This is a genomic window from Flavobacterium sp. MMLR14_040 (assembly GCF_033657265.1).
GTDB lineage: Bacteria > Bacteroidota > Bacteroidia > Flavobacteriales > Flavobacteriaceae > Flavobacterium.
This window is the reverse complement of the sequence record NZ_JAWVWO010000002.1, coordinates 1-230,686: the sequence shown is the minus strand read 5'-3', so window position 1 is coordinate 230,686 and position 230,686 is coordinate 1. Positions and strand designations below refer to the sequence as shown.

Genomic DNA, 230,686 nt, shown 5'->3' with positions numbered 1-230,686 from the left:
CAGGTTCTGAACAATATCCTGATCTAATCTTATGATATGGCCTTCGTTAAAATAAGTTCCAAAATTTTGTCCGGCATTTCCAAAGAAATTTACTTTTCCGGTTTTATAGTTCAAATCAAGAGATTGGTTGTATTTAGCTGTTTCTCCAAAAGTGATTCCGCCGCTATAAGTTCCGTTGAAACCGGTATTTGCATTTTTGTGCAAAACGATATTGATAATTCCAGACATTCCTTCCGGATTGTATTTGGCACTTGGATTTGTAATCAACTCAATTTTTTTGATCGAAGTCGACGGAATTTGTTTCAATAATTGTGCAGGATCGATATTAGATGGTCTTCCGTCAATTAATACACGAACATTATCATTTCCACGAAGTGAAAGTTTTCCGTCCTGATCCACATTTACCGATGGAATATTATTCATAATATCTGATGCAGAAGCTCCGGCTGTTGTCAGATCTTTTCCAACATTTACTACTTTTCTATCAATTTTTTGTTCGATTGTCGAACGTTCTGCAATAATGTTTACACCTTTAAGCTGCGTTGCTTCTTCTTCAAGAGAAACATTAACAGTTGCTGTTTTTTTATTTTCACTTAAAATAACAGAACCAATATATTTTCTAAATCCAATGTATTGAATTTCGATAGTATAACTTTTTAATTCCAGATTTTTAATTGTAAAATCTCCGTTATCATCTGTATTAACTCCCGAAACTACTTTTCCGTTATCTTTAATCGATACAGTAGCATAAGAAATTGGAGCACTATTCGCTTTTTCGATAATTTTTCCCGAGACTGTTCCTGAATTTTGGGCTTGTGCTGTTGATATTACACCCAGTAATACGAACAGAAAGAATTTTAATTTCATAGTTTGATAAATGATTATTTTGATTGATTGATGATGATTTTGTTTGTAATTTTTCTTTGAATAATTATTTTTTGATTTGTAAGTAAGACTCTTTCATTAACGATTTGTTACAAGAAAATATTAATTAAAAATTAAAATTTTCCTTGAGTCTCTATTTTATAAGCAATTAGCGTTTTAATTTTTTAATAATTTTAACAATTAAATCATTCCATTTTTTGAGAAATTCGAATCAGGATATGTTATTTTATATCTTTTTCGTTTTCTGTAATTGGTGAATAAGCAGTATCTTTGCTCACTTTAAAAATAAGTTTACATGTCATTATCACAAATTCTTACATCTTCTATACAAAAATCAATACAAGCACTATTTGATGTTACTGTTGATAAAATCGAATTTCAAACTACCAGAAAGGAGTTTGAAGGCGATATTACAATGGTAATTTTTCCTTTGTTGAAAGTGATTAAAAGCAATCCTGCAGAATTAGGAAATAAAATTGGAAATTATCTGGTTGAAAATGTGACCGAAGTGGCTCGCTATAACGTTGTGTCAGGCTTTTTAAACATTGTAATTGCTGATAGTTATTATTTGAATTTCTTTAATGAGATTAAAGACAATTCTAAATTTGGATATGTAATACCTAATCCTGATGATAAAGCAATTATGGTTGAATATTCTTCGCCAAATACCAATAAACCTTTGCATTTAGGTCACGTTCGTAATAATTTATTAGGATATTCTGTTGCTGAAATCATTAAGGCTTCGGGTAAAAAAGTCTATAAAACACAAATTATCAACGATCGGGGAATTCATATTTGCAAATCTATGCTTGCCTGGGAAAAATTTGGAAACGGAGAAACTCCTGAAAGTTCGAACTTAAAAGGTGATAAGTTAGTTGGTAAATATTATGTTGAATTTGATAAAGCATATAAAGCCGAAATCAATCAATTAGTAGAAGCGGGCAGAACTGAAGAAGAAGCAAAAAAGCAAGCTCCAATTATTGTTGAAGCGCAGGATATGCTTAAAAAATGGGAAGCTGGTGATGAAAAAGTAATAGATCTTTGGAAAATGATGAACCAATGGGTTTATGATGGTTTTGCTACCACATATACCAATCTTGGAGTCAATTTTGATAAATATTACTACGAAAGCAATACTTATTTATTAGGAAAAGATGTTGTGCAGGTTGGACTTGATAAAGGTGTTTTCGAAAAAGATCCTGATGGTTCAGTTTGGATTGATTTGACTGATGAAGGTTTAGATCGTAAAATTGTATTGCGTTCTGATGGAACTGCGGTTTACATGACGCAGGATATTGGAACTGCAATTCAGCGTGTAAAAGATATGCCAGATGTTGGCGGAATGGTTTACACTGTTGGTAATGAGCAAGATTATCACTTTAAAGTTTTGTTTCTGATTTTGAAAAAATTGGGCTTTGACTGGGCTTCAAGTTTATATCATTTATCATACGGAATGGTAGATTTACCATCAGGAAAAATGAAAAGCCGTGAAGGAACTGTTGTTGATGCTGATGATTTGATGCAGAACATGACAGATACAGCCAAACAAATTTCTGAAGATTTAGGAAAACTAGAGAGTTACTCTGCTGAGGAAAAAGCAAAACTATATAAAACAATTGGTCTTGGTGCTTTGAAATATTATATTTTAAAAGTAGATCCTAAAAAACGTATTTTATTTAATCCTGAAGAATCTGTTGATTTTGCCGGAAATACTGGTCCGTTTATACAATATACATATGCAAGAATTCAATCCATTATCCGTAAAGCTGATTTTGATTTTTCAGCTAAAACAGCAATAGAAGAACTTCACGAAAAAGAAAAAGAATTGGTAAAACAAATTGAACTTTTCCCGGAAATAATTCAAAATGCAGCACAAAATCATAGTCCGGCTTTAATTGCAAACTACACGTATGATTTGGTAAAAGAATATAACTCATTCTATCAATCCGTTCATATTTTAGGTGAAACAGATTTAACAAAAAAAATATTCAGAGTACAGCTTTCTCAAAAAGTTGCTGAGGTAATTAAATCAGCATTTACTTTATTAGGAATCGAAGTTCCGGAAAGAATGTAGAAATAAAATAATTTTATTTGAGCCGATAGTTTTTCAACTATCGGCTTTTTTTGTTTAATAATTTGAAGTATTATTTGTAAAATACTGTTAATTAGCTTATTAATTTTGTAGATTTATTTTTTTTGTAGTAAATTTATTATATGACTAAATGGTTCTATGATAGGGAACGTATTTTTTATTTTTATCTATTTTGAATTAGTAAGCTTTTAGTAAAAATAAAAGGTGAAACCGTCTGAAATAGGGATTTTAGACGGTTTTTTTTATTTTTTGAAACATTCAATATTCATAAATTCCTCCTGTAAAATTCTGTTAACACAAATTATTTTTCTTATTTAAATAAGTAAATTCATCGTTTTAATTTGTTAAACGCTGCTAAAATATTGTTAAAATTGTTATTTTTTAATAATTTGCATGAATAACCTTAAACAATATTAATGATGAAACAACAATTAAAAGGATTTATAGTATTTCTTTTAATGCTATCTCAATTAGCATTTTCACAAGAAAGAACTGTTTCGGGAACTGTTTCTGATAATGCAGGTATGCCAATTCCGGGTGTTACCGTATCAGTTAAGGGAACAAATAATGCAACACAAACTGATTTTGATGGTAAGTATTCTATCAAGGCTTCACCAGATCAAATTTTGTTATTCACCTACATAGGTATGAAAGCAAATGAAGAACCTGCATCATCTACTACGGTGAATGCAAAATTACTTGGAGACGCTCTGGAACTCGAAGGTGTGGTTGTAGTAGCTTTCGGAACTCAAAAAAAATCTGAGATTACCGGTGCCGTTACTAAAATTGACGCCGCAGCTTTAGAAAATACTCAGGCTTCAAATGCAATTCAATCTTTAACCGGTAAAGTTTCGGGTGTGCAAATTAGCGCAAACTCAGGACAACCCGGAGATCCGCCTCAGGTACGTTTTAGAGGTATCGGATCAATTTCTTCCTCAAATACGCCATTGTATGTGGTAGATGGTTTTCCGTACAACGGAGATATAAATGCTATTGCCACTCAGGATATTGAATCTATCAGTTTCTTGAAAGATGCCTCGTCAAACGCATTATACGGTAGCAGAGGAGCAAACGGAGTTATTATTGTGACAACAAAAAAAGGAAAAAAAGGGAAATTAAAAGTTACTTACGAAACAAAAATTGGAGTTAACTCAAGAGCTGTTCCGGAATATGATATGATTACAGATCCGGGTGATTATTATAAAACAGTTTATAACCGAATTAGAAATGGTTTAATTTACGAAGGTGAAACTGCCGGAGATGCATCGACTATTGCTGCAGAAACTTTAATTACCGGAGATACGTATTCTTTAGGATATAACAATTACAATGTTCCTAGTGACCAATTAATTAATCCTGCTACAGGACAACTTAATCCTAATGCCAGATTATTATATCACGATGATTGGGCCAAAGAATTATTTAGAGATGCAACAAGAACAGAACATTTTTTAAGTTTATCATCCAGCACAGATAATCTTAGTTCCTATTTATCTGTGGGATATCTTAAAGATGAAGGATATACAATTAATTCAAATTTTAAACGTGCAACCGTTAGAGCAAATGTTGATTACAATGTTACCAGTAAAATAAAAGTGGGAACAAATTTAAACTTTGCCAATACAGATCAAAACGCACCAATATCTCAGGTTGGATCTGCTACTTATAGTAACTTATTTAGCTGGGCTAGAAATATTGCACCAATTTATCCTGTTTGGGAAAGAAATGCCGGCGGAAATTTTGTAACTGATGATAATGGTCAACAAGTTTATGATTTTAATGATTCTGGAGATCGTCCGTATGGAGCAAATTTAAATCCTTATGCTACAACTTTACTTAATACAAATTTAAACGAAGAAAATAAATTTGGTGCGAGAGGATATGTTTCTATTGATTTTTTCAAAGATTTTAATTTCAGATATAATCTTGGTTATGATTTATTGTCAGGATATTACTTAAATATTACGACTGGAGAAGGAGGTGACGATGAAGGTGTGAATGGTCGAAATTCAACCGCAACATCAAATGATTACACGATTACAAACCAACAGCTTTTATCGTGGAAAAAAACATTTGGAAGTCATTCACTGGATATTCTTGTCGGACATGAATCATCGGATTATAAATCAAAAATGTTAGCGGGTCAAAAATCCGGTGCCGTTATACCAAACTTACCAATTTTAAGTAACGCAACAAAATATGTTTACGTAGATGGATATAACGACCTTTATAATGTTGAAGGTTATTTTTCAAGATTAAATTACAACTATAAAGAAAAATATTTTGTGAATGCCAGTTTCAGACGAGATGGATCATCTGTATTTGCACCAGAAAACAGATGGGGTAATTTCTATGGATTTGGAGCCGCATGGTCAATAATGAAAGAGTCTTTCTTTCCAAAATCGAAAGTGATTACAAACTTGAGAATAAAAGGAAGTTACGGAGAGCAAGGAAACGATAATATATTTTATCCTGCAAGTTCACAAATAAGCCATCGTTCTTATTTTGGAAGTGCAAGAAATTACTATGCTTACCAAACGCAATATGAGATAGTACCGGATGCTGAAGGAAATGCAAGTGTGCTAACAGTCTATCAAGGAAACAGAGATATTAAATGGGAAAAATCAGCCAATATGAATGTTGGTTTTGAAATTGAATTATTCAACAAGGTAAATATTGAAGCAGAATATTTTGAAAGAAAAGTAAGTGATTTAATTTATAACCGACCAAATCCAGCATCTACAGGAGTTGCATTTATTACTGAAAATGTGGGCGACATGAATAATAGAGGTGTAGAGGTAAATATAGGAATTGACGCCATTAAAACAGAGGACATCGATTTTAATATCTGGGTTAACGGAACGCATTATAAAAATGAAATTACTTCGCTGCCAAAACCTTTTACAAATGGAATTTTTCGTTTTGAAGAAGGAGCTCCTGCTTATGCATTTTATCTAAGAGAATTTGCAGGTGTAGATAAAACAAATGGAGATGCATTGTGGTACATGGATGAAAAAGATGCTTCTGGAAACGTGACTGGCAGAACTACAACAAATATTTACGGAAATTCAACGCAATATTTAAGTGATAAAGATGCGAATCCTGATGTGTATGGCGGATTTGGGACTGTTTTTCGATATAAAAATATAACATTCCAGGCAAGTTTTGCCTATCAATTTGGGGGTTATATGTTTGATGGTGTTTATCAAACTGCCATGTATTCAGGGTCGGACAATATTGGACAAAACTACCATAAAGATGTGCAAAAAGCCTGGTCTGTCGATAATCCAAATTCTGATATTCCAAGAAGTGATCATATTTCCACCTTACAAATGTCAACTTCAGATTACTTTTTAATTAAATCAGATTATTTAAGTATCCAGGATGTTTCCATATCCTATGATTTTAAAAATAGCAGACTAGAAGATATCGGAATTCAGTCTACGAAATTCAGCTTAATGGGGTCCAATTTAGCTTTATGGTCTGAAAGAAAAGGAATGGATCCAAGGTTGAATAACTTAGGTTCCAGAACTAACAACGGGCAATCTTTAAATGTCTACGGAGTCATGAAAACTATTTCATTTGGTTTAACAGTAAATTTTTAAGAACATGAGAAAATTAATTATACTTACACTTTCATTGTTAATATTCACAAGTTGCTCCGACGATTTTTTAGATACGGTACCGGAATCAACTATTAATGATGATCAGCTAGCTACTTCTGCGGCTTCATATGCTGCAATTATTAACGGAGTTTATTCTGCACTTAGATCGTATGGATTGTCTGTAGCAGGTAATCATGAAGATTATGGGCATAAATCAATACTGGCAGCCACAGACATGATGTCTAATGATATGCTAATGACCAAATCAAGCTGGTATGGATCTTTTTATAATTATTTAGGAAGACAACAAACAAACGGCAGATCAAAATTGGCATGGACCATTTACTATCCACAAATTAAAACTGTAAACGTAGTATTAAATGCTGTACCAGCTGAAATGGCAACAGATAATGACTTTAAAAAGGTTAGAGGGCAGGCATTGGCTTTAAGAGGCTATTTTTATTTTATGCTAGCACGTATTTATGGACCAACTTATTTAGGTAACGAAAATGAATTGTCTGTTCCTATTTACACAACAGTAACATTAGAAGGTGCACCAAGAGCAACTGTTAAAGAAGTTTACACTCTTATAGAAAGTGATTTATTAGAATCAGTTGAACTATTAGAAGGGATTCCGGGTACAGGAACCAATGCTGTCAATGAGAGTGTTGCAAAAGCTTTTTTAGCAGACATTTATCTTGAAATGGGGAATTATGAGGATGCTGCTACACTTGCGCATGAGGCCAGAGAAAATTATCCGTTACTGACAAAAAGTGTATGGTTAAATGGGTTTTATGACCTTACACTTAATGCAGATACTATGTGGGGAGCAACAATAACTTCAGCACAAAGTAGTTTTGTGGCCAGTTTCTTTTCTCATTTTGACAATACAAACGCTGATGGATATGCTGGAGGCTTAGAAATTTATAAAAATATAGACAAAAATCTATATAACAGCATATCAGATACTGATTATAGAAAAACTGCTTTTGTCGCACCAGGCGGGAGCACAGTATATCCTTCATTGCCGGAATATGCCAATATAAAATTTAGAGATCCAACGGTTGATGCCGGCGATTATATTTATTTAAGATCTGCTGCAATGTATTATATAGAAGCTGAAGCTCTTGCAAGATCTGGAAATGAGCCAGGTGCAAGACAAGTTTTGTATGATATTACCATAACAAGAGATCCATCATATGTTTTGTCTACAAATAGTGGAACGGCTTTGATAGATGAAATTATACTTCAAAAACGAATTGAGCTATGGGGAGAGGGTTATGCCTGGTTTGATATGAAACGATTAAAAGTACCATTGACAAGAGATTATCCGGGTTCAAACCACCCAGCTTTTGGGAAATTTAATATTCCTGCCGGAGATAACCGATTTATTTTTCAGGTTCCACAAGCAGAAATAGACGCCAATCCCTTAATTGAGCAAAGTCCATTATAACAGAAATAGAGAAGCCGATAGTTTTAAAACTATCGGCTTTATTTGTTATTCTTTAAACGTATTATCCCTGAAAATACTTTAATTCTAATATTACTTTTGCATTTATGTTTACAAAGAAATAAATGCAGATTGAGTCTGTTAAAAATACCTCCTTATATTTATTTTTAACTATTTTGAATTAGTACCCTATTTAGTGAAGATTATAAAAGGACCATCCGTTCAAATTAATTTTTGAACGGTTTTTTTTATGCCTTTTTTTAATGTTTCTAAGGTGGATTTCTAAAAATTGTTAATTGATTTTTGAGATAAAAAATCTTAAAAACTATCATTTTTAGTTTTAATAGAATTTTGTTGCTGAAAAAATATACCGAAAAATCAGCGTCTTTTTTTGCGGCCTAACTGTTTTGCTGAAAATAAGTTACTATAAAATTCTCCTGATATATTAAAGTAAAAGTAATCTTTTAGTTACTTTTTAAAATGTTAAATGATAATATTTTCTTGTTAAAATTATATTAATTTGATAAGTTGCGCTCAATTAAATCAAAATAATAAAATAATGAAACAAAAAATGAAGGTATTTGGGATGCTTTTTTTTGCTTTTGCTATGCAACTTACATTTGCACAAGAGAAAAAAATTACAGGAACCGTTTCAGACAATACAGGTATACCATTGCCAGGGGTAACTGTGTTAATTAAAGGAACTCAAACTGGTGCGCAAACTGATTTTGACGGAAAATATGCTATTAAAGCCGAATCAAATCAAATTTTAATATTTAGCTATATTGGAATGAAAACGCAGGAAATTGCAGCAGGTTCCTCAGTTATCAATGTAAAATTAGCAGATGCTGCTGCACAAGAACTTGAAAGTGTTGTTGTAACTGCTTTTGGTATTAAGAGAGAAAAAAAATCTTTGGGTTATGCTACGACAACTTTAAAATCAGAGCAGCTTACCGCTGTAGTCAATACAAATCCATTTGAAACGCTTTCAGGAAAAATTGCAGGAGTAGACATTACTGCACCTTCACAACCTGGAGCTTCTACAAAAGTTGTTATTCGTGGTTTAAATACAATAACAGGAAATTCAGGTCCTCTGTATATTGTTGACGGATCTCCTATTAATAATACAGCAACAGGAACGAGTAATGACGGAGTGGCTTCTTCTAAGAGATCTTATGATTCAGGAAATGGTGTTAGTGATATTGATCCTAATAATATAGAAAGCATGACGGTTCTTAAAGGAGCTGCTGCCTCTGCATTGTATGGTTCAAGAGCTGGGGGTGGGGTTATCATCATTACAACTAAAAAAGGAAAAACTAATTCAGGAATAAAAGTGGATATGCTTGCTTCAACAGAATTAAGCGAAGCAGCAAGAGTCTCTCACTTACAAAATCAATTTGGACAAGGCTGGAATGGTGTCGGATATTCAGGAACTAATACATACAGTAATGAAAATGGTTCTTGGGGACCTGCATTTAATGGTGAAGTGAGACCGTGGGGAACAGTCTTTAATAACAGCCAGCAAATTAAACCTTATGTTGGATTAAAAAATAATATTAGAGATTTTTACGATACAGGTTTATTATCTACACAATCCGTAAACCTTAGCGGTGGAGGAGATGCTTCAGATTTCTCTTTAGTATTTTCAAATGTAAACAGTGATGGAATTGTACCAACTGATGCGGATTTATATAGAAAACAATCTTTAGGTTTTAATGGTGGTTTGAAATCGAAAAAATTCACATTAAGAACCGCTTTTAATTATGTTTACAAAAATCAAAGTGCTGTAAACACAGGACAAGGTGATGATGCTGGTCAAGGGTCTACATTACAAGAGGATTTATTGCAAATCCCGAGAGATATTAGTGTAGTAGATTTAAGAGATTATAAAGGAAATATTTTTAATACTCCAGGTTATTATTTTACTCCTTATTCTTCAAATCCTTATTTCTCAATTAATGAGAACAGTACAAAAATATATGGAAATAATATTTTTGGAAACGTAAATTTAAGTTATAAAATAACAGATAAAATAACAGCTTCATGGCAAGTAGGCGGTAACTTAAGACAAGAAAGATTGAAAAGTTACGGAGCTATTGTAGATTATCTTCCGGGAACACCACAGGCTATTGCAAAAACCAATAAAATTGTAGGTGGAGTTACAGAAGGAAGATCTGAATATAGTGAATTTGATACATTCTTCAATGTTAATTACAATACCAGTTTAAATGATAATTGGAATTTTAATCTTTTAGGAGGTTTCAACTATAACAAAAGGGAATCTGATGAATTAACTAATTCAATAACAAATCTTGGAGTTCCAAACTATTATGAGCTTTCAAACACTCCATTTAGAGCAAAAATTAAACAAACTAATACCGTAAGAAAAACCGGTGCGGTTTATGCATCTGCAGAATTTGCTTTTAAAAACAGGTATTTTGCTACCCTTACAGGTAGAGAAGATATTACTTCTACTTTACCAATTGGTAACAATGCCTACTTTTACCCGGCTTTATCCCTTGGTGCCATTGTAATTGATAACGGAGAAACTTTCTTAAAATTAAGAAGTTCTATTTCTAAAATTGCAAATGATACTACTCCTTATTCAACTGAAAATTCATATGTTTCAGGAGATGCTGCTGCTAATTTTGGTAAAATTTTGTCTCCGCTTGGAGGAATTAGTTATTATGAAGCTTACGGACAACTAGGTAATCCGGAATTAAAACCAGAAAGTACAATTGAATATGAAGTTGGAGCAGAGGGATCATTTTTCAAAAATAGAATCAGTTATGATATTGCAGTATATCATAAAACAACTTCAGACTTGATCGTTAACTTGCCTTTAGATCCTTCAACGGGTTATTTAACGAAAGCCATTAATGCAGGAAATGTTGTAAATAAAGGTATTGAGCTTTCTATTACAGCAAGCCCGATCAAAAACTCAAATTTTTCATGGAATGTGACTTACACTTTTACTAAAAACCTTAACGAAGTTACTAAATTGGCTGATGGTTTTGACAGAATTGATTTAGCAACGGCTTATGGTATTACTTATTCAGCCGCTAAAGGAGAGCCAATAGGTACATTTTATTCGCAAGTTCCAAAAATGAATGCTGCAGGACAATATATTGTAAATGCTGATACGGGATTGTATGAAGTAAGTGGTGATCTTCAGAGAATTGGCAATTCGCAGCGTGATTTTGTAATGGGACTTCAAAATACTTTCAAATACAAAAACTTTAATCTAGGATTCTCATTAGACTGGAAACAAGGAGGTGAATTTTATTCATATACTAAAAGACTATCTCATTTTACAGGAAATGGTATTGAAACTACTTATAACGACAGAAATCCATTTATTGTTCCTAATTCTGTTAATGAACATGTAGATGCTGTAACAAAAGATGTTACTTATACGGAAAACACAACGGCAATCGCTTGGGATAAAGTATCTACCTTTTACAATACCTCAAATAATCCGGGCATTGAACCAACTCATGTAATTGATAAAACTTACATAAGATTAAGAGAAATTAATTTGAGTTACAACTTCCCTTCTGATTTTACCAAAAACATAGGATTAAACAAAATGTCACTTGGTATCTATGGTAGAAACTTATTTATGTGGACTCCGGGAGATAATCCATATACAGATCCTGAAGTAGGAACTTATGGAACTGGTGTACTTTCAGACTTTGGAGAATTTGGATCTAACCCTTCGCAAAGATCTTTAGGTGGAGTTTTAAAATTATCATTCTAAAATTATATAGAAAAATGAAAAAAATAGCAACATTAATTACAGTACTATTCTTATTAGTCTCATGTGATGAAACATTTGATATTAATAGAGATCCCGATACTTTGCCTTCCGGACAGGCAAATAGTACTATCCTTCCTGCTGGTATAGTTGGTCTTGCAGGTGCGCAAGGATCTTACTACGCTTTAATTGGCGGATTTTGGTCTCAATTTTGGACACAAAATAATACTTCCAATCAATATAAAAATGTTGATTCTTATACTATTGGAACAAACGATTATCAACCGGCATGGACTGCTATGTACGATGCTTTGAATGATATCAGAGTTGTAAAAACACAAGCATTAGCAGAAGAAAACTGGAATTATTACTTAATGGCAACGATTCTTGAAGTAGAAGGCTCTCAGGTAATGACCGATTTATATGATGCTATTCCGTACGCTGAAGCAAATAATATAAATATTTTGCAGCCTAAATTCAATACAGGTAAAGAAACTTACAATCTAATGATTGCTGATTTAAAATTAGCGCTATCAAAAGACCTAACTTCTTCTAAGGGAATAGCACCTGCAGGTGATGATTTACTTTTTAAAGGTGAAATGGCAAACTGGACAAAATTTGGTAATACTTTATTGTTAAAATTACACATGAGATTAACAGCAGTTGATCCCGCACTAGCCGAATTAGGAATAAAAGCTTTAATCAATTCAGGTGCCCAATTTTTAGATGTTGACGCCGCATTGACTCAGTTTGTTGATGCAGCTGATCAAAGTAACCCACTATATGAGTCTGACAGAAGAAAATTGAATAGTACTTTAAACCTGAAAGCTAGTAAAACATTGTACTCTTATCTACAAGTTAATGCTGATCCTCGTTTAAATAAATATTATGGAGCCGGAAGTCCAAATAGTCAAGGTGATTTTGAGAATAAAGCAACCAATCTTTCTCAAGTATTATTAAGTCCAATAACACCTGTATTTTTTATTAGTAAGGAAGAAAGCAATTTTTTACAAGCAGAAGCACTTACAAGATATTTCGATGGAGCGGGAGCTAAAGCTAAATATGATCTAGGCGTTCAGGCCTCAATAACAAGATTTGGTGGAAATGCCGATGCATTTGTTGCTGCCGGAGGTAAATACGAATTTCCCGCAACAGGAACTGCTGCACAAATTGAGGCTATTATTACTCAAAAATGGATTGCAAGTTTTCCTGGAAATGGATATGAATCTTTTTTGGAGCAAAACAGAACAGGATACCCAAAAATATCTACTGTTTCTCAGGTAAGTGAATCCTATATCCCCGGGCAATTTGCAGTATCTGTAGAAAATGTAACAGGAGGGAAGTTTCCAAAAAGGATTGTTTTGCCTAGTATCGTAAAATCAAGAAATCCAAATGCACCGGCTTTACAGGCGATAACGGCTCCGGTATGGTGGAATGTTAACTAAAAAAAGCAAAAAATGAAAAAAATATTTATACTAGGAATGATAGTTTCCGGACTATTATTTACTTCTTGTGAAACAGATTCTACGGATAATGTATCGCAAATAACGCATTACTCAAATATGTCCTTGAATGGAGATGCACTTGTGGTTCTTACACAAGGAGAAACATATACGGAAATAGGAGCTCAGGCTGAATCTGGTGGAGAAAAATTAGATGTTAAAATTGATGGAATGGTGAATACAAGTAAACCTTCTGTTTATAAAATTAAATACTCTTCAATAAATAGAGACGGTTTTCCATCTTATATTACACGTACAGTGATTGTTTTAAGTGAACAACCCAGTTCAATAGATTTATCCGGTACTTTTACCAGAAGCGGTAATAATAATATTGTCACAAAATTAGGAGATAGAATATATAAATGTGACAATGCTACGGGATATGTTGATGGCGATGATAAAATAACTTTGGAATTTTATAATATAGACGACAAACAAATTTATGCACCATATCAGGAAAAAACTTCTAAATCTGGTATTTCTGCCGAAAGCAACAACGGGATTATAACTGACCCGAACCATTGGCAATGGTCTATTATTGCTTCTTCAGCCTTTGGAACAGCAGATAGAAAATTTACACGATCAAATTAAAATTTTTAAAATGAAAAAAATAAAACAATTTATAACAGGCACAATTGCTACAGTACTTATACTTTCTTCATTTATTGGTTGTGACGAAGTTGGTGAAACTACTACGGGAGGAACATCAGCTAAAAATTTGGCAGGTGAATGGTTTATTGATGCATCTGACGCATCTGGAAAAGTTTCAGAACACGAACTATTTTCTACTTATAATACGGCCGCGAACAATAATACTTTGTGGTTAGACGATCAGAAATCTTTTAAAAAATTCAAGATCAAAGTTACTTTTGAGAAAGACGGTTCATTTTCGACTTCATCTGCTTCAAATGAATATAGTTCAGTAACAGTAACTATTACAAATGGTAAAGTTGAAAAAGAAGCTGCTATTTCCCAAGGAGGTCATAAAGTTGATAAAATTTCCTTTAAAGCAGAATTCAGTAATGAGCCAGGAATACTTTATTCTTATGAAGGAAACAGAAGAACTGGTTTTAGTGAGGATGAATAAGATGAGTTGAATTTTGAGATTTCAAAACCTTAAGTTTTATTAAAATAAAAAAGCCGGTAGTTCTAGAACTACTGGCTTTTTGCAACTAACACAAATATTTTATTTTACAAACTTGTTGATGATTGCATCAGTTTCTGCTTTTGTAGCACTTGGTTTCAAATCAAACAAAAGAGAATAAAGTGCTTTTCTGTCTACTTTAGCTTCAAGGTTTAGATCTTGGTGTCTGTCAAAAAGAGTTTGCCATTTGTCACGAACATTTTTCCAAAGGGCACTATTTTCCTTCCACCATTTTTGACCGGCAATACATTTAATGTCCGGAACTTTAGTATAAATATCCATTCCTTTTTCTTCTGCTAATAAAACATCTTTTCCGCTTTCATCTCTAATAAGTTTAGCATTGTCTTGTTCGTGATTCCAACCTGTAGCAGTGATTTCGTGAATGTTTCTTCTTTTTAATACATTGTAGTCATTACGTTTTGTTTGTTCTCTTCTTGGTAGAGGAGCATCAGCAACATTTGACCAGTAATTTTCTCCATCAACATGTACCCAAGTTGAAGATCCTTCATATCTTGGACTATCGTCTACCTGAAATACTTTTTGAGTCCATTGACCTTTAACGGCTTTCTTGTCTAATTTTTTATATTTCCAAGAGGTGCCTTTGTCAAATGCATATAAGTCTGTGTTTTCATAAATCCAGTCTTGTCTCCAGTGTTTGATAATCATGTCGTCACTTACAATCAATAAGTGTTGCATTACGATTTTGTTTGGAGTGTCTTCCAGCAGCTCAACCCATTCCAATGCAGATTCGTGTTTCGTTTCTGATGGTTTATAAGTTGCAGAATCTTTGGGATACTGAAAAGTTTCTGTAAAATTAAACTTCACTTCGTAACAACCACACATCGACTTTATCGATTTAATGTCTTGTTGCTTTTTATCCTGACTAAAGCCAAGACTGCATGCCAAAGCCATTACGGCTGAAAAATAAAGACTTTTTGAAATCATAACTTAAATTTATTTTGTTTTAATTTTTCGCAAATATATAAATTTTATTTAGAACAAATAAAAATAGTTTATATATTTGCGCCACTATTAAGACTGAATAAAAATAATGAAAATTAAAATCACCCTTTTTGCTGCGTTCCTTTTTTGTCAGATTTCTGTTGCTCAGGAAAAAGATACTATAGCTATAAATAAACTGTCTGAAGTTGTTGTTACAGGTCAGTTTGAGCCACAATCTATAAAAAAATCAGTTTTTAATGTTCGTGTTATATCTAAAGAAAATATAAAGCAGCTGGCAGCAAATAACTTAGCTGACGTCTTAAATCAGTATTTAAATATTAGTGTGACATCTAATGGAAATGATGGACGTTCAAAAGTTTCTATGTTTGGATTAGATGCGCAGTATTTTAAGATTTTGGTTGACAATATACCTTTAGTAAGTGATACAGGAATGGGGACCAATGTCGATTTAACCCAGGTAAATCTTGATGATGTTGAGCGAATCGAAATTATAGAAGGTTCAATGGGTGTAACTCATGGAGCAAATGCTGTATCTGGTATTTTAAACATTATTACTAAAAAAGGAGGTGGTAATAAATGGCAGATCAGCGCAACTGTCCAGGAAGAAACAGTAGGTAAGGAATTTGCATTTTTTGATAAAGGCCGTCATATTCAATCAGCTAAAATTGGTCATAATTTTAATGAAAATTGGTTTGTAAATATTGGAGGAAACCGCAATGTGATGGCTGGTTATTATGATAATATGCAAGGGAAGGATTATGATAAAAATGATGGATTTAGAGGATATACACAGCTTCCAAAAGAGCAATTGGTAGGAAATGCCATTTTGGGCTACCAAAAAGATGCTTTTAGAATTTTTTACAAATTTGATTATTATGGTGAAGATGTTCACTACTATAATCCGATTGTAAATATACAAGACAATTATCCATTTGCTGATACGTATTTTTCGAGAGACAAAAGATATATAACCAATCGTTATTACCACCATTTAAATGCCAGTGGAAATCTTTTTTCCAAGTTAAAGTATAATGTTTCGGTTTCTCAACAGAAACAAGAGCGTGATTTAGAGAATTTTGTTTATCATTTAGATACAAAACAAGAGATAGATAACGAAAGAGATACGTATCAATCAAAAGAGGTTTTTTATTCTACAGGGGCACTGAGTAATTTCTTTGATAATAAAAAGATAGACTTTCAGCTTGGTTACGAAATTACAAGCGAGAATGGTTTTTATGATTCTTCAGTAGGAGCTTTTAGAGATGATAATCAGCAGGGTGTAGATATTAGAAAAAGACTTGAGAATTATGATATTTATTCGGTTGCTGAAATTGGTGTAAATGATAAATTCTCAATTCGTCCGGGTCTCCGATTTTCATTTCAAAGCGCTTTTGATAATCAATATGCAAGTTCTTTAGGTCTAAGATATCTTTTTGATAAAGGATTAGAAGCAAGAGCTTCTTTAGGTAAATCTTATCGTACTCCAAACTTTGATGAGTTGTATACTTATTTTGTAGACTCAAACCATAACATGCAAGGAAATGCAGATTTGATTCCTGAAACAAGTACTTCTTATGAGTTTAGCTTGAAAAGAGCTTGTACTTTTGATTCTGGCGCTCAAATCTCGAACAACTTAGCTGTTACGTATCTGGATGTTGACGATAGAATTGATCTTGTTACAATACAGGTAGCTCCTTTGCATTATAAATACGTTAATATCAACAGATATAAAATGTGGAACATTTCAACAGTAGAGCAATATACTTACAAAAATTGGAATATAATGTTAGGTGCAGCTGTAGTTGGAATTTCCAGAAGACTTGATTTGGCAGCTGAAAATTTAGTATCTGATGATAAATTTTTCTACTCTTTCAGATTAAATTCAAGTATCTCTTATAATATTACAAAATGGAATACTTTATTGGCTGTTTTTTATAAATACAATGGACAGCAGCAACAATACGTCGCAGGGTCTGACATTGATGGAAAACCTGGTTTCTTTTTAAACGAACTTAAGCCATTTAGTTGGATGGATGCTTCTATTCGAAAAACATTCTTTAAAAATCAATTCGAAGTTACCATTGGAGCGAGAAACCTTTTCGATGTTACCAATCTGCAATCTGTGCAAAATGGAGGCGGCGGTGATGCTAGTGGTGGCGCACACGGAGGAGGAGGAACAGCCTCTGAGATGCTAGGTTACGGCCGATCTTACTTCTTAAAACTTTCATATAATCTAAATTTTAATTAATAAATCAATACCATGAAAAAGAATTTTATTTTAATACTATCTTTTGTAATAGTTGCTATTGGAGCTTGTAGCAGTGATGATGAAGTGGCTGAGGCTAATGCGGTAGCTTTTGCTTCTACGTCCTTAAATTTATCAGCAGAATCAACTCCGATCGAGATTAAATTCGCGTCTCCAACTGCATCAGCGGGATCTTTAACTTTGACTGTTACTGAAACTGCAGTAGCAACTGGTACAGATTTTAGTACTACTCCCGCAGTAACAGCTAATACTGTTGTTGTACCTTTTGAAAAAAATGTATCTACTGTATCTTTTACATTCAAGAAATTAAAAGAAGCTATAGAAGGTGAAGTGAAAAATGTTGTTTTCACTATTAGCAGTGCAACTATTAATACTGTAATTTCTGAAAACAAATCAATTCAGGTAAACTTTAACGAAACTGCTTCTTTAGGAAATGCATTAGCTCCGGAAGTTGGAGGACCAACAGAGCCAAATCAGGTTTTCGTTGATTTAAGCAGTGGAAAAATGACTGCTGTTCCTAGAGTTTCATGGGATTTAGGATTCTACTCTGGGACAGATTTTAGAGTAATAATCAACCACACTGTGAGAATGACTGCTAAGGAAACGACCAGTGTAAATATTGATGAAGTTCAAGCAGAAGATGAGACTATGCTTGTTAATGGTAGTGGAAGCACTACTCAAATTGATGACCCTGCAGGAGATATTACTAAAACAGCTATTGCGGTAATTTCAGCAACAGATGCTGATAACAAAGTATATGTTATCAATATGGGAAGTAATCCTGGGACAGTTGATCCTAAAGTTGGATCTGAAGGTACAGGTACAGGACCTTCTAGAGGATGGAAAAAAGTTAGAATTTTAAGAAGTGGTAATGATTATAAGGTTCAGTATGCAGATCTTGCAGCTACAACTCATGAAGAAATCATTGTTTCAAAAAATGTAGCATATAACTTTACATTCTTAAGTTTATTAGATAAGAAAACAGTTAGTGTAGAACCTCAAAAAACACAATGGGATATTAGTTTCACAAGTTTCACTAATACAACGCCTACACCTACAGGAGGTTTGGCTCCTTATAATTTCGCTGATTTTGTTTTGAATAACCTTAAAGGTGGTGCGAAAGCATATCAGGTTCTTACGACCGCTTTTACATATGATGCTTTCACATTAGCAAATGTTGACAACGCTAAATTTACAGACGATCAAAGAAATATTGGTTCAAACTGGAGAGGAACTGTGTCAGGAACAGATGCAAATGGTAATCCAACTTCTGGATTTGCTGCAAGATCAGATCGTTTCTTTGTTGTTAAAGATCCAGCAGGAAATGTTTATAAAGTTAGATTTACAGCTGGTGTAAATGCTGCTGGAGAAAGAGGTTATCCTACATTCCAATACGCTATCTTGAAATAATTCATAATGAAAAATCTAAAAGAGAGAAAGATTCTTTCATTTCCTATATGATTATACATTCAAAAATCTAGTTAATCATTAGCTTTGTTTTTTTTATTTTTTTTTGAGAGAGGTCAGATTTATCTGACCTCTTTTTTTATTGTTAAAAAGAACTATAAATTAAGGTTTAATTCTATCTTTGCAGGTATTTTTTATAAGGAATTAACAAGAATTGAGATGAAGTTTTTGTGAGTCTATTCTTCAAAATTTATAATTACTAAGTGAACACAAAATCATATTTTTTTCAGTCTTTTGCCATCGTTGCATTAGCATTTATCGCTTTTATAGGATTTAAACAAGTTTTGCCGAATAAGATATTTCCGGATAGCAAGGTCGATTCTAAAAGTGTACTTATAGACAGCCTGCTTCTGGAGTCGGTTGCAAATGATTCGTTGTCTGAAGAAGGCGATAGTATTGCCGAAATAGAGAAAAAGGAAGCTCAGGAAAAAATTGTTTTTGATGCAACAGAAGGAATTGAATTTCCAACAGAAACTTTTGAAAACTATAAAGGATACCAATACCTGATTTCTTTTTACGAGAAATTATATCAGTTAGAAAAAAATCCACAAGGCAAAGTAAGGATTGCTTATTACGGTGATTCTATGACCGATGGTGATTTAATTGTTCAGGATGTTCGAAATAATTATCAGGAACGTTTTGGAGGAAACGGAGTTGGTTTTGTTTCTATATCTTCAGAATCTGCTGCGTCCAGAGGTTCGGTAAAATCGTCTTATTCTAAAAACTGGAAAGCACAATCGTATCTAAATGTAAAACATCCAATAAATCCTTTTGGTGTAAACGGTCATGTTTTCTTTGCAAATGATAAAACAAATCCAACCTGGGTACAATACGAAGCCGGGCTTAACAAACACGTATCTGTGTTAGATAATCCAACTTTGTTTTACGGAAAATCACATCGAAAAGGAAATGTCAATTTTATTATAGGAAAAGATACATTGCGAAAAAATCTAGTTCCGAATAACTTAGTTAATAGCTTAAAAGTAGCTTCAGGAAGTATAAAAGCCTTTAAGGCCAATTTCGTTCAGGCAGATTCAATCCCTATTTATGGTTTTAATTTTGATAACGGAAGCGGAGTTCATGTAGATAACTTCTCGCAAAGAGGAAATTCCGGGTTGCCAATTTCTATGTTTAATGCCGATGTGATGCAGGCTTTTAATAACTATTTAAAGTATGATTTGGTTGTACTGCATTACGGAACAAATGTGTTAAATTACGGAACCAAAAATTATTCCTGGTACGAAAAAGGAATGAAAAAAACCGTAAATAAAATCAAGGAATCTTTTCCGGGAGTTTCTATATTAATTGTTTCAACCGCTGATAAATCAACCAAATATGATTTGGAAATGAAAACAGATTCTGCCGTTGTGCCCTTAATGAAAGCACAAAAAAGATATGCACTTGAAACTGAGTCGGGATTTGTAAATTTATACACTTTAATGGGCGGAGACGGATCGATGGTGAAATGGGTTGATGAAACTCCGGCGAAAGCCAATAAAGATTACACACATTTTAATCAACGCGGTGCAAAAGCAATTGGTAATTTATTGTATGATCAGTTAAACAAAGGATACGAACAATATAAAGCGCTGCGCGAAAAACGCGATGTTGCCGCTAAACCCAAAACAGTCAGAAGAGCTAAAGCAGATTCTGTATCTGTTAAAAAAGATAGTGTAAATGAATAAACTTATTATCCTCTTTTGTTGTCTTTTTTTCTCGATAAATAATCAGGCGCAAAAGTCAGTCTCACTTTTAATAACTAAAAATATGATTAGTAAAATCGATAGTGCAACGATTGAATCGTACATGGGTAATCACATTTATAATGCAAAAGTATTAGAAAGTGTTTTTGAAAAGTTAAAAGAAAACGAAGGCGATAATAAGCAAAAAATAAATATTGTACATATTGGCGATTCCCATATTCAGGGAGATTTAATGACCAATAAAATTAGAAAAATTTTGCAGCAGCAATTCGGAAATGCAGGTCGTGGTTTTGTTTTTCCGTATCAATTGGCAAAAACAAACGGATCTTATAACGAAAGATTCTATTCGAACAGAATCTGGGAAAGTTATCGAAATATTTATCCCGTAAAAAACAGACCAATCGGTTTAAGCGGAATTGGTTTGTGGAGAGATAATGGTGGTTTTGCTGTTCAATTGAATATAAAAGATGCGGCTTACAAATTCAATTCTATCCATATTATTACGCCTCAAAACCAGAATATGTTTGATTTGGCAATATCATCCCAAACCAATATTATTCAGTCGACAGAGCGAAAAGTAATCACGCATAAAATTAAAAAAGGAGAAGCGATTTCGGTAATTGCAGATAAATACAATATTTCTGTAGCCGAAATCAAAAGAGCAAATAATCTGAAATCAAATAATATTCGTGCCGGAAGAATTTTAAAAATTCCAACAAATGAAACAAAACCGAAAGAGATTAAAAATTCCGAATTTGTTCCGTTAAATCTGGAATCTGACGCATTTTCTCATTATTATAAATCAGAAAAAGCATTAGATAAAATTTACCTGATTCCAAATAAAGAAGCATCAGAATTTGAGCTTAACGGACTTGTTTTAGAAAAAGATGCTCCGGGAATAACCTATAGCGGAATTGGAGTAAATGGCGCTAAATTCTCTGATTACAATAAATATCCTTTGTTTTTTGAGCAGTTAAAATCTTTACATCCCGATTTGTTGATTTTTTCTCTCGGTACAAATGAAAGTTACGATAACATGGAAGCTTCGGCTTATATGAGACAATTACGCGAATTTATAAGTAACCTGAAAGATCAAAAAATTGATGTTCCGATAATTATTATGACGCCTCCGCCATCACTGCACAGAAAGAGAAAACCCAATGTGTACGTTAAAGATTATGCAGAACGAATTAATAGCACTGCAGAAAAAGATGATTTTGCAGTTTGGGATTTGTACGATGAATTTGGTGGAATAACAGGAGTTCGAAAATTAAGAGCAGAAGGATTGATAGGCCCCGATTTTGTTCATTATTCTAAAAAAGGATACGAAAAACAAGCAAAATTGTTTACGGAAGCGTTTTTAAAAGCATACGATAATTTTAAATCAAAAAAATAAGTTGATAACAAGTAATAGCATAAATGATTGGTTTGTTCAGAATTTCGGTGAAATTACAGTAGAGCAAGTCAAAAGTTGGTTCATATATAATCCCGACGAAAAATTATTATTCAATACAGGCTTATTTCTTGGATTGTTTTTAGTTTTCTATTTCGTATACGCATTTTTGCGCAAAACATTTTATTTAAGATTAACCTACGTTATTCTTTTCTCACTTTTCTTTTATTATAAGTCAAGTGGAATTTACTTTTTACTATTATTGCTTTCATCTGTAGTTGATTATGGCTTGAGTCAGATTATTTACAGAGAAACAAAAGATAGCACCAAGAAAATTTATCTGGTTATAAGTGTAATACTGAACTTAGGTTTGCTTGGTTATTTCAAGTATATGAATTTCATGATTGTCACTTACAATGACATGTTCAACGGTCATTTTGCTTTGCATAATATTTTTCTTCCTGTCGGAATTTCGTTTTATACTTTTCAGTCGATGAGTTATATTATTGAAATTTATCGCGAAGAAATAAAGCCGACAAAAAACTATATTGAATATTTATTTTTCGTTTCGTTTTTTCCGCAATTAGTGGCCGGACCAATTGTTAGGGCAAAAGATTTTTTACCGCAGATTTACCAAAAATTGAATCTTACCAAACAAGATGTAAACAACGCTTTATTTCTTATTATTGGTGGATTGATTAAGAAAACAGTAATTTCAAATTACATCTCAATAAACTTCGTAGACCGAGTTTTTGATACGCCGATGAATTATACGTCATTCGAAAATTTAATGGCTTCTTACGGATATGCCATTCAAATTTATTGTGACTTCTCAGGATACTCAGATATGGCCATCGGAATCGCTTTGTTGTTAGGATTTAAATTACCAGCCAACTTTAGAACGCCTTATAAATCAGTATCGATTACAGATTTCTGGAGAAGGTGGCATATTTCACTTTCAACGTGGTTAAAAGATTTCTTATATATTTCTATCGGAGGAAACAGAGAAGGTACATTTGCCGGATATTTATTCCCAAGTTTATTTTTCTTCGGATTATTACTTTGGGGAATGTCGAATGTAAACGAAAGCTTTATTCCTTTGGCAATCGCAATTGGATCAATTGGATTATTTTGTCTGACATTTTTACTTTCGAAGAAAAAAAATCAAACGCTAGTAACCAATTTCAATTTATTCACCACAATGCTTTTAGGCGGATTGTGGCACGGAGCCGGAGCACAATTCATTATCTGGGGAGCATTACACGGATTAGCATTAGCGGTTCATAAAATATTTATGGAATTATTCCCTTCCAAAAAAGAAGGTTCTAATTTCTTTTGGAAATTCTTTTCAATCGTAATAACATTTCATTTTGTAGTTTTCTGCTGGATCTTTTTCCGTGCCAGAGATTTTGAAACAGCTTTGCAGGTGATCAATAATATTGGTCAGTTAACATTCGAACCAGAGCAATGGAAAGTAATATTTTTAGGATACAAAAATGTATTTTTATTAATGCTGTTTGGTTATGTTTGGCATTTCTTGCCGGAAGTTTTTACAAACGGCATGAAATCAGTTTTTGATAAAACACCACTATTAGCAAAAGCAATAGTTTTGGGCTTTGTATTCTGGATTGTTTATGCCACAGCAGTTGCAGGTTCGCAACCGTTTATTTATTTCCAATTCTAAAAATATTGCCACAAAGGCACGAAAGCGCAAAGATTTTTTCTTTGCGCTTTTTTGTATAACGCAGATTTAGCATGCTGTTTTTTTTTATCTTTAATCTAAAAAAATAATCTGCTAAATCTGCGTGAAAGATAAACTTTACGAGCAAAAAAACTTCGCGCCTTAGTGCCTTCGTGGCAAAAAACTACGCATAAATAAAAATTGCCTAAAATATCTAATTAGATTATCTTTGCACTTCAAATAAAGAAAATAGTATGTTTGATAATTTAAGTGATAAGTTAGATAAAGCCTTCCATATATTAAAAGGACACGGTAAAATTACAGAAGTAAACGTTGCCGATACTTTAAAAGAAGTTCGTCGTGCCTTATTAGACGCCGATGTTAACTTTAAAATTGCCAAAGATTTTACAACCAAAGTAAAAGAAAAAGCAATAGGTCAGGACGTATTAACTACGCTTCAGCCAGGACAATTACTGGTGAAGCTGGTAAAAGATGAGTTGACTGAATTAATGGGTGGTGATGTTGCAGGAATTAATCTTTCTGGAACTCCAAGTATTATTTTGATGTCAGGATTGCAAGGTTCTGGTAAAACGACTTTCTCAGGAAAATTAGCTAATTTTCTAAAAACAAAGAAAAATAAAAAACCACTTCTTGTAGCGTGTGATATCTACCGTCCTGCGGCGATCAATCAGTTGCATGTTGTAGGTGATCAAATAGGTGTTGAGGTTTACTCAGAACCGGAAAATAAAAATCCTGTTGAAATTGCTCAAAATGCAATTAAACATGCCAAAGCAAACGGTTTTAACGTCGTAATTGTCGATACAGCCGGTCGTTTAGCAGTAGATCAGGAAATGATGGATGAAATTGCTCGTGTTCACAAAGCAATTCAGCCACAGGAAACATTGTTCGTTGTGGATGCCATGACAGGACAAGATGCTGTAAATACAGCAAAAGCTTTCAACGATATCTTAAATTTTGATGGAGTTATATTAACCAAATTAGATGGAGATACTCGTGGTGGAGCTGCAATTTCGATTAAATCGGTTGTAAACAAACCAATCAAATTTGTTGGTACAGGCGAGAAGATGGAAGCCATTGATGTTTTCTATCCAGATCGTATGGCCGAGCGTATCTTAGGTATGGGAGACGTTGTGTCTCTTGTAGAAAGAGCGCAGGAACAATTTGATGAAGAAGAAGCCAGAAAACTTCAAAAGAAAATCGCTAAAAACGAATTCGGTTTTGATGATTTCCTAACGCAGATTCAGCAAGTAAAGAAAATGGGTAATATGAAAGACCTGGTTGGAATGATACCCGGAGCTTCAAAAGCCATGAAAGATGTAGAAATAGAAGATGATGCTTTTAAACATATTGAAGCAATCATTCACTCGATGACGCCAATCGAAAGAAGTAAACCTGCCATTATCGACGTAAAAAGAAAAGCCAGAATCGCAAAAGGTTCCGGAACGAAAGTCGAGCAAGTAAATCAGTTGATGAAGCAGTTTGACCAAATGAGCAAGATGATGAAAATGATGCAAGGTCCGGGCGGAAAAAACCTGATGAAAATGATGGGAGGCATGAAAGGAATGCCAGGCGGAATGCCGAGATAATAAAATAAAAAGTTTCAAGTTTCAGGTTTCAAATTAAGAGACAGAAATTTGAAACTTTTTTTCAATAATATAGTTTCGCCCCAACTTGAAACCTGAAACTTGAAACAAAAATTAAACCTGAAACAAAAATTAAGAAATGCAACTACTAGACGGTAAAAAAACATCTGAAGAAATTAAAAACGAAATTGCAGCCGAAGTTCAATTAATAAAAGCAGCCGGAGGAAAAGTACCTCATTTAGCAGCCGTTATAGTTGGTACAAATGGAGCAAGTTTAACTTACGTAGGAAGTAAAGTGAAATCTTGTCAGCAAATTGGCTTCGATTCAACTTTAGTCGCTTTACCAGAAGATATTACCGAAGCAGATTTATTAGCAAAAATCAAAGAACTAAACGAAGATGATAATCTGGATGGATATATCGTTCAGTTGCCATTGCCAAAACATATAGACGAGCAAAAAATTCTATTAGCAATTGATCCCGATAAAGATGTTGATGGATTTCATCCAACAAACTTTGGAAGAATGGCTTTGGAAATGGAAAGTTTCATTCCTGCAACTCCATTCGGGATCATGCAATTATTAGAGCGTTATAAAGTAGAAACTGCCGGAAAACATACTGTAGTGATTGGAAGAAGCCACATCGTAGGCCGACCAATGAGTATCTTAATGAGTCGTAAAGGAAATCCGGGAGATTCAACTGTTACGCTAACACACAGCCGTACTAAAAATTTAGCAGAATTTACTAAAAATGCAGATATCATTATTACAGCTTTAGGAGTTCCTGAATTTTTAAAAGGTGATATGGTGAAAGACGGAGTTGTAATTGTAGATGTTGGAATTACACGTGTTGAAGATACATCAAACTCAAAAGGTTACGTAATAAAAGGTGACGTTGATTTTGACGAAGTAAGCAAAAAAGCATCATTCATTACACCAGTACCTGGTGGAGTAGGACCAATGACAATTGCCATGTTGCTTCAAAACACACTTTTAGCAAGAAAAATGAGAAGCGCCAAAAAATAATGCTCTTTCAAAAATATACAAAGCCTGTTCAATTGAACAGGCTTTGTTGTATTACACAAATAAAAATTCTCTCACATAGCTGGCTATGTTTGTTTAGAAAAAGTGAAACGCCTTTTACAGTTGCAATATCTATGTTTCTATGTGTTTAAAAACTCTGCTCAAAGTACATTTTAATATATAATTAATACCCTAAAGTTTCCCGTCTTAAAAATAAAAGATACTTTTGCCACACTTTAAAAAACACTTCTCCAAATGGACGATTATTATTCGTTAGTATTAAATTAAAAACAGCTTTTGAAAATTTCAAAATGCTGCGATAAAACCCTGTATTTTGAAATGAAAGCCTTTTACACAAACAACAACGGATTAATCGAAATCTCAAAATGGACACCAAACTGCTGGATAAGTATCGAATCTCCATCAGAAACAGAAAAAAAATATTTACTCGAAGAACTTCAAATTCCCGAAGCATTTTACAACGATATTGAAGATATCGACGAAAGACCCCGTATCGAAATCGAAGATGGCTGGACGCTTATCATCATGCGCGTTCCTATAAAAAGTGACGACGTCAAACTGCCTTTTCAAACTATTCCGCTTGGTGTCATTTTCAAAGATGATATCTGCGTAACCATTACATTTTACAAAACAGAAATCATACATGATTTTATGTTGTATTCAAGACGAAAAAACATTCAGGTTAAGGATAATTCAGACTGGGTTTTGAGATTGCTTCTCTCCTCAAGTGTCTGGTATTTAAAATACCTAAAACAAATTAATCAAAAGATAAAATTAGCCGAAGACAATTTAGAAAAATCAATCAAAAACGAAGAATTGCAGGCATTGCTTCAAATCGAAAAATGTTTGGTTTTCTTTATCACTTCCTTAAAAGCAAATGATGTTTTGTTTCATCGTATAAAAAACTTAAAAGCATATAAGGCAAACTACGATTTAGATTTGCTTGAAGATGTCGAAATCGAATTAAGTCAGGCGCAGGACACGGCCAATATTTACAGCAACATCCTAACCGGAATGATGGATGCGTATGCCTCGGTGATTTCTAATAATATGAACAATATTATGAAACAAATGACATCTATTTCGATCATTTTAATGATTCCAACCCTAATCGCAAGTTTGTACGGAATGAACGTGCCAAACGGTTTAGAAGAAAGCAAATACGGTATTTGGATTCTTCTTTTCGTTTCAGTTATTCTCTCTACTTTTGGCGTGTTTTTATTCAAACGCAGAAGATGGTTTTGATAAATTAAAATTTCTCATTCAGATACAAAAGCCTATTCAATCGAGTAGGCTTTTCGCTTTAATACATTGGGCGTGACCGTATTTGCAAAAGGCGCTCCAATCTTGCTGCATATGTGCGCCTTTCGCAAATACGGTCGGGCTATCCGCGCTACTTCGGTAGCAAGCTCCTATCCCTCACGCGGCTCTCCGGTAATAACAAATCTCGTTCCTGCATTATTTCAAAACCTTTTATTTCATAATATCATTCCCAAATTATTTACAATCCCAATCCCAGAGGGATGCAATATTTATAGAATTTTTCAGTATAAAAGAATAACAAACCCCAGCGGGGTGAAATCTTTAAGTTATCCGGTGAAGAATATATCGTTCCGACGGAACTCTCTTGCCTGACGAACATATTAACTATAAATATTACGCTCCTTTGGAGCTTATTTATAATATTGGAATTAGAAAATACATCTGGTTCGCAAATACGGTCGGGCTATCCGTGCTACTTCGATAGCCAGCTGCTATCCTCACGTAACTCAGAGGCAGTAAGACCTTTTCATATCCTTCAAGGTTTTCAAAACCTTTTATTTCATAATGTCATTCCTAAATTATCTATAATCTCAAATCCCAGAGGGATGCAATATTTATAGAATTTTTCAGTGCAAAAGAATAACAAACCCCAGCGGGGTGACATCTTTAAGTTAAATGCGGTGAAGAATATATCGTTCCGATGGAACTCTCTTGCGTGACGAACATATTAACTATAAATATTACGCTCCTTTGGAGCTTATCATTTATAATATCGGACTTAGAAAATACATCTGGTTCGAAAATACGGTCGGGCTATCCGTGCTACTTCGATAGCCAGCTCCTATCCCTCGCGCGGCTCTCCGGTAATAACAAATCTCATTCCTGCATTATTTTAAAACCTTTTATTTCATAATGTCATTCCTAAATTATTTATAATCTCAAATCCCAGAGGGATGCAATATTTATAGAATTTTTCAGTGCAAAAGAATAACAAACCCCAGCGGGGTGACATCTTTAAGTTAAATGCGGTGAAGAATATATCGTTCCGACGGAACTCTCTTGCCGGACGAACATATTAACTATAAATATTACGCTCCTTTGGAGCTTATTTATAATATTGGAATTAGAAAATACATCTGGTTCCTAAATAATTTCATTTTTTTATTTGTCAATCCAAAATAAATAATAACTTTGTAACTCAAAGTACTTTAATCATGAATCAGAAGCATCAAGAAGATTTATCACATATCCGTTCCATGATGGAGCGTTCTTCCAGATTTATATCACTAAGTGGACTCTCAGGAGTTTTTGCCGGACTTTCTGCTTTAATTGGCGGATTGTATGTTTATCAGTTATTCAAAATAAACGGGATAAATTATCTTGATGGAGAACATGTTTTATTGGATGGCAATTTAGTTTCTGAATTAATTACAAGCGGATTAATCATTTTGATCTTTGCTTTTATTTTCGGAATTTTTTTCACCATTAGGAAAAGTAAAAAGTACAATTTACCAATCTGGACAACCGCAACAAAAAAGATGCTTTTCAATTTGGCTATTCCTTTAGCAGTTGGAGGTATTTTTTGCCTGGCACTTATCTATCATAAGATTTTTATTCTGGTAGCGCCAACAACTTTGATTTTTTACGGATTAGCCTTGATAAATGCCGAAAAATATACATTTTCAGATGTTAAATACCTTGGTTTCAGCCAGCTTATTTTAGGATGCATTTCTTTGTTTTTCATCGGATATGGATTAATTTTTTGGATCATTGGTTTTGGAATTTTGCATATCTTGTACGGACTAATCATGTTCAAAAAATACAAATAATCCAATGGGAATCATTGATAAATTAAATAAGGATTTTGAAAGTCGTGTCAGATTGGGAATTATGTCCATTCTGATGGTCAATGACTGGATTGATTTTACCGAAATGAAAACCCTTTTGGATATAACAGATGGTAACCTGGCAAGTCATTCTTCGGCATTAGAAAAATCAGAATATATTGAAGTAAAGAAAGAATTCGTAGGCAAAAAGCCTAAAACATCATATAGAGTGACCAATAGAGGACGCGCGGCCTTTAATGAACACTTATCGAGTCTTGAAAAATTAATGAAATCTAACAAGTAAAATTTTTTTACCTAAACGCTTTGAAATACAAAGTACTTTTAAAATTTAAATTATGAAAAAACATCATTTTATTTTAGTATGCAGTATCGTTTTTACACTGCTTTTTTACAAGGAATCAATAGGAGTAAACCTCGCTATTTTTGGACTCGTTTTAACAGGCTTAATTTGTTATTTCTTTCAGGATCGATTCGCAGATCGGTCACATTTGGTTTTAGTGCTTACATCTATTCTATCGTGTTTTGCTTTTGCCTGGTATGGCGATTTTGTGTCATTTCTCGCGATGTTCATGTCAATTGTTTTTTTACAATTTAAAACGCATGATGTACAGCTAAAAATAATGCAGGTTTTTCCGCTTGTATTTGTAAACGGAATTACTTCTATAGGACGCGTTTTTATGTTTAGCCAATGGCTTCCGGAAAAGAAAATACATAATAATTTTGCCAAAAAACTGATAGCTTACTTTATCATTCCGGTTGTTTTTGTAGCGCTGTTTTTTACGGTGTATTCTTTTGGAAGTGATCATTTTTCTTCTCTGTTTACAGATTATCAATTAGATCTTGACATTTGGCAATTGCTCGTAATTACTGTTTTAGGATTTTATATTTCGTTTACTTTTTGGAATTATTGGATTCCGGAAGTTTGTTACGATCTCAATCCGAAATTAGCTAATGAGTTTTCTAACGATGAGAAAGCTGTAAACGAAAACACATTCTCATTTCTGGATTTAAATTTCGAGAGAAAAAGCGGCGAAATCACTTTATTGCTTTTAAACGTAATGCTCTTAATTTTTATCGTAACGTATAATTACGAACAATTTTTTGAAGTAATCGAAACCTCAAAATTAAGCGCAGATACACATGAAAGAGTAAATGCAATCATTTTTTCTATCGTTATGGCTGTTGGAGTAATTCTGTTTTACTTTAAAGGCGGATTCAATTTTGATGAAAAAGCAACAAATCTAAAGCGCCTGTCTAAAATCTGGATTGTATTAAACGGAGCTTTGATTTTGAGCACGGCAGTCAAAAATTCAGAATACGTTTCTTTTTTCGGATTGACATACAAAAGATTGGGAGTTTATGCGTTTTTAATCCTGGCTATTATTGGTTTAGTGTATGCCTTTTTAAAAATTACCAAACAAAAAACAAATGCCTATCTCTTCAATCAAATGATTTGGTATTTTTATGGAACCGTACTTTTGTGCAGCTTTTTTAACTGGGGAAGTCTGATTACAAACTATAACATTTCTGTGAATAAAGGAGTAGAGCCAAAATTTTTAAGTGGATTAAATTTTAATGACGAAACTCGCAGGGAATATTTTTTACTTCATAATCTGGATGGACAATACAGCGAAATTCAGCGGGAAAATGAAATTAAAAGGTATCAAAACGAAACTGTTTTATCAAAGATATTGTATTACGAATTTTTAAATGAAAGAAAATAAGTTTGCCAAATCCCATTCAATTTTGAATGGGATTTTTTTTTGATAGATATAATTGTAAGTCAAGTTTTATAAAGGTTCACGGCTAATAATTGTTAATTAATACAGTTATTACAAAGGCTTAAAACTTATTAAGAAAATGTTTACTATATTTGGTTTCTAAAAAAATCAAAGATTTGTCTTTTTTTAATTTAATAGAACAAGATAATTCTTAAAAATATAAATAATCTATAAATCTAACCCTAAAAACAAACCCATGACAAAAACTACTCTTACTGGACCTGGACCAGGTGGCAAAATCTATCCACCGGGTAAATGCATGAAACCTGAAAGCCAAAGTAGAATAACAAAAAAAACGCCTATAAGTTTTCCGGAAAATGAATCATCAATTCCTTTTGCTCCAATTGTTCAGGCTACATTAAAGAAGGATGGAACGTTTCAAGTTAGGGCAGTCTTTTTGGTTGCTCGTAAACCGAAAGGACAAAAAGAAGTTGAGGACGATAAACAAGACGAATTAGAATTTGATATTTATCAAAATTGGTATATAGATCTTCATGGAAAGCGCCAACTGCAGTTTTTTATAGCTTATGATATACTGGATGACCCAGAAAAAGAGTTTGATGTTTATGAAGCAAGTTTTAAAGCTGAACCATACCCTTATGGAACAGATACATTTGCTGAAATAGAAACAATTCAAACTTTTCTGTGGGATATAGACCCTGAAACTTCGAGAGGGACAGAAACTACTGTACAACAAGGATAATTAATTGAAGATTATTTAATCTTGATTAAATACAATAAAAGCGTTACGGATAATGATGTAGCGCTTTTATATCATTATTATTTGATAAAATATAAAGTATAATGATTAGAATTAAATTGTTTGCTACTTCAGTATTACTTTTTGTTTCCTTTTTCCTTTTTTCTCAAGAACCTCAAGAAATAGGTTCTTTAATGAATATTGAAATTAAAGCAAAATCTCGAGAATTTAACAAGAATATCAATTTTGATAAGGCTCAAAAGTTTTTTAGAGCAAGCAATTGGGATTCTACTTTGGTTTATTCTATGAAAGAAATAAGTAATTCAGAAAATAAAGAGCTTGTAGATTATTGTCATTATTTTAGAGGAATTGGTTTTAAAGAAAAAAAACTTCTTAATGAATCTAAAAAAGAGTTTAATAAGATTTCGAATAACTTCCGGTTTTTTTATAAGGTAAAAATGAAATTGGGCGAAATAGCTGTAGATCAAAAGGAGTTTAAAATGGCTTTACAGTATTTTCAGCAAGTCGAAAAATTCTCTGATAGGAGAATTTATGATATGAAAAACAGTACTGTTTTGCATAATATCGGTTTGTGTTATTTACATCTTAAAAACTATGATAAAGCCGAAGATTATTTATTCAAAAGTTCAAAAGTACAAGAGGTAGAAAAAGATACGTTGTTGCTTATCGGATCCTATATGGATCTTGCCAATTTGTATTATGAACAATATAAAGACAGTCAAGCAATTCCTTATTTTGAAAAAGCGTATCATTTATCTAAAAAAGTAAACTCATTCAATATAAAAAGAGCAGCAGCTAAGAATATGGCAGTGGTTGAAGAAAATAGAAAGAATTTCCCTTTAGCCTTAGTTTATAGAAAAGAATTTGAACAATGGAAAGATTCCCTAAACGATCAAAACAAAGTTTGGGCAATTGCAGATTTAGAAAAGAAATTTGCTGTAAAACAAAAACAAAAAGAAGTAGACGTTCTTGCAGCTGAAAATAAAGTAAAAATAGCCGAAAGAAATGGGTTTATTATTGCTTCGGTTTTACTTTTCATTTTGTTTGGAACTGGTGTTTATTTTTACCGACAGAAAATTAAAAACAATAAAATTATCCTCGCTCAGAAAAATGAGCTGGACGAATTGAATGCCACAAAAGATAAACTGTTTTCTATTGTAAGCCACGATTTGCGCTCATCAGTAAATGCCCTTAAAACAAGTAACGGCAAATTGATGGAGAATCTAAAGAATAAAAATTTCACAGAACTCGATGTTTTGCTTCATACCAATAGTACAATTGCAAATGGTGCTTATAATTTGCTGGATAACTTGCTTAATTGGGCTTTATTGCAAACCAAACAAGCCTATTTTTATCAGGAATCATTGCATTTGGCTACCATTGTACAGCATGTAGAATACAATTATAAACCATTGATGTTAAACGCAAATATCAATTTTAATAGCGATGTTTCAAAGACAGATTACGTTTTTGCAGATATGGATTCGCTAAAAATTATTATTCGAAACATGTTAGACAATGCCATTAAATTCTCAAAAGAAAACGGTGCAATTTCAATTTATTCAAGACCTTCATCAGAAGAATTTTGTTATTTAGTGATCGAAGATACCGGATTGGGAATGAATGAAACAACGCGACAAGAATTATTAAAAGAAACAGTTTTACTTTCGAAAAAGAAAAATGATGACATTATAGGTACCGGATTAGGAATGCAGTTGTGCAAAAGCCTGATTCGTAAAAATGGCGGAAAACTCGAAATAGAAAGTGAAGAAAATGTTGGAACTAAAATGATTATAATATTGCCTAAGTTTAAAAATCATGGATAATATTAATGTCCTTATCATCGAAGATACTGTTACAGAAAGTGATGCACTTGTAAAAGTACTTACCGAAAATAATTATAACATTGTGGGAATTGCCCGAACTTATCAGGAAGCGCTCACCATGTTTTACCAAAACACGATTGATATTGTTGTTATTGATGTTTTTCTGGATGGAAAACCAGACGGAATCACTTTTGCAGAAACTATAAATATCGTTCCAAACGGTGTAAAGCCTTTTGTTTTTTTAACGAGTTCAAAAGACCGTCAAATTTTTGAAAGAGCAAAATTGACAAGACCTTTTAGCTTTTTAATGAAACCTTTCAATGAACTTGAGATTTTGTATGCATTGGAAATGGCTGTCGAAAAATTTTACGAACAGACGAATGTTTTTCACAGTGAAGATCAGAATACCGTAATAAGTAATGATACACTTTTTATCAAAAAAAATAAATCTTTAAAGAAAGTCAAAATCGAAGATATTGTTTACATCGAGGTCGAAGATCGCTATTGTAACATTATTACAGATGTTGAAAAATTTGTAATTCTAATTTCATTGACTAAAATTATCCATCTTTTAGATCCGGCCAAATTTTGCCAGACGCATCGCAATTATATCGTGAACATAAGTAAAATAGAAGAAATAATAGTGAATGATAATTTGGTTATCTTAAAAGGAAATCACAAAGTTACCTTAAGTGATAAATACAAAGATTTCGTAAAAAATTTCAGAATCTTAAAGTAATAAACTATTTAAATTACTGATTTACAATTAAAAAACCTTTGCAGCTGCAAAGGTTTTTTTTTGCTCCCATACCTCGGTTTTTGTTTTTGGTGACATTGATTATCAATCTTGTAACATATTTATGATGTTAAATAAAGTTCTGCAATACTTTTACTATAGAAATTAAATAAAGCTAGCGTATTTGGTTTTTATATTACTGGTAATAAGTTAACTACAAATTAATCATTTGTAAATGTGGAGTTCTGTAACCACATAAAAAACGAGGCGTATCTGAAAAGCCAAAAGAGTAGGAACAAACAAATCAATAAATTAAAATTTAGTATCATGGCAACATTTAAAGTGAATATCCCGGCAGGCCCAATTTGGAGCCAACAAGACGCAAACGAAAAAGCTCCTTTAGTAGCAGCTGCACACCAAGGTAAATGGACAGGACAATGGAGTACCGTTGTAGACAGTCAAATGAGTGTAGTTGAATTAGAACTAAACGTTAAAAACGGAGGTAAAAACGAATACAAAACCAACGTTTTGGCTGGTCCGTTATGGAGTAATGATGAAGCTCAAAAAGTAGGTTCTGTAATTGCTGCATCTTATGGTGCTGAATTTACAGGACAATGGTCTACAATTGTAGAAGGGCAAATGAGCGTAATTGAAATTAAATATACCTTCTAATTTCAATTTCACTCATTTTGAGTAAAATAAAACTAGAAATGCTCCTATTGTATTTCTAGTTTTTTTGTTTAACCAAAGAATAATTTAGAAATTTATAAAATGGCCTGGATAAAAAAACCAAATGTGGCAATGTTTAAAGGTGCCAATTGGAATACCTTAATTGAGAGAGTTCCAAATTGCTCGCCTGAACAAGCCAAACGTATTGCAGTTAAAAACCCGAAAATCAGTTTCTTTTTCTTTTGCAGAGAATATATGGTTCTTGAAACATTAGGAGAGAAAGGGATTTTTAATCCCGGTGATGCTGTCTTTTTTAGTGGCGAACCTTGGTACGGTAGCGCACCGCAATGTGATTCATACGAAAAAACAGGAATGTCTGTTGCATATGTAAGTATAGATAAATTGCAAACACCAGGCTGCTACACGATGGCAGATGGCAGTGCGGCGGTTGATGTGGTTTGTATTTTTTCGGCAAATATTAATAAAAAACCTTTTCCGCAAGGACAGGTAGAATTGGCTCCAAAAACACAAGTTCCTGCCGGATATCCATATGTAGTAGGAACTTCAGATTATGCAGCACTTACAGCTGCAGATATTCAAAAATTGCAAAATAAAGGAATTACAGTATTGCTTTCTGTATTAAACAATCATGACGGAACAGGTTGGTCTGAGTTTCCAGATGAAGCAACAGCAGTCAATTTTGCCCACCAATTAAAAGAAGTGGTAGACAGAATAGGTTTAGACGGAATAGATATTGATGATGAGTATAGCGATAATCCGGCACCAAATCCATCTTCGTTAGTGACGGTTACTACAAAAATGCAGGAAATTATGCCTGATAAAATTATTTCCAAAGCTTTATGGGATGATTTAGCCTATTTTACGCCAAAATATCAAAACAGAACACTGGCAGATAACCTGACTTATGGCTGGGAAATGGGTTATGGTGGAGAACCAAAAGATCGTCTTCCTGTTTATACCACTTTTGGCATGGCAAAAAATACGCTTGTTTGTGGTTTTTGGTCAGGACAGCCTTCACGAACATCATCTCCATCACAAGATGTTTCCTGGTTAAAAGAAAATGGTTACGAAGGCGTTATGGTGTACGCATTTCAGCAGCAACCCAATATCGATTTATTAGGAGATCTTGTAAATGACTGGAACGGCGCAGGAAACTGGAATAAAACGCCAAATTGCCCGTAATTTACTTGCTGATAATCAAAAACAAAACCCCGAATTATTCGGGGTTTTATATGAAATTCTAAAACTAATAATCTCCTTTTTTCTTAAATCGGGGATCGTGTTTTGAAATAAATTCTGTTCTTCGTCTTGGGACTTCTTCTTTTGGTAAACTTGCTTCCTCAGTTTTGCTCGAAGGCTCAATTAAACGATTTAATTCTTTAATTTCTGCATCGGTTAAATCGCGATAACGACCAAGCGGAATATCTAATGAAATATTAATAATTCTGATACGCTTTAAAGCCGTTACATCATAACCCAAATATTCACACATTCTACGAATCTGACGGTTTAATCCCTGCGTCAGGATAATTTTAAACGTGTATTTACTGATTTGCTCTACTTTACATTTTCTTGTAACAGTATCCAAAATCGGAACACCATTTCCCATTCGTTGAATAAAACGATCTGTAATAGGTTTGTTTACTGTAACTGTATATTCTTTTTCGTGATTATTTCTGGCGCGCAAAATCTTGTTTACGATATCACCATCATTTGTCATAAAAATTAATCCTTCACTGGCTTTGTCCAATCTTCCAATCGGAAAAATACGTTTAGGATAATTAATATAATCCACAATATTATTTCGAACTTCTAAATTGGTCGTGCATTCAATTCCAGTAGGTTTGTTAAACGCCAAATAAACCATTTTTTCATGTTTCTCGACAATCAGCTTTCCATCAATACGTACTTCATCATCTGGCGAAACTTTGGTTCCCATTTCAGGTACAACTCCATTTATTGTCACGCGTCCTTCTTCAATTAATTTATCGGCTTCGCGACGGGAACAATAACCTGTTTCACCAATAAATTTATTCAGACGTTTTAAATTCTCTTCCATCTTGCAAAAGTAAGGAAAAATTCAATTTTAGAGTTTAGATTTTAGATTTTAGATTGTTGGACTTAATAGAATTTAGATTTTCTTGCAATATAGCTAAAGCTCCGGCGGAGCATCATATTTATAGATAATTCACAAAATCGGAGAAAAAAGCTCCAGCGGAGCGATATTTTTATTGTCCCAATATTAATATTTCGCCCCACTGTGGCTCATTTAATTTGCTTTAATCATTTTCTATAAACATATTGTCCCGCTGGGACTTTCTTTTATTTTTATGATATTATCGATCAAAAAAAACTTAAAATCTTATCATCTCAGAACCTTTTTCTTAAGAATGAAACTCAGAGCTGTCCTGTGGCGTTTCTTTTCTGTCAAACATTCCATAATCACGAACAACATGTGCGATTCTCAAATGGTAATCTTTAAAAATTTCATTTCTTCCTTTTGCCTGGGCATAACGATGCATTTCAAGATTCCTCCATTGTTGAATGCTTTCTTCATCTTTCCAAAATGATAAAGACAAAACTTTTTCGGGATTGGTAAAACTTTGAAAACGCTCTATCGAAATAAATCCATCAATATGACTTAGTTCTGGTTTTAAATTGGCAGCGATGTCAAGATATTCCTCTTTTTTCCCCTCATTCGGAACTACTTCAAAAATTACAGCTATCATATTTTGTGTTTTAATTATTTATTGAAATCCAGATATTTTTTGGCAATCTGGCATTTATTAAAGGTTCATATTCAATCTTGTTTTCTAATAATGCAATACTTTGGTACTCATTTACTAAATAAAATAAAGCTTCGGTCGCTAAATTGATAGAAAAATATTTAGCCAGACACATATGTCCGCCAATCCCAAAAGTCAGGTTTTCATGATTATTAGTTCTTTCAATATTAAAATCTATTGCATTTTCAAATTTTTGGGCATCACGGTTAGCTGAAGCCAGAACAATCAATATCGAATCACCTTTTTTAATTTGGCTTTCGCCGATGTAAAAATCTTCATTTGCAATTCGTCTGGTATTATGAATCGGAGGATCAAAACGCAAAGTTTCGATAACAGCTTTTTCTATTTCTTTTTTGTTTAAAAAGGATTTGTTGTTAATAATTTGCAGTAAGGAATTACTCAAGATTCCACGTCCGGCATCAAAACTCTGAATGCACAAACCAATAAAATTACTGACGGCAATCGGATTAATTTCTTCTACTGAAAGATTATATTGGTTGGAAACTTTGATCAATAAGGAATTGTAAAACGCTAAAGAAGAAAAATGTTTTTCGACTAATAAAGAGAGTTTCTCTGCATTTTCATTAATTAATTTTACTTGTTCCTCCGTTTTCTGCGGAAGCACAATTTTGCTGAAAGAATCTATTTTACCTGAAATAAATTCACAATCTTTTTCTTCAAAACCAAAACTTTTTAAAACAGTAAGAATGGGTAATTTTTTGCAAACAGAATTTACCCAATCGATTTTGTTATCGCTTAAATCCTTTTGAATCAATTGAGAAATAATTTGATCAATTGAGATAGATTTTATGTTTGAAAATAACAAAACAGCAATTTCACGCGTAATTTCATGTTGAATCCCGTTTGATAAACGAGTTAGATTGTTCAGGACCTTTAAAGCAGACTCATTTAGTTTTTGTTCATTATTCGGATTCACAATCGGAATTTGAACTTGAGAATTCTTCAAAATTTCAGCACAATACTCATAAGAGTAAATTGCCCATATTTGATTGGTTTCATCCCAATAAACTGGATTTTTATCCAACATTAATTTATAAATAGAATAAGGATCTTTAACCTCTGACTGAAAGAATAAACTGGATGACATATTTGATTTGTTTTTAGCAAAGTTATTTAACTTTACAAGCGAATACTTCAGTTTGTATTTAACTATGAAATCTATATGGAAGATCAATTTGTAAAGACAGCGACCTTAATTGGCGACCCAACGCGCGCGGTAATCATGTGGACATTGCTCGACGGAAGAGCTTTTACAGCAACCGAACTTGCCATTGTAGCCAATACTTCTCCGCAAAATATAAGTATGCATTTGACCAAACTTTTAGAAGGAGAATTACTTTCTGTAGAAAAGCAAGGACGTCATAAATATTATAGATTTTCAAACAAAGAAGTTGCTTACGCTGTAGAAGCAATGGCAAATCTTATTCCTAAACCAGAAATTCGATTAAAGAAAGAAAAGGATACTTATCCTCCAATAAAATATTGCAGAACCTGTTACGATCATTTGGCTGGGAAAATTGGCGTTGCTTTGACTGATAGTTTATTAGAACAAAAAATAATTCTGAATAAGAATGATGCCTTTCAAATTAGTTCTGAAGGCGAAAAATGGTTCTCGGATTTTGGAATTAATATAGAAGAAGCCCAAAAACAAAAAAGAATATTTTTAAAACCGTGCCTCGACTGGAGCGAAAGGCGAAATCATTTGGCAGGTTCAATTGGTGCATTGCTTTTAAATAAAATGATATCTGAAGACTGGCTCAGAAAAACTAAAAATTCAAGAGCAATAATTATTACTGGAAAAGGCGAGAAGGAGTTGCTGAAGTATTTTAAGATTGTTGTTTAGGATTTTCGAATGCTCGCAATATTTGTCATTTCGAGGCACGAGAAATCTCCGCGAGAAGCTCGATAAAGATTGGATTATCGTTGCGGAGTTACTCGCGGAGATTTCTCGTGCCTCGAAATGACAACACTGAGATTATTTACTCGTAATAATAAAAAACCTTTGTCCCTTTGTGCCTCTGCACCTTTGAACCTTAAGAAGAAAACAAAAAATCAATCACTTTAGCATACAATTCATCATCATGCATTCCGTGACCTAAGCCTTTGGTTTCTATAAATTGACTGTTTTTCCAGTTACTGGCGATTTTTTTGCCTTCTTCAAACGAAACAATATTATCTGAAGTATCATGCGCAATTAAACCGGAAACATTAAATTCTGCAGCAAATTTTTGCCCGGAAAAATCTTCGAGCTTAAAGTTGAAGCGATTCATGAATTTACTTTCTAAAAGTGAAAACATTTTAGTGTTCAGACTTAACATCGAAACATAATTATCAATTAATATTTTTAAATCTGATGGAGCTCCCAAAATTACCATTTTGTTAATACTGGTATTTGGAAACAAATATTGATGGTAGACACAAGCCGCACCGCCAATAGAGTGACCAATAATAATTTCGGGTTGGTATTTTTCGACAGCTTTATTGATGAATTCAGCATAAAGCGGAACATTAAATTCCTTTCCGCTGCTTTGTCCGTGTGCCGGGGCATCTATGGCGATAATAGTACTTCCTGATTTTTGAAGATGAGGTAACGTTTTTTTCCAGCGCGAAGCATTACTTTCCCATCCATGAACCAAAAGGATTTTGGTTTCATTTCCTTTCCAGATATAAGTTTGAAAATGATGTTCGTTATGGTGAAACGTTTCTGTTTCGGTATTTTTTAAAACTTTAGGTAAAGTGTCTTTTTGTAATCTGCCTATTCTTGGCTGACTAAAAAGTGCGTATGAAAGTTCTACAGCTTTTTGCGGACGAACATAACTCAGGAAGTTAATATATTGCCCAACTGATTTCAATGTAATGAAGCGTATTCCTTTTTTAATTCCCAAAGCCAATTGTTTAATGGTAAAATATAATTATTCGAAACCTGATCAAAAAGTATCGCCACGAATTTCACAAATTTAGCACGAATTTTTATTCTTAGTAGATAAAAATTAGTGAAATTAGTGAAATTCGTGGCGGAAAATTTTATGCAAAAAAAAATCCCGATTAGATCGGGATTTTATATTTAGAATTTAGAGAACAATTGTTCCATTTTTTCTTTTTCTTCTTCAGCTAATGCGCTGTCAACCAAAATTCTTCCAGAGTGCTCATCAGTGATGATTTTCTTTCTTGAAGCAATTTCTACCTGCGTTTGAGGTGGAATTGTAAAGAATGATCCTGCAGACGCTCCTCTTTCGATAGAAACAACCGCTAAACCATTACGAACACTGCTTCTGATTCTGTTGTAAGCTGCCAATAATCTTTCTTCAATTTGACCTGAAAACTCAGCAGATTTCTCAGATAAGAAGATTTCTTCTTTTTGAGTTTCAGCCATAATTGCATCAAGTTCAGATTTTTTATGTTTTAAATGAGAACTTTTAGCGTCAAGTTTTTCTTTTAAATTAGAAATAACTTCTTTTTTATGTTCGATAGAAGCTTTCATTTCTTTGATTTGCTTTTCAGCCAATTGAATTTCTAATTCCTGAAATTCAACCTCTTTTGTCAAAGAATTAAATTCTCTGTTATTACGAACTGATTCTTGTTGTTTTGTGTATTTTTTGATAACCTCTTTGTGCTCATCAATAGCGTTTTTCTTTGCTTTGATAAGATCTTCAATAACCTCAAGTTCACTTTTCAGTTTCTCTGAACGAGTGCTCAAACCTGCAACTTCATCTTCTAAATCTTCCACTTCTAAAGGAAGTTCTCCTCTTACGTTTCTGATCTCGTCAATTCTAGAGTCAATAAGCTGTAAATCGTATATTGCTCTTAACTTGTCCTCAACACTTAATTCTTTCGTATTCGCCATATTCTATAAGTACTTAACTGGATTTGTATTTTCTTCTGATAAAATGATGGCAAAATTAAGGATTTTTTTTCGAAGATAATCAACAATATAGTTTTTTGTATAGCGTTCGCTCTCAAAATGACCAATATCGGCTAAAAGTAACTTGTTTTCGGCTTCATAAAACTGATGGTATTTTAAATCGGCGGTTAAAAAAGCATCGGCTCCGGCCATAATTGCATTTTTAATGGCAAAACTCCCTGAACCTCCCAAAACGGCAACTTTCTTTATTTTTTTACCTAAAAACGCAGAATGGCGAATTCCGTCAGCAATCATTTTATCTTTTACTAATTGTAAAAACTCTTTTTCATCCATTTCAGTTTCAAATTCACCAATCATTCCCAGACCAATATTTTGATGGGAATTTTGAAGATCATAAATTTCATAAGCCACTTCTTCGTAAATATGATTAGCAAAAAGAGCTTTTAAAATTCTGGATTGTAAGTGTTTTTCAAAAATAACTTCGATTTTTATTTCTGTTCCGGTATGTAATTTTCCTTTTTCACCAATTACAGGATTACTGTTCTCGTTTCCTTGAAAAGTAAAAAAACCTTCGCTATTAAAACTGCAATTATCATAATTGCCAATAGTTCCTGCGCCAGCTTCAAACATCGCATTTCGAACTTTGTCTGAGTTTTCGGGAGTTGTGTACGTAACTAATTTTTGAATGAAATTCTGTTTTGGAATTAAAACTTTTGTGTTTATCAATCCCAAAGCATTGCAAAATATTTTGTTAACACCTTGCGAATGATTATCCAAAGCGGTGTGAACGGCATAAATAGCAATATCGTTTTTGATAGCTTTTAAAATGGCGCGTTCGACATAATTTTTTCCAGTGATTTTTTTAATTCCTGAGAATAAAATTGGATGAAAGCAAACCACCAAATTGAAGTTTTTAGAAATGGCTTCATCAATTACGTTTTCGAGAGCATCATGACAAACTAAAACTCCGGTGCTTTCGGTTTCTGAATTTCCAACTAAAAGTCCAACATTGTCAAAATCTTCGGCATAAGCCAAAGGAGCCATTTGTTCCAGAACTTCTATTATATTTTTGATTTTCATTTGAATTTTTGTTTCAGGTTTCAAGTTTCAGGTTGTTCCATTAACTTAAATTTTTTAAACAAATTAACGAATAAACGCATTAACCTTAAAATATTTCAATGATATTGTGATATGTAATAGTTCTTACTTGCTAATATATTATATTAGTAATAGTACGAATTTTAGTGATTTTATGCTACTTAATAGTAATACTTTGGTAATATATTATATTACTAAATAGTACGAATTTTGTATCTTTGTGTTTAAATAAAAAACTATGAAAACGTTAACTGTAAAAATAAACGAACGCACTAAAATAGGGAAAGCTTTTATCGCTATGTTTAATAGTTTTAAAGGTTTTGAAGAAATTGAAATTATAGAAACCGATTCAAAAAAACTTAAAAAGGAAGAGGGTTCTTACAATCCTGAATTCGTGAAAATGGTTTTAGATTCAGCTAAAAGAGGTGATTATACAGAAGTTGATCCAAAAGATGTATGGGGAAGTTTAGGCTTAAAATAGAAAAATTAGCGGAGTCGCATTTGAAAAAACATTTCAAAGCAGGTAATCAAGCTAGTATCAAAAAAATTAATCAGATCTTAGAAGAACTTAGTAAGACGCCTTATGAAGGTGTTGGAAAGCCTGAAGCATTAAAACACGGACTTACTGGATTTTGGTCAAGAGAAATAAATTCTAAAGACAGAATAATATATAAGGTACAGGATGATATTGTAACCGTGTTCGTAATCTCCGCCATGGGACATTATTCTGACAAATAACTTTATGAACCTACTTCGAATATTACTTTTTCCTTTCGCCGTTTTATACGGATTCATTACTTCTATCCGGAATTTCCTTTTTGATAAAGGAATTCTAAAATCAACTTCATTTGATATTCCCGTTATTGCCGTTGGGAATTTGAGTGTTGGCGGAACTGGAAAAACTCCCCAAATTGAATATTTAATTCGATTATTATCTGATAAATATAAAATAGCAACTTTAAGCCGCGGTTACAAGCGGAAATCTGAAGGTTTTGTTTTGGCAGATGCTACCTCAAATGCCGAAATTTTAGGAGATGAACCATTTCAGTTTTATCAAAAGTTTCCAAACATTCAGGTTGCTGTTGATGCAAACAGAACAAACGGAATTACACAATTGCTTTCTCAAAAAATAAAACCACAGATAATTTTACTGGATGATGCTTATCAACATCGAAAAGTAAAAGCAGGTTTTTATATTTTACTAACTTCCTATGATGATTTGTACGCTGATGATTTTATGCTGCCAACCGGAAATTTACGTGAAAGCAGGAGCGGAGCCAGTCGCGCCAAAATTGTCATCGTAACAAAATGTCCGAAGAATTTATCTGATGAAAAGCAAAGTGAAATCTGGGGAAAATTAAAACTAAACAGTTCCCAACAATTGTATTTTACTTTTATAGATTATGATGACGCAATCTATGGTAAAGACGAAAAAATTGCTGTAAATGAAATTAGAAATGAGTCCAAATTACTTTTGGCAGGAATTGCAAAACCAACTCCATTTTTTGATTACTTAAAAAACGAAAATGACGAATGTCTGACTTTTCCGGATCATCATCATTTTTCTGAAAAAGATTTGGAAATGATTCAGAATAAAGCTCAAAACAAAAAAATCATTACAACAGAAAAAGATTATGTTCGCTTAAAAGATTCAAAACTGATTTCGCAATTATATTATCTTCCTATAAAAAGTAAATTCATCAATAATCAGCAAAACTTTGATGTGACCATTTTAGAGTACATAAAAAATAACTTAGAATCTTAGTCTCTTAGCATCTTAGAAGCTTAAAAAAAACTAATCGAAAAACTTAGCAATTGTACTGTAAAATTCATCAGGTACAAAAGGTTTTGTAATGACATCGTTCATTCCAAAAGCTAAAAGCATATCTTTATTTTCGTCAAGTGAAATAGCTGTTAATGCAATAATTGGAGTTGTTTTATCGTATTCACGAATTTGTTTGGTGGCAGTTGTTCCGTTGATTCCGGGTAAATGAACATCCATTAGAATCATATCAAAATGTTTTACTTTTAAAAGCTCTACGGCATCTTCGCCATTATCGATTATTTCACAATAAATAGCTTTGTTTTCCAACATTTTTCGCGTAATCATCTGATTGATTTTGTTGTCTTCAATCAATAAAATAGATTTGTGTTTTAGTTGTGTATCGTTGTATGGTTTTACTTCTTCCGCTTTTTCCATTGGTTCATGGTTAATGCTGAAATCTAGCTTAAAAGTAAAAGTCGAACCTTTGCCTACTTCACTTTTCAACTTAATTTCTCCGCCCAAAAGCTCAATAAGTTTTTTTACAATAGTAAGCCCTAAACCGGTTCCGCCATATTTTCTGTTAACTTCTACAGACCCTTGCGAGAAGCTTTCAAAAACAGTTTGTAATTTATCTTCAGGAATACCAATTCCGGTATCGACAATTTCAAAGTAAATGGTTGCATTCTCTTCAGTTTTATCAAATAATTTTGCAATCACATTTACGTTTCCGTTTTGTGTGAATTTTAAAGCGTTATTAATTAAATTCAATATAATTTGAGAAACTTTTGTCGAATCGCCAATTAAGCTATCAGGAATTTCTTTGTCTATTTCAAGGTTAAAATAGTTTTTATTGGCAGTTGCCAACTCTTTTAACGAACCCTGAATATTAAAGAGTAATTCTTTTAAATTAAAACTAATATGTTCGACTTCGACTTTTGTAGAATCTATTTTGTTTATTTCCAGAATTTCATTGATAAAAGTAGTAAGATAGTTTCCGGAGAATTTTAATGATTCAAGATATTTTAATTGCTTTTTCTTCGGACGATCTTCAAGAAGTAAATGTGTGATTCCGTTTATAGCGTTCAGTGGTGTTCTAAGTTCGTGACTTACGGTAGATAAAAATTCAGATCTGGCTTTTGATGCTTTTTCGGCCTTGTTTTTGGCCAGAATAAGTTCTTTGTTTTTTTCTTTTAAAAGTAAATTATTCTGATTTCGTATAATATTGTTTTTATATAAAGCCAAACTCAAAAGCGATAAAATAGAAATCAAGGCGATTGCCAAAATGCTGACAAGTTTAGAATAGCGATAGGTTTTTAACTGAATTTTTTCTTCACTTTCCCGTTTTAAAGTATTGTTTAAAGATTGATTTTTTTTGAATCTTTCGAATTCATTCAAATCAATTTTGGCATTTTTCAACTTTAAAATATAGTTTTCTATTTGATAATGTTCGTCCAGATATGAATAGGCGAGATCAAAATTTCGGTTTTCTTTATAGTACTGACTTATAGCTAAAACAATTTTTGATTTCTGAATTAAATCAGTTGTTTTTGAGTTAAGTTCCAGGGCAGTGTCGTAATAAATAATTGCCGAGTCGTTTTGTTTGAGTTGAGTTTCGATTAAACCAAGCTGATAATAAGAATCGATTTTGGTTTTTAAAAGAGAAGAATTGTCAGGTTTTTCGAGTATTGCCTGAAAGGTTTTTGTTGCGGCTTTTAAATCGTTATTGGTTTTAAATGCCATCGCTTTTTGATAGTTTAAAATTTCGGCACTATCAACAATATTTAATCTTTTAAGTAGCCTATGGGCTTTTTTATAATAAATCTCAGCCGTTTTATGATTACCTTTTGCAATATTGGTTACTCCAATATAATGTAGTGCCAAAGCTTTGGTGCATGTTGGTTTAAAGTTATCAAACAATGAAACGCTTTTGTGAAAGTTTTTTAATGCTTCCTCATATTTTTGTTGATTGTAATAAATCTTGCCGAGCTTAAAAGTCTGGTTGGCTAAACCCTCAGATTTGTGATTGGTCTCGCAAAAATCTATGGATTTTTGTGTAAAGAAAACCGCCTGATCGTATTTTTTAGTCTTAAGATTGGTGTTGGCTAACTTGTTATAATAGGCAATACTATCTATATTCTGCTTAGTTTGAGAATACAAAATTGAAGTAAAAAAACTAATTAGAATTAAAAGGTGGTATTTCATGTATTGCAATGCTTTTACAATGAATTTATGTTTTTCTCATCAGTAAAATCAAATCAATTAATCGGGATGAATAGCCAATTTCATTATCGTACCAACCCACAACTTTTACCATCTTATCAATTACAGACGTAAGTTGCGCGTCGAATAAACACGAATTTGTATTGCCAATTATATCAACCGAAACGATCGGATCTTCTGTGTAATCTAATATTCCTTTTAAATTTGTATTTGAGGCTTTTTCGAATGCTTTGTTAATCTCTTCAATAGTTACGGCGCGCTTTACATTAAATGTTATATCGGTTAATGAACCATCTGGAACCGGTACGCGAATTCCACAACCACCTATTTTCTCATGCAATTTAGGAAAAATTTTTGTTAATGCCTTAGCTGCACCTGTAGTTGTTGGAACAATTGACTGACTTGCGCCTCTGGCCCTGCGTAAATCCTTATGTGGCTGGTCATGAAGGCTTTGGTCTGTTGTGTAAGAATGTATCGTTGTTATATATGCTTGCTCGATTCCGCATAATTCATCGATGATTTTTATCATCGGAGCAGCATTGTTTGTCGTACAGCTTGCATTCGAAACTATAAGTTCACTTCCGTCTAAAATATGGTCATTTACTCCTAAAACTACTGTTTTTATAGTGTCAACTTCTGATGGAGCCGAAAGAATTACTCTTTTTGCTCCTGCAATAATATGCGCATTTAATTCTTCGTGCGTTTTATATTTTCCTGTTGATTCTACTACGAAATCAATGTTATAACTTCTCCAGTCTAAATTTGAAATGCTTTTTTCATGAAAAAATAAAAAATGTTTTCCGTCAACAATTATGCTTTCTTCATCGTGACTCACCTTGCAGGGCAATACACCGTGAATACTGTCGTATTTTATTAAATGCGACATAGTTTTATTATCAGCAATGTCATTGATCGCAACAACTTCAATTTCAGGGTGGTTTAAAAGAAGACGAAATAAATTTCTGCCAATTCTTCCAAAACCGTTAATAGCAATTCTAGTTTTCAAGATTTACGTTTATTTGTTTAATCGTTTAATTGTTTATTCGTTTTAATGTCTTGACATTAAACGAATAAACAATTAAACAAATAACCTTTTTTATAAAATATGTTTTTGTGCTTTATATGAAGAACGAACTAATGGTCCGCTTTCGACATGACGGAAACCTAATTCTAAACCAAATTTTTCATATTTAGCAAATTGTTCCGGGGTAATAAATTCTTTTACAGGTAAATGTTTTTTACTTGGCTGCAGGTATTGGCCAATAGTAACAACGTCTACATTTGCATTTCGTAAATCGGTCATGGTTTGAAAAACTTCTTCTTCAGTTTCTCCAAGACCCAGCATAATACCAGATTTGGTTCTGTTGATTCCTTTTTCTTTTAAGTAACGCAAAACTTCAAGGCTGCGATCGTATTTGGCCTGAATACGTACTTCGCGTGTTAAACGACGAACGGTTTCAACATTATGCGAAACCACTTCAGGATTTGCTTCTACGATTCTGTCAATGTTTCTTTCAATTCCTTGAAAATCCGGAATTAAAGTCTCCAGAGTAGTATTTGGGTTCATTCTGCGAATAGCTTTCACAGTTTCTATCCATATAATAGATCCGCCATCTTTTAAATCATCTCTGTCAACACTTGTTATTACGGCATGTTTAATGTTCATGATTTTTATAGAACGGGCTACTTTTTCAGGTTCGTCCCAATCTACCGTTTCAGGTCTGCCGGTTTTTACACCGCAAAAACCGCAAGAACGTGTACAAACGTTACCTAAAATCATAAAAGTTGCTGTACCTTCTCCCCAGCATTCTCCCATATTGGGGCAGCTTCCGGATGTACAAATAGTATTTAAGCTGTATTTGTCGACTAAACCACGTAGTTCAGTATATTTTTGTCCAATTGGAAGTTTTACCTTCAACCATTTAGGTTTTACAGTTGGTATATTCTCAATGACTGTTTCCATATATCAAAATTCAAAAGACAAAGATAAGCAATGTAGTTTATTTGGAGATTCGTTTATAGTTTAATTTGGGATTGTATTTTTGGAGATTTTAAGAAAGTCAGTTTGCTAATTGAGTGGTTAATATGTTAAAATATTGCGTTTAAAAAACAAGAAAGTTATCTAATGTTCTGATTTTTTATTCATTTGCGGTTATAAAATGAATAATTATGATATTAAGTTGACTTTTAGTCATTTAAAAATTATACCTTTATTTGTTAAAAAATATGCTTGCAAAGGATAAAATGATATTTTCTTAATAGTACATTTGTTGTTAAATTGTAATAATTAAAAAACATGAAAAAGAAATTAATTGTAATGGGAGTTTTTGCTGCTTTCGGATTTACTAAAATGAATGCACAGATTAATTTTGGAGAAAAAGCAATAGGTGCTGTTCAAAAAGGTGTTACGGGTTTTACCTTTAGTAATGCCGATGCTGCAGCATTGTCTAAAGCCGCAGTAGATAAAATGGATGCAGAACATGAAATTGCTCCTGCAACAGATGGATACGCTATAAGACTTAACAGAGTTTTTGGAAAACATACAACGGGCGAAGGCTATACTTTAAACTATAAAGTCTATAAATTAAAAGAAGTAAATGCTTTTGCTACCGCAGATGGAAGCGTTCGTGTATATTCTGGATTAATGGATATTATGGATGATAACGAATTATTGGCGGTTATTGGTCACGAAATTGGTCACGTTGCTAATAATGATTCGAGAGATGCAATTAAGGCGGCTTATAAAAAGGAGGCTTTAATGGATGCTGCAGCTTCTCAGTCAACTACAGTTGCAAGCGTTACAGACAGTCAGTTAGGAAAAATAGGAAGTTCTATTATCGATAGTAAATTTAGCCGTAAGCAAGAAGCAGATGCTGATTTATTCTCGTATAATTTCCTGAAAAAGAATGGCTACAATGTAAATGCCGAAGAATCTGCTTTTAGAATTCTGGCTAAAATGAGTGAAGGAACAGAAGCTTCATTTATTGATCAGATGATGAGTTCACATCCGGATTCTAAACAAAGAGCTGACGACGCTAAGAAAAGAGCTGAGAAAGATGGTGTGTATAAAGCGTATGTACAGCAAAAAATTGTAAATACAGTTCCTGCTAAAGCTACAACGACTAAAAAAACTACAACAAAGAAAACTACAACTAAAAAGAAATAATAGTTTTGAGTGTAAAAATAGACCCGACAAGTTTTTAAAATTTGTCGGGTTTTTATTTTTAAGATTATCCCAAAACATGATGTGCTAAAACTTTTTGTACCTCATACACATTTACAGATTTAGTAAATTGTTTTACTATACTAGGCTGCAATTCGCTTGAAACCCATATTTTTAATTCGGCATCAAGATCAAAAGTTCCTGCGGTTTCAATACTAAAACGAGTAATGCTTTTATAAGCGATTGATTTGTATTCTGTTTTACTTCCTGTAATTCCTTGTACATCAACTAAGATTAATCTTTTATTTGTAAAGATAAAAGTGTCACGAATTAATTTAAAACCCATTTCTACTTCTTCGTTATCAGTTAAAAGCTGACCGTATTTTTTAATTAAATCTTCCTGACTAACCGCGCCGGCGTTTCCAAGAAGTGCTGAAAATATTCCCATTTTGATTGATTTTTTATTTTAATGAATTGTTTTGTTGTTGTACTGTAAAAGTAATTAAAATAAAAAAAGATGTCGTTTTTTTACTATTAAGAGATTAAGAAAAATTAAACAATATGCCTTTTTAATTGCCGAGAATTATTTTTTTGAAGAATTCGAACTTAATTTTCTTAATCTCTTAATGGTTGGCTTAATTCCATAAAAAAAGCAGAACCTAAGTTCTGCTTTTTGCTTTTTTATTCAGCTTCCGATTTTATTGTAATTGGAAGATTATATGCAGTTCGGACCGCTTTACCGTTTAATATTCCCGGACTCCATTTTGTTTTTAATGATTTTAATACTCGAATAGCTTCTTTGCCAACTCCATAACCAGGATCATTTCTTACCATGATATCAGTTATTGAGCCGTCTTTTTCGATTACAAAAGAAACATAAACTTTTAAAGTTCTTTCAGCATCTAATTCTGGTCTTGTAAAATTGTTTCCCACATAAGTGTAAAACTTAGCCATTCCTCCTGGGAATTCCGGCATTTTGTCTAAAACAGCAGTGTTTACAATTGAATTTCCTGTATCTGCAGGTTCAACACCTTCTCCGCCACCGTTGCCAGTTGATGGTATTGTATTAACAGAAGTTCCTGTTCCCGCAGAAGAATTATCTACTGCAGAAGCGTTCTGTGTGTTAGGTGCAATAACATCTGGAGTCGCCTGAGCTGTAGCTACTACAACAGGATTTGTCAATTGTACATCAGGCGATGCTGTTGCAGTTTGCTGAACAGTGGTAACTGGAGCAGGGGGCTCTGGTTTTACGTCAATCGGACTAAGATTTACTGGTGTTAGCGGGAGTGGGCAAATAATAATTTCTGGTCCTGCAACAGGCGCCGTTCTAAATTTACTAATCAGCATCGATACGCTTCCTAATCCTGCTATTAATAGCAGTGCCATAAAAAGTGCTGTAATAGTTGTTTTTGGATTCTCCTGGCGCAATTGATACGCTCCGTACTCTTTGTTTTTGTTTTCGAAAACAAGATTGGTCCACTTGGATTCGTAGATACTGGATTTAGACATAGTTAATTGGATTTTAAGGTTAAGTAAACATCAAATCATAAGCCAACTGGAATTAGTGTGTAACTAAGGACGGAAAATTAAAGAACTTGTTTGTTAAATTGATAATGTTTTACGAATAAATAAGAAGATTTTTTATTCTTTATCTAAAGATAATAAATTATCTATTACGTTCGATGATTTCTGCTAATAATTTTTTAGCTCGAAGTAGTTTTACTTTTACATTGCTTAAAGGCTCATTAATTTTGAGCGCAATTTCCTGATATGTCATTTCCTGAAAGTAACGCAATTGAATTACTTCCTGATAATGTGGTTTCAGTTCTTTAATACATTGTAGTAAACGGGATAGATTTTGCTCTTTTATCAGAGCATCTTCTGCAGATGGAGTGGTGTCTGCAATGTTGTAGGCTTGTTGATCTTCAGCATCTGTAATTTCAACAAAAAGACTGGTTTTCTTTTTTCGCAGTAAATCAATATAGACATTTTTTGCGATGGCAATTAACCAGGTGTTAAACTGAAATTCAGAATTGTAGGATCCAATTTTATCAAAAGCTTTGGAGAAAGTTTCGATTGTAATGTCTTCTGCGGTAGTTTCGTTTTCGGTACGTTTTAGCATAAAACTGTACACTTCATTCCAATAAAAATCTAATAAAAAAGTAAAGGCGATCTGGTCGCCTTTTTTTGCTTTTTCTATTTTAGAATTTATTTCCAATGTACAGGTTTTGAAAAGATATTAGTTATAAAGATATTAATTTGTGTGAATATAAGCATGATTTCAACAACAGGAAACCAAATTTTAAGATCCTTTTCTTTAAATTTTCCTGCAGAAAAGCCCATTACAATCCACGCAATTGTATAACGGGTTGCCAATAATGCCAACACAGCAATCCATTGAAACTGGAAAGCCAGCAATAATATAACTAATAAAAAGAAAAATAATTGTGAGCTGTAAAAAAGGCCTAATTGCATTTTATCAAAAAACTTATAATAATTTGCTGTAGAGACATGTCTTCTTTTTTGAATAAACCAAGCCTTATAAGACTCTTTCGGTTTAGAATATGTAAAACTTTCCGGGCTATACGCAATTGCAGTGTTTGCTTTTGTTGCAGCCTGGTTTACAAATAAATCATCATCACCTGATCGAACCTGAATGTGCTCGATAAAACCATTTACATTAAAAAATTCTTCTTTTTTATAAGCCAAATTTCTTCCAACTCCCATATAGGGTAAACCGGATTTTGCCCATGAAAAATATTGTACTGCTGTTAGAACTGTTTCAAAACGAATTACTTTATTTAATAAAGAACGCTCCTTTTTTTCATAACCGCCATATCCTAAAATAATGGTTTTTTCTGTTGTAAATTGCGAAGCCATTGCAGTAATCCAATTTTTTGAAGTTGGATAACAATCAGCATCTGTAAATAATAAATATTCTTTTTTTGATGCTTTAATTCCTAATGTTAAAGCGTATTTTTTATTGCCCCAAAAGGCTTCGTTGTTTTGTACTTTAACCAAACGAATGTTTGAATATTGTTTTTCAAACTCTTCAAAAACTTCCAGCGTTTCGTCACTTGATGCATCGTCAATTAAAACAACTTCAAAATCAGGATAATCTTGTTCTGCTAATAACGGAATGTAGTTTTTAACGTTATCTTCTTCATTTTTTGCGCAGACAATTACTGAAACAGGAATGTTTTTTGGCGTAATGGTTTGTGGTTTGGCAAAAGCAAATTTGCCAAAAATTCCTAGATAATAAAAAAGTTGTACAACAACTACAGCAATAAAAAAGTAAAATATATATATAAGCATCTGGTTTTAATGTCTTTTGATTTCTGATTCTTGCGAGTGCAAATGTACTTATGAATTCCTAATTTTCAATGGTTAAAACCAATTTACTTTCGGCATTTTGACATTTCTTTTGCAACAGCAATAGATTGAGGGTTTTCTGTTTTTTCTAACTCAGATATTATGTTTTTATAATTATGATCGTCACGGTTTTGTGATAGTTTTTTTGTAGCCTGAATTTCATAGATTTCAATTTCAAAGCTGAAAATACCGCGAGCTTCACGCATTGTTTTGGCAGATAAATCTTCAACGCGAACAGGATTTTCTGAATGAGCTTCGTATTTATCTACTAATTTTTTTAATTGTTCAACTCCAGTTTCGTAGTCAACAATTTTAATTCGTCCGTAAACATGCACGGCTATATAATTCCATGTTGGAACATTTTCGTGATCGTACCAGGAAGAAGAAATATAACTGTGCGGTCCCGTAAATACAGCTAAAACCTGATCATTTTCGGCAAAACCTTCTGCCTGCGGATTTAGTTTTGAAATATGTCCTTCCAGAATTTCTTTTCCCTCAGCATTCACTTCAAGTTCTATCGGGATATGAGTGGCGCATAATTTTCCATTGGTTTGATTGATCAAAATTCCAAAACTGTTTTCTTTCAAAAAGGTTCTGATTGATTCCGGATCTTCGTTTTTGTATAAGTCTGGTGTATACATCTTTGTGAGTTTTATTTTAAAAATTTTCCGAAACAAATAGCTTCCGGTCGATCCTTATATTTTCCGTAATTTGGAATTACTTTATAATTTTGTTTTTCGTAAAACTGTGTAGCTTCAGTATTTTTTATTCTCGTTTCTAAAATCAATTCCTCATAACCACTTTTTGAGGCTATACCTTCTAAAAAAGCTAAAATTGTTTTACCAATTTTCTTTCGGGGATATTTAGAATACATCCTTTTTACTTCTCCAACAGTTTCAGAAATTGGCCTAATCGCTCCGCAACCCACAATTTCATTGTTTATTTCGGCTACAACAAAAACATATTTTGAATTATTTTGCTGCCATTCAGTAAAAGAATTCTTTCCATCGCTTCCAAAACGAAGATAAAGATTTGCAGACAATTCGTCTATAATTGCTGCAACTTTTTCATTTGGATTTGTGATTTTTATGGAAATGGTTTCTGTCATAAATTTAAATTATATCTTTTCTGGAATTAGATAAATTTGGTTTGACGCTTAACCATAAAATTGCGACACCAATTAAAGTGAAAATAATTCCTCCAACGATAAATTGGGTAGCAGGATCATCTGAAAATATTGATACGAAAGAGTCAAATAAACGGGATAATATTCCTTTTCTAAAAAATTTAAATCGCATAATAATGTACATTACTATTGCAACTAAAATTGTGTTTAGTGATGAAAATCTGTTTCTCCAATTAAGGAAAGAAGCTATGAAAATTCCAAGCAAAAAACCTAAAAATATCCAGATATAGATACTCGGCCAAAAACCCATAACATCTTCTTTTTTAGGGAATAATCTGCTCCAGCATTCTAATTTTTTATTTTGAAAATAATTTGTGGCACAAATAAACTTTTCAGCGACGGTAAAAAATCTTAATTGCAATATGCCGTGAATAAGTGAAATGATTCCAATTATTTGAAAGAAAATTACTTTGAAGTTAAGTTTTTTCATTTAGAAATTAACGGATAAAATCCAACTTAGATAACATTCACTTCGGCTTCAATATGAATACCGAAAGTTTCAAAAACAGTTTTTTGAACATCTTTTGAAACGGCTAAAATTTCCTGACCAGTTGCATTTCCATAATTAACTAGAACCAAAGCCTGATTTTTGTGCACACCGGCATCACCAAAACGTTTTCCTTTAAAACCAGCCTGTTCAATTAACCAGCCAGCCGGAACTTTTACTTCCGTTTCAGAAACTTCATAATATTTCATTTCTGGAAATTTCTGGTGAATTTTTTCAAAATCAGATTTCAATAAAATCGGATTTTTAAAAAAACTTCCACTGTTTCCGAGTTCTTTAGGATCAGGTAATTTAGTTTGTCTGATAGCAATTACAGCGTTACTTACATCTTTTAAAGTAGGAGTTGTGATATTGTTTTTAGCCAATTCAGCAGTAATATCTCCGTAAGAAGTATTGATTTTATGATTGCGTTTTGTTAGTTTATAAATTACCGATGTAATAATATATTGATCTTTAACCTCATTTTTAAAGATGCTTTCTCGATATCCAAAATTACATTCAGGATTAGTAAAGGTTTTCATTTCCTGAGTTTCAATATTCATTGCTTCGCACGAAACAAAAGTGTCTTTTATTTCAGTTCCGTATGCACCAATATTTTGAACAGGAGTTGTGCCTACATTTCCCGGAATCAATGACATGTTTTCTAAGCCACCAAAATTATTTTCAATGGTATAAAGTACGAAATCGTGCCATGTTTCGCCGGCCTGACTTTCAACCCAAACAAAATCATCATCTTCCTTGACGATCTTTTTGCCTTTTAAATCAATATGAATCACCAGCGAATCGATATCTTTCGTTAAAAGCATATTGCTTCCTCCGCCAAGAATAAACTTTTTTTCGTTTTTGTTTTCTTCTAAAATAGTTTTCAATTCAGTAACTGAATGAACGGCAACAAATTGTCTGGCTTTGGCTTCGATACCAAAAGTATTGTAATTTTTTAAAGAAAAATTGGATTGGATTTCCATAAATAAAAGGCTTTTAAATCTGGGTTAAAAGTAAGGATTATAATTTATTTGAGTTGGATTTTGAAGAAATATCCATTGAAAATGGAAAGAATTTGTTAATCTTTAGTTCTGTGATTTTTATATTTTCTTTTTGTAAGTTTGAAATAATTAATATAGTATAATTATGTCTAAATCAATTCTGAAGAATAAAGTTGTACTTCTTTTTGTTAATCTGTTTTTTTCAATGATTTCTTTTTCACAAACCAATATGGTAGGGAGATGGGAAGTTAGAGAACCGATTGGGGTAAGAGATATGGAAGAATATTCTTTGGTAAGACAAGAGAAACGTGTTTATGGTAATGCTTTAATATTAACTCAGGATGGTATGTTTTTTAATGAAGATATAGTTCCTTGTTTAAATGGAAGTTCAGTTCTTCCTTCTGGAACTTATACGTTAATTGATGATTATCATATACGATTTATTGTCGAGGATGTTCATCTGCAAGGGCTATATGCAGGTATGTTAGAAATTAAAACATCAGATATCATTAAAGATTTAGGAGTTTTTTATATTTATAAGGAAGAGAATTCTATTCGATTAATTAAAAGTAATGGTGTTTTACAAGATGATAAAGATAAAATGCTATATACTGAAATGCTTAAAACATTTGATAAAAATTGGAAGGGCTATGAGTATTCATGGATAAATACAAATGCAAATATTCCCGAAGAAGTTGTAAAAGATTATCTTAGTAACAAGCTGATTGGTTTGTCGGATTATAAAATTGTATACTCAAAAAAAGAAGCATATGGAGAACTGTTTCTTGTGCGAAAAGATGAAGATTTTCATTATGTTCTTTATAACGGAATTAAACAAAAAGTTTCTTTAGCATATCCGCGTTGATTGAGTAAAATGTTTTGTCGCAAAGAGCGCTAAGATTGACGTGAAGTTCGCAAAGCATAGCGTTCATAGCGTAAATCTTAGCGCTCTTTGCGGTTAAATAATGACGCGAGAATCCAGTAACTTATGATATTTGTCTGCAATGACCTTCATATTAATATCATAATTAGCATTTTCTTCTACAAATTTTCTATTCTCTAAAATCGCATTATTTCTTGATTGAACATTTTCAAAAGACCAAATCAATTCTTCTGCAAGCATTTCAATATTATCAATTTCGATTAATTGTCCGTTTTCACGATGTTTGATCCAGCTTTGATTTCCTGCAATATCAGAAACTACGGGATAACAATTACAAGCCATTGCTTCAAACAATGATGCAGAAACACCTTCGGTAATAGGCATGCTGATATAAATATTCGATTGTTGTAATAATTTAGGAAGATCAGTATTCGGAATTCTTCCCGTAAAAATCACTTTATTTTCGATTTCTAAATCTTTGGCTAAATCTTTCAGAAACTGTAAACGAGTTCCATCACCAACAATGGTCAGCGAAAAATCAATTCGTTTTTGGTGTAAAATAGCGAAAGCTTTCAAAATAGAATCGTGGCGATATTCTGGTTGCAGCGAACGCGTTACAATGGCTTCTATTTTATTTGAATTATTTACGGTGGGAGAAAAAAGAGTTAAGTCAATTCCCTTCGGGATAACCAAAACCTTACTCATATCAACACCAATTTCTTTCATGGAGATCGTCATAACCGGACCCCAGGCATGAATTAAATGTGCTTTTTTGAAAGCATATTTCTGAATGAATTTCTTCAATGGATGCAAAACAGAAGTTTCCGGCCATAAATCGGTTCGGCCTTGTTGTGCAATGGCAATAGTTTTAGATCCTGATAACGCAGCAAGAAAGCCATAACTTGTAGTTCGTTCGGCAATTACCATATCCGGTTTTTGTTGTCGAATGATTTTCCGAATCGAAATAGGAGAGAAGAAGTATTCTGCGATACGTTTGAATCGGTTGATTTTTGAATTGTTTGGAGTTTGAAGTTCCCAGGTTATAATTTCAAAATCGCCAAATTCTTTTAAACCTTTCATCCAGGTTATGGCATCGGCACGATAAGATTCTCCCAGAAAAAGTATTTTTCTTTTCATTCGGTAAGTTTGAGGTTTTTTTGCCACAAATTTCACAAATTTCCACCAATTAAAACTTTGTAAAAACTGAATAGAAAAATTCGTGCTAATTTGTGAAATTCGTGGCAACTTTTATTGGTATTTAAAATTCATCTGTTTCTAAAGCGCGATTGATGAATTCGTTTAAAGGTTTTAAAGCGATTAATTTTTGACTCATTTTGGCGACGAAATCTTTTTTGGTTACTTCGCTAATGTCATATTTTTGAGTTGCAGTAAAACTTTTCAATTTTAAAAACTCAATTGCAGGATGGTCTTTTTCGTAACCACGCGGCATACTTTTAAGTGAATTGTTTTCATTTATGTCTAAACTTCCAAATTCTTTTTTAAAGTTTTTATCGGCCAGAATAGCTTCAAGATCATCATGAAAAAAAGCAATCTCTTTGCGTACTTTTTTTAAATCTTCGGATTCTGGAGAATAAAATCCACCGGCAATAAAACTCGCACCTTTTTCAATATGCACATAATATCCCGAACGATTAGCTCCTTTTGCACCAGCCGACATCCAAACGCCTAAATGGGCTTTATAAGGAGATTTATCTTTTGAGAAACGAATATCACGATTGATTCTAAAAGTGCAATTTTTAACTTCCAGTAATTCTAACGAAGGATCCAAAGGTTTCATCGCGTCCAGAAAATCACTTACCAATTGATGATAATCTTTTTTGAAAACCTCGTATCGTTTCTTGTTATCCTGAAACCAGTCTCTATTATTATTCTTTTTTAAATCGTCTAAAAATTGCAATGATTCTTTCGTTAGCATATTCAGTATTTATTGCAGTTGTTTTTAAGTTTTATTAGGAGCTAAATTAATGATTTTTTTCGCCACGAATTTCACGAATTCACACGAATTTTTAAATTACTATTGTTAGAGCTTTGACAAAGTTTTAAACTTTGTCAAAGCTCTAATTTGTGATAATTTGTGTAATTGCTTCGCCAGTTCGCTGTCGCTCGGGTCGTGGCAAACAAAAAAAATTACAAATTAAATATCTTATAACTCTGATGTGTTGATTTTACGATAGCTTCGGTGCGTTCCGGATGTGTATCAGAAATAAAAAGCTGACCAAAAGTTTCACTATTTACCATTTCGACAATTTTAGAAACGCGGGTTTCGTCGAGTTTGTCAAAAATATCATCAAAAAGCAATAGTGGTTTTACACCGCTTTGTTTTTTCAGGAATTCAAATTGAGCCAGCTTCAAAGCAATCAAAAACGATTTTTGCTGACCTTGCGATCCGAATTTTTTTATAGGATGAGAATCAATTTCAAACGATAAATCATCTTTATGAATTCCGCTACTTGTATACTGTAAGGCGCGATCCTTATTAATGCTCTCTCGTAAAATAGTCAGTAAGTCTTTTTCAAACAAATGGCTTTCATAAACCAATTGCACCGTTTCTTCAGATCCTGTTATTGCCTGATGATGTGTATTAAATATAGGTATAAATTGTTCCAGAAAATCTTTTCTCTTTTCAAAAATAGATTTCCCAAAACCATCCAATTGCTCATTATATATAGATAAGGTGTCGTTGTCGAAAACATGATTGAGTGCAAAATACTTTAATAAAGCATTTCGCTGCGCAATTATTTTTTGATATTGAATAAGTTGATGCAGGTAAGTTGAATCTAATTGCGAAATTACGCTATCCATAAATTTACGGCGTGTTTCACTTCCTTCCACAATTAAATCGCGATCTGCCGGAGAAATAATGACTAATGGAACAAACCCAATATGATCAGAAAATTTATCATAAGCCTTACCATTTCTTTTCAGGATTTTCTTCTGTCCTTTTTTCAAACTGCAGACAATTTGTTCTGTTCTGCCATTTTTTTCCAGTTCGGCATCAATTACAAAAAACTCTTCACCGTGTTTGATGTTTTGCACAGCCAGCGGATTAAAATAGCTTTTTCCGTAAGCTAAATGATAAATAGCATCAAGCACATTAGTTTTACCAATTCCGTTTTTTCCAACAAAACAGTTGATCTTGATGTCAAAATCAAAACTTGCCTCGGAGAAATTTTTATAATTGAATAAAGAAATTTTGTTTAAGTGCATTTTTTAAAGGAATTCTAAGGTAGAATTTGATGTTTAATATGAGTATTTCTCCTTTTAATTATGTTTTTCTGCTACAGATTAAATTATTAAAAAGAATTTGTCTGGCAAATTTAATTCTTTAAAAGCTTAATCTGCGATAATCTTAAAAATCTATAACGAAATAATATTCTGAGGCAATAAAAACGCTATTTTGAAAAGTGAAAAAAGTATCATTCAAATCATTGAAAATTTCGTTTAAAATATTCATTTTTAATGTGTTATATTTTGTTATTCTGTGATTGATAAGAAAAAAACGGAGATTATCTAAATTTTTTTATATTAAATAGATATAAAATTGATTTTTTTTACTTCAGTTTCAATAAAAATTTTATTTTTGCCGTTCACTAAATTAATTTTAAATGGCTACTTACAATAAAAGAGGATATAAAGCACCAAAAGAAAAGGAAGTTAAAGAAGTAAATGAAGAAACACAGGTAATTATTGATGAAAAAGACAGTACAACAGCTGGTGTTTTTTCAAAATTAGATGAAACTGCTTCAAAAACTGAGGATTGGGTTGCTAAAAATCAAAAAATCATTATTGGTTTAGTTGCTGGAATTGCAGTTGCTACTATTGGATATTTGGCTTACCAAAAATTTATCGAAGCTCCTAAGCAAGATGAAGCTGCAAACGAAATGTTTGTTGCTCAACAAAATTTCCAAAAAGCGACTGACGGTGTGGCAAGCGATTCATTATATAAATTAGCTTTGAACGGTTCTGAAGGTAAATTCGGATTCGTTAAAATTGCTGACGAATATTCTGGAACAGATGCTGGTAACTTAGCGAACTATTATGCTGGTATGGCTTATTTAAATACTGGTAAATTTGACGAGGCAATTAAATATTTAGGTGATTTTAAATCTGAAGATTTAATTTTGAGTGCTTTGGCAAAAGGTGCAATTGGAGACGCTTACTCTCAGAAAAATCAACAAAAAGAAGCTCTTGACTATTATGTAAAAGCGGCTGAATCTAATAAAAACGATTTTACAACACCTCGTTTCTTATTAAAAGCAGGAAAAACTGCTATTGCTTTAGGTCAAAAAGAAGACGCTTTAAAATATTTAACAGATATTAAAGAAAACTACGATACAACTCCGGAAGCTGCTTCTGTTGATGCATTGATTGGATTAGCGCAATAATTTTATTGCAGATTTTAGATTTTAGATTTTAGATTTGTATTTTTACATTCTGAATAAAAAATTAAAATCTAAAATATACAGATGGCTACCGAAAATAAAAACTTATCAGAATACGATAAAAACACGATCCCAAATGCGAAAGACTTTCGATTTGGGATTGTTGTTTCTGAGTGGAATGAAAACATAACCGAAGGACTTTACAATGGCGCTTTTGATGCGTTAATTGACTGCGAAGTTCCCGCAACACAAATCATTCGTTGGAATGTGCCGGGAAGTTTTGAACTGATTTACGGCGCAAAAAAAATGTTGCAAACACAAAATGTCGATGCAGTAATTGTAATTGGATGCGTAATTCAGGGGCAAACCAAACATTTTGATTTTGTTTGCGAAGGTGTTACGCAAGGAATTAAAGATTTGAATGTTCAAACAGATATTCCCGTTATTTTTTGTGTATTAACAGATAATAATATCCAACAATCTATTGACAGAAGTGGAGGAATTCACGGAAACAAAGGAACCGAGGCTGCAATTGCAGCAATAAAAATGGCTTATATTCGTCAACAAGCTTCTATGTCGCATCCATTTAATCAGCCATTGCTAACTTCTGGTGCGATTCAAATAGAAGAAACTCCTAGAAAAATAGATAAAGAATAAAACACAATTGTTTTAAAAATATTAAAACCTATACTGTGTGAAAATAGTATAGGTTTTTTGTTTTTTTTATGACTGATGAAGCTCTAAAACCCAATAGAAATTCATTAAATTTGTAGACCTTGGATTTTAAAACCAGAAATAAATTAACAGTATCAATCTGAGATTTTTACAATACAATAAACTAAAATCAAAGCATAAACCTTAAACCCAAATTTTTTAATGTCGAGTATTATCCAATTACTTCCTGATCACGTTGCTAATCAAATTGCCGCTGGAGAAGTGGTTCAAAGACCCGCTTCGGTAGTCAAAGAATTGCTTGAAAATGCTGTTGATGCCAACGCAACCGATATTAAATTAATTATTAAAGATGCTGGTAAATCTTTGGTTCAGGTTATTGATAATGGTAAAGGTATGAGTGTCACAGATGCGCGTTTGTGTTTTGAACGTCATGCAACCTCAAAAATCCGTCAGGCCGAAGATTTATTTTCCTTATGTACAAAAGGTTTTCGTGGAGAGGCTTTGGCTTCTATCGCGGCAATTGCCCATATGGAAATGAAAACCAAGCAGGATCAGGACGAACTTGGTACGCATATTATTATCGAAGGAAGCAAATTTGTCTCTCAGGAAGTGGCAGTTTTACCAAAAGGAACTTCATTTGCAGTAAAAAATCTTTTTTTTAATATTCCTGCCCGCCGTAATTTCCTAAAGTCAGATACGGTTGAGTTTCGGCATGTTATGGATGAATTTCAGCGTGTAGCATTAGCGCATCCCAATATTCATTTTACTTTTTACCATAACGGCAGCGAAATGTATAATTTACCTGCCGCGGGTTATCGCCAGCGAATTGTTGGGATAATGTCTGGCAAAACCAATGAAAAACTGGTTCCTGTAAGTGAAGACACTGAAATTATAAACGTTCAGGGATTTGTTTGCAAACCTGAATTCGCTAAGAAAAACAGAGGAGAGCAATTCTTTTTTGTAAACGATCGTTTCATTAAAAGCGGTTATCTGCATCATGCAGTTATGGCAGCCTACGATGGACTTTTGAAAGATGGCTCGCAGCCAAGTTATTTCTTGTATTTACAAGTTCCGCCAAACACAATTGATATCAACATTCATCCAACAAAAACTGAAATTAAGTTTGATGATGAACAGGCTTTATACGCTATTTTAAGAGCGTCTATTAAACATAGTTTAGGTCAGTTTAATGTAGCGCCTGTTTTAGATTTTGATCGCGATTCAAATTTAGACACACCTTATCACTACAAAGATTTAGAAGCAGAAACACCTACAATTCAGGTCGATGGAACTTTTAATCCATTTACAGATGATAAAACAAATCAGCATTACTCCAAAGCAAGTTCTGGCTCGGGATCAGGTTATAGTTCAGGATCAGGCTATAGTTCGGGTTCCAATTCTTATTCGGGATATTCAAAAAGAGTTGAACCAACTGCAAGTTGGGAAAGCTTATATGTTGGTTTAGATACAGAAAATCTGGAAAGTATAGAAAGTTCACCTTTTAATTTTGAAAACGAAGAAGTGACGTCATCTTTATTCAATGATGATGAAGTAGAACAAGTGAGCCAGAAAACATATCAGATACATAAAAAATATATTGTTTCGCCAATAAAATCAGGAATGGTCATTGTTGATCAGCAACGTGCGCACCAGCGTATTTTGTACGAACAATTTTTGCTGAACATGACTGTAAATCAAGCTTCAAGTCAACAATTGTTATTTCCTTTAGATTTATTTTATTCTTCAGATGAAATGACATTAATTGAAGAATTGAAACCTTCTCTTGAAACAACAGGTTTTGTTTTTGAACAAGCACAAACAGACCATATTGTGATTTCCGGAATTCCGGTTAATATTACCGAAAGCGAAGTTTCTATGGTAATAGAACAATTATTAAGTGATTTGCAAGACGGAATCCCGGCAAGCAGTTACAGCCAAAATGATACAATTGCCAAATCGATGGCAAAAAGTTTAGCAGTTAAAACCGGATCTTATTTAACCGAAAAAGAACAGGATAATTTAGTAAACGGATTGTTTGCCTGTAAAGATCCAAATATTTCACCTTTTCAAAAACCAACTTTCATCACGATGCGTGTGGAAGATATAGATAAAAAGTTTGCCTTATGATGAACATAACTCCCGTAGTAAAACAATTATTGATTATTAATATCATATTTTTTATCGGTGCTCAATTGGTGCCGGTTTCTTATGAATATTTAGCACTTTTTTTTCCTGAAAATCCTGGTTTCAAAGTTTGGCAGCCAATTACACATATGTTTATGCATGGCGGGTTTGCTCATATTGCATTCAATATGTTTGCCTTGTATTCATTTGGTTCGACGCTGGAACATTTTTGGGGAGGGAAGAAATTTTTGTTTTTCTACATTTCATGCGGATTAGGTGCTGCTTTGGTAAATTTTGCTGTTAATTATTATTTTTATCAGGACAGTATAAATATCTTAATTGCAAACGGTTTTCCTAAAGCTGATATTCTGAGTTTGCTAAACGATGGCAAAATAGATACAAGATGGCAGCAAATATTGACAGTTTCTGAATTTAAACATTTTACTGAAGCTTATTTAGGAACGGTAGTTGGTGCTTCAGGAGCAATTTATGGCCTTTTAGTTGCCTTTACTTTTATGTTTCCTAACGCAGAATTAGGAATTATGTTTATCCCGATTCCGATAAAAGCTAAATATTTTGTTCCAATTTATATGCTTTTATTTGATGGCTTCTTTGGAATTTTTGGCAGCTCACTTATGGGAATAGAATCTGGAATAGCTCATTATGCACATATTGGCGGAGCTTTTTTTGGATTTATGATTATGTGGTACTGGAAAAAAAATCAGTTTAATAACAATCGTTGGAATTAATTTTTAACTTTAGATAATCAATTATCCCTAGGGACCAAAAGAAGCTTTTATGAATATTCTTGATGATTTAAAATTACAATATAAGTTGGGTGGGATTGCAATGCGCGTTATTTACTGGAACGTTGCTTGTTTCCTTATTTCTCTGGTTTTTTATAATTTTTCAATTGGTGAATTTGAATTTCCAAATTGGCTTGCATTCTCGTCAGATCCTCAGGTTTTTATGTTTAAGCCCTGGACATTTTTAACTTATGCTTTTTTTCATGACGGATTTTGGCATTTGTTGTTTAATATGATGGTGCTAAATTTTTCAAGTACTTTATTCCTCACCTATTTTACTCAAAAACAATATTTAGGCTTGTACATTTTAAGTGCAGTTTTTGCCGGAGTCATATTTGCATTAAGTTATTATTTTTTAAACTATTCAGCATCTATCGTTGGCGCTTCGGCTGCAATTATGGCAATTTTAGTAGCCACAACAACCTATCAGCCTTTAATGAATATTCGTTTGCTATTAATTGGAAATGTAAAATTATGGCATATTACGGCTGTAATTTTAATTCTGGATTTAATGCAATTTCGCCTTGGTAATATGGGTGGACATATTTCGCATTTGGCTGGCGCTGTTTTTGGCTTTATTTTTATTAAGTTGCTTCAAAATGGAACTGATTTGAGTATTGTGATTTCCAGAATATTAGATTTTTTTACAAATCTTTTCAGAAAATCACCATCAACCCCCTTCAAAAAAGTTCATAAAAATTACAATAAACCTACACAGAAACCAATATCAAAAATTGTTACGAAAGATAAAACGCAACAACAAATTGATGAAATATTGGATAAAATTAGCCAGTCCGGCTATGATTGTTTGACAAAAGAAGAGAAAGAATTTTTGTTTAAAGCAGGAAAATAATCCGTGTAACAAAGAAAAAATGAAAAACCTGTCGTGGTTTAATAAAATAATGTTCTTTTTGAATATAGTGCTAACTGTAATAACATTTAGTATCTACATTCTGCCATTTCTGGCGCCAAAAAGTTTTCCGCTTTTATCGGTGCTAACGCTCTTTATGCCGGCCTTTTTTGTTTTAAATGGATTGTTCTTTGTGTATTGGGGAATTCAGTTTAAAAAACGCCTTATATTGTCTGGTTTGGTTTTGTTGACAGGAATCACGTTTATCAGTAAATTTTATAAATTCTCTCCTAAAGAATATATTGAAGATGAAAAAGATTTCTCAGTAATGAGTTATAATGTTCGTCTTTTTAATGTGTTTAAATGGTTGGATCGTGATGATATTCCGTCTAATATAAAAGCTTTTATTGATGAGAAGGATCCTGATATTTTATGTATCCAGGAATATTCAAACTCAGCACATTTAGATTTAAAAGTGTATCCGCATCGTTATATTTTTATTGATGGAAATCAAATAAAAACAGGACAGGCGATTTTTTCAAAGTTTCCTATTATAAATGAAGGGAATATTATTTTTCCTAAATCAGATAACAATGTTATTTATGCTGATATAAAACGTGGTAAAGACATTATTCGTGTTTATAATATGCACTTGCAGTCAATAAAGATTTCGCCTGATGTTGATAAAATTTCAGATGATATTGATAATGTAAATCAGCGAAAATCGCAACAAATTTACACCAGAATCAGCAAAGGATTTAGGCAGCAACAAGAACAGGCTGAGATTTTTAAAGAAAATATCAAGCAATGTAAAAATCCTATTATAATTTGTGGAGACATGAATAATAGCCCGTTTTCATATGTATACCGAAGCATAAAAGGAAAATTGAAAGATACTTTTGAAGAAGCGGGAGAAGGTTTTGGAGCAACTTATAAATTCCGTTACTATCCTGCCAGAATCGATTACATTTTCTCAGACAGTAAAATGAAAGTAAAACAATTTGAAAGTTTTTCTGATTTTGAAAATTCAGATCACTATCCGATTATGACAAGACTTTCGATGGAATAATTTGGAAGAAATTCCAAAATTTTAAATTCCAAATTCCAAAAAAGCAAAATTTAAAATCTAAAATTCTATAAGAAGAATTAGTTTTTTCTATTTTATTTCTAACTTTTGATTTTTTAAATAATCCATTGCAAATTTACCTTCGTTAAAAAGCAAATCCAATACGCTTAGATTGTTTATAAAGCCATGTTTATCATCAAATACCTGAGGATATTTTTCGAATGAATTTGGGTCCTTTTTTCCATTTGCCAAATATCTGAAATCTGATATGTTTTCTACTTTATGAAAGTATTCAGTTGTTTTGCCAAATTCCAGTTTCATTCTCAAACACTTCGTCACAATATCAAACACTTCCATATTTAAATCCAGCAAAAGAGTATGTTTTTTCTCGAATATCGGACGAATATCATCTTCAAAAAATTCGAAAAAAGGAGAGCTTCTATATGCAGCTTCCAGAGATTTAAAGTGCTGTTTTTGCCAATCGAATTCATTCTCGATCAAAACATCTCTTGTTTTTTGATGCGCTTCTTTAGAATGCTTAACCGGAATATTTAATAACTGAATTCCGTTTGGACTATAGATGTACGTACGGTTTCTGTTGGTTTGTTTTTGAAAATTATCTTCCATCTCAAAAATAATATTTTCAGATTGAGCCATAACTGCAAAGTGGCTAATTGATGGAAAATAGGTAGGAAGTAATAAAGAGTTCATTGTTTTTTGTTTAAAAGTTTCAGGTTCCAAGTTTCAGGTTCGTATAAAACTTGAAACTTGGAACCTGAAACAAAAAATAACTATTTTATTTATGCTTTATTTTCTCTTCTTTTTCTCCAGAAATATTCTCCAATAAAATATACTGCAAGAAGAATAAGGAAATATTTGAAATAAGATTGTGGCTGTCCTTCACCGTCAACAGTTGTAAAAACTCTGCTCCAGCGAATTTTATTGATTCCTTTACCGTTAGTGTCCCAGCTTAACCAGATAAAAACCGGTTTTCCTACAATGTGATCTTCAGGAACGTAACCCCAATAACGACTATCTTCAGAGTTATGACGGTTGTCTCCCATCATCCAATAATAGTTTTGCTTGAAGGTATAACTATTGGTTTGTTTTCCATTAATTATAAAATGTGAACCATCTAATTCAAGAGTATTTCCTTCGTATTTGGTTATGATTTCTTTGTAAAATGGCAGTGTTTCGTTTGTCAGTGTAACTGTTTTTCCAGCTTCAGGAATATATATTGGACCAAAATTATCCTCGTTCCATTTATTAATATGCGGGAAAATTCTATCGTCATTTCCTTTTGCAATTTGTCTTATTACAGCAGTAATTCCGGGAGTATTTTTTAAGCGTTCTGCACTAGCTTCTGTTAAAGCTCTAAAATATAAAGTATCTCTTTTTTCACTTTTAAAACCAGCACCATCCGTAATGTCCATTTCTCGCATTAAAGTTTCGAAATCGATAGGAGTTTTTCCGTCCAAAGCTACAGAATAAGAATATTGAGGTTTTGCTCTTTCTGGTAAAACTAATTTTTTTCCGTTAATGAAAACAAATCCGTCTTTAATAGATAAACTATCGCCAGGAATACCAACACATCTTTTTACGTAATTCGATTTTTTATCGATTGGTTTAATAACTCCGGGTCTTCCTTTTGGCTCATAGAAATAATGCACTGTATCGACCGGCCAGTTAAAAACTACAATATCTGTTCGTTTTATTTTTTCAAAAGCTGGCAATCTGAAATAAGGTAATTGCGGCCAGCTTAAATATGATTTTCTTTTAATGAATGGTATTGTATCATGTACCATTGGCAATGCTACCGTTGTCATGGGTACTCTTGGGCCGTAATTTACCTTACTAACAAATAAGAAATCTCCAATTAATAATGATTTTTCTAATGAAGAAGTAGGTATGGTGTAAGGCTGAACCAAATAAGTGTGTACTAATGTTGCAACAATAATTGCAAAAAGCAATGAGCTTACGGTATCAGCAGCTTTATTTTCTGGAGTTAATTTACGATCTGGATTATATTCTAATTTTTGAGTATAATTTACATAATAGATGTAGAATCCAAATGTTACAATTCCTAAAATAGTATCTAAAGTCGATTTTTTTCCAAATGTTCTTAAAGTTTCAACCCAAACAACCGGAAACATAATCAGGTTAATAATCGGAATGAAAAGTAATATTGTCCACCAGGTTGGTCGGCCAATAATTTTCATTAAAACTATTGAGTTGTAAACAGGAATTGCTGCTTCCCAACTTTTTCTGCCCGCAGTCTGATACAATTTCCATGTTCCAATAAAGTGAATAATTTGTACAGCTAAGAAAAATACGAACCAAAGATATAGTGTCATAATATATTGTTTAAAGTTTCAAGTTTAAGGTTTCAATTTGCCTTAAGTTTAAATCTGTTTATTTTAAGTTTAAAACATCTTTCATACTATAAATTCCCTTTTTACCGGCTAACCATTCGGCAGCAATTACGGCTCCAAGTGCAAAACCTTCGCGGTTGTGGGCAGTATGTTTTAATTCGATGCTATCTACAATTGATTCATAAGTAACCGTGTGAGTTCCCGGAACGTCGCCAATTCTTTTTGCTTCAATATAAATTTCATTATTTTTTGCTTCATCCATAGTCCAATTTGCATAGTTACTATTTTCAATAACACCTTTTGCTAAAGAAATAGCAGTTCCGCTTGGAGCATCTAGTTTTTGTGTATGATGAATTTCTTCCATCGTAACTTTATACGAATCAAACTGAGACATTATTTTGGCTAAATATTCATTGATCTCAAAGAAGATATTTACTCCTAAACTAAAATTAGAGCTGGAAATAAAACCGGTTTGTTTTTCATTACAAAGTGCCACCATTTCATCAAAATGTTCCAACCATCCTGTAGTTCCTGAAACTACAGGAACATTAACGTTAAAAGCATTCGAAATATTGGCAACAGCGGCAGTAGGAACGCTAAAATCAATGGCAACATCTGCTGTTGAAAGTCCGTCGTATGTGTTGAATTCGTCTTTCTTTAAAACAATTTCATGACCTCTTTCTAAAGCAATTCTTTCGATTACTTTACCCATTTTTCCGTATCCTAAAAGTGCAATTTTCATTATGTATATTTTTTTTTAATTAAATAGAAATGAAATCTATTTAAAAGCGGTAATTAAAAGTTAGTCCAACATTTGGTTTAAATGTTACATCGTTGGGATAAATTTCAGGTTTCATTGATAATCTTTCGTTTACGTTAAACTGAATCAAAGCCGCATCAACATTGGCATCGATAATGTTTAAAACATAAAAACCCACTACAAATAAGGCTGATAAATCTCTGTTACGCTGATAGAATTTTTGACCGGCAATAAGTCTGCTGTCATCCAGAAATTGGTAATTATCATCATTATAACCTTCTAATCTTCGTTTATAAGCATTACGATAATCTTTATATTTTCTGTTGTTGTCTATATAAAAATACATACTGGTTCCAATTGCTCCGTACACTAACGGAATTTTCCAGTATTTTTTGTTGTATGCCTGACCTAAACCAGGTAAAATTGCCGAATAAAAGGCAGCTTTTGCTGGTGTTAGCGGGTCTATCTCCTGCATCTTAGTAGTGTCTTTAGCGACTAAAACCGTTTCTTCTTTTGCCTGGGCAAAAAGAGAGACGGTTCCTAAGAGAAAGAACAATAGACTTATGGGGACAATTTTATTCACTATCCGTTTATTAATTTTATTATTCGATTAAAGTCGGCTTCAGAATTGAAAGGAATTGTGATTTTTCCTTTTCCATTGCCTGCAACTTTTACATCAACTTTTGCACCAAAATAATCGTTGAAAGTGTTTTTTTGAGTTTCTTTAACAACAAATGAAGAAGCTGATTTTGGTTTTTCTTCACCTTCAGGTTTTGGTTTTAAACTTTCGTGATAATTTTTAACCAAAGTCTCTGTTTCACGAACAGATAAATTTTGACTTACGATTTTTTGATAAATATCAGTTTGAATGTCAAGGTCTTCGATATTGATAATAGCTCTACCATGACCCATACTAATAAAACCATCACGAATACCCGTTTGAATAATCGGGTCAAGTTTTAAAAGACGTAAATAATTGGCAATCGTAGAACGTTTTTTACCAACTCTTTCGCTCATTTGTTCTTGTGTTAATTGAATTTCGTCAATTAAACGCTGATATGAAAGTGCGATCTCGATTGGATCTAAGTCATGACGCTGAATATTTTCAACCAAAGCCATAACCAGAGATTCGTTGTCATTCGCAATACGAATGTAAGCCGGAACTGTAGTTAAGCCAACTAATGTAGAAGCACGCAAACGGCGTTCTCCAGAAATTAACTGGTATTTGTTGAAGTCTAATTTTCGAACAGTAATAGGTTGAATTACGCCAAGTTCTTTAATAGAAGTGGCTAATTCTCGTAATGATTCTTCATTAAAATTGCTTCTAGGCTGAAACGGATTTATTTCGATAGCACTTATTTCAAGCTCTATAATATTTCCAACAACCTTATCAGCATTTTTGTCTTCTACTGATGTAATGTCGTTTTCCGGATCTTTTAATAATGCTGATAATCCTCTTCCTAAGGCTTGTTTTTTAATTGCTTTTGTCATAAAAACTATTTACTGTTTTTCTTTATAATTTCCTGAGCCAGATTAATGTAATTAACTGCTCCTTTGCTGGTTGCGTCATAATTAATGATGCTTTCGCCAAAACTAGGTGCTTCACTTAATTTTACATTTCGCTGAATTACGGTATCAAAAACCATATCATTAAAGTGTTTTTGAACCTCTTCTACAACCTGATTTGATAAACGTAATCTTGAATCATACATGGTTAGTAATAATCCTTCGATATCAAGATCCGGATTGTGTATTTTTTGAATACTTTTTATAGTGTTCAATAATTTCCCTAATCCTTCAAGTGCAAAATATTCGCATTGAATAGGAATAACTACAGAATCAGCAGCTGTTAAAGCATTAAGTGTTAATAAACCTAACGAAGGTGCGCAGTCGATAATGATATAATCATACTCGTCTTTTACACTTTCTAGTGCTTTTTTAAGCATGTACTCTCTGTTTTCTTTATCAACCAATTCGATTTCGATGGCAACAAGGTCAATGTGAGCTGGAATTACATCAACATTCGGAGCTGAACATTTAACAACAGTTTCTTTTGGGGTGTGGCTATGTTCAAGTATTTGATAGGTACCAATTTCCACAGATTCTACGTCAATCCCTAGACCAGACGTGGCATTTGCTTGAGGATCAGCATCGATCAATAATACTTTTTTTTCTAAAACACCTAATGAGGCTGCAAGATTTACAGATGTAGTAGTCTTTCCAACGCCTCCTTTTTGATTAGCAATCGCAATGATTTTGCCCATTTATTTTCTGAATTTTGAACCGTAAAAATACAATTATTTATGGTTTTTGAAAATCTATTTTGTTAACATTTGTGAAACTTTGATTTGCCGTTGTTTCGTGCGTGTTTGCAGATTTTAATTTTTGTAATAACGAAAAAATAACTCCGAAAATTCGTTCTATTTTTTCTTTAAAAGGGAATAAAACTCCACTTTTTGATTTTGAAGCAAAAATAAGGTTTGGCCAGATTTTAATTTTTCTCTTTTAAATCTTTTATTAAACTCGCTGTAAAGTACAAAATTGTAATTCCGCCCAATATAATGCACAGCCACATAAACCATCCTTGCTGCCAAAATGATTTGTCTGCAGATTGTTTTTTGGATAGTGTACTTTGTTGAATGTCATAAATAGAAGTTTGCGGTAAACAACCTTTAATGTTATTTTTAAAATCAGACAAATCATATTCAGGTTCGTTCAGGTTTTTATCGCCTGTTTTGATTGTGTACTTGTCATTAGTATATAATTCGACAATAGCTGAAACGGGTTTTTGGCTGTATTTTACTGATGAAATTGTCAGAGGCTGATTGTTTTTATTTTCGATTTTTATATAAAAATCCTTTTCGAACATTTCGGGTATTGTAAAGCTGTTTTTTGTGTTTGAATTTAATTCAAATGAAACAATTTCTTCGTCTATTATTTCAGTTTTTCGTTTCGATTCTCGTTTTACTTTTTTGTAAATAACAGCTTTTCTTTTGTAGTAAGTTGGATTCGAAATCTCAAAATCAATTTGATTGATAATTTGTGGTGCATCAAAAACAACCTGTAATTGAGTGTGTTTTTGAGGAAGAAGAAATTCAAATCTTATGTTTTTTTTTGGTTTGATATCCTGCAATATGTTTTTTTGAAGTTGAGTATTAAAATTACCAACTTTTAAAGCATTTATAGGAAGTGTTTTTTTGTCATCAAAATCAATTTTCAAATATTTATAAGTACTTAGCGGATATGAAATTGTCTTAACAACACTTGCTTCTGTAGTGCTATTCAAATCATATAAAGTTTGTGAATTGGATATTCCAAACCATTCTTCAAGATTATTGCTGCCAGAAATTGAATAGTTTTTTTCGACATCGGCATTAGCGATAAATAACGAAAGCTTATTGTTGTTTTTTACCGAAGGAATTGAAACCACTATCGAAGTGCTTTTCTTTGGGAAAACAGTTTTAGAAACAATTTCATATTCTTCAAAAGAACTTAATAAAGCTTCTGAATTGCTTTGAATGAAATACGGAACCTCATTTCCTTTGGAATTAAAGATTCTGATATCACTTAAATCCTGTTTTGAATAAGAACGAATTTCGGGCGACAAAATAATTTCATGAAAACCATTTTCTGTAACTTCTTTTATTTTTGCCGTTGTTTGAAATTGGGCAAACGAAAAATTTGTTAGAAATAAGAGAATAAAAAAACTATTTAATTTCATTGGTTTCATCAGGTTTGTTTTCATCAATAACTAAAACTTTTATTTTTTGATAAACGAATGAGATTATCAAAATTAGAATTCCTAAAAGGATAAAGGATATGATTTTTCCAGTTTCGGAAATGTTGCTGATATCGTAGAAAAACAATTTTGCAATTGTGAGTCCAAGTAAAGTCAGCGCAATAATTCGAAGGGTTTTAACTTGTTTTTTTATTCCGATAATTAAAAATGCAAAAGCTAAAACTCCCCATAAAACAGGAAATCCGGTTTTGATGATTTTAATTCTGGCAATTTTAATTATATCATCAGCAACAGCTGAACGAAGGTAGAGTAAATCAGCTTTGGTGTTGTTGGTTGCATAAAGTGCATTCGAATGCAAATCCTGCAGCGTAATTGGAGAATTCATCAAAATAAGACAATGAAGCATAACTTCTGAACTGGCGATATAAATGATGAAGAACGCTGCTGCCCAAACAAAATAACGGTTTTTGAAGAATTCAAAGCCGATATTTCTGTTGATTTGAAATAATTGATAAACAGAATATACAATTAAGGCCAGCGAAATATAATGCAGATAATAAGCTATCGGTCTTCCGAACCCTGATGTCAGGATTTCTTTATGCTCGAAAAAAGAATAGTTTAAGAATCCGAAAGTAAATAAAACAATGTTTATAATTATAATTACAGTAGCCAATATATAATTTAACTCTGTTTTCTTTTTAATTAATGCGAAAGTTAAAATGGCGCAGAATAATAAGTGATACACTGAAGGCAATGCAACAGCACTTTTTGAACTTTCAATATGCGTATTTGCCTGAAAAATAACTTCGAGTAAACCGGTTAAATACAATATAATAATTCCTGAAATAAAAGCGCATAGTTTATACTTTTCAGGATTAAAATGGATGTTTAAAAGTGTTATATTTTCTGTTTCATTTTTCAATAAAAACCAAACAGCCAATAAAGAAGAAAACGCAAAAACTCCTGTAACGAAAATTGGGTTAATTATGATTTTAAGAGGTAAATCGCTATTGTAGAATAAATTCCAATCCATGATTAAACTGATAATCATTAAGCCCTGAACAATTACAGAGCCAAAGCGATAACTTGCAATTTTTGATTTTTGCGAAAGCCATAACAACAAAACAGCTTCTGCAGCCCAGAATAAAGTGATATAATTACCTTCAAACTGAATAGGAATAGCAAGTGTTATAAAAGTTAGCGTTAATCCAATTAATAAGTAAACGGCCTTTTTGTCGAGACCAAATTTTTTGTACAAAAACCAGGCATACGTAAAATTTAAAAGTGCAATAATAGTAGTAAATAAACCTCTGAATTCTGAATGGAAATGGGCTAAAATCGCCATTCCGGCGCCATAAAATAAAAAGGTATTACTGGCTAATATTGTTAATTGTGTTTTAGAGAACTCTCCTTTTGTTCTGATATTATTAATGATATTCATTAAAATAAAAATAAAGTAGAAAGCAAAACCAAATGCCAAAGCGCCAATATAATGCGGTTTGATGGATTCAAGATCTTTGTAAAGCCAACCGCCGTATAATAAAATGGTAAATATATAAGCAAGTACATTGACAATATTCCATTTTTTATAATAAGCAATGGCTAAAATCCCGATGTTTAATATAATGATGTAACTAAAAAGAACCACATAATTTCCTTCACCCGTGCTTACCATAAACGGAACTGCAAAACCGCCAATTAAGGAAAGTACGGCAAGTTCGATTCGGTTATAAGATAATGATATTAAAGCACTAAAAGCGGTAATGATTACCATTATGCTAAAAGCAACGGTTTGATTAAACAGGTGGTAATCGTGAAAAGCGATTCCGATTGTAAAATAGAAAATTGCAATAGCACCCGCGACAATTACAGAACTAAATGCTGCATAATTTTTACGAAGTTTATGTGCAATTCCCATAACAAGTGCACCGCATAAAACGCCAATTCCAACTCGCGCTGGTTCATTGATCCAATCTTTATCAATAGCATATTTTACAAAATAACTAATTCCTAGAACCAGAATTAAAATACCAATTTTATTGATTAGGTTTTCACCGATGAACTTTTCTAAATCCGGATTTTTTTCTTTAAAATTTTCCCAGAATGATTTTTCCGGCTCAACAGGAACAAGTGGTTTTGGATCTGGTTTAGGTTCCGTAAATTGAAGATCAACAGATTCAGGTTCAATAGGTTTTGGTGAATTATCAATATCAGCTGATAATGCAATTTTTTCTAGTTGTTCGTCTAAAATCTTTTCTTCGACGACTTCTGGTTTAGCAGGTTCAGAAATATTCTGATTAGATTTTTCCGGTACTATGGTAAACTCTTCTTTTTTAACAACTGGAATTGGACTGGCAATAATTTCAGATGATTTTTCAATTGATTTTAACTGGTCTAATTTTTTACTGAGTTTCAAAATATCGTCTTCAAGATGATCAAAGCGACTTTTTATCGTATTGAGAATGTAAATTAGAAAACAAAATAAAACCACGAAAAGAAAAACTTCCATATTGTATTTAATAAGAGGTTATGATTTGGTAAATATAATAACATTTTAATAGGGTAAGTTTTTTTTACTTAAAAAGAATTAAGAACTATAACATGTAGTCTTCTGGTCGATTGTAAACACTCTTTAGTTTTCCAGAACCTCAATTTTTACTACAACTAATCCGCTTCCTTTATTAGAGGCAATATCCATAAAAGCTTTTTTGCTCAGATCAATTTCTCGTCCCTTAATGAATGGGCCTCTATCTGTCACTTTTACAATTACCGATTTGTTGTTTTTTGGGTTAGTGATTTTTAACAATGTGCCAAAAGAAAATTTTTTATGAGCAGCAGTAAGTTTATCGTTATCGAATCTTGCACCGCTTGCCGTTTTCTTGCCATTAAATTTATCATGATAATAAGAGGCATGCGCATTTTCTTTGTAAAATGTCAATTTCTCAATTGGTGTGTTTTCGCATATTGAATCCCGATTTTCCTGTGCGGCAGCAGTAAGAGAAAAAACGAAAAGAATATATATGAGTAGTTTTTTCATTTTTAAAATTTTGTGCAAAGGGAATCAATTGATAAAATTCTAATGTATTTGAGAAGCTCTATTAATTGCATAAAAAGACATAATTTATTATTTGTCTTGTAATGCTTTCATTGTCATTCGACAACAGGATGTTTAAAACAAAAATAAAGAGTGACAAAAAATAGGGTAAATATGAAAAGGATTTGCCAGAGTGGCAGGATTCGTATTTACGTCCATCCCGATTTTCAATCGGGACGCTATAACCGTTCTATTTGTGATTTAATTTTAAGTTTAGTGCAAAAAAAAAGTCTTTTCAATTAAGATGAAAAGACTTTTGTCGGGGTGGCAGGATTCGAACCTGCGGCCTCCTGCTCCCAAAGCAGGCGCGATAACCGGGCTACGCTACACCCCGTAAGCGGATGCAAATATAGTAATAAATTCCATTTCCAAAAGGAAAATATCAAAATAAATAAAACTTATTTTAAGATAGTTATTTAGGATTTATTTTGACAAGGATTTTTTATAATAAAGTTTACCTTTGCATCACTAAAAACTATACATATTATGTCAGATACAATAGAAAAAATTAAATGCCTAATTATTGGTTCTGGGCCTGCAGGTTATACTGCTGCAATTTATGCTGCCAGAGCAAATATGAATCCAATATTATACCAGGGAATGCAGCCTGGTGGTCAATTGACTACGACAAATGAGGTAGAGAATTTCCCGGGTTATGTTGATGGTGTTACAGGTCCTGAAATGATGGTTCAGTTACAAGAACAAGCAAAACGTTTTGGTGCTGATATTCGTGATGGCTGGGCTACAAAAGTTGATTTTTCAGGAGATATTCATAAAGTTTGGATTAACGATGCAATCGAATTGCACTGTGAAACCGTTATTATTTCTACAGGAGCTTCGGCTAAGTATTTAGGATTGCCTTCAGAACAACATTACCTAAATATGGGTGGAGGAGTTTCTGCCTGCGCTGTTTGCGACGGATTTTTCTACCGTAATCAGGAAGTTGTTATTGTTGGAGCAGGAGATTCTGCTTGTGAAGAAGCGCATTACTTATCTAAACTTTGTAAAAAAGTAACCATGTTGGTTAGAAGCGAAAAATTCAGAGCTTCTAAAATTATGGAAGAACGTGTTCGCAAAACTGAAAATATCGAGATTTTAATGAATCACGATACGGTAGAAGTTTTAGGTGATAACAACGTTGTTCACGCCATTAAAGCATTAAATAAAACAACAGGCGATGTAATTGAAATTCCTGCAACAGGATTTTTCGTTGCAATTGGTCATAAACCCAATACAGATATTTTTAAAGATTATATTACTCTTGATGAAACAGGTTATATTATAAATGTACCAGGAACATCTAGAACAAATGTTGATGGTGTTTTTGTAGCCGGTGATGCTGCAGATCATGTATACCGTCAGGCAATTACGGCTGCGGGTACTGGTTGTATGGCTGCACTTGATGCTGAAAGATATTTAGCAGCTAAAGAGTAAATTTTTGTTTCAGGTTTTCTTTGTTTCAGGTTTCAGGTTGTTGGAACCGTGAATTAGAAAACAATAAAAAATAAAGTCCCATTCGCCGCGGCGAATGAGACTTTTTTTATAGACTGTAAACTGCGACTGTAAACTGCAGACTATTTTAACTTCTTAATCAATTTTGCTTCTTCAGAAAAACGTGTAAGTTCAATTTTTGGATTTCCAAATAATGTAAGTTCTGATTTGTCTCCGGCAGCTATCGAAATAGTAGTTTCTGCAAGAATAGTTCCTGTTGAATATCCTTCGGTAGTAACATTTGCTTCTTTTAAGGTAAATTTTGTTCCTGTAAAAGTAGAATTGTTGTCTAAACGTATAGTTCCTTTTTCGGTAATTCCTTCAATTGCAGCATTTGCTTTTTGATACAAATCACATTTAAATTTTATGGCAGCTACCAATGCTTTAATCGAAGCATTTTTACTTAATTGTAACGTTCCATCATCAGATTTTAAATTCAATTCCGTTTTTGTTTTGTCATCAGCAATTAAAGTGAATTTTTTAGAATTGGCATTCAGAAATAATTTAGAATAATCATAACTGTTAAATGTAATATCGTCTAATTGAAGTTCTTGTATGGCATAAATAACAGATTCATTTTTTGCAATTACTTTGTTAAGCGATTTTGTGTAAGTAACGCGAACAATTAGTTTCTTAAAAATGGTGCTTTCTTTTGTTGTGTATAAACGAAGCATTCTGTCTCTTAAATCCATTCCGATTATTTCGTGTAAATTGTCATCGGCTTCAATTTTGATTTCGTTTTTCTCTCCACGTTCCAGATAAACTTCCAAATTGTCATCGGCTTCGATTCCATCAAATTCTCCTACTTCTTTAATAGAAGTGGTTACGATTTTAGATCCTTTTAGTTTCTCTCTTTTTTGTGCAAAAGTTAAGGTCGTAACTAATAATAATAGGAGTAAGGCTGTACTTTTTTTCATTAATTCTAGATTTGATTTTGGCAAATATAAAAAAATCATCCACTTTTGATGAATGATTTCTTTTATATTTAACAGATAAATATTTATCCCTGGCTGATGCTTCCTCCTGAACTTGATTTTTTCTCGATTGTTTTAGGAGCTATGTCGTAATTAATATGGCCTCCGCTGCTTGCTTCTGCTTTAAGGCTTACAATTGGATGCACATTTATACTTCCTCCGCTTGAAACATCTGCGTTTACTTCGTTTGCCAATAATTTTCCGGCATCAACAGTTGCACCGCTCGAAGCTTTTGTTTGAACTTTTAAAGCTTTTCCCTGAACGTTAATAGAACTTCCACTGCTTGATGTAGCCGAAATATTATCAGATTCAATGTTAAGATCCATAGTTGCTGCACTTGATGATTCAAGATCCATATTTTCTCCCTGAAAAACATTTTTACTTTGTACAGTTGAAGCACTCGAAGCTTCTATTTTTTCAAGAGAAGGTACTTTTACAGTAACTTTTTTCATTGTAATGTTGCGAAAAGAGCTGTATTTGCATTTAATTATTAAAGTTCCGTTTTCTACTTTAGTTATAATTTCTTTCTGCAAATTATCATCAGCTTCGACAGTAATTTCGGTTGCGTCAGATTGTTCGATTACAACATCAATAGCATTGCTTACAGATATGTTTTTAAAATCTCCCTCAACAATTCTTTTTTCAGTAGTCACATTTCCGCTGCCTTCAACAGTATTCATGTTAAAATTACAAGAGGCAAATAATAATGCGGTGATTGTGGCAATAATGAATTTCGTAATATGAATGATTATTTTGATCATGGCTTAGTTAATTTTGATTATTACTCCGTTTTTATCAGTGGTTAGTTTTCCTTTAGTTTTTTTTCCGTTTAAAACTTCTTTACCGTTAATCTTAACCGAAACTTCATTTATTGTATCATTGTCATTTTGATTTTCTTCAATGCTAACATCGTCATAATCATCTTCACTTGGCGGGCAATCAAAACATTTAATTTTAGAACCTTCTACTTTGTAGCTATAATTTCCACTAAAGTGTAAGTTGAAAAAATCATCTTCAGAATCGTCGTAATCCTGTACAGAAGAATCTGGCTTAAATAACTGTCCTTCTGGTAGGTATAGATAAATATCAACTTCTTGTCCTCTAAATTTGTTTTTTATATCCGTAAGAAAATAATTATCCAAAATTAAACGATTTCCGTTAATTTCAACCTTATAATTTATTTTTTCTGCTCTTTTTTTAGCATTTGTAAATGAATTTCCTCTTGCGCTTTTTTCTATTTGCAAGTATGCATTAGACTGATCAGTACGTAAAACATGCAAACGAACATCTGTAGAATAAATCAATTGATTGTTGGCAGAATCCTGTACAAATTGAAAATCTCTGTGGTGATCTAAGTCTTTAGCATAGTAATCATTATATCTAAACTTTACATAAAGTGTATCGTTTGGACTAATACCGATTTCTTTTTTCTCGATAGTTTTATTGTCATATGAAATTTCAGTGGCTTGTTTAATTCCAATGCTTATTGCAATTGCTACTGCAATAATCCAGATTGCTAACAAGGTATATTTTGTGATATTTCCAATTGATTTTAAATCTGGAGATAACAATTTGAAACCTAATAGCGTAAGGAAGAAAAACGGAATTCCAACTGCAAAGAACATCAATAAACCAAATGACCAGATAGGATAATCTGTAAAGTTTCCTGCATCAACAAAGTTTTGCCATGGGAAATCTACAAACACATTTGTTCCTAAAGTAAAAACCCCAATCAGTAACATGATTAAAACGCTAATCCCTGACATGATTAAAACTACTCCTAAAAATTTAGCGAAAATTTTAAAAATTGTCATGATAAAGTCTCCAAATGAACTACTTATTCTCTCAGCTCCCGACTTTACCTGGTTTCCCATTTTATCATAATCTGCACTTTTAAATTTATGAGATAACGATTCAATTTCTTCACGAACCTTTTTCTCAATGTTTGAAATGGTTACCGGTTCGCCGGTCATTTCTAATTTTTCAGAAGTTGTAACAGCTTCCGGCGTTACGATCCAAAGAACAAAATAAGCTAAGATTCCAGTTCCAAAACCTGCAAAAACAAATATTAAGAAGATGATTTTGATCCAAACGGCATCAATTCCAAAATAATGTCCTAAACCTGTGGCAACACCGCCAATCATACCTTTTTCTTTATCACGATATAATTTTTTGGTTTTTCTGTTTGCATAATCATTAAAAGACTGATTTGGTTTTTCGTCATCCTCAATGATGTAATCTTCAGGTTGTCCCATTACTACAATCACTTCTTCAACATCTTTCAGTCCCACAACATGTTTGTCGCTTTTTTGTTTTTCTGTTAATAGTTCAGAAACACGCATTTCGATATCTTTAATAATTTCATCCTGACCAGATGAGTTGTTTAATGATCGTTTTATGGCGTCAAAATAGCGCGTTAATTTTAAGTATGCATCTTCATCGATGTGAAAAAACATGCCTCCTAAGTTAATATTTACTGTTTTGTTCATGACTTATTGATTTTGATTGGTGATTAGTTTTACGGCGTCAGACAATTCTGTCCAGGTACCATTAAGTTCGTTTAAAAAAGTTTGTCCTATTTCGGTTAATCCATAGTATTTTCTTGGCGGTCCGGAAGTCGATTCTTCCCAGCGATAATTTAGTAAACCGTCGTTTTTCAGTCTGGTTAAAAGCGGATAAACCGTTCCTTCAACCACTAATAATTTTGCGTTTTTTAAAGTGTCTAATATTTCTGATGTGTATGCGTCTTTTTCTTTTAAAACAGATAAGATGCAAAATTCAAGAACACCTTTGCGCATCTGTGCTTTTGTGTTTTCAATGTTCATAATTTCATTTTGTTTTTTTTAGATTGAACAATTCGTTTTTTGATTGATGATTTTGATTGATGATTTTGATTGATGATTGATTTCGAATTTATTCTGTTAGAATTATTTCGTATAACTTATAACTTTTAACCTTTAACTTTTTTAGTTTTTACTTTATAAAAGGAATCGTTAGCGGATATTTGTAATATTCTCCGTTTGAAGTTTTTATTGAAGCATAAATCACTAAAAAGAATTCCACAACTTTTAACAATCCAAAAAGTACTACAGCTGTTGCACCAATTGTTAATAACCCGATGTTACCTTCAAAATTGAAATTTCTGATAACAAAATCTTCATCGTTAAAAACAGCTTCCATAGGAAGGTTTTGAAGAAATACAATGATGAAAATCGGAATAGCAATTAAAGCTAAGATCAAAGTGTAAAGCAATAAACTTAACTGAAAATTCAAAGCCTGTTTTCCGTGGTGATTTACAAATTCTGATTTGTCTTTGTAACTCGTCCAGATTAATATTGGAAAAATATAGTTTCCAAAAGGAATGATATACTGACTTAATGTACTTAAATGTGTGAACGTTGCAGTGTTCTTTTCTGATGTTGTTTCCATGATGAGTGGTGTTGTTGTTTCCATGATTAAAAGCATATAGTAATTTCTTATACAAATATATGGCTAAAAGACAGTATCTTGTTTTGCATAGTACCAAATATTAACAAAATATTAACAAAGTTGATATTTTATTTAACACAAAAAGATGCTGAAAATCAGTGTTAACACTTGATTTAATTGGCATCTTGGTAAAGTTTTAACCATTTATTGTGCGTGCATAGTTTTTTTGTATTTTTACATAAAAAAATAAATCATGGCAATTTCAGTTTCTAAACTCAACAAATTTGTATTTTTCAAATTACCGTCGGCGTATATTTGCGGTGTACGTGTTAAAGCTATAGATGATAAAACCTGTATAGTAAGCGTAAAACACAGATGGATCAATCAGAATCCGTTTAATTCAATGTATTTTGCTGTACAGGCTATGGCGGCCGAGTTAACAACCGGAGCTTTGGTGATTTCACAAATTCAGAAAAGCGGAAGAAAAATCTCAATGTTAGTAGCTAATAATAAAGGGAACTTTACCAAAAAAGCAACTGGAAGAATAACTTTTGTTTGCAACGACGGACATTTAATTGCCGATGCAATTAAAAAAACTATTGAAACAGGCGAAGGGCAAACCTTTTGGATGAAATCTATAGGAACAGATGAAAAAGGAGTTCAGGTTTCTGAAATGGATTTTGAATGGAGTATTCGAGTAAAATAGTTTTTTTAGCCACGAATTTCACGAATTTTCACTAATTCCAAAAATGCTTAAAGCTCTAAAAAAAAAATAATTCGTGGCAAACTAAAACATAAAAAAAGACCTCAATTGAGGTCTTTTTTGTTGAAATAGAATTTCGATTATTTTTTTGCGCAGCACGCTTTTTTATCTTTTGCTGTTTTTTTGCAGCATGATTCTTTTTTTGCTGTTTCTTTTTTAGGAGCCGGTTTTGTTTCTTGTGCCTGCGCACTAATTGTAAATAAAGCTATTGCTAAAAGGGTAAATGCTTTTTTCATTTTATTGTTTTTAATTGTTTTGTTCTAATATAATTTAATTTTCTGAGTAGAATTGAGAAACCCACTCGTCAAATTCAGCTTTATATGTTTCTTGTGCTTCTGCCAAAATTGCTTCTGTTTCTTCTATCGGATCGAGATTGAAATTTTCTTTCAGCCATACTTTATATTCAGGGAGATTTTCGCTTTCTTCATAATCGTCTTCATCTTTATAGAAATAAGCTTCTTCGTGATCTACAGAAATCTCGTTATCAAAAGTAAGCAACTGCATAAATTCAAAGATGTTTTTTGCTACAATATGATAACCGCCTTCATCACCAAAAACAACTATTGGCAGTTCGTTTAAAGATTTGTTTGAGTCGTTATTCCATAAAACATACATCGAACCAGATCCGTTTGCCTGTGCAAAAGGCATTAGTTTGTCTAAAAAAGCAGGATCTTCAGACCAGGTTGAAATTCCAGATTTATCATCTTCATATAAACCAAAACCCTGAGAGTATTTTTCGAAACCAAGTTCATCATTAATTTCAAAGAATAAAGCGAATTCATTTGTGATTTGATTGGTGAAATTCTTTTTGAAGTCTTCTAATTTCATAATTGTTAGTTATGGTAATACTATTTTTGAATAAATTTAATAAATAATAAAATGCTTTTAAAGATTCTTCTTCGTCAAAATTATTCTTTTCCAGAATCATGTTTCTATAACCAGAAGTTGATTCAGAATAATTTAATTGAAGAGCAACAAAATCATGAAATTCTGCCAAATCAGGAATAAGATCTTCTTTAATGGCATTTACAAAACAGTATAAATTATAGCCATTAATATTATTATATAAAGTAGTTAATGATTTGTTTCCAATATATAATTCTGGTTTATCACGAATAAGATCTAACAGACTATAAAGGTTAGAAGGTTTATGTTGATTCATATTATTTTTGAGCTAATATAAAAAAATTAGTAATTCAAATTCACTCCAAAACCAATTCCCATATCGCTATCATAATGCGTTGTAATTCCAAAATTTCTGGCTACAATATATTTCAAACCTCCCATATATTCTTTATCTGTATTCCACATTAAGTTCATTCTCAAACGTCTGGAAAGCGGAATGTCTTTGCGTTCAAACTGCAGTCTTACATTTCCGTCGGTATAAACCTCTACTTGTGCTTTTACAAGCATTGGTAAAGTATATTCCATACCGGCACTAAAAACAGAACGATTGTCTTTTGTATTACTTTGTCCGAAAAGATTTTGTTCCTGTTCGTCCATTCCCATTTTTCGATAGCGCCAGTCAAAACCAATAAAAGGCATAAACCATTGCATTTTTCCGATATAACGGCCAATATGGGTTTCGGTTTCATAACCGTGTTTGTCGCTGTAACCCAAACGCCATTCAGTACCAATGCTCCAGCGCGTGTTGCTGTACATGGCTTCACCGTCGTTTCCATTTGAAGCAAAATCATTTTCTGCCATGAAATGAAACATTCTATCGTCCATTTTTAGCATTTTATAAGCCATTTCAGGATGATGAATCAATGGATTTGGCGCTGAATTTTCATAACTAAAAATACGTCCCATTCCTGCCATCATGTGATATAAAATATGACAATGAAAAAACCAGTCACCATCTGCATTTGCCTGAAATTCTATGGTATCCGTTTCCATCGGCATAATATCAATTACATTTTTTAGCGGAGAATAATCACCATGTTCGTTTAAAACTCTAAAATCATGTCCGTGTAAATGCATAGGGTGACGCATCATTGAATTATTATACATTACAATCCGAACGTTTTCGCCTTTTTTAATTAATATTTTATCCGTTTCAGAAATCACTTTATTATCCATACTCCAAACATATCGGTTCATGTTTCCGGATAATTCAAAACGTAATTCTTTAACCGGGGCATCTTTTGGGAGCGTTGTTTTGGTTGGAGATTTCAGCATTCCATAATTCAAAGTTGTAATCTCGGCAGTTTGTGTAGTATCGTTTGCCATTTCCATGCCTTCCATATTATGCATAGAATGAGCCTCTGTTTTTGCAGATTCGTCTTCACCGGAAATTTCAGGATACATTACAGCATTCATGTCCATTTTGTTTAAAGACATATTCATATCCATATCATTCATTTCGCCATTCATCTTCATCATATCATTCATCATTTTCATCCCTTCAAAATATTTTAATTTAGGAAGATGAGCAACAGGCTGTTTCGTTCCGTCTCCCAGAAACAAAGAAGTTGATCCGGTTCTGTCTTCGGCTGTAGCCAAAAAGGCAAAAGATTTATTGTCTTCAGGAATTGTAACGACGATATCATAAGTTTCCGAAACTGCAATGATTAATCTGTCAACTTCTACAGGTTCGACATCATTTCCGTCGCTGGCCACAACCGTTATTTTTCCGCCGCCATAAGTAAGCCAAAAATAACTGGAGGCGCCTCCGTTGGCAATTCGCAACCTTACTTTGTCGCCTGCTTTAAATTGCGATAGCTGATCTTCATTTTTTCCATTAATTAAAAACTTCTCATAATAAACATCACTCACGTCCATCGCGTTCATGCGCTTCCATTCGTTGGTAATTTTTGTAGAAAATTGTCCTTTTTGGATCGCTTCAGAATAACTTTGCGTAGTTCCTTTTTTTATCGCAAACCAGTCGTTTGCATTGTGCAGCATTCGTTGAACATTCTCCGGTTTCAAGTCTGTCCATTCACTTAAGATAACCGGAATCGTTGGTAAATCGTCAATTCCTTTTCTAAAACTAGCATCGTCTTTCTTTTTGTTGATGATAAAAAGTCCGTACAAACCAATTTGTTCCTGTAAACCAGAATGACTGTGATACCAATAGGTTCCGTTTTGAATAATAGGGAAAGTATATTTGTGAGTTGTTCCTGGTTTTATGGGCATTTGCGTTAAATATGGAACTCCGTCTTCTTTATTAGGAAGAAATAATCCATGCCAATGCAGCGCAGTATCTTCGTTTTTTAAATCATTATGCACATAAATCTCTGCGATATCGCCTTCGGTAAAAGTCAATGTTGGCATCGGAATTTGCCCGTTTACGGTAAGGGCACGCTTTTCTTTTCCGGAAAAATTTACAATTGTATCCCGAACGTGTAAATCGTAACGAACTACTTTTTGTGCTTTTGTATTAAAAGCAATCAGAAAGACAATCAAAAAGGTATATAGTCTCATGTTGATTTTTTTAAAGATTTAGATTTCGCAATCGTAAAGCATTCACAATAACCGAAACTGAACTCAAACTCATGGCTAAAGCAGCCAACATCGGCGAAAGCAAAATCCCGAATACCGGATATAAAATCCCTGCAGCTATTGGAACTCCCAAAACATTGTATATAAACGCAAAAAATAGATTCTGTTTGATGTTTTTCATTACAGAATGACTTAGCTTTTTAGCTTTTACAATACCGTTTAAATCTCCCTTTACGAGTGTTATTTTGGCACTTTCAATAGCAACATCAGTTCCGGTTCCCATTGCGATTCCAATATTTGCTTGTGCCAAAGCCGGAGCATCGTTGATTCCGTCGCCGGCCATTGCTACAATTTTACCTTCGGCTTGCAAACGCTGAATTTCTTTCAATTTATCTTCGGGCAAGCAATCTGCTTTAAACGAACTTAAGTGTAAATTTTCAGCAACAGCTTTGGCCGTATTTTTATTGTCGCCTGTCATCATAATAACTTCAACGCCCTGATCTATCAAATCTTTAATAGCTTTTACACTGTTTTCTTTAATGGCATCTGTAATTGTTACATAACCAACAACAGTTTTATTTACAGATATATAAGAAACTGTTTTGCCTAAGTTTTGCTCTGCAATAATTTTCTTTTCAATATCTTCAGCAATAGAAGCATTAACCTGAATCATTAGTTTTTTGTTTCCTAAAGCGACTTTTGAGTTATTTACAGTTCCGATAACTCCTTTTCCGGCAACGGTTTCAAAATCCGGAACTTCAAGTAAAGTTTGATTTTTCGCTTTTGCAAAATTAACGACGGCCTGCGCCAAAGGATGCTCGCTGTTTTGATTTAGTGAAGCAATACTTTGCAATAATTCATCTTCATTATTATTGCTGGAATAGATTTTTTCTACAGATGGCTTTCCTTCTGTAATGGTTCCGGTTTTATCGGTAATTAGAACATCAATTTTATTCATGTTTTCGAGTGCTTCAGCATTTTTTATCAGGATACCGAATTGTGCTCCTTTGCCTACACCAACCATAACCGACATTGGAGTTGCTAAACCTAAAGCGCAAGGGCAGGCAATTATTAAAACCGCAATGGCATTTATTAATCCATATATATAGGAAGGTTCAGGACCGAATTTTGCCCATAAAATAAAAGTCAAAATAGAAATAGCAACAACAGTTGGAACAAAATATTTAGCCACTCGATCTGCCAGTTTCTGGATTGGTGCTCTCGAACGACTCGCATCATTTACCATTTGAATAATCTGCGAAAGCAAAGTTTCTGAGCCTACTTTTTCGGCAATCATTACAAACGATTTTGTTCCGTTTATGGTTCCTGCAATTACAGGATCTCCCACTTTTTTATCGACAGGAATAGGTTCGCCTGTAATCATGGCTTCGTCAATACTGCTTTCGCCAGTGGTAATTTTTCCGTCAACCGGAATTTTTTCTCCTGGTTTTACGCGTAATAAATCTCCTTTTTTAATATTATGAATCGAAATTACTCTATCATGTCCGTTTTCGACCAAAGTGGCCTCGGTTGGTGCTAATTTCAATAATTCTTTTATAGCGCCGTTGGTTTGCCCATGTGCTCTGGCTTCTAATAGTTGCCCCAATAAAACTAAAGTGATAATTACCGTTGCGGCTTCAAAATATAGATGAATAGTTCCGTGATGCGATTTAAATTCAGAAGGAAAAATATCTGGAAAAAACATTCCGGCAATACTAAATAAGAATGCAACACTTGTTCCAATTCCAATTAGCGTAAACATGTTTAGATTCCATGTAATAATTGATTTATAAGCACGAACAAAAAACATCCATCCGGCATAAAATAAAACCGGAATTGAAAATAAAAACTGAACCCAATTCCAGTTTTTAATAGCCATAATTTTAAAAAGAGGATTATCAGGTATCATTTCTGACATTGAAATAATAAAGATTGGAAGCGTAAATAAAATTGCAATCTTCATTTTCTTTAATAAATCAGTATAGGTTTTGTTTTCTTCATTTTCAGAAACCTGCATCGGAACCAAATCCATTCCGCAAATTGGGCAATCGCCAGGTTCGTCCGAAACAATTTCGGGATGCATCGGGCAGGTAAATTGTGTCGCATTTATGGCAACTTGTGGCACTAAATCCATTCCGCAAACGGGGCAATCTCCCGGTTTGTCATACGTTTTATCGCCTTCGCAATGCATCGGACAATAAAAAACTCCAGTTGTATTGTGATTGTGAGTTGTTTCTTTTTTATGATGATGTATTTTATGTTCCTCTTTTCCGTGACCGGAACAACAAGATTTAATTGCAGGTTCTGAGCCATTTTTAGGAGAATTCATCTCAATGGTATACTTTCCGGCTTCGGTTAAAACTTCTTGTAATTTCTCAGTCGGAATATGTTTTTCCATTGTAATAGTCGCCAATGGAGGATTTAAAGTTACTTCTGCCTGAATTCCTTCTACTGCGTTTAAAGTTTTTTCAACTTTCTTGCGACAGCCATCACACGACATTCCTGAAATTATATATTGGTGAGTCATTGTTTTATCTTTTAAAGTATTACAATGCAAATTTCTGAAGTGAGGTTTACTTCATGTTGTATAATTTTGAGAATGATTTGTAAGATTTACGAATGGTATTTAACAGTTAAGAACGCAAAGTTTTGTCTAAAATAATTTGCGAATCTTTGAAAGATATAGCCAATGGTTTCAACCATTGGAACGCAACGAATTTATCCGATATGCGCCCTAATGGTTGAAACCATTGGCTATGTTTGTGATCTTTGCATTCTTTGCGGTTCACAGAAATGAAGAATTAGGCGCCTATTATTGCCTTAAAACAAAAAACTTTGCGACTTTGCGAGATTAAAATAATATAAACTTTTCTTCTTTAGAAAAACTAGATTACAAATTCTCAATCTCTATCCGTTTTTTATCTTTCGATTGTTTAAAGTGTGTAGGTGTAAAACCCGTAATTTTCTTGAACTGATTGCTTAAATGCGCGACATTACTATAGTTTAAAATATCGGCGATTTCACTTAACGAAAGCTCGTTGTAAACAAGTAATTCCTTTACTTTCTCAATTTTCTGACTGATAAAGTATTTTTCGATCGTTGTGTTTTCGATTTCAGAAAAAAGATTGCTCAATGAATTATAATCCTGGTTGAGGTTTTCTGCCAAATAATCAGAAAGATTAATTTTGAGCTCACTGTTTTTATGATGAACCAGTTCAACAATCAAATTTTTTATTTTCTCGACTGTTTTACTTTTTTTATCATCTATTAAATCAAAACCTAAATCTTGAAGATTTTTAAGTAAAACTTCTTTTTGACTCTCAGTAATAGGATCTTGCAGTTCAACTTCGCCCAATTCAACAGAAATAGTCTGAAGTCCGAGTTTTTCAAGCTCAGACTCCACGACCATTTTACAGCGAGCGCACACCATATTTTTGATGTAAAGCTTCATATTTATTTGATTGTTTCAACCACGTTTCCACAAGTCAGCATCGAAGATCCGTAGTACGGATTCTTAACTGCTTTTTCTTTACTCAACCAATCAGCATCGGCCATTGGGCAATATTGTTTGTAAACAACTTCATTAGATTTTGAAACCTTAATTAGTTCGTAAGTGTTTTTTGAAAGCGATTTAAAAGTCTCACGTTGTTTCTTAAGATCTGTCGTAGCCGAAATAATTTTAGCATCTGCACTTAGTTTTTTCATCACTTTCATCCAGGCAGTATGTTCGTCGTTTTTTAATTTGTCCATTTTTACCGCAGAAATAGCCGTTAATAAAGCTGCAGCTTTCGCCGAAGTTAATTTACTGTCACTTTTTATAAGTGCATCTTTTACTGTAAAATAAGCATTGTAAACCGGTTGTAACTGACTTGAATCTACATCTTCTGTAGTAGTTTCTATTTTAATTGTAGTTGCCTGAATGCTATTTGCATTCAATACTAATGCAATTATTGCGATTATAGTTGAAATTGATTTTTTCATTTTATGTAATTTTAGTAGAGAATATAAATCTTCTCTAAGTTCATAAATATTTTTTTGAAAGATTGTCTCGCTCAGCCGCAGAAACATAAGGTTTAATATTCTTAGTGCCTTAGCGACTTTGTGGCAAAGCCCCAATTATGGCTGTCACAAATACAATTATCCTATTTTTGGCGGTTGCCAAATAAAAGTAAAGCCGTCAGATAGACTACTGTTTTTATAATAAGGAATTGTCTTTTTAAAAGAAAAATTAAATAGATTATTATTGAATTCAAATTCATTTATAGCAATCAGACTAAATTGCAATCCGGATGCAGTACAGCCAGAATGATCACATTTTCCGCTACAGCCGTGTTGGTCCTTTTTTGAATCATGATTTTTTTTGCAACAATCTTTTTGACAAGAATCAGCAGTTTCTTTTTTTGAAATTTCTTTCTTTTCACAAGAAGTTGTTTCAGGATTTTTTCCACAAGCATAACCCATATTTGACATCAAAAAGAAGCCAAGCGTTAGCATAAGAAATAATATGTGGATTTTTTTTGTCAATGAAAATGCTTTTAGAATTACAAATTTAGCCATTTTTTTTAAGAGCGGCTATTTATTTAAGATTTCCAATTTTATGTTTTCTTGAAATCTGTAGGTTTCATGTTTTTTCGTTTTTTAAAATAATTCGACAGATGGCTTTCATCGGTGAAACCAAATTCATACGCAATTTGTTTAATTGGCAATTGATTGTTGTGAATTCGTTTCTCGATTAAAGTTGTTCGTAGATTATGGATATAATCACGATAACTAATAGAAAATGTTCTTTTGAAATAAGCGCTAAAATAAGTTTCGGCAATATTAAAATGACTTGCAATTACTTTTATCTGAACCAGTTTTGGCTGATAAATGTTTTGATGAATATAGGAAGTGATTTGCTCGTTATCAATAGAATTCCCTTTAATAACAAGATTCAAACCGCGCATGGTTTCTTTGATTAATCCAAAAATCGAAAGAATCTGGTAAAACACAATAGGTGAGGTCGAAACATCGGTTTTGCAATTATAAGCAGCGATGTTTTCGATAGTGTTTCTTAATATTGTTTTGCAGGGATCATCTAATTTAAGGACCGTTTCTTTTAGTGTTTTATCGCGCATGAAACTTTCAGGAGTATGAATTAAGAATTCGTCGCAAGTAAGGTTCTGTTTTGAATTGAAATAATTATCTGTAAACTTAATATAAAAGAAACGAGTGCTTTTTTTGATATCAAAATAATGCTCATCTTCCGGCGAAATCACAAATAGATCTCCAGATTTATATGGTAATAGGTTGTTGTTCAGATGATGAATTCCACTTCCTTTTTTTATATAAATAATTTCATAATAAGTATGCGTGTGTGGCGGAAGGTGAAATTTCTCATCTTCAAATTCATCGATAACCAGGGTTTTAAATTGATTTAAGATCGGCATAACTTAAATTTACAAGTTTATATCGCAAATGTACAACTTATTTTAATCTGTATAGTGTTAAATTTGCTCCATAGAAAATCTATTCCTTTCTTGTAAAAACAAATGAAAAAAAGTCTTATTGCACTCTCATTGGGAGGCTTAACTATAGGTATAACCGAATTTGTGATGATGGGTTTATTGCCTGATATCGCCTCAGATATGAAAGTCTCGATTCCCGTTGCAGGATATTTAATTTCATCTTACGCTTTAGGTGTTGTTATTGGTGCGCCATTATTGGTAATCCTTGGACGAAATTTTGCTCCAAAAAAAATGCTTTTAATTTTAGCTTTAATGCTAACAGTATTTAATGCGCTTTCTATTATTGCGCCAACTTATAATTTTTTGTTTGCTTCACGATTTCTTTCCGGATTGCCACATGGTGCCTTTTTTGGAGTAGGAGCGGTAGTTGCAAGCCGTTTGGCAGATAAAGGAAAAGAAGCTCAGGCAATTGCGATTATGTTTTCTGGTTTAACATTGGCTAACTTAATTGGTGTTCCTATTGGTACTTATATAGGGCATCATTTTATTTGGCGTTATACTTTTGTATTAATTGCTGTTGTAGGTTTACTCACCTTTTTGTTTATTTATTTGTGGATGCCAAACTTAGAGAAAGGTAATACTGTGAATATGAAAACACAATTGAAGTTTTTCAAGCAAATAGATGCATGGCTAATTATCGGAATCACCGCAATTGGTTTTGGAGGTTTGTTTGCCTGGATTAGTTATATCGCACCTTTACTAATAAATGTTTCTAAGTTTTCACCAGAAGATGTTTCTTATATTTTGATTTTAGCAGGATTTGGAATGGTGGTAGGAAACTTTGCTGGCGGTAAACTGGCCGATAAATTTTCTCCCGCTCCCACAACATTGGCTTTATTGTTTGTAATGTCTGTTGATTTAGTTTTAGTTTACTTCTTCTCTTTTAATCAATATGTTTCTTTGTTTCTAACATTTTTAACGGGCGCTATTTCTTTTTCGGTTATTGCGCCAATTCAAATGTTAATGATTAGAACAGCGAAAGATGCTGAAATGATTGCTTCGGCTTCACTGCAGGGAAGTTTTAATATAGGAAATGCACTAGGAGCTTTTCTTGGCGGATTGCCTCTTGTGGCCGGGTATAGTTATGCATCTCCAAATCTTATTGGTGTTGCAATGGCTGTTATTGGCATGATTATTACTGTTATTTTAATACAACGCCGAAAAACTTCGGTGCAGTTGCAAAGCGCTTAAATAAAATACATATTCTAAATAGAACCCTTGGGCATTTATTGTTCAAGGGTTTTTTTGTAACTTTTAAGTTAATTTTTTTAACGTTTGTTGATGATTTTTTTATTTCTGAGAACTGAGTGTTGAACTGAGTTACGTATTATTTTATTTGTTAATTTTTAGGACGAATAACTTCCTTTGAAATTATTTTAAGTGTGATTTTTACACCTGATAATTTTATAATATTTCTTCATGTAATCGATTGTTTTTTCATTAAAAAGACATCAAACAGGTTATTAATAAAAATATATTTAATATTTATAATAGACATAAATTACATATGTCATATAAAAAATAACTTTATTTTTTGATATGTAATTTTTTTTGGGAAATTTTTATGAATTTTAATTTTTTATCTAAAAAAAATATCTATGTTTGTGTAATCGATTACATGTTGTTTTTCAATGTAAAAAAGATTCTTTTTCCTGAATAGAAAAATCGTTGTAGTTGTAATTGCTAAAGCTTCCAAAAAAATTTTATAAAATATAGAAAAAACAAAAAACCACTAAAAACTAGACTAATTAATAACTTAAACACAAAACCATGAATTTTAAAGATTTATTTAATAAAAAAACAAAATGCTGTTTAGCACTTGTTTTCTTATTAGGCTTATTTATGAGCAATCAAATAAGTGCGCAGAATGTTACGCTTGAAGGTACTGTAAAAGATGACGCAGGTTTGGGACTTCCTGGTGTTAATATATTAGAAAAAGGCACGAAGAATGCTGCCTCAACTGATTTTGACGGCCGCTATAAGATCAAACTTAGCAACCCAAAAGCAGTATTGAGTTTTTCCTTCATAGGTTTTAAAACCAAAGAAGTATCGGTTGATGGAAAAACAAAACTAGATATTTCAATGACTGAAGATTCAAACAGCTTAAATGAAGTAGTAGTAATTGGATACGGAACATCAAAGAAATCTGATTTGACCGGTGCAGTCTCTACTATTTCGGGTAACGATTTGAAAAAAGTACCGGTTGCAAATGTTGCTGAAGCTTTAACAGGCCGAATTGCAGGTGTGCAGGTAACTTCATCAGAAGGTTCTCCGGATGCAGATATTAGAATTAGAGTTCGTGGAGGCGGATCTCTTACTCAGGACGCTTCACCGTTAATTATTGTGGATGGATTTCCAATTAATAGTATGAATGATATTTCTTCATCTGATATTGATTCGATGACTGTTTTAAAAGATGCTGCTTCAACTGCAATATACGGATCACGTGGAGCAAATGGGGTAATTCTTATTACAACAAAACGTGGAAAAGACGGTAAAGTAGCTGTAAACTTTAATATGTTTTATGGTATGAAAACGATGGCAAATCAAATTGATGTTTTGTCGCCTGAAGATTATACGAAGTGGCAATACGAATATGCTTTATTATCACAAACAGGAACAAAAGTAGCTTCTGATCCAACTTCTTATACGCAGTATTTTGGAAATTGGCAAGATCAGGATATGTACAAAGGTTTGAAGGGAGACAATTGGCAAAAGCAAATTTTCGGACGCAGAGGAGAAGTGCAAAGTCGCGATTTAGGAATTAGAGGCGGAAGTGATAAGATTAATTATAATTTTAATTATGCTCATTATGATGAAAAGGCAATCATGATAGGTTCGAATTATAAAAGAAATAACCTTTCTCTGGCTTTAAATAGTAAAATAAGTGATAAGATTGATGTTGGTTTTACGGTGCGTTATTCAGATACTGAAATTGATGGGGGAGGTGTAAATGAACAAAATGAAAAATCTTCATCAGATTCGCGTATGCGTACGATTGTTGGTTATGCCCCGATTCCAGTATCAGGTTTGACTTCTGGAGATGTTTCTGGAGATGGCACAGATGTATTGATAAATCCTTTTACCTCTATTTCTGATAATAACCGCCAGCAATTTCGTAAGAATTTCAACATGTTAGGAACTTTTGGATGGGAGATTGTAGATAATTTAAAATTGAAAGTAGATTTAGGTCTGGACAATTTTAGCACTTTAGATTATCGTTTTTACGGTCGCAGCACTTATTATGTAGCGAATGCTCCAATGAGCACATTACAGGGTAAACCGGCAATGATTATGTCAGATGGTAAGGATAAACGTTTTAGAAATGCTAATACATTAAATTATGATTTCAAAAAAATAATGGGTGAAAACCATCATTTGACAGCTCTTCTTGGACAAGAAAGCATCACATATACTTCAAATACATTAACGAATACGATCCATGGATATCCTAACTTTTTTGATTTTGATCAGGCAAAAACATTAACAACGCAGGGAACACCAGCATCAGTAGATAATAATTATAGTCCTGATGATAAATTATTGTCATTTTTTGGACGTGCAAATTATGACTACAAAAATCGTTACATATTATCAGCTACATTTCGTGCAGATGGTTCAAGTAAATTTTCAGAAGATAATCGTTGGGGATATTTCCCGGCTTTTGCAGCAGGATGGAAAATTTCTGAAGAGAGTTTCCTGAAAGGAACCAGCTGGCTAGATCTTCTAAAAGTAAGAGCCAGTTATGGTGAAGCAGGAAATAACAATATACCTGTTGGGCAGCAAATTCAAATTTTTCAGTCTACACCAACAACATGGATCAATGGGGTAACTAGTGTTTGGGCGCCTTCTAAAACAATGCCTAATCCTGATTTGAAATGGGAAACAACAGTAACTCAAAATTTTGGTTTGGATTTCGGATTTTTCAAAAATCGCTTAAGTGGTAATTTTGATGTATATAAAAATATTACGAGTGATTTGTTAATTAATTTTCCGGTTCCGGGTTCAGGATATGATTTTCAATACCGTAACATGGGAGAAACACAAAATACAGGTTTTGAAGCTACTATAAATGTTGTGGCTATCGAAAAAGCCAAATACGGATTGAATTTTTCATTCAATATGGGAGTCAACAAAAACCGTATTAACTCCTTAGGGGTTATGAATAATTTTGGAGCGGCTACAGGTTGGGCCTCTTCACAAATTGGAGATGATTATCTGATAGAAGTTGGTTCTTCGCTAGGAACTATGTATGGTTATAAAAATGACGGAAGATATGAAGTAGCGGACTTTGATTATGTAGGAGGAAAATATGTTTTAAAAACAGGAGTCACTCCTACTGCTACTACTTTAGTGGGGGACGGAAGTTCTCTTAAACCTGGAGATATGAAATTGAAGGATGTTAATGGAGATGGTGTAGTAGATCTAAAAGATAAAACAATTATTGGAAATGTTAATCCTAAAAGTTCGGGTGGTTTCGTTATCAATGGAAATGCTTATGGATTTGATTTAATGGCAGCTTTTAACTGGAGTATTGGTAATGATGTATATAATGCTGATAAAATTGAATTCTCGACAGCTACTGCATCAGGGGAATATAAAAATTTAAATTCTACTATGGCAGACGGAAAGAGATGGACAAATCTGGATCCCGTTTCAGGTCAGTTAGTAACAGAACCTACTGCATTAGCTGCCCTTAACGCCAATACAACGATGTGGTCTCCTTATATGAGAACTGCAATATTTACAGATTGGGCAGTCGAAGATGCATCATTTTTAAGATTGAATACTTTAACATTAGGGTACACAGCCCCTGAAATGTTTACATCAAAACTTGGAGTTTCTAAATTGAGATTCTATCTGACAGCAAGCAATGTTTTTGTTTGGACTAACTACACGGGTTCTGATCCGGAAGTTTCAACGAGAAGAAAAAATCCACTGACACCAGGGGTTGATTCAAGTCCTTATCCAAGAAGCAGACAAATGGTTTTTGGGATGAATCTTAATTTCTAATTTTAAATTATCACAAAATGAAACATAAAATAATAATAGCAGGATTGATAATTTCAAGTTTATTTAATTCTTGCCAGCAATTCGAAGACGACTATTTAGACACATCAGCACCATCAACATTAGAGCCATCTTTGATTTTTTCTGCAGCAGAACTTGCAAAAGGAGCAGTTGATGGAATTAAAGTACCGTTTGCTGAGACGAATTCTTACAGAGGAAGATTTTTACCTTATTATGGATTAAATACAGATGCAGAGTGGTATAATGCTTCTCAAACAGCAGGAGATAAAGCAGATTTGTGTGTTTATGATGCAAGACCGGGAAATACGGAGATGAACACTACTACCAATGCTTATGCAATGATGTACGCGGGTATTGAACGTGCTAATGTTTGTATTAAGGGTATACGTCAATATGGAAATCCTTTACCGGGAACAGAAATGGGACAGCTTTTAGGCGAAGCTTTGACGTTAAGAGCTATTTACTATGCTGATTTAGTTAAAGCATGGGGAGATGTTCCGGCCCGTTTTGAACCTATTACTACTGCAACTTTATATTTGCCTAAATCAAGCAGAGATGTTATTTACAAACAGTTAATAGCAGATTTAGGAGAAGCATCAACATTGGTAGCATGGCCTAACGAAACTAATTTTACAAGTACAGTAGAACATATCAATAAGGCTTTTGTAAAAGCATTCAGAGCGCGTTTGGCTTTGGCAGCAAGTGGCTATCAACAATATCCTGATGCAGTAAGAAGAAGTAATGATCCTGAACTTTCGGTAGCTACTATGTATGCATTGGCATTAAAAGAATGTCGTGAAGTTATTCAAAGTGGTTCTGCTCATTTGGAATCTACTTTTGAAGGGCTGTGGAGAAAATACAATCAGGAAATTACTACTGCTGGTGGAGAATCTCTTTGGGAACTTCCTTTTGCTGATGGTCGTGGCCGTATGTTATTTACGTTTGCAGTAAAACATACTTCTATTAGCGATCAGTTTCAGGCTAATGGAGCTAATCGTGGAGGTGTAGCGGGTCCATTGCCATTTGTTTTTTACGATTATGACCAGACAGATTTGCGTAGAGATGTTACTTGTGTACCTTACAAATGGGGTACTGCTGTAGCGGCATCTCCATTTCCTGTTGCTAAGCAAGAGTTAGGTTCAATAGATACGTGGTACTTTGGTAAATACCGTTATGAATGGATGACACGCAGAGTTACTTCAGATAATGATGATGGAGTGAATAAAATGTACATGCGTTATGCTGAGGTTCTACTTATTGCTGCTGAAACAGCAAACGAATTAGAAGGAGCTGGTGCAGCAATGCCTTATTTAAAAGAAATTAGAAGAAGATCATTTCCTGCAGCAGTTCAGACTGAAAAAGTAGAGAACTATGTAAACGCTCTAAGTAGTAAAGAAGCTATGTTTAATGCTATTGTTGAAGAGAATAAATATGAGTTTACCGGAGAAATGGAGCGTAAACAAAATTTAATTCGTTGGAATTTGTTAAAAGTAAAATTAGATGAGGCAAAACAAAAAATGACAGATTTAGCTGCCCGTGCAGGTCAATATGCTGACGTACCTTCAACTTTGTACTACAAGTATAAAGCAGATAATGTAAGTTTAGACATCTACGGATTAAACAGAGGAGAAACAACAAATCCGGGAGTAACGTATACATCTCTTGCCTGGACATGGACCGGTACAGCTGCAGATGCTAAAATTGCATCGCTTTATAAACCGGGAGTTAACCCTGATAACAGACAATTCTGGCCAATATGGCAGGTGTTTATTGACGGAAGTAATGGTCAGTTAAAAAATGATTACGGTTATTAAATCTTTAGAAATTAATAATAAATTATAAGTTATTATGATGAAAACAAAATATATATTTATAGGATTAATAACCGTATTATTTCTTGCAATTGGAGTTTCAGGTTGTGAAAGTTATAACGAAGAGTTATTAGATGGTATAGGAAATACAAGAGAATATTCTCCGATTGGCCTTAAAGCCATAATTAGAAATAGTACTTCAGTTGAATTAAACTGGACAGCTAAAGAAGATGAAAATGCAGATCATTATGTAGTAGAATTTAGTGCAGATGATCCTGAGTTTAAAACGATTTATAAAACAATAAACGTTACTTCAAAAGAATTACCCGTACAGGTTGCCTTAGAGGGAGAAACTACTTATTCGATAAGAGTAAAAGCGGTAAGTGCTACCGGTATTGCAGATTCTAATTGGTCCGTTACCACAGCTACAACATTATCGGAACAAATTTTCTTGCCAATTAAGGCAGAAGAAATCGAAGCTGGTTCTGTTATTTTGCGATGGACACCTAACAGTAATGTGACTCAAATTTCATTCCAGCCGGGTGATATAACTCACACTATAACAGCGGAAGAAAAAACAGCGGGAGTAGCAATTGTTACCGGTTTAACTCCAGAAACAAATTATACTGCTACTTTAAAGAATGGAACTAAAACAAGAGGAACACTAACATTTACCAGCGGTATTGATCTTACAAAAGGCATTGTAATAAATCCGCAAGACGATTTAATAGCTAAGGTAGCTCAGGCACCATCAGGATCGAGATTATTACTTATGCCAGGTGTTTATCAGACAACGGGTGAGGTGATTGTAAACAAAACACTTATCTTTAGAGGTGTAAGACCAGAGAATAAACCAAAACTGACTGTGAAATTCACTCTGGCTAATAATCCTGCTAATACTGGTGAAACAGTGAGTTTGTCTCTGATTGATCTGGATTTGAATGGAAAAACTTTAACTGGCGGCGCAATAGCAATTAGCTCAGCACAAGCAGTGCCTTTAGGAGATGTATTAATAAGCGCTTGTTATGTTCATGATTTTCCTTCTCAACTGATGTACGGAAATGCAGCAGCCAGATTGAAATCATTTACTGTAGACAATAGTATTATTAAAAATGTAAATAATGCTTCAGGAGCTGATTTTATTGATTTTAGAACTACGCATGTTGCAAACATTACTTTAACAAAAAGTACATTTGATACTTGTTCATCACGCGACTTTATACGTTTAGATGCTGCTGCTGGTTTCTCGGGAACAGGTTTAACAAGTAATGTGTCAATTGATGCATGTACTATATATGCTCCTACATTACCACTTGCAAGTAGAATTTTATATGTACGTTTTGCATCAAATGTATTAACAGTGACTAATACATTGTTTTCAGTTGGATTAGCAGTTTACACAAATTCAACGATAACAAACGCTCCTGGTTTTTCAAATAATAATAATTATAATTCAGCTAATTTACAGCTTATAGGTAATAATAACAGACCTGATGCTGCTGCTACAACATTAAACCCACAGTTTACAAATGCTGCAGCAGGTGATTTTACAATTGGTAATCAAACTTTAAAAGATAATGCAATTGGAGATCCACGTTGGATTAAATAAGATTTTTTTATAGAGTTAGTTTAAAAGGGATGTAGTTTTGTACTACATCCCTTTTGTATTTCTAGCTTTGTCAAGTTTCAAAACTTTGACAAAAGATTATGAGAGTGAAAACTGAAAAACTGAGACTGAGCTACTCAATATCCAAATCAAATTTCTCTAATAATCCTGCCAGCGCTGTATGAGAAACTTTGGTTCCTTTGATTTTGTTTTCAGATGGATCAAAAGCATAATTTCTTGAAGATCGAAAATCAGCTTTTTCCAAGATACATTCCACGAAAGTGGCATTAGAAAGATCGCAGTTTTTAAAAATAGCCAGAGACAAATCTGTATTCGAGAAATCAACATCTTTCAAAGAGCAATCAATAAACTGGGTTTTCTTTAATTTTTTATAAATGAAAGTCGAATAATCAAGCATGCAATCTTCAAAATTCATTGAAAACAAAAAGCTGTTACTCGAACTAAAGTCCAAACCCATTAATTTACAGCCAATAAATTTGATATTTTTTAACCCCGTATTTTTAAGAATTGCCAATGAAAGATTGCAGTTTTTAAAAGTACAATCTAAAAAATCAATATAACTGAAATCACCTTTAGAGAAGTTGCAATTGATGAATTCACAGTTTATAAATTCGTTGTCGGATAATTTTTGATCAGAATAATCAATTGTGTCGAATGTTTTGTTTTGATGCAATGCAGTTTCCATAGAAATAAATTAAAATTAGGGGAGAAGAGTTATGTACGGTTTTATTCTAATTCGATACAATCAAAAATATCGTTTTTAAGAATGGATTCGGATATTTCTGCCTCGCTGTCAATTCTTAAAATATTATCACAATCTTCCAGATCAAAATTCCATAATGCATAGGGTAATAATTTGTGAAGTATTGCAGTTGCTGATTCTAGTTTTGATTTTGAATCAACAGTTGTTTTAAAAACATAAATCATAATTTGCTCTTTTTTACAAGGCAAATTTCAATAAATCAAAGGTAACTTTACTAGGATTTCGTAATCAATAATTAGGACTTATCAATCAATTTTCGATATTGTACAGGACTTATTCCTTCGTGTTTTTTAAAGAATCGGCTAAAATAAGAATGATCTTCATGTCCAACCTGCAGTGCAATTTCACTTATCGAAAAAGTAGTTTGAAAGAGTAAATATTTAGCTTCAAGTAAAATGGTTTCATCAATCCATTTAGCGGCAGATTTGCCTGTTACAGTTTTTATAGATTTATTTAAATGATTAGGCGTAACATTTAATAATGAAGCATAATAATTAACCTGATGGTGTGTTTTGATATTATTGTGAATTAACTCTTTGAACTTGGATGAAAGAATTTCGGCAGCAGAAATACTCTTAAGAGTTTGTACACTATTCTTGTTCATTTCATAAAACAATGCAATTAAATAGGCCTGTACAATATTTAAATTTACAGTTTGAGTTCCTAAATATTCCTGCTGCAACCGACTTAAAATTGTGGTAATAGATTGTACATCTTCTTCTGCTAAACTAATTTTCGGGTTTCCTGATATTTTCAAAAAATCAAAATCATTGATCATTTCGCGATTGCCATATTTTCCAATTAAAATGTCAGGATGAAACTGGCAAACATAGCCGGTATGTGGGATGTTTACATTTTCTATTGAAAAAACCTGACCTGCAGGAACCATAATAATTTCATGAGAAACTGTTCGGTATTCTTCGTAACCAATGTTCATTATATGCTCGCCCGAAGTAATAAATAACAAGGTATGACAACTGTGTTTAGACGGAGGTACTGGATATCTCAATTGCATTATCTCTTCCATTTTCAGGCAAAAAAAATGATCCGAATTTGATTTAAAAAGTAAATGCATCGGATTGTCTTCACCAAGAAATCGTTCCCGAAATCCTTTTGATTCGTATGTTTTTACTTTTTCAGCAGTTTTGTTTCTCATTGTTTAAAATAATACAGTCTAAAATCAAGAAGCTGACACAAAGCATGGTGTTTTTGGTACAATTCTTCTACGACTTCAATAAGATCATCGTTGTCCTGATATAAACTAAAAAAAGCTTTATCAATCGTGCTGCTGCTTGCGATTTTATTATAAGTTGAGCCGTAACCTGAAATAGCGCGTGCACCGGTGATATCCAGAAAATATTGCGCCTCATCTTCATTAAGGTCAAGTATTTTTTTATTGGCAAAATGAATAATTTTTCCTTTCATTTTTCCTTCAAAAAGTTCGGCTATTTCTTCCAGGCTATAGTAATAATCATGAAGGCAAATATTATTTGGTTCGCCCGGCATGACCAGATAAATAATTTCATAATCTTTAAAGTTATGATCTTCATAAAGCAATACATTCAAACTTTCTTCTAAACCTTCAATAGTATCGCAGGTTTTATAAATACTCGAAATTCCCTGATCTATGGCTATTTCTTCCAGATTCTTAACTACTTGAGTCACTACGTGTGTATCTACATCAGGAACGCCTTCCAGACAGAAAATAAATTTTTCATTATCCATACAACTATATTTTCCGGTTGCTGATAAGTGATAAAAGGATCACTTTGTTTTCGTTTTGACAAATGTATTTTTTTATATGGAAAAACTATTGCCAGCAGTTCATTTTAACTCTTTTTTAGAATGAAAAGAGTTTTTGTTTAATCAGAAAATTAGAAAAATGTATGAAATAGATAAATAATAATATATTCGCATTATAACTAAACTTAACCAAAAATGAAAAGAATAATCTTGATTACCATTATTAGTTTTCTCTTGTTGAAATATACATATTTTCTAATATATCCTCTAATTATGTATTTTTCCTGGCAGGCTGATACAATAAGGATAATCTGTATGTTATCATCTTCAATAATAATTTTGAATTATTTTAATGAATTATACAAAATTAATATTTCATACACGAAAGCAATTTTGATAGCATTTGCAATACCCGTTATCTTTTACAGCATTCATTACGGATTTGATTATTACTACTATCAATATACTGATGAAGGAATCAAAGCTTTAAATGCAATGCCTCCGTCAGGATATATAGCTCCGCCAAATGGTGGATTAGGAAGTGTTGAACCATTTCGTTCTCCAATTGATTACTCAATTTTCGATGCGCTTACTCAGAATAATATACGTGAAATTATCTATTTTTATCAAACAGAACAACGTTTTTTAATTTTACTTCAAATTATTTCTTTTCCAATAATATTGCTAATATTTTTCAGTCGTTATCAAATGTTTAAGAAACTCAATCTTAAGCCAGTTTATTCTTTGTTTTATCCGTTTCGTTATTTTTCATTGATTAAAAAATTTGAATTGCCAAGAATATGGAAGGTTTATTTATTTGTGCCTTTTTTAAATATAATATTTAGATATCGAATAAATATCAAAGTCACAAAGTCTTTTAATTTGACGGATTCGGTTGCTATAGGACTTATGTTTTTACCTTTCATATTTTATCCTAAAATTGCTTTTGAAAATAAAGATTATCAAGAAAGTATCTTAGACCAAAATCTTAGCACTACGAATGCTATGTAATTGCTTATCTCAATTTTGATACAATTTGGAACAGTTGAAAATATAAAATTGTAACGATCTATAACTAATTTTGATTGAAACAAATTTATTTCCAAATCAAATAAAAAGGTCAAAATGGTAAACGAGAGAGTAATGGAGAAGCTGGGAATACTGGCAGATGCTGCAAAATATGACGTTTCATGTTCTTCGGCTTTAAGTAATCGAAAAAATAAAGATAAAGGATTAGGAGATTCTAAGGGATACGGTATTTGTCATTCTTTTACAGAAGACGGGCGTTGTGTATCATTGCTGAAAATTTTACTGACCAACCATTGTATTTTTGACTGTGCCTATTGTGTGAGCCGAAAAAGTAACGACATTAAAAGAGCAGCTTTTACTGTTGATGAAGTAGTTAATCTTACGATAGGATTTTACAGAAGAAATTATATCGAAGGACTCTTTTTGAGTTCGGGTATTTTTGATAATGCAGATTACACCATGGAACGTTTGGTTAGGATTGCGAAAAAATTAAGATTAGAACAGAACTTCAATGGTTATATACATCTTAAAGCAATTCCAGGAGCAAGTGATGAATTGTTAAAAGAAGCCGGAATGTATGCAGATCGCTTAAGTGTAAATGTTGAAATGCCAACCGAGCAAAGTTTAAAATTACTGGCGCCGGATAAAAATCACAAAGATGTGATTAAACCAATGGAATATCTTAAAAATGAAATTGTTGGTTATAAAGAAGAGAAAAAACTAAACTATAAAGCACCACTTTTTGCACCCGCAGGGCAAAGTACGCAAATGGTAATTGGCGCCACAAAAGAAAATGATCTTGAGATTCTGGGCATGGCCGATTATTTTTACCAAAAAATGAATATGAAACGGGTGTATTATTCCGGATATGTTCCCATAAGTAACGATAACAGACTTCCGTCGATTGGTACACCAGTTCCTATTATTCGAGAAAACCGTTTGTATCAGGCCGATTGGTTAATTCGATATTATGGATTCAACGTTAATGAAATCGTTGGGTTGAATCAACCCAATCTTGATCTTGACATAGATCCCAAATTAGGATGGGCATTGCGAAATCTGCATCAATTTCCGGTTGATATAAATACTGCCGATTTAGAACTTATAAAACGCATTCCGGGAATTGGTTTTTTGGGTGCGCAGAAAATTGTTGCCGCCAGAAAATTTAAGAAACTAGCTCCTCAGGATTTACAAAAATTTGGTATTGCTTATAGTCGGTCACAATATTTTCTGGCTTTTGCAACACCGTTTCAGATGCAGAAGGATTTAACTTCAATTCAAATCAAGGATAAGATTTTAAATATCCAGAAGAGTAAATATAAAAATGATTTTTCTAACCAACTTGCCTTATTTTAATCAAAATGATACTGGTAATTTATGATGGGACTTATGAAGGATGGCTAACAGCCGTATTTGAGATTTATGAATATAAATTGGAAGATACTGTTTTTAGTAAAAATGGCGCTTGTGATGCGTTATTATTTTCATCCAATCATGTTGTGATAACAGATTTCAAAAAAGCAAATCGTGTTTTAAACGGACTCAAACAACGCCTTTCGGCAGATGGACTTTCAAGTTTTCATAAAGCATTTTTATCTGAAGTAAATCATATAGAAGAAACTATGTTTCAGTTTGCTAAATATATTTTTTCGACCACAAAAAATGTAGAAGAGGATTTTAGTAATGCTGCAGTTTGGGATATACGAAAGGCAACCCGACTGACCGGAAAAGAAGCGCATAGAATGGAAGCATTTGTGCGTTTTAAATTAACCAAAGACCAGCTTTATTATGCAATAATTGAACCTGAATGTGATGTATTACATCTTATAGAAAATCATTTTAAAAATCGCTATGCAGATCAGCGCTGGTTAATTTATGATGCAAAACGTAAGTATGGAATTTATTATGATCTTGAAAACCTTTCGACCGTAGAGTTAGAATTTAATCAAGGACCCGTTTCTTCTAAATTTTTAACTGAAATATGCGACGAACAGGAAGAGTTTTTCCAGCATCTTTGGAAACGTTATTTTAGCAGTGTAAATATTGAGTCAAGAAAAAATATGAAACTGCACATTCAGCATATGCCAAAACGATATTGGAGAAATCTGATCGAGAAAATTCCCCCAATCAACAAAAAATAGTTTTAAACAACAAAGCCTTAATGATTCATTAAGGCTTTGTTGTTATTAGAATATTAGAATTGATATTTTCGTTTAATTCCATATATCATTCATCTCAGTCAGTACAATAGGTTTGCCGTCAGTTACGACAATAGTATGTTCATGCTGCGCCATAAAACCGCCTTTATTGCCAACCATTGTCCAGCCGTCCTGCAAAGTTTCGGCATAGGTTGAGGTTGTCGAAATAAAAGTTTCAATTGCAACCACCGAATTTTTCCTGAATCTGGTCAGGTTAAATCGATCTCTGTAATTCGCTATTTCATGTGGTTCCTCATGAAGACCTCTTCCAATTCCGTGGCCAGTTAAATTTTTAATGACTTTGTATCCTTTTTTCTTAGCTTCAGTTTCGATTAAAAAACCAATATCAGAAATGCGAACTCCGCCCTTTATATTATAAATCGCTTTATGTAGAATTTGTTTTGAAGCCTCAATTAATTTTTGGTGCTCGTTTACATCTGTTCCAATAACAAATGAACCTCCGTTATCAGACCAAAACCCATCGAGTTCTGCAGAAACATCAATATTAATTAAATCACCTTCATTAAGAATTCTTTTATCAGACGGAATGCCGTGACAAAATTCATTGTTTACACTTATACAAGTCCATCCAGGAAAACCATAAGTTAAGTATGGTGCTGATTTTGCGCCTAAGTCATTCAGAATTTTTCCTCCATAATTATCTAATTCCTTTGTGGACATACCTGGTTTGGCAAAATTTCTCATTTCTTTCAAAGTAAAAGCAACAGCTTCACTTGCCTTTTTCATTCCAATTAATTCTGATTCTTGTTTTATAGACATGTTTTTTATTTTAGGAATTCAATATTAATTATTTTCTGCCAATTCAATATCCATCGTTTTTATTAATCCGTCCTGAAAGGTATAAATATGTTTTACCATTCCGTCGAAGATTAAACCGCCTTGCAAATCTTTTACGTTTTGATGCACCTTAACTTCTAAACTTCCATTTTCTCTTTCATCAAAGCCAACAGGTTCTACTTTTGGGTTTATTTCGGTCCATTGTCTTGTCCAATATTCTTTAATTTCATTGTGACCACTTATATAGCCACCTTCCCAGGCTTTAGACCATTGTACATCTTCTTGCATTGTTGATAATGCATTTTCAATATTTCTGTCGTTAAAAGCAGTATATGCTTTATGTATTGTATTTTCAAGTTGATTTGCCATTATTGTTTTGAATTAAATTAGTAGAAATTTTTAATCAAATTTACTTTTGCAATTCTCGAAACTCCTGATTTTTACTAAAAAGAGCAGTTTGTTTGCAGTTATGGCTAATATAAAACTAATTTACTAAAGAGTGAATGGTTTGTCTATTTCTCTTCTTCTGAATTGTCAACAGCAGAAATCTGGTCCAGTATATTGGTTTGATTGGGCGAAATGTAATTTTTGACTTCACTCGTAGTTTCTTTCTTAAAAAGAATATCCAGCGCGTTGTATAGTTTTAATAAAACATCTTTGTCTTCTTTTGCAATTTCTAAGGCAGTATTGAAATTAAAAACATAATTATTCGAATTACGTACCTCTACTTTTATTGTTTTAGATGTGATTTTAAATTTAACTATGTCCATATTTACAACGTATTAACTTTTTCGACTTTTTCTAACCTGTCATTAAAAAGTATTAAAGATATTTAATTATTTAGAGATATAACTTAATTATTTAAAGTTCCTCGCTGCAATTTTTGGTACAAAGAGGAATTAATTTCAATAAAAAAACCCTAATCAATTGATGATTAGGGTTTTTTATTTTGTAGCGAGGACGGGAGTTGAACCCGTGACCTCAGGGTTATGAATCCTGCGCTCTAACCAACTGAGCTACCTCGCCAAGATTGCAAGTGAACCGTGTTCCTCATTGCGGGTGCAAAGATAGAAATATTATTAAAGCTTCCAAGGATAAATTGAAGAAAAAAAAATATTTTTAAAAACGCATTGTTTTTGGACATATATTCTTATATTTCGAAAAAATTAAAAGTAGCACATGGATCCAAAAATACGTTACGAAATAGAGTTTCCAATAAATTCTTCGCCGCAATTATTATATCAATATATATCAACTCCGTCAGGTTTATCAGAATGGTTTGCTGACAATGTAAATTCAAGAGGTGAATTTTTCACTTTTATTTGGAACGATTCGCAGGAAAAAGCACGTTTAGCATCTAAGAAAACAGGTGAGAAAGTAAAATTTAAATGGGTCGACGAAAGTAGTAAAGACACTGAATATTTTTTTGAATTGCATATTTTAGTTGATGAATTAACTAAAGATGTATCATTAATGGTAGTTGATTTTGCAGAAAAAGAAGAAGTTGGCGAAGCTAAACAATTGTGGGAGAATCAGATCTCAGATCTAAAACATCTTATAGGATCTGTTTAGTAAAAGTCTATTTTATGCCTTATATTTGCCCTGAACAAAATTCAGGGTTTTTTTATGATCAATTTTAACGGAAACATAGTAGCGCAAAACGATAATGTATTAACTCAAAATCGTGCGTTTTTGTACGGAGATGGTGTTTTTGAAACGCTAAAAATAATCAATAACAAAATCTTGTTTCTTGAAGATCATTATTTCAGGTTAATGGCTTCTATGCGTGTGGTTCGAATGGAAATTCCGATGAATTTTACGATGGAATATTTTGAAGAACAGGTTTTGAGCCTGGTACAGCAAAAAGGAATTTCAGCATCTGCCAGAGCAAGAATTACCGTTTTTCGAAATGATGGAGGATTGTATTTGCCTCAAACCAATGAAATTTCGTTTTTAATTCATGCAACTGCACTTGATGCTACTTTATATGCGTTAAATACAGATTCTTATGAAGTTGATTTGTATAAAGATTTCTATGTCACTAAGCAATTGTTATCGTCTATTAAAACGACGAATAAAATGATTAACGTTACAGGAAGTATTTTTGCACATGAAAATGGCTTGGAAAACTGTATTTTGCTTAACGATGCAAAAAATGTTGTTGAGGTATTACAGGGGAATTTATTTATGGTTACTGGTAAAAAACTAATTACGCCTCCAGTTTCTGAAGGGTGTTTGAATGGTGTAATGCGTAAACAAATATTAGCTTTAGCCAAAAAAGTTACAGATATAGAAGTGTCAGAAGAAATAATTTCGCCATTTGATCTTCAAAAAGCGGATGAATTATTTCTTACAAATGTGATCACAGGGATACAGTCGATAAGTAAATATCGAAAAAAAGAGTTTACAAGTAATCTGGCTCATTTATTAGTACAAAAACTAAACGAATCCATTTCTGAAAATTAATTCAAATATGGATTTTCAGGTGCATTTGACCAAATAACATAATCTCCGCCCAACTCAATAATTTGTTCTTTCCAAAAATGAGTGGTAGATTTTCCGATAATTTTATTTTTGTAATTATTATCGGCTATGATCCAGGAGTTACCCTGCATCTCACTTTCGAGCTGATTTTCGTCCCAACCTGTGTATCCTAAGAAAAAACGAATATTATTTTTATTAATAGATCCGTCGTTTATTAAGTCTTTGGTCGATTCAAAATCACCTCCCCAATATATACCATTAGAAATCTCGACACTATTTGGGATTAATTCCGGAATATTATGAATAAAATAAAGATTGTCCTGCTCTACGGGACCGCCATTATATATCTTGAAAGTGGCATCAATCTCGGGAATTAAGTCATTAATAGTGTACTTTAAGGGTTTATTAATAATAAATCCTATTGATCCTTCTTTGTTATGGTCTGCTAATAATATTACCGATCTATTAAATGATAAATCTCCAATTATAGAAGGTTCGGCAATAAGCAGGTGTCCTTTTTTTAATTTTTCTGAAATCATACGGCTACAATTTTTATTAAATTTAGTTATAAAATTTTAAAAAAACCAAATAAAATCGTTAAACCGTACAAAAAAACCCTCCATATGGGAGGGTTTTAATTATATTATAAGTTTAGAGAACTTTCTTACTTAGTTCACTGCACCTTCTAATTCAGCACCAGCTTTAAATTTCACTACATTTTTAGCAGCGATTTTGATAGTTTTTCCTGTTTGTGGATTTCTACCGTCTCTAGCAGCTCTAGCAGATACTGACCATGATCCAAAACCTACTAATGAAATTCTTCCACCTTTTTTCAAAGTAGATCCTACATTTCCTAAAAATGATTCTAAAGCTAATTTTGCCGCAGCTTTTGTAATTCCTGCATCAGCAGCGATAGCATCGATTAATTCTGATTTGTTCATAATAATTAGTTATTAATTGTTGGTTAAAAAAAAAATTGTTAATACACAAATTTAATAGGAAATCCGTTCCTTGCAAGTGTTTTCTTTAAATTTAGCAAAAATTGTTAATAACTTGCTTTTTTTGTTCATAAAGCAGGTTGTTTGGCTAAATAATATAGGTAAAAACCCCCGTTTTATTGGTCTTAATAGACTTTTGCGTCTTCTGTAAAAGTGATACCATTTAGTAATTCAGCTACTTGCATTCTCTTTTTTCCAGGTAACTGTAAACTCAAAAGTAAAATATAACCATTCTTAATAGCGATTTTAATTTCTTTTTTAGTGCTAATTAAGCTTCCAATTTCAAAAGAATGTGATTCTAAAACCAATTTTGCCTCATATATTTTAATGCTTAGTTCTTCATTTTTATCTTTCAAAAAACACCATGCTGCAGGATAAGGGCTTAATCCGCGAATTAAATTATTGATTTCGTCTCCGGATTTAGTCCAGTCAATCTTACAATTTTCCTTATTTAATTTATAAGCAGTTTTAATTTCTTCGTTATCTTCCTGAATTGTAGTAGTTACGTTTCCGTTTTCAATAATTTTTAAAGTGTCAATTACAGTTGTACTTCCTAAATTCATTAATCGGTCGTGTAATTGTCCTGCGCTTTCTGTTGGCTCAATTGCAATTTCAGAATTTAAAATCATTGCTCCCGTGTCAATTTTATCATCAATAAAAAAAGTTGTAACACCTGTTTTAGTTTCTCCATTGATAATTGCCCAGTTAATTGGTGCTGCTCCACGATAATTAGGTAATAAAGAGGCGTGAAGATTAAAAGTTCCTAAACCGGGCATTTCCCACACTACTTTTGGCAACATTCTAAAAGCAACTACAATTTGTAAATTAGCATTTAAAGCTTTTAACTCCGCCAGAAAAGTTTCGTCTTTTAAATTAGTTGGCTGTAATAAAGTAAGGTTGTTTGCCAGTGCATATTCTTTCACTGCCGAATATTTTATTTTTTGTCCGCGCCCAGCCGGTTTATCGGCAGCCGTAATAACGCCAACAACATCGTAATTGTTTTTAATAATGGTATCCAGAATGCCAACAGCAAATTCCGGTGTTCCCATAAATATAATTCTCAATTTTTCCATTATGATTTTAAAGTGTATTTATTATTGGGTTGAATGGTAATGTGATTGTTTTCTAATAATTCCTGAAGTACCAAAATAATATCATTGGCATCCATTTTTATTTGTGTCTGAATTTCTCTCGAAGTCAAAGCGGCCGATTTTAATAAATGCAGAATTTTATCTGCAATCGAATCGGCTTCGGTGATTTTTCCTTTTTGAGTAATGCAATAAGAACAAACGCCACAGTTTTCTTTTGTTTCTTCTCCAAAATAATCCAAAATCAAACGGTTCTTGCAGGTTTTATTCTCTTTTATATAATGTAGAACAGACAAAAGCTGTTCTTTTTTTAACTGATTTTGTTTTTCCAGATATTTCGAAACCCTGTTTATCGTAAGATCATCTTCACGAACTTCATTAAATAATATGGTAGCGTCGTTGTTTTTCGATTTGTATTCGATGATTTCTTTTTCGCTAAGTTTTTCTAAAACAGATAAAACCTGTTCTTCTGTGTGATTTGATTTTTTTGCAATCAAAGAAAGATTAAAAGGAGTTTTCATTTCATAAACTCCGGGGTACGTTCTTAATATCGCCAAAATAATTTCCTCATCATTTTGATTCAAACTTATATACCGAATCACTTCTTTTGATTCGATTAAAAACTGCAAGGTGATTTTTTCTGAAAATTCCTGTGATAATGTAATGATTCCCTGTTGATTTAAAAACTGCAAAGCATTGTAAGTTTTTAAAGTGGGAAACTCATATTTATGACAAAAATGATTTAGTTTAAAAGAAAAAGTATCATCTAAACCTTCACCATAAGCAATCTGAAAATAGTTGCAAAGTTTGACATACATCGTTTTTAAAAACTTCTTATCCGGCAAAACACTTAAAAATTGCTGTTCGGTTTGATTTGCATCTGAATTATTATAAAGTAAAACCGAAAAAGCTTTTTCACCATTTCGTCCCGCTCTTCCGGATTCCTGATAATAATTTTCTATATTTTCAGGAAGTTGTGTATGAATAACCGTTTTTACATTGTCTTTGTCAATTCCCATTCCAAACGCATTCGTGGCTACAATAACCTGCGCTTGTTCCGACATCCACAACTGCATGTTTTTATCTTTTTCTTTTGCCGAAAGTCCACCGTGATAATAAGTTGCCTTGAATCCTAATGATTGTAATTGTGACGAAATAGTCAAACATGATTTTCGATTTCGTACATATATAATAGAAGGCTGTGGATTTTTCTTTAAAATTTGTTCGGTCCGATACAATTTGTCTTCGACTTCAAAAATCATGTAAGCAATGTTTTTTCTTTCGAATGATTGCTGAAAAAGCTTTGGATCTTTCAAACCTAATTCTGTATTGATATCTTCAATAACTCTTGGAGTTGCCGTTGCTGTCAATGCTAAAAAAGGAATCTTAGGAAAATATTTTTTAAGCTCGGAAATTTTCAGATAAGCCGGACGAAAATCGTGTCCCCATTGCGAAACACAATGCGCTTCATCAATAGCAATTAAATTTATAGGAAGATTTTTGATGCGTTCCAGAATCCAATCAGACTGAAGTCTTTCAGGAGAAAGATATAAAAACTTATAATTTCCGTATTGACAATTGTCTAATAAATCAATGATTTCTTCCGTATGAATTCCACCTGTCAGAGCAATTGCTTTAATTTCTCTTTTTTGCAAATTTGCCACCTGATCTTTCATAAGTGCGATCAAAGGCGAAATCACCAAGCAAATTCCTTCCTGCATCATTGCCGGAACCTGAAAACAAATCGATTTTCCACCACCTGTCGGAAGCAAAGCAAAAGTATCCTGACCCTCCAAAACCGAATCAATAATTTCCTTTTGAAGCGGTCTGAAACTGTCGTGTTTCCAGTATTTTAAAAGAATTTCCTGTGCTTCTGGCATAGCTTTGGTTTTAAAGTTAAAAATTTAGAAATCAGTTCTAGTTTTACAACTTTAAACCGCCTGCCTAAATTTTATCTAAGATATAAAGAATTCTGTTTTCAACCGTATCTTTAGGTACTTCAATTAAATTGTAGCCATATTTCTTATACGTTTCAACAAGGTGCTTCTGAATCGTTAATGCCTGTTCAAAATTTTCGTAACGCTCTGTATCACTTTCGTAAATTTCTTCCCAAGGCGGTAAAATAAAAGTTTTGGTGTATTTAAAATCCTCACAAGCTTTTACAAAATGCGCCGGATATTCATCACCTATATAATCCATATAAGCTACAACATCAGGAATTCCGCGATCTATAAAAACTACATTATCAGGTTCTTCAATGGCGTTTTCAAATTGTTTAATTCTGCCTTCCAGAAGCATTTCACTAAACAATAGAGGCTGTTCCAAAAACAATTGTTCAATCCCGCGCTGTTGCGCTTCGAGAGTAACTTGTCTTGAAATTTCAGGATAACAGCAGTAGCCACGAGCCACCAATTCGTTAATAAGAGTAGATTTTCCCGTTCCCGGGCCACCAATGAGTACTATGATTTGTTTTTGCACTTTCTAAAAATAAAGCGCAAATTTACCTAAAGTTATTGGTATTTAAAAAGATTATTTTGCTTTAAGCGAATGATTTCGCAATTTGTTGTTATTATGTTGCTGGAATATAAATCGAGAAGCCGCATACCTCGACTAATATTATGTACTGGATTAAAATCCAGCTCTACAATATAAATCATTCCTACGGAATTTTACAATCTTTGAGGAAAGAGCCATAGGTCTCGACCAATATCGTAGAGATGGACTTTAGTACAGCTTAATCCGAAATCCGAAATAGTTATTGTATTTATCGTATTTATTGAGTCCCAGCGGGACGTCATATTTATAGAAAATTATGATGTTGTTTGGTAAAACCCCATCGGGGTGACATTTTTAGGAATCAATGTATCGCTCCTCTGGAGCTTTAAAATGTGGAACATAAAAATTGGCTATAAATATTTTGCTCCTCTAGAGCTTTTACGATTGTAATTTTGAATATCACTCACAAAACAAATACTTCTCAGAACTCGCAACTTTCTTCTTAGAAGGAATAATAATATGCGATTCAAATTTCTTTCCTTTTAGAACATCATTCACAAAATCCAAAACATATTGTTTTCCATCATGAAAAAGATAACCCGAAAATTCATGTCCGCCACCGCAAAAAGTAATCAGTTCAATATCTTTATGTAAATCATTCATATGATTGTAAACCGCATAAGACCCAAAAAGAATCATCCAACCCGAAGAGTTTGTAGGGCAGGAGCGATGCGAACCCGCGGCATAAGGAACAGTATCGTCATTATTTCCGTGTGACAATAACATTGGCATTGCTTTTTCTTTTGTAATCAAATTAATATCCTGAATAGCGCCCGAACCTCCAATGAAACCAGTGTATTTGAAATTTTCAGGTAAATTGTTTTTGTACAAATTCATCAGTTTGTAATCCCAAAATGAAGCGTGGAAACCAATTTCGGCTCCGGCACTGATTCCCGAAATAAATATTTTTGAAGCATCAAGATTATATTTATTGGCATTTTCAATCAAAAAGGAGGTTGCCTGCCACATATCGCTTACGCCAATTTGAATTGCTTTTATTTTTTCGGTTAAAGTTCCTTTGCATCCAAAATCTTTTCCTTTCATATATAAACTGTAGGAAATGCTGGCCACTGCATAACCGTTTTTAGCCATAAACATTCCAAAATCTTTTTCATTTGTGCGTTCTCCGCCTGAAAATCCACCACCAAAAGCAAAAATGATCAACGGAACTTTTTCGTTAGTTTTCTTCTGAGGTAAATACAAATCCAGATCGAGTTTAATAGTGTCATTCTGGAAATAAGTTATTGTTTTTATTTCCTGTGCTTGAATATTGTTGAGTGTGAGTGCGATAAAAAGTAAAAGGATTTTCTTCATTATGTTGTGGTTTTAATCTCGCAAAGTTGCCAAGGCGCAAAGTTAAAAGAGTCAGACTTAAAAAACTTTGCAACTCTTCGACTTTGCGTGGGATTTTTGCAGCAAAGTTTTTCAAATATAAAAGTTAGCCACGAATTTCACTAATTTACACGAATTTTTAATTTAGGAACTTAATTAAACTATGTGAAAATCGTGATTTTTCTAAGTCATTTTAATTAGTGAAAATTCGTGAAATTCTTGGCAAAAAAGCATCATGAATTTCAGGCTAAAAAATCTAAAATCAAAAATCTGAAATCTGAAATCAAAACCGTATATTTGCGTTTATTTTTAATTACGAATGGAGAACGATAAAGAAAAAAACACCGCCGAATTTTACGAAAGATTAAAAGTAGAGCTGGATAACGCAAATACCTGGCCAGCTGAATATTTATATAAATTCATAGTACCTTCAGTTGCCGATAATGTAGAGCGCGTTGAAAAAGCTTTTGACAGTATGGGCGCGGTTATCAAAACAACAAAATCTAAAACAGGTAAATTTACCAGCGTTTCTGTAGATGTTACAATGAATAGCTCTGACGATGTCATTGGTAAATACAAAGAAGTTTCTACAATAGAAGGTATAGTTTCATTATAACTTATGATCGAAAAATATAAAAAAGAAGTCGCAAATGATGTTGTTTTTAATTTAGAATACAATTCTGAAAGACAACGATTAATCATTCCGGAATATGGTCGTCATTTGCAAAAACTGATCGATCAGGCAACTGCAATTGAAGATGCCGATACGCGCAATAAAGCTGCAAAATACATTATTCAGGTAATGGGAAGTCTAAATCCGCACTTGCGTGATGTGCCTGATTTTCAGCATAAATTATGGGATCAGCTTTTTATTATGTCTGATTTTAAATTAGATGTAGAATCGCCATATCCAATTCCTTCAAGAGAGGTTTTAGAACTAAAACCAGATGTTTTGCAATATCCGCAAAATTTTCCAAAATACAGATTTTATGGTAATAACATCAAGTACATGATTGATGTTGCCAATAAATGGGAAGAAGGCGAAATGAAAAATGCATTGGTATTGGTAATCGCCAACCACATGAAAAAATCATACCTGAGCTGGAATAAAGACACTGTAAAAGACGATGTAATTTTTGAACATTTGTTTGAATTGTCTGGTGGAAAAATCAACTTGTTGCAAAGTACAGAAGAGCTTTTAAACACAACTGATTTATTGCGTACCAACAAACGTATGTCGAATAAAATTACACCGGCAGGTCAGCCAAAAATTCAAAGCAACAAAAACAATAAAGGTCCGGGAAAACCAAAACCTTTTCAGAAAAATAATCAAAAGTAAATAAGGTACTAAGTTTCTAAGATGCTAAGTTGCTAAGTTTTTTTTTAGCTCAGAATCTCAGAGTCTCAGTAACTCAAAGCCCTAAAAAACAAAAACAAAAATAAAAAAAGGGACTAAGATCCTAAGATGCTAAGCTGCTAAGATTTTTTAGCTTAGAACCTTAGAACCTCAGAACCTCAGAACCTAAAAGAGAAATATGGGAATTTTTAAAATCGAAGGAGGAATTCCTTTAAAAGGAGAAATCACTCCGCAAGGAGCAAAAAATGAGGCATTACAAATTTTATGTGCCGTGCTTCTAACGGGAGATAAAGTAAAAATTAATAATATTCCCGATATTATTGACATCAATAAATTAATCACTTTGTTGGGTAATTTAGGAGTTAAAATTCAACGAAATGAACCGGGTTCGATTACGTTTCAGGCTGATGAAGTTAACGTTGGTTATTTAGAAACAGAAGCTTTCAAAAAAGAAGGTGGAGCGCTTCGTGGTTCTATTATGATTGTTGGACCGCTTTTGGCACGTTTCGGAAAAGGATATATTCCAAAACCGGGTGGAGATAAAATTGGTCGTCGTAGATTAGATACACACTTTGAAGGTTTTATTAACCTTGGAGCAAAATTCAGATATAACAGAGAAGATCACTTTTATGGAGTAGAATCTCCTGCAGAAGGATTACAAGGAACAGATATGCTGCTTGACGAAGCATCTGTAACCGGAACGGCAAATATTGTAATGGCAGCCGTTTTAGCAAAAGGACAAACAACAGTTTACAACGCTGCATGTGAGCCTTACCTGCAACAATTGTGCAAAATGCTAAACTCAATGGGAGCTAAAATCACAGGAGTTGGATCTAACTTATTGACTATCGAAGGTGTTGAAAGGCTTAGTGGTTGCGAGCACAGAATTCTTCCTGATATGATCGAAATTGGTTCTTGGATTGGTCTTGCGGCCATGACAAAAAGCGAAATCACGATCAAAAATGTAAGCTGGGAAAACTTAGGTTTGATTCCGAATACATTTAGAAAATTAGGTATTACGATCGAAAAACGTGGCGATGATATTTTTATTCCTGCTCACACAGACGGGTACGAAGTAAAAACAGATATCGACGGTTCTATTTTAACAATTGCAGATGCGCCTTGGCCAGGATTTACACCTGACTTATTGAGCATCGTTTTGGTTGTGGCAACACAGGCAAAAGGTGATGTTTTAATTCATCAGAAAATGTTCGAAAGCCGTTTGTTTTTCGTTGATAAATTAATCGATATGGGAGCAAAAATTATGTTATGTGATCCGCACAGAGCTGTGGTTATGGGACATAATTTCGAATCTCAATTGAAAGCAACAACAATGTCATCTCCGGATATTCGTGCGGGTATTTCATTATTAATTGCTGCACTTTCTGCAAAAGGAACAAGTACAATTCAAAATATAGAACAAATCGACCGTGGATACGAGCGTATCGATGAGCGTTTAAGAGCTATTGGAGCAAAAATCGTGAGAGCGTAGAAAGTTTCACGAATTCGCGAATTTAAATATCAAAGATTATTAAAATAATTTGTGAATTCGTGGCAAAAAAATAAATGTCGTTAAATGACAAATGAACAAAAAGCTATAAAAGCTACTTACTTTAGTATAGCCGGAAACACCTGCTTGGCCCTTATAAAAGGCTTGGCAGGTTTTTTTGGCAATTCTTATGCCTTGATAGCAGATGCTATCGAATCAACGACAGATATATTTTCTTCCTGTCTGGTTTTATTCGGAATTAAATATTCAAATAAACCAGCCGATGATAATCATCCTTACGGACATGGACGAGCCGAACCTTTAATTACTTTTTTGGTTGTTGGGTTTTTAATTACTTCAGCAACTATTATTGGTTATGAAAGTATTTCTAATATTCAGTCCTCACATGACTTGCCAAAATCCTGGACATTATATGTTTTAGGCGCCATTATTATCTGGAAAGAATATTCTTTTAGAGTCGTAATGAAACGCAGTAAACAAACCAATAGTTCGGCTTTGGCCGCTGATGCCTGGCACCATCGCAGCGATGCTATTACTTCGGTAGCAGCATTTATCGGAATTTCATTTGCCTTGTTTATGGGTAAAGGTTATGAATCTGCAGATGATTGGGCGGCACTTTTTGCTGCTTTTTTTATCTTATACAACAGTTATAAAATTTTCCGACCTGCTCTTGGCGAAATCATGGACGAACATTTAAACGATGATTTAGTCGAAGAAATTCGTGTAAAATCCTTAAAAGTAGACGGAATTCTGGGAACCGAAAAATGTTTTATTCGTAAAGCCGGTATGAAATACCACGTAGACCTTCACGCAATAGTTTCGGCCAAAATTTCGGTAAAAGAAGGACATGATTTGTCGCACAAACTTCAGGATACTTTAAAAGAAAAAATCCCGCAATTGGGAAATGTTTTAATACATATTGAACCGGATGATTATCATTGAGGAAGGTTCTAAGATACTAAGGTTTTCTTAGATGATGTAAAAAATTAAAATCCGTTTATTCTTAATGAGTACACGGATTTTTATTTGGGCGTTACCTACGGCCGGGCTATCCGCTATATCTTTTTGTTTTTAAAGAAAAAACAAAAAGGATAACGCTTCTATCCCTAACGCAATCTAAGGTAAATAGAAGTTTAAAGTTTTTAATTTACATATGGTTTTGTCACTTCGACGAAGGAGAAGTTACATCCAGAGAGCAACGAAAAGTAATTCCGCAATCAAAATCGCCAATCTTTGTCGAGTTACTAGCGAAGATCCCTCGTTCCTCGGGATGACAAGATTGTGAAAATTTAAAATCTGCTTAATCTGCCAAATCTGCGTGAAATAATTAATCGCTATTAATCTAAAACATTTAAGATTTTTAAACCAAACACAACACCATTTTGTTCAATTCCACTTTGATAAGAATGCACATAATCAACCCTAAACAATTTAAATTTTCCAAAACCTAAATTATCCAAACCAACTGTAAATTCAGAATAAGGTTTTCTACCGGGAATCGCTAAAGAATGAAAACCAAGATTCATCGTTGATTTTAATAAATTCAATATCGGAATTTTATTCATAATAAATCCGGTATCATTGTATTCTAAATGATTTTCAAAGTAACGATCATTCGTACTATTGCTGTAATAAGGCATTAAATTAAAAACATTCAAATAGCGGTCAGTTGTGCCAATATGGGTTTGGTTTCCGTTAAAATGTCTGTAATCAATAAAAGAAATATTTTCGGCATTAAAGAATTTTCCGGCTCTCAAATTCATTCCTAAAATCCCTTTGTTTCCTAGTGATAAATCATATTGAACTGCTGCGCCAATTCGCTCAAATTCATATTTTTTCTCACTCGCGGCAAAAGCTTTTTCAAAGACTAAAAATATCGTTGGATATTTGTCATCTTTAAAATTATATCTTCCGTCTGGTCTCGAAATGTATTTGTTTCCAAAATTAATTCGTGCAGTCAAAGCAGCTTTAAACAAATGATGCTGATCAAAAGCCGGAGTATCAAAATCATTTGGCGCAAGCGGATTATTAGACGAATAAAAATCATCTCGTTTAAAGAATGAATAATCAGTTGTATTAAAAAGCGGTTTACGTTGTTCATACGCCACTTTTCCATTCAAATTTATTCCGTTTGCCACATCCTGAGCATAATTAATCTGAGCGAATTCCAGATTATACAATTTCACATAATTGTCTTTAAAGAATAAGGAACTTATAGAATTTACAAATTTGCTTATCGGTTCTGCGCTATTAAATTGGGCTACTTTTGTTCCTCCGGAAACGCCAATTGTAGCATAATTGATATTGTTGAATTTATGATTAAATTCTCCAATAGCACGAAAACGCTCATCAGAAAAACCGTAATTAAAAGTCGTTTTAACAGAAGTACTTTTTCCTTCCTCTTCATTCCATTTTTTGAAAGAAAAACCAGAATCCAGATTAAATCCCTGAACCGTATTAAAACTTAAAGATGTAATATTCAATAATCCATCATAACTAAAAGAGTATTTTTTGAAAGTATTTTTATAATCATAACCTGCTAAAATATCCCAAACTTTAAATTTGTTATTTTTTGTATCAACAGAATCGGTATATTTTTGAGATTTTCGAATGATTAGTAAACTGTCTTTTTTTGTATAATCCGAGCTTTCTTCAAGCGTTAGTGGAATAGGACGTATTTCATTCCAAAAGGCATTGTCTTTTTTATTGGCATTGGCTTCAAAAGCAACAATTTCATTGCCAAAAGTTTTCTTTTCGAAGGAATCCGGAAATTCATAATTCGAATAGATATAATTGAATTGTCCAGAGAATTTTACACCAAAAATACCGGCATTAAAAGAAAGTGTCTGTGCGTTTTTGGACCAGATTTTGTTTGCAGTATTATAATTAAAGCTTTGTTTTAAAGTCATTACCTCAGTAAATTCATTTTTCATTCGGTACCCTTTTATATCAAGATCAATTGCATAAATCGCAAAACTATCATCAACAATATAAATATAACCTTCAAAAACAGGTTCTTTATCGCGTTTTGGGATTACTTTTATTTTATTGACTTCGTGATTATTGGCGTCAAAAAAAGTTCCTTCGAGTTTGTATTTGTAATAATTGAAAGCGTTGTCGGCAATAGGAGAAATGAGCCTGACGTCAAAATCTAAAGTGTTATCATAAAAATCATAATAAGATAAAGTGGCAGTATTATAGCTATAACCTTTATTGTTTCCTGAAATGCGCGAAGCAATAATTTTCTCTTTTAGTTTATTGGGTTTTTCAAAAGTAATTTTTGACACGGTCTCAGATAAATACAAAATCCCGGTTCCGGTTGAATCCAGGTTGGAAGCCATATCATCGCCAAGATCTACTTTTTGTCCCAGAATTTTTTTAGGCAAATCTTTGACCTTCAACATTCCCTTCGAATAAAAATCAGCCGTATATCTGGAAGTTTTTTGAGAGTTTTCTTTTTTGTTTGCAATGGCATTTTTTATAATGGCATTTGCAGGATTGTTCTTCGGGTCGATTACAACCTCGTTTAAGGTAAAACTTTCCTCCAGCATTTTTACATCCAAAGTAATTGTTTTGGAATCTGGCGAAAGTGTAATTTTCTGAGTTTTAAATCCCAGATATTGAAAAATAATTCTGTTTTTTCCGGTTTCTTTTACGTTAAGCTGATATTTTCCCATCTCGTTTGAGGTTGTTCCTGTATATGTGTTTTCTTCAAAAACAGAAACAAAAGGCAGCGGATTACCTTTTTCATCGGTAACAGTTCCTTTGATTTGAGCAAAATTGGTAATAGAAAAAAATAAAAAGGCAAGCAAAATGTAATTTTTCATAGAGGCTTTTTCTCTAACAAAAATAGGATATGTTGAGAGTGAGCTTATTAAAAATTTGTTAAATTGTAATTTGTTTTAAGACCAACTTTTTTGTCAGGCTGAGCGGAGTCGAAGCCCTCGTTCCAATTGGAGCGCCCTTCGACTCCGCTCAGGGTGACAACCGAATACATTGCTTTTGTGAAAAGAAATAGCATTCAGAGCGATATTCATTTACGAAGTTATTAAGTACTTACAAGAAAGACTGAATAGCCAATTCGTAGCTTTTTAATCCAAAACCTAAAATAACACCTTTAGCATTTCCGGATAAATACGATTGATGTCTGAAACTTTCGCGAGCGTAAGTATTGGAAATATGCACTTCGATCACAGGAGTTGTAACGGCTTTCATAGCATCTCCCAAACCTATAGAAGTATGCGTGTATGCGCCGGCATTTAAAATGATTCCGTCAAATGTAAAACCAGCTTCCTGAATTTTGCCTATCAATTCACCTTCAATATTGCTTTGGTAGTAGGTAAGTTCAACGTTTGGAAATTTGTGTTCCAGTCTTTCAAAATAATCTTCAAAAGTTTCACTTCCGTATACTTCAGGTTCTCTTTTTCCTAAAAGATTCAAATTCGGTCCGTTGATTATAGCGATCTTCATAGTAAGTTATTTTGAAAACATTAGATTTTTTTAAACCATATAAGTAACATCAGTTCAATTAATCTAAAGTTAGTTTTTATTAAAATTGAATTTTGTAATTGTAATTGATTTTTGCAATTGACATTGCCATTGATTTTTGAAATTGCGATTGCCATTGAACTTTGTAAAAATAAAAAAACCGTTCTAATTAACAGAACGGTTTTTATAAAAGTATGTGATATTATTTTAGAACATAAATCCGGCAGACAATTGTACTGTAGAGTTTTTAATATCTGCATTTTTTGAAGCTTCCGTTAAACCTAAGCCGTAACGTCCCTGAACAAAAAAGTTTTTGGTGATTTTAAATCCTAGACCGGCATTAAGTCCAAATTCGAATGTTTCTGCATCTTCGACATCAAAGTCATTTTTTTCGCTTACTAAAAATGATGCCTGTGGACCAACTTCAAGACTAAATGAATCTGTTAAATAAAATTTAGCCATTACAGGAATAGAGATATAACCTAATTCATTTTTGTATTCGTCAATTGCATTTTTGTAAGTTGCTCCCTGAGTAGAGTACAAAAGCTCTGGCTGAACAGAAAATCTTTCTAATAGTTTAATTTCTGCAACTAAACCTGCATGAAAACTTGTGATGCCTTCTTTATCAAAATTTTGTTCCGGAAAAGCATCTCCGGTTTGGCTCGCAAAGTTTACCCCTCCTTTAACACCTATTTGTAACAATTGTGCCTGAATTGAAGCCGCTGTTGCAATGAACAATACAGCTGCTAAAAATATCTTTTTCATAGAATTACCTTTTTAAGATTAAAATTGTTTTATACTAGTAAAACTACGTATTCTTCATTTTATTGCTTTTATATTTCGAATCCGATAATTAACAGAATTCACATTTCTGCCAATATTAACAATTTTTTAAAATTTATCATTTTAAGATATTTGTTTAGTTTATAACAGATTGCCAATTTATGAAATACTATTTAACATGACTTTATCTATAATAACTAACATTTTTTGTTAAAAAACAAATTAATTTTTATGAAGTATAGTTTTATATTTGGTTAATTAATTTTAAACCAAACAAATAAAATGAGAAAAATTATTTTATCTGCTATTGCAGTAATGGCATTTGGATTTACAAATGCACAAGAAACTAGATTTGGAGTTAAAGGAGGAGTAAACCTTTCTAATATCGTAGGCGGGGATGTTGACGGCACTAAATCACTAGTAGGATTTCATGTTGGAGGTTTTGCCGAAATCAAAATAACGGATAAGTTTGCCGTTCAACCAGAACTTTTATATTCTGCACAAGGGAGTACATTGGAAGCTGGGCCATTTTTTGGCGATGTTGATGTTAAATTAAATTATTTAAATATTCCTGTTTTAGCTAAATACTATATTGTGCCTAAATTTAGTGTTGAAGCTGGTCCGCAACTTGGAATTTTATTATCAGCAAAATCTGAGGGTGAAGATGTTAAAGACGGTTTTAAATCTGTCGATTTCGGATTTAATTTAGGAGCTGGATTCCACTTTACTGAAGATCTTTCTATTAATCTTCGTTATACGATCGGTATATCTCCTATTGCTGAGGATGCAGATATTGATGATGAAGAAGACTATTACGATAGCGCTAAAAATAGTAACCTTGCATTGTCTTTGGCGTATAAATTCTAAAGATTTATTCCTGAATAATTTAAAGCCTTCCAATTGTGGGAGGCTTTTCTTATTTTAATTAGTTAACAATGAATTTGTTTTAACATAATTGGCTCTAATTATTAAATTATTTGTTAAAAAACAAATCCTTTTACACTAACTATAGTTTTATATTTGCCACTTTAATTTTAACCATAAACAAATAAAATGAAGAAAATTATTCTATGTGCTATTGCGATAATGGCATTTGGGTTTGCAAATGCCCAAAAAACTAGATTTGGAGTAAAAGGTGGTCTTAACATCGCTACTATTGGTGGTGCTAATGAGGCTAATGCATTAATTGGTGTTCAATTAGGTGGTTTTGCTGAAATTAATGTTTGGAAAAAATTATACATTCAGCCAGAACTTTTGTTTTCTATGCAAGGAGCTAAATTTGATCGTTATTATGGTGACCGTGATCAAACCGTAAATTTAAACTATATCAATATTCCTGTAGTAGCTAAATATTACATTACAAAGCAATTTAGTGTTGAAGCTGGACCACAACTTGGATTATTAGTTTCTAGTAAAAATATTGAAGATGAAAAATCTGTTGATGCTGGTTTTAATTTAGGAGCTGGATATAATTTTACAGATAATTTCTCTGTGGGTATTCGTTATACTATCGGTTTAACAAGCGTTTACGATTACAACGATTATAATGATAATGATGGTTATTACTATAATGACAGATATACAAACAATGTATTAGCATTAACTGCAGCATACAAATTCTAGTATTATTTTATAATATTTATAAAACCTTCCCTAATCCGGAAGGTTTTTTTTGTTGAATTTTTATTTTGAAAGAAAAAAGCTACATTTGTTTTTTGTAAAAATAAAAAGAAATGAAGAAGATTATTTTATCTGCTATTGCAGTTATGTTATGTGGTTTTGTAAATGCTCAAGATGTTAAAGTTGGAATAAAAGGCAGTATAAACCTGTCAAGTTGGGCGGGAGATACTCGTGGACTAAACTTAAGACCAATGTGTGGAGTCAATATTGGCGCTTTAGCCCAAATCAAATTATCGGATGAATTCGATATTCAACCTGAGATTTTATATTCTAATCAGGTTACAAAAATGAAAAATGTTGGAGCCAATGTGTCCGGCGTTTATTATACAGGAGATATTAAATGGAATCTTTCGTATATAAATGTGCCGGTTCTGCTTAAATATTCTGGAGATGGCAAATCTTTTATTGAAGCGGGACCACAAGTCGGGTTTTTAACATCGGCAAATGCATCAACTAAATTAACTCAATATAGTCCAACTGTAAAACAAGATGTTAAAGAAGCGTTTGAATCTGTTGATTTTGGCTTTGTTGTTGGTGTCGGTTACAATATTAATCAGCATTTAATGGCGGATCTTCGTTATAATATTGGTTTATCAAATATTGCAAATACAGAATCAGGAGACGATACAAAAATCCGTAATAGTATTTTGGCATTATCTCTGGCTTACAAGTTCTAATATTATAAAACCTTCCCTAATCAGGAAGGTTTTTTTATGCTCAAAAATGTTTTACTTTGTAGATATGAAATGGAATACATACATAAAAGATTATCAATCATATTTGCGTATCGAAAGAGGTTTGTCTAAAAATACAATCGAAAATTATGGTTTCGATATTGAGCGATTGTGTCTTTTTTTAGAAACCAATCAAATTGAAGTTTCTCCCATAAATATTACTGACGAAACCGTACAGGAATTTATTTATTCGGTTTCAAAAGAAGTAAATCCACGTTCGCAGGCCAGAATAATTTCCGGGTTGAAAAGCTTTTTCAATTATTTAATTTTTGAAGATTACAGAAAAAACAGCCCATTAGAATTAATCGAATCGCCAAAAACAGGACGTAAGTTGCCGGATACTTTATCTGTTTCTGAAATTGATGCGCTTATTGCCGCGATAGATTTAAGTTCGAATGAAGGCGAGAGAAACCGCGCCATGCTGGAAACTTTGTACGGTTGCGGACTCAGGGTTTCTGAACTGGTTTCGCTTAAAATTTCAGACTTGTTTTTTGAAGAAGGCTTTGTTAAAATCACGGGTAAAGGAAATAAAGAGCGTTTTGTTCCTGTTGGAAAATTAACGCAAAAATATATTGAGATTTACCAAAACACAATTCGAAATACAATAAATATCAAAAAAGGTTTTGAAGATACGCTGTTTTTAAATAGAAGAGGCGGTCAGCTTACTCGTTCGATGATTTTTGCTATTATAAAAAATCTGGCAGTACAAATCAATCTTCATAAAAATATTAGTCCGCATACATTACGTCATTCTTTTGCGACACATTTGCTTGAAAACGGTGCCGATCTTAGATCAATTCAGTTAATGCTTGGGCATGAGTCAATTACAACAACTGAAATTTATGTTCATTTAGACAGAAGCTTTTTAAAAGAAGTAATGCATTCTTTTCATCCAAGGAAATAATTTTACATATAATTCTTTCAAAATTATAATTTTATGTAATAAAAATTAATACCTTGTCTTAAATTTTTGCATTAATAGAGGTAGAAAACAATAACTTAAGTCTTTTTCTGTTTTTGGTTTGAAGATTATTTTAATAATTGAATTTGCATTAAAAGAAAATATATGGTTTTTGATTTATATGGAAACGAGAACTGCTTAGAAGTGAATAATTTTTATAAAAAATTATTTGCAGAAATGCCTGATTTACTTTTTCAGTTTATTATCGATTGTAATAATAATTACAGCTTTCCGTTAGTCAGTAAATCTGCCGATGATATTTTTGAACTTCCATCAAGTACATTTTCAAATGAAAGTATATTAGTAATTTACAATCGAATTCATCCCAATGATCGCGACTTATTCTTTCAGTCTTTGGTTAAATCCAGAAGAGAAGTTAAACCCTGGATATTGGAATTTAGGGCAATTTTACCAAAAAAAGGATTGCGTTGGTTTAAGATTTCTTCCAAAACAGAATTGGCTTCAGATGGCTGTGTGAGTTTTTATGGGCATGTTTCGGATATTACAGATTTAAAGGATAAAGAAGAAAAACTGCGAATTTCAGAAGAGCGTTTTCAGTTTGCACTTGAAGCTTCTACTGCCGGAATCTGGGATTGGAATATGGTAACAAACAGTGTTTTCTATTCTTCTCTTTCGCTTAAAATTTTAGAATTAGATTCTGCCGATATTTTTGACGAACCGGAACGTTGGGACAAAATTGTACATCCTGACGATCTTCCAAAATATTATTCAGACATACAGGAACATTTTGATAATAAGATTCCTTACTATGAAAATTATCATCGTGTAATGACTTCCAGTGGAAATTATAAATGGATTTTAGATAGAGGAAAAGTTATAGATCGTGATGAAAACGGAAAACCATTGCGAGTTATCGGAACCCATACTGATGTTTCACTTCATAAGGAAAAAGAATTAGAACTTTTAAAAACAATGAAACTCTACAGCGACCAAAATAGTCGTTTATTGAATTTCTCACATATCGTTTCGCATAATTTAAATACACAGGCAGGAAATATAAAATCGATTCTGGATTTTATTGATGCCGATGTTGATAAAGTAACCATCAATGAAATGTTGGTTCATCTAAGAACTGTTTCTAATGATTTGAATGAAACGATTTCTAATTTAACCCAAATTGTAAAAACACAAAGCAATATTAATATTGCTGTTATGCCTTTACGACTAAAAGAATATATTGATAAAACCGTTACTACAATTAAAGGCTACGATAAACAAACAAATGTTACGATTGTAAATAAGGTGCCTGAATATTTAACAATCAATTTTAATCCGGCTTATCTGGAAAGTGTATTGTTGAATTTTGCTACAAATGCAATAAAATACCGTCATCCTGATCGAGATCCAATTATTACTTTTGATTTTGCCATTGAACGGGACGGACATAAATCATTAAAAATTACAGATAATGGTTTAGGAATCGATCTGGCTGTTTACGGTGATTTGTTATTCGGAATGTATAAAACATTTCACAAACATCAGGAAGCCCGGGGAATTGGTTTATATATCACGAGAAATCAAATAGAAGCCATGAAAGGGACGATTTCTGTAGAAAGTGAAGTAGGAGTGGGAACGAGTTTTAAAATCGTGTTTAATGATATGTAAGAACTAATAATATCTCAATGTAGATTCACAAATACAAACAGCATTTAATATAACATAGCCAACGGTTTCAACCGTTGGAGCGCAATGTATTAATGATCCAAATCTCCCACGGTTAAAACCGCGGGTTATGTTTGAAATATACAGAAGTTATAAAATATTAATTGGGTACAAACATCTCCAAAAAAACAAAGGCTATCTCAAAAAAGATAGCCTTTGTTTTTTTATATAAAAGTTGAGATTATTTAGCAATATTAACTGCTCTTGTCTCTCTAATTACTGTCACTTTTACCTGACCTGGATAAGTCATTTCAGTTTGGATTTTTTGTGAAATTTCGAATGATAAATTCGCTGCGTTATCATCAGAAACTTTTTCGCTTTCGACAATTACACGAAGTTCTCTACCCGCCTGAATTGCATAAGCATTTTTTACACCACTAAATCCGTAAGCAACTTCTTCAAGATCTTTCAAACGTTGAATGTAAGAATCTAAAACCTGGCGTCTTGCGCCTGGTCTCGCACCAGATATTGCATCACAAACCTGAACGATTGGAGAAAGTAATGATTTCATTTCAATCTCGTCGTGGTGAGCTCCAATAGCGTTGCAAACTTCTTCTTTTTCACCATATTTTTCAGCCCATTGCATACCTAATAAAGCGTGAGGTAAATCACTTTCAGTATCCGGAACTTTACCAATATCGTGAAGTAAACCAGCTCTTTTTGCCAGTTTTACATTTAAGCCTAATTCAGCCGCCATGATACCACAAAGTTTAGAAACTTCTCTTGAGTGTTGCAATAAGTTTTGTCCGTAAGATGAACGGTATTTCATTCTACCCACCACTTTAATCAATTCCGGGTGTAAACCGTGAATTCCTAAATCGATAACAGTACGTTTACCAACTTCGATAATTTCGTCGTCGATTTGTTTGGCTGTTTTAGCAACAACTTCTTCAATACGTGCCGGGTGAATACGTCCGTCAGTTACTAATTTGTGTAATGACAAACGGGCAATTTCTCTACGAACCGGATCAAAACAAGAAAGAATAATAGCTTCCGGTGTATCATCAACAATGATTTCAACTCCGGTTGCAGCTTCAAGTGCTCTAATGTTACGACCTTCACGACCAATAATTCTACCTTTTACATCATCAGATTCAATGTTAAAAACAGAAACGCAATTTTCAACCGCTTCTTCTGTTCCAACTCTTTGAATAGTGTTAATGATGATTTTCTTAGCTTCTTGCTGAGCCGTAAGTTTTGCCTCTTCAATTGTTTCCTGGATATGAGACATTGCTTTACTTTTAGCTTCGGCTTTTAAGCCTTCTACTAATTGCTCTTTTGCTTCATCTGCAGAAAGTCCTGAAATTACTTCAAGCTGTTGTAACTGGCTTTTGTGTAATTTGTCTACTTCGGCTTGTTTTTTATCTAAAACTTCAATTTTATTTGTGTATTCAAGCGTTTTAGCTTCAAAATCATCATTTACTTTTTTAGCTTTAGATAATTCATTTGAAACCTGAGATTCTTTGTCGCGAACTCTTTTTTCTACTTCGGCAACTTTTTTGTCTCTTGCCAAAATAACTTGTTCATGCTCTGATTTTAATTCGATAAATTTCTCTTTTGCCTGAAGGATTTTATCTTTTTTAATATTTTCGGCCTCTAAATTTGCGTCTTTTAAAATGGAAGCTGCTTCTTTTTTGGCGTTTTTGATTAAGTTAGAAATATTGCTTTTTTCGATAATTTTAGCGATTGCAAAACCTGCTGCAATCCCTACAATACCTGAAATAATGATCGTTATGATGTCCATGTTTGTTAAAATTTATATATAAAAAAAGCCTACATTAATTGCTTGAATAAACTCGTAAAGACAAGTTTTGAGCTAACTCACTGTTCAAGTTTCCAAGCCGAAGCATGGCATACTATAGTAGCGACGATTTGCTCATTCTAATTTGTTAGTGTTGAGTTTACCAATTGTGAACTAATGTAGGCAGTATCTTAGTTTCTGTAAAGAACGTTTAATTTTCGAGATATTGATCTAAAAGCGAATTTAATCTTTTAATTCTTTCGATGGTTTCTTCTCCATCGATTGCGTTATCAATTTGTTTTTGTTCTACTTGTGAAGCAAACTGAAGGGCACACATGGCCAATACATCTTGCTTATCGCGAACTGCGTAACTTTCTTCGAATTGCTTTATCATAGCATCAATTTTTTTAGAAGCACTTCTAAGTCCTTCTTCCTGAGTTGGTTCTACCGTTAACGGGTAAACTCTGTCTGCGATTGATATTTTAATTCTAAGCTTTCCGTCCATGTTTTTCTAGTCAGATAGTTGTGCTATACAGTGATCTATTTCGCGAATTAATGAATTTATTTTAAGCTTTGTCTCTCTCTTGTTATTGTCGCTGCCGAGCAACGAATTGGCTATTTTAAGTGTATCATACTGCTTCTTCAAAGCTTCCATTTCTTCAGATTGTTTCTGGATGATTTGCGCAGCTTTGGCTAGTTGTAATCGTAATTCCTGATTGTTTTTCTCCAACCCCTTTGACTTCTCAAAAAGCTTTTCGACCTTATATTCAAGAGTATCAATTATTTCGGCAATTACACTCATTATAAATCCTATTCATTACTTAATCCTACAAAGTTAGTATTCCTTTTTATTAATGCAATTTTTTATCGATTTTTTTGCATTAAAAATAGGCAAATAAATGAATTTCAGTGAATTGTATTTTTGTAGCTAAATCCTCGGTTTTTGCTGGTTAATTTTTTATCTTAGCAAAAATGTTGCTTATGAGATTTTCACTACTTACCTTATTTTTTTGTAATTTATTTTTTGCCCAAAACCAATACCCAAAAGATTATTTCAGCCCTCCTTTAGATATTCCTATGCAGCTTTCGGGGAATTTTGGGGAGTTGCGACCAAATCATTTTCATGCTGGTTTTGACTTAAAAACAAATCAAAGAGAAGGTTTAAATGTGTATGCTGTTGCTGATGGATATGTTTCGAGAATCAAAATTTCGACTTTTGGAAACGGAAAATGCATTTATATTACACACCCAAACGGCTACACTTCTGTTTACGGCCATTTACAAACTCCGGTTGGCGCTATTCAGGATTATGTTTTAAAAACACATTATCAGGAGAAAGCTTTTGAAATTGAAATGTATTTAAAACCGGATGAACTGCCGGTTACGAAAGGACAAATAATTGGACTTTCGGGAAATACGGGATCATCAGAAGGTCCGCATCTGCATTTTGAATTTCGCGATTCTAAAACCGAATTTGTAATTAATCCAATGTTTTTTGGTTTTGATAAAAATTTAAAAGACACTAAAAAGCCAACTATTTCAAGTGTATTCGTTTATCCGCTTGACGGAACAACTGCAAATCAGTCAAAATTGCCTTTGCTTTTGAATGTTTCTTTACAAAAAGACGGAACTTATCTGGCAAGCAAAGTAAAAGCAAATGGAAAAATCGGTTTCGGAATCACGGCTGTCGATTTTGATGATGTTTCGGCAAATCGAAATGGTGTTTATAATGTGTCGACTTTTTTCAACGGAAATCAAAATTATAATTACCAATTCAATACGTATTCATTTGATGAAATGCGCTACATAAACGCGTTGGTTGATTATCCGAGATATAAAAAATCCGGGCAAAGAGTGCAGAAATTATTCATGAAAACGCCTTTTGCCCTGAGCATTATCAAAACAGATTCGCTTCGCGGAATAGTGCCGGTTGAACCCAATTTAGCGTCGACTTATCGTATTGAAGTTTCTGATTATTTCGGAAATTTAAATTCAGTAAATATTCCCATCGAATATGATCCTGCTACGCCAGTCGTTGCTGCAGAACCTGTTACTTCGAAATATTTTGTAAAATATAACAGGGATACAAACTTCGAAAAAGATAATATGTCGGTTTTTTTTCCTGCAGGAACTTTCTATGATGATTTCAATATGAATTTTGATGTAAAAAACAATAAAATTTATATTCATGAAGATGTAGTTCCGGTACATTCCAATTTTACGATTACAATAAAAGACAGTATTTATTCTGAAGTTTTAAGAGATAAACTTTACATAGGAAGAAATAATAGTTTTAACGGAACAATTAGAAACGGGAATGTTTTTACAGCCAAAGCAAAAATTTTAGGACAATATGGTTTGGTGCTCGATACCATTGCGCCTGTTATTAAAATAGCAAAACCTATTCAGAACAAATGGATTAGCGATATGAAATCGATTCAGTTTACAATTGGTGACAGTTTATCCGGAATTAAATCGTACAACGGTTATTTAAACGGAAATTGGGTTTTGTTTGAATATGATAATAAAACCAGAAAAATTACGCACAAGTTTGATGCTGATAGTCTCGTTGCAGAGGGGGCAAACGATTTAAAAATTGAAGTGGTTGATAATGTAGGTAATTCTGCTATCTTTGAAACTCACTTTTTTAGAAGTCAACAAAAATAAAACCAAAACGTTTGAACCAGAGTAAATTAATATTCGTTTTCCTTTTTTTATGCAGTAGTTATATCTCATTTGCCCAAAATGCTCATGTAAAAGGCATTATTTTAGATAGTGAAAAACGTCCCGTTTCTGATGTGAATATTGTTGCTTCAGGAAGTTCTTCTAAAAGCGATTTTAATGGTTTTTTTGAAATAGAAATTCCATCAAATAAAAAAACATCCCTGATTTTTACACATATTTCTTTAAAAATGATGAGTCTTACGGTAAACTTAAAACCGAATGAGATTTTTGTTTTTAATCCGGTTATGAGTAATTCGGCAGAACAAATGGGAGAAGTTTTTGTTTCTTCAAATAATAAAAAACGGGTTCAGGGAATTACGGTTGTTGACGCCGCAACGATCAGGAAAATTCCAGGGGCAAACGCCGGAATCGAAAACGTACTAAAAACGTTACCCGGTGTAAATTCAAATAACGAATTGAGTACGCAATATGCCGTTCGAGGTGGAAATTATGATGAAAATTTAGTTTATGTAAACGAAATTGAAGTCTATCGTCCATTTTTAATTCGTTCAGGACAGCAAGAAGGTTTGAGTTTTACCAATACTGATTTAGTTCAAAACGTAGATTTTTCTGCTGGTGGTTTTCAGGCAAAATTTGGAGATAAATTATCTTCTGTTTTAGATATTACCTATCGAAAACCAACTGAATTTGGTGCCACCTTAGAAGCCAGTTTCCTGGGAGGAAGTGTTGCTGTTGATGCTGTTTCTAAAAATAAAAAATGGTCTGCTGTAACAGGAGTTCGTTACAGAAACAATAGTTTATTGGTAAATAGTCAGGATACACAAACCAATTATACGCCAACTTTTGTTGATGTCCAGACGAATATCAATTATGATATTTCTGAAAAATGGCAAATGAGTTTTTTAGGAAATATTTCACGAAATAAATATTTATATCAGCCTTTAACCCGCGAAACTAAATTTGGAACTGTAGATCAGCCGATGGCTTTGGCAGTTTATTATGAAGGTCAGGAAAAAGATCAATATGATACTTATTTTGGCGCTTTAAAAACTACTTATAAAGTCTCACCAGGTTTTACCTTAAAATTGATAGGTTCAATATTTCACACAACAGAACAGGAACATTTTGATATTTTGGCACAATATCGTTTAGGAAATGTAAATCCTGACGGAGAAACCGATATCGATAATGTTGATTTTACACGCGGAATTGGTTCTCAGCTCAATCACGCGCGAAATGATCTTGATGCGTTAATTGCAAATGCAGAAATTAAAGGTTTTAAAGAATGGAATAATAGTCAGTTAGAATTTGGTTTAAAATACACCAGAGAATCCATTCGAGACAGAATAGTAGAGTGGGAGATGATTGATTCTGCAGGATTTTCAATCAATCCTCCAATTATTCCTGTAAATAATCAGCCTTACGAACCTTATACAGGACCTTTATTGCCTTATCAGGATGTTCGTGCGACTAATTTTAATACAATAAACAGATATTCCGGTTACGCACAATATAACAATCAATCAGAAATTGGTTCAAGCCAAATTTGGTATAATGTTGGAGCGCGTTTTCAAAGCTGGGATGTTTCCGGTGCCGCAATCGAAGGAAAAAATCAAATTGTTTTTAGTCCGCGTGCGCAATTTGCCTTAAAACCCGATTGGGATATGGATATGGTTTTCAGGCTTTCTGGAGGATTATATCATCAGCCGCCATTTTATAGGGAACTTCGGGATTTAAATGGCGTTGTAAATCCAGATGTGAAAGCGCAGGAATCTGTACATATTGTTTTGAGCAACGATTATAATTTTAAAATGTGGAGCCGCCCGTTTAAATGGGTTACCGAAATCTACTATAAATCGCTTTCAGATGTAAATGTGTATTCAATCGATAATGTTCGAATTCGCTATATCGCCAACAATAATGCAAAAGCATATGCACAAGGTTTAGATTTTAGATTAAACGGAGAATTTGTTCCCGGAACAGAATCCTGGATTAGTTTTGGCTATTTAAAAACTGAAGAAAATTACGAAAACAAAGGGTATATCGCCAGACCAACAGACCAGCGCTTAAAATTTGCGATGTTGTTTCAGGATTATATGCCCAATATTCCGAGTGTAAAATTGTATTTGAATCTGGTTTATAATACAGGTTTACCAGGCGGTTCGCCATCTTATTCAGATCCTTATTTATATCAAAACAGATTAAATGATTACCGAAGAGCTGATGTAGGTTTTGCAAAGGTTTTTGTGGATAGCAATACACAAAGTTCTAAAACTGGATGGATAAAAAACTTCAAGGAATTGTCTCTTGGTTTAGAAATTTTCAATCTTTTTAATAACCAAAACGCCATTACAAACACGTGGGTTCGCGATGTATATTCAAAAAATCAATATGCGATTCCTAATTATATGACTTCGAGAGTTTTTAATGTAAAGCTAAATGCGAGGCTATAAATAGTTTCATATTTGAAAATGAATTTTCACAATAAGCAAACAATTTTCTGCGTTTGAAAGCAATAGATCGCTCATGTCTTAAACTTCAATAAAAATAAATAATACAATCAAAAATACTATATTTGATATTCCAATATAATTAGCATACATGAAAAACTATTTAAAATATATCGCCTTAGTAATCATCGGAACAGTAGTGAGTTGTAGAGATGAAGTGCAGAAGCAGCCAAAAGTAATTTATGATGCTTCAAATAAAGCAAAAGTAGTAGCAAAGACAGATTCAACACAAATTGAAGTGGCTGATTTGCCTATTCAGATGGAAGGAACAAATTATTTAATCTATCCGGTTGGAGATTTACGTGTTTATGAAAGAGGCACAAAATCACGTTACGGATCATCTAGTGTAAATGATTTGAGTTTTACGATTTCTAATTTAGGCGATTATGAAATTACGGGATATTTACAAAACCTGAAATTTCAAAAAACAGATTCAGATTCTATTCGACCATTGTCTGATAAACCTGTTTTGATCTTAACAGCGACGTATTTAAAACCTGTTGCAGATAAAACCCAAAACCAAATTATGGTGTATACTCTTGCCGATGCTGATACCAATAAAGATGGCAAAATTGATTCAGGCGATATTAAAACCTTATACTTAAGCAATATTAGTGGAGAACATTTCACCAAAATATCTGAAGATTTCCAGGAATTAGTAGACTGGAGTTTAATTGAATCTAAAAACCGTTTATATTTCAGAACTATCGAAGATACCAACCAAAACGGACAATTCGATAAAAATGATGTTTTGCATTATAACTATATTGATTTGGCTTCTAAAAAGTGGGAAGTGAAGAATTATAAACCGATTTAATGTTCTGAGATGCTAAGGTTCTGAGATTTTGAAATAAAAAAAGCTCTTTAAAAAATTAAGTTGATTAATTTTAAAGAGCTTTTTCTTTTTAAGCGATGTTTAAAATCATTTTAAACTATGTAATCTGTGTGGCAAGAAAAAAGCTTAGAATCTTAGCATCTCAGAACCTTAGCAGCTTTATATCAATATATCACTTTCTAAATCTGATTTTTCTATTTCGAAGTCAAAACCAAGTCTTTCTACCAATTCAATTACCAGTTTTTTATACCAGTTTTCAGACTTTGGATGAATGTATATTTTTTCAATTAACTGATTAATGTCGACGTTGATTTTTAACCCGTCGTTTAGTTTTATGGTACTTTTTGAAGTATCGGTCAAAATGCGGACTTCGCGCTCATACTGAAAACTTTTTCGTTTAAACAAAAACGGAAAGAACAAATCATCAAACGGAATATATTCTTTTCGATAATCGATATAATTGACTTCTCCAATATATTGATCAAAGTTGTTTTCTGGGTTTACCGCTTTTTGCAATCTGCCAATTGTGGACTGAATCGCTAATCCTTCGCTGTTTTGAGTAAAAATCTGCCACATCGCAAACGATTCGTATTCGTTGATGTGCCAGCTGCTTACAGCTACTTTTTCGCGATGTGTTTTGTAGTAATTTAAAAAGTCAGGATTATCAATGGCCAGCTTTTTAATCTCTTCATAAGTAGGTTCGCTGAAAGTTCCTTCATACTGATCTTCAAATTTATCAGAGCGGGACATGAATAGTTTTTTAGACAATAATAAATCTAAAAATTTAGACAAATCCAGATATTTCCAAACAATAGTATCCGGATCTTCAGGCAACTTTATATTTGGATTATTCAGGTACATTTCTTTAATATTTAGAGGATTATGCTCAAAAAAAATGCCACAGATTACACAGATTTAAAAGATTTTATTTCATTATTATAAAAAAGAATCCGAGTTAATCTGTGTAATCTGCGGCTAGGCTAAAAATATATCGTTTAATTACGATTCAAAAGACTGCATGGTAACCAATTTGTTATAAGTTCCGTTATGCGCAATTAGTTGGTCATGAGTTCCTTGTTCTACGATTTTTCCTTTTTGCATTACAACGATCAAATCCGCTTTTTGAATTGTCGAAAGTCGGTGTGCAATAACAATCGAAGTTCTGTTTTGCATCATATTTTCAAGAGCAACCTGAACAAATTTTTCACTTTCGGTATCCAATGCTGATGTAGCTTCATCCAGAATCATAATTGGAGGATTTTTCAATACGGCACGGGCAATCGATAAACGTTGTTTTTGTCCGCCGGAAAGTTTATTTCCGCTGTCACCAATATTTGTATAGATTCCCAAAGGTAATTCTTTTACAAATTCAAAAGCATTAGCGATTTTCAGGGCTTCAATAATTTCATCGTCTGTAGCATCAAGTTTTCCTAAGGAAATATTTGCTTTTATAGTATCATTAAACAAAATGCTGTCTTGTGTTACCAATCCCATTAAACTACGAAGAGATTGCAAATTCATGTCTTTTATATTGATTCCATCAATAGAAATAACACCGTCATTAACATCGTAAAAACGAGTTAACAAGTTTGCAATTGTACTTTTTCCACTTCCTGATTGTCCCACAAGAGCAACGGTTTGTCCTTTTTTAATTTGAAGAGAAAAATCTTTTAAAACTGTTTCATCTTCATACTTAAAATTAATGTTTTGAACTGTTATATTGTTATCAAAAGACGTTTTTTCGATTGCATCAGGTTTAGAGGTAATTGGGTTTTCCTGTTCTAAAATCTCTAAAACACGTTCTGCTGCTGCATTTCCTCTTTTTACCCCGTATGAAGCTTTAGAAATTGCTTTTGCCGGAGTTAGAATGTTATAAGCCAATCCCATGTAAGCAATAAACGCAGCGCCTTGTAATGTTTTGTCAATTAAAACCATCTGACCTCCGTACCAAAGTAATATCGCGATTACTGTTATTCCCATAAATTCACTGGCAGGTGACGCTAAGTTTTGGCGATTACCAATATTGTTTGATAAATTGAAAAAACGTTCTGTTGAATTTTGAAAAACAGTATTGAAATAGTTTTCAGAATTATATCCCTTTACCACTTTCAATCCGCCAATGGTTTCTTCTATCGTAGATAAAAAAGTACCTTGTTCCTGTTGTGCTTTGGTAGATTGTTTTTTAAGTTGTTTTCCAATTAATGAAATGATGTAACCTGAAACCGGAATGAATATAAAAACAAATAAAGTTAATTTTGGACTAATAATTAACATTGTAATTATAGTAAAAATAATAGTCAGTGGTTCTTTTACAATAAGTTCAAGAATTGCCAAAAATGAAGTTTGAACCTCATTTACATCAGCTGAAATTCTTGAAATAACATCTCCTTTTCTTTTTTCAGAATAAAAAGCTAAAGGTAGTTCAAGTGTTTTTTTATACATGGCATTTCGCATATCCCTTAAAACACCATTTCGTAAAAAAGTGATAAAAAACATTGCGGCATAATCGGCTAAGTTTTTTAATAAAAAGATTGAAATTATAATTGCAACCATTATTGATAAAACATACCCGGATTCGTGTGTGCCTTTTGTTGTGGTAATATAATAGCTCAAATAGTCTTCACCGTATTTCTGAATGTCCATAATTCCGGGATAAACCGGTTTTACTGTAATTTGTTTGCTTTTATCAAATAATACCTGAAGCATCGGTATTAAAGCAACAAAAGAAAGTGTGCTAAAAAGCGCATACAAAACATTAAAAAAGATGTTTAAGAAAGCGTATTTTTTATATGGATATATAAAAGGAATTATTTTTTTGAAATTACTCATTTATTTATAGATGTTATTTTCGGCTATTGCAATTGCTTTTTCCAGTTTTTCCAGCAATAATTTTTTTTCTGGTAGTTGGGTTAAATATGCTGATACTTTTATTTGTTCGTCATTATCCAGCATTAAATAATTTATTTGCTCTGGAGATTTTTCACTGCACAAAATTAATCCAATTGGTTTGTTTTCGCCTTCTTTTTGTTCATTTTTCTCAAGCCAACGCAAATATAATTCCATTTGGCCTTTGTATCCAGCTTTAAACTTCCCTAATTTCAAGTCAATAGCAACTAATCGGCGTAGACCGCGATGGTAAAAAAGTAAGTCAATGTAAAAATCTTCGTCGTCGATTGTGATTCTTTTTTGGCGCGCAAGAAAAGCAAATTCGCTTCCCATTTCGGTAATAAAATTTTGCAATTGTGCCAAAATAGAACTTTCAAGGTCCTTTTCAGAATAACTATCGTGAAGTCCTAAAAAGTCCAAAAAATAAGGATCTCTAAAGATTAGATCCGGACTAATTTGTTTTTCTGATTTTAAAAGTGCTAAGTCGTTGATGATGGTTTGCTCAGGTTTTTTGCTAATGGCAGTTCTTTCAAAAAGCATACTGTCAATTCGTTCCTGCAAAGTTCTTACACTCCATCTTTCGTGAACGCTCATCTGAATGTAGAACTCTCTTTTAATATTGTTTTCAATATAAATTAAAGTTCTGATATGGGACCAACTCAATTTTGCACACAGTGTGTGCAAAATTGTAAAGTCCTCAATTGTAGAGTTTAACTTGACAAAGCTTTGTAAGTTTCGTTTGTTAAAGCCTATTCCGTATTTGTCAGTTAAAGCAACGCTTAATGCTGGAATTATCTTTTTGCCATAATCCGCGCGATCATTTTTTAGAATTTCTTCGTTGATCGTTTTTCCGATATTCCAGTACAATAAAGTTAATTCCTGATTAACTGTTTTGGCAACAAAATGACGAGTCTGATCTATTAATCCTATAATTGAATTTAATAGTTCCGGCTGATTTTTTATGTCAGGTTTGTCACTCATTATTGTTTATGTCAATTGCATTCCTGCAATGATATTTTGTATTTTCTGATCTAAGAAACTTTCTGCAGCATCAAAATCATCAACTGATTCTAATTCGGCATTAACGCTGATGTAGAATTTAATTTTTGGTTCAGTACCACTTGGTCTTGCGCAAATTTTAGAGCCATCTTCAGTATAATAAATCAATACGTTCGATTTCGGAATGTCCATTGCAGATTCTTCGCCAGTCAATAAATTTAAGGCAATAGATGATTGATAATCTTCAACCATAATTACGCGTTGTCCATTGATTTCTTTCAAAGGATTTTCACGTAAATCAATCATCATCTGATTAATTTCCTGTAAACCTTCCATTCCTTTTTTGGTAAGTGAAACCAAATATTCTTTATAGAAACCATTTTCAACGTAAAGCTGTAAAAGTTCTTTGTAAACTGTGCTTCCTGCAGCTTTGGCCTGAGCAGCCACCTCACAGATCAATAAAGTAGCAGCAACTGCATCTTTATCGCGAACAGCATCACCAACCATAAAACCAAAACTTTCTTCTCCACCGCCAATAAACTCAAGCTCCGGAAAATCTTTGATCATTTTGGCAATCCATTTAAAACCTGTCAAGCCAACTTTGCATTCTACACCATAACTTGTTGCCAGTTCCATCATCATTGGAGTTGAAACTATTGTAGAACCTACGAATTGTTTTCCGTTAATTTTGCCTGCTTTTTTCCATTGTTTCAATAAAAAAGAAGTCATCAAAATCATGGTTTGGTTTCCGTTAAGCAAAATCATTTTACCATCATTGTTTCTAACAGCAACGCCTAAACGGTCGCAATCAGGATCTGTACCAACAACAATATCTGAATTTGTTTTGTCTGCCAAAGCCAAAGCCATTGTTAAAGCTTCAGGCTCTTCAGGATTTGGAGATTTAACTGTTGGAAAATCTCCATCTGGAATCGCTTGTTCAGGAACAATATGTACGTTTTTGTAACCTGCCTGCGATAAAGTATCCGGAATAGATTTTATAGAAGTACCGTGCAATGAAGTAAAAACAATATGCAAATTATCTTTGGCTTCAGCCGGAGTATCAAAACTTGCGTTTTCTATTGATGATTTAATAAAAGCCTTGTCAATTTCAGTATCGATATACTGAATCAGGCTTTCGTTGGCGTTAAATTTGATTTTGTCGTAATCTAAATTTTCGATTACATTAATAATTGCTGCATCTTCCGGTGGAACAATTTGCCCTCCATCTTGCCAATATACTTTGTAACCGTTGTATTCCGGCGGATTATGTGAAGCCGTAAGTACGATTCCGCATTGACAGCCTAAATACTTAAGCGCGAAAGATAATTCCGGAGTTGGACGTAAATCTGAAAACAAATAAACCTGAATCCCGTTTGCAGAGAAAACATCAGCCACAACCTTTGCTAAAGTATTACTATTATGACGACAATCATAAGCAATAACTACTTTTAAGGGTTGATTAGGAAAAACTTTATGCAGATAATCTGAAAGACCCTGTGTGTTTTTTCCAAGCGTGTATTTGTTAATTCTATTGTTTCCAATACCCATAACTCCACGCATTCCACCTGTACCAAATTCCAGGTTTTTATAAAAACTTTCTTCAAGTTCTTTTGGCGACGTTGTCATTAATTCCTTAACGGCCACTTGTGTTTCATTGTCAAATGTAGGCGTTAGCCATTCGTTTACAGCATTTAAAATATTAGGTGCTATATTCATGTAAATGTGTTTTTAATGTTCTAATTAAAGATAATATTTTTTAAGGAATAATCCTGCTTTATTGTAATTATCAAAAAAATATTTTTATGTTCCTGTAAGAACGCAAAAGATGCTCCTGAATTATTCAGGAACATCATATTTTGTTGTCTTTACTTTAAAAATTAACTTCTCGTGCTACTTTATAACGTGCTTCATTGCTTTTAGTACGCAATATAATTTCACCTAAAAATCCGGCTAAAAACAATTGCGTTCCTATAATCATTGATGTTATTGAGAGATAAAAATGTGGTCTTTCGGTAATTAATCGGCTTGTTTTGTGAATGAATAATTTATCGACTCCTAAGTATAGCGCTAATAAAAAACCAATCAGAAACATTATCGATCCTAATAAACCAAATAAGTGCATTGGTCTTTTTCCAAATCTTGATAAAAACCAAATCGTAATCAAATCCAGAAAACCATTGATAAAACGATCCATACCAAATTTGGTTTCCCCATATTTTCTGGCCTGATGAATAACAACTTTTTCTCCAATTTTATTGAAACCGGCATTTTTTGCCAAAACCGGAATATAACGGTGCATTTCGCCAGAAACTTCGATGTTTTTTACAACTGTGTTTTTGTATGCTTTTAATCCGCAATTAAAATCATTTAACTCAACCCCGGAAGTTTTTCTGGCAGCCCAATTAAATAATTTCGAAGGTAAATTTTTCGCCACAACAGAGTCGTATCGTTTCTTTTTCCAACCAGATACCAAATCAAATTTTTCTTTGGTAATCATTTCAAATAATCCGGGAATCTCATCCGGACTGTCTTGCAAATCGGCATCCATGGTAATAATAACGTCGCCTTTTGCTTTTGCAAAACCAGCATGCAAAGCCTGTGATTTTCCAAAATTTTTCATGAAACGAATGCCTTTTACATTGGTATTTTCGTTAGAGAAACCTTCAATAATTTCCCAGGAATTATCTGTACTGCCATCATCTACAAAAATGATTTCATAAGAGTAATTGTTAGATTGCATCACTTTAATAATCCACGAATAGAGTTCTTGTAGTGATTCCTCCTCGTTTAGAAGCGGTATAAGTATAGATAAATTCATTTATTTTTTTTATTCTTGTGTAGATTTGCTTTTAAAAAATGCTGCGAAAACTAATCCGAAAATAGCACAGATTACAATAGCGAAAACAGATCCTTTTATTAATTCTAAGGTAGAATAAGGATTAGTTATTTTCATTTTTGCAATAGTTTCATTAATTGTAGAAGCCGGAGTGCCAAACTTTTGCAGCATACCAACCGTATATTTAATCATAATTTCGCTTAAAGTATCTTTTGCTCCCGGATCAATAACATTAAATAAGACAATGTTGAATAAAGTAGAGATTAAAATACCAATTACCGCTGCAATAAAGTAAGTGGTAAAGGCATCTTTGAAAGGAAAAATTCCATTTAATTCTTTCTTGGTTTTAGAAAGCAAAATGATTGATATCGTTACGTTTATTACTAAACCAAGCAAGCCAAACCACCAGGAAACAAATAGATTTAAATCGACTGCATAAATGGTAGCAGTAATTAGCGCAGATGCAATTCCGATCATTACACCATATGTAATTCCATTCTTCTTTATAACTTCATTAATCATATTTATATATGTTTTAAAATTAATCCACAAATATAGTAATTCCGAATATAATCGTGAGGAAAAAAGCTTTTTGAATTTAAGTAAAAAAAAGTGGCGTAAAGATTTGTATATTAAAAAAGAATTGTAAATTTGCAAACTCAAAATAATTAAAAGTTTTTAAACAAAAAGAGTATTATTTGTTTACACCTTTTTCTAACCATGAAAAAGCTTCAAAATAAAAATGCTTTAAACAATAAATAAAAGAAAAGATGAAAAAAGGAATTCACCCAGAAAATTACAGATTAGTTGCATTTAAAGACATGTCAAATGACGAAGTTTTTATCACTAAATCTACTGCAGATACAAAAGAAACAATTGAAGTAGACGGAGTTGAGTATCCAGTTGTAAAAATGGAGATTTCTAGAACATCTCACCCTTTTTATACTGGTAAATCTAAACTTATCGATACTGCAGGACGTATTGACAAGTTCAAAACTAAATATGCAAAACACGTTAAAAACTAATAACTGTTTTTATTTATACAAAAGCCTTCCAATCTGGAAGGCTTTTTTTTATGCTACGAATTCACGGATTTTCTTTACTGCAATTTGAAAAGCAAAATACTACAGCTGTAATAATTAGAGAAATTCGTGAATTCGTGGCGAAAAAAAATGTATTTTCTTATTTTGAATCAAAGGCTTTTTAATCAAACTCATAAATATTTGTAACTTTGAATTCGGTAACCAAATCAATTTTAACAATATTAAATTTAATTTATGAACTACATTCTTTTTGACGGTCCCGTCCGGAATGCTTTATTACCTTTTACTTTTACAAGGCCCGTGGCTGATATTTTAATCGGAATCATGACCATTCGTCAAAAATGGGAAATGCGTTTAGGTTCTACTATAACAACAATTACTGAAGATTACCTGTCTGCCAAATTTCCTATGGTAGAAATGGAAGAAAACGTCATGATCAATGCAGCGTATTTACCAAATGACACGCTTGCCGAAATGGTTTCTGATTTAAAAGAAAATCAGGCAATTTTTAAAGGAGATGACGTAATCGCTTTTTTTACAACTGAAAATCAGGAAGAAGTTGATTTTGACTCCTACGAAATCATTCAGTATAATGAGGATTGTATAACCGTTGAGCGTACTTGGGATATTTTTTCTAAAAATGACGCCGCAATTCGTGCCGATTTTGATTACTTGACAGAAGATCGAAAATCACAGCCAATTCCGAAAAGTGTAAATGTAATTTCGCCTGAGAATATTTTTATTGAAGAAGGGGCAAAGCTTGAGTTCGTAACATTGAATGCTTCGGCCGGACCTATATATATAGGTAAGAATGCCGAAATTATGGAAGGAACCGTAATTCGTGGCCCTTTTGCTTTATGCGAAAATGCCCAAGTGAAATTAAATGCAAAAGTTTACGGCGCTACAACTGTTGGTCCGGGATCAAGAATTGGTGGTGAAGTTAAAAATTCTGTTCTTTTTGCGAATTCAAATAAAGGGCACGACGGCTTTTTAGGGGATTCTGTTTTAGGCGAATGGTGTAATATTGGAGCGGATAGTAATAATTCAAACCTGAAAAATAATTACGAAGAAGTAAAATTATGGAGCTATGAAACAGAAGGTTTTGCTAAAACCGGACTTCAGTTTTGTGGTTTGATGATGGGCGATCACAGTAAATGCGGTATCAATACGATGTTCAATACAGGAACGGTAGTAGGAGTGAGCGCAAATATTTTCGGAAGTGGTTTTCCCCGCAATTTTGTCCCGAGTTTTTCCTGGGGCGGAGCTGCCGGTTTTACCACGTATGTCACTAAAAAAGCTTTTGAAACTGCAAAATTAGTAATGAGCCGAAGAAATATAGAATTTGATGAAATTGAATCTTCAATTCTGGAACACATTTTTGAGGAAACTAAAAAATGGAGAAAGGATTAATTTAATTAGATAATTAGTCAATGCGGCAATTAGATAATTAAAATATTTGCTCCGTAAAGTTTATATGCTTTACGGAGTTTTTTTTATGTTTAAAAAGCTTTTTGTCTTGAAGTAGAATTATCTAATTATCTAATTGCCAAATTATCTAATTAATCTATCTTTGCACCTTCAAAAAATACTTGCTGAGAAGTCTAAAAATCTAAGCAGTCTAAAAATCTAAAAATCTAAATGATTACAGTTAACGATATTTCGGTTCAGTTTGGTGGAACTACATTATTTAGCGATGTTTCTTTTGCTATAAATGAAAATGATAAAATTGCCCTTATGGGTAAAAATGGTGCGGGAAAATCGACACTTTTAAAAATAATTGCAGGTCAGAGCAAACCTTCAACCGGAAGTATTTCGACTCCAAAAGATGCTGTTGTAGCTTATTTGCCTCAGCATTTATTGACCAAAGATGGTTCGACTGTAATGGAAGAAGCATCAAAAGCTTTTGGTGAAATTTTTAAAATGAAAGCCGAAATTGATGAAATCAACGAGCAATTAACCGTTCGTACTGATTATGAAAGTGATGCTTATATGAAATTGATCGAAAGAGTTTCTGACCTAAGCGAGAAATTTTATGCGATTGAAGAAGTAAATTACGAAGCTGAAGTTGAGAAAATCTTAATTGGTTTAGGTTTTGAGCGTGAAGATTTTGCACGTCAGACTTCTGAATTTTCTGGTGGATGGAGAATGCGTATAGAATTGGCTAAAATTTTATTGCAAAAACCGGATTTAATTTTGCTGGATGAGCCAACCAATCACATGGATATTGAAAGTATTCAGTGGCTTGAAGAATTTTTGATCAATTCGGCAAAGGCAGTTGTGGTAATTTCGCACGATAGGGCGTTTGTAGATAATATCACAAATCGTACTATTGAAGTAACAATGGGAAGAATCTACGATTATAAAGCAAAATATTCTCATTATTTAGAGTTAAGAAAAGATCGTCGTATTCATCAACAAAAAGCATATGATGAACAGCAAAAAATGATTGCTGATAATAGAGCTTTTATTGATCGTTTTAAAGGGACTTTCTCTAAAACAGATGCCGTTCAGTCTCGTGTTAAAATGCTTGAAAAACTGGTTATTGTTCAGGTTGATGAAGTAGATAACTCTGCATTAAAATTAAAATTCCCGCCAGCGGCACGTTCAGGACAATATCCTGTTGTGGTAAAAGAATTGTCTAAAAAATACGGAGATCATGTAGTTTTTAAAGATGCCAATATTGTTATCGAAAGAGGAGAAAAAGTAGCCTTTGTAGGTAAAAATGGTGAGGGAAAATCGACCATGATTAAAGCGATCATGAAGGAAATAGGTATTGATGAAGGAAGTGTTGAAATTGGACATAATTCTCAAATAGGATATTTTGCTCAAAATCAGGCTTCTTTATTAGATGAAAATGCTACTATTTTTGAAACAATCGATGCAATTGCTGTTGGAGATATCAGAACACAAATTAAAAATATTCTTGGAGCATTTATGTTTCAGGGAGATGATATTACTAAGAAAGTAAAAGTGCTTTCAGGAGGAGAAAAAACACGTTTGGCAATGATAAAATTATTGTTGGAGCCAGTAAACTTGCTGATTCTGGATGAGCCTTCAAATCACTTAGATATGAAAACAAAAGACATTATCAAAGATGCATTGCGTGATTTTGACGGAACTTTAATTTTGGTTTCTCACGATCGTGATTTCCTTGACGGATTAGCAACTAAAGTTTTTGAGTTTGGAAACAAAAGAGTAAAAGAACATTTTGAAGATGTAGCAGGATTCCTGGCTCATAAAAAAATGGATTCTATGAGAGAGATAGAAAAGTAAATTTTCATTTTTATTATAAACAAAAAAGCACAAGTTGATTCTTGTGCTTTTTTGTTTTTATGAAGAAACATAAATTAAATTCTAATTCCCGGAGGAAGTAATTCTTTATATTTTGGATTTTTTTTGATGAACTGTACAATTTTTGGATGGATAGGCATTAATTTAAATTTCTTTTCTACCACAATTTCCATGATGCTTTTAAGTACTGTGTCAATTAAAGCCTGGTTCTCAAATCCTTCGGGAGTATTGATTTTAGTTAAAAAAATTTTCTTTTCCTGAAACGAATATTCAACAGAAAGCAATCCTTCGGGGGTTATGGCTTCAAATTGTCTTGCAAAAGTGTTGTCTTTGATTTCCATAATGTCAATAGTTTCCATAATTAGTTGTTCTTGTAAGGTTAAAAAAATAATAGAAATGGTGGGCGCAAATGACTCATATAAAAACTCCTTAAAAAGATATTGAACATGTGTTATTTAGAATACAAAGGTAATCATTTGATTCTCAATATTAAATTATTTTTTTTGAAGAAGCAGTTTTCTCAGGCTTTACTTACTTTTTGTAATTTAAATAAGTTTAATTTGTAATTATGGCGTAAGATTTGTTGTGCATATTGCTAAAAAAAGTAATTTTAGAATCAATTTAAAAGCTACAATTTCTGAACTAATGAGTAAAATTCCTGTCTATTTTATGCCTGGTTTGGCTGCAAGTTCAACTATTTTTGAAAGAATCAATTTAGATGAATCTGTTTTCGAAATGTGTTTACTGGAATGGGAAATTCCACAGCCAAAGGAATCCTTGTCTGATTATGCACTTCGAATTACAAAAAACATCAAACATGAAAATCCGGTTCTAATTGGAGTGTCTTTCGGAGGAATTCTGGTTCAGGAAATGGCAAAACATATTGATGTCCGAAAGGTTATCATTATTTCGAGCGTTAGAAGCAATTTAGAATTTCCAAGGAGAATGAAAATTGGAAAAACTACAAAGGCCTACAAGTTGATTCCGATGAAATTGATTCTGAATATCGAGAATCTCGCAAAATATTCCTTTGGCGAAAAAGTCAACAAACGAATTAAACTATACGAAAAATTCCTTGCCATGCGCGATATTCGCTACCTGCAATGGGCGGTAGAAAATGTTATTTTATGGGAAAGAAACGAAATTGATCAAAATATAATTCACATTCACGGCGATCAGGATGAAGTTTTTCCTATAAAATACATCAAAAGCTGCATAATCGTAAAAGGCGGAACTCATATTATGATTCTCAATAAATATAAATGGCTGAATGAGAATTTGCCATCTATTATATTGGAGGATTAAATTTCAAAATTACAATTGTTTGGCTATTCGATATCTTTGTCAAAGTTTTAAACTTTGACAAAGATTTACGCACAAAGTTCTTACTTGCAATCTTGTCATCCCGAGGAACGAGGGATCTCCGCAATCAAAATCGCCAATCTTTGTAGAGTTACGCGTGTGATTTCTCCCTCCGGTCGAAATGACAAGTTAAATGTTACTCTTTCTATACAGCAGGAAAATCTAAAATCTAAACTCAGAAATCTAAAATAAAAAATCCCAAACGCCAAGAATTGGAATTTGGGATTCAAATATTGTAATTTAAAGAAATTTAAATTTTCTTCATTTGTTCTTTCATCATTGTGATTTGCTCTTTCAGCATACCTTGTTTGTCCAGTTTCTTAGCTTCATTCAATAAATTAGTCGCTTCAAGCTTTCTTCTGCGTGACATGGCAACTCCGGCAAGGTTTAATTTAGCAACAGCCAAATCCATATCCATTGATAGTCCCAGTTCGATGGCTTTTTTGAAATGTTTCTCAGCCTGGTTGATATTGGTTTGAGACAACATAATTCCGTGAAGATAATTAAAATATCCTTGTTGCTTTCTTACCAATGCAGCTTCTGGATTTTTAATGTATGCCAGCCATTTTTTAGCACCTTCAAAGTCTTGTTTTCTTAATTTAAGGAAAGCTAAAAGGATGAATTCGTTTTTAAAGTAAAGAAAAATCGGAATTGCAGTAAGTAAAATAAGGAAAATTCCATTTCCGATATTACTTTCTGTAAATTGCCAAATGCCAGCAACTACAAGAAGTCCGGCCAAAATAAGTTTAATATTTTTGTGAAACATAATAGATGTATATTTGTGATTGCAAATATAGTAAAATGAATTAAAAATATTTTTATTAAAGTACTTGCGGGGAAAAAAAGTCTTTGTATATTTGCACTCGGTTTTCGGATAACGATATTCAAAAACAGAAAAGAGATATTAGACACCATTTTAAAGATACAAAGCAATGAGCAAAAGAACATTTCAACCATCGAAAAGAAAAAGAAGAAATAAGCACGGATTTATGGACAGAATGGCTTCTGCGAATGGAAGAAAAGTTCTAGCGCGTAGAAGAGCAAAAGGAAGACATAAATTGACTGTTTCTAGCGAACCTAGACACAAAAAATAATGTTTCTATAAACATAAATAAGGCGTTACTTTTTTAGTATCGCCTTTTTTTATACCTTGTCAGTAAAAAAAACTTGCAACATTCTAGTTTTTAATGTACTACAGATCATTTTTGAAATACCATATATAACTACACAATACAAATAAAATGCCAAAAGACACATCAATAAAATCAGTTTTAATAATAGGATCAGGACCTATTGTTATTGGTCAAGCTTGCGAATTTGATTATGCAGGATCTCAATCTGCACGTTCTATTCGTGAAGAAGGAATTGAAGTTATCTTGATAAACTCAAATCCAGCGACAATTATGACCGACCCAACTATGGCCGATCATGTTTATCTAAAGCCATTAACGACAAAATCGATTATTGAAATTCTGAAGGAACATCCACAAATTGATGCTGTTTTGCCTACAATGGGAGGACAAACGGCTTTGAATTTATGTTTGGAAGCTGAAGAAAAAGGAATCTGGCAGGATTTCGGAGTAAGATTAATTGGAGTTGACGTAAACGCAATTAATATTACCGAAGACAGAGAGCAGTTTAAACAGCTTTTAGAAAGAATAAATGTACCAACTGCGCCTGCAAAAACTGCTACTTCATATTTAGAAGGAAAAGAAATTGCTCAGGAATTTGGTTTCCCTCTTGTAATTCGTCCTTCGTTTACACTTGGAGGAACAGGAGCAGCAGTAGTTTACAAAAAAGAAGATTTTGATGAGCTTTTAACGCGCGGACTTGAAGCTTCACCAATTCACGAAGTTTTGATTGACAAAGCTTTAATGGGCTGGAAAGAATATGAGTTGGAGCTTTTAAGAGATAAAAATGATAATGTTGTAATTATTTGTTCGATCGAAAATATGGACCCAATGGGAATTCATACCGGAGATTCGATTACAGTTGCACCGGCAATGACATTATCTGATACAACATTCCAAAAATTACGTGATTATGCCATCTTGATGATGCGTAGTATTGGAAACTTTGCAGGAGGTTGTAACGTACAATTCGCAGTTTCGCCAGACGAAAAAGAAGATATCGTAGCGATCGAAATTAATCCTCGTGTGTCTCGTTCTTCGGCTTTAGCTTCAAAAGCAACAGGTTATCCAATTGCTAAAATTGCTTCTAAACTGGCTTTAGGGTACAACTTAGACGAATTGCAAAACCAAATTACAAAATCAACTTCGGCTCTTTTTGAACCAACTTTGGATTATGTAATTGTGAAAATACCACGTTGGAACTTCGATAAATTTGAAGGAGCTGACAGAACTTTAGGTCTTCAGATGAAATCTGTTGGTGAGGTAATGGGAATTGGACGTTCGTTCCAGGAAGCGTTACACAAAGCGACTCAATCTTTAGAAATTAAAAGAAATGGGTTAGGAGCTGACGGAAAAGGATATAAAAACTACGAACAAATTATCGAGAAACTAACTTTTGCCAGTTGGGATCGTGTTTTTGTAATTTATGATGCGATCGCAATGGGAATTCCGTTGAGCCGTATTCATGAAATTACGAAAATCGATATGTGGTTCTTAAAACAATACGAAGAGCTTTATACTTTAGAGAAAGAAATTTCGAACTATAAAATTTCGAATCTTCCAAAAGAATTGCTGCTTGAAGCGAAACAAAAAGGTTTTGCCGACAGACAAATTGCACACATGATGAATTGTCTTGAAAGTGAAGTTCATACTTTAAGAATGGATCAAAATATTAACCGTGTGTTTAAACTGGTTGATACTTGTGCGGCAGAGTTTAAAGCGTTGACACCTTATTACTACTCAACATTTGAGGCGGAAATCGAAAAAGCAAACGGTGAGCGTTATGTAGATAACGAAAGCATTGTAACAGATAAAAAGAAAATCATCGTTCTTGGTTCAGGACCAAACAGAATTGGACAGGGAATTGAGTTTGATTATTCTTGTGTGCACGGAGTTTTGGCTGCAAAAGAATGTGGTTATGAAACAATCATGATCAACTGTAATCCTGAAACGGTTTCTACAGATTTTGATACAGCTGATAAATTATACTTCGAGCCAGTTTTCTGGGAACACATTTACGACATTATTCAGCATGAAAAACCAGAAGGTGTAATTGTTCAGTTAGGTGGACAAACAGCTTTGAAATTAGCTGAAAAATTATCTAAATACGGAGTAAAAATCATCGGAACTAGTTTTGATGCACTTGATTTAGCGGAAGACAGAGGGCGTTTCTCTGACTTATTGAGAGAATTACACATTCCTTTTCCACAATTCGGAATCGCTGAAACAGCTGATGAAGCTTCTGCACTTGCTGATACTCTTGACTTCCCATTATTGATTCGTCCTTCTTATGTATTAGGAGGTCAGGGGATGAAAATTGTAATCAACAAAAAAGAACTGGAAGAACACGTTATCAATTTATTGAAAACGATTCCAGGAAATAAATTACTTTTAGATCACTATTTAGCCGGAGCAATCGAAGCTGAAGCTGATGCGATTTGTGATGCTGATGGAAATGTTTACATCATCGGAATTATGGAGCATATCGAACCTTGCGGAGTTCACTCGGGAGATAGTAATGCTACTTTGCCTCCTTTTAATTTGGGAGAATTTGTAATGCAGCAGATAAAAGATCATACGGTGAAAATTGCAAGAGCGCTGAAAACAGTTGGTTTAATCAATATTCAGTTTGCGATAAAAGACGATACGGTTTATATTATCGAAGCAAACCCAAGAGCATCGAGAACAGTGCCGTTTATTGCAAAAGCTTACGGAGAACCTTATGTAAACTACGCTACGAAAGTAATGTTAGGACACAATAAAGTAACCGACTTCAACTTTAATCCGCAATTGAAAGGTTATGCGATTAAACAGCCGGTTTTCTCTTTCAGTAAATTCCACAATGTAAACAAGGCATTAGGACCAGAAATGAAATCAACAGGAGAAAGTATCTTGTTTATTGATGACTTAAAAGACGATCAATTCTACGAATTGTACTCTAGAAGAAAAATGTATTTGAGTAAATAATAACTCAGATTCTGATATAAAAAAAGCTCCATAAAATTATGGAGCTTTTTTGTTTTAACCTGGAAGTTGGTTTTTATTTGAATTATAATTCCAAAAGATTATTCATTAGAAAATGACATATTATCTCTTGTGTTTTTTTGTACTGAAATAGCGCCGAACAGTGCTAATAAAAATGCAAATGCATAGAAACCTTTTTCACTTGGCAGAATTGTTGCATTCCAAAGTCCAATTACCAATAACACAATTGACAAAAGAGTTCCAAACCAGCAAATTCCATAATACATATCTGTCACCGGAAGTTTTTCAAGTCTGTCTCTTACACTTTTTTGTAATGAAACTACAGCAAACAGACCAAACATTAGAACTGTAAAATAATATCCTTTTTCGTTTAAAAGCATTTCGGCTCTGGCCAGACCTACAATGTATCCAATCATTCCGGCTCCAAGTGCAACCCAAGATGCTGCAATAAAGGCATTCGATGTTTTTTGTACCATATTTAATATTTTTGGTTAAGTAACAAATATAGTTAAATTCACTTCAGTTTAAAATAAAACAGCATTGAATATTATTAAGTTTAATCTTTCAAATTATTATAAGAAAAAAGCTCCAATTATGGAGCTTTTTTTGTTTTTAAAGTAAGTAAAGGATGTATTATTTAACCAATTGCTGCAAAGGCTTTAATTGTTCCATATCTATATTTGATTCCTTCAAAACAGACATTAACGTCATGATGTTATTGGGATTCATATTTTTTCCTAAAACACGAACTACTGCAAAACCGTTTTCTTTTCTATTGGCAAAAACTACAAATTCTTCTATGTTTTCGTCAGTACCAACGTAGCTTATTGAAGCACCGTCTTTACCTGATCCAAAAGACATTAATTTTTGATATTTTGGATTCGTCAAAATAGCTTTAACTTTAGTTCTTTCGGTTTCAAATTGCGCCTGGTTTTTATCGTTTGCTTTGAACGCCAGAATATTCATTTTGTCAAAAGACTTTAAAGCTTCTGTTTGTTCGGCTGATAATTTTGCTTTTTCTAAGTTTAAAATACTTGGCGAAACATCAAGAGCAATAAAATCTTTGTTCTCTGTATTTTCTACAAAATACTTTTGCAATGAAGGTTCAGAATTGCAACTTATTAAGGTTACTATTGCTAAAATGGCTGAGGTAAAAACGTTTAGTTTCATGATTATTTTTTGTTTTTAGACGCTTTTTTTAAGTCAGAACCTCCAGGAAGCTGCATTTTATCTGTAAGGACAGAGATCTCGTTGATGTCAAAATTACCGGTTAAAGATAATAAGACCGTTTCTTCGTTTTTGGCACCGTCAATAAACATCAGCAATTCTTTAACCTGCGTGTCGCTGGCACCTGATTTTACTAATATTTTTACATTTCTTCCGCTGTCATTTACTCGCATCAATTCTTCTAAACCTGCAGTTTTTACGTATTTATCTGCAGAAGCTTTCATGTCGGCTTCAACTTTAGGATTTTTGGTTGTAAATACTTTTAAATAATCTAATTTTTTGATCAGGCTAATATATTGTTGCATTTCTTTGTCTGATGCATCAACTTTTACCTTACTCATTAAATCAAACATTTTTTTGTTTACAATTACAGAGGTTACATCGTCCTGACCATCATATTTATCAAATGCACTTTGTGCATAAAAAGTAGTGGTAACGAATGCGAAAACTAGTGTTATAATTAAATTTCTCATTTTGATTGATTTTTTTATTGTTTAAAAATTTTGTTTTTTGATTGTTCATATTCTTTAATGTATTGTACACTTTCGATACCTACATTAACATTGTTTGATAATAAGGCTAAAGCTTTTTGCGTTGCTTTCAGCGCTTCTTCCGGATTATCATAGGTTCCTAATTCTGATTGCGCTACAACCGGGGCTGTATTTTTTTCGCTTACATAAAAATAGGTTCCAATTGATAGTAAAACAACAACAGAAGCTGCAATTGATATCCACGCCACATTTCGTTTTTTAGTTTTTAGTGGAATATTCTGCGTTGATTTTTGTTGTTTTACCTGAGAGAAATAACCAAACATTGGTTTATATTGTTCCAAATGCTGCGCAACATTCGGTGAAGAAAAATATTCTTTTAATTCGTTTTCCTCGGCAATAGTAGTTTCTCCCTGAAAGTATTTTTCTAATATATCTTCTATTCTATTTAATTCCATAACGGTGTGTATTAAGCATTGATTCTCTAATTTTTTTTCTCGCTCTCGAAAGTGCTACTCTTATAGCCGTTTCATTCATGTCGACAATTTTCGCAATTTCATCAAATTCATATTGTTCAACATCGCGTAGCTGAATTAATATTTGCTGCTGTTCCGGCAACTGACTCATTATTTTTTCTACCCATTCTAAACTGTCAATGTCTTCTAATTGTTTGTCTAATTGAGGTTCTCTGTCTGTAAAATTATTATGTACAATTTTAAGGTTTCCGGCTCTTTTAGATTTTAACTGATCCAGGCAATAATTTTTGGTCATTGTCATGGCTACGGCTTCAACATTATTATAGGCATCAAGGTTCTCCTTTTTGTTCCATAATTTCACCATTACTTCCTGAGTTGCATCTTCAGCTTCCTCGGTGCTGGTTAATAATCTTTTTGCCAGACGAAAAACTTTGTCTTTAAAAGGATTAATTAATTCTATAAACACAATTTGGTTCATCTGTGGTTACTTTTTTTTGGTTTTTGGTTAGAGAAGACTAAATATTTAATCTTTTATAGTAAATTTTTAGTCTCCCTTTATTTTTATAAACAAACCTTTATAGAGCGTTTATATAGTCAAGACGAGACACAATTATTTTTGTTACAACAGTATTGAATTTTTTTTATTGGAAAAAAAACAACAAACTTATAAATGTTAAAACTAAAGATAGTATTTTTACGTTAATAGAATATAGAAACATATTTTTATGAAAACAATATTAAGAAGTGTCCTGCTAATTTTTGTATTAGCTTTGTCTTTGCAATCGTGTGAAGATGAGGACGATGTTGCCGCACCCGCTGATTTGCAGGTAAACGATTTTGTCTGGAGAGGATTAAATCAGGTTTATCTGTGGCAGGCTGATGTACCTAATTTAGCTGATGATCGTTTCGCAAATAAAGATGCCTTTAATTCATTTTTAGCGGGTTATTCAAAACCAGAGGAATTATTTGAAGATCTATTGAATAAACCGGTAAGCAAATATCCAATTAATGCCATTGACCGCTTTAGCTGGATTGTTGATGATTATACTGTTTTGGAACAGGAACTTAACGGTATCAGTAAAAACAATGGAGTTGATTTCAGACTTACCAGAGTTTCTGAAGGATCTAATGACTTAGTAGGTTATGTGCGTTATATTATTGCCAATTCTGATGCTTCAACAAAGGATGTTAAAAGAGGTTATTTTTTTACTGCTGTAAACGGAACTAAGCTAACAGTTTCAAACTACGAATCTTTATTACTGGATAGTGAAAGCTACACTTTGAATTTTGCTGACTATAATGGATCTGCATTTGTTTTGAACGGAAAATCAGTTAGTTTAACAAAAACAACTTTAGAAGAAAACCCAATTTTAATTAATAAGGTTATCAATTCAAACGGTCATAAAATTGGATATTTAATGTATAATGGCTTTTATGCTGATTATGATGCCAGGTTAAATGAAGCTTTTGGCGAATTAAAAGCACAAGGTGTAACGGATTTAGTTTTAGATTTAAGATATAATGGCGGAGGTTCTGTTCGCACAGCAACACGTTTGGCAAGTTTAATCACAGGTCAGTTTGATGGTAAAATTTTCTCAAAAAGACAATACAATATTAAATTGATGGCCAGCATGAGTACGGATGAGCTGGAAACCTTAAACGACAGATTTGTAAATAATATTGATGGAACTGCACTAAATAGTTTAAACCTTTCTAAAGTTTATATTTTAACTACTGATAATACGGCATCAGCAAGTGAATTGGTTATAAACGGATTAAAACCTTATATTAATGTTGTTCAGATTGGTGAAACAACAATTGGTAAAAATGTGGGTTCCTTTACAGTTTATGACTCAGAGACTTTGACTAAAACTAAAGTTAATCCAAATCATAAATATGCTATGCAGCCACTGGTTTTAAAAATTGCCAATTCAGAAGATTTTGGAGATTATACAAGTGGTTTAACGCCTACTTATTTACAGCAGGAGTTTGTAACTAGTTACGGCGTTTTAGGAGAAACAAACGAACCTTTTCTGGCTACAGCGATATCTAAAATTACTGGTGTAACAGCAAAAAGAATTCAGGACGATAAACAATTAGTTTTACCTTATTTTAGTGATTCCAAAAAAATAAACGGAGTAAGAAATGAAATGTATTTAGAAACTGCTCCTAAAGAATTTTTAAAAGCATTAAGATAAGAGATTAAAATGGTGATAAATAAAAAAGGCTTTCAGAAATGAAAGCCTTTTTTTTCCAAAAAAAATAAAAAAAATAAACTAAATTGATTGTTCTGAAAAAATAATTTAAAAATATTCTTTCAGCTATTTTATTAGTTATTAAAATAAAAGCCGTTTGGCAATATCCCCACGCCAAGTTCGCTAGTAAGTGTTCCTGTTAAAGAATAGATGAACACTTTTCCGGGATCTTGGTAATTTCCTGCATCGGCGATGTAGATATTATCATTTTTTACAGCAAAACCATATAGTGTACTAACTTTTGCAGCTTTAAATATTTCAGCAGTTGGTAATGTGGTAGAAGTTGTCGAAGTTGTATAAACATTACTGTCTACAGTATAATATATTTTATTGTTATTAATATCCATAAAACCAGGATGTGTTAAATCTGCGAAAGCAAGTGTTGATGCAATAGTATTGTTGCTCAGGTTAACTTTTACAATTTCACCAGCAGTTTCTGGTGCTGCATAAGAAGGTCTTCCATCACATAAAACATATAATGTTCCATTGTCTTTTACCAATGCACTAGGAACATCTCCAACTACAAAGTTTGTTACAACTGCATTACTAGCAGAGTTTATTACTGTTAATGAATTTCCTTGTCCATAACCGCCTTTGTGTGCTACATACAATTTCCCGTCATTTTCAATGATTTTTTCAGGACCTTCAACTACAGAAATTAATGAAGAACTTATAGTATTTGTAGCAAGATCAAGTACTGCTACATAATCATCTGTAGTAACCAGCGGATCTCCCCAGTTAGTGATATATCCTTTTCCGTTTGCAAAAGCAATGAATCTCGGATTGTTTAGATTCGTAGTTATTGTGGTAATGCTTTTAAAAGTATATCTGTTAACAACTTCAATTTTGTTTGATGCGTTTACAACTATATAAGCCAAATCACCATTAAAAACAATACAAATAGGAGTATCTCCAGTTACTTTTCCCGGGTTTACTGATGAAAACACATCGTTTTCTATTTGTAAATCATCAGATAAGTATGAAATAGCACCGTTTGGAGTTTGAAAATTACCTTCGTTAACAATAAATAATCCGCCATCATAATCACCGCGTGCCTCTTGAGTATTGTCATCATCATTGCTACATGACACAAAAAATGCCGAGCTTACTAGGACACTTAAAAATAGTTTATTGAATCTTTTCATGGTATTTAAAAATTAAGGTTTATGTATATAGAATAATTTCTTCCGGGCATTTGTCTGCTTGTAACAGGCTGGTAATTTTCATTCCAGATATTTAGTACTTGAAATCCAAGTTTATAACTCTTCTTTTTGCCAAAATCATAGTCAACACCAATATTACCAACGTTATAATCCTTAACTTTAGTTGCAGGATTATTAAAAGGCGTTGTGTAGGCATCTCCGTTATATAAATACTGAAAATAAGAAGAGAATTTTTTCCAATTGTAAGAGACAGCCCCTGTGAGTTTATGGTAAGGAACGTATATCAATTGCTTGTAAATTAATTCACCTCCAATCAATTGTTCGCTTTCTGAAACTGTATAGGCGTACGTTCCATTAATGGTAAAATTATTGTTTGCTATTTTTGGTTTCCATTCTAAAATTACTTCAGCACCATAAGCCCTTACTTTGTCGGTGTTTTCAGGAGACCACATATCTCCGCCGCCTTGTGACGGGACCCAACGCAATAAATTTTTAATAGAATTGTAATAAGCCGTTACTGATATTGAAAAATCTTTGGTAAAAAATTCATTACCAATTTCAGCCTGATAAGAAGTTTCGGGTTTTAAATCAGGATTGCCGCTTCCTTCCCAAAATAAATCATTATAAGTAGGCATTCTGAAGTTTTTTGAAGCATTTATTTTTACGCGGTAAAAGTCAGTAAACTGATAACGTGTTCCAAACGAAAAAAGAAATGGATTTCCGTAATTGTCTGTTACTTCCTGACGAATACTCGCATTATAATCCCATTTGTTACTTAGTGAATGACTTAATAATAAACTCGCGGAGCCTATTTCTCTTTTTACATTATCGATACTTGATCCATATCCTTTATTGCGATTATAATCGACAATCGAATTTAATTTAATCTTATCGTTTACATCAAACGCCAAATCATATTTTATAAGAGAAGTTTCAACTTTTCCATAAGTGAATAATTCTGAAGTAATACTAGGATAATATTTATAGGATTCTCCTATATGCGCAACTTTTAATTTTGAAGTAAAACGATTAAAAAGACTTTCCCATTCTAATAAATTTCGGGTATTAAAATCACCATATTTGGTTTTGGAACCATTAGGAGAAGTCAAAGAAAAATGACGTTCAGAATCGTAAAACTGGCTATAAGCCTTTAAAGTGTTTTTAGAATCAATTTTATAACCAAAAGTGGTATTCATACTGGTATTATAGTATTCGCCATTTGTGTTTCGCTGATCGGTATTGCCCGGATATTTAAAATCATTATCAGAACTGTTTCTGGAAATGCTTATCTGAAGACTATATTTATCTGATGCAACTATAGTACGATAATTGGCGCTCAGAGTATTATAACTTCCTAAACTAAAAAACACCTGATTTGAAAATTCATTTTTAAATCGTAAATCATTATTAAGGTGAATGCTTCCGCCAATGGCACTGCTTCCGTATAGAACACTTCCGCCTCCGGCTTTTACAGTTATAGAATTGAAATCTCTTGTTCCGATAGTATTAAAATCTGCCTGACCTAAAAACTGGGAATTTATATTTATACCATTCCAGATAACAGCAGTTTGCGCTCCGGTTGTTCCTCTAAAAGAAGGAGCAGAAGTCATTCCTAAACCATTTTCTTTAAAATAAATAACAGTATTATAGTTTAAAAGTGAAGTTAAAGAAGGCTGATTTTTATTGATAACAGAATCATTTAAAACCTGCACCGACTGTGAGCTGGAGTATTTTTTTAGATTGACATCAGAAACGATAACTTCCTTAAGTTTTGTAATAGAGTCATTTTGCGCCGAAATGAATTGGCACAACAATAGAAAACAAAATGCAAAACGTTTTTTTAAAGTCATAATTTCTACACTCTTTTTCCCGAGAGCTCGATATTTGTTATAAAGGCAGGTCTCCTGGCTTGCGTCTTATTGTTTACCTTCCCACCCGCTATTGCGAGCAGTGGTTTGTAGTTAACAATAAGCATTCATTTAGAACTAAGCTTACAGTTGCGGGAACAGCTCAAGATTTATACTTGATTCCCTTTTAATGTGTTTGAATTAAACACAACCTTAATTTGGCGCAAAGATAAAGTTAAAATCGTCGAATTTTCAAATTTGTTTCACTTTTTATATCAAATTCTAAACAAAACGACCTTTAAAGTACTATTTTTATTACTTGTCCAAAAGCAACTTTATTAGTAAAAGCATCTTTTAAGGGTAAAAAAGTATGATGACACAAAATACTTCTAATGACACCCGCATGTGAAATAATAATTATAGGCTGTTTTATTTCTTCTGAAATTTGATCTGATAAAAACTCACCAACTCTTTCATGTAATTCAACAAAAGATTCTCCGTTTGAAGCCGGAATATTAACAAAATCTTCCATCCACGGATTCAGCTGTTCGGGCAGAATGTCATTCCAGTTTTTCATTTCCCAATCGCCAAAATTCATTTCCATCAATCGGTTGTCTTCCTGATAAGAAATAGTTTTTATTCTTTTTTGAATGTGTTTTGCTAAAATGGAACATCTTTTTAACGGACTTGAAAATATAATGGCTTCAGTAGGTAACTGTGAAATGATGTTTTCTAAAACCAAATCAAAAGGTTCAGCAATGGCAACATCCGATTGTCCGTAACAAACTCCTTTTTCACAAATAGTTTCGGTATGGCGAACTAGATAAACTTCCATAAAAAAAGAATACTTAAATAATAAATAACCTCGCAAACCTGTTGCGTTGCGCCAAGACAATCTCCCGTATATCCATCAATCCATTTTTGGAAATAGCGAGCCAAAAAGTAACGGGTTAGAAAAACAGGAATTATCGTAAACAGAATTTTATACTGAAAAAAAGCAAATGCCAACAAAGGAATTAATCCGAAAAAGAAAGCACCAAAAATTTCTTTCCAACTATGATTATTGGCGATTGGTTTACTTTTACTCGAAGCATCATCGCGCGAATATTCATGCGTAAAAATGATCGAAATTGCAGCCAGCCGACTCAAAGCATGCGCCGAAATAAACAAAAAGAAAATAAGAAGATGGGAATTATCAATGGCAAAAAGCAAAATACCTTCGGAAAGCAATTTGAATTTTAATAAAAAAAGCAAAACCAGACCAATTGCTCCATAAGCGCCAATAGCACTGTCTTTCATAATGATCAGGATTTTTTCTTTGGTCCAGCCTCCGCCAAAACCATCACAAACATCTGCAAAACCATCTTCGTGAAAAGCTCCCGTCGTTAAAATAGAAGCAATAATTGCAAAAATAACAGCAGTTTCTGTTGATAGAAAAAAGGAAAAAAGATAGAAAGTTAGAAAAGAAATGCTTCCAACAATCCATCCGATAAAAGGAAAGTAACGAGTAGCTTTATTTAAATATTCAGGATTATGATCGATGTTTTTTGGGCAGGGAATTCGGGTGTAAAACATTAAACAGGTAAAGAAGATGTTTAGTTCTTTTTTCATTGAAGAGATTTGTTTTTAATTTTAATAAAATATATTTTAGGTGATCTTGTCATTTCGACGGAGGAGAAATCACACTAGAAACTCACATACAGTGCGTCTCTCTTTGGATGTGATTTCTCCTTCGTAAATGACAAACGAGACTATTGATCACTTCCTACTAACCCCCGCACTCTCAAAACTAGCCATTTCATTCAAAAAAGCTTCCGCTGATTTTAAAATAGGAAAAGCAATAGCACAGCCTGTTCCTTCGCCTAAACGTAAATTAAGATTTAAGATAGGCTTTGCATGTAAATAATCAAGTAATTTTTGATGTGCTTTTTCGTCAGAACAATGGCAGAAAACAGCATTTTTATGAATATCAACATTTATTTTCGAAGCGATTAAAAAAGCCACACTGCAAATAAAACCATCGACCAAAATTATCATTTTATTTTCAAAAGCGGTTAACATTCCACTTGCCATCTGTATGATTTCAAAACCGCCAAAATAAGCCAACTGCTGCATTAATTCGGCTTGACCGGAATAATTATCAATTGCTTTTTGAAGTATATTTTGTTTTTGAAGTAACTTTTCGGCCTCAACTCCAGTTCCTTTTCCCACACATTCTTCAATAGAAAAACCAGTTAAAAGACTCATTAAAACCGAAGCTGTTGAGGTATTTCCAATTCCCATTTCGCCAAAACCAATGCAATTTGAATTTGTTTTTGCAATATCATCAACAATAGCTTTTCCTTTTTCAAAACACAATTGTAATTCCGTTTCACCCATTGCCGGCGCGTGCAGAAACGACTGCGTTCCCTTTGCAATTTTAGCATTAATTAAATTAGCATTTGTTGGAAAATCATAGTTTACGCCAGCATCTACAATAGCTAACTCAATATTATTTTGATTGCAAAAAACATTGATTGCGGCGCCGCCTTCAAGAAAATTACCAACCATTTGTCGGGTCACATCTTGCGGATAAGCGCTTACGCCATGATTTGCGATTCCATGATCTGCGGCAAAAACCACAATGTTTGGGTTTGTAATTTTAGGATTTAAGGTTTCAAAAACCGTTGCCATTTGAAAAGCCAAAGTTTCTAACGTTCCCAAAGAACCGACAGGTTTGGTTTTAGAATCTATTTTTTCCTGTAGAAGTTTAGCAAAGTCATTTTTGATATCAGAAATTGGTGTTTTTAATTGAAAATCTAAAACAGGACTTTCAATCACATTTTTAATTTCTTTACAATCCGGAGCTTCCGATTTCTGTTTCCAATGCAGCTGTTGCAGCATCGGTTGGTTGTTGTAATTCGTTGCTGGTTTTCCAATGCAGAAATAACCTAAAGGTTCAATATTTTCAGGTAAATCAAGGATTTTTTTAAACTGATAATAATTCAGGATCGAAACCCAGCCCATTCCATAACCTTGCTCTGTAAGCGAAAGCCAAATATTTTGTGCCGCACAAACCGAACTAAATTTTACTGCCTCATTACTGCCAACAGTTCCAATAGTAAACTGATTTAAAACAGATCTGTCATACGCAATAATAAGTCCGATCGGAGCTTCTTCAATAGCTTCCAGTTTTAGCGATCTGTAATGTTCTTTTTGTTCCGGATTATCGGTGAGTTCCTCGGCTTTTTTATTATAATCTAAAAATAAGTCCTTAATTGCACTTTTTACTTCTGCCGATTTAATGATAAAATATCTCGTAGCATCCGTCAATCCAACTGAAGGCGCCCAATGTCCGGCCTGTAAAGCTTTTTCGATTACTTCGTCAGGAACTTCATCGGTTGTGAAATGTCGGGTATCGCGGCGGGATTTTAATATATCATCTAAATGGCTCATAAATTTCAATTACAATTACAAAACTCAACTACAAAACTCAATGTCAATTACAATTACAAAACTCAATGTCAATATTGAAAGTTATGTAAAGTTAAGACAGCTTTTTGGAATTTGTAATTATTTATTAAAATTTGATATTGTAATTACCATTGAATTTTGCCATTGTAATTGAATTTTGATATTGTAATTGATATTGAATTTTGACATTGTAATTGATATTACAACCCCTTAATCCTGACCGGAATTCCGGAAACCATCAAAATAACCTCATCGGCTTTTGATGCCAAAAACTGATTCATCCAGCCTTGCAGTTCTGTAAATTTTCTCCCAATTTGAGTTTCCGCATGAACGCCCATTCCAATTTCGTTGGTTACAATAATAAATACTGTATTCTCCTGACTGGCAATAGAAAGAAATTCTTTTTTGGCTTCTTCGAGACTTAAATTTACATCATAATTAGTGTCGACAAAAAAATTCGTGAGCCAAAGCGTAACGCAATCAATCAGCGCCACTTTTCCCGAAAAATCAATTTCACTGATATGTTTTTCTTTTTCAATATTTGTCCAGCGTTCGTCGCGTTCTTGTTGATGGCGATCGATTCTATTTTGAAAATCAACATCCCATTTTCTGGCTGTTGCTACATAAATTGGAGATTCTGAAAGCTGCAAAGCCAGATTTTGCGCATAAGTGCTTTTTCCTGATCGCTCGCCGCCGGTAATTAAGTAGATCATTTTTTTAATTATGAGTTGTAAGTTTTGAGTTATGAATTATTGTGGCGTTCCCCAAGGGTCGGGCTATACGCTTTATCTTTTATTTTTTTAAAGAAAAAAAATAAAAGGATGCCGCTTCTATCCCTAACGCGAAAGACCAATTAGATTTTAAGAAATGAATACGAACAAACAATTTATAATTAACAATTAATAAGGGCAATGCCGACAATTATTACCACAGCAATTTCCTCTTTTTAAATGAAACCATGTTGTAAAAACATAATTGCCATTTTCAATATAAAAATCAAGATCTTCGATTAGTTTTTCTGTTTTTGGTAAAGATAGTGCTTTATTTTGTAGTGCTTTTTGAGGAGTCATAGTTTCGACATAAGCATCTATTTTGTCAATACAAGCTTCTTTAAAGCAATCCGGGCATAGGCAATCTCCTGCACCAGAAAGATTAAAAATAGGAGGGTAGTCGTTACACCAACATTTGTTTTCAACAGAAATATCTCCGCAACTAAATGTAGAGTCGCAACTAGAGCAAATTTTGGTTTTTGTGGTATTCATAATAGTAGGTAAAGATAAATTTGGTTTTTGTAAGAATAAAGGTAAATAAAAAATTTATAAATTGCGTTACCTTTGTGCTTATTGAAAAATTTCAAATGTGAATCTCCGTGATTCAAATTTGAATGACAATAAGCAATAACGATACCATATTTCAAAATATATAACCCACATATGAAACATTTATTTCCAAAAATTATTTTTGTTTTATCATTTTTTCTTCTGTTTGGATGTAAAAAAAATGAAGCCCCTGAGATTGTAAAAACTGAAATTCCCCAAAATAGCATTGAGTTTGCTTCCGGACTTTCAATCGTAAAACACGAAGGATATTCGGTGGTTACGGTTATAGAGCCCTGGCCAAATGCGAATGCAAAATTCACTTATATTTTAAAAGAAAAAGAAGCAAAAGTTCCGGATAGTCTGCAAAAATATGCCACAATAAAAGTGCCTTTAGAATCTGTTGTGGTTACTTCTACTACAAATATTCCGTTTTTGGAAATGCTTGATGTTGAAGATAAATTAGTTGGTTTTCCTCATACAGATTATATTTCTTCAGAAAAAACAAGAGTTTTGATTGATAAAGGTTCGGTGAAAAATGTGGGACAAAATGAAAAGTTAAATATCGAGCAGCTAATAGAATTGTCTCCGGATTTGATTGTAACATTTGGAGTAGATAATAACAACCCAATGTTGGATAATTTGAAAAAAAGCGGTTTAAATGTTTTTATTCAGGCCGATTGGATGGAACAATCTCCGCTTGGAAAAGCAGAATGGATTAAGCTTTACGGTGCATTATTTGGTAAGGAAGATAAAGCCAAAGAATTGTTTGACAAAATTGTTGAAAGCTACAATCAGGCAAAAAAATTAGTGGCAGATCAGCCGGCAACCTCAACTGTTTTGTATGGTTCGATGTATGAAGATGTTTGGTATGTAGCCAAAGGAAATAGCTGGGTTGCGCAATTTATGAATGATGCCCATGCCAATTATTTATGGGCCGATTTAAAGGGAAGCGGAAGTGAAGGTTTATCTTTTGAAAAAGTATTGGACAAAGCCAAAACTGCCAATTTCTGGATTGCTTCAGGCTCATTTAAAACATTGGATGAATTCGGAAAAAGCAATCCGCATTACACACAATTTGATGCTTTTACGTCTAAAAACGTATATACTTTTGAAGGTAAATTTGGAGCAACTGGCGGAACAGTTTATTATGAATTGGCACCAAGCCGACCGGATTTAGTTTTAAAAGATTACATCAAAATTTTTCATCCTGATTTATTGCCAAGCTACGAATTTACCTTTGCCTCTAAACTAAATTAAAGATTCATTGATAAATTCAAAGCGAAATATAATGCTGTTTTTTGTACTTGGTGTAGTGCTGTTATTTATGTTTTTTCTGGACATAAGTTTAGGATCAATTACAATTCCGTTTAAAGAAGTTTATACCAGTTTAACAGGCGGACAAGCCAGTAAATCAACCTGGGAATATATTATTATTAATTACCGCTTGCCAAAAGCCATAACAGCCTTTTTGGTTGGCGTAGGATTAGCAATTAGCGGTTTGCTGATGCAGACATTATTCAGAAATCCATTAGCCGGACCGGATGTTTTGGGTTTGAGTTCCGGAGCCATTTTAGCCGTTGCGATTGTTATTTTGGGTGCTGAATTTTTGCCTTCATTTTTAAATGCTATTCTTTTATCCCCATACGGACTTGTTATTGCCTCAACATTAGGCAGCGTTTCGGTTTTGCTTTTGGTTTTATTGGTCGCGCAGCGATTGCGAAATACAATGGCAATTTTAATTGTCGGACTCATGTTTGGCAGTTTTACCAGTGCAATTGTGGGGGTTTTGACTTATTTTAGTTCGGCAGAACAATTGCAGAAGTTTACATTTTGGTCTTTGGGAAGTTTGGGAAATCTTTCCTGGACATCGATTTCTGTTTTGGCTGTTTGTGTTGGTTTTGGTTTGGTTTTAAGTGCCGGAAGTATTAAGCCTTTAAACGCTTTGCTTTTAGGCGAAAATTATGCCAAAAGCATGGGGTTGAATTACAAAAAAGCCCGGTTAGTTATCATATTTGCAACTAGTATTCTGGCAGGAAGCATTACGGCTTTTGCCGGTCCGATTGCTTTTATTGGTCTCGCGGTGCCGCACATTGCAAAACTGACTTTTCAAACAAGTAATCACACACTTTTATATTGGAGTACGCTTTTTTATGGCGGAATAATTATGTTGTTTTGCGATATTGCCTCGCAATTACCCGGATTAGAAACCACATTGCCAATCAATGCGATTACATCGATTATTGGTGCGCCGGTTGTCGTTTGGTTATTAATGCGAAAAAGAAATTTTCAGTAAATTATTTGGAACACGGATTACGCGGATTGAACAGATTTACGCAGATCGTTTGAATCTATGTGAAAAACTTAGCATCTTAGTATCTCAGAACCTTAGCACCTAAAAAATGAGTAATATTCTATCAACTTCAAATCTAAATATTGGTTATAAAACCAAGAAAGCAACTATAGTTATTGCTGAAAATCTAAATTTGAATTTGACTTCAGGAAAACTAATCTCTTTGATTGGTGCAAACGGAATTGGAAAATCAACTTTATTGCGAACAATTACAGGAATTCAACAACCGTTATCAGGAAATGTTTTTTTGAAGGAAAAGAATATCAATACTTATAATCCTTTAGAATTAGCGCAGAATTTAAGTGTGGTTTTAACCGAAAAGTTGCCGCCAAGTAATCTTTCTGTTTTTGAGTTAGTTGCTTTAGGACGTCAGCCCTACACCAATTGGATTGGAACTTTGACAGAAACTGATATTGAAAAAGTTCAGCAAGCCATGCAATTGACTCAAATCGAACATTTATCTGCAAAAAAACATTACGAAATTAGCGACGGGCAATTGCAAAAGGTTTTAATTGCGAGAGCTTTGGCACAAGATACTCCTCTGATTATTTTGGACGAACCTACAACACACCTTGATTTATTGCATAAAGTTTCGCTTTTTAAATTATTGAAAAAGCTAACGCAGGAAACTCAAAAATGTATTTTATTTTCTACGCACGATATCGATCTGGCGATTCAATTGAGTGATGAAATGATTATTATGACGCCGGAAACTGTAGTTCAGGATCAGCCTTGTAATTTAATTTCGAACGGGAGTTTTGCTACTTTGTTTAAAGATGAGCATATTGTTTTTGATGCTGAAAAAGGGAAATTTGTGATTACTTAAATCATAATCTCTTGTAAAGTACTAGAAGTGCAAAGATTTTTTTTTATAAACTTATTTATAATTCCCGGAGGGACGTTATATTTATAGAAATAGTTATCACATTTTATGTAAAACCCCATCGGGGTGAAATATTTATCGGGTAAAATATATCGTTCCGCTGGAGCTTTCGTCTACAATCGATTATTATAGCTATAAATATTATGTTCCTCTGGAGCTCTAATTTCTATAATGTTAAAATTTCACAGGTAATCGTCTGCTTAGATTCGATTAAACGGTTGAACCAATAACGATTAAACGGTTTTCAATCCAATCTGTCTCTTCGCCTCACCAACCACAAAAGCCACAGAATTTGCAATATTAAAACTTCGAATTAATTTCGACATCGGAATCGTTAAATGATTTTCGAAACGAGCCAAAACTTCTTTGCTTAAACCAACGCTTTCTTTTCCAAAAACCAACCAGTCTCCATCTTGAAAATCAGTTTCCAAATACGATTTTTCAGCATGCGAACTCATTAAGAATACACGTGATTGATCTGGAATCTGTGCAATCCATTCTTCTATATTTTGATATTCTGTTACATCGAGATGAACCCAATAATCCAAACCCGAACGCTTAAGGTTTTTATCATTTATAACAAAGCCAAAAGGGTGAATTAAATGCAGTCGGCTTTCGGTTCCCACACATAATCTTCCAATATTTCCCGTATTATTTGGTATTTCCGGTTCCACAAGAACAACGTTTAGCATTTTTTTGAGTTATGAGTTATAGTTATAAGTTAAAGATTCCGGCAATTATCTAATTTTCAAATTTTCTCATTATCTAATTTAAAATCGGGAACTTCTAAAACTTCCCCGGCTTTTAGGTTTTGCAAATATACATTTCCTATTCTAACCCGAACTAATCTAAGAGTTGGAAAACCAACGGCAGCAGTCATTTTTCGAACCTGACGAAATTTACCTTCATTTACAGTAATCGAAGCCCAGGAAGTTGGCCCGTGTCGTTCATCTCTGATTTTTTTTGCTCTTGGTCCAAAATCCGGAATTTCGGTAACGATAAAGGCAGAACAAGGTTTTGTTTTGTATTTTCCGCCTTCAAAACCTATCTCAACACCTTTTTGCAATTCTTCGATGGCTTCAGGAGTTATTATTCCATCAACTTGTACATAATATTCTTTATCTACTTTTTTGCTTCTTATTTGCTCGCTGACTTTTCCGTCGGTCGTTAGCAAAAGTAAACCTTCAGAATCTTCGTCTAAACGCCCAATTGCCATAGTTCCTTCCGGGAAATCATGCAATTCGCCCAAAAGTTTTTTCTTTCTTTTCAATTCATAAATAAATTGACTTAAATAACCATAAGGCTTAAAAAGAATGAAGTGTTGATGCATGTTTTATTTTTTGCAAAGATAGTTTTGTTTCATCTTCATTAAAAAAATAATACGAGAATAAACTAAAAGCAATGTTAAACCATTTAGTTTTAAAATTTAGAATTCGTAATATTATATAAGAACTTTAAAAAAAAATGATATGGGAACTAATGATTTAGGCTCTAAAAAAATAAATGGAGTACAAAAAAATATAGACGAATCTAAAGGGAAAAATATTTCGCACGATGGAAAAGCCGACGATGCCAATTTGCAAAAAGAAGTGGTAGCAGATCAGGACGGAAATAAACAAGTAGTAGAAAGAGCGCGTAATGAAAATGAAGACATCAAAAAAGTCAAAGGCGATGTAGATTTAAATAACGCCAATGCAAACCGTGGAGTCTCATCTGAAGAAGAAGCAAAAAAGACCGTTGAAAACAAAGATCGAAATTCAGATGTGACGCCAAATCGCTACCCTAATTCCGATCCGGAAAGTCACGAAGATCGAGGTAATATGAAATTGGACGAAGATTAATACTAAGAAAAAAAAGTTGATTTACGTGATTTTAATGTGAAATAACATTTGATTGTGATAAAGTCTTAATCTTATTGTAAACCTTGGTTTTGTTATGGTCAGCGGTTAAGATCTTCGTAAATTGTTACTACAAATTTAAATCTTAAGAATATGTCACTTTTAGAAAACAAAGTAGCTTTTGTATCCGGCGGTGGTTCAGGAATTGGACGCGCTGTTGCAGAATCTTACGCCCGTGAAGGAGCAAAAGTAGTAGTTTCGGATATTAATGTTGAACACGGAGAAGAAACCGTAAAAGTTATAAAAGATGCAGGAGGAGAAGCCTTTTTTGTAAAAGGCGATTCGTCCAGCGCAATCGACAACAAGCACATGGTTGAAGTTACAGTTTCAAAATACGGCCGCCTTGATATTGCGTGTAATAATGCAGGAATGGGCGGACCTGCAAAACCAACCGGAGAATACGAACCGGAAGCGTGGGATAAAGTAATCGCCTTAAATTTAAGTGGTGTATTTTATGCTTGTCGTTATCAATTAGAACAAATGGAGAAAAATGGTGGAGGAAGTATAGTAAATATTGCTTCCATTCACGGTCAGGTTGCGGCGCCATTAAGTCCGGCATATACAGCATCAAAACATGGCGTTGTTGGTTTAACTAAAAATATCGCTGCCGAATATGCGCAAAAAAACATTCGTTGCAACGCTGTTGGCCCCGGTTACATAGAAACGGCGTTATTGAAAGATAATCTGAATAAAGATGCCATGACTGCCATTGCAGCAAAAGCTCCAATGAACCGTTTAGGAACTGCCGAAGAAATTGCAGAACTTGTTACTTTCTTAAGTTCTGAAAAATCTTCTTTCACAACCGGAAGTTATATTATTGCCGATGGAGGATATACGGCGATTTAGAAATCAGTTTTTATATAATTAGGAAGCTGTCTGAAATTCGGACAGCTTTTTTTGTTTGCTAAATATTAAATTAAAGCTATTTCTCTTATTAAAAAATAAGTGGGTTTTAGAGAATAATATAAAATAAAATAGGTTTCATTTGCTTACAGAATACCTGATGAATATATGAATAGTTTGACTTTTGGTGTTGTATGTTTATAAATAACCTTACAATTTGTTTAAGTTATTGCAATATTCTCTTAACTTTAAAAACTTAAATTTGATCTCTAAAACCCTATTTTTTAATCATATGAAAAACATTTACTCATTACGTCATTTAATGACTTTTTTAAGTTTTTTTTGTTGCTTTTCGATCAATCTTTTCGCGCAGACGATGCCGGATCCACAAACTTTGCCTTATTCGCAAAATTTTAGCGGATTGTTGGCAAGCTCTACAACTTACCCATTGGGATTTCAGGGATGGCTGGTTAGTTCAACTCAAAATACAGCGACATATAGTACAGCTTTGTCTGGAGACAGAGGGTTGATCGCAAATAGTACGGTAGTGACCAATAGTGGAAACGTTCATAACTATAATGGTAAGATTGGTTTTTTAAATACAACTTCAGCAGATTTTGCAATAGGTGTAGCATTTGTGACTACTGGTAATACTGCTATAAAAGTTCAGTATGATGCTATGGTTATGCGTAATCCTTACGATGGAGCCAGTAATAATCGTTTACAGGAAATGGCTTTACAATATCGTATTGGAACTACAGGTGTTTTTATAACACTACCATCAACAGCTTACAGCAATAATAGCACAGTTCCTAGACTTATAAATCCAGTTGACGAACCTATAGCTACAAAAATAGAAGTAACATTGCCTGCGGAATGTGATAATCAACCGATAGTTCAAATAAGATGGATTGCCAGATTAGTTTCAGGTTCTACCGGCTCACGTCAATCTTTTGCTATTGATAATATAAAAATTGGAAGCGATATAACTCCTCCAGTTAATGAATCCGGTTATCCAAAAGTTGTTGAAATTTTATCTGATGGTTTTGACTTTTTTAGTAAAATAAACAAGATCGGTAAAACGTATTATGTTTTAGTAGCATCTGGTAGTGCGGAACCTACTCCGGCACAAATCAAAGATGGTTTAGATGCTGATGGAAATGCAGTTTTGCAAGCTGGTTTTCTAAGTATTGCAAATAAGGATCAGGAATATTCAAAAATAATTACAGGTTTAACTTTAGGAACTTCTTATATCGTTTACTCTGTGTCTGAAGATCTTTCTGGAAATATGCAAACGGCAGTTAATAAAATCGATGTTACAACTGCAAGTGTTTTGGTGCCTTCTTTGAGAACTACAGTCTCAGTATTTGATTTTGGAAATTCTGAACAAAATATTGATTCAGCAAGTTTAAGTTACCAAATTAGCGGAACAAATATTACCGATGTTGTAACGCTTACTGCAACTGCCAATTTTAGTATTTCAAAAGATAATGTGACTTTCCAATCTTCTCTTGTTTACAATGCCGCTGATTTTGCTGCAAATGCGACACCAGAAGTTTATGTTCGTTTTACACCTAATACAGCAGGTGCTTTTTCAGGAACGATAACGCACGAAACAACAGGAGCGTTAGTTAAAACGGTTTCTTTGTCAGGAATCGGAACAAATCCATATGTACAAGGTTTTAACGATACTAATGTATTAACAAATAGTGGATGGACACAATATAATGTAGCCGGCACTACAAATAAATGGGCATCAACCAGTGATCCTAGAAATATAAATTCTGGCGCTGGTGCAGTTTTAATAAATGGATATTCTGATTCCGGAGCAAGCAAAGACTGGTTGATTTCTCCTAAATTACATCTGGATACTTTTACGAAATATCCATTATTATCATTTTATTCCCGTAAATTTTATGCCGGACCAAATTTAAAATTATTGGTTTCTACAAATTACGATGGAATAAGCAATCCGGAATTGGCAACATGGACAGAAATTGAGGGTAAATTTCCAACTATAACCGGAACTTACACACAATCGCAATTTATAGATTTAAGCGATTATAAAACTCCCAATACTTATGTTGCATGGGTTTATGAAACTACAGGAGGAAATAATGCAGCAGAATGGTCATTAGATGATGTTGCAATTACAGATGAAGCTGCTTATGTAGATTCTAATCCTGTTTTAGATTTTGGCGATGCAAACCCAAATACAATTTCTGCAAGTCTATCATTTGACTTTAAGTCAAAAGGTTATGGCGATATAACACTTACAGCTCCTGCAGATTTTCAATTGTCTTTGGATAATATAACCTTTCAATCGAGTGTTTTGGTTAATGTAGCAGACGCCGTAAACACAAAAACGATTTATGCGAGATTTACGCCTTCTTCAAAAGCATTAGCAATTTCAGGAACTGTAACAGTAACGGGAACTTCATTAAACAAACAAATTGGTTTATTTGCAGGTTCTTCAATTCCAAAAGCAGATACTTTTGATGTTGTAACATATAATCTTGAGTTTTTCGCAAGTAATGTAATAGGAAATGACGGAAAAGAATTTGGCCCAACAGATGATGATTTACAAATTGAGAATGTTGCCAAAGTAATGAACAAATTGAACGCGGATGTTTATGTAGTTCAGGAAGTGTCGAATGATGCAGCTTTGAATGTTTTAATTCAGAAAATAAATGTGAACGGGAAAACATTCGACAAAACAATTTCGCCAACATGGTCGTATTCATTTCAGGAACCAGATCCAAAATTTCCGCCTCAAAAACTAGTGGTTCTTTATAATACGCAAACCACTACCGTAAAAAAGACTCGTGTTATGTTTCAGGAATTGTATGATGAAATTCAAGCAGGAACAAAAACTTTACCTAATTATCCCGTAGCGACAACAAACCCACCGGCAAATCCAAGTGCGAGTTTCTTCTCATCAGGTCGTTTGCCTTATATGGTAACTATAGAAACGAATATTGGCGGAATCAAGAAAGAAATTAAATTGATAGATATTCACGCCCGCGCCAACAGCGGAAGTGATATTTTGAGATATAATATGCGTAAATATGATGCTGAATTATTAAGAGATAGCCTAGTTGCGCATTATCCAGATGCTAATTTGATTCTTTTAGGAGATTTTAATGATGATGTAAAAGCGTCAGTTATTACTCCCAATCCTTCTTCTTACGAAGCATTTGTAAATGATACGTCCAATTTTAATCCGTTAACTTTAGAAATCAGCAAGGCTGGTGCTTATAGTTTCTTAAGTTCCGGAGGATTTTTAGATCATATTGTCATTTCTAATGAATTATCAGATCAATATCTTCCAAATTCAATTGCTGTTTATGATCCAAGAAGTGATATTCAGGACTATACCAACACCACTTCAGATCACGGACCTGTAATTGCGCGTTTTGAATTGAAAGAAGATGCTTTATCTACAATTGATTTTGATGCTAAAAAAGGTTTTGCCCAAGCATATCCAAATCCCGCAACTGATGTTGTCAATATTGTAGTAAAAACAACTGATGAGAGAAATCTAAAATTAAAGCTTTATGATATTTCAGGGCGTTTAGTTGGCGGCCCGATCGAAATAAAAGGTTCGCAGGACAGTAATATTACCGCAGTTCAGGTAAGTAATTTACGATCTGGAATTTATGTTTACACTTTAAGTGAAAATAATAAAGTTGTTTTTAAAGATAAGATTATCAAGAAATAATTACAATAACCACCAGTATTTAAAAAGGCTGTCTGATATTCAGGCAGCCTTTTTGTATTTTATAAAAGCAGTAATTTTTTGATTTTATCGAAATCTGTTTTCGGTGCTATTTCACAGAAATAATCCAATTGCCATTTTTGCGTTTTTTGAGCTTGTTTGCTCGAAGTTTCGTCCCAGGGCGGATAAACTCTCGTGGCGCGTATTCCTTCCTTTGCAGCAGTCGAAAAAATCCCCTTTTGTAATAAAACTGATTTCGGGAAAATAAATTGACCTGATAAATCATTTTTTCTAACACTTACAATAACAAAATCAATTGCATCAGAAAAATCAAAAGGTTCAATAATTCCAGTTACATTTCGTTTCCATAAAGTCACAAACTGCCCGGTTTTTGTGGGCGTAATTTTTGCCGTTCTAAATTTAATAGTACGGTTTTCAATTTGAAAATCGTATGCATTATACTCCTGACTTTCTGCTTCCGGTTGAGGTTCAGAACATTCAAAATTACAATAATCATAAACCAATTCTTTGGCAGTAATTAAATCGTTAGGGAATAGTTTTGTATTGATCCAGTTATTTTTGATTGCCATTTATGAATGCTAATTTGTTGTTATTTTTCTTGAAAAGTACAACAAAAACAAGCTTAAAATGAAACATTCAAACCAAAATTTAACCCCCATTGGAATTGGTTAAAAGACTGTTCGCTTAAAGGATTTATATAATAATTCATTGCAGGCTCAACAAAAACATTTGTTTTTTTATAAATGCGATATTGTACAGTAGTACTTAATAGTGAACCATATACATAATCGTTTGCGTTTACATTTTCCCCAATAGAACTGCCATTTAAAGCCATATCGTTTGAAATTAATTTACCTACAAAACCACCGGTATTTAAACTAATATTGGTTTTGTTTTTATTAAAAATAGAATATGAAACTTCTAACGGCACCTCAAGATATCTTAAATTCTGATCCAGTTTTCCTTTTTCGAGATTATCACTTTTTAATGCCGTTATTGTATTAGTAGGCACAAATATATAATTGGCATTATTTGTAATATGAGAAGTTGCTACCGTTGCATTTTGATTGAAATAATCGCTTGAAGTTAAAAATGCATTTGTAGTTCTCATATAAGAAACATTGGCAATGCTCTGACCCAATTCATTGAATTTTACGCCAGAACTGACGGCCCATTTTTTATTGATTTTATATTTCGTTTTTACACCATAACTGTTACTTTGCTTAGAATCGTTTACGTTGCCTAAAGTTTTATCATTTTTATAATTTTCAGAATTGGCAACTCCGGCAAAAACTTCCACAGCCCATTTTTCATTTTTAGCAATAGCTTTTTCCTTGTCTTCTTTTTCTTTTTTAGTTTCAGGAGTTACGACAACAATACCTTTTTCTAAATTTTGAAGTTCTGCCAACTGAACAGAATCTTGTTTACTCAATGCATCACCAAATTTTGAAGTGCTTTTTTGATTATCAGCAATAGCCTTTTCGTTTGTTATGATTTCGTTTTTAAATCCTTTTGCAGCCGTATTTGTTTTTTGATCTTTATTTAATGCTGAATTAAAAGGATTTGAGGCCACATTGTTTTCGTTTTTTAAATTCAGTTTGTCTTCGAAAATAGAAGAAGGCGTTTGGTTTTTAGAACCAGAATTAAACGAATTTGTTTTATTCGAAACAATTGTTTTTTCGGCTACAACCTGATTTGCTTTTGCATTTTCAATATCTGAAAACTGATTTTTAGAACTGGAATTAAACGAATTTGCTTTATTCGGAACAACTGATTTTTCAGCTACAGCCTGATTTGCTTTTGCATTTTCAATATTTGAAAACTGATTTTTAGAACCAGAGTTAAAGGTGTTTGTTTTACTTGAGATAACAGATTTTTCAGCTACAACCTGATTTATTTTTGCTTTTTTAGTACTTGAAAATTGATTTTTAGCGTCAGAATTAAATGAATTTGCTTTCTCGGAGATAACAGATTTTTCGGCTACAGCCTGATTTGTTTTTACTTTTTCGGTATTTGGCGCTTGAAATTTAGAAGGCGAATTAAATGTACTTTCATTATTCAGAACAAGAGATTTTCCGGCTACAGCCTGATTTGAATTTCTTTTTTCAGAATGTAATGTTTCAGCTTTAGAAGCGTTATTAAAGCCATTCTCATTATTTGGGGCAAATGATTTTTCGGCTACTGCCTGATTTGGTTTATTTACTTCTAAATTTGATTTTCCATTTAAAACACCTTCTTTATTACTTTTGTTTTTGGTATTTATAGAACTAACTGTCGTTTTTTGATTTTGATCGATTTTAGAAGAGCCTGATATGCTATTTGTTTCTTTTTCAGATGAGTTTCCAAGCGCAACAGCGTTTTTTGCACTTTTTATTTCGTTGGTAATGGTATCTTTTTGAATATTGTTTTCATCAATACTTCTTGTTTTCGAATCATTCGATTGTGGATTTTTCTCGTCCAGAACAACATTGTTATTTTTAGAGCTATTATCAATAGTTTTAATTCCTGCATCAGAACTAAAATGTAAAACAGTTGGAAGCATTAAACCCAATAACAAGCATGCGGCAGCAGACCACCAAAGAATCGCTCTTTTTTTCTTTTTTGGTTTGTCTAATTTTTCTTCAATCTGACTCCATAATTCAGGAGGCGGAACACTTGAAAAGTTTTCCATTGATGAAAAAATATCTTCTATATTTTGCTTTTTCATGCTGTCTTAAAATTTTTTATGCTCAAAATTCTCTTTTGCAAAATGCGCTTGGCCCTGTTTAAATTTGATTTTGATGTTCCTTCCGAAATCTTTAGTAATTCGGCTATTTCCTTGTGTTTCATTTTTTCAAAAACATACAAGTTAAAAACCGTCCTGTATTGATCTGGTAAATCCCGAATGTATTCTAGCAGCTTTTCTTGTTCTATTGGCGGGATATCCAATTCCTGTTCTTCAACAAAATCCGTATCAGGGTCAAAAACATCCAAAAAGAAACTTTCTTTTTTCTTTTTATTTAAAGTCTCAATGAGTTTGTTTATAAAAATTCGCTTCATCCAGCCTTCAAAACTTCCTTCAAACTTAAACTGATTTATTTTTTGAAAAACAACAATAAATCCTTCCTGAAAAACATCTTTTGCGTCATCTTCATTTTTCATATATTTTAAGCAAATGCCATACAAAACCGGAGAGAACAACTGATAAATTTTCAGTTGTCCCTCTCGTTCATTTTGCATGCATTGGCGAATATATTTTTCTAAATCGTCTTTCAAAAAATGGTTAGATTTGTTTTGGCAAAATTAGCTTTTTTTAACTCATTTAGCTATCTTTTAAAAATAGTGCGGGTAGCGTCTGAGTTATTGCTTAAAATGGTTAGGTTTTGATTATCAAGCTTTTCGATTACATAAGTTTTACCTTCAAACGAAATAAGGTCATGCTCCAGATTATCTGCCGCACCAATTCCTTTTCCAATTTCATAACTGCTGTTTCTAATCTCTACATCATTTTTATAGGTAATTACTCTTCCATCAGAAGTAAAAACAACTTTTTTAGTAAATCCACTTGTTTTTGGTGTGGCCGTGTACGGATTATTGGTTCCTCCAATCGACTTTTCCCAAATCCAGGTGTTTACTATCGCGTTTGAATCTATTGTCTTTTCTGTAGCACAAAAGCTTGAAAAAAGACAAAAGGCAATAAAAAACAATACAATTCTTTTCATAATCTGATTATTTTAAACTTGTAATTTTATCCTGAATTGCTTTTTTGAAAAGTTTTACAGCGTCGCTTTGATCTTCAGTATCATGATTATCAATGAAAATTTTAGTGACAGTTCCTGCCTGACGCATTTGAAAATAAACGCCGCCCTGATCTGCAGTATCCGGAGCACCATACGTTTTAGTCTGACCTTTGATGTTCAAAATTTCTGCCGGAACATTTTTTAAGAACAAAGAATATTCGCCTCTTTTAATGGTGCTGGTGTATTTGTATTGTTCAAAACTATAACTTCCGTAAGCAACATCCTGAAATTTAAGAATGTTAAAATCATTTAATTGGTAGTAATTACGAACGCTGCCAATGTTTCCAATAATGATATTGTCAGGAGACTCTGAAGTTTTGATAAAAACAAGTGGTTTTTTAGTTGCAGGAATTAAAATAAAGTCTGAAGGGTAAGTTGGTGTTTGTGTAATTTGTTCACCTGCCTGTGGACTTTTTTCATAAAAGTTGATGATGATTTGACAGCTATTTTCATAAATAGAAGTGATTTTTATTTCGTATCCACTTGTTGGTTTTGCTCCGGCATAAACTCCAATTAAATTATTTTTTGTAAAATCAATATTAGGATCAGTTGCAACCGGGCAAGTATTTTCATGCTTTGTAAATGCCTTGTCCATGTATTCCTGAGTATCTATATAAACAGCCTGTGGGTTATTAGGCATATTTTTTACACTATAATTACATAAAAGAGGAAATCCTGTAAAAGGCACATTTACATCAGGTCCGCAATCTGTATTAAAATCATCGTTGTTAAGGGAGCAGGCACTAATTCCAAAAGCTATAAATAAGCCAAGCATTATTTTTTTCATGATATTTTTTTAATAGGTTATTATTTAATAGATAATCATATTTTAAAAAGGTTGCGTAAAACGGTTTTTTTTCGAGCATATTTTTTTGAAAAATGGTTCAGAATGTTTGTTTAATTTTGAATTGATAATAATTCGTGAAATTTAAATTTTAAAATTCGCTACTACGTATTATTGCGTACTTTTACTTAAAAAACAACTTAGTTATGTTCGACTTCCTTCCATTTTTATTGGTTTTTATAATCGCATTGTTACTAGGTATTTACTTTGGTAGAATATTGTTTTCGGCTAAATTTCAATCTGAAAAAGTTAGTTTAGAAGAAAGGTTAAATGCTAATGTAAATCAGTTTCAATTGCAGAAAGAGCAATTTGAAAATGACAGAAAAAATTTTGAAAGACTTTTGCAGCAAAATAATCTGGAAAAAGAAAACATAAGAACCGAAAAAGATAGTCTCGCGATTCAGCTTTCAAAGAAAGAAGTAGATTTTGAGAATTTATGGGAAAGGCATAAAGAACAAAAAGCCGAAATTACAGAGCTTCAGGAAAAATTTACCAAAGAGTTTGAAAATTTGGCGAATAAAATTCTCGAAGAAAAATCGGCAAAATTTACAGAACAAAATAATGAAAATATGAAAAGCATCTTGTTGCCTTTACAGGATAAAATTCATGTTTTTGAGCAAAAAGTAGATCAGACCCACAAAGAAAGTATTGATTATCATGCCGCTTTACGTCAGCAAATTTTAGGTTTAAGCGAAATGAATGCTCAAATGAGTAAAGAAACCTTAAACTTAACAAAAGCGTTGAAAGGCGATAGTAAAATGCAGGGAAATTGGGGCGAACTGGTTCTGGAACGAGTTTTAGAAAAATCCGGACTCGAAAAAGGAAGAGAATACGAAGTACAGCAAAGTTTTACCAATACAGAAGGAGCCCGCGTTTTGCCGGATGTTGTAATTAATTTGCCGGACGGAAAGAAAATGATTGTTGATTCGAAAGTTTCTTTGGTTGCTTATGAAAAATGGATCAACGAAGAGTCTGAAATTCTGAAAAGTGATTTTTTAAGAGAGCACGTACTTTCGATTAAAAGACATGTAGAACAGCTTGGCAGTAAAAATTACCATGATTTATATCAAATTGAAAGTCCGGACTTTGTATTGCTTTTTATACCAATAGAACCCGCTTTTGCGATTGCTTTAAACGAAGATTCTACGTTATACAACAGAGCTTTTGATCGCAATATTGTAATTGTAACACCAACCACATTATTAGCCACTTTACGCACTATTGATAGTATGTGGAGCAATCAGAAACAGCAGGAAAATGCTTTTGAAATTGCGAGACAGGCCGGTGCATTGTATGATAAATTTGAAGGCTTTGTAACCGATTTAGTAAAAATTGGAAACAAAATAAAAGACACCAAAACCGAATATGAAAATGCCATGAACAAACTCGTTGATGGAAAAGGAAATCTAATTTCGAGTGTAGAAAGATTAAAGAAAATGGGAGCGAAGGCCAAAAAATCGCTTCCGGAAAATATTATTACAAGAGCCTCAAATACCGACGAAAGTCAATCTTTAAATTAAACCTAACCAAACAGAATAAAAACATGACGACAGATTTTAAGCCCGTTTCATCATCAAAAATTAGTATTTCCGAACTAATGTTACCATCGCATACCAATTTCAGCGGTAAAATTCATGGAGGATATATTCTTCAATTATTAGATCAGATTGCTTTTGCGTCGGCATCAAAATTTTGCGGTAATTATTGTGTTACAGCCTCAGTTGATACAGTGAACTTTTTAAAGCCTATCGAAGTGGGAGAATTAGTGACAATGAAGGCTTCTGTAAATTACGTAGGGCGCAGTTCGATGATTGTAGGTATTCGTGTTGAAGCTGAAAATATTCAGACTGGTGCCGTAAAACATTGTCTTTCGTCTTATTTTACAATGGTTGCAAAAGATAAAGAAGGAAAAAGTGTGCAGGTTCCCGGACTTATTTTATCCAGTTTAGATGAAGTACGAAGATTTAGAAAATGTATCAAACAAATAGAAGCTAAAAAAGAAGTAGAAGAGCATGCGAAAATTACGAATGTAAATTCTATAGAAGATTTGGCAAGTTTAGATAAATATAATGTTTTGTTAGAAATTGGATAATTCTATGTAAAATGATTTTCGTAAATTGAAATTCTATTATTAAAATTAAAAAAGCAAAGAAATGGTCAAATTTGGATATACAATATTATATGTAGAAGATGTAGAAAAATCGATTGTGTTTTATGAAAACGCTTTTGGTTTTTCAAGAAAGTTTATTTCGCCGGATAATGATTATGGTGAATTGATTACGGGTGAAACTACGCTTTCATTTGCATCAAAAAAACTGGCAGCACAAAATTTAGAAGATGGTTTTTTCGAAAGCAGTTTAGAAGATAAACCTTTTGCAATAGAAATAGGTTTTATAACCAATGATGTACCCGAACTTGTACAAAAAGCAACTTCGTTTGGTGCAGTATTGGTAAAAGAGCCAACAAAAAAACCGTGGGGACAAGTTGTAGCTTATGTAAGAGATCTGGATGGATTTTTAGTTGAGATTTGTACCGAAGTTGAAGGGTAAGAATTTAATTCAGAATAATTAATTATTATATAGTTTCTACGGGACACTTTGAAATACACATTCATTTCAAGTGTTCTTTAGAGACAATACTTTATCGCCATATTTTTTGCCTTATTCTGCATTTCAAAAGCAAAAACATTTCACAAATATTTAGCATAAAATCGACGACCAAACTCCGGAAAATAGCGTAACTTTAAGTGTATATATAAGTTGCTATATTTAACTGAATAACTGCCATTCGATTTTTCAAAACTGATTTTTTCAGTTGTCTATTTAATTTAAAAAATGGAGTGACATAATTGTTTAATTGCTGACGATTATGAAAAGAACTACTTTACTTATTTTGCTTTTTACTGCATTTTCTTTATATGCTCAGGAAAAATTTACAACCAATACAGCCACAGTAAATTTTGAAGCATCAATACCTCTTTTTGAAGAAATAAAAGCAGTAAATAGATCGGCTGTTATAGTTTTAGAGCCTAAAACCAGTACATTTATTTGTACCGTTATAATCAGAGATTTTCGATTTAAATTAGATTTAATGCAAGAGCATTTTAATGAAAACTATTTAGAGAGCCATCGTTATCCTAAAGCCGTTTTTAAAGGAAAAATTGCAAAATTTGATATTAAAGATATTGATGACGCCGAAAAGGAATATTTAATAAAAGGAAAATTAACTGTACACGGAAAATCACGAGAAATTGAAGTAAAGGCCTTGTTGAGAAAAGTAAATGAAGGAATACAAATTCATTCTGATTTTCCAATTTTAGTATCTGATTTTGATATTTCAATTCCAAAGAAAATAGGTTCAAAAATTTCATCGACTGCCAATACAGGTTTAACCGGAGTTATTAGAAACGAAGAAATGGCTCTTTTAACTTTAAAATAAAAAATCAGGACAAACTATGAGAAAGCGCAGTTTCAATATCGGTAAATTGAAACTCAAACCCTGTTTTTTGTATTTTTTCAGAAGAAACTCTTTGTCCTTCCAAAACGGCAACACTCATTTCGCCCAAAGCAAAGCGAATTAAAAATGTAGGTACTTTTGGGAGCCAGATTTTATATCCGTAAAGGTTAGCCAGAATTTTAGAAAATGAGCCATTGGTTGTATTATCGGTAATCGCGGCGTTATACGCACCGTGCATTTCGGGATCTATGACAGCTTTTAAATAAATCTGGCACAGATCTTCGATATGAATCCAGGGTAAATACTGTTTTCCAGAGCCTATAATGGTGCCAAAACCGGCTTTAAATGATGGTGCGATCTTTTTAAGAAAGCCTTCATTTTTTCCAAAAACAATTCCGGTTCTTACTTTTACGGTTCGAATGCCTAATGAATTAATTTCATCAACAGCTTCTTCCCATTTTTGGCAGGTTACTCCTAAAAAGTCATTTGCCGGAGGCTGGTATTCAGTACAAATTTGTTTGCGGGTATAGGCGCCGTAAATTCCAATCGCCGAAGCCGAAATAAAGGCATCCAGTGATTTATTTTTCTTCTTTAAAACATTAAAAATTAGTTTGACTGGTTTTGTCCGACTTTCCAGAATTGCTTTTTTGCGTTTTTCTGTCCATCGTTTTTCAACAATTCCTTCGCCTGCCAAATGAATAATATAATCGGCCTTAAGTATGGCTTCTTCCTCGATAAAATCATTTTTTAAATCCCATTTGTAATAAGTGATTAAAGGTGTGTTTTTTCGATCATCGCGGCTTAGTACAGAAACCGAAAAACCATTAGCAATTAATACTTCGGTTAAGTATTTGCCAATGAACCCTGATCCGCCGGTAAGTAAGACATTTTTGGACATGATTTATAATATATTTAACAGTGCATCTTGTTTAGCGATTAGTAAAGATAATTAAACATTGCTTACCTTTAAGGCGAATTCTAAATTAATTAAAATGGATACTAAAAAGAAGATAATCAGCAAAGAAGATATCGTTTCGCTTTACATGAATGAGATTTTAGAGAAAGGGCAAAAGCCAAAATCTGTATACCATTTTGCAAAAGAAAATGATTTTGAAGAAACAGAATTTTATGCTTTTTTTGGAACATTAGAAGGTTTAGAAAAAGAAATTTTCAGGCTCTTTTTTGTTAATACAGTTGATTTGCTTCATAAAAATGCAGATTATCAGGAGTATGATATGAAAAACAAAATGTTGAGCTTTTACTTTACTTTTTTCGAAATATTGACTGCCAATAGAAGCTACGTCCTGCAATCATTAAAAATAGATAGAAATCCTTTAAAAAACCTTTCGCAATTATCGTTGCTTCGAGGAAGTTTTAAAGAATATGTTTCAGAAATCCTAACGGATGATTATAGAATTGAGCAGGAAAAATTCCAAAAATTTCAGGAAAAAGGAATTCAGGAATCGGCCTGGCTGCAATTAATGATGACTATAAAATTCTGGATGAATGATGCGTCGCCGGCTTTTGAAAAAACGGATATTTTTATCGAAAAATCTGTAAACGCTTCGTTTGAGTTAATGAATGTTGCGCCATTGAACCATCTTTTAGATTTCGGAAAATTTCTTTTCAAAGAAAAAATATACAACAAACAATGAAAACAATAGATTATATACCAACCTCAAAAATAGAAAGAGCCGGAAAACTAGTGCAGACCGGCGCCAAAATTGGGGTAAACTACGTTAAACATTATGCCGAAAAAATTGTAAATCCCGATTTAACCCGAGATAAACTCAATGAGAATAATGCCGAAGATATTTACGACGGTTTAAAAAGCCTAAAAGGAAGCGCACTAAAAGTGGCGCAAATGCTAAGCATGGACAAGAATTTTTTGCCTCAGGCTTATGTAGAGAAATTTTCGCTGTCACAATTTTCTGTTCCGCCATTATCTGCACCATTGGTTTTAAAAACATTCAAAACTAATTTTGGAAAAACACCTTATGAAATCTTTGATGAGTTTAATGCAAACTCTGTGAATGCAGCAAGTATTGGGCAAGTACATTTGGCATCTAAAAATGGTAAAAAACTGGCCGTTAAAATTCAATATCCGGGTGTTGCCAACAGTATTTCTTCAGATTTGGCATTGGTAAAACCTATTGCAATCAGAATGTTTAATTTGCAGGGAAAAGACTCTGATAAATATTTTAAGGAAGTTGAAGATAAACTGATTGAAGAAACCAATTATTTATTAGAACTGGAACAAAGTAAGGAAGTTGTTGAAGCTTGCAGTAAAATAGAAAATATACTTTTTCCGAATTATTATCCTGAGTTTTCATCAGAGAAAATTATTACGATGGATTGGATGACGGGAATTCATCTTTCTGAATTTACGGCTATAAATACAGATCGTGAAGTTGGGGATAAAATAGGACAGGCACTTTGGGATTTTTATATGTACCAAATTCATGTTCTTAGAAAAGTTCATGCAGATCCTCATCCGGGAAATTTTCTGGTAGATGATCAAAATAATTTGATTGCTTTAGATTTTGGCTGTATGAAACAAATCCCAGCTGATTTTTACGTGCCTTATTTTGAGTTAATCAATAAAAATGTAATTACAGATCCAGCTCTTTTTAATCAAAAATTATTCGAATTAGAAATTCTTCGTCCAGACGATTCGCCTTCGGAAATTGAATATTTTACAGAAATGTTTCATGATTTATTGTCACTTTTCACAAAACCTTTTCAAAACGAAACTTTCGATTTTTCCGATGAAACTTTCTTTGAAAATATTGCCAAATTAGGCGAGCGCTTTTCAAACGATACCAATCTTAAAAAAATGAACGGAAATCGCGGTTCAAAACATTTTATTTACATGAATCGTACTTTCTTCGGTTTGTATAATTTAATGTTTGATTTAAAAGCAAAAATTAAAGTCGATAATTATTTGAAATACTAGGAATATAAAATTCCAATCCCGAAGTGTCGGGATAAATTCCAAATTCCAATTTTTAGGAAATCTTTGTCAAATTTTTTTGGCGAGATTTCTTTTTAAATAAGAGATCTGATTTTCGCTTTATATCAAAAATCATTATTTTATTAGTAAGTCCCAGAGGGACGTTATATTTATAGAATTTATGCGTTTTTTGAAAAGAGCCCCTTAGGGGCGACATATTCTACAAAGCTTAAAGAAAAGATAGATTTCGCTCCGCTGGAGCTTTATATCAATCGTGTATATATTCTATAAATATAACGTCCCTCCGGGACTTGCTTTGTCTTTATTTTTTCTTTGCTTACAAAACTTTGTCAATTGGAATTTGGGATTTTTTATATTGAAATTTATTTTTTATTATTTAATAATCCCAGCCTTATAAGTCGCAATCGCGCGATCTCTTGCAAAAGCATGATCTACCATTGGCTCATTATAACCCAGATCAAATTCAGGAATCCATTTGCGAATGTAAATTCCTTTTTCGTCAAATTTCTTTTGTTGAATTTCTGGATTAAAAACTCTGAAGTATGGCGCAGCATCACAACCTGTTCCGGCTGCCCATTGCCAATTTCCTACGTTTGAAGCCAATTCAAAATCTAACAATTTTTCTGCAAAATAAGCTTCGCCCCATTGCCAGTTAATTAGCAAATGTTTGCATAAAAAGCTTGCTACAACCATTCGAACACGATTGTGCATATAACCTGTCTCATTTAGCTGACGCATTCCTGCATCGACCATAGGATAACCGGTCGTTCCGGAACACCAGCGTTTAAAATCGGCTTCGTTATTACGCCACTGAATTCCGTCGTAAGCCGATTTGAAATTGTGATTTACAACATTGGGAAAGCTAAACAGAATCTGAATGAAAAATTCTCTCCAGATTAATTCACTTAAAAATGTTTGATTTTTCTTGTTAGCCCAATTTACTAATTTTCGAATACTAACTGTTCCAAAACGTAAATGTGGCGAAAGATATGACGTACTATCCAAAGCCGGAAAGTCACGAGTTTCTTTATAATTCGTAATTTGAGTTAAATTATGAGGAAGCACTTTTATGATGCTTTCTTCAAAACCTATTTCGGCTAATTTTGGAAACGGAAACTGATTTTTTGCAAAATTTTTTAATAAGGGTTTTGTATCATATTCTGGTGCCTGGCCTGAAAGATGGTACTTTTCGAGCCATTTGTTTTTGTATGGTGTATAGATCGTATACGGAAGCCCGTCTGCTTTTGTGATTTCTTTTTCTTCAAAAATAACGTGATCTTTAAAGGAGAAAGTTTTGATATTATTTTCTTTTAATAAAGAAGAAATAGCTAAATCTCTCTTGCTTGCAAAAGGTTCATAATCTTTATTGAAGAATACTTTTTGAATATCGAATTCTTCCAGAAGTGATTGCCAGACTTCTATGGTTTTTCCTTTTTTAATTAAAAGTGAAGTGTCAATTTCTGAGAGTTCAGCATTTATTTTTTGAAGTGAATCATAAATAAAATTTACACGAGCGTCATTTTTAGGAAGATTTTCCAGAATTTCATCGTCAAAAATAAATAACGGAATTACGGGAAAATTAGATTGTAAGGCTTCAAATAATCCTGTATTGTCTTCTAAACGTAAATCACGTCGAAACCAGAAAAAGGTAACTTTTTGTTTTGTCATTATATGGTTATTCTTTTTTTCTGCCACAGATTAAAAGATTTTAGCTGATTTTTTTTTCGCCACGAATTCACGAATTTTCAGATATTTTAATTCGTGGATTCGTGGCTAATTTTATATATAATCTTTTAAATCTTAAAATCTGTGGCAAAAAATAATTTATGCTTTAGCTTTGAATAGTTCATCGATTTTAGCGCGACGGTAATCAAAGATATTTTTTACTTTATTTTTCACGACCAAAGTATTCATTACACGGCCCAGAAATCCTAAAGGCAATGCGTAATGAACAATATCTGTCATTTTTGTACCATTTTCTGTTGGCTCAAAAAAATGTTTGTGATGCCATAAAGCATACGGGCCAAAACGCTGTTCGTCAACAAAGTACTTGTTTTCTTCGGAAACTGTAATGATCGTCATCCAGTTTATTTTGATGCCGAGAAGAGGTTTTAACGTATAGGTGATAACTTGCCCAGGATACATGCGTTTGCCGTCATAATCCTGAATTTCGAAAGTCATATTCTTAGGTGTGATTGTTTGGAGGTTTTTTGGACTTGAGAAAAAGTCCCAACATTCTTCAATTGTGGCGTTTAAATGCTGAACTGTTTCTAATTTATATACTTTCATGAAAATTAATTATTACAATTGTTCTTGAAGACACGTTTGAGTTACGGATTACCTCACTATTAATATTTTAAACGGAGTTCAGTGAACTACGTTTGCAGTGGAGCTCTTTTTGTTGCAAGCTTTTTCTGCCTGACGCAAAAAAGCGGGAACGAAAGCTCGACCTTTTGGGAACGCCCAAATTATATTACATCTTATAATATTTGAAAGGAACAAAGAGCATTCCGAAACATTCTCCGTGTTCTTTTCCCAGATGTTTATGATGCATTTTATGTGCTTTTCGTAAACCGATGAGGTATTTATTTTTGGTGTTTTTAAACCATTTAAAACGCTGATGAATCAAAACATCGTGAATTAAAAAATAACATACTCCGTAAAGTGTAACGCCACAGGCGATAAAAAATAAATAGTTGAAACCGCCCTGAACTCCAAAATAAAAAAGAGTTATACTGGGAATAGCAAATATGACAAAGAAAATATCATTGCGCTCAAAAGTATTTTCGTATTTGGGCTGATGATGATCTGCATGAAAATACCACATTAGACCATGCATAATGTACTTATGCGTAAGCCAGGTAATGCATTCCATGAATAAAAAAACACCTAAAAAGATTAAAAAAGAAATCATTTTGTATTGTTAAAGTTATTATTTTAATTTCGGTTTGTCATTACGAAGGAGAAATCTCATCCAGAGAGCGAGGTACTGTATGTCTTTACTTTATGTGATTTCTCCTTAGTCGAAAGGACAAAAATTGGTAGATTTTTTTACACCAATTTTAATTTGTAAGTTACAAAAGATTGCGCTAAAAGCCCGGCTTTTGTATAATTTGAAACTCTTATTCTTGAATTTCCAATTTCATAATAAGGTGTGTTCTTCAGTTTTTTAAGCAGTTTTTTGTAATAAACATAAGCGGTATAAACTCCAAATTTGGCTTCGATTGGTAATTTTATAATTCCCTGATAGGCAACTTTAAAATCTTCTTCAATTTCCTGGATTATAGCGGTTTTTGCATTTTCATCAAAAGATTTTAAGTCAACTCCCGGAAAATAATTACGGTTTAAAACCAAATTATCATCTTTTAAATCTCTTAGAAAATTTACTTTCTGAAAAGCAGATCCTAATCGCATTGCTTCACTTTTGAGCTGCTCGTATTTTTGATTGTTTCCTTTTACAAAAACTTTCAGGCACATTAAACCCACAACATCAGCAGAGCCATAGATATAATCTTCGTATTCTGTTTGTGTGTTATAATTTGATTTAATGAGATCGAGTTTCATGCTTTTTAAAAATGCCTGAACAAGATCGTCAGTAATATTGTATTGTTTTACAGTATGCTGAAAGGAGTTTAAAATCGGGTTTAAACTAATTCCGTTTTCTATGGCTTTGTAGTATTCTTTCTCGAAATCGCTGATGAGGTTTTCTTTGTCGTAATCATGAAATGAATCGACAATTTCGTCTGCAAACCGAACAAACCCGTAAATACTGTGAATACCGTCTCTAATGCTTGGCGATAACATATTTACCGCAAGCGAGAAGGATGTACTGTAGTTTTTGGTTACCAACTTACTACATTTAAAGGAAACTGTATCAAATAGTGATTTCATTTTTTTACGGTCTAATAGATTTTTGAATTAACTCGGCAACCAATTTTCCTGAAATTAAAGCTGGCGGAACACCCGGTCCTGGAACAGTTAACTGTCCTGTGAAATATAAATTACGTACTTTTTTACTTTTTAGTTTTGGTCTTAAAAAAGCGGTTTGCAATAATGTATTTGCCATTCCGTATGCGTTTCCTTTGTATGCATTGTAATCTGTTACAAAATCATTTTTACAGAATGACTTCTTAAATATAATATTTTTTTTAACGTCTTGTTGCGTAAGTTGCTCAAAACGAGTGATTATCTTTTCAAAATACTCCTCTCGAAGTTCTTCGCTATCGTTTATTCCTGGTGCTAACGGAATAAGGAAAAATCCACTTTCCATTCCTTCCGGGGCTGCAGTTTTATCTGTTTTTGATGGAAAGTTGGCATAAAATAAAGGAGCATCGGGCCATTTTGGATGATCGTAAATATCGGCTGCATGCTGATTAAAATCCACATCAAAAAATAAAGCATGATGGGTAACGTTTTCTATTTTTTTATTAAAACCTACAAAAAAGAGTAGGGAGGAAGGTGCAAATACACGGCTTTCCCAATATTTATCGGAATAAGTTCTGAATGTTTCGTCTAATAAAGTTTCCGTATGATGATAGTCGGCACCGCTTAAAATAATATCTGCATTAATGGTTTTTCCATTAATTAAAATTCCTGTTGCGGTTTTATTTTCGATTATTATTTTTTCGATTGGTGAATTGGTTTCGAAAGTAACTCCCAATTCAAGAGCTAATTTTTCTATTCCCCGAATTACATCAAACATTCCGGTTTTTGGATGCCAGGTTCCTAAGCCAAAATCGGCATAATTCATAAAATTATAAAACGAAGGTGTTTTAGAAGGTTTAGCACCGAGAAACAAAACGGGAAATTCTAGAATCTGAACTAGTCTTTCGTTTTTAAACTCTTTCCTAATGTCGTTACTGACTGTGCTAAAAAATTGATTGAGTTTTAGAATGGTTTTTGGCGTAACTAATTCTAATGGTGAAACTCCGGGACGATAAACCAATTCTTTGATGGCAATATCGTAATTGCTTTTTGCGTGATTAATAAAAACTTCAAGTTTTGCGCCGCTTCCTTTTTCGATATTTTCAAAAGTAGATTTTATTTCATCTAAATTATCATAAATATTAATGAAGTCATTTATGCCGAAATAAACACGATAAGCCGGATTTAACTTTATAAGTTCATAATAATCAGAAGTTTTTTTGCCAAAGTCATGAAAGAAACGTTCAAATACGTCGGGCATCCAATACCAGCTTGGTCCCATGTCGAAGATAAAGCCATCTTTTTTAAATTGTCTTGCCCGACCGCCTATTGTGTCGTTTTTTTCGTAAATAGTGACTTTGTTTCCTTGTTGAGCCAGGTAACACGAAGCGGCTAATGCAGAGAAGCCTGATCCTATTATTGCGATTGTTTTTGTCATTTGTTTAACAAATATACAAAAACTTTAAACAAAATATTAAATCGATTCTATTGTTTCTTCCATCGAGTCAAAAATTCTGATTCTGTCTGGTAGATTTTTGGTGTCTATATGTTCTGTCATTTTACCCATAAGCCATATTTCATTGGTTTTTTGAAGTAATTTTTGACCCATCGTTTTTACATATTGATTGATAACATTGCGATCAGGCTGAATCGTCATAAAAGAAACAAACGTGATATTTTCAAAATGTTTGGTAAGATCCTGAAGATTTTCGATCGGCATGCTTTCACCTAAATAAATGGTTTTGTATCCTTTGGACAAAATTTCATATTGCAGATACAATAATCCAATTTGATGAATTTCGTTTAAAGGCAGCGAGAGCACAAAGATCCTGTCGGTTTGGGTTGGTTTTAGTATTTGAAGACTCTCAGTATAAATTAAAATCTTTTGTTTGATCAAATGACTCATGAAATGCTCATTTGCCGGAGTTATCGTTTCTGATTGCCATAATAATCCCAGTTCTTTTAACAAGGGAAGAAAATGTTCTTTGAAAACTTCCTTAAACGATTTTTCAGAAATAAGCCAGTCGAATGTATGGAAGAAAATTTCCTGGTCAAAATTCATCATTGCCATTTTAAATGAAGTAATGGCGTAGTTTTGAGCATTTTTCTTCGAGATTATCTCACGAACTAATTGTGGGATTTTTTCTTCGGGGAAAGTTGATATTTTAGAAATCTTATAACCGTAGTCATGCAGTAAGGTTATATTTAAAAGTTTTTGTAAGCTATGTAAATTATAAAGACGAATATTGGTATCCGTTCTCATGGGTTCAAGAATATTGTATCTTTTCTCCCAGATACGAATTGTATGGGCTTTTATTCCCGATAAGTTTTCCAGATCCTTTATGCTGAAAACAGTCTTTATGTTGTTTATCATTGTACATTAATTGGGTGAACAAAAATAAAACAAAATCTGACATTACCTTTAAAACTTAATTAATAATGACGGTTTATGAAAAGTTTGTAGTATGATACTGATTTAATTTGTCGAGATACAAAATCGTTTTAGTACCATCTTTGCTTCTGTTGTACATTGTTTCGAATTTTGCGCCATAAATAATCTCATTAAATGTATAAGATGTTCGTGCTGCGACTGTATTGCTAAACATATCATCAAAAGTGGTAATAAAAACCAGAATTTCACCATGAGTCTTTTTAAAATCGTCTTCGGTAAAATTATACAACGGACTTTCTTCTGTTATGGCATGTACCAATGTCCAGCTTAATGAAAGCGCATTTATACGGTCTAATTCGAGATCAAGAGTATAGAATTTATTGGTTCTGGCGCCATTTTCTTCAACACTCATTCCTAAGGTGATTTTTGCTTTTGCATCGGTAAAATTGGTGTTCTTAAAAGGAACAACCCGAATCATTAATGCTTTTTGTTCTTTATAAGGAGAAATTAATGCGTTGTGTGAAAATTTTAAAAAAGCAGTTGGTTTACTGAATCTTCCAAAGAATAATCCGGTTGCAATTGCAAAACTCAATAAACCGATTAAAGCTTCGGCAGCGGATAAAGCGCTGGTCAAAAATCCGGTTGGACTAATATGTCCGTAACCAACAGTAGTAAAAGTTTGTGCGCTAAAAAAATAGGCCTGACCAAATTGGGTTAAAACGCTTTGCGATTGCGCAATTCCGTCCAGATGTTCTATGCCGATTGCATAATATAAAACAGCAAATATAAAATTGATTACGATATAAAACGAAAATAGAATAAACATGAATTTCCAGTTTGGCATGTCGATCATGGTGTGGTACCAACTAATGCGACGCAGTAAATTCATTCCTCTTTTTTCAATATTGGCAGTTCCGTTTTTGTTTACAAATCTTCCTCCGTAACTGTTTGCATTCGTTCCAAAACCAGAATTTTCGTCTGTCTTGGCTTTATTGTTTAATATTTTAAGAAGTGCCATTGAAAATTAATTTATAGAACAAATGTAGTAATATCTTTTATACAGAATCGGTAAGGTAATTAACAGAAAAGCAATCTGAAAAAATGATTTTACAGATTGCCTTGTGTTTTTGTTTATTCAATTTTATTTGCAGAAAGTTGCCTTGTTTTTGATAGCGCTTTGACTTCCTAATTCGATTGCTTTAGAGAAATCTTTACATGATTTCTTCTTTTCACCCATTTTATTGTAACAAAGTCCTCTAAGATTTAAGGCAACATAATCTTTAGGATTCATCATTAGGCAATAAGAACAATCTTCGACTGCTGCGTCGTAATTCAATAATTTGTAGTTTACGTTTGCTCTTCCTGTAAAGGCATCAGAATTCATGGTGTCTAATTCTATTGCTTTAGTAAAATCAGCAAGTGCGCCTTGCAAGTCATTTAATTTGTATTTTGCCACGCCTCTGTTTGCGTAAGCTTCTACAAAATGTGAATTCATTTTGATGGCTTTGGTGTAATCCGCGATAGCACCTTTTGTATTGCCGGCTTCGGCTTTTTTCATCGCTTTGTCAAAATAAGCGGTTGCAGATTGTGCCCATGTTAGGCTGGTAATCATCATAAATGATACGAGTAGTAGGTGTTTCATAAACTAATTTGGGATTAGGTTAATGGTTGATTAATTTCGAGACGAATTTAGGAAAAGTTTTATTTTGTAAAGTGATTTCTTGTAAAAAAAAAGTACAGAAATGATGAAATAATTGAGTATGTACCAACGAATTAAAAAACGATTAATAGTATGTGTATTTTTTTATGAAAAAATAATTTTTGTAAACTAAACTGATATATTTACAGAGCGGGAAAAAGCCAAAGAAGTTTTTAATAAACGGCGTTACACAAATAAACATCAAAAAAAATAATAGAAACCTTAAAACAATTAAATGAAAAAAACATTACTTATTGCAATACTTTTAGGATTTGTAAAATTACAAGGCCAAATTTCTCTTGAGCATTCATATGATAATAGTCTGTCAAATTCGGTACTATATTCTAATTATTCGTTTTCTTTCAATACCGAAAGTGCTACATATTATTACTACTTTAGTTCGGGTGATAATTCAATCAAGCTATATAATGAAAATCATTCGTTATACAAATCTGTATCATTGCCAATCCCGGCTACCGGTTATATAAGTATATATGCACCAAGTGACAAATTGTTTAATAATGACGCACTGATCGAGTTTATTGTTATGATTTCCGGATCATCAAATCAAATGTATTTATTGAATGAAAATGGAGATGTTATTAATGATTTAGGAGATAGAAACCGGGCAAATATCATTAAAACTAACAGTGGAGATTTTAAACTTGTTACATCTAAAAGTGATGGTAAAATTATCGATGTTTATGCTTTGAACGGTACATTGTCGGCAAATCAATTTAATCTTTTAGCTAAATTAAGTCCTTTTCCAAACCCTACCGATTCTATTATCAATATTACAATTCCTGAACAAGTAAGTAAAACTGCCGATATTAAAATTTACTCCGTTACAGGAAAAGAAGTGATGAGTCAAAAAAATTATGGAGATTCTAATAAAATAAGTTTAGATGTTTCATCTTTATCATCAGGTATTTATATTTACAAGCTTGAAAATCACACTGGAAAATTCATAAAACAGTAGTTGGTGAAATTAAAAATCCTGAATAAGATTTTCGAATCATAACAAAGCCTGAGAATTTATATTCTCAGGCTTTTATTTTTTTAAAGATCTAATTATCTGCACTTTATTTTGATAATATCATCATAAATAAATTTAAAAAGTATTTTTTTGATGGTGTAATTGTTAATAATAATTAATATATTCGTACTATATTTATTACAACTTTTTGATTTTTAAGCCTTTAAAAGCAAGAAAAAACATTTATGATGTGGTTTTAATAGACAAAATAAGCCTCAGTCTTATCTTAAAATGCCACCAAATAGTAACAATTTCGTGATTTACACCGATAGAAATTGTTGGAAATATTCTTTCAAGCATCGTCCAAACCAAATTTTACTACCGACGGATTATTTGTCAATGCAAATCCCGTATTATAATTAAAAAAAACAAAATGTCAGGTGATTAACTATCAGTATATCAATTGCATTTTTGGAATACTGAATTTAAAATACTTACGCTTGTTTTTTGTTAACAGGTCTCTATAAGCCATTTTATTTGTTTGATAGCGATAATAATATAACTACAGCTTTACTTGATATTATTTATACTTAAATCAATTAATCTTATGGAAAACTCCACTTTAACACTTACAGATGAACAGCTGCTTACAAAAACGCAGCAATATGCTTTTAAATACTTTTGGGATCATGCAAATGCAAATTCAGGAATGGCATACGAACGTATTCCTGTATCAGGATCACCGGGAAATGCCGTTACTTCAGGTGGCTCAGGATTTGGAGTGATGGCTATTTTAGTAGGAATTGAGAGGGAATTTATCACCAGAGAGCAAGGACGTCTACATATTGAGAAAATTGTTGATTTCTTAACCAATTCAGCATCAAATTACAAAGGTGCTTTTGCTCATTGGATAAACGGAAATACAGGTGAAACTATTCCGTTTAGTAAAGAAGACAATGGAGGTGATTTGGTAGAAACTTCTTTTTTAATGGAAGGCTTGATTACGGCACGCCAGTATTTCAATCAGCCAATATTAACAGAACAAAGTCTGGTTGTCAAGATTAATGTGCTTTGGAACAATGTCGACTGGAATTACTTTACATTCGGATCAGATAAGTTGTATTGGCATTGTAATAATGCCTTGCAAAATGTGATTCAATTGCCAATCATTGGTTGGAACGAGTGCATGATAACTTATCTTTTAGCCGTTGCTTCGCCAACTCATGCCAGTGATCCTAATTTATGGCAAACAGGCTGGTCAGCAAGCGGCAGTTATAAGAGCAAGAATCAAAAATTTTATGATATTACTCTTCCTATTGGCAGTGGCAGCGCCAAAGGTGGTCCTTTGTTTTTTGCTCATTATTCATTTATGGGATTTAATCCAAAGAATTTGAGGGATACCTACAATAATGTAAATTATTTTCAGCAAAATCAGGCTCACACATTGATAAACAGAGCTTATTGCGAAGAGAATCCTTTAGGATATACAGGATACGGTCAGGATAAAGCCTGGGGACTGACTGCTTGCGATGGAAATATGGGTTACAATGCCCATTCGCCCGGAAATGACAAAGGTGTAATTGCCCCAACAGCAGCTCTCTCATCAATGCCGTATACACCTCAAGAGTCATTAGCTGCAATGAGGTATTTTTATGAGCATTTGGGAACGAAAATCTGGAACGAGAAAGCGGGATTTGTAGACTCTTTTAATGAGAGTGCCAATTGGGTCGATGGCAGTTATTTGGCTATTGATCAGGGTCCGATTGTTTGTATGATTGAAAATTACCGTTCAGGCTTGCTTTGGGATTATTTTATGTCTGCTCCTGAAATTCAAACGGCATTGGATAAATTGAATTTTAAACTGGATTTTTATCCGCGTCCAATACTTAGAGAGCCATTTGTACTTGATAATTTTGAAAACGGAAAAATCAACTTTACAAATCAAATAAATACCAATCCGCCAAACGAAATGCAGATGACGGTGGTTGATAATCCCGACAGAACCGGGGCGAACCAAAGTAATAAAGTTTTGAAATTTAAAAGGGTTACAAATACTGCTATTTGGGCAGGATTTTACTGTGCACCAAATGTTCCTCTCTCTGAGTATAAATATTTGTACATGAAATATTATCGTAATAATCCTAATTCACAGATCAGGGTTAATATTTCTGATGGAGGAAACAATGAATTCTTGTCCCAGAGCCCATTAGATAAACAAAACGAATGGGGTGTAGCGGTATTTGATTTATTGTCAAACAAGGTAAAAAATATTACGAAGTTTGGTTTTCAGCCTGATTATATCAGTAATGCTGCAATTGGAGATGTTATTTATATTGATGATTTAATTTTTAGCGATACAGAGATCGATATTAATCCCTTTTACAATAACAATCCTAAAGAATTAAAAGCAACCGATGTAAAAACCAATTCTATTTCTTTATCGTGGGATGCGCTTCCGTTGGTAACTTCATATGATGTATTTAAAGAAGGTGTTTTTTATAAAAATGTTAATAGTAACGCAATAACTGTACATAACCTGAATTCATTTGATATTTATTATTTCGAGGTAAGAGGCAGAGATGATAACCAAGATATTGTAACCAAGATGAGTAACAGTCTTTATGTAACTACTCTCGAGACAAAAGAGCACAAAGATGAGCGAATGGCGTGGTGGCGTGAAGCGGGTTTTGGTCTCTTTGTTCACTGGGGCTGCTACTCCGGTCTGGCAGGATATTATACGGGACCAACTTTAATGAAAACAGGTCCGTATATTGATCCTGATCATTGGATGCAGGATTACTATTCAACATATCGTCCTGAATGGATTAATCCGGATGGAACTATTAAAATCGATCCCACTACAGGAGAACCTTATAAGTCTGGTCAATATGCAGAATGGATTATGTTTGCGGCTCAAATTCCCAGAATAGAATACAAATCTCGTTGGAAAGATTTCACGGCAGCAAACTTTAATGCTTCCGAATGGGTAAGAATGGCAAAAGATGCTGGAATGAAATACATTGTTGTTACCGCCAAACATCATGAAGGTTTTGCATTGATACACACCAATCATGTTGGATACAATATTGAAGATGACACTAATATTTCTGTTGATGTTTTGAAAAATTTGGTGACTGAGGCTCATGCAGCCGGATTGAAAATAGGATTTTATTATTCTCAATGTCTGGATTGGATGAATCCCGGCGGAATGGGATGGACTCCGCAGAATTTAACTGCCAGTCATATAGCTCCTTATGAGGAAAGTGCACAGTATACGGATAACATTGTGGTGCCCCACATTCAAACAATGATTAATGATTATGGAATTGATTTGATTTGGTGGGATTTAGGATTCGCAAGTACACCCGAATTCCGTTACCGAATGATGAAAGCAATTAAAAATATCCCCGGAACAGATCGTTTGATATTCAATGATCGAATGTATGATGGTTTGACCGGCGACTTTACTACTCCTGAACAAGGTATCCCTAATATGCCGCCAAACGGAGATGGAACAGATTGGGAAACTTGTATGACCATGAATGATAATTGGGGGTATGCCGCTCATGATACGCGTTGGAAAACTGAAAAAGATTTAATTCAAAAACTAATTGATATCGTGAGTAAAGGAGGGAATTTCCTTCTGAATGTAGGTCCTGAAGGAGATGGAACGTTCCCATCCGACGCTGTAGACAGACTTAATGGACTTGCTTATTGGATGTGTATAAATAAAATGGCTATACATGGAGCCCAACACAGCCCGTATACGACACAATTGCTTTGGGGACGAGCTACCCGTAAAATTGTAGACGGAATACAATACCTGTATCTGCATGTGTTTGCTGATAATTGGCCTTTGAATGGAAATTTAATTGTTCCTGATCTATATCATGATAGTGTTGTAAAAGCGTATTTTCTTGCTGATTCCAATAAAACAGCATTAAATATAACTCCTAATGATGGATTTTCGGGATATACTATTCCAGTACCTGATGCTCCGCTGGACAATATTAGCACAACGATTGTTTTAGAAATGTCAGGAATTGTGGATATCCTTTTCACTTTTGTTAGACAGTTCAATGATGGGACACTCAATTTAAATGCTGTTGATGCTATTACTTCAGGGTTACGTATTGAGAAAAATGGACAGTTTTATAATCTGGGATATTGGACTGATCCCGATGGCTTTGCCACTTGGCACGTTGAAGTTATTCATGCCGGAAATTTCATTTTGGATGCAATTGTATCTGGCTATTCAGGACAGTTCGTGCTTAAAATAAACGGAGTAGAGCAAGGTCCTTATCCATTTACAATCACAACAAGCGGTTATGGCAATTATCAGGCCTTGACTTTAGGAACAATTAATTTGCCTGTTGGTGTATATAAAATCGAATTACATCGTATTTCAAATGGTGGACTGGATGCAGTAAACGTTCGCCAAATTTCGATTCATCCCGAGATTGACAAAACTCCTATTATCAATCAAAACTCAGACAGAACATTGGTTCTTCCTGCTCAAAGTGCCATACTGCATGGACCTGACATTATGATAGAACATGCTCCAAATTATAACATTGGCGGCTGGACAAATCCAGCTTCGTATCCAGCTTGGAGAGTGAAAGTGGATGAGGCAGGAATTTACCATTGGCAATGTGAGCTGGCCGGTTTTTCCGGTAAATTTCAATTGGTGATAAAAGATATTTCAAGTATTTTTTATTCTTTTACTGCTACTAATAGTTTTACAGACTATGTAATCAAACAGTTGGGTGATATTTATCTGGAAGAAGGAATTTATTATATTGAATTACACCGTATTTCAAACGGAAGTTGGGATCCTGTTAATGTGCGTAATGTAACCTTCTATCAAGATTTGCTTTCTTGATATTTTGCAAGTAACAAAATAAGATAAAAGAGAAAATGTCTTTCAGTTTTGGAATCAAAATTGTTTTTTTTTGTTGAACCAAAAAGCCTGAGAATAAGATCCTCAGGCTTTTTTATTTTATTGTGAACTGGTACGAAAAAATCAAACCTTTTGTTTGAAGATTTTCAGGTTTTAAGCAACTTGGCAGACGTGAAGGAAAGTAGTTGATTTTCAAGGTTTGTCACAAGTGCTAAATAACTTGAAGCTCTTAATTAGGTAATTGATTTTTGAGAGCGTATAGCTTGCTTCTAAGATTTTGCAACATTAGAAGATCAGCGGCTTTGTCTTTTGTTTGTGATAAAAAAATGGCTTTCCCGATAGTCATTTTTAGTTCGTGTCCTTGTTTGTTAAACATTTCTGAAATCAGTTTTGAAGTTTGCAACATCGGGTGAATTGATTTTAGCATACTAAAGAAAAAACCATTATTTCCATGAAAATATATAGGTAAGATAGGCACATTGGCTTTGCTGATAATTTTTCCTACTACAGGATGCCATTCCGGATCTGTGATTTTACTTGTCTTAAAATCATATGATGAAACTTCTCCGGCAGGAAATATGGCAACAGGAATGCCTTCTGATAAAGCTTTGAACGTCATTTTTAATCCTGTGATACTGGCAGAATTTTGTACATTTTCAAATGGATTTACCGCAATAATGCATTTTTCAAGATTTGGTATTTCCTTCAATAAAAAATTCCCCATATACATGGTGTCAGGACGTATTTTCGCAATTGTACTTAATAAGGCTAATGATTCGATACCTCCATAAGGGTGATTAGCCACTACGATAAAGGCTCCTTTACTTGGGATATTTAATAATTCGGTGGCATCATACTTGACTTTTACGCCTATTTTCGTTAAGGCATAATTAGCGAAATCTGCACCTTCAAGATTACCTGCTTCCTTAACCATTGTATTTAAATCGTTAATCTTCATTACCTTCATTAAATAAGAGGATAATCCCGGGATAGGAATTTTAGAAAGGCCGGCAGCTTCAGAAAATTTTTCTTTGGATATCAATGTCATAATTATTATAGCTTATTAAGGTTGAATGCGAAAACGAATGAAAAACCTAAAACGATTGAACGAGCAATAGGTGAATGTTTATTCGTGGAATTTTGTTATTATAATTGTGACTTGAAATAAATATTTGGAATTAAGAAAAGGAGAGATGGTCAATCAGCTGCATATTCTTTATCGCTATCATTGGGGTAAAGATACTCTGATTTTATATGCGAATATTGAATATGCAAATAAAACAACGTTGATGAGCTCGAATATGTACTTGGCACCAACTTTTGCGGCTAGTTCTAAAAGAAAAATGATGTTGGGTTTATAAAATCGAAATTGATCATGGAAATCCATAAAGAAACTGTAGAGTTTAAAAGAAGCGATGCACCTGAGTGTTATGAGGGAGAGAAATAATTATTTATTGTAATTCTTTTCCGTTCAAAGATGCGGGCTATGGTGGTAATATAAAAACATTTACAAAACAAAACGCCTTATTTATAAGGCGTTTTGTTTTGTAATAAAGTGATAAGTGTGACCACGGTGGGATTTGAACCCACACGCCCTTACGAGCACCACCCCCTCAAGATGGCAAGTCTACCGTTTCTCCACGTGGCCTAAAATGAAAAAAGGTCAAGTAATAAATTACTCGACCTTTTGTGACCCGACTGGGGCTCGAACCCAGGACCCCATCATTAAAAGTGATGTGCTCTACCGACTGAGCTATCGAGTCATTGCTTTCAAGAAACTTATTTTGTTAGTCACAAATTTTGTGACCCGACTGGGGCTCGAACCCAGGACCCCATCATTAAAAGTGATGTGCTCTACCGACTGAGCTATCGAGTCATATGTTCCTTGAATGCGGGTGCAAATATAAGGAGTTTATTTTATTATTTGCAAGCAATTTTATTATAAATTTGTCTTTTTTTAAACAAAATTTACAATCCCCTAATTTATAGTGTTTTATTAGAATGAAAAAAATAGTCTTATTAGGATATATGGGCTGCGGAAAGTCAACAATTGCCCAAAATCTTTCAAAAATTACAAATATTCCATTTTTAGATTTGGATAATTGCATCGAAAAAAGAGCTAATTTATCAATAAATGAGATTTTCGAACAAAAAGGAGAAATCTATTTTAGGAAATTAGAACACGAAATGTTTGTCGAATTGCTTCAATCTTCAGAAAATACTATAATAGGTTTAGGAGGTGGAACGCCATGCTATGCCAATAATCATGAATTATTGAAAAAGGATGATGTTATATCTATTTATTTAAAAGCTTCAATAGAGACTTTATATAATAGATTAATCCATAACAAAAGCAAACGCCCTTTGATTGCTAATATGAATGAGGACGAAATGAAAGAATTTATCGCAAAACATTTGTTCGACAGAAGCTTTTATTACAACCATGCACAACATAAATTGTCGGTTGATAATAGAACAGTCGAAGAAACAGTTGAAGATATTTTAAAAATTTTAGCTTAAAAACGCATAATCATTACCATTGTCATCAAAAATTACCTGAACATGTTCAAGTAAAGAGGTAGAAAGCGAAATTCCTTTAAAATCTGCTTTTACAGGGTATTTTTTATGATTTCTGTCTACAAGTACTGCCGTCTTGAATTTTTTAAGCGGAACGTCTAAAAAATGACGAACGGCGTATATCAAGGTAGTACCTGAATTTAATACATCATCAACCAATACTAATCCTTTATTGGAATACTCTGATGCGTTTAATGAGGTTTGTATAGGTAGTTGCGGATTTTGTTTGTCGACCTTAACTTCACAAAGTGAAATTTTAAGAGTCGAGATGTTGCTTAGAGCCAATGCAATTTTTTCGGCAAAAATAGATCCATTAGAAGCGATCCCGGCAATAACAACCTCTTCTTCATCAACAAAAGTCTCGTAAATTTGATACGCGATACGTTTGATTTTATGTTCGATTTCCTGATGGGTTAAGATAATGTTCTTGCTCATGATTTTATTTTTTTGCTAAAGTACAAATTTTAAATTCCAATATAAAAAATCCAAATTTCAATTTTGAAAAGGAAATCCGAAATTAAATATTCCAATGTTGAGGTTTTGAATTTAGTTTTTTTCTTTTTTTAATATGATCTTACAGAAGTAGTTTGGAATTTAAAAAGTTTGAAATTTAATTTTCCTCGTCTTCATCAAAAATCTCATTTCCGTATTCGTCAATATCTCTTCGGTCTTTTTTGGTTGGTCTTCCCGTTCCGCTTTTGCGATAGTGTTCTTTAGATAGTTTTAATAGCTCTAAATGTTCATATGCTTCTGAAGGAGTTTCGTTTTTTCGATAGATATCGACAAGTTTTGCCCCAACACGACTTTCGGGAATATCCAAAACCGTGATAATTTGTGTAATCTGATCTTTTCTAAAGGTAATTCTGTCCGTAGGAAAAACTTCTTTAGACGGCTTGGCAACCTGCCCATTTACAGTAATATGGTTCTTTTTACAAGCCTCGGTAACCATGTTTCTGGTTTTGTAATAACGAACGCACCATAGGTATTTATCTATTCTCATAATTTTTCTAAAATCCAAGTTAAATTCTTTACAAAAATAAATCAATATTGTATCTTGCGCACCTAAAAAATTAACAATAATGAATAAATTTAAATATTATTTTGTTTTATTGCTCGCTGGTATTGCAATAGTTTCTTGTAACAAAAGTGATGATGATGAAGTGGTAGTAGTTCCTTTGAGAGATTATACAGAACAATATAAGGCTGATAATGATTCTATTCTGAAATATTTAAAGACAAATTATATAGAAGAAGTTAATGCTAATTTCGATATTAAAATCACTAAAATTCCTGCAGGCGGAACACAGGTTTCTATTTGGGATCAAACAGATTATCCTTTACAAACGAGGGATGTTTATAATGATGGTATTACTTATACAGTTTATTATTTATCATTAAGACAAGGGACAGGAGTGTCTCCGTGTAATTACGACAGAATTTCTACTGCTTACACAGGATATTTATTAGATGGAACACAGTTTGACTCTTCTAGTGGCTTGGCAAGAACTTTTGATTTGGATGGCGCTGGTACAAGTGGAGTTTTTGTAGATGGATGGAAAGAAATTTTTCCAAAATTTAAAACAGGTACTTCTGTAATTGGAGCTGATGGCGTAGCGACTTATGATAATTTTGGTGCCGGTGTAATGTTTTTACCTTCAGGACTTGCATATTATGGCGAAGCTACAGATGGTATTAAAGCATATTCTCCGTTAGTATTTACATTTAAATTGTTTGACATTGCTCGATTAGATCATGATTTTGACGGTGTTTTTGATTTTCAAGAAGATATTAACAATGATGGTTATGTATATGATTTTAGAGATACAGTAAAATATCCAAATCCACCAGCTAGTTTAATTGACGACACCGATGGAGATGGTATTGCTGATTTTTTAGATGCTGATGATGATGGCGATGGCTTTACAACTTTTTATGAAATTACTAAGCCAGCCGGCCAAATTGGTAATGTTGGCGGAATTAATTACGGAATAAGTACTTATTATCCTTGGGATCCAATTGTTGATAATCCTACTACTCCTAATACAGATGAAACAGAGCCAAGAGGTATTCCTAGAAGACCGACAGGTGATTTGACCGATCCTGCTAAAGCAGAATCTGCAACTAATCCAAGAAAATATATTGATGCAGATTATTTAGAACCTACTCGATTAAGAATTCATTTGGATAAAACATATCCTTATAAGAAACAGTAAATTAAGATTAAAACTCGAAAATTATTTTTCGAGTTTTTTTTTGCAATTTTAATTTCATAATCATTATATATATTCATTTCTTAATACCAATTTATTAATTTGTTATTATTTTGGTAATTTTTTTAGTATAAAAATTTATATATTTGTAAGAATATTAACAAAACCTTATTGAAATGAAAAAAGTAATTATGTTTTTTGTGTTTGCTGCTCTTGCATCATGTAGTAATGATGATCAGGTATCTGAATCTATTGAAGCCGGAATTCCTTCTAATGGATCTGTATTGGAGGGTGGAATATTAGCTTTTAAAAATGAAGAATCTTTTGTTAAAGAATATTCTCATTTAGCGGAGTTAAACAAGAATGAACTTCAAAATTGGATTTCTGAAAAAAAAGTAACTTCATTATTGAATACGTCAAGTGATTCACTAGTACTCCAAGAAGATGTACTAGCTGATTCAAGATTAATGTATTCAGATGCTTTAAAATCAATTTTAAACTCTGAATCAAAAGTAAAAATAGGAAATAAAGTTTTGTGGCTTAATGAGCGTAATTTTTATTTATTGTCAGGGAATGAATTAAATAAAACTTCAACTGAACTTATGAATAGTAAAGGTAGTATGGAAGTTTATGGTCAATTATTAAGTTTGGCCGGCTCTAGTGAAAGTTTAACGAGTAGAAATGTTATTCCAAATGAAAACAGAACAATAACATTCGTTACTCCTGAACAAACAATATCAGGGAGTAGACTTAGACATGTTGTAGATTTATTTAATGAAACAATTGTTTTGAATGATCAGATTCAAACAAGTAAAATGTATTTACGTACTATATTACAATACAGGTCATGTTCTACTTTTAGATGTACATGGAAAGAAGCATTTAATGTTAGAACTTTTTCTACCACTTTGTTTTGTGGTGCATGTGGAAATGGATCGGTCGCTCCTTGGAGTTTGACAGACATTAATGTGTCAGGAATATCTGGCACCCAAACTTATTTGCTTGCAAATTGGACAATTAGTTATGTTTTAGCCAATCCCTATACTAATTTTGCGGTTTCTGGTCCAGTAACATCTATAGTTCCGGGTGGTGCGTTTCCAGTTAATATTTCTTGGTACTAATCTAGTCATATCCAAATATAAAAAACCTCGAAATCACTTTCGAGGTTTTTTTATATAAGTAAGAAAATCTAAAATTATTTTCTTTTGATAACTTTTTCTACAGCTTCAACAATAGCCTGATTGTTTAATTTGTATTTCTCCATTAATTGTTCTGGAGTTCCAGATTCACCAAAACTATCGTTTACAGCTACAAACTCTTGTGGAGCAGGAGTGTTTAGAGCTAATACTCTTGAAATGCTTTCTCCAAGACCTCCAAGAATGTTGTGCTCTTCTGCAGTTACAACGCATTTTGTTTTTGCCAATGATTTCAGGATCGCTTCTTCGTCAAGTGGTTTAATAGTATGAATGTTGATTACTTCAGCAGAAATTCCTTTTGCTTCAAGAGCTTCGGCAGCAATAAGAGCTTCCCAAACTAAATGTCCTGTTGCAACGATTGTAACATCAGTTCCTTCGTTTAGTAAAATAGCTTTTCCAATTACGAAAGGTTCATCAGCTGGCATGAAGTTAGGCACAACCGGACGACCGAAACGTAAATAAGCCGGACCATGGTGATCTGCCAATGCTAAAGTAGCTGCTTTAGTTTGATTGTAATCACAAGTGTTGATTACAGTCATTCCTGGCAACATTTTCATTAATCCAATATCTTCTAAGATTTGGTGTGTTGCTCCGTCTTCACCAAGTGTTAAACCAGCGTGAGAAGCACAAATTTTCACGTTTTTATCTGAATAAGCAACAGATTGACGAATTTGATCGTAAACTCTTCCTGTAGAGAAGTTAGCGAAAGTTCCTGTAAAAGGAATTTTTCCTCCAATTGTTAAACCTGCAGCGATACCAATCATGTTAGCTTCTGCGATTCCAATTTGGAAAAAACGCTCTGGGTGATTTTTCTTGAAATCATCAAATTTTAATGATCCAATTAAATCAGCACAAAGTGCTACTACTTTTTCATTTTTTTGACCTAATTCAGTCATTCCCGCTCCAAAACCCGAACGAGTATCTTTACTTCCTGTATTTGTATATTTTTTCATTTTTGTCTTTTATGAGATGCTAAGGTTCTAAGTGGCTAGTTTTAAACTGAAAACTGCACACTGAGACTGAACACTTTTTTAGTAATCGATTTGATCTGCAGAATAGTTTTGAGCCAGAGCACTTGCCAACTGGTCGTTGTTTGGTGCTTTACCATGCCATGCGTGAGTGTGCATCATAAAGTCTACACCATTACCCATTTCTGTATGTAATAAAATACAAACTGGCTTTCCTTTTCCTGTTCTTGATTTAGCATCAGTTAATCCGGCAAGAATAGCATCGATATTGTTTCCTTCAGCAATTTCTAAAACATCCCAATCAAAAGCTTCGAATTTTGCACGAATACTTCCCATTGCTAAAACTTCATCAGTTGTTCCGTCAATTTGTTTTCCGTTAACGTCGATAGTTGCAATAAGGTTGTCTACTTTTTTTGCAGAAGCATACATGATAGCTTCCCAGTTTTGACCTTCTTGTAATTCGCCATCTCCGTGTAAAGTATAGATTAAATGATTATCTCCATTTAATTTTTTTGCCTGAGCTGCTCCAAGAGCTACAGATAAACCTTGTCCTAATGAACCAGAAGCCATACGAACACCAGGTAAACCTTCGTGAGTTGTTGGGTGACCTTGTAAACGTGAGTTTAGTAATCTAAACGTAGCTAATTCTGAAATAGGGAAATAACCGCTGCGCGCTAAAACGCTATAAAATACAGGAGAAATATGTCCGTTTGAAAGGAAGAAAATATCTTCACCAATTCCGTCCATATCAAAACCTTCTTTGCGTTCCATAATATTTTGGTATAGTGTTACCAAAAATTCAGTACAACCTAGTGATCCACCTGGGTGACCTGAGTTGACAGCATGTACCATACGAAGAATATCTCTTCTTACTTGGATAGTTAAATCGCTTAATTGTTGTGTGTTAGGCTTCATTTTATATGTAAAAGTTAAACTGTTGCAAAAGTAAATTTTATTTTGCGGGGAGACAAATGATTTTTTGTATTAGTTTGATACAATTGTTAAATTATGCTTCTTTTTTTATTAATCTGAAAAAAAACTTCAAAATCTTGTAAATAGTGTATAAAAAAGTTTGCCACACATTAAAAGATTAAATTGATTTTAAAAATCTGTTCCAATCTTTTAATGTGTGACAAAATAATTTGCAAAAATTCGTAATTCGGGCAAAAAGGGTTTATTCAGTGTCGCCTTCACTGTAAAAATTATTTTCTTCGTCTTCAGAACCAATGTCTTCTTGTTCGTCATCAAGTTCAGCTCCCGGAATGTCCAGATCATTTCCTAGTTTGTCACTGTTTTGTTTCCAATCATTGTCGTAGTTGTCGTTGTTAATGACTGTTCTTTCACCTGAAATTCCTTCGGGATCGATATCTTCGAGTTTTTCTTCCTGATTGTAAATGTCTTCGTTTGCCGGATAATCTAAATTATCCAGATTTCTTTCAATTCGTTCTTCTGGGGTTGTGTTTTTATTTTCTGAGCTTATCATGATTTCTATAATTTTAATTGATATTAATTTAGTTTTTTCCAGATAATTAAAATTAAGAAATCAATACGCTTGTCGTGTTACACTTTATTACTGTGGTTGTTGCAACTTTTACATTTAGGTTATTTGTCGAAAAGCTATCAGATGTACGCGTTAGGGATAGAAGCGAAAAGCCCACAGCCTGACGAAGGAAGTGCGAGGACTTGCAGCGGATAGCCCGATCCGCCGCGGCGGAAACGCCCAAAATTTTCTAAATTCCAATTTTTTTAAATTCCAAATTCCAAACTTTCGGTGCTCAAAAATCATTATCTAATTTTCTAATTGACAAATTTTCTAATTAATTAAATTTCCCTGAAATTAGCTTATCTTTGCCGACTGAAAAAAGAAACAGATGAAGTTTGATTTATTACAAAAAGATCCGCAGTCGAAAGCGAGAGCGGGAAGTATTACTACAGATCACGGCGTAATTGAAACGCCTATTTTTATGCCTGTTGGTACGGTTGCTTCGGTAAAAGGGGTACATCAGCGTGAATTGAAAGAAGATATTAATCCGGATATTATTCTGGGAAATACATACCATTTATATTTACGTCCGCAAACAGAAATTCTTGAAAAAGCCGGTGGATTGCATAAATTCATGAACTGGGATCGTAATATTTTGACAGATTCTGGTGGATACCAAGTGTATTCTCTTTCGAGTAATCGAAAAATTAAGGAAGAAGGAGTGAAGTTTAAGTCTCATATTGACGGTTCTTATCACTTTTTCACACCAGAAAACGTAATGGAAATTCAGCGTACAATTGGTGCTGATATTATTATGGCTTTTGATGAATGTACACCTTATCCCTGCGATTACAGATATGCACAGCGCTCGATGCACATGACGCACCGTTGGCTGGATCGTTGTATCAATCATTTGGATAAATTGCCTTATAAATACGGTTACGAACAAACATTTTTCCCGATTGTTCAGGGAAGTACTTATAAAGACTTGCGTCGTCAATCTGCAGAATATATTGCAAATTCAGGTCAGCAAGGAAATGCAATTGGAGGATTATCAGTGGGGGAACCTGCTGAGGAAATGTACGCCATGACAGAAGTGGTTTGCGAAATTCTTCCGGAGGATAAACCTCGTTACTTAATGGGTGTTGGAACACCAATTAATATTCTGGAAAATATTGCGTTAGGAATTGATATGTTTGACTGTGTTATGCCAACGCGTAATGCAAGAAACGGAATGTTGTTTACGGCAAACGGAACTATCAATATTAAAAATAAAAAGTGGGAAGATGATTTTTCTCCAATTGATGAAATGGGACATACTTTTGTTGATACAGAATATACAAAAGCCTATTTACGTCACTTATTTGCTGCCAACGAATATTTAGGAAAGCAAATTGCTACAATTCATAACCTTGGTTTCTATATGTGGTTGGTTCGTGAAGCTAGAAAACATATCTTAGCAGGCGATTTTAGACCATGGAAAGAAATGATGGTTAAAAATATGAGTCAAAGACTATAAAAAAAGTTTCAAGTTTCAGGTTTCAGGTTTCACGTTCTGCAAAGAACTTGAAACCTGAAACCTGAAACAAAAAAAACAAAAAGAATCTATGTTAACGATAATAGATAAGTATATTCTAAAAAGATATTTAGCCACTTTTTCGGTGATGCTATTATTATTTGCCCCTATCGGAATCGTGATTGACGTTTCTGAAAAGGTAAATAAGATGTTGGAAAACAAGATTCCGTTTATGGATATTGCGTTCTATTATTATAATTTCACGATCTATTTTATCAATTCCTTGTTTCCGATATTTTTGTTTTTATCGGTAATTTGGTTTACATCAAAATTGGCTAATAATACAGAGATTATTGCTATTTTGAGTTCGGGAATTTCATTTACACGCTTTTTACGACCTTATATTATTGGTGCAACAATCGTTTCTATTTTTGTTTTGTTGATGGGATTTTTTATCGTTCCTGCTGCCAGTGAAGGGTATAATAATTTTAGATATACCTATTTAAAAGGAAACGGAAAAGAACTCATGCGGGGTGAAAACACCAATGTTTACAGACAAATTAATGATAATGATTTTATTTTTGTAAACAGTTTTAATGAAGAATCAAAAACGGCTTTTAATTTTACGCTGGAGCATTTTGAAAAAGATAAATTAAAATATAAAATTACAGCAAGCCGCATCAAGTGGGATCCGAAGAAGAAAACATACACTATGTATGATTATACTAAAAGAACACTTGGAGACCTGAACGATGTCATTGAAAAAGCTCCTGAAAAAAATACTGCTTTTAAGTTTGAACTAGAAGATTTAACTCCGGTAGTTTATATTGCCGAGACCTTAACTTTGGGTAAGCTTTATAAATTTATCGAAAAAGAAAGAAAACGTGGTTCAGGAAATGTAAATACCTATTTGGTTGTGCTGTATAAGAAATATAGTGTACCTGTTTCTGCCTTTATTTTAACGATTATTGCAGTTGCAGTCTCAGCAATGAAACGTCGCGGAGGAATGGGAATGAACCTTGCGATAGGAATTGCAATTGCCTTTTCATTTGTGTTTTTTGATAAAATATTTGGTACTCTTGCCGAAAAATCTACTTTTTCACCTTTACTAGCTGTGTGGTTCCCTAATATGGTTTTCGGAATTCTGGCAGTTTATTTATTACGTAATGCGAAACGATAATTTAAAAAGTTATTTAAATCTTCATTTAATTGTTTTTATCTGGGGTTTTACAGCCATTTTAGGAGCTTTAATAACAATTGATGCCGAAAATTTAGTTTGGTTCAGAATGTTTCTTGCAGGTATATTTCTTGCTGGTTTCATTGTCTATAAAAAGCAGTCTTTTATAATATCAGCCCAGTCTTTTGCCAAGTTAATTTTTGTAGGATTGCTAATTGCGCTTCACTGGATTTTCTTTTTTAAGGCCATTCATGTTTCTAATGTTTCGATAACCTTATCCATATTTTCTTTAGGCGCTTTTTTTGCCTCTTTATTAGAGCCGCTTTTTTACGGAAGAAAAATATTATGGTACGAAGTTTTCTTCGGATTGATAATAATTGGAGGTTTAGCACTAATTATGCAGGTTGAGGTTAAATATCTAAGCGGAATGTATTACGCTCTGGCTTCTATCATTTTAGGCGTTTTGTTTACCTTAATGAACGGAAAGTTAATCTCTGATCATGAACCCTCTGTAATTACATTTTATGAATTTGGTGCAGGAGTTTTCTTTATTTCTATTTATTTTTTGGTACAAGGAAAATTCACTGCCGATTTTTTTACAATGTCAGTAAACAATTGGATTTTATTACTCATTTTGGCATCGATTTGTACAGCTTATGCCTTTACGGCTTCGGTAAAAGTAATGCAGAAGCTGACGCCTTATACAGTAATGTTAACCACTAATTTAGAGCCTGTTTACGGTATTATGCTGGCTTATTTTATTCTTGGAGGAAAAGAAAAAATGAGTACTGAATTTTACATTGGTGCAATCATAATTGTAATCACAGTTATTCTAAATGGTGTTTTTAAACATTATCAAAATAAGAAGAATCTGTAATACTTTACTTATTTATAAATTTCATTTTTACATTTTAAACACGAAATAATCATACGAATAGTATAATATTTTTATATTTGCGGTTCGATTTAAAAACAAAATTCAAAAATCCATGGAATATTTAGATTTTGAGCTTCCAATAAAAGAACTTGAAGAGCAGTTAGAAAAGTGTGTTATAATTGGAAAAGAATCTGACGTTGATGTAACACCAACCTGCAAGGAAATCAACAAGAAATTAGAACAAACAAAAAAAGACATATATAAAAACCTTACGGCCTGGCAAAGAGTTCAGCTGTCAAGACATCCTAATAGACCCTATACTTTAGATTATATCAGAGCAATTTGCGGTGATACTTTTTTAGAACTTCACGGAGACAGAGGTTTTAAAGATGATAAAGCAATGGTGGGTGGTTTAGGAAAAGTAAACGGACAGTCGTTTATGATTGTAGGTCAGCAAAAAGGTTATAATACAAAAACACGTCAGTACCGTAATTTTGGTATGGCAAATCCTGAAGGATATCGTAAAGCTTTGCGTTTGATGAAAATGGCAGAGAAATTTGGAATTCCAGTTTTAACTCTTGTAGATACACCGGGTGCATATCCGGGACTTGAAGCTGAAGAAAGAGGACAGGGAGAAGCTATTGCCAGAAATATTTTTGAAATGGTTCGTTTAAAAGTGCCAATCATTACCATTATCGTTGGCGAAGGTGCTTCAGGTGGAGCTTTAGGAATAGGTGTTGGTGATAAAGTATACATGTTAGAAAATACTTGGTACTCTGTAATTTCTCCAGAATCATGTTCTTCTATTTTATGGAAAAGCTGGGAATACAAAGAACGTGCTGCTGATGCTTTAAAATTGACATCATCTGACATGAAAAAACAAAAATTAGTTGATGATGTAATTCCGGAACCGTTAGGTGGAGCGCATTATGACCGCGAAACCACTTTTAAAACAGTAGCGGAATATATTACAAAAGGATATAACGAATTGAAAGACTTATCAACAGCCGACTTAATTGCTCAGAGAATGGACAAATATAGTAACATGGGCGAGTATAAGGAGTAAATTCTTACAATAATATTTAAAATCCGAAGCCTTACAGTTTCGGATTTTTTTTTGGTTATCAACAAAAAAAACTTATTTATAAACAATTAATAGTTATAACTCGATAGCAATTTTTTTTTAAATTTTGTTACTTTCGCTATATGGAAAATTTCAAGAACATAAACCCTGTAAAGGTAGATAAAACCACCATTATTAATTTAGAAAAAGGAAAGTTACCGCCGCAAGTACTTGAATTAGAGGAGGCTGTGCTTGGTGCAATGATGATTGATAAAAAAGGTGTGGATGATGTAATTGATATTTTGCAACCGGATGCTTTTTATAAAGATGCACACAAATATATTTTTGAAGCGATTGTGCAGCTTTTTACTGAAACGCAGCCAATTGACTTATTAACCGTTTCGGCTCAGCTGAAAAAGAACGGAAAATTAGAAGTTGCAGGAGGAGATTTTTATTTAATTCAGCTTACGCAAAAAATTGCCTCTTCGGCGCATATTGAATTTCACTCACGTATCATACTTCAAAAATTTATTCAGCGAAGTTTGATTCGAATTTCTTCTGAAATTATTGAAGCCTCTTATGATGAAACAGCAGATGTATTTGATTTACTGGATCAGGCCGAATCAAAATTATATGAAGTAACGCAAGGAAATATTAAACGAAGTTCTGAAACAGCGCAAAGTTTAGTTTTACAGGCAAAGAAACGTATTGAAGAAATTGCCGGAAAAGAAGGATTAAGTGGTGTTGAAACCGGTTTTACTAATCTGGATAAACTGACATCGGGATGGCAGCCAAGTGATTTAATTATTATAGCGGCAAGGCCAGCGATGGGAAAAACCGCATTTGTACTTTCGATGGCTAGAAATATTGCTATTGAATTTGGGCATGGAGTGGCATTATTTTCTTTAGAGATGGCTTCGGTGCAATTGATCACAAGGTTGATTTCATCAGAAACAGGACTATCATCCGAGAAATTACGTACCGGTAAATTAGAACCCCATGAATGGGAAATGTTAAGTACAAAAGTAAAAAACTTAGAAAAAGCACCACTGTATATTGACGATACCCCGTCACTTTCTATTTTTGATTTAAGAGCAAAATGCCGTCGTTTGGTTTCACAGCATAATATCAAAATTGTCATTGTTGACTATTTGCAATTGATGACTGCCGGTGGAAATGGTAAAGGAGGAGGGAATCGTGAACAGGAAATTTCTACCATTTCCCGAAACTTAAAAGCTTTGGCAAAAGAGTTAAACGTTCCGGTAATTGCACTTTCGCAGTTATCGCGTGCCGTTGAAACGCGTGGTTCAAGTAAACGTCCGTTGCTATCGGATCTTCGTGAATCCGGAGCGATTGAGCAGGATGCCGATATTGTTTCGTTTTTATATCGACCAGAATATTACAAAATTGACGAATGGGATGATGACGAGGCTTCGCCAACTGCTGGCCAGGCTGAAATAATGATCGCCAAACACCGTAATGGTGGTATCGAAAATGTTCGTTTGAAATTTATTGGACATCTTGGAAAATTTGATAATCTTGATGATTTTTCAGGTAGTTATGACGATTTACCATCAAAGATGAATCATGATGATAATCCATTTATTACTAAAAACCTGCCTTCAGCAAATGAAGCATTCGGAAGTAATCTGAATGATGACGATGATGACAGCGATGTACCGTTTTAAATTTAAAAAATAAAAGGAAAATCTTCAGAAGTTTTAACTGCTCTGAAGATTTTTTTTTGCTAATAATTTAGATTTTTAGTACTCTATTTTGCACAAATAATATTTCTTAGATAAAAATTAATTCGGTAGATTAGCCAAACTATTAACAAACCAATTGATTAAATCTAATATTATTAACTAATTTAAATTGTAAATTATGAGCGAAGAAACCTTTCCTGAACCAATTCAAATTCCATTAGCTACAGCTAAAGAGTGGGAAAAGAGATATCAGGATGACACCACTGTTGAAGACCCGAAAAATAAAGTTAAATCTTATTTGATTCCACGTGAAAGTTTAGAATTTGTATTACAGCTTGAGGCAGATGCCGTTCGTGCGTACATAGGGATTAATGATCAGGGAGAAAAGACATTGCTTTTTGTTGGGGCTAAATTTGATAAGGAAACTGGTCAATATATTGATGTCTACGGACCTCCCGCAAGTCAACAAAACAGATCGGCTGCCGAAGAGATTGTTTATGATGGTGTAAGATCTTGCCCTCCATATTGATTTTTAAATTATATTAAAGTGGATGATTTTTTAATTTATTCAGGTTATTTAATTTTATTATTAAACCTAATATTATATTCATATAGCTTTTTCCGTAAGGGAAAAGCTAATGTTTTTTTTGTTAGTTATTTAGCCTTTGCCTTTTTAATGCAGTTTTCGATGGAGGTAATGTATTTCCTAAGAATGAATAACCAATTTGTTATCAATATGTTTTTTGCTGGCCAAATGATACTATTAGGGTTGTTCTATAATTCATTATTGCAGATAAAAAATCAAAAAATATTTGTCAAAACGACATTAATATTTTCATTATTGATTTTGGGATTCCAATTAGTTTTAGATTCAGGCCAGTTTGTGAAACTTAATTTATTCGAAATTATTTTAACGTCTCTATTGCTGGTTGTTTATGCTTTGATTCACTTTTACAATATGCTTACCGATGATAAAAAATATTATTATGTTAGTTTTGGTTTTGTAATGTATTTATTATCAAGTACGGTTTTGTTTTTGGTTGGAAATCTTTCATCAGGACTTAGTAATGATGTGAAATTTTTAACCTGGATATTGAACGCATTTTTAATTTTGGTTTTGCAATTCTTTATTTTATACGAGTGGATAAAAAGTTTTTCAAGCAAAGCTTCATTAGTTTAATCACACTTTGTAATAAAATTTTGCTATGAATACTAGTACGATTCCAGAAAAAGAACTTGTTGCAGTTATTTTATATATTTCCCTTTTCTTTATAATTGTTGCTATTATATTGATCGTATTTTTCTATTTCTCAAGAAAAAAAATAATTCAGAAAGAACTCGAAAAAAAAGATTTAATATTACAATATCAGAAAGAGCAGCTTCACGCTATTATACTAACGCAGGAAGAAGAACGCAAAAGAATTGCTCAGGACTTACATGATGATATTAGTTCAAAACTAAATATAGTTTCACTGAATAGTCATTTATTAACTTCTCCAAATTTAACAGAAGCTGAAACTATTGAAATCACAGAAAATATAATTGCTTTAACTTCAAAAGCTTTAGAGAATTCCAGAAAAATTGCCCACAATTTATTACCGCCCGTTTTCGAAAAATTTGGATTAAATGCCGGTGTCGAGGAATTATGTGAGGAATTTGAAAGCAGTAAAGCTGTAAAAGTTTATTACAAAAATGAAATTGATTTTGATGAAAATGAAATTGATCGTCATTTACATGTTTTTAGAATTTTACAGGAATTGATGAATAATTCATTAAGACACGGAAAAGCAACCGAAATTTGGATCGCTTTTAAAACAATAGAGAAAATAAATACTTGTCACTATGAAGATAATGGCGTCGGTTTTGATTCTCAAAACATTGAAAATCAAAAAGGACTTGGTATGAAAAATATTGATAGCAGAATTTCTGTTTTGAATGGAACAATTAAAATAAATTCTGAAATTAACCATGGTATTGCGGTAATGTTTACTTTTTAAAGCTCTTTTAAGATTAATAGTTGTATTTGATCAATAAAATAAATTGCTTTTTCCCATTTTCTAAAGCATATTTTGTAATTTCGAAATTCCAAAGAACCAAATACATAAATAAAATGAGCAGCATTGTAAAAATTGCTTTAGTCGATGACGAAGTTTTATTTCGGAAGGGAATCGCTTTTTTATTGCAAAAGGAAGATAATTTTGAAATTATTTTTGAGGCTTCAAACGGAGAAGAGCTTATTTCCAAATTAAATAGCAGCGAATCAAAGCCCGATATTATAATAATGGATTTGAAAATGCCTGTTTTAAATGGAGTTGAGGCCACAAAAATTATTCGCAAATCTTATCCGGATATCAAAATAATAGCGCTAACCAGTTATGACACAAAATCATTTGTTGCAAATATGATTCAGGTTGGTGCTGTTGCTTATTTAATAAAAAATACAACCCCCAAAGATTTAATTCATACTGTTAATGAAGTAGCAAAAAAAGGGTTTTATTACAGCCAAATAGTTTTAAAAACAATTCAAGAAACTATTGTTTCATCTAAAAACTCAAAGGGAAATTTAGAAACTGGTTTCCTTTCACCTCGTGAGATAGAAATTCTTCAACTTATCTGTCTGCAAAAAACAACCACAGAAATAGCAGATCATCTTTTTTTAAGTCCGAGAACTGTTGAAGGGCACCGCAATAATCTGCTGCTTAAAACTGAATCCAGAAATATTGCAGGATTGGTTGTTTATGCGATTCAAAACGAAATAGCAGTCTTAACAATATAAAATTTAGCTGGTTAAAAATTGAATTGACAATACATAATAAATAATTATTATCATTATTAGGGCGCAAATACCTATTTTCTGTAATATGCTTAATCCTTTCGGTTGGTTTTTACTGCCATTAATTTTCATTGTTAAATTTTTCACTGATTCATTAATTGATTATTTCGATAAACAAATTTAAATAGAAACTATATTTTCATAATAGGTGTTTATACCTGATTTTGCATCATAAATTTTTAGTTTCAAAATTATTTTAACTTCATAATTGTGTAGTGTCGTAAATTACCCTAAGCTATTGTGTTTTTTAATTCTTCCTTTATATCTTTACTAAAATAATTTATAATGCATAAAAGTTTAGTTTACATATTTATATTTCTTTTTTCGTTGACCGCTAAAGCTTCATTTCTTCTACTTCCAATGGATGAAACAACACAGCAAAATCATCTTAAAGCATATGGAATTACATATTGGTGTTTAAGTAAAGATTACAAAGCCAGCTGGTTGCTAAATTATAGAGGTGGTTCTTTCTTGCTTCCTGATGTTGCAGAAATCCGAAAAGAATGTCAAATTCGCGGAGTAAGCTTTGAAGTGCTTTCAGATAGTGAAGAAGCTTCGATTTTAAGTGAAATCTCCAGCCCTTCTCAAAATATGGAATCTGTGATTCTTGAAAAAGCACCAAAAATTGCCGTTTATACTCCAAAAGGTAAACAACCCTGGGATGATGCGGTGACATTGGTTTTAACATACGCCGAAATACCATTTACACCAATTTATGATGAGGAAGTTTTAAGTGATCAATTACTATTATATGATTGGCTTCACCTGCATCATGAAGATTTCACAGGACAATATGGAAAATTTTATGCTGCATACAAAAATACACCTTGGTATATTGATCAAAAAAAGGACGCAGAAGCTCTGGCGGCAAAATTAGGATATTCAAAAGTATCTCAGGAAAAAGGAGCAGTAGCAAAAAAAATAAGAGATTTTGTTATTGGCGGTGGGTTTATGTTTGCAATGTGTTCTGCAACAGATAGTTTTGATATTGCGCTAGCTGCTGATGGTGTAGATATTTGCGAAGCAATGTTTGACGGGGATGCAAGTGAACCATATTATCAATCGAAATTGAATTTTGGAAATTCGTTTGCTTTTAAAAATTTCACATTAGAGAGACGTCCTGAGCAATATGAGTTTTCAGATATTGATATGACTTTAAAACGCAGAATTCCAATGGAAAAAGATTATTTTTCTTTGATGGAATTTTCAGCAAAATGGGATCCGATTCCAAGTATGTTGTGCCAAAATCATACGCAATTAGTTAAAGGATTTATGGGGCAAACTACTTCTTTTGATTCTGCTTTAGTAAAATCCAATGTTTTAGTAATGGGTACCTGCGAATTAAATGGTGAGGCAAGATACATTCATGGAGAAAAAGGAAAAGGAATGTTTACTTTTTTTGGAGGCCATGATCCCGAAGATTTTCAACATCAGGTTGGTGATCCGCCAACGGTATTAGATTTACATCCTAATTCACCAGGTTATAGACTAATACTTAATAATGTATTATTTCCTGCAGCCAGAAAGAAAAAGTTGAAAACGTAATTACTTTAAGGAAAATTCAAACCAAATCGGAATATGATCGGATATTTTTCGGGCTTCTTGTAAGGAATCAAATGTTTTGTAAAATAGAATTATGCCAGAGTTAATATATTTTAAATTATTTTTCTTGTAAAAAATATTATCAAACTCAGATGCCAGACAGATATTATCTTTACATTCTTGTTTTAATGTTGTCTTTTGTTTTTCTAAAATAGGAGAGAACCCCATTTTTTTCAATGGATTAAAAACAGTATGTGATTCCGGACAATTAAAATCCCCGATAAAAACTAATTTTAGGTTTGGGTATTGTTGCGGTAGAAATTTAAAATACTTGATTTCTTTTTCAGGCTGTTTCTTTTTAGTAATAGCATGAAAATTAACTAAGGTAAGCGTTTTTTTGTCGATTATAAAGGTGGCAAAATAAGGTTCGCGATCAATTTCTAAATGATATTTTTTTTCCAGCCAGGTATTGCCTTTAAGTTTAGCTTTTGATGTTTTCCAGATATAGGCATATCTTTCTTTTTTGTAACTGTCACCACTTGTAGGATTACTAATGCTATAGTCCCATTTTATTCCTTTTTCGTTCAGGATTTCTGCCAGTTTTGCCACCGCCTGAGCCCCTCCATAGCCTGCTACAACTTCCTGAATGGCAATAATATCGTAGTTACGAATAGTATTCGCTATAAGGTTTAACTCAGAATCTGTTTTTGATTTTCCAAAGTTTTCTAAATTCCAGGAAAGAATTTTGACCTGCGAAAATGAATGAAGTGTAAAGAATAAAATTAAAAGGCTTAGACTGTTTTTCATGTAATGTTTAAAATATCAAATATAAACCATTTCCAGATTTAAGAATGAATCTGGTATTTTTAATTTTTTTGATACTTTAACGCAGCAAGCTAATGTTTTTTATATCTATTCTTTAAAGCAGTTGATATAATTATTATTTGTAAAACTAAAAGTGCTGGTATGAAGATCATTTTCCAGTTAATTTCTAACCATCCTGTTTTTTCTGACACTAAAGCAAAGCTTATAGATAGAAATAGACAGAGTAACATTGTTTTCATTATAATTTTATTTTTTGTTGTATAAAATTTGGAAATAAATTTCCGGTACTGCATCTCTTCTGAATCGATATTAAAATGTGGTTTCATTTTGTAGGTTAATAGATTTAAAACAAACTTAAATCTATAAATAACAATTTCCTTACGGGAAACCGTAAAACCATATAATTAAACAAGACCAAAGTCTTTTGCGATTGCAATTAAATGGACATTATTGTTAGCCTTAAAGTAAATTTTCAATTTATTAATTCGTTTTTCCAGACTACTGGTTCCATTTGGAGCTATTGAACTCGCTTTAAATTCGCTGGAAATATTTTCTAATGTAAGGCCCTGAGCTAATAATTTTAAAATAGAAATATCATAACTTTCTATTTCGATCAAAGTTTTATCATTGAAACTAAAAGATAAATCCGATGAAAGGATTTTTTCTTCGTTTTTAAATGTCCTTTCGATTGCTTTCTTTAATTCGTTTATGCTGTTTCTTCCTTTTGAAACGTATGCATTAATTTTAAAATCATTAAAAAGTGATTTTATTCGGTATGATTTATCTTCAATCGAGAATACAATTTTTTTAAGTTTAGGCTGAACAGCATTAATAGCTCCTACTAAATCTTCTCCACAAGTTAAATTTACTTTACGATGATCTGATTTAAAAGACAAATCAGTAATTAATAAATCATATGGTTCATTATCATTTAAGGCTTTTTTAATTTTCAAAATTCCATCATCGCAATATTTTACATGATCAATTACAGGAACTTTTAGTTCTTCAAGTACTTGAATAACAGCTATACTAATACTATCTAGATCTTCGGCAACTAAAACTTTTTTGTACATATTGATTGTTTATAAAGGAAACGAGAAACTTAATTTAAAACCTTTTGTAGGATTATTGTCAAAAGTAATGGTTCCATTTATAGTTTTAATACGGTTTTCCACATTTTGGAGGCCATTTTTAAAAATTAAGTCGTTGTCACTTATTCCTATACCATTATCCGTATATATTATTGTTAAATTATTTGAACTTATTTTAAAAATTGCACTTACTAAAGTGGCATTGCTGTGTTTTTTCATGTTCAAAAACAACTCCTGTAAAACCCGGTATAGTGTAATCTTTTTGTTTTTATCAATTTGATTCCAGTCAATAGCATCTAATCCATTCAATAAAATGTTTACATGTGGAGTTTTAAATTCAGAAATCATTTCCTTTAAAGCAATTTCATAGAATTCGTTTGTTGCTATTGTACTATTCTCTTTAGAAATTTTTCTAGTTTTTGAATACAGAATGTCTAGATTATTTATAAAATGTTCCTTATTTTCCCGATGTTCCAGATCTTTTCTTTGCGCAAAAGAAAGGGTTTCATAAACATCGTTAGCTAATTCATCATGTAGTTTTTTAGAAATTCGCATTTCACTTTTTAAGATTTCGTTATTTTTTTCTTTTCGTCCCTTTGAAGTCAAATAAAAATAAAGTAATAAACTTAATCCTGTCGTAAATAATATAATGATATAAGAAACTAAATTTCGTTTTTTTTGCCTTTCTAGCTGCAATTCGTTCTGTGCTTTTTGACTTTTAAGCTGTAAATTTTCGAATCTATCTTGCTTGGAATCATATTTAATTCTTGCAAATTGATTTTTTGCTTTTAGAGTGGCCTCATTTGCGCTATCAACAAGCGCTATGAAAATTTGAGTATATTTTTTCAAATCATTTCCTTCACTGCTTCTGATAATCAAATCTAGGCTTTGAATTTTGTTTTTTGTGTTTTTTAGTCGTGTTGCGAGATTATATGCTTTTTGGCCATAATATTTTGCTATTGAAGGATTTGGTTTTTGATAGTATTCCGAAAGATGTTTGTAGTTGTAAGTCAGTTGGTTGTAGTTTTTTAATTCCAGATTGATGGCAAGACTTTTTTGAAAATATTCTAAAGATTCGGGTTTGCCCTGTTCAATGTAACATATGCCTAAATTGTCTAGAATTCTGGCGTATTCAGTTGCATTTATTTCTTTGACCTCTGTATACTCAGGTCTGATTTTTAATAGAGAAAGTAATATTTTTTCTGACAGTTTGTACTTTTTTTGTTTAATAAAATTTAAACACATACCATTCAAAACGACTATCTTTCTATAGGTACTGGTTTTTAAATGCAAGGCTTTTCTCTGATAGAAAAGAGAATTATTATAATCGTACGTATAGTAATAATTATCTGCAAAGTGCCCATATATATTTGCTGCAAACCTTGGTTTTTTTATTTTTTTTAAATAGGGAAGAGTTTTGGTTAGTAATAACTCACTTGCTATAAAATCTCCTTGTTCAGACTCAATACTGGCCATACAAGTTATAGCGTATACGTAATCAATGTAATCAACTTTTGTATCACAAAGCGATTGTGCCTTATTATAATAATAATAAGAGCTGTCTTCTATATAATTATCGAAAAAGAAATCAGCTTTAGCAAGAATTTTTCTTATCTCTGTTTTGTTACTTTTTCTATTGGTCAGTTTTTCACTTTTTAAAGGTTTTAATAAATAGAAAACACCTACTATTAGAAATAATATCAGAATGGCGAGGAGATTTTTTAAAACCCTTTTCCTTTGAAAAAGAATATAAAGTTTTTTCATTGCTATATTGGAAATTTAAAAAAAACTTTAAAACCTTTTTGAGGTGCAGAATCAATGTCAATTTGCCCTTTAATATTTAAAACTCTTTGTTCAACATTGTGTAATCCGTTATTAAAAGTGATGTCATCAATGTTTACGCCTTTTCCATTGTCTGTATAATTAATAAAGATATTTTTATCTACAGTTTTAAATGTAATACCAACCAATGTTGCATTACTATGTTTTTTCATGTTCACAAGTAATTCCTGCAAAACTCTGTAAACAGCTATTTTTTTATTTCTTTCAATATCATCCCAGGAAATAATATCTAAGCCATTAATAAGGAGATTTGTATTGGTGGTGTCAAATCCCGAGATCATTTCTTTTAAATAAAAAACGTAGTTTTCGTTTGTTATAACAGGACTATTTTCTTTAGAAATATCTCTTGTCCTTAAATAAATAGCGTCTAAATGATTTAGTAATTGTTCCTTATTTTCAGCAATAGAAAGATTTTTATTTTCTGCAAAAGCCATAGTGTGATAAATATCGTTGGCTAATTCATCGTGTAATTTCTTGGAAATACGTGTCTCACTTTGATATGTTGCTTCAATTTTATCTTTTGTTGCTCTGGCAGTCATGTAAAAATAAAGTATTAAAATTAAAAACAAACTAAATGCAATGATGATGTATGAAACAATATTTCGATTTTTTTGTCTCTCTAATTGTAATTCGTTTTCTGTTTTATTGGCTTTTAATTCTAAATTTTCAACTTTTTCTTTTTTGGAATCATATTTAATTCTTGCAAACTCATTTTTTGCTTTTTGTCTTACTGTAGAAATACTATCAACCAATTCAATGTATGTAATTGAATTTTTCTTCAGTTCGCTACCATTACTGCTTTTGATTATTAATTCTAAAGAGTTTAACCGGTCATCTATACAATTTGCTTCGGTGTATTTTTCATAAGCTAGTTTTGCATATTTTTTTGATAATTCAGGATTGCTATTTTTGTAAAATTCTGCCAAATGCTTATAACTCATTCCTAAACCTAAAGCATCTTTTTGTTTTAATCTAATTTGTAGCGCCTGATTCAGAAAATCTATTGCAATTGGATTACCGTCTAGAGTGTAGCAAGATCCTAGATTGTCAAGAACTTTAGAAAACAGTAAAGGATTATTTTTAATCTCTTGCTCATTAAGGATAGTTTTGAATATTTGAATAGCTTGTTTATATTTTTTTTGTTCGCGATATACTAAAGCAATATTGTTTTTCATTGCTATTTTTCGCTTTTTATCAGTTTTTAATTGATAAGCCTTTTGGTAGTAAAGAATTGAACTTTCAAAATTATAAGTAGAAAAATAATTAATTCCAAGTATACGATATATAGTCCATGTATAATCTAGGTTGTTTGCTTTATTTATATATGGAATTGCTTCTGTTGCAGTTGTTTCACTGCCAATGTAATCGCCATTGTTTTGTTGTATTTCAGACATCTTTAAAAGCGAAAATGCAATTTTTCCTATATCAGTTTTTTGGTTTGCATTTAGTTTCGCTTGATTATAGTAATAAAAAGCGTTGCTAAACTTTTCTTCTTTATCAAATTGATCTGCTTTATGAATTAAGTGATCAATTTGTTTTTTTGATTCTTTTGGTTTATTGTTTTCGTTACTGTTTTTTTGACAAGAGAAAATAATGACAATTAAGGCAAACAATATATAGAGATAGAATTGTATTCTTTGTGGTATCATGCGCCAAAAATATAGAATTCTAAGTGTTGAAAACACGTATAAATACCTGTTTTTAAAAAATTTTCAAAATTAAGAAATTGAGATTCTCATTTAGAGGCATATACAAAAAGCCTTCACGCAGGAAGGCTTGTAGTTGATCTAAATGTTGTAAAAATTATCTTTATAAAATTATACCGCTCTCAGTCCTGTACTAATTCCTATTCGATTCCATGCGTTAATGGTAATAATCATCATAATAATTTCTGCGAGGTATTTTTCATCAAATAAATTAGCGGCATTTTGATATACTTCGTCAGAAACATGGTTGGTAATTAGTGTAATTTCTTCTGTTAAAGCTAAAATTGCCTTTTCTTCCTGAGAGTAAACATCAGCTTCACGCCAGGCACTTAATAAATAGATACGTTGCTCAGATACACCATATTTTCTTGCATCAGCTGTATGCATATTAATACAATAAGCACAGCCATTTATTTGAGAAGCGCGGATCTTAATTAATTCTTTATGTACAGATGTTAATGAAGTAGTAGAAATGTATTTCTCTAAATTCATCATGGCTTGATAAGCTTGTGGGGCAACTGTTGGGATAATAATTCTTGATGTCATTTTGTGTGTTTTTAAAGTTTGATACAAAGTTGAGGGATATCGAACTTTAAAAACTTGAACTACTTCAAGAAATGAAGAATCAGATCTTGCCAGCTCTTATTTTACTCATAAATTCTGCAGAGAAATCTAAATAAGAAGCAATCATATATTGAGGAACACGTTGTACAAATTCTGGAAAGTGATTATTAAAATGATGGTAGCGTTCTTCAGCAGACATAGTGAATAAGAATTTAATCCGCATTTGCATGGCTCCAAAAGATTTTTGAGATACAATTCTAAAATAACGTTCTAGTTTCGGAATTTGAATTAGAAGTGCTTCTAATATTGGTTTCTCAATAGCAATAACTTCTGAGTTCTCCACAGCCTGAATATAGAAATGAGAAGGAGTATGATTATAATAACTTAGTAAATCAGTAATCCACCAATTCTCAATGCCAAATTGAAGTGTTTGTTCGCTCCCCTTGGTATTTATGATATATTGTCTCATACAGCCTTTAACAACAAAATACATGGTAGTGCAAACCTGTCCTTCTTTTAAAAGATGTTCTTTCTTTTTTATATTAGAAAGCTGTAGACATGATTCTACTATATCGATCTCCGAAGGTTCTAAAGTGATGAATTTTTCGATATGTCGAAAAAGTGCGTCGTGCATTTGTTTTTTGATTTAATACAAATGTACTTTTAAAATTAATTTCTAAAGATGTATTCCTTTGACTATTTTAAAGCAAAAAGCCACTCGCAATGCGAATGGCTTTTCTATGATAAGTAAGTAATCTAAATTGAGTTTATAAAACGTTTATTTTACTTTATTAAGTATTGCTTTGAAAGCTTCTGGGTGGTTCATAGCTAAATCTGCAAGAACTTTACGGTTCAATTCGATTCCGTTAGCTTTAACTTTTCCCATGAATTGAGAATAAGACATTCCCTCTAATCTAGCTCCAGCGTTGATACGTTGAATCCATAAAGCACGGAAATTTCTTTTATTCTGTTTTCTGTCACGGTAAGCGTAGCTCATCGCTTTCTCTACCGCATTCTTAGCAACTGTCCAAACGTTTTTACGTCTACCAAAGAAACCTTTGGCTTGCTTCATTATTTTTTTTCTTCTTGCTCTTTTAGCAACTGAATTTACCGATCTTGGCATAATTTTAATGTGTTTTTGTAGCAGGCGTCCTGAATTGAATCAAAGGAACTTAAAAGCCATACTCCAAGGTTATTTAAATAATTTTTTAACCTAAAGAATTATTAGATAATTCTTAATTGTTGTTTGATGCTTTTCATATCTGTAGAGTGAACTAACGCTGAGTGTGTCAAAGCTAATTTACGTTTTTTAGATTTTTTGGTCAAGATGTGACTTTTAAAAGCATGCTTTCTTTTAATTTTTCCAGAACCAGTAACTTTAAAACGTTTCTTGGCGCTAGATTTTGTTTTCATTTTAGGCATTTTTCCTAGTGTTTTAATTTATTCTTACTTACTTATTTTATTTCAGATTAGCAGTTCCAAATTCAAGACTGAATACTGAAACTGCAAACTGATTATTTTTTCTTTTTCGGAGCAATGAACATAATCATTCTCTTACCTTCTAAAACAGGCATAGCTTCTACTTTACCATGCTCTTCTAAATCTGTAGCCAAACGCAATAATAAAATCTGTCCTTGATCTTTATAGATAATAGAACGTCCTTTAAAGAAAACGAATGCTTTTAATTTGGCACCTTCTTTAAGGAACTTCTCAGCATTTTTTCTTTTAAACTCATAATCATGCTCATCAGTCTGAGGACCAAAACGAATTTCTTTTACTACAACTTGCGTAGATTTAGCTTTTAATACCTTATCACGTTTCTTTTGTTCGTAAACAAATTTCTTGTAATCCATGATTTTACAAACCGGCGGCTCGGCGTTTGGCGAAATTTCAACCAAATCCAATTCGAATTGATCTGCTAAACGTAAAGCTTCTGCAAGCTTAAATACACCTGGTTCGATGTTCTCGCCTACTAGTCTTACTTCTTGTACACCACGAATATTATTATTTATTCTGTGTGCATCCTTTTTTTCTACTCGAGGTTGGTAACCTCTGTTGCTTCTTATTGCTATGACTTTATAATTTAAGTTAAACTGTAAAAACTTTTAATGTCTTTTTTATTTCTTCGTTTACAATAGCGACAAATTCATCAATTGTAACTGTAATATTCCCTTTTCCTTCTTGACCATGACGACGAATTGAAATAGTTCCGTTTTTCTCTTCTTCCTCACCAACAATCAGCATAAATGGTATTTTTTGCATTTCTGCATCTCTAATTTTCTTGCCAATTGTCTCATTTCTGTTGTCAATTAGGGCGCGAATTTCGTGATTTTCTAGCAAATCTAAAACTTTTTTAGCATAAATTTCGTATTTCTCACTCAAAGACAAGATTATAGCCTGTTCCGGCATAAGCCAAAGTGGGAAATTTCCTGCAGTATGTTCCAGTAAAATTGCGATAAATCGTTCCATAGAACCAAAAGGAGCTCTGTGAATCATAACTGGGCGATGTAATTCATTATCAGCACCTTTATATGTCAATTCAAAACGCTCAGGCAAGTTGTAATCAACTTGAATAGTTCCTAATTGCCATTGTCTTCCTAAAGCATCTTTTACCATAAAGTCAAGCTTCGGACCATAAAAAGCAGCCTCGCCATATTCTACAACAGTATTTAGTCCTTTATCAGCAGCAGCGTTGATAATAGCATTTTCAGCTTTCTCCCAGTTTTCATCAGAACCAATGTATTTCTCTCTGTTTTCCTGATCTCTTAGCGAAATTTGAGCAGTAAAGTTTTCAAAACCTAACGAACCGAATACATAAAGTACAAGATCAATTACTTTTTTGAACTCTTCATCTAATTGTTCCGGAGTACAAAAAATATGTGCATCATCCTGAGTAAACCCTCTTACACGAGTTAAACCATGCAATTCACCAGATTGCTCATATCTGTATACAGTACCAAATTCAGCATAACGCTTTGGTAAATCTTTATATGACCAAGGTCTTACATTATAAATCTCGCAATGGTGAGGACAGTTCATTGGTTTCAATAAAAATTCTTCACCTTCAGCAGGAGTATTGATGGGCTGAAAACTATCGGCACCATATTTAGCATAGTGACCAGAAGTTACATAAAGTTCTTTCTGTCCAATGTGTGGAGTAACTACTTGCTCGTATCCGGCTTTCTTTTGAGCTTTCTTTAAAAACTGCTCTAAACGATCTCTAAGTGCAGCACCTTTTGGTAGCCATAAAGGTAAACCTTGTCCAACTTTTTGAGAAAAAGCAAACAATTCAAGTTCCTTACCTAATTTACGGTGATCACGACGTTTTGCTTCTTCAAGAAGTTCAAGATATTCAGTTAAGTCTTTTTGTTTAGGAAAAGAAGTTCCATAAACGCGTGTTAACTGTTTGTTTTTCTCGTCACCTCTCCAGTAAGCACCGGCAACGCTCATGATTTTAAAAGCTTTGATAATTCCGGTATTCGGAATATGTCCACCTCTACACAAATCAGTAAAAGTAGCATGATCACAAAAAGTAATAGTTCCGTCTTCAAGATTCGAAATCAATTCAGTCTTGTAAACGTTGTCTTTATATAACTCTAAAGCATCAGCTTTACTAACCGGACGCATTTTGAACTCATGTTTACCTCTTGAAATTTCAAGAACACGATCTTCGATCTTTTTAAAGTCTGCATCAGTAATCTTTTGGTCTTCAAAATCTACATCATAATAGAAACCGTTAGAAATTGCAGGTCCAAGAGTTAGTTTAATTCCGGGATACAATTCCTCAAGCGCTTGTGCCATTACGTGCGAAGTCGAATGCCAGAAAGCTTTTTTACCTTCCGCATCATTCCAGGTATATAAAATAAGACTACCGTCGGTCGTCAATGGAGTTTCGGTTTCAATTGTTGTACCATTAAAAGATGCAGAAATTACATTTCTGGCAAATCCTTCACTAATGCTTTTAGCAACCTCCATCGGAGTTATGCCTGAAGCAAACTCTCTAATTGACCCATCGGGTAAAGTAATCTTAATCATTGTTTATAATTTTGTGAATGCAAATATAACGCATTACAAAAATACATACAATACATATATTCATCTTTATACTATTAATATATAAGTATGAAAATTTGTTCTCAAATATCAGTAAGTTTTTATACATGTATAAGGTGTATTCGTACATGCTATATAAAATAGTAGATTTCAATATCACTCGACAGTTTCCGAAATCTGCCGGGTTTGTTTTTATACATATATAATAAGTATGATTTATGCCCTGCTGAACGAAGTCGAAGCATTTTTCAATCTGGGATTTAAAAAATTGGAATTTAGTTTTTAGAAGGAGCTATTTCCCGCTATCCGTTCCAATCTTTTGCTTTTTAAAGAAAAAAGCAAAAGGATTTCCACTTCTATCGGGGCTAGGGCAGCAGTTTTCAGAAGAAAATCTGAGGTTAAGAGTAAAGCGGGCATCTTTTCGCGAACAAAACCAGTCCAAAATACAGTTTTGAGACTTTTTCAGCCCAAAGAACCCATAAAAAAAGCAAACCATAAAACCTTGGTGCCTTAGTGCCTTTGCGGCAAAAACAAGCAAAACAAGGCAAAACACACCAAAACTCCCACACAGCGAAAAAAACTTTGCATTTTAAAAACCGCAAAACCAGCGATTTATAAAAAAGATTGAAATTATATAAAAAAAAGGCTTGTAAATGTAAATAAAGGTGCTACTTTTGCACCCGCAACAGCGATAGACGTTCACTGAAATACTGACAAGCAAACGAATTTTGGAAGGAAAAATTTTTTCAAAAAAAGATTCAAAAAAGCTTGTGAGATTTAAAAACAGAAGTTACATTTGCACCCCGCAAAACACGGAAAGTTCATTGACAGATTGGTAAATAAGAAGTGGAAAAGG

The 230,686-nt window shown here is 33.0% G+C and carries 208 protein-coding genes, 5 tRNA genes, 2 pseudogenes and 1 riboswitch (1 of these 216 cut by a window edge); of the genes and pseudogenes, 93 read left to right on the top strand and 122 right to left on the bottom strand.

Annotation, left to right across the window (positions count from 1 at the left end; all coding sequences use genetic code 11):
- Window positions 1-867, bottom strand: the beginning of a protein-coding gene (locus tag SD960_RS03720) for a TonB-dependent receptor domain-containing protein (protein ID WP_318801021.1). It extends 1,548 nt beyond the left edge of the window; the window shows 867 of its 2,415 coding nt (coding positions 1-867); the start codon lies at window positions 865-867; its stop codon lies beyond the left edge, outside the window.
- Between the two features lie 313 nt (window positions 868-1,180).
- Here SD960_RS03720 and argS point away from each other — a divergent pair, with 313 nt between their 5' ends.
- From argS to SD960_RS03685, 7 genes are all read left to right on the top strand, one after another.
- Window positions 1,181-2,959: an arginine--tRNA ligase gene (gene argS, locus SD960_RS03715; RefSeq protein ID WP_318801020.1), complete on the top strand. Its 1,779-nt coding sequence runs from the start codon at window positions 1,181-1,183 to the stop codon at window positions 2,957-2,959.
- 434 nt (window positions 2,960-3,393) lie between these two features.
- Window positions 3,394-6,582, top strand: a complete 3,189-nt coding sequence (locus tag SD960_RS03710) for a SusC/RagA family TonB-linked outer membrane protein (protein ID WP_318801019.1) — start codon at window positions 3,394-3,396, stop codon at window positions 6,580-6,582.
- Window positions 6,583-6,586: 4 nt separating this feature from the next.
- Window positions 6,587-8,035, top strand: coding sequence for a RagB/SusD family nutrient uptake outer membrane protein (locus SD960_RS03705; protein ID WP_318801018.1), 1,449 nt, complete (start codon window positions 6,587-6,589; stop codon window positions 8,033-8,035).
- A gap of 556 nt (window positions 8,036-8,591) precedes the next feature.
- A complete protein-coding gene (locus tag SD960_RS03700) occupies window positions 8,592-11,792 on the top strand; it encodes a SusC/RagA family TonB-linked outer membrane protein (protein ID WP_318801017.1) in 3,201 nt (1,066 codons plus the stop codon).
- Window positions 11,793-11,806: 14 nt separating this feature from the next.
- Window positions 11,807-13,234: a SusD/RagB family nutrient-binding outer membrane lipoprotein gene (locus tag SD960_RS03695; RefSeq protein ID WP_318801016.1), complete on the top strand. Its 1,428-nt coding sequence runs from the start codon at window positions 11,807-11,809 to the stop codon at window positions 13,232-13,234.
- Between the two features lie 36 nt (window positions 13,235-13,270).
- Entirely contained in the window at window positions 13,271-13,882 is a 612-nt protein-coding gene (locus SD960_RS03690; protein WP_318801015.1) for an immunoglobulin-like domain-containing protein, read from the top strand.
- Window positions 13,883-13,892: 10 nt separating this feature from the next.
- Window positions 13,893-14,378, top strand: coding sequence for a lipid-binding protein (locus SD960_RS03685; RefSeq protein WP_318801014.1), 486 nt, complete (start codon window positions 13,893-13,895; stop codon window positions 14,376-14,378).
- A 99-nt stretch (window positions 14,379-14,477) separates the two neighbouring features.
- Here the strand turns inward: SD960_RS03685 and SD960_RS03680 are convergent, their stop codons facing one another.
- Entirely contained in the window at window positions 14,478-15,380 is a 903-nt protein-coding gene (locus tag SD960_RS03680; RefSeq protein WP_318801013.1) for a DUF6607 family protein, read from the bottom strand.
- A gap of 106 nt (window positions 15,381-15,486) precedes the next feature.
- On the opposite strand from SD960_RS03680, the gene SD960_RS03675 reads away from it, so the two are divergent.
- The 16 genes from SD960_RS03675 (at window position 15,487) to SD960_RS03600 (ending at window position 36,600) form a co-directional block, all read left to right on the top strand.
- Entirely contained in the window at window positions 15,487-17,646 is a 2,160-nt protein-coding gene (locus SD960_RS03675) for a TonB-dependent receptor plug domain-containing protein (protein WP_318801012.1), read from the top strand.
- Window positions 17,647-17,658: 12 nt separating this feature from the next.
- Complete coding sequence (locus SD960_RS03670) at window positions 17,659-19,074, top strand: HmuY family protein (RefSeq protein ID WP_318801011.1); 1,416 nt, start codon at window positions 17,659-17,661, stop codon at window positions 19,072-19,074.
- A gap of 260 nt (window positions 19,075-19,334) precedes the next feature.
- On the top strand, window positions 19,335-20,816 hold the full coding sequence (locus tag SD960_RS03665; RefSeq protein ID WP_318801010.1) for an SGNH/GDSL hydrolase family protein: 1,482 nt from the start codon (window positions 19,335-19,337) through the stop codon (window positions 20,814-20,816).
- 82 nt (window positions 20,817-20,898) lie between these two features.
- Entirely contained in the window at window positions 20,899-22,230 is a 1,332-nt protein-coding gene (locus SD960_RS03660) for a GDSL-type esterase/lipase family protein (RefSeq protein ID WP_318801009.1), read from the top strand.
- Window position 22,231: 1 nt separating this feature from the next.
- Window positions 22,232-23,911 (top strand): MBOAT family O-acyltransferase, encoded by a 1,680-nt coding sequence (locus tag SD960_RS03655; RefSeq protein ID WP_318801008.1) that lies wholly within the window; start codon window positions 22,232-22,234, stop codon window positions 23,909-23,911.
- Window positions 23,912-24,162: 251 nt separating this feature from the next.
- Entirely contained in the window at window positions 24,163-25,515 is a 1,353-nt protein-coding gene (gene ffh, locus SD960_RS03650; protein WP_318801007.1) for a signal recognition particle protein, read from the top strand.
- Between the two features lie 136 nt (window positions 25,516-25,651).
- Entirely contained in the window at window positions 25,652-26,536 is an 885-nt protein-coding gene (locus SD960_RS03645; protein WP_318801006.1) for a bifunctional 5,10-methylenetetrahydrofolate dehydrogenase/5,10-methenyltetrahydrofolate cyclohydrolase, read from the top strand.
- Between the two features lie 336 nt (window positions 26,537-26,872).
- Window positions 26,873-27,799: a magnesium transporter CorA family protein gene (locus SD960_RS03640; protein ID WP_318801005.1), complete on the top strand. Its 927-nt coding sequence runs from the start codon at window positions 26,873-26,875 to the stop codon at window positions 27,797-27,799.
- Window positions 27,800-29,031: 1,232 nt separating this feature from the next.
- Window positions 29,032-29,646, top strand: a complete 615-nt coding sequence (locus SD960_RS03635; protein WP_318801004.1) for a hypothetical protein — start codon at window positions 29,032-29,034, stop codon at window positions 29,644-29,646.
- Between the two features lie 4 nt (window positions 29,647-29,650).
- Window positions 29,651-29,947 carry a winged helix-turn-helix domain-containing protein gene (locus SD960_RS03630; RefSeq protein WP_042565991.1) on the top strand — a complete coding sequence of 99 codons (297 nt, stop codon included), beginning with the start codon at window positions 29,651-29,653 and terminating at the stop codon, window positions 29,945-29,947.
- Window positions 29,948-29,999: 52 nt separating this feature from the next.
- The gene (locus SD960_RS03625; protein WP_318801003.1) at window positions 30,000-31,388 is read left to right on the top strand and encodes a DUF4173 domain-containing protein; all 1,389 of its coding nucleotides are present in this window, start codon (window positions 30,000-30,002) and stop codon (window positions 31,386-31,388) included.
- Between the two features lie 253 nt (window positions 31,389-31,641).
- Window positions 31,642-32,148 carry a hypothetical protein gene (locus SD960_RS03620; protein ID WP_318801002.1) on the top strand — a complete coding sequence of 169 codons (507 nt, stop codon included), beginning with the start codon at window positions 31,642-31,644 and terminating at the stop codon, window positions 32,146-32,148.
- A gap of 101 nt (window positions 32,149-32,249) precedes the next feature.
- Window positions 32,250-33,992 (top strand): tetratricopeptide repeat-containing sensor histidine kinase, encoded by a 1,743-nt coding sequence (locus SD960_RS03615; RefSeq protein ID WP_318801001.1) that lies wholly within the window; start codon window positions 32,250-32,252, stop codon window positions 33,990-33,992.
- Window positions 33,985-34,731: a response regulator transcription factor gene (locus tag SD960_RS03610; RefSeq protein WP_318801000.1), complete on the top strand. Its 747-nt coding sequence runs from the start codon at window positions 33,985-33,987 to the stop codon at window positions 34,729-34,731. Before SD960_RS03615 ends, SD960_RS03610 begins: the two co-directional genes overlap by 8 nt.
- A 324-nt stretch (window positions 34,732-35,055) precedes the next feature.
- A complete protein-coding gene (locus SD960_RS03605) occupies window positions 35,056-35,400 on the top strand; it encodes a mannan-binding lectin (RefSeq protein ID WP_318800999.1) in 345 nt (114 codons plus the stop codon).
- Window positions 35,401-35,499: 99 nt separating this feature from the next.
- Window positions 35,500-36,600: a glycosyl hydrolase family 18 protein gene (locus SD960_RS03600; RefSeq protein WP_318800998.1), complete on the top strand. Its 1,101-nt coding sequence runs from the start codon at window positions 35,500-35,502 to the stop codon at window positions 36,598-36,600.
- 64 nt (window positions 36,601-36,664) lie between these two features.
- Here the strand turns inward: SD960_RS03600 and rluF are convergent, their stop codons facing one another.
- The 3 genes from rluF to SD960_RS03585 form a co-directional block, all read right to left on the bottom strand.
- The gene (rluF, locus tag SD960_RS03595; RefSeq protein WP_318800997.1) at window positions 36,665-37,477 is read right to left on the bottom strand and encodes a 23S rRNA pseudouridine(2604) synthase RluF; all 813 of its coding nucleotides are present in this window, start codon (window positions 37,475-37,477) and stop codon (window positions 36,665-36,667) included.
- A gap of 325 nt (window positions 37,478-37,802) precedes the next feature.
- Window positions 37,803-38,147, bottom strand: coding sequence for an antibiotic biosynthesis monooxygenase (locus SD960_RS03590; protein ID WP_318800996.1), 345 nt, complete (start codon window positions 38,145-38,147; stop codon window positions 37,803-37,805).
- A gap of 10 nt (window positions 38,148-38,157) precedes the next feature.
- A complete protein-coding gene (locus SD960_RS03585) occupies window positions 38,158-39,312 on the bottom strand; it encodes a cytochrome P450 (protein ID WP_318800995.1) in 1,155 nt (384 codons plus the stop codon).
- Window positions 39,313-39,387: 75 nt separating this feature from the next.
- Here SD960_RS03585 and SD960_RS03580 point away from each other — a divergent pair, with 75 nt between their 5' ends.
- Window positions 39,388-40,068, top strand: coding sequence for a winged helix-turn-helix domain-containing protein (locus SD960_RS03580; protein WP_318800994.1), 681 nt, complete (start codon window positions 39,388-39,390; stop codon window positions 40,066-40,068).
- Between the two features lie 190 nt (window positions 40,069-40,258).
- Here SD960_RS03580 and SD960_RS03575 read toward each other — a convergent pair whose 3' ends face one another.
- The 3 genes from SD960_RS03575 to SD960_RS03565 form a co-directional block, all read right to left on the bottom strand.
- A complete protein-coding gene (locus SD960_RS03575; protein ID WP_318800993.1) occupies window positions 40,259-41,110 on the bottom strand; it encodes an alpha/beta hydrolase in 852 nt (283 codons plus the stop codon).
- Between the two features lie 179 nt (window positions 41,111-41,289).
- Window positions 41,290-42,069: a zinc ribbon domain-containing protein gene (locus SD960_RS03570; protein WP_072974617.1), complete on the bottom strand. Its 780-nt coding sequence runs from the start codon at window positions 42,067-42,069 to the stop codon at window positions 41,290-41,292.
- A 3-nt stretch (window positions 42,070-42,072) separates the two neighbouring features.
- Window positions 42,073-43,167 carry a Nif3-like dinuclear metal center hexameric protein gene (locus SD960_RS03565; protein WP_318800992.1) on the bottom strand — a complete coding sequence of 365 codons (1,095 nt, stop codon included), beginning with the start codon at window positions 43,165-43,167 and terminating at the stop codon, window positions 42,073-42,075.
- A gap of 256 nt (window positions 43,168-43,423) precedes the next feature.
- On the opposite strand from SD960_RS03565, the gene SD960_RS03560 reads away from it, so the two are divergent.
- The 3 genes from SD960_RS03560 to lpxK are packed head-to-tail and all read left to right on the top strand — an operon-like array spanning window position 43,424 to window position 44,950.
- The gene (locus tag SD960_RS03560) at window positions 43,424-43,666 is read left to right on the top strand and encodes a DUF2683 family protein (RefSeq protein ID WP_318800991.1); all 243 of its coding nucleotides are present in this window, start codon (window positions 43,424-43,426) and stop codon (window positions 43,664-43,666) included.
- Window positions 43,642-43,923, top strand: coding sequence for a Txe/YoeB family addiction module toxin (locus tag SD960_RS03555; protein ID WP_318800990.1), 282 nt, complete (start codon window positions 43,642-43,644; stop codon window positions 43,921-43,923). Before SD960_RS03560 ends, SD960_RS03555 begins: the two co-directional genes overlap by 25 nt.
- A gap of 4 nt (window positions 43,924-43,927) precedes the next feature.
- Window positions 43,928-44,950, top strand: a complete 1,023-nt coding sequence (gene lpxK / locus SD960_RS03550) for a tetraacyldisaccharide 4'-kinase (protein ID WP_318800989.1) — start codon at window positions 43,928-43,930, stop codon at window positions 44,948-44,950.
- Window positions 44,951-44,980: 30 nt separating this feature from the next.
- Here lpxK and SD960_RS03545 read toward each other — a convergent pair whose 3' ends face one another.
- The 3 genes from SD960_RS03545 to lipA form a co-directional block, all read right to left on the bottom strand.
- Window positions 44,981-47,152: an ATP-binding protein gene (locus SD960_RS03545; protein ID WP_318800988.1), complete on the bottom strand. Its 2,172-nt coding sequence runs from the start codon at window positions 47,150-47,152 to the stop codon at window positions 44,981-44,983.
- A gap of 25 nt (window positions 47,153-47,177) precedes the next feature.
- Window positions 47,178-48,176, bottom strand: a complete 999-nt coding sequence (gene gap / locus SD960_RS03540) for a type I glyceraldehyde-3-phosphate dehydrogenase (protein WP_318800987.1) — start codon at window positions 48,174-48,176, stop codon at window positions 47,178-47,180.
- 90 nt (window positions 48,177-48,266) lie between these two features.
- The gene (lipA, locus tag SD960_RS03535; RefSeq protein ID WP_318800986.1) at window positions 48,267-49,133 is read right to left on the bottom strand and encodes a lipoyl synthase; all 867 of its coding nucleotides are present in this window, start codon (window positions 49,131-49,133) and stop codon (window positions 48,267-48,269) included.
- Window positions 49,134-49,466: 333 nt separating this feature from the next.
- On the opposite strand from lipA, the gene SD960_RS03530 reads away from it, so the two are divergent.
- Entirely contained in the window at window positions 49,467-50,336 is an 870-nt protein-coding gene (locus tag SD960_RS03530) for a M48 family metalloprotease (RefSeq protein ID WP_318800985.1), read from the top strand.
- A 64-nt stretch (window positions 50,337-50,400) separates the two neighbouring features.
- Here SD960_RS03530 and SD960_RS03525 read toward each other — a convergent pair whose 3' ends face one another.
- The 8 genes from SD960_RS03525 to murB form a co-directional block, all read right to left on the bottom strand.
- Complete coding sequence (locus tag SD960_RS03525; protein ID WP_042566006.1) at window positions 50,401-50,781, bottom strand: PH domain-containing protein; 381 nt, start codon at window positions 50,779-50,781, stop codon at window positions 50,401-50,403.
- Window positions 50,782-51,014: 233 nt separating this feature from the next.
- Window positions 51,015-51,842, bottom strand: coding sequence for an energy transducer TonB (locus tag SD960_RS03520; protein WP_318800984.1), 828 nt, complete (start codon window positions 51,840-51,842; stop codon window positions 51,015-51,017).
- Window positions 51,843-51,999: 157 nt separating this feature from the next.
- Window positions 52,000-52,551 carry an RNA polymerase sigma factor gene (locus tag SD960_RS03515; protein ID WP_042566009.1) on the bottom strand — a complete coding sequence of 184 codons (552 nt, stop codon included), beginning with the start codon at window positions 52,549-52,551 and terminating at the stop codon, window positions 52,000-52,002.
- Entirely contained in the window at window positions 52,542-53,648 is a 1,107-nt protein-coding gene (locus tag SD960_RS03510) for a glycosyltransferase (protein ID WP_318800983.1), read from the bottom strand. Before SD960_RS03510 ends, SD960_RS03515 begins: the two co-directional genes overlap by 10 nt.
- An 83-nt stretch (window positions 53,649-53,731) precedes the next feature.
- On the bottom strand, window positions 53,732-54,346 hold the full coding sequence (locus tag SD960_RS03505; RefSeq protein ID WP_318800982.1) for an FMN-binding negative transcriptional regulator: 615 nt from the start codon (window positions 54,344-54,346) through the stop codon (window positions 53,732-53,734).
- Window positions 54,347-54,357: 11 nt separating this feature from the next.
- On the bottom strand, window positions 54,358-54,813 hold the full coding sequence (locus SD960_RS03500; protein ID WP_318800981.1) for a GNAT family N-acetyltransferase: 456 nt from the start codon (window positions 54,811-54,813) through the stop codon (window positions 54,358-54,360).
- 4 nt (window positions 54,814-54,817) lie between these two features.
- The gene (locus tag SD960_RS03495) at window positions 54,818-55,321 is read right to left on the bottom strand and encodes a hypothetical protein (RefSeq protein WP_318800980.1); all 504 of its coding nucleotides are present in this window, start codon (window positions 55,319-55,321) and stop codon (window positions 54,818-54,820) included.
- Window positions 55,322-55,347: 26 nt separating this feature from the next.
- On the bottom strand, window positions 55,348-56,361 hold the full coding sequence (murB, locus tag SD960_RS03490) for a UDP-N-acetylmuramate dehydrogenase (RefSeq protein ID WP_318800979.1): 1,014 nt from the start codon (window positions 56,359-56,361) through the stop codon (window positions 55,348-55,350).
- A 163-nt stretch (window positions 56,362-56,524) separates the two neighbouring features.
- Here murB and SD960_RS03485 point away from each other — a divergent pair, with 163 nt between their 5' ends.
- Window positions 56,525-57,244, top strand: coding sequence for a hypothetical protein (locus tag SD960_RS03485; RefSeq protein ID WP_318800978.1), 720 nt, complete (start codon window positions 56,525-56,527; stop codon window positions 57,242-57,244).
- Between the two features lie 93 nt (window positions 57,245-57,337).
- Here the strand turns inward: SD960_RS03485 and SD960_RS03480 are convergent, their stop codons facing one another.
- The 3 genes from SD960_RS03480 to recF all read right to left on the bottom strand — a co-directional run bounded on the left by SD960_RS03480 (window position 57,338) and on the right by recF (window position 60,490).
- A complete protein-coding gene (locus tag SD960_RS03480) occupies window positions 57,338-58,399 on the bottom strand; it encodes a glycosyltransferase (protein WP_318800977.1) in 1,062 nt (353 codons plus the stop codon).
- A 121-nt stretch (window positions 58,400-58,520) separates the two neighbouring features.
- Window positions 58,521-59,198, bottom strand: coding sequence for a DUF2461 domain-containing protein (locus SD960_RS03475; protein ID WP_318800976.1), 678 nt, complete (start codon window positions 59,196-59,198; stop codon window positions 58,521-58,523).
- Window positions 59,199-59,410: 212 nt separating this feature from the next.
- Window positions 59,411-60,490, bottom strand: coding sequence for a DNA replication/repair protein RecF (gene recF / locus SD960_RS03470; protein WP_318800975.1), 1,080 nt, complete (start codon window positions 60,488-60,490; stop codon window positions 59,411-59,413).
- Window positions 60,491-60,888: 398 nt separating this feature from the next.
- Between recF and SD960_RS03465 the strand changes: the two genes are divergently transcribed.
- The 6 genes from SD960_RS03465 (at window position 60,889) to SD960_RS03440 (ending at window position 67,189) form a co-directional block, all read left to right on the top strand.
- Complete coding sequence (locus SD960_RS03465) at window positions 60,889-61,668, top strand: tetratricopeptide repeat protein (protein WP_318800974.1); 780 nt, start codon at window positions 60,889-60,891, stop codon at window positions 61,666-61,668.
- An 81-nt stretch (window positions 61,669-61,749) separates the two neighbouring features.
- Entirely contained in the window at window positions 61,750-62,322 is a 573-nt protein-coding gene (ribH, locus tag SD960_RS03460) for a 6,7-dimethyl-8-ribityllumazine synthase (protein ID WP_042566020.1), read from the top strand.
- Between the two features lie 219 nt (window positions 62,323-62,541).
- On the top strand, window positions 62,542-64,467 hold the full coding sequence (mutL, locus tag SD960_RS03455; protein ID WP_318800973.1) for a DNA mismatch repair endonuclease MutL: 1,926 nt from the start codon (window positions 62,542-62,544) through the stop codon (window positions 64,465-64,467).
- Window positions 64,464-65,213 (top strand): rhomboid family intramembrane serine protease, encoded by a 750-nt coding sequence (locus tag SD960_RS03450; protein WP_318800972.1) that lies wholly within the window; start codon window positions 64,464-64,466, stop codon window positions 65,211-65,213. The genes mutL and SD960_RS03450 overlap by 4 nt, the downstream gene beginning before the upstream one ends.
- 49 nt (window positions 65,214-65,262) lie before the next feature.
- Window positions 65,263-66,123 (top strand): rhomboid family intramembrane serine protease, encoded by an 861-nt coding sequence (locus SD960_RS03445; RefSeq protein WP_318800971.1) that lies wholly within the window; start codon window positions 65,263-65,265, stop codon window positions 66,121-66,123.
- Between the two features lie 49 nt (window positions 66,124-66,172).
- Complete coding sequence (locus SD960_RS03440; RefSeq protein WP_318801282.1) at window positions 66,173-67,189, top strand: endonuclease/exonuclease/phosphatase family protein; 1,017 nt, start codon at window positions 66,173-66,175, stop codon at window positions 67,187-67,189.
- 87 nt (window positions 67,190-67,276) lie between these two features.
- Here the strand turns inward: SD960_RS03440 and SD960_RS03435 are convergent, their stop codons facing one another.
- The 10 genes from SD960_RS03435 to SD960_RS03390 form a co-directional block, all read right to left on the bottom strand.
- On the bottom strand, window positions 67,277-67,897 hold the full coding sequence (locus SD960_RS03435) for a WbqC family protein (RefSeq protein ID WP_318800970.1): 621 nt from the start codon (window positions 67,895-67,897) through the stop codon (window positions 67,277-67,279).
- Between the two features lie 89 nt (window positions 67,898-67,986).
- Window positions 67,987-69,540: a signal peptidase I gene (gene lepB, locus SD960_RS03430; RefSeq protein WP_318800969.1), complete on the bottom strand. Its 1,554-nt coding sequence runs from the start codon at window positions 69,538-69,540 to the stop codon at window positions 67,987-67,989.
- 58 nt (window positions 69,541-69,598) lie between these two features.
- Window positions 69,599-70,300, bottom strand: a complete 702-nt coding sequence (dapB, locus tag SD960_RS03425; protein WP_318800968.1) for a 4-hydroxy-tetrahydrodipicolinate reductase — start codon at window positions 70,298-70,300, stop codon at window positions 69,599-69,601.
- Window positions 70,301-70,340: 40 nt separating this feature from the next.
- Window positions 70,341-70,901 carry a DUF5683 domain-containing protein gene (locus tag SD960_RS03420; protein ID WP_302093419.1) on the bottom strand — a complete coding sequence of 187 codons (561 nt, stop codon included), beginning with the start codon at window positions 70,899-70,901 and terminating at the stop codon, window positions 70,341-70,343.
- On the bottom strand, window positions 70,901-71,809 hold the full coding sequence (locus tag SD960_RS03415; RefSeq protein WP_042566028.1) for a ParB/RepB/Spo0J family partition protein: 909 nt from the start codon (window positions 71,807-71,809) through the stop codon (window positions 70,901-70,903). Before SD960_RS03415 ends, SD960_RS03420 begins: the two co-directional genes overlap by 1 nt.
- Before the next feature lie 5 nt (window positions 71,810-71,814).
- Window positions 71,815-72,582 carry a ParA family protein gene (locus SD960_RS03410; protein WP_042566029.1) on the bottom strand — a complete coding sequence of 256 codons (768 nt, stop codon included), beginning with the start codon at window positions 72,580-72,582 and terminating at the stop codon, window positions 71,815-71,817.
- A gap of 227 nt (window positions 72,583-72,809) precedes the next feature.
- Entirely contained in the window at window positions 72,810-74,063 is a 1,254-nt protein-coding gene (locus tag SD960_RS03405; protein ID WP_318800967.1) for a hypothetical protein, read from the bottom strand.
- Complete coding sequence (locus SD960_RS03400) at window positions 74,026-76,473, bottom strand: DUF2339 domain-containing protein (protein WP_318800966.1); 2,448 nt, start codon at window positions 76,471-76,473, stop codon at window positions 74,026-74,028. The genes SD960_RS03405 and SD960_RS03400 overlap by 38 nt, the downstream gene beginning before the upstream one ends.
- Window positions 76,474-76,689: 216 nt before the next feature.
- Window positions 76,690-77,094 carry a septal ring lytic transglycosylase RlpA family protein gene (locus SD960_RS03395; RefSeq protein WP_318800965.1) on the bottom strand — a complete coding sequence of 135 codons (405 nt, stop codon included), beginning with the start codon at window positions 77,092-77,094 and terminating at the stop codon, window positions 76,690-76,692.
- 316 nt (window positions 77,095-77,410) lie between these two features.
- Window positions 77,411-77,485 (bottom strand) — tRNA-Pro (locus SD960_RS03390).
- 152 nt (window positions 77,486-77,637) lie between these two features.
- Between SD960_RS03390 and trxB the strand changes: the two genes are divergently transcribed.
- Window positions 77,638-78,585, top strand: a complete 948-nt coding sequence (gene trxB / locus SD960_RS03385) for a thioredoxin-disulfide reductase (RefSeq protein ID WP_318800964.1) — start codon at window positions 77,638-77,640, stop codon at window positions 78,583-78,585.
- A 140-nt stretch (window positions 78,586-78,725) separates the two neighbouring features.
- Here trxB and SD960_RS03380 read toward each other — a convergent pair whose 3' ends face one another.
- The 5 genes from SD960_RS03380 to SD960_RS03360 all read right to left on the bottom strand — a co-directional run bounded on the left by SD960_RS03380 (window position 78,726) and on the right by SD960_RS03360 (window position 83,069).
- On the bottom strand, window positions 78,726-79,559 hold the full coding sequence (locus tag SD960_RS03380) for a GIN domain-containing protein (protein ID WP_318800963.1): 834 nt from the start codon (window positions 79,557-79,559) through the stop codon (window positions 78,726-78,728).
- A gap of 83 nt (window positions 79,560-79,642) precedes the next feature.
- Window positions 79,643-80,377 carry a head GIN domain-containing protein gene (locus tag SD960_RS03375; protein WP_318800962.1) on the bottom strand — a complete coding sequence of 245 codons (735 nt, stop codon included), beginning with the start codon at window positions 80,375-80,377 and terminating at the stop codon, window positions 79,643-79,645.
- 3 nt (window positions 80,378-80,380) lie between these two features.
- Window positions 80,381-82,105: a PspC domain-containing protein gene (locus SD960_RS03370; protein WP_318800961.1), complete on the bottom strand. Its 1,725-nt coding sequence runs from the start codon at window positions 82,103-82,105 to the stop codon at window positions 80,381-80,383.
- Between the two features lie 3 nt (window positions 82,106-82,108).
- A complete protein-coding gene (locus SD960_RS03365) occupies window positions 82,109-82,441 on the bottom strand; it encodes a PadR family transcriptional regulator (protein WP_007804050.1) in 333 nt (110 codons plus the stop codon).
- Between the two features lie 148 nt (window positions 82,442-82,589).
- On the bottom strand, window positions 82,590-83,069 hold the full coding sequence (locus SD960_RS03360) for a DUF4870 domain-containing protein (RefSeq protein WP_318800960.1): 480 nt from the start codon (window positions 83,067-83,069) through the stop codon (window positions 82,590-82,592).
- Between the two features lie 229 nt (window positions 83,070-83,298).
- On the opposite strand from SD960_RS03360, the gene SD960_RS03355 reads away from it, so the two are divergent.
- Complete coding sequence (locus SD960_RS03355) at window positions 83,299-83,751, top strand: DUF4442 domain-containing protein (RefSeq protein ID WP_318800959.1); 453 nt, start codon at window positions 83,299-83,301, stop codon at window positions 83,749-83,751.
- 137 nt (window positions 83,752-83,888) lie between these two features.
- On the opposite strand, the gene SD960_RS03350 is transcribed toward SD960_RS03355, so the two are convergent.
- The 9 genes from SD960_RS03350 to SD960_RS03310 all read right to left on the bottom strand — a co-directional run bounded on the left by SD960_RS03350 (window position 83,889) and on the right by SD960_RS03310 (window position 92,681).
- Window positions 83,889-84,044: a hypothetical protein gene (locus SD960_RS03350; RefSeq protein WP_318800958.1), complete on the bottom strand. Its 156-nt coding sequence runs from the start codon at window positions 84,042-84,044 to the stop codon at window positions 83,889-83,891.
- A gap of 34 nt (window positions 84,045-84,078) precedes the next feature.
- Window positions 84,079-84,636: a hypothetical protein gene (locus SD960_RS03345; RefSeq protein ID WP_318800957.1), complete on the bottom strand. Its 558-nt coding sequence runs from the start codon at window positions 84,634-84,636 to the stop codon at window positions 84,079-84,081.
- Window positions 84,587-84,970: a hypothetical protein gene (locus SD960_RS03340; protein ID WP_318800956.1), complete on the bottom strand. Its 384-nt coding sequence runs from the start codon at window positions 84,968-84,970 to the stop codon at window positions 84,587-84,589. Before SD960_RS03340 ends, SD960_RS03345 begins: the two co-directional genes overlap by 50 nt.
- A 26-nt stretch (window positions 84,971-84,996) precedes the next feature.
- Window positions 84,997-87,234, bottom strand: a complete 2,238-nt coding sequence (locus SD960_RS03335; protein WP_318800955.1) for a multicopper oxidase family protein — start codon at window positions 87,232-87,234, stop codon at window positions 84,997-84,999.
- 10 nt (window positions 87,235-87,244) lie between these two features.
- Window positions 87,245-89,779 (bottom strand): heavy metal translocating P-type ATPase, encoded by a 2,535-nt coding sequence (locus tag SD960_RS03330; protein ID WP_318800954.1) that lies wholly within the window; start codon window positions 89,777-89,779, stop codon window positions 87,245-87,247.
- Window positions 89,780-90,142: 363 nt separating this feature from the next.
- Window positions 90,143-90,703, bottom strand: coding sequence for an AraC family transcriptional regulator (locus tag SD960_RS03325; protein ID WP_318800953.1), 561 nt, complete (start codon window positions 90,701-90,703; stop codon window positions 90,143-90,145).
- A gap of 2 nt (window positions 90,704-90,705) precedes the next feature.
- On the bottom strand, window positions 90,706-91,233 hold the full coding sequence (locus tag SD960_RS03320; RefSeq protein WP_318800952.1) for a DUF3347 domain-containing protein: 528 nt from the start codon (window positions 91,231-91,233) through the stop codon (window positions 90,706-90,708).
- Between the two features lie 156 nt (window positions 91,234-91,389).
- Window positions 91,390-91,809, bottom strand: coding sequence for a hypothetical protein (locus SD960_RS03315; RefSeq protein WP_318800951.1), 420 nt, complete (start codon window positions 91,807-91,809; stop codon window positions 91,390-91,392).
- Window positions 91,810-91,847: 38 nt separating this feature from the next.
- Window positions 91,848-92,681 (bottom strand): AraC family transcriptional regulator, encoded by an 834-nt coding sequence (locus tag SD960_RS03310; RefSeq protein ID WP_318800950.1) that lies wholly within the window; start codon window positions 92,679-92,681, stop codon window positions 91,848-91,850.
- A 102-nt stretch (window positions 92,682-92,783) separates the two neighbouring features.
- Here SD960_RS03310 and SD960_RS03305 point away from each other — a divergent pair, with 102 nt between their 5' ends.
- From SD960_RS03305 to SD960_RS03290, 4 genes and pseudogenes are all read left to right on the top strand, one after another.
- Window positions 92,784-93,950 (top strand): MFS transporter, encoded by a 1,167-nt coding sequence (locus tag SD960_RS03305; RefSeq protein ID WP_318800949.1) that lies wholly within the window; start codon window positions 92,784-92,786, stop codon window positions 93,948-93,950.
- A 579-nt stretch (window positions 93,951-94,529) separates the two neighbouring features.
- Window positions 94,530-97,772 carry a TonB-dependent receptor gene (locus tag SD960_RS03300; protein WP_318800948.1) on the top strand — a complete coding sequence of 1,081 codons (3,243 nt, stop codon included), beginning with the start codon at window positions 94,530-94,532 and terminating at the stop codon, window positions 97,770-97,772.
- Between the two features lie 17 nt (window positions 97,773-97,789).
- On the top strand, window positions 97,790-99,604 hold the full coding sequence (locus SD960_RS03295; RefSeq protein WP_318800947.1) for a RagB/SusD family nutrient uptake outer membrane protein: 1,815 nt from the start codon (window positions 97,790-97,792) through the stop codon (window positions 99,602-99,604).
- 34 nt (window positions 99,605-99,638) lie between these two features.
- A pseudogene (locus tag SD960_RS03290) lies at window positions 99,639-100,784 on the top strand (DUF4957 domain-containing protein); the annotation flags it as partial.
- Here the strand turns inward: SD960_RS03290 and SD960_RS23690 are convergent.
- A pseudogene (locus tag SD960_RS23690) lies at window positions 100,751-100,879 on the bottom strand (hypothetical protein); the annotation flags it as partial. The pseudogenes SD960_RS03290 and SD960_RS23690 overlap by 34 nt on opposite strands.
- Between SD960_RS23690 and SD960_RS23685 the strand changes: the two are divergent.
- On the top strand, window positions 100,872-101,210 hold the full coding sequence (locus SD960_RS23685) for a DUF5123 domain-containing protein (RefSeq protein ID WP_413230375.1): 339 nt from the start codon (window positions 100,872-100,874) through the stop codon (window positions 101,208-101,210). The pseudogene SD960_RS23690 and the gene SD960_RS23685 overlap by 8 nt on opposite strands.
- A 130-nt stretch (window positions 101,211-101,340) precedes the next feature.
- Here the strand turns inward: SD960_RS23685 and SD960_RS03285 are convergent, their stop codons facing one another.
- The 4 genes from SD960_RS03285 to SD960_RS03270 form a co-directional block, all read right to left on the bottom strand.
- Window positions 101,341-101,913, bottom strand: coding sequence for a pentapeptide repeat-containing protein (locus SD960_RS03285; RefSeq protein WP_318800945.1), 573 nt, complete (start codon window positions 101,911-101,913; stop codon window positions 101,341-101,343).
- Window positions 101,914-101,954: 41 nt separating this feature from the next.
- Window positions 101,955-102,155 carry a hypothetical protein gene (locus SD960_RS03280; RefSeq protein WP_318800944.1) on the bottom strand — a complete coding sequence of 67 codons (201 nt, stop codon included), beginning with the start codon at window positions 102,153-102,155 and terminating at the stop codon, window positions 101,955-101,957.
- 71 nt (window positions 102,156-102,226) lie between these two features.
- Complete coding sequence (locus SD960_RS03275) at window positions 102,227-103,147, bottom strand: helix-turn-helix domain-containing protein (RefSeq protein WP_318800943.1); 921 nt, start codon at window positions 103,145-103,147, stop codon at window positions 102,227-102,229.
- A complete protein-coding gene (locus SD960_RS03270) occupies window positions 103,144-103,716 on the bottom strand; it encodes a DUF6642 family protein (RefSeq protein WP_318800942.1) in 573 nt (190 codons plus the stop codon). The genes SD960_RS03275 and SD960_RS03270 overlap by 4 nt, the downstream gene beginning before the upstream one ends.
- 213 nt (window positions 103,717-103,929) lie before the next feature.
- Here SD960_RS03270 and SD960_RS03265 point away from each other — a divergent pair, with 213 nt between their 5' ends.
- The 3 genes from SD960_RS03265 (at window position 103,930) to SD960_RS03255 (ending at window position 106,904) form a co-directional block, all read left to right on the top strand.
- Window positions 103,930-104,745, top strand: coding sequence for a DUF5684 domain-containing protein (locus tag SD960_RS03265; protein ID WP_318800940.1), 816 nt, complete (start codon window positions 103,930-103,932; stop codon window positions 104,743-104,745).
- 114 nt (window positions 104,746-104,859) lie between these two features.
- On the top strand, window positions 104,860-106,119 hold the full coding sequence (locus tag SD960_RS03260) for a putative DNA modification/repair radical SAM protein (protein ID WP_318800938.1): 1,260 nt from the start codon (window positions 104,860-104,862) through the stop codon (window positions 106,117-106,119).
- A gap of 5 nt (window positions 106,120-106,124) precedes the next feature.
- Entirely contained in the window at window positions 106,125-106,904 is a 780-nt protein-coding gene (locus tag SD960_RS03255; protein WP_318800936.1) for a TIGR03915 family putative DNA repair protein, read from the top strand.
- A 72-nt stretch (window positions 106,905-106,976) separates the two neighbouring features.
- Here SD960_RS03255 and map read toward each other — a convergent pair whose 3' ends face one another.
- The 4 genes from map to SD960_RS03235 all read right to left on the bottom strand — a co-directional run bounded on the left by map (window position 106,977) and on the right by SD960_RS03235 (window position 108,785).
- Window positions 106,977-107,741 (bottom strand): type I methionyl aminopeptidase, encoded by a 765-nt coding sequence (gene map, locus SD960_RS03250; RefSeq protein WP_318800934.1) that lies wholly within the window; start codon window positions 107,739-107,741, stop codon window positions 106,977-106,979.
- A 24-nt stretch (window positions 107,742-107,765) separates the two neighbouring features.
- Window positions 107,766-108,128: a nuclear transport factor 2 family protein gene (locus SD960_RS03245; RefSeq protein WP_318800932.1), complete on the bottom strand. Its 363-nt coding sequence runs from the start codon at window positions 108,126-108,128 to the stop codon at window positions 107,766-107,768.
- A gap of 143 nt (window positions 108,129-108,271) precedes the next feature.
- Complete coding sequence (locus SD960_RS03240; protein ID WP_318800931.1) at window positions 108,272-108,529, bottom strand: hypothetical protein; 258 nt, start codon at window positions 108,527-108,529, stop codon at window positions 108,272-108,274.
- A gap of 182 nt (window positions 108,530-108,711) precedes the next feature.
- Window positions 108,712-108,785: transfer RNA gene (locus SD960_RS03235), tRNA-Met, on the bottom strand.
- A gap of 153 nt (window positions 108,786-108,938) precedes the next feature.
- Between SD960_RS03235 and SD960_RS03230 the strand changes: the two genes are divergently transcribed.
- Entirely contained in the window at window positions 108,939-109,331 is a 393-nt protein-coding gene (locus SD960_RS03230) for an START-like domain-containing protein (RefSeq protein ID WP_026984135.1), read from the top strand.
- 54 nt (window positions 109,332-109,385) lie between these two features.
- Window positions 109,386-110,225, top strand: coding sequence for an aminotransferase class IV (locus SD960_RS03225; RefSeq protein ID WP_318800927.1), 840 nt, complete (start codon window positions 109,386-109,388; stop codon window positions 110,223-110,225).
- Here SD960_RS03225 and SD960_RS03220 read toward each other — a convergent pair.
- From SD960_RS03220 to SD960_RS03195, 6 genes are all read right to left on the bottom strand, one after another.
- Window positions 110,222-110,782, bottom strand: coding sequence for a YqgE/AlgH family protein (locus tag SD960_RS03220; RefSeq protein WP_073396461.1), 561 nt, complete (start codon window positions 110,780-110,782; stop codon window positions 110,222-110,224). The genes SD960_RS03225 and SD960_RS03220 overlap by 4 nt on opposite strands.
- A gap of 129 nt (window positions 110,783-110,911) precedes the next feature.
- A complete protein-coding gene (locus SD960_RS03215; protein WP_042567273.1) occupies window positions 110,912-111,184 on the bottom strand; it encodes an HU family DNA-binding protein in 273 nt (90 codons plus the stop codon).
- Window positions 111,185-111,366: 182 nt separating this feature from the next.
- Window positions 111,367-112,314 carry a methionyl-tRNA formyltransferase gene (gene fmt, locus SD960_RS03210; protein ID WP_318800923.1) on the bottom strand — a complete coding sequence of 316 codons (948 nt, stop codon included), beginning with the start codon at window positions 112,312-112,314 and terminating at the stop codon, window positions 111,367-111,369.
- Entirely contained in the window at window positions 112,314-114,209 is a 1,896-nt protein-coding gene (locus SD960_RS03205; RefSeq protein WP_318800921.1) for an ATP-dependent DNA helicase RecQ, read from the bottom strand. Before SD960_RS03205 ends, fmt begins: the two co-directional genes overlap by 1 nt.
- A gap of 64 nt (window positions 114,210-114,273) precedes the next feature.
- Window positions 114,274-114,807, bottom strand: a complete 534-nt coding sequence (locus tag SD960_RS03200) for an ATP-binding protein (RefSeq protein WP_318800919.1) — start codon at window positions 114,805-114,807, stop codon at window positions 114,274-114,276.
- Window positions 114,808-115,284: 477 nt separating this feature from the next.
- Window positions 115,285-116,199, bottom strand: coding sequence for an alpha/beta hydrolase family protein (locus tag SD960_RS03195; protein WP_318800917.1), 915 nt, complete (start codon window positions 116,197-116,199; stop codon window positions 115,285-115,287).
- A gap of 337 nt (window positions 116,200-116,536) precedes the next feature.
- On the opposite strand from SD960_RS03195, the gene SD960_RS03190 reads away from it, so the two are divergent.
- The 4 genes from SD960_RS03190 to SD960_RS03175 all read left to right on the top strand — a co-directional run bounded on the left by SD960_RS03190 (window position 116,537) and on the right by SD960_RS03175 (window position 120,026).
- Window positions 116,537-116,833, top strand: coding sequence for a DUF493 family protein (locus SD960_RS03190; protein WP_042567278.1), 297 nt, complete (start codon window positions 116,537-116,539; stop codon window positions 116,831-116,833).
- Between the two features lie 3 nt (window positions 116,834-116,836).
- Complete coding sequence (locus SD960_RS03185; RefSeq protein WP_318800916.1) at window positions 116,837-117,556, top strand: DUF4290 domain-containing protein; 720 nt, start codon at window positions 116,837-116,839, stop codon at window positions 117,554-117,556.
- A gap of 196 nt (window positions 117,557-117,752) precedes the next feature.
- Entirely contained in the window at window positions 117,753-119,066 is a 1,314-nt protein-coding gene (murA, locus tag SD960_RS03180) for a UDP-N-acetylglucosamine 1-carboxyvinyltransferase (protein ID WP_318800915.1), read from the top strand.
- An 84-nt stretch (window positions 119,067-119,150) separates the two neighbouring features.
- Window positions 119,151-120,026 (top strand): cation diffusion facilitator family transporter, encoded by an 876-nt coding sequence (locus SD960_RS03175; RefSeq protein ID WP_318800914.1) that lies wholly within the window; start codon window positions 119,151-119,153, stop codon window positions 120,024-120,026.
- Window positions 120,027-120,421: 395 nt separating this feature from the next.
- Here the strand turns inward: SD960_RS03175 and SD960_RS03170 are convergent, their stop codons facing one another.
- The 3 genes from SD960_RS03170 to SD960_RS03160 all read right to left on the bottom strand — a co-directional run bounded on the left by SD960_RS03170 (window position 120,422) and on the right by SD960_RS03160 (window position 124,337).
- Window positions 120,422-122,911: a DUF5686 and carboxypeptidase regulatory-like domain-containing protein gene (locus SD960_RS03170; RefSeq protein WP_318800912.1), complete on the bottom strand. Its 2,490-nt coding sequence runs from the start codon at window positions 122,909-122,911 to the stop codon at window positions 120,422-120,424.
- A gap of 229 nt (window positions 122,912-123,140) precedes the next feature.
- Window positions 123,141-123,554: a type II 3-dehydroquinate dehydratase gene (aroQ, locus tag SD960_RS03165; RefSeq protein ID WP_318800910.1), complete on the bottom strand. Its 414-nt coding sequence runs from the start codon at window positions 123,552-123,554 to the stop codon at window positions 123,141-123,143.
- 225 nt (window positions 123,555-123,779) lie between these two features.
- Window positions 123,780-124,337 carry a porin family protein gene (locus SD960_RS03160; RefSeq protein ID WP_318800909.1) on the bottom strand — a complete coding sequence of 186 codons (558 nt, stop codon included), beginning with the start codon at window positions 124,335-124,337 and terminating at the stop codon, window positions 123,780-123,782.
- A gap of 300 nt (window positions 124,338-124,637) precedes the next feature.
- Between SD960_RS03160 and SD960_RS03155 the strand changes: the two genes are divergently transcribed.
- The 5 genes from SD960_RS03155 to SD960_RS03135 all read left to right on the top strand — a co-directional run bounded on the left by SD960_RS03155 (window position 124,638) and on the right by SD960_RS03135 (window position 129,356).
- On the top strand, window positions 124,638-125,222 hold the full coding sequence (locus tag SD960_RS03155; RefSeq protein ID WP_318800908.1) for a porin family protein: 585 nt from the start codon (window positions 124,638-124,640) through the stop codon (window positions 125,220-125,222).
- A 186-nt stretch (window positions 125,223-125,408) separates the two neighbouring features.
- Window positions 125,409-125,978: a porin family protein gene (locus SD960_RS03150; protein WP_318800907.1), complete on the top strand. Its 570-nt coding sequence runs from the start codon at window positions 125,409-125,411 to the stop codon at window positions 125,976-125,978.
- Window positions 125,979-126,088: 110 nt separating this feature from the next.
- The gene (locus tag SD960_RS03145; RefSeq protein WP_318800905.1) at window positions 126,089-126,712 is read left to right on the top strand and encodes a porin family protein; all 624 of its coding nucleotides are present in this window, start codon (window positions 126,089-126,091) and stop codon (window positions 126,710-126,712) included.
- A gap of 64 nt (window positions 126,713-126,776) precedes the next feature.
- The gene (gene xerD, locus SD960_RS03140) at window positions 126,777-127,673 is read left to right on the top strand and encodes a site-specific tyrosine recombinase XerD (RefSeq protein ID WP_318801281.1); all 897 of its coding nucleotides are present in this window, start codon (window positions 126,777-126,779) and stop codon (window positions 127,671-127,673) included.
- A gap of 162 nt (window positions 127,674-127,835) precedes the next feature.
- Entirely contained in the window at window positions 127,836-129,356 is a 1,521-nt protein-coding gene (locus tag SD960_RS03135; RefSeq protein WP_318800904.1) for a PAS domain-containing protein, read from the top strand.
- A 238-nt stretch (window positions 129,357-129,594) separates the two neighbouring features.
- Here the strand turns inward: SD960_RS03135 and rny are convergent, their stop codons facing one another.
- The 3 genes from rny to SD960_RS03120 all read right to left on the bottom strand — a co-directional run bounded on the left by rny (window position 129,595) and on the right by SD960_RS03120 (window position 131,956).
- Entirely contained in the window at window positions 129,595-131,157 is a 1,563-nt protein-coding gene (gene rny / locus SD960_RS03130; RefSeq protein WP_042567289.1) for a ribonuclease Y, read from the bottom strand.
- A gap of 208 nt (window positions 131,158-131,365) precedes the next feature.
- The gene (locus tag SD960_RS03125; protein ID WP_041516860.1) at window positions 131,366-131,659 is read right to left on the bottom strand and encodes a cell division protein ZapA; all 294 of its coding nucleotides are present in this window, start codon (window positions 131,657-131,659) and stop codon (window positions 131,366-131,368) included.
- Window positions 131,660-131,665: 6 nt separating this feature from the next.
- Window positions 131,666-131,956, bottom strand: a complete 291-nt coding sequence (locus tag SD960_RS03120) for a hypothetical protein (protein ID WP_042567290.1) — start codon at window positions 131,954-131,956, stop codon at window positions 131,666-131,668.
- A gap of 179 nt (window positions 131,957-132,135) precedes the next feature.
- Here SD960_RS03120 and SD960_RS03115 point away from each other — a divergent pair, with 179 nt between their 5' ends.
- The 3 genes from SD960_RS03115 to SD960_RS03105 all read left to right on the top strand — a co-directional run bounded on the left by SD960_RS03115 (window position 132,136) and on the right by SD960_RS03105 (window position 137,166).
- Complete coding sequence (locus SD960_RS03115; RefSeq protein WP_318800895.1) at window positions 132,136-133,821, top strand: M23 family metallopeptidase; 1,686 nt, start codon at window positions 132,136-132,138, stop codon at window positions 133,819-133,821.
- An 11-nt stretch (window positions 133,822-133,832) separates the two neighbouring features.
- Entirely contained in the window at window positions 133,833-136,292 is a 2,460-nt protein-coding gene (locus SD960_RS03110) for a TonB-dependent receptor plug domain-containing protein (RefSeq protein WP_318800892.1), read from the top strand.
- Between the two features lie 148 nt (window positions 136,293-136,440).
- A complete protein-coding gene (locus SD960_RS03105) occupies window positions 136,441-137,166 on the top strand; it encodes a hypothetical protein (protein WP_318800890.1) in 726 nt (241 codons plus the stop codon).
- A gap of 177 nt (window positions 137,167-137,343) precedes the next feature.
- On the opposite strand, the gene SD960_RS03100 is transcribed toward SD960_RS03105, so the two are convergent.
- From SD960_RS03100 to SD960_RS03075, 6 genes are all read right to left on the bottom strand, one after another.
- Complete coding sequence (locus tag SD960_RS03100) at window positions 137,344-138,045, bottom strand: hypothetical protein (protein ID WP_318800889.1); 702 nt, start codon at window positions 138,043-138,045, stop codon at window positions 137,344-137,346.
- Between the two features lie 138 nt (window positions 138,046-138,183).
- Window positions 138,184-140,013, bottom strand: a complete 1,830-nt coding sequence (locus SD960_RS03095) for an ABC transporter ATP-binding protein (RefSeq protein ID WP_318800888.1) — start codon at window positions 140,011-140,013, stop codon at window positions 138,184-138,186.
- A complete protein-coding gene (locus SD960_RS03090; RefSeq protein ID WP_318800886.1) occupies window positions 140,014-141,051 on the bottom strand; it encodes a PDDEXK nuclease domain-containing protein in 1,038 nt (345 codons plus the stop codon).
- Window positions 141,052-141,057: 6 nt separating this feature from the next.
- Entirely contained in the window at window positions 141,058-142,785 is a 1,728-nt protein-coding gene (locus tag SD960_RS03085) for a phospho-sugar mutase (protein ID WP_318800884.1), read from the bottom strand.
- 154 nt (window positions 142,786-142,939) lie between these two features.
- Window positions 142,940-143,887, bottom strand: a complete 948-nt coding sequence (locus tag SD960_RS03080; RefSeq protein ID WP_318800882.1) for a glycosyltransferase family 2 protein — start codon at window positions 143,885-143,887, stop codon at window positions 142,940-142,942.
- Between the two features lie 9 nt (window positions 143,888-143,896).
- On the bottom strand, window positions 143,897-144,427 hold the full coding sequence (locus tag SD960_RS03075; RefSeq protein WP_318800881.1) for a DUF4199 domain-containing protein: 531 nt from the start codon (window positions 144,425-144,427) through the stop codon (window positions 143,897-143,899).
- Between the two features lie 248 nt (window positions 144,428-144,675).
- Between SD960_RS03075 and SD960_RS03070 the strand changes: the two genes are divergently transcribed.
- From SD960_RS03070 to SD960_RS03060, 3 genes are all read left to right on the top strand, one after another.
- Window positions 144,676-144,930: a type B 50S ribosomal protein L31 gene (locus SD960_RS03070; RefSeq protein WP_029272307.1), complete on the top strand. Its 255-nt coding sequence runs from the start codon at window positions 144,676-144,678 to the stop codon at window positions 144,928-144,930.
- Window positions 144,931-145,182: 252 nt separating this feature from the next.
- Complete coding sequence (locus SD960_RS03065; RefSeq protein WP_318800877.1) at window positions 145,183-146,358, top strand: GlmU family protein; 1,176 nt, start codon at window positions 145,183-145,185, stop codon at window positions 146,356-146,358.
- Between the two features lie 228 nt (window positions 146,359-146,586).
- Window positions 146,587-148,221: an ABC-F family ATP-binding cassette domain-containing protein gene (locus SD960_RS03060; protein WP_318800876.1), complete on the top strand. Its 1,635-nt coding sequence runs from the start codon at window positions 146,587-146,589 to the stop codon at window positions 148,219-148,221.
- 74 nt (window positions 148,222-148,295) lie between these two features.
- On the opposite strand, the gene SD960_RS03055 is transcribed toward SD960_RS03060, so the two are convergent.
- Window positions 148,296-148,598 (bottom strand): GNAT family N-acetyltransferase, encoded by a 303-nt coding sequence (locus SD960_RS03055; protein WP_302093365.1) that lies wholly within the window; start codon window positions 148,596-148,598, stop codon window positions 148,296-148,298.
- Between the two features lie 286 nt (window positions 148,599-148,884).
- Here SD960_RS03055 and SD960_RS03050 point away from each other — a divergent pair, with 286 nt between their 5' ends.
- Complete coding sequence (locus tag SD960_RS03050; protein ID WP_318800873.1) at window positions 148,885-149,544, top strand: alpha/beta hydrolase; 660 nt, start codon at window positions 148,885-148,887, stop codon at window positions 149,542-149,544.
- 307 nt (window positions 149,545-149,851) lie between these two features.
- Here SD960_RS03050 and SD960_RS03045 read toward each other — a convergent pair whose 3' ends face one another.
- Complete coding sequence (locus tag SD960_RS03045) at window positions 149,852-150,367, bottom strand: hypothetical protein (protein WP_042567304.1); 516 nt, start codon at window positions 150,365-150,367, stop codon at window positions 149,852-149,854.
- 166 nt (window positions 150,368-150,533) lie between these two features.
- Here SD960_RS03045 and rpmH point away from each other — a divergent pair, with 166 nt between their 5' ends.
- Both rpmH and carB read left to right on the top strand, forming a co-directional pair.
- Window positions 150,534-150,695, top strand: a complete 162-nt coding sequence (gene rpmH, locus SD960_RS03040) for a 50S ribosomal protein L34 (RefSeq protein WP_008464848.1) — start codon at window positions 150,534-150,536, stop codon at window positions 150,693-150,695.
- Between the two features lie 147 nt (window positions 150,696-150,842).
- On the top strand, window positions 150,843-153,698 hold the full coding sequence (carB, locus tag SD960_RS03035) for a carbamoyl-phosphate synthase large subunit (protein ID WP_115847333.1): 2,856 nt from the start codon (window positions 150,843-150,845) through the stop codon (window positions 153,696-153,698).
- Between the two features lie 98 nt (window positions 153,699-153,796).
- Here carB and yiaA read toward each other — a convergent pair whose 3' ends face one another.
- The 5 genes from yiaA to SD960_RS03010 all read right to left on the bottom strand — a co-directional run bounded on the left by yiaA (window position 153,797) and on the right by SD960_RS03010 (window position 156,385).
- A complete protein-coding gene (gene yiaA / locus SD960_RS03030; RefSeq protein ID WP_042567307.1) occupies window positions 153,797-154,192 on the bottom strand; it encodes an inner membrane protein YiaA in 396 nt (131 codons plus the stop codon).
- A 157-nt stretch (window positions 154,193-154,349) separates the two neighbouring features.
- Complete coding sequence (locus tag SD960_RS03025) at window positions 154,350-154,886, bottom strand: DUF4252 domain-containing protein (RefSeq protein ID WP_318800827.1); 537 nt, start codon at window positions 154,884-154,886, stop codon at window positions 154,350-154,352.
- Between the two features lie 2 nt (window positions 154,887-154,888).
- Complete coding sequence (locus SD960_RS03020) at window positions 154,889-155,416, bottom strand: DUF4252 domain-containing protein (RefSeq protein WP_318800825.1); 528 nt, start codon at window positions 155,414-155,416, stop codon at window positions 154,889-154,891.
- Between the two features lie 14 nt (window positions 155,417-155,430).
- Window positions 155,431-155,889, bottom strand: a complete 459-nt coding sequence (locus tag SD960_RS03015) for a hypothetical protein (RefSeq protein WP_318800823.1) — start codon at window positions 155,887-155,889, stop codon at window positions 155,431-155,433.
- Window positions 155,876-156,385 carry a sigma-70 family RNA polymerase sigma factor gene (locus tag SD960_RS03010; RefSeq protein ID WP_318800822.1) on the bottom strand — a complete coding sequence of 170 codons (510 nt, stop codon included), beginning with the start codon at window positions 156,383-156,385 and terminating at the stop codon, window positions 155,876-155,878. The genes SD960_RS03015 and SD960_RS03010 overlap by 14 nt, the downstream gene beginning before the upstream one ends.
- Before the next feature lie 247 nt (window positions 156,386-156,632).
- Between SD960_RS03010 and SD960_RS03005 the strand changes: the two genes are divergently transcribed.
- A complete protein-coding gene (locus SD960_RS03005) occupies window positions 156,633-158,105 on the top strand; it encodes a S41 family peptidase (RefSeq protein ID WP_318800820.1) in 1,473 nt (490 codons plus the stop codon).
- Between the two features lie 131 nt (window positions 158,106-158,236).
- Here SD960_RS03005 and SD960_RS03000 read toward each other — a convergent pair whose 3' ends face one another.
- The 7 genes from SD960_RS03000 to SD960_RS02970 form a co-directional block, all read right to left on the bottom strand.
- A complete protein-coding gene (locus SD960_RS03000) occupies window positions 158,237-159,307 on the bottom strand; it encodes a YncE family protein (RefSeq protein ID WP_318800819.1) in 1,071 nt (356 codons plus the stop codon).
- 5 nt (window positions 159,308-159,312) lie between these two features.
- Window positions 159,313-161,175 carry a TonB-dependent receptor plug domain-containing protein gene (locus SD960_RS02995; protein WP_318800817.1) on the bottom strand — a complete coding sequence of 621 codons (1,863 nt, stop codon included), beginning with the start codon at window positions 161,173-161,175 and terminating at the stop codon, window positions 159,313-159,315.
- Between the two features lie 26 nt (window positions 161,176-161,201).
- A riboswitch (cobalamin riboswitch) is annotated at window positions 161,202-161,403 on the bottom strand.
- A 67-nt stretch (window positions 161,404-161,470) separates the two neighbouring features.
- On the bottom strand, window positions 161,471-162,007 hold the full coding sequence (gene cobC, locus SD960_RS02990) for an alpha-ribazole phosphatase family protein (RefSeq protein WP_318800815.1): 537 nt from the start codon (window positions 162,005-162,007) through the stop codon (window positions 161,471-161,473).
- Window positions 161,992-162,783 (bottom strand): adenosylcobinamide-GDP ribazoletransferase, encoded by a 792-nt coding sequence (locus SD960_RS02985; RefSeq protein ID WP_318800813.1) that lies wholly within the window; start codon window positions 162,781-162,783, stop codon window positions 161,992-161,994. Before SD960_RS02985 ends, cobC begins: the two co-directional genes overlap by 16 nt.
- 147 nt (window positions 162,784-162,930) lie before the next feature.
- Window positions 162,931-164,607: a nicotinate-nucleotide--dimethylbenzimidazole phosphoribosyltransferase gene (cobT, locus tag SD960_RS02980; RefSeq protein WP_318800812.1), complete on the bottom strand. Its 1,677-nt coding sequence runs from the start codon at window positions 164,605-164,607 to the stop codon at window positions 162,931-162,933.
- 218 nt (window positions 164,608-164,825) lie between these two features.
- The gene (gene cobU / locus SD960_RS02975) at window positions 164,826-165,338 is read right to left on the bottom strand and encodes a bifunctional adenosylcobinamide kinase/adenosylcobinamide-phosphate guanylyltransferase (protein ID WP_318800811.1); all 513 of its coding nucleotides are present in this window, start codon (window positions 165,336-165,338) and stop codon (window positions 164,826-164,828) included.
- 186 nt (window positions 165,339-165,524) lie between these two features.
- Window positions 165,525-165,887 (bottom strand): DUF5522 domain-containing protein, encoded by a 363-nt coding sequence (locus tag SD960_RS02970; RefSeq protein ID WP_318800809.1) that lies wholly within the window; start codon window positions 165,885-165,887, stop codon window positions 165,525-165,527.
- 171 nt (window positions 165,888-166,058) lie between these two features.
- Between SD960_RS02970 and SD960_RS02965 the strand changes: the two genes are divergently transcribed.
- From SD960_RS02965 to SD960_RS02955, 3 genes are all read left to right on the top strand, one after another.
- Window positions 166,059-167,201, top strand: a complete 1,143-nt coding sequence (locus SD960_RS02965; protein ID WP_318800807.1) for an ABC transporter substrate-binding protein — start codon at window positions 166,059-166,061, stop codon at window positions 167,199-167,201.
- Window positions 167,202-167,208: 7 nt separating this feature from the next.
- A complete protein-coding gene (locus SD960_RS02960) occupies window positions 167,209-168,237 on the top strand; it encodes an iron ABC transporter permease (protein WP_318800806.1) in 1,029 nt (342 codons plus the stop codon).
- A 106-nt stretch (window positions 168,238-168,343) separates the two neighbouring features.
- Window positions 168,344-169,120, top strand: coding sequence for an ABC transporter ATP-binding protein (locus SD960_RS02955; RefSeq protein WP_318800805.1), 777 nt, complete (start codon window positions 168,344-168,346; stop codon window positions 169,118-169,120).
- 290 nt (window positions 169,121-169,410) lie between these two features.
- On the opposite strand, the gene SD960_RS02950 is transcribed toward SD960_RS02955, so the two are convergent.
- The gene (locus SD960_RS02950) at window positions 169,411-169,869 is read right to left on the bottom strand and encodes a tRNA (cytidine(34)-2'-O)-methyltransferase (RefSeq protein WP_318800803.1); all 459 of its coding nucleotides are present in this window, start codon (window positions 169,867-169,869) and stop codon (window positions 169,411-169,413) included.
- Window positions 169,870-169,925: 56 nt separating this feature from the next.
- Window positions 169,926-170,507, bottom strand: coding sequence for a pseudouridine synthase (locus SD960_RS02945; RefSeq protein ID WP_318800801.1), 582 nt, complete (start codon window positions 170,505-170,507; stop codon window positions 169,926-169,928).
- A 139-nt stretch (window positions 170,508-170,646) separates the two neighbouring features.
- Between SD960_RS02945 and SD960_RS02940 the strand changes: the two genes are divergently transcribed.
- The 3 genes from SD960_RS02940 (at window position 170,647) to SD960_RS02930 (ending at window position 175,639) form a co-directional block, all read left to right on the top strand.
- Entirely contained in the window at window positions 170,647-171,018 is a 372-nt protein-coding gene (locus tag SD960_RS02940; protein ID WP_318800799.1) for a hypothetical protein, read from the top strand.
- Window positions 171,019-171,168: 150 nt separating this feature from the next.
- Complete coding sequence (locus tag SD960_RS02935) at window positions 171,169-171,921, top strand: glucose 1-dehydrogenase (RefSeq protein ID WP_318800798.1); 753 nt, start codon at window positions 171,169-171,171, stop codon at window positions 171,919-171,921.
- Window positions 171,922-172,210: 289 nt separating this feature from the next.
- Window positions 172,211-175,639, top strand: coding sequence for a T9SS-dependent choice-of-anchor J family protein (locus SD960_RS02930; RefSeq protein WP_318800796.1), 3,429 nt, complete (start codon window positions 172,211-172,213; stop codon window positions 175,637-175,639).
- 59 nt (window positions 175,640-175,698) lie between these two features.
- On the opposite strand, the gene SD960_RS02925 is transcribed toward SD960_RS02930, so the two are convergent.
- The 5 genes from SD960_RS02925 to SD960_RS02905 are packed head-to-tail and all read right to left on the bottom strand — an operon-like array spanning window position 175,699 to window position 180,223.
- Complete coding sequence (locus tag SD960_RS02925) at window positions 175,699-176,226, bottom strand: MepB family protein (RefSeq protein WP_318800794.1); 528 nt, start codon at window positions 176,224-176,226, stop codon at window positions 175,699-175,701.
- Between the two features lie 53 nt (window positions 176,227-176,279).
- Entirely contained in the window at window positions 176,280-178,364 is a 2,085-nt protein-coding gene (locus SD960_RS02920) for a hypothetical protein (protein WP_318800792.1), read from the bottom strand.
- Window positions 178,361-178,912 (bottom strand): sigma-70 family RNA polymerase sigma factor, encoded by a 552-nt coding sequence (locus SD960_RS02915; protein WP_318800790.1) that lies wholly within the window; start codon window positions 178,910-178,912, stop codon window positions 178,361-178,363. Before SD960_RS02915 ends, SD960_RS02920 begins: the two co-directional genes overlap by 4 nt.
- Before the next feature lie 50 nt (window positions 178,913-178,962).
- Window positions 178,963-179,358, bottom strand: coding sequence for a hypothetical protein (locus SD960_RS02910; RefSeq protein ID WP_318800789.1), 396 nt, complete (start codon window positions 179,356-179,358; stop codon window positions 178,963-178,965).
- 7 nt (window positions 179,359-179,365) lie between these two features.
- The gene (locus SD960_RS02905; RefSeq protein ID WP_318800787.1) at window positions 179,366-180,223 is read right to left on the bottom strand and encodes a protease complex subunit PrcB family protein; all 858 of its coding nucleotides are present in this window, start codon (window positions 180,221-180,223) and stop codon (window positions 179,366-179,368) included.
- A gap of 203 nt (window positions 180,224-180,426) precedes the next feature.
- On the opposite strand from SD960_RS02905, the gene rmuC reads away from it, so the two are divergent.
- The 4 genes from rmuC (at window position 180,427) to SD960_RS02885 (ending at window position 183,718) form a co-directional block, all read left to right on the top strand.
- Window positions 180,427-181,800, top strand: a complete 1,374-nt coding sequence (gene rmuC / locus SD960_RS02900; RefSeq protein WP_318800785.1) for a DNA recombination protein RmuC — start codon at window positions 180,427-180,429, stop codon at window positions 181,798-181,800.
- A 23-nt stretch (window positions 181,801-181,823) separates the two neighbouring features.
- Window positions 181,824-182,372, top strand: coding sequence for an acyl-CoA thioesterase (locus SD960_RS02895; RefSeq protein ID WP_302093331.1), 549 nt, complete (start codon window positions 181,824-181,826; stop codon window positions 182,370-182,372).
- Window positions 182,373-182,433: 61 nt separating this feature from the next.
- Window positions 182,434-182,829, top strand: coding sequence for a VOC family protein (locus tag SD960_RS02890; RefSeq protein ID WP_318800782.1), 396 nt, complete (start codon window positions 182,434-182,436; stop codon window positions 182,827-182,829).
- A 319-nt stretch (window positions 182,830-183,148) separates the two neighbouring features.
- Complete coding sequence (locus SD960_RS02885) at window positions 183,149-183,718, top strand: YceI family protein (protein ID WP_318800781.1); 570 nt, start codon at window positions 183,149-183,151, stop codon at window positions 183,716-183,718.
- A 4-nt stretch (window positions 183,719-183,722) separates the two neighbouring features.
- Here SD960_RS02885 and SD960_RS02880 read toward each other — a convergent pair whose 3' ends face one another.
- Window positions 183,723-184,634 carry a TIGR01777 family oxidoreductase gene (locus SD960_RS02880; protein ID WP_318800780.1) on the bottom strand — a complete coding sequence of 304 codons (912 nt, stop codon included), beginning with the start codon at window positions 184,632-184,634 and terminating at the stop codon, window positions 183,723-183,725.
- Between the two features lie 94 nt (window positions 184,635-184,728).
- Here SD960_RS02880 and SD960_RS02875 point away from each other — a divergent pair, with 94 nt between their 5' ends.
- Window positions 184,729-185,391: a TetR family transcriptional regulator C-terminal domain-containing protein gene (locus SD960_RS02875; RefSeq protein WP_318800778.1), complete on the top strand. Its 663-nt coding sequence runs from the start codon at window positions 184,729-184,731 to the stop codon at window positions 185,389-185,391.
- A complete protein-coding gene (locus SD960_RS02870) occupies window positions 185,388-186,692 on the top strand; it encodes an ABC1 kinase family protein (RefSeq protein WP_318800777.1) in 1,305 nt (434 codons plus the stop codon). The genes SD960_RS02875 and SD960_RS02870 overlap by 4 nt, the downstream gene beginning before the upstream one ends.
- 390 nt (window positions 186,693-187,082) lie before the next feature.
- Here the strand turns inward: SD960_RS02870 and SD960_RS02865 are convergent, their stop codons facing one another.
- The 8 genes from SD960_RS02865 to SD960_RS02830 form a co-directional block, all read right to left on the bottom strand.
- Window positions 187,083-188,378, bottom strand: a complete 1,296-nt coding sequence (locus SD960_RS02865) for a deoxyribodipyrimidine photo-lyase (RefSeq protein ID WP_318800775.1) — start codon at window positions 188,376-188,378, stop codon at window positions 187,083-187,085.
- A 156-nt stretch (window positions 188,379-188,534) separates the two neighbouring features.
- Window positions 188,535-188,999, bottom strand: coding sequence for an SRPBCC family protein (locus SD960_RS02860; RefSeq protein WP_318800774.1), 465 nt, complete (start codon window positions 188,997-188,999; stop codon window positions 188,535-188,537).
- A gap of 184 nt (window positions 189,000-189,183) precedes the next feature.
- Window positions 189,184-189,624 carry a sterol desaturase family protein gene (locus SD960_RS02855; RefSeq protein WP_318800772.1) on the bottom strand — a complete coding sequence of 147 codons (441 nt, stop codon included), beginning with the start codon at window positions 189,622-189,624 and terminating at the stop codon, window positions 189,184-189,186.
- Between the two features lie 137 nt (window positions 189,625-189,761).
- A complete protein-coding gene (locus tag SD960_RS02850) occupies window positions 189,762-190,601 on the bottom strand; it encodes a phytoene/squalene synthase family protein (protein WP_318800771.1) in 840 nt (279 codons plus the stop codon).
- Between the two features lie 4 nt (window positions 190,602-190,605).
- On the bottom strand, window positions 190,606-192,072 hold the full coding sequence (locus tag SD960_RS02845; RefSeq protein ID WP_318800769.1) for a phytoene desaturase family protein: 1,467 nt from the start codon (window positions 192,070-192,072) through the stop codon (window positions 190,606-190,608).
- A gap of 36 nt (window positions 192,073-192,108) precedes the next feature.
- Window positions 192,109-193,008, bottom strand: coding sequence for a MerR family transcriptional regulator (locus tag SD960_RS02840; RefSeq protein ID WP_318800767.1), 900 nt, complete (start codon window positions 193,006-193,008; stop codon window positions 192,109-192,111).
- Window positions 193,009-193,081: 73 nt separating this feature from the next.
- A complete protein-coding gene (locus SD960_RS02835) occupies window positions 193,082-194,044 on the bottom strand; it encodes an ion channel (RefSeq protein ID WP_318800765.1) in 963 nt (320 codons plus the stop codon).
- A 123-nt stretch (window positions 194,045-194,167) separates the two neighbouring features.
- Window positions 194,168-194,668 (bottom strand): tetratricopeptide repeat protein, encoded by a 501-nt coding sequence (locus SD960_RS02830; protein ID WP_318800764.1) that lies wholly within the window; start codon window positions 194,666-194,668, stop codon window positions 194,168-194,170.
- 292 nt (window positions 194,669-194,960) lie between these two features.
- Between SD960_RS02830 and SD960_RS02825 the strand changes: the two genes are divergently transcribed.
- Together SD960_RS02825 and SD960_RS02820 are read left to right on the top strand one after the other, a co-directional pair.
- The gene (locus tag SD960_RS02825; RefSeq protein ID WP_318800762.1) at window positions 194,961-195,704 is read left to right on the top strand and encodes a T9SS type A sorting domain-containing protein; all 744 of its coding nucleotides are present in this window, start codon (window positions 194,961-194,963) and stop codon (window positions 195,702-195,704) included.
- 604 nt (window positions 195,705-196,308) lie between these two features.
- Window positions 196,309-200,583: an alpha-L-fucosidase gene (locus SD960_RS02820; RefSeq protein ID WP_318800760.1), complete on the top strand. Its 4,275-nt coding sequence runs from the start codon at window positions 196,309-196,311 to the stop codon at window positions 200,581-200,583.
- Between the two features lie 247 nt (window positions 200,584-200,830).
- Here the strand turns inward: SD960_RS02820 and SD960_RS02815 are convergent, their stop codons facing one another.
- The 4 genes from SD960_RS02815 to SD960_RS02800 form a co-directional block, all read right to left on the bottom strand.
- Complete coding sequence (locus tag SD960_RS02815) at window positions 200,831-201,649, bottom strand: hypothetical protein (protein WP_318800759.1); 819 nt, start codon at window positions 201,647-201,649, stop codon at window positions 200,831-200,833.
- 517 nt (window positions 201,650-202,166) lie between these two features.
- Window positions 202,167-202,249 (bottom strand) — tRNA-Leu (locus SD960_RS02810).
- A gap of 42 nt (window positions 202,250-202,291) precedes the next feature.
- Window positions 202,292-202,364, bottom strand: a tRNA-Lys gene (locus SD960_RS02805).
- A 40-nt stretch (window positions 202,365-202,404) separates the two neighbouring features.
- Window positions 202,405-202,477: transfer RNA gene (locus tag SD960_RS02800), tRNA-Lys, on the bottom strand.
- 125 nt (window positions 202,478-202,602) lie between these two features.
- Here SD960_RS02800 and SD960_RS02795 point away from each other — a divergent pair.
- Window positions 202,603-203,121: a shikimate kinase gene (locus SD960_RS02795; RefSeq protein ID WP_318800758.1), complete on the top strand. Its 519-nt coding sequence runs from the start codon at window positions 202,603-202,605 to the stop codon at window positions 203,119-203,121.
- On the opposite strand, the gene SD960_RS02790 is transcribed toward SD960_RS02795, so the two are convergent.
- Together SD960_RS02790 and SD960_RS02785 are read right to left on the bottom strand one after the other, a co-directional pair.
- Window positions 203,113-203,613, bottom strand: a complete 501-nt coding sequence (locus SD960_RS02790) for a phosphoribosyltransferase domain-containing protein (protein WP_073396779.1) — start codon at window positions 203,611-203,613, stop codon at window positions 203,113-203,115. The two genes, SD960_RS02795 and SD960_RS02790, sit on opposite strands and share 9 nt — an antisense overlap.
- A 175-nt stretch (window positions 203,614-203,788) precedes the next feature.
- Window positions 203,789-204,178: an RNA-binding S4 domain-containing protein gene (locus tag SD960_RS02785; RefSeq protein WP_318800756.1), complete on the bottom strand. Its 390-nt coding sequence runs from the start codon at window positions 204,176-204,178 to the stop codon at window positions 203,789-203,791.
- A 79-nt stretch (window positions 204,179-204,257) separates the two neighbouring features.
- On the opposite strand from SD960_RS02785, the gene SD960_RS02780 reads away from it, so the two are divergent.
- Together SD960_RS02780 and SD960_RS02775 are read left to right on the top strand one after the other, a co-directional pair.
- The gene (locus tag SD960_RS02780) at window positions 204,258-205,391 is read left to right on the top strand and encodes a hypothetical protein (RefSeq protein ID WP_318800754.1); all 1,134 of its coding nucleotides are present in this window, start codon (window positions 204,258-204,260) and stop codon (window positions 205,389-205,391) included.
- A 173-nt stretch (window positions 205,392-205,564) separates the two neighbouring features.
- The gene (locus tag SD960_RS02775; protein WP_318800752.1) at window positions 205,565-206,509 is read left to right on the top strand and encodes a hypothetical protein; all 945 of its coding nucleotides are present in this window, start codon (window positions 205,565-205,567) and stop codon (window positions 206,507-206,509) included.
- A gap of 74 nt (window positions 206,510-206,583) precedes the next feature.
- Here the strand turns inward: SD960_RS02775 and SD960_RS02770 are convergent, their stop codons facing one another.
- The 3 genes from SD960_RS02770 to SD960_RS02760 all read right to left on the bottom strand — a co-directional run bounded on the left by SD960_RS02770 (window position 206,584) and on the right by SD960_RS02760 (window position 209,035).
- Complete coding sequence (locus SD960_RS02770) at window positions 206,584-207,537, bottom strand: transketolase family protein (protein WP_073396641.1); 954 nt, start codon at window positions 207,535-207,537, stop codon at window positions 206,584-206,586.
- 78 nt (window positions 207,538-207,615) lie between these two features.
- Window positions 207,616-208,467: a transketolase gene (locus tag SD960_RS02765; RefSeq protein WP_318800748.1), complete on the bottom strand. Its 852-nt coding sequence runs from the start codon at window positions 208,465-208,467 to the stop codon at window positions 207,616-207,618.
- Between the two features lie 259 nt (window positions 208,468-208,726).
- A complete protein-coding gene (locus SD960_RS02760) occupies window positions 208,727-209,035 on the bottom strand; it encodes a hypothetical protein (RefSeq protein WP_318800747.1) in 309 nt (102 codons plus the stop codon).
- Window positions 209,036-209,423: 388 nt separating this feature from the next.
- Here SD960_RS02760 and tgt point away from each other — a divergent pair, with 388 nt between their 5' ends.
- The 10 genes from tgt to SD960_RS02710 all read left to right on the top strand — a co-directional run bounded on the left by tgt (window position 209,424) and on the right by SD960_RS02710 (window position 219,752).
- Window positions 209,424-210,554, top strand: a complete 1,131-nt coding sequence (gene tgt / locus SD960_RS02755; RefSeq protein ID WP_042567354.1) for a tRNA guanosine(34) transglycosylase Tgt — start codon at window positions 209,424-209,426, stop codon at window positions 210,552-210,554.
- An 88-nt stretch (window positions 210,555-210,642) separates the two neighbouring features.
- Window positions 210,643-211,731: an LptF/LptG family permease gene (locus SD960_RS02750; protein ID WP_042567355.1), complete on the top strand. Its 1,089-nt coding sequence runs from the start codon at window positions 210,643-210,645 to the stop codon at window positions 211,729-211,731.
- On the top strand, window positions 211,718-212,605 hold the full coding sequence (locus SD960_RS02745; protein ID WP_318800743.1) for a DMT family transporter: 888 nt from the start codon (window positions 211,718-211,720) through the stop codon (window positions 212,603-212,605). The genes SD960_RS02750 and SD960_RS02745 overlap by 14 nt, the downstream gene beginning before the upstream one ends.
- 112 nt (window positions 212,606-212,717) lie before the next feature.
- Window positions 212,718-213,671: an acetyl-CoA carboxylase carboxyltransferase subunit alpha gene (locus SD960_RS02740; RefSeq protein ID WP_042567357.1), complete on the top strand. Its 954-nt coding sequence runs from the start codon at window positions 212,718-212,720 to the stop codon at window positions 213,669-213,671.
- Window positions 213,672-213,811: 140 nt separating this feature from the next.
- Complete coding sequence (gene dnaB, locus SD960_RS02735) at window positions 213,812-215,356, top strand: replicative DNA helicase (protein WP_042567358.1); 1,545 nt, start codon at window positions 213,812-213,814, stop codon at window positions 215,354-215,356.
- Between the two features lie 196 nt (window positions 215,357-215,552).
- On the top strand, window positions 215,553-215,903 hold the full coding sequence (locus tag SD960_RS02730) for a hypothetical protein (protein WP_318800739.1): 351 nt from the start codon (window positions 215,553-215,555) through the stop codon (window positions 215,901-215,903).
- Window positions 215,904-216,086: 183 nt separating this feature from the next.
- Window positions 216,087-216,554, top strand: a complete 468-nt coding sequence (locus SD960_RS02725; RefSeq protein WP_318800737.1) for a hypothetical protein — start codon at window positions 216,087-216,089, stop codon at window positions 216,552-216,554.
- Window positions 216,555-216,579: 25 nt separating this feature from the next.
- Window positions 216,580-217,371: a sensor histidine kinase gene (locus SD960_RS02720; RefSeq protein WP_318800736.1), complete on the top strand. Its 792-nt coding sequence runs from the start codon at window positions 216,580-216,582 to the stop codon at window positions 217,369-217,371.
- 113 nt (window positions 217,372-217,484) lie between these two features.
- A complete protein-coding gene (locus SD960_RS02715) occupies window positions 217,485-218,150 on the top strand; it encodes a response regulator transcription factor (RefSeq protein ID WP_042567362.1) in 666 nt (221 codons plus the stop codon).
- Between the two features lie 342 nt (window positions 218,151-218,492).
- The gene (locus SD960_RS02710) at window positions 218,493-219,752 is read left to right on the top strand and encodes an asparagine synthetase B (protein ID WP_318800732.1); all 1,260 of its coding nucleotides are present in this window, start codon (window positions 218,493-218,495) and stop codon (window positions 219,750-219,752) included.
- Here SD960_RS02710 and SD960_RS02705 read toward each other — a convergent pair whose 3' ends face one another.
- The 10 genes from SD960_RS02705 to thrS all read right to left on the bottom strand — a co-directional run bounded on the left by SD960_RS02705 (window position 219,753) and on the right by thrS (window position 229,812).
- Entirely contained in the window at window positions 219,753-220,556 is an 804-nt protein-coding gene (locus SD960_RS02705) for an endonuclease/exonuclease/phosphatase family protein (RefSeq protein ID WP_318800731.1), read from the bottom strand.
- A gap of 422 nt (window positions 220,557-220,978) precedes the next feature.
- The gene (locus SD960_RS02700; RefSeq protein WP_318800730.1) at window positions 220,979-221,647 is read right to left on the bottom strand and encodes a response regulator; all 669 of its coding nucleotides are present in this window, start codon (window positions 221,645-221,647) and stop codon (window positions 220,979-220,981) included.
- A 9-nt stretch (window positions 221,648-221,656) separates the two neighbouring features.
- Window positions 221,657-223,429: a sensor histidine kinase gene (locus tag SD960_RS02695; RefSeq protein ID WP_318800728.1), complete on the bottom strand. Its 1,773-nt coding sequence runs from the start codon at window positions 223,427-223,429 to the stop codon at window positions 221,657-221,659.
- 2 nt (window positions 223,430-223,431) lie between these two features.
- Complete coding sequence (locus tag SD960_RS02690) at window positions 223,432-225,156, bottom strand: ATP-binding protein (RefSeq protein ID WP_318800727.1); 1,725 nt, start codon at window positions 225,154-225,156, stop codon at window positions 223,432-223,434.
- 168 nt (window positions 225,157-225,324) lie between these two features.
- Window positions 225,325-225,759 carry a carboxymuconolactone decarboxylase family protein gene (locus SD960_RS02685; RefSeq protein WP_318800726.1) on the bottom strand — a complete coding sequence of 145 codons (435 nt, stop codon included), beginning with the start codon at window positions 225,757-225,759 and terminating at the stop codon, window positions 225,325-225,327.
- 79 nt (window positions 225,760-225,838) lie between these two features.
- Window positions 225,839-226,411: a Crp/Fnr family transcriptional regulator gene (locus SD960_RS02680; protein WP_318800725.1), complete on the bottom strand. Its 573-nt coding sequence runs from the start codon at window positions 226,409-226,411 to the stop codon at window positions 225,839-225,841.
- Between the two features lie 144 nt (window positions 226,412-226,555).
- On the bottom strand, window positions 226,556-226,900 hold the full coding sequence (rplT, locus tag SD960_RS02675; protein ID WP_017498429.1) for a 50S ribosomal protein L20: 345 nt from the start codon (window positions 226,898-226,900) through the stop codon (window positions 226,556-226,558).
- A gap of 101 nt (window positions 226,901-227,001) precedes the next feature.
- Window positions 227,002-227,199, bottom strand: a complete 198-nt coding sequence (gene rpmI, locus SD960_RS02670; protein WP_007810722.1) for a 50S ribosomal protein L35 — start codon at window positions 227,197-227,199, stop codon at window positions 227,002-227,004.
- Window positions 227,200-227,291: 92 nt separating this feature from the next.
- Window positions 227,292-227,843 carry a translation initiation factor IF-3 gene (infC, locus tag SD960_RS02665; RefSeq protein WP_072974136.1) on the bottom strand — a complete coding sequence of 184 codons (552 nt, stop codon included), beginning with the start codon at window positions 227,841-227,843 and terminating at the stop codon, window positions 227,292-227,294.
- A 22-nt stretch (window positions 227,844-227,865) separates the two neighbouring features.
- Window positions 227,866-229,812: a threonine--tRNA ligase gene (thrS, locus tag SD960_RS02660; RefSeq protein WP_318800702.1), complete on the bottom strand. Its 1,947-nt coding sequence runs from the start codon at window positions 229,810-229,812 to the stop codon at window positions 227,866-227,868.
- Window positions 229,813-230,686: the final 874 nt, after the last annotated feature.

Excerpts from the sequence above, each read along its gene's own strand:
- SD960_RS03505 (WP_318800982.1), bottom strand. The coding sequence starts at position 54,346 with ATGTATACACCAGACTTATACAAAAACGAAGATCCGGAATCAATCAGA.
- SD960_RS03015 (WP_318800823.1), bottom strand. The coding sequence starts at position 155,889 with ATGGAATTAAATAGAATAGAAGATATATTAGAAAAATACTTTCAGGGA.
- SD960_RS03660 (WP_318801009.1), top strand. The coding sequence starts at position 20,899 with ATGATTAGTAAAATCGATAGTGCAACGATTGAATCGTACATGGGTAAT.
- ribH (WP_042566020.1), top strand. The coding sequence starts at position 61,750 with ATGGCTACCGAAAATAAAAACTTATCAGAATACGATAAAAACACGATC.
- SD960_RS03635 (WP_318801004.1), top strand. The coding sequence starts at position 29,032 with ATGAATCAGAAGCATCAAGAAGATTTATCACATATCCGTTCCATGATG.
- SD960_RS03615 (WP_318801001.1), top strand. The coding sequence starts at position 32,250 with ATGATTAGAATTAAATTGTTTGCTACTTCAGTATTACTTTTTGTTTCC.
- rpmH (WP_008464848.1), top strand. The coding sequence starts at position 150,534 with ATGAGCAAAAGAACATTTCAACCATCGAAAAGAAAAAGAAGAAATAAG.
- SD960_RS03195 (WP_318800917.1), bottom strand. The coding sequence starts at position 116,199 with ATGAAGAAAATCCTTTTACTTTTTATCGCACTCACACTCAACAATATT.
- SD960_RS03580 (WP_318800994.1), top strand. The coding sequence starts at position 39,388 with ATGGAAGATCAATTTGTAAAGACAGCGACCTTAATTGGCGACCCAACG.
- SD960_RS03170 (WP_318800912.1), bottom strand. The coding sequence starts at position 122,911 with ATGAAAAATTACATTTTGCTTGCCTTTTTATTTTTTTCTATTACCAAT.
- SD960_RS03360 (WP_318800960.1), bottom strand. The coding sequence starts at position 83,069 with ATGGAAACAACAACACCACTCATCATGGAAACAACATCAGAAAAGAAC.
- SD960_RS03640 (WP_318801005.1), top strand. The coding sequence starts at position 26,873 with ATGAAAGCCTTTTACACAAACAACAACGGATTAATCGAAATCTCAAAA.
- SD960_RS02825 (WP_318800762.1), top strand. The coding sequence starts at position 194,961 with ATGAAAAAAACATTACTTATTGCAATACTTTTAGGATTTGTAAAATTA.
- rpmI (WP_007810722.1), bottom strand. The coding sequence starts at position 227,199 with ATGCCTAAAATGAAAACAAAATCTAGCGCCAAGAAACGTTTTAAAGTT.
- SD960_RS02885 (WP_318800781.1), top strand. The coding sequence starts at position 183,149 with ATGAAAAGAACTACTTTACTTATTTTGCTTTTTACTGCATTTTCTTTA.
- SD960_RS03530 (WP_318800985.1), top strand. The coding sequence starts at position 49,467 with ATGAAAAAGAAATTAATTGTAATGGGAGTTTTTGCTGCTTTCGGATTT.
- SD960_RS02950 (WP_318800803.1), bottom strand. The coding sequence starts at position 169,869 with ATGCTAAACGTTGTTCTTGTGGAACCGGAAATACCAAATAATACGGGA.
- SD960_RS03375 (WP_318800962.1), bottom strand. The coding sequence starts at position 80,377 with ATGATCAAAATAATCATTCATATTACGAAATTCATTATTGCCACAATC.
- SD960_RS03695 (WP_318801016.1), top strand. The coding sequence starts at position 11,807 with ATGAAAAAAATAGCAACATTAATTACAGTACTATTCTTATTAGTCTCA.
- SD960_RS03370 (WP_318800961.1), bottom strand. The coding sequence starts at position 82,105 with ATGAACAAAACAGTAAATATTAACTTAGGAGGCATGTTTTTTCACATC.
- murB (WP_318800979.1), bottom strand. The coding sequence starts at position 56,361 with ATGGAAATCCAATCCAATTTTTCTTTAAAAAATTACAATACTTTTGGT.
- SD960_RS02965 (WP_318800807.1), top strand. The coding sequence starts at position 166,059 with ATGAAACATTTATTTCCAAAAATTATTTTTGTTTTATCATTTTTTCTT.
- SD960_RS03065 (WP_318800877.1), top strand. The coding sequence starts at position 145,183 with ATGAACTACATTCTTTTTGACGGTCCCGTCCGGAATGCTTTATTACCT.
- SD960_RS03475 (WP_318800976.1), bottom strand. The coding sequence starts at position 59,198 with ATGCTAACGAAAGAATCATTGCAATTTTTAGACGATTTAAAAAAGAAT.
- SD960_RS02880 (WP_318800780.1), bottom strand. The coding sequence starts at position 184,634 with ATGTCCAAAAATGTCTTACTTACCGGCGGATCAGGGTTCATTGGCAAA.
- SD960_RS03285 (WP_318800945.1), bottom strand. The coding sequence starts at position 101,913 with ATGGAAACTGCATTGCATCAAAACAAAACATTCGACACAATTGATTAT.
- SD960_RS03620 (WP_318801002.1), top strand. The coding sequence starts at position 31,642 with ATGACAAAAACTACTCTTACTGGACCTGGACCAGGTGGCAAAATCTAT.
- SD960_RS02870 (WP_318800777.1), top strand. The coding sequence starts at position 185,388 with ATGAAAACAATAGATTATATACCAACCTCAAAAATAGAAAGAGCCGGA.
- SD960_RS02745 (WP_318800743.1), top strand. The coding sequence starts at position 211,718 with ATGCGAAACGATAATTTAAAAAGTTATTTAAATCTTCATTTAATTGTT.
- SD960_RS03670 (WP_318801011.1), top strand. The coding sequence starts at position 17,659 with ATGAAAAAGAATTTTATTTTAATACTATCTTTTGTAATAGTTGCTATT.
- SD960_RS03445 (WP_318800971.1), top strand. The coding sequence starts at position 65,263 with ATGAATATTCTTGATGATTTAAAATTACAATATAAGTTGGGTGGGATT.
- SD960_RS02775 (WP_318800752.1), top strand. The coding sequence starts at position 205,565 with ATGAAAAAAGTAATTATGTTTTTTGTGTTTGCTGCTCTTGCATCATGT.
- mutL (WP_318800973.1), top strand. The coding sequence starts at position 62,542 with ATGTCGAGTATTATCCAATTACTTCCTGATCACGTTGCTAATCAAATT.
- SD960_RS02815 (WP_318800759.1), bottom strand. The coding sequence starts at position 201,649 with ATGACATTGATATCCAAAGAAAAATTTTCTGAAGCTGCCGGCCTTTCT.
- SD960_RS02730 (WP_318800739.1), top strand. The coding sequence starts at position 215,553 with ATGAGCGAAGAAACCTTTCCTGAACCAATTCAAATTCCATTAGCTACA.
- SD960_RS02970 (WP_318800809.1), bottom strand. The coding sequence starts at position 165,887 with ATGAATACCACAAAAACCAAAATTTGCTCTAGTTGCGACTCTACATTT.
- SD960_RS02910 (WP_318800789.1), bottom strand. The coding sequence starts at position 179,358 with ATGAAAAGAATTGTATTGTTTTTTATTGCCTTTTGTCTTTTTTCAAGC.
- SD960_RS02685 (WP_318800726.1), bottom strand. The coding sequence starts at position 225,759 with ATGACATCAAGAATTATTATCCCAACAGTTGCCCCACAAGCTTATCAA.
- SD960_RS03275 (WP_318800943.1), bottom strand. The coding sequence starts at position 103,147 with ATGAGAAACAAAACTGCTGAAAAAGTAAAAACATACGAATCAAAAGGA.
- SD960_RS03095 (WP_318800888.1), bottom strand. The coding sequence starts at position 140,013 with ATGAGTAATTTCAAAAAAATAATTCCTTTTATATATCCATATAAAAAA.
- SD960_RS02895 (WP_302093331.1), top strand. The coding sequence starts at position 181,824 with ATGACGACAGATTTTAAGCCCGTTTCATCATCAAAAATTAGTATTTCC.
- SD960_RS03545 (WP_318800988.1), bottom strand. The coding sequence starts at position 47,152 with ATGAAATACCACCTTTTAATTCTAATTAGTTTTTTTACTTCAATTTTG.
- SD960_RS03080 (WP_318800882.1), bottom strand. The coding sequence starts at position 143,887 with ATGAATTTATCTATACTTATACCGCTTCTAAACGAGGAGGAATCACTA.
- SD960_RS02750 (WP_042567355.1), top strand. The coding sequence starts at position 210,643 with ATGTTAACGATAATAGATAAGTATATTCTAAAAAGATATTTAGCCACT.
- SD960_RS03315 (WP_318800951.1), bottom strand. The coding sequence starts at position 91,809 with ATGGCTAAATTTGTAATTCTAAAAGCATTTTCATTGACAAAAAAAATC.
- rmuC (WP_318800785.1), top strand. The coding sequence starts at position 180,427 with ATGTTCGACTTCCTTCCATTTTTATTGGTTTTTATAATCGCATTGTTA.
- SD960_RS02840 (WP_318800767.1), bottom strand. The coding sequence starts at position 193,008 with ATGATAAACAACATAAAGACTGTTTTCAGCATAAAGGATCTGGAAAAC.
- SD960_RS03220 (WP_073396461.1), bottom strand. The coding sequence starts at position 110,782 with ATGATTTCAGAAAAATTAAAAAAAGGACACCTGCTTATTGCCGAACCT.
- SD960_RS03330 (WP_318800954.1), bottom strand. The coding sequence starts at position 89,779 with ATGACTCACCAATATATAATTTCAGGAATGTCGTGTGATGGCTGTCGC.
- SD960_RS03410 (WP_042566029.1), bottom strand. The coding sequence starts at position 72,582 with ATGGGCAAAATCATTGCGATTGCTAATCAAAAAGGAGGCGTTGGAAAG.
- SD960_RS03260 (WP_318800938.1), top strand. The coding sequence starts at position 104,860 with ATGGTAAACGAGAGAGTAATGGAGAAGCTGGGAATACTGGCAGATGCT.
- SD960_RS02985 (WP_318800813.1), bottom strand. The coding sequence starts at position 162,783 with ATGAAAAAAGAACTAAACATCTTCTTTACCTGTTTAATGTTTTACACC.
- SD960_RS02790 (WP_073396779.1), bottom strand. The coding sequence starts at position 203,613 with ATGAGCAAGAACATTATCTTAACCCATCAGGAAATCGAACATAAAATC.
- SD960_RS02935 (WP_318800798.1), top strand. The coding sequence starts at position 171,169 with ATGTCACTTTTAGAAAACAAAGTAGCTTTTGTATCCGGCGGTGGTTCA.
- SD960_RS02890 (WP_318800782.1), top strand. The coding sequence starts at position 182,434 with ATGGTCAAATTTGGATATACAATATTATATGTAGAAGATGTAGAAAAA.
- SD960_RS03010 (WP_318800822.1), bottom strand. The coding sequence starts at position 156,385 with ATGAACCAAATTGTGTTTATAGAATTAATTAATCCTTTTAAAGACAAA.
- SD960_RS03255 (WP_318800936.1), top strand. The coding sequence starts at position 106,125 with ATGATACTGGTAATTTATGATGGGACTTATGAAGGATGGCTAACAGCC.
- SD960_RS02725 (WP_318800737.1), top strand. The coding sequence starts at position 216,087 with ATGAATAACCAATTTGTTATCAATATGTTTTTTGCTGGCCAAATGATA.
- SD960_RS03160 (WP_318800909.1), bottom strand. The coding sequence starts at position 124,337 with ATGAAAAAGATATTTTTAGCAGCTGTATTGTTCATTGCAACAGCGGCT.
- SD960_RS02860 (WP_318800774.1), bottom strand. The coding sequence starts at position 188,999 with ATGAAAGTATATAAATTAGAAACAGTTCAGCATTTAAACGCCACAATT.
- SD960_RS03480 (WP_318800977.1), bottom strand. The coding sequence starts at position 58,399 with ATGAAAAGAAAAATACTTTTTCTGGGAGAATCTTATCGTGCCGATGCC.
- SD960_RS03605 (WP_318800999.1), top strand. The coding sequence starts at position 35,056 with ATGGCAACATTTAAAGTGAATATCCCGGCAGGCCCAATTTGGAGCCAA.
- SD960_RS03585 (WP_318800995.1), bottom strand. The coding sequence starts at position 39,312 with ATGTCATCCAGTTTATTCTTTCAGTCAGAGGTTAAAGATCCTTATTCT.
- SD960_RS02930 (WP_318800796.1), top strand. The coding sequence starts at position 172,211 with ATGAAAAACATTTACTCATTACGTCATTTAATGACTTTTTTAAGTTTT.
- SD960_RS03525 (WP_042566006.1), bottom strand. The coding sequence starts at position 50,781 with ATGGGAATATTTTCAGCACTTCTTGGAAACGCCGGCGCGGTTAGTCAG.
- SD960_RS03355 (WP_318800959.1), top strand. The coding sequence starts at position 83,299 with ATGGCAATTTCAGTTTCTAAACTCAACAAATTTGTATTTTTCAAATTA.
- aroQ (WP_318800910.1), bottom strand. The coding sequence starts at position 123,554 with ATGAAGATCGCTATAATCAACGGACCGAATTTGAATCTTTTAGGAAAA.
- rluF (WP_318800997.1), bottom strand. The coding sequence starts at position 37,477 with ATGGAAGAGAATTTAAAACGTCTGAATAAATTTATTGGTGAAACAGGT.
- cobC (WP_318800815.1), bottom strand. The coding sequence starts at position 162,007 with ATGGAAGTTTATCTAGTTCGCCATACCGAAACTATTTGTGAAAAAGGA.
- SD960_RS03630 (WP_042565991.1), top strand. The coding sequence starts at position 29,651 with ATGGGAATCATTGATAAATTAAATAAGGATTTTGAAAGTCGTGTCAGA.
- SD960_RS03590 (WP_318800996.1), bottom strand. The coding sequence starts at position 38,147 with ATGATAGCTGTAATTTTTGAAGTAGTTCCGAATGAGGGGAAAAAAGAG.
- SD960_RS02795 (WP_318800758.1), top strand. The coding sequence starts at position 202,603 with ATGAAAAAAATAGTCTTATTAGGATATATGGGCTGCGGAAAGTCAACA.
- SD960_RS03395 (WP_318800965.1), bottom strand. The coding sequence starts at position 77,094 with ATGAAAAAACTACTCATATATATTCTTTTCGTTTTTTCTCTTACTGCT.
- SD960_RS03145 (WP_318800905.1), top strand. The coding sequence starts at position 126,089 with ATGAAGAAGATTATTTTATCTGCTATTGCAGTTATGTTATGTGGTTTT.
- SD960_RS03500 (WP_318800981.1), bottom strand. The coding sequence starts at position 54,813 with ATGACAGAAACCATTTCCATAAAAATCACAAATCCAAATGAAAAAGTT.
- SD960_RS03435 (WP_318800970.1), bottom strand. The coding sequence starts at position 67,897 with ATGAACTCTTTATTACTTCCTACCTATTTTCCATCAATTAGCCACTTT.
- SD960_RS03320 (WP_318800952.1), bottom strand. The coding sequence starts at position 91,233 with ATGAAAAAATCAATTTCAACTATAATCGCAATAATTGCATTAGTATTG.
- SD960_RS03685 (WP_318801014.1), top strand. The coding sequence starts at position 13,893 with ATGAAAAAAATAAAACAATTTATAACAGGCACAATTGCTACAGTACTT.
- SD960_RS02845 (WP_318800769.1), bottom strand. The coding sequence starts at position 192,072 with ATGACAAAAACAATCGCAATAATAGGATCAGGCTTCTCTGCATTAGCC.
- SD960_RS02780 (WP_318800754.1), top strand. The coding sequence starts at position 204,258 with ATGAATAAATTTAAATATTATTTTGTTTTATTGCTCGCTGGTATTGCA.
- SD960_RS03185 (WP_318800916.1), top strand. The coding sequence starts at position 116,837 with ATGATCGAAAAATATAAAAAAGAAGTCGCAAATGATGTTGTTTTTAAT.
- SD960_RS02855 (WP_318800772.1), bottom strand. The coding sequence starts at position 189,624 with ATGATTTCTTTTTTAATCTTTTTAGGTGTTTTTTTATTCATGGAATGC.
- SD960_RS03495 (WP_318800980.1), bottom strand. The coding sequence starts at position 55,321 with ATGAAAAAACTTAACTTCAAAGTAATTTTCTTTCAAATAATTGGAATC.
- SD960_RS03555 (WP_318800990.1), top strand. The coding sequence starts at position 43,642 with ATGGGGAAGTTTAGGCTTAAAATAGAAAAATTAGCGGAGTCGCATTTG.
- yiaA (WP_042567307.1), bottom strand. The coding sequence starts at position 154,192 with ATGGTACAAAAAACATCGAATGCCTTTATTGCAGCATCTTGGGTTGCA.
- SD960_RS03510 (WP_318800983.1), bottom strand. The coding sequence starts at position 53,648 with ATGCTTATATATATATTTTACTTTTTTATTGCTGTAGTTGTTGTACAA.
- SD960_RS03465 (WP_318800974.1), top strand. The coding sequence starts at position 60,889 with ATGGCTACTTACAATAAAAGAGGATATAAAGCACCAAAAGAAAAGGAA.
- SD960_RS02710 (WP_318800732.1), top strand. The coding sequence starts at position 218,493 with ATGCATAAAAGTTTAGTTTACATATTTATATTTCTTTTTTCGTTGACC.
- rplT (WP_017498429.1), bottom strand. The coding sequence starts at position 226,900 with ATGCCAAGATCGGTAAATTCAGTTGCTAAAAGAGCAAGAAGAAAAAAA.
- SD960_RS02705 (WP_318800731.1), bottom strand. The coding sequence starts at position 220,556 with ATGAAAAACAGTCTAAGCCTTTTAATTTTATTCTTTACACTTCATTCA.
- SD960_RS03680 (WP_318801013.1), bottom strand. The coding sequence starts at position 15,380 with ATGATTTCAAAAAGTCTTTATTTTTCAGCCGTAATGGCTTTGGCATGC.
- SD960_RS03085 (WP_318800884.1), bottom strand. The coding sequence starts at position 142,785 with ATGAATATAGCACCTAATATTTTAAATGCTGTAAACGAATGGCTAACG.
- SD960_RS02785 (WP_318800756.1), bottom strand. The coding sequence starts at position 204,178 with ATGAGAATAGATAAATACCTATGGTGCGTTCGTTATTACAAAACCAGA.
- lpxK (WP_318800989.1), top strand. The coding sequence starts at position 43,928 with ATGAACCTACTTCGAATATTACTTTTTCCTTTCGCCGTTTTATACGGA.
- SD960_RS03295 (WP_318800947.1), top strand. The coding sequence starts at position 97,790 with ATGAAACATAAAATAATAATAGCAGGATTGATAATTTCAAGTTTATTT.
- SD960_RS02715 (WP_042567362.1), top strand. The coding sequence starts at position 217,485 with ATGAGCAGCATTGTAAAAATTGCTTTAGTCGATGACGAAGTTTTATTT.
- SD960_RS03175 (WP_318800914.1), top strand. The coding sequence starts at position 119,151 with ATGACAAATGAACAAAAAGCTATAAAAGCTACTTACTTTAGTATAGCC.
- SD960_RS03245 (WP_318800932.1), bottom strand. The coding sequence starts at position 108,128 with ATGGCAAATCAACTTGAAAATACAATACATAAAGCATATACTGCTTTT.
- dapB (WP_318800968.1), bottom strand. The coding sequence starts at position 70,300 with ATGAAAATTGCACTTTTAGGATACGGAAAAATGGGTAAAGTAATCGAA.
- SD960_RS02925 (WP_318800794.1), bottom strand. The coding sequence starts at position 176,226 with ATGGCAATCAAAAATAACTGGATCAATACAAAACTATTCCCTAACGAT.
- SD960_RS03005 (WP_318800820.1), top strand. The coding sequence starts at position 156,633 with ATGAAAACAATATTAAGAAGTGTCCTGCTAATTTTTGTATTAGCTTTG.
- SD960_RS03280 (WP_318800944.1), bottom strand. The coding sequence starts at position 102,155 with ATGATTTATGTTTTTAAAACAACTGTTGATTCAAAATCAAAACTAGAA.
- SD960_RS03100 (WP_318800889.1), bottom strand. The coding sequence starts at position 138,045 with ATGTACCTGAATAATCCAAATATAAAGTTGCCTGAAGATCCGGATACT.
- SD960_RS03350 (WP_318800958.1), bottom strand. The coding sequence starts at position 84,044 with ATGAAAAAAGCATTTACCCTTTTAGCAATAGCTTTATTTACAATTAGT.
- cobU (WP_318800811.1), bottom strand. The coding sequence starts at position 165,338 with ATGATCTACTTAATTACCGGCGGCGAGCGATCAGGAAAAAGCACTTAT.
- SD960_RS02850 (WP_318800771.1), bottom strand. The coding sequence starts at position 190,601 with ATGAAATCACTATTTGATACAGTTTCCTTTAAATGTAGTAAGTTGGTA.
- SD960_RS03155 (WP_318800908.1), top strand. The coding sequence starts at position 124,638 with ATGAGAAAAATTATTTTATCTGCTATTGCAGTAATGGCATTTGGATTT.
- SD960_RS03300 (WP_318800948.1), top strand. The coding sequence starts at position 94,530 with ATGAATTTTAAAGATTTATTTAATAAAAAAACAAAATGCTGTTTAGCA.
- SD960_RS03225 (WP_318800927.1), top strand. The coding sequence starts at position 109,386 with ATGATCAATTTTAACGGAAACATAGTAGCGCAAAACGATAATGTATTA.
- SD960_RS03060 (WP_318800876.1), top strand. The coding sequence starts at position 146,587 with ATGATTACAGTTAACGATATTTCGGTTCAGTTTGGTGGAACTACATTA.
- SD960_RS03000 (WP_318800819.1), bottom strand. The coding sequence starts at position 159,307 with ATGAAAAGATTCAATAAACTATTTTTAAGTGTCCTAGTAAGCTCGGCA.
- SD960_RS03520 (WP_318800984.1), bottom strand. The coding sequence starts at position 51,842 with ATGTCTAAATCCAGTATCTACGAATCCAAGTGGACCAATCTTGTTTTC.
- SD960_RS02920 (WP_318800792.1), bottom strand. The coding sequence starts at position 178,364 with ATGAAAAAGCAAAATATAGAAGATATTTTTTCATCAATGGAAAACTTT.
- SD960_RS03305 (WP_318800949.1), top strand. The coding sequence starts at position 92,784 with ATGAAAAAAAGTCTTATTGCACTCTCATTGGGAGGCTTAACTATAGGT.
- SD960_RS03025 (WP_318800827.1), bottom strand. The coding sequence starts at position 154,886 with ATGAAACTAAACGTTTTTACCTCAGCCATTTTAGCAATAGTAACCTTA.
- SD960_RS03215 (WP_042567273.1), bottom strand. The coding sequence starts at position 111,184 with ATGAACAAATCAGAATTAATCGATGCTATCGCTGCTGATGCAGGAATT.
- fmt (WP_318800923.1), bottom strand. The coding sequence starts at position 112,314 with ATGGAAAAATTGAGAATTATATTTATGGGAACACCGGAATTTGCTGTT.
- SD960_RS03120 (WP_042567290.1), bottom strand. The coding sequence starts at position 131,956 with ATGAGTGTAATTGCCGAAATAATTGATACTCTTGAATATAAGGTCGAA.
- SD960_RS03265 (WP_318800940.1), top strand. The coding sequence starts at position 103,930 with ATGAAAAGAATAATCTTGATTACCATTATTAGTTTTCTCTTGTTGAAA.
- SD960_RS03020 (WP_318800825.1), bottom strand. The coding sequence starts at position 155,416 with ATGAGAAATTTAATTATAACACTAGTTTTCGCATTCGTTACCACTACT.
- SD960_RS03690 (WP_318801015.1), top strand. The coding sequence starts at position 13,271 with ATGATAGTTTCCGGACTATTATTTACTTCTTGTGAAACAGATTCTACG.
- SD960_RS03045 (WP_042567304.1), bottom strand. The coding sequence starts at position 150,367 with ATGTTTCACAAAAATATTAAACTTATTTTGGCCGGACTTCTTGTAGTT.
- SD960_RS02875 (WP_318800778.1), top strand. The coding sequence starts at position 184,729 with ATGGATACTAAAAAGAAGATAATCAGCAAAGAAGATATCGTTTCGCTT.
- SD960_RS03485 (WP_318800978.1), top strand. The coding sequence starts at position 56,525 with ATGTCTAAATCAATTCTGAAGAATAAAGTTGTACTTCTTTTTGTTAAT.
- SD960_RS03675 (WP_318801012.1), top strand. The coding sequence starts at position 15,487 with ATGAAAATTAAAATCACCCTTTTTGCTGCGTTCCTTTTTTGTCAGATT.
- SD960_RS03625 (WP_318801003.1), top strand. The coding sequence starts at position 30,000 with ATGAAAAAACATCATTTTATTTTAGTATGCAGTATCGTTTTTACACTG.
- SD960_RS03190 (WP_042567278.1), top strand. The coding sequence starts at position 116,537 with ATGGAGAACGATAAAGAAAAAAACACCGCCGAATTTTACGAAAGATTA.
- SD960_RS02945 (WP_318800801.1), bottom strand. The coding sequence starts at position 170,507 with ATGCATCAACACTTCATTCTTTTTAAGCCTTATGGTTATTTAAGTCAA.
- SD960_RS03090 (WP_318800886.1), bottom strand. The coding sequence starts at position 141,051 with ATGAGTGACAAACCTGACATAAAAAATCAGCCGGAACTATTAAATTCA.
- xerD (WP_318801281.1), top strand. The coding sequence starts at position 126,777 with ATGAAATGGAATACATACATAAAAGATTATCAATCATATTTGCGTATC.
- SD960_RS03440 (WP_318801282.1), top strand. The coding sequence starts at position 66,173 with ATGTTCTTTTTGAATATAGTGCTAACTGTAATAACATTTAGTATCTAC.
- SD960_RS03125 (WP_041516860.1), bottom strand. The coding sequence starts at position 131,659 with ATGGACGGAAAGCTTAGAATTAAAATATCAATCGCAGACAGAGTTTAC.
- SD960_RS02865 (WP_318800775.1), bottom strand. The coding sequence starts at position 188,378 with ATGACAAAACAAAAAGTTACCTTTTTCTGGTTTCGACGTGATTTACGT.
- SD960_RS02700 (WP_318800730.1), bottom strand. The coding sequence starts at position 221,647 with ATGTACAAAAAAGTTTTAGTTGCCGAAGATCTAGATAGTATTAGTATA.
- SD960_RS02835 (WP_318800765.1), bottom strand. The coding sequence starts at position 194,044 with ATGGCACTTCTTAAAATATTAAACAATAAAGCCAAGACAGACGAAAAT.
- SD960_RS03240 (WP_318800931.1), bottom strand. The coding sequence starts at position 108,529 with ATGGACATAGTTAAATTTAAAATCACATCTAAAACAATAAAAGTAGAG.
- tgt (WP_042567354.1), top strand. The coding sequence starts at position 209,424 with ATGAAGTTTGATTTATTACAAAAAGATCCGCAGTCGAAAGCGAGAGCG.
- thrS (WP_318800702.1), bottom strand. The coding sequence starts at position 229,812 with ATGATTAAGATTACTTTACCCGATGGGTCAATTAGAGAGTTTGCTTCA.
- trxB (WP_318800964.1), top strand. The coding sequence starts at position 77,638 with ATGTCAGATACAATAGAAAAAATTAAATGCCTAATTATTGGTTCTGGG.
- SD960_RS03050 (WP_318800873.1), top strand. The coding sequence starts at position 148,885 with ATGAGTAAAATTCCTGTCTATTTTATGCCTGGTTTGGCTGCAAGTTCA.
- SD960_RS02695 (WP_318800728.1), bottom strand. The coding sequence starts at position 223,429 with ATGAAAAAACTTTATATTCTTTTTCAAAGGAAAAGGGTTTTAAAAAAT.
- ffh (WP_318801007.1), top strand. The coding sequence starts at position 24,163 with ATGTTTGATAATTTAAGTGATAAGTTAGATAAAGCCTTCCATATATTA.
- SD960_RS02995 (WP_318800817.1), bottom strand. The coding sequence starts at position 161,175 with ATGACTTTAAAAAAACGTTTTGCATTTTGTTTTCTATTGTTGTGCCAA.
- lepB (WP_318800969.1), bottom strand. The coding sequence starts at position 69,540 with ATGACACTATATCTTTGGTTCGTATTTTTCTTAGCTGTACAAATTATT.
- SD960_RS03335 (WP_318800955.1), bottom strand. The coding sequence starts at position 87,234 with ATGAGACTATATACCTTTTTGATTGTCTTTCTGATTGCTTTTAATACA.
- SD960_RS02720 (WP_318800736.1), top strand. The coding sequence starts at position 216,580 with ATGAATACTAGTACGATTCCAGAAAAAGAACTTGTTGCAGTTATTTTA.
- SD960_RS03600 (WP_318800998.1), top strand. The coding sequence starts at position 35,500 with ATGGCCTGGATAAAAAAACCAAATGTGGCAATGTTTAAAGGTGCCAAT.
- SD960_RS03345 (WP_318800957.1), bottom strand. The coding sequence starts at position 84,636 with ATGAAATTAGAAGACTTCAAAAAGAATTTCACCAATCAAATCACAAAT.
- SD960_RS02680 (WP_318800725.1), bottom strand. The coding sequence starts at position 226,411 with ATGCACGACGCACTTTTTCGACATATCGAAAAATTCATCACTTTAGAA.
- SD960_RS03205 (WP_318800921.1), bottom strand. The coding sequence starts at position 114,209 with ATGCCAGAAGCACAGGAAATTCTTTTAAAATACTGGAAACACGACAGT.
- SD960_RS02955 (WP_318800805.1), top strand. The coding sequence starts at position 168,344 with ATGAGTAATATTCTATCAACTTCAAATCTAAATATTGGTTATAAAACC.
- SD960_RS03645 (WP_318801006.1), top strand. The coding sequence starts at position 25,652 with ATGCAACTACTAGACGGTAAAAAAACATCTGAAGAAATTAAAAACGAA.
- lipA (WP_318800986.1), bottom strand. The coding sequence starts at position 49,133 with ATGGAAACAGTCATTGAGAATATACCAACTGTAAAACCTAAATGGTTG.
- SD960_RS03705 (WP_318801018.1), top strand. The coding sequence starts at position 6,587 with ATGAGAAAATTAATTATACTTACACTTTCATTGTTAATATTCACAAGT.
- SD960_RS03135 (WP_318800904.1), top strand. The coding sequence starts at position 127,836 with ATGGTTTTTGATTTATATGGAAACGAGAACTGCTTAGAAGTGAATAAT.
- SD960_RS03325 (WP_318800953.1), bottom strand. The coding sequence starts at position 90,703 with ATGAAGCTTTACATCAAAAATATGGTGTGCGCTCGCTGTAAAATGGTC.
- SD960_RS03450 (WP_318800972.1), top strand. The coding sequence starts at position 64,464 with ATGATGAACATAACTCCCGTAGTAAAACAATTATTGATTATTAATATC.
- SD960_RS03230 (WP_026984135.1), top strand. The coding sequence starts at position 108,939 with ATGGATCCAAAAATACGTTACGAAATAGAGTTTCCAATAAATTCTTCG.
- SD960_RS03075 (WP_318800881.1), bottom strand. The coding sequence starts at position 144,427 with ATGATTAATGAAGTTATAAAGAAGAATGGAATTACATATGGTGTAATG.
- SD960_RS02760 (WP_318800747.1), bottom strand. The coding sequence starts at position 209,035 with ATGATAAGCTCAGAAAATAAAAACACAACCCCAGAAGAACGAATTGAA.
- murA (WP_318800915.1), top strand. The coding sequence starts at position 117,753 with ATGGGAATTTTTAAAATCGAAGGAGGAATTCCTTTAAAAGGAGAAATC.
- argS (WP_318801020.1), top strand. The coding sequence starts at position 1,181 with ATGTCATTATCACAAATTCTTACATCTTCTATACAAAAATCAATACAA.
- SD960_RS03070 (WP_029272307.1), top strand. The coding sequence starts at position 144,676 with ATGAAAAAAGGAATTCACCCAGAAAATTACAGATTAGTTGCATTTAAA.
- SD960_RS03340 (WP_318800956.1), bottom strand. The coding sequence starts at position 84,970 with ATGAATCAACATAAACCTTCTAACCTTTATAGTCTGTTAGATCTTATT.
- SD960_RS02740 (WP_042567357.1), top strand. The coding sequence starts at position 212,718 with ATGGAATATTTAGATTTTGAGCTTCCAATAAAAGAACTTGAAGAGCAG.
- SD960_RS02905 (WP_318800787.1), bottom strand. The coding sequence starts at position 180,223 with ATGAAAAAAATAATGCTTGGCTTATTTATAGCTTTTGGAATTAGTGCC.
- SD960_RS03105 (WP_318800890.1), top strand. The coding sequence starts at position 136,441 with ATGAAAAACTATTTAAAATATATCGCCTTAGTAATCATCGGAACAGTA.
- SD960_RS02690 (WP_318800727.1), bottom strand. The coding sequence starts at position 225,156 with ATGATACCACAAAGAATACAATTCTATCTCTATATATTGTTTGCCTTA.
- SD960_RS03310 (WP_318800950.1), bottom strand. The coding sequence starts at position 92,681 with ATGCCGATCTTAAATCAATTTAAAACCCTGGTTATCGATGAATTTGAA.
- SD960_RS03055 (WP_302093365.1), bottom strand. The coding sequence starts at position 148,598 with ATGGAAACTATTGACATTATGGAAATCAAAGACAACACTTTTGCAAGA.
- SD960_RS03570 (WP_072974617.1), bottom strand. The coding sequence starts at position 42,069 with ATGGCGAATACGAAAGAATTAAGTGTTGAGGACAAGTTAAGAGCAATA.
- recF (WP_318800975.1), bottom strand. The coding sequence starts at position 60,490 with ATGCACTTAAACAAAATTTCTTTATTCAATTATAAAAATTTCTCCGAG.
- SD960_RS02830 (WP_318800764.1), bottom strand. The coding sequence starts at position 194,668 with ATGAAACACCTACTACTCGTATCATTTATGATGATTACCAGCCTAACA.
- SD960_RS02770 (WP_073396641.1), bottom strand. The coding sequence starts at position 207,537 with ATGAAAAAATATACAAATACAGGAAGTAAAGATACTCGTTCGGGTTTT.
- SD960_RS03415 (WP_042566028.1), bottom strand. The coding sequence starts at position 71,809 with ATGACAAAAGCAATTAAAAAACAAGCCTTAGGAAGAGGATTATCAGCA.
- dnaB (WP_042567358.1), top strand. The coding sequence starts at position 213,812 with ATGGAAAATTTCAAGAACATAAACCCTGTAAAGGTAGATAAAACCACC.
- cobT (WP_318800812.1), bottom strand. The coding sequence starts at position 164,607 with ATGAGCCATTTAGATGATATATTAAAATCCCGCCGCGATACCCGACAT.
- SD960_RS03710 (WP_318801019.1), top strand. The coding sequence starts at position 3,394 with ATGATGAAACAACAATTAAAAGGATTTATAGTATTTCTTTTAATGCTA.
- map (WP_318800934.1), bottom strand. The coding sequence starts at position 107,741 with ATGTCTATAAAACAAGAATCAGAATTAATTGGAATGAAAAAGGCAAGT.
- SD960_RS03365 (WP_007804050.1), bottom strand. The coding sequence starts at position 82,441 with ATGAACATTGAAAACACAAAAGCACAGATGCGCAAAGGTGTTCTTGAA.
- SD960_RS03380 (WP_318800963.1), bottom strand. The coding sequence starts at position 79,559 with ATGAAAAAAAGTACAGCCTTACTCCTATTATTATTAGTTACGACCTTA.
- SD960_RS03150 (WP_318800907.1), top strand. The coding sequence starts at position 125,409 with ATGAAGAAAATTATTCTATGTGCTATTGCGATAATGGCATTTGGGTTT.
- SD960_RS03610 (WP_318801000.1), top strand. The coding sequence starts at position 33,985 with ATGGATAATATTAATGTCCTTATCATCGAAGATACTGTTACAGAAAGT.
- SD960_RS03270 (WP_318800942.1), bottom strand. The coding sequence starts at position 103,716 with ATGGATAATGAAAAATTTATTTTCTGTCTGGAAGGCGTTCCTGATGTA.
- carB (WP_115847333.1), top strand. The coding sequence starts at position 150,843 with ATGCCAAAAGACACATCAATAAAATCAGTTTTAATAATAGGATCAGGA.
- SD960_RS03115 (WP_318800895.1), top strand. The coding sequence starts at position 132,136 with ATGAGATTTTCACTACTTACCTTATTTTTTTGTAATTTATTTTTTGCC.
- SD960_RS03405 (WP_318800967.1), bottom strand. The coding sequence starts at position 74,063 with ATGAAAACAAACCTGATGAAACCAATGAAATTAAATAGTTTTTTTATT.
- SD960_RS03565 (WP_318800992.1), bottom strand. The coding sequence starts at position 43,167 with ATGAAAATCAAAAATATAATAGAAGTTCTGGAACAAATGGCTCCTTTG.
- SD960_RS02940 (WP_318800799.1), top strand. The coding sequence starts at position 170,647 with ATGGGAACTAATGATTTAGGCTCTAAAAAAATAAATGGAGTACAAAAA.
- rny (WP_042567289.1), bottom strand. The coding sequence starts at position 131,157 with ATGGACATCATAACGATCATTATTTCAGGTATTGTAGGGATTGCAGCA.
- SD960_RS03700 (WP_318801017.1), top strand. The coding sequence starts at position 8,592 with ATGAAACAAAAAATGAAGGTATTTGGGATGCTTTTTTTTGCTTTTGCT.
- SD960_RS02820 (WP_318800760.1), top strand. The coding sequence starts at position 196,309 with ATGGAAAACTCCACTTTAACACTTACAGATGAACAGCTGCTTACAAAA.
- SD960_RS03560 (WP_318800991.1), top strand. The coding sequence starts at position 43,424 with ATGAAAACGTTAACTGTAAAAATAAACGAACGCACTAAAATAGGGAAA.
- SD960_RS02765 (WP_318800748.1), bottom strand. The coding sequence starts at position 208,467 with ATGAAGCCTAACACACAACAATTAAGCGATTTAACTATCCAAGTAAGA.